Here is a 228,007-nt window from a genome sequence, read left to right on the forward strand (position 1 = left end):
GCGAGCGTCAGCGAGGCCGTGGCGGCAAGCGCCACCACGGCGCCCAAGCGCAGAGACTTCTTCATGGATGCTTCCTCACTCTGGTGGATGGTGCACCGCCCAGCTTGTGCCTCGCGCGACGGTGCGTGTGTTCGAATCACGCACTCCGCACGCTCGCAGAGTGGTGTTTCATGAACGTTACGCCGAGCAAACAATCAAATTCATTCACCCGACGCAGGGCAATCTACGACGGATGCATTGCACTCGTCAAGATTCAGCCGATGTTTGTTACCATATCTCGCCCGAAGCCCTTGGACAGGAGCGGCGTCCGTGGGCCGGTGCACAATCACGCGATCGAATGATCGTTAGACAGAATTTGCAATCATCTGCAATCATGTAAACGTCACCGCGGCGCGCAAGCCCGCGACCCGCGCCACACACTTCTTGGAGTACGCCGTGTCCTTGCCGTCCACCCCCAGTCCCGCCGCCCACATGGCGGCCGAGCTGGCCTCGCAGCCCGAGACCTGGGCCCGCGCCGCCGATCTCCGCGACGACCAGGCGCGGCTGCCCCAGCGCGGCGCGCGCATCGCCGTCGTCGGCTGCGGCACCTCGTGGTTCATGGCGCAGTCCTACGCCTGGCTCCGCGAGACGGGGGGCCACGGCGAGACCGACGCGTTCGCGGCATCCGAGGCCTTCGTCGACCGCGGCTACGACGCGGTCGTCGCACTCACCCGCTCGGGCACCACGACCGAGGTGCTCCAGCTCGTCGAAGACCTGCGCGGTCGCGTGCGCACGATCGGCGTCATCGGCGACGCCCGTTCGCCGCTCGTCGACCTCGTCGACGACGCCGTCACGCTGCCCTTCGCCGACGAGCAGTCGGTCGTGCAGACCCGCTTCGCCACGACCGCGCTCGCGCTCTTCCGCGCCTCGCTCGGCGAAGACCTCACCCGAGCCATCGGCGACGTGCGCGGCGTGATCGACCAAGACCTCGACCCGGCATTGGTCGAAGCCGAGCAGGTCACGTTCCTCGGTCGCGGCTGGTCGGTCGGCCTCGCCCACGAGGCCGCGCTCAAGATGCGCGAGGCGTCGCAGTCGTGGACCGAGTCGTACCCGTCGATGGAGTACCGCCACGGCCCGATCTCGATCGCGGCGCCCGGCCGGGTCACCTGGCAGTTCGGTGAGGCGCCCGAGGGCCTCGCGGCGGATGTCGCAGCCACGGGCGCCCGGTTCGAGGCGAGTACGCTCGACCCCATGGCCGAGCTCGTGCGCGCACAGCGCGTCGCGCTGGCGCGCGCCCGCGCCAAGGGACTCGACCCCGACCAGCCGCGCAACCTCACGCGTTCGGTCATCCTCGAGGCGTGACTCCGATGACCTCTGCCGATGCACCGGGACCGCTCGGCTCCGGCACGCCGGTGCTCGCGTTCGATGTCGGCGGCACCGACACGAAGTCGGCGCTCATCGGTGCCGACGGTCGGGTGCTGGGCCTGCGGCGCACTCCGACCCCCCTCGATCCGGCCGACCCGGCCGGCGCGGTCGTCACCTCGATCGGCGCGCTCACCCGCCTCCACCTCGACGAGACGCCGGGCGTCGCGCCCGTCGCCGTCGGCGTGAGCGTGCCCGGCCTCGTCGACGAGGTCTCGGGCGTGGGCATCTTCGCCTCGAACCTCGGGTGGCGCGATGCGCCCATCCGCGCGCTCACCGAGGCGGCGACGGGCCTGCCGGTCGCCTTCGGCCACGACGTGCGGGCCGCCGGAGACGCCGAGCACCGCCTCGGCGCGGCCCGCGGGTACGGCGACGTCGTCGTGCTCGCGATCGGCACGGGGATCGCGAGTTCGCTCATCCTCGGTGGCCACCCCTACGCGGGCGGCGGCTATGCCGGCGAGTTCGGCCATTCGCTCGCCGACCCGCTCGGCGAGCCGTGCGCCTGCGGCGCGATCGGCTGCCTCGAGACCATCGCCTCCGCCGGGGCGATCACGCGGCGCTACCGCCAGGCTTCGGGCAACCCCGTCACCGGCGCGAAGGACGTGCTGGATGCGGCAGGCACCGGGGATCCGGTCGCCCGACGGGTCTGGAACGACGCCGTCGAGTCGCTGGCGCAGGCCCTCGCCCGGGTGGTCGCGAACCTCGCCCCCGAGGCGATCATCATCGGCGGCGGCCTCGCGCAGTCAGGGCCCGCCCTGTTCGACCCGCTCGGCGAGCGGCTCGACGCGCTGCTGAGCTTCCATCGACGCCCGGCCCTCGTGCACGCCGAGCTCGGCGACGACGCGGGCCTGCTCGGCACCGCCCTCGCGGCACGCGACCTCGCCGCCGCGCGCGCAGCGGAGGCCGCCCAGTGATCCTCACCGTGACCCCGAACCCCGCCGAAGACCTCACCTGGCACGTCGACCGGCTGCGTCCGGGCGAGACCCACCGGGTCGGCGCTGGCGCCTCCCGTGCAGGCGGCAAGGGCATCAACGTCGCCCGGGTGCTGGCCGCCGAGGGGCACGACGTGCTCGCCCTCGCCACCGCCGGCGGCGCGACCGGCACCGTCTTGGCCGACGACCTCGAGCACAGCGGACTGCGCCACGCGCTCGTGCCGATCTCGGGCGAGACCCGGCGCAGCATCGCGATCGTCGACGAGGCGACGGGTGAGACGAGCATCCTCAACGAGCACGGCGCCGCCCTCTCGCCGTCCGAGGCGGCCGACCTGCTCGCCGAGGCCGCCCGTCTTGGGCGCACGGCCTCGGTCGTCGTCATCAGCGGCAGCCTGCCGGCCGGACTCGAGCCCGACGCCGTCGCCTCCCTCGTCGCCGAGCTCATCGCCGCCGGCGTCGCCGTGATCGTCGACACGAGCGGACCGGGGCTCATCGCCGCGGCACGCGCCGGCGCCACCGTGCTGAAGCCCAACCGCGACGAGCTCGAAGCCGTCACCGGGGAGTCCGACCCCGTCGCCGGAGCCCGGGTGCTGCTCGACGCGGGTGCCCACATCGTGGTGGTGTCGCTCGGCGCCGAGGGGCTGCTCGTGCTCGACGCGACGGGCGCGGCGCGAGGCATCCGTGCCCGCCTGCCGAAGCCGTTGCACGGCAACGCGACCGGCGCCGGCGACGCCGCGGTGGCGGCGATCGCCGTCGCCCTCGCCGAGCACCCCGAGCTTCGCGCCGCGGGCGACGCGGACTCCACCACCGACACGACCGCCGCCCGCACCGCCATGGCCCGCCGGGCGGCCGCCTGGTCGGCCTCGGCGGTGCTCATGCCGCTCGCGGGCGCCCTCCACCCCGATCACGCGGCCCTCGAAGCCGAGGTCGTCGTCACCGCCCTCGAACCCCAGGAATCCGCATGACGCTCACGCACACCCGCACGATCCTCGATGCCGCCGCGGCGGCGGGCACCGGGGTGGGCGCGTTCAACGTGCTGCACCTCGAGACCGCCGAGGCGCTCGTGGGCGCCGCCGAAGACACGGGGCTGCCGGTGATCCTGCAGCTGTCCGAGAACTGCATCCGCTATCACGGCGGCTTCGAGCCGATCGCGCGGGCGACACTCGCGGCGGCCGAAGCCTCGAGCGCAGCGGTCGCGGTGCACCTCGACCACGCCGAAGATCCCGAGCTCGCGTTCGTCGCGATCGAGCGCGGCTTCGGCTCGGTCATGTACGACGGCGCGAAGCTCGACTTCGCCGACAACGTCGCCACCACCCGCCGCGTCGTCGAGCGCGCCGGCCTCGCGGGCGTGCTCGTCGAAGCAGAGCTCGGCGAGATCGGCGGCAAGGACGGCGCGCACGCCCCGGGTGTGCGCACCGACCCCGCCGAGGCGGCGCAGTTCGTCGCCGAGACCGGCGTCGACGCCCTCGCGGTGGCCGTGGGTTCGTCGCACGCGATGACCGAGCGAGTCGCCGCGCTCGACCTCGAGCTCATCGCGCGGCTGCACGCCGCCGTGCCCGTGCCCCTCGTGCTGCACGGATCGTCGGGCGTTCCCGACGACACCATCGTGCGGGGCATCCGCTCGGGTCTCACGAAGGTCAACGTGTCGACGCACCTGAACGGCGCGTTCACCGGCGCGATCCGCGACTACCTCGCGCAGCATCCGTCGGCCGTAGACTCGCGAAAGTACCTTGCGGCGGGCCGCGACGCGGTACGCCTCGAGGCGGGCCGCCTGCTGCGCCTGTTCGCATCGGCACAGTTCGCATCGGCACACCAGAGGAGCGAGATCGGATGAACCGTGCGGAGCGCCTGAGCGCCGTGCTCGACCTGCTCGCCGAGCACGGCCAGGTCGAGGTCGACCAGATCGTCGAGCGCCTCGACGTGTCGCCCGCCACCGCGCGGCGCGACCTCGACGCGCTCGCGAGCCAGCAACTGCTCACGCGCACGCGCGGCGGGGCGGTGGCCCACTCGGTCGCCTACGACCTGCCGTTGCGCTACAAGAACCAGCAGAATCCCGCCTCGAAGTCGGCGATCGCCCGGGCGGCGAGCGCGCTCGTGCCGCGCGGTGCGGTGATCGGCCTGTGCGGCGGCACGACGGCGACCGCGATCGTCGAGGAACTCCTCACCCGCGCCGACATCATGGAGCCCTCCGCCGATCCCGGGCTCACGGTCGTCACGAACGCGATCAACATCGCGATGCAGCTCGCCGTGCGCCCGCAGATCAAGACGGTCGTCACCGGCGGCGTCGTGCACGCGCGGTCCTACGAGCTCGTCGGCTCGTACACCGATGCCGTGCTCGGCAGCATCACCCTCGACTACGCGTTCATCGGCGTGAACGGCATCGACCCGGTCGTCGGCCCGACCTCGCACGACGAACGCGAGGCCGCGGTCAACGCGCTCATGGCGTCGCGGGCGGCCCACGCCGTGCTCGTCGCCGACTCGTCGAAGCTCGACAAGCGCGCCTTCGCGGCGATCGGCTCGGGCCGGCTGTTCTCGACGCTCATCACCGACAGCGGCGCGACGAGCGAGCAGCTGGCGCGCCTCGCCGACCGGGGCTACGACGTTATCGTTGCCGAGTGAGCACCTCGACCGTCGTCCACTCCGCACGTCTCGTCAGCGGGTTCGACACCGTTCTCGACTCATGGGTGCGATTCGAGGATGATCTCGTGGTCGCGCGCGGCATCGGTGACGGCTGGCGCGAGGCGCTCGCACCCGAGACCGAGGTGACGGATGCCGCGGGGCGGGTGCTGGTGCCCGGGTTCATCGACATCCACTGCCACGGCGCCGGCGGCGCCTCGGTCGACGAGGGCGAGCAGGCGATCGAGACGGCGCTCGCCGTGCACAACGCGCACGGCACCACACGCTCGGTGCTCTCGCTCGTGACGGCGGGGGTCGAACCGCTCGCCGCCCGCCTCGAGACGATCGCCCGCGTCGCGGCGCGCGACCCGCGAGTGCTCGGGGCCCACCTCGAGGGACCGTTCCTCGACACCGAGTTCCGCGGCGCTCACGACCCCGCCCTGCTGCGCCGCGCCGATGCCGACGCGGTCGACCGGCTGCTCGAGGCGGCCGACGGCACGCTGCGGCAGATCACGATCGCGCCGGAGCACGACGGCGCGGCCGACGCGATCCACCGGTTCACCGAGGCGGGCGTCCGCGTCGCCGTCGGGCACACCGGTGCCGACTTCGCGACGGCGCTCGCGGCGTTCGAGGCGGGCGCGAGCATCCTCACGCACGCGTTCAACGGCATGCGCGGCATCCATCACCGGGCACCAGGGCCGGTCGTGGCGGCCATGAGCGCCGACCACGTCACCCTCGAGATCATCAACGACGGGGTGCACGTGCACCCCGAGGTCGTGAAGCTCGCCTTCGCCGGGGCACCCGGGCGCGTGGCACTCGTCACCGATGCGATGGCGGCCGCCGGCTCCGACGACGGCACGTACCTGCTCGGCTCGCTCGAGGTCGTCGTCGAGGGCGGCGTGGCGCGGCTCGCGCAGGGCGGCTCGATCGCGGGGTCGACCCTCACGCAGGACGAGGCGCTGCGACGCGCAGTCGTCGACAGCGGCATCGCGCTCGAACACGCGGTCGCCGCGCTCACGAGCATCCCCGCCGCGGCCGTCGGCCGCGAGCGCGACCTCGGCCGGATCGAGCCCGGGTTCGCCGCCGATGCGGTGCTGCTCGGCGACGCCCTCGACGTGCAGGCGGTATGGGGTGCGGGCGCGCGGCTGCGCTGAACCCGCTCACGGCGCACGACGGCGGTCGCGCGACGGATGATCGGCTCCGAGAGGGTGGGGCCCCGAGGCGTGTTCCCCATCGCCCCCGGGCCCCAGCCCGTTCGATCGGATGCTCTCCCCCGAGACATCCGACCATCGCCGGTTTCCCGGCATCCGTCTCGAGTGTTCGGGTCACTGGAAACGGCGGCATCTGAGCGCCTGCTCGTGCATGCCCTCACCATGAGAGACGGGTCGCACCGGCATCCATGACGCGGGTGCCGGGAATTTCTGCTGAAATGGGGGCACCCGCCGAGCGCGCCGTCATGATTCCCCTGATCGCGCGTCTCTTCAGGTGAACACCCCAGCACCTGAACATCCCCGTCCCGAAGGAGACGCGCATGCCCCCGATGCGCACCGAGCACGACGCCGACGCGGCGCTCATCGAGCGCACGCGCCGGGGCGACCGTTCGGCGTTCGCGCAGCTGTGGCAGCGTCACGCTGCGTCGGGCCGCACCGTCGCCCGGTCGTACAGCTCGCTCGACCCCGACGACCTCGTCTCGGAGTCGTTCACCCGCATCTACGACGCGATCCTCGCGGGCAAGGGGCCGACGGCGGCATTCCGCCCCTACCTCTTCACGACGATCCGCAACACCGCGGCGAGCTGGGGGCGCGCCCGCCATGAGACGAACCTCGAGACGCTCGAGTCCTTCGAAGACCCCGACACGAGCGAGGCGGCGACGCTCGACGCGCTCGACCGCTCGACGACCGCCCAGGCGTTCCGATCGCTGCCGAGCCGTTGGCAGGAGGTGCTCTGGTACAGCGAGGTCGAGTACATGTCTCCGCAGCAGATCGCGCCGCTCGTGGGCATGAGCGCCAACAGCACCGCCGCGCTCGCGTATCGCGCGCGTGAGGGTCTGCGCCAGGCGTGGATCCGCGCGCACCTGAAGAACGCCACCGAGCCCGACTGCCGGTGGACCATCGACCGGCTCGGCACCTACACGCGCGGCAAGCTGCGGGCGCGTGACACCGCGAAGCTCGAGGCGCACCTCGACGAGTGCGCGCGCTGCACGATCGTCGCGGCCGAGGCCCGCGAGGTCGGTTCGCGCCTCGCGCTCGTGCTGCTGCCCCTCGCCGCCGGCATCGGCGGGGCGACCGCGTACTCCGGATGGCTCTCGCAGGGCGCCCCCGTGGCCGACTACGCGATGGGCGCGGCCGGGGTGGCCGGCGCCGCCGCGAGTGCGGGTACGACGTCGGGTACGACGTCGGCATCCGGAATCGCCGCCGGAAGCGCAGGTTCGGCAGGCGCGGGCGCAGGGGCGAGCGCCGGTGCCGGCTCTGCGGGCGGGGGCGCCACCGGTGCCGGTATCGCGATCGGCGCCGGGGCTGCGGTCGCGGCGGCGGTCGTGGCGGCGGCCGTCATGCTGCCGGGTCTCATGGCACCCGATCAGCCGGCGCCCGCACCGGCGCTCGAGTCGCAGGCGGCGGTCGATGCGCCCGAGGCGGACACCCTCCCCGAGCCGTCACCGGCCGCCGACGCACCCCTGCCCATGCAGCCGCGCACCGTCGAACCCGATGCGGTCGCGGTGCCCGAGGCGCCGGCAGCCGACCCGGCACCGGCACCCGACCCGGCACCGGCACCGGCACCCGCCCAGCCGGGCCCGCCCGCACCCCCGCCACCGGTCGACACCCTCGCCCTGCCGCCCACCGTCTCGTCGATCGACACCGCGGGCGGCATCGCACAACCGATCATGAGCGGCACGGCCGAGCCCGAAGCGATCGTCACCGTCGAAGGGGGCGGGGGCTCGTGGACGACCGTGGCCGGGTCATCCGGCGCATTCTCGATCGAACCGGCCGGGCTCCCGGTCGGCCGCACCGAGCTCGCCATCACGCAGACCGACATCGCCGGCAACGTCTCGACGCCCACGGTCGTCGGCGTCGACCTGGTCGCGCCGAGCCTCGTCATCGACGCGACCGACACGCGCCGGCCGATCATCACGCTGTCGGGTGTGGGCGGAACCACCGTCGAGCTCGTGTTCGGCGGCATCACGACCGAGATCGTGACGCTCGACGGCGGCAGCGTCGAGCTGCGAGGCAACGTGCTCGCGAACATCATCACGATGTCGAATCCCGAGATCTCGATGCGCTACCTCGCCGGCGACCGCGCGGGGGCCTGGGCGCCGGCAACCTACGTCGGCTGAGCCCGCACATGCCCGGTACTCTGGGCGGATGACCACGCCGCCGCCCGCGCCCGAGCACCTGTATCACTGGGTCGTGACCCTCAGCTGCATCGACGGACCCGGCATCGTGCACGCGATCTCGGGTGCGATCGTCGCGGCCCGCGGCAACATCACCGAGAGCCAGCAGTTCGCGAGTCTCGACACGGGCCGCTTCTTCATGCGCCTGCAGGTCGAGTCTCAGGCCACGCGGGAGGAGTTCGAGGCGGCGCTCGCGCCGGTCACCGAGCGCTGGCAGATGCAGTGGCACCTCGACGAGGTGGGGCGTGCACTGCGCACCCTCGTGCTCGCCTCGACCGCCGGGCACTGCGTCAACGACCTGCTGTTCCGCCAGCGGGCCGGACAGCTGCCGGTCGAGATCCCGCTCGTGCTCTCGAACCACGGCACGCTGCGCGACCTCGTCGACTTCTACGGCGTGCCGTTCGAGTCGCTGGCGGTGACGGATGCCGCGTCGAAGGCCGCATTCGAGGCGCGCGTGCTCGCCGCCGTCGACGAGCACGACATCGAGCTCGTCGTGCTCGCGCGGTACATGCAGATCCTCTCGCCCGAGCTGTGCGACGAGCTCGCGGGCCGGTGCATCAACATCCACCACTCGTTCCTGCCTGGCTTCAAGGGGGCCAACCCCTACCGGCAGGCGCACGCCCGCGGGGTGAAGCTCATCGGCGCGACCGCGCACTTCGTGACGAGCGACCTCGACGAGGGGCCGATCATCGAACAGAACGTCGTGCGGGTCGACCACTCGCGCAGCCCGAGCGAACTCGTCGCGATCGGCCAAGACGAAGAGAGCCGCACGCTCAGCCAGGCCGTGAAGTGGTTCGCCGAGCGCCGAGTGCTGCTCGACGGTGCCCGCACCATCATCTTCCGCTGAGCGGCGTGCCGCCGGGCGCGCGGGTAGGCTTGAGGGTCGTGAGCACCGCACCAGCAGACCCCCAGCAGCCCAAGATCTCGCCGAACGACGTGCTGCGATTCTTCCTCGAGCTGTTCGCGTTCGTGTCGCTCGGCATCTGGGGGTTCCTGGCGTTCCCCCTTCCGTGGCCGGGGATCCTGATCGGCATCGGCGCACCGTTGCTCGCCATCCTCGCGTGGGCGCTGTTCGTGTCGCCGAAGTCGGTCTTCCGCATCGACACGTTCGGCAAGGCGCTCGTCGAGATCGCCGTGTTCTCGGCGGCGGCAATCGGGTGGTGGACCCTCGGGCAGCCGATCGTCGCGGTCGTGTTCGCCGTCGTCGCCGCAGTGAGCGGAATCCTGAACGGCCGCAAGGAACTCGCCCGCTGACGATCGGCGCGACACGCGAACGTGATCGATGACGACCGACGCTACACGGCGACCGGTTCGCCCGTCGGCTCGGTGACCCGCTCGTCGGAAGCGGTCGCGTCCGGCCCGGCCGTGCCGGCCGTGCGGAAGTGGCCGACGACCGACAGCAGCAACCCACCGACCGCCCAGGCGGCGAGCACCAGCCATGGGAACGTCGTGTCGGCGGCGGGGAAGTACGACAACTCGCGCACGAGCGTCGCCGCGGCCCCCGGCGGGAACCACTGGCCGACCTCGCCCCACGGCACCGGGTAGAACTCCTTGGGAACCGCGACTCCCGAGATCGGGTTTGCGAAGAGCAGTATGACGACCGGACCCACGGCGATGCCCGCGCGGCCGATGAGCGCCACGAACCCGGTGATCGGTGCGGCGATCGCCGCGAGGGCGAGTGCGATGGCGGCGGAGTTGATCCAGTAGTCGCCCTGCAGTGCGCCGAACCAGCCCTGGAGGATGGCCGTGAGCACGAGACCGCCGGCGGCGGAGTAGACGAGCACCGCTGTGACGCGACGCATGGCGCCGATGACGACGATCGAGATCGCGATGCCGCCGAGCATGCCTCCGAGCACGAGCGGGAAGAGCGCTGCCGTGAGGCCGGTGCCGCGCGGGTCGGTGTCGGCGAGCGGAACGACATCGGTGACGACGATGTCGATGCGGGGTGGCGCCGAGGGAGCGCCGGCGGCCTGCGCGGCCGCGGCGGCCTGGGCGTTCACGCCCTCTTCGAGGCCGGTCGCGATGCCGTCCAGCAGCTGGGTCACGACGAGGCTCGACGCCGACGAGGTGAGCACCTCGGGCTCGGCGGCGAGCACGATCGCACCGTATGCATCGCGCGACTCGATGGCGGCCACGGCCGCGTCGCGGTCGTCGACCTCGGTGAAGGCGATGGCTCCGGGCTGCTGTTCGTCGACGGCGGCCTCGGCGGCGGCGACCGCGTCGGCCGGCCCGGAGATGGCGATCGGCAGGTCGTTCGGTTCGGCCGTGACCGCGGGCCAGGCGAACGCGAGCACGATGACCCCGACGATGGCCGCGAGCGCGAGCGCGAGTGCGATGACGCGGCTGATCGGGGTGTGCGCGGTGGTGGCATCCGAGTGGGCCATGGTCTCCTCCTGACAGGAACGTGCGGCGCATCTCATAAAAACGAACATTCGTTCTTTATCAGAATGCACCTGCCGCCTATGCTTGTCAAGAACGTTCATTCGGTTTTCCGAGGGAGGGCGCGATGCCGAAGGTGACCGCCGAGTACCGAGCCGCCAAGCGCGACGAGATCATCGACGCAGCGACGCGGTGCTTCGCGGCGAAGGGCTACCAGCGAACGTCGATGGCCGACATCATCGACGAGGCCGGGCTCTCAGCGGGCGCCATCTACGGTCACTTCGCCGGCAAGAAGGAGCTGTTCGCGGCTGCCGCCGGCAAGGTGCTCGAGGCCCGCCAATCCGAACTGGCCGCTCGCAGCGCCGATCGCGAGCCGCTGTCGCCCGGCGAGGTGATCGCGGTGCTCATCGAGGGCATCCGCCGCGTGCCGTTCAGCGGCGTCATCGTGCAACTGTGGGCCGAGGCGGCGGTCGACCCCGAGATCCGCGAACTCGTCGCGGGCGTGCTCAGCCGCATCCGCGAGACGGTGCGCACGCACCTTGCCGAGTGGGCTGCTGCCGCTCCCGGCCGCGTCGACGGCGACCCCGACGCGTGGGCGCACCGGGTCGCGCCCGTGGTGATCGGACTCGCCCCGGGATTCATGATCCAGCGCGTCGTCGCCCCGGGCTTCGACGAGGAGGCGTACCTCGCGGCGCTCCCCGAGATGCTCCCCCACTGAACGGACCGAGCGGATGCCCCGGGGCGTCGCACGACCGGGCGGCATCGGCTCGCTCGCAGCTCAGGTCGTCAGATGCCCTGCCACGCGGGCTTGTTCGCGTAGGCGTATCGGTAGTAGTCGAGGTTGTCGAGCTGCGACGCGGCCGACTCGTCGACGATGACCGTCGTGTGGGGGTGCAGCTGGATGGCAGAGCCGGGCTGGTTCGCCGAGACCGGCCCCTCGACGGCCGCCGCGACCGCGTGCGCCTTGGCCTCGCCGAAGGCGAGCAGCACGAGGTGCCGGGCGCGCAGGATCGTGCCGATGCCCTGCGTGATGCAGTGCATGGGCACCTCGTCGGGGCTGTCGAAGAAGCGGGCGTTGTCGACGCGGGTCGGCTCGGTGAGCGTCTTCACGCGCGTGAGCGATGCGAGCGACGAGCCCGGCTCGTTGAAGCCGATGTGCCCGGTGCGCCCGATGCCGAGGATCTGCAGGTCGATGCCGCCCGCCGTCGTGATCGCCGCCTCGTAGTCGGCGCCCGCGTGCTCGATGCCCGCCGGGTCGCCGTTCGGAACACGCACGAGCTCGGGAGTGAGCCCGAGCGGCTCGACCACCTCGCGGGTGATGACCGCACGGTAGCTCTCGGGGTGACCGGCCGGCAGGCCCACGTACTCGTCGAGCGCGAACCCGCGAACCCCGCGCACGTCGAGACCGTCGGACGCGATGCGCGCCGCGAGGGCGCGGTAGGTCGCGAGCGGGGTCGACCCGGTCGCGAGGCCGAGCACCGCGTCGGGCTTCGACCTGATGAGCGACACGATCGCGCCCGCGACGAGCGCGCCCGCGGCATCCTGATCTGCGACGACTACGACTTCTGCCATTGATCTGCTCCAACCAGCGCAGCGCCGACGGCTGCTGCCGGGAATCCGAGGGGTAGGACCTGCACGCGAGCCGTGAGGTCGAGCGATGCGAGGAACGCCGACTCGGCGGCCCACCCGTTCAGGATACGGTGCGTGCCGTCGAGGAGCGATTCGCCGAGCGCGGCGAGCCCGCCGCCGATGACGATCCGGTCGACGTCGGTCGTGAGCGCCAGCAGGCGCACGGCGGAGCCGACGCCCGTGAGGAATCGGTCGCGCACCCGCACCGCCCCGTCGTCGCCGGCCTCGGCGGCGTCGAACAGGTCGCGAGCGGGCAGCGCGGACGGTGTCGGCCACATGCGGGCGATCGCCGAGCCCGACGCGAGCGTCTCGAGGCAGCCGCGCTGGCCGCAGGCGCACCGCTCCCCCGTGGGGTCCACCGGGATGTGGCCGATCTCGCCGGCGACGCCGTGCCCGCCGCGCAGCAGCCTGCCGTCGAGCACGATGCCCGCGGCGAGCCCGGTGCCGAGGTTGAGGTAGGCCATCGACTCGGGCACCTCGCGCTCGGCGAGCAGGTGGTGGGCGCCGAGCGCGGCGGCTTTCACGTCGTTCTCGATGCGCACGTCGACGCCGAGCCGGTCGGCGAGGCGGGGGCCGAGGTCGAGGCCCTCGAGGCCCAGGTTCACGGCGTGGGCGACGCGTCCGCTGTCGCTGTCGACGGCGCCCGGGATGCCGATTCCGATCGATGAGAACGCGGATGTCCCGGCCCCCGCGATCTCCGTCATCCGCGCGACCGTGCGCACCGCGGTCTCGATGACCGCCTCGGCCCCGAACCCCGTGGGCATGCGCACCTGCTCGCTCAGGTCGCCGTCGGCACCGATCGCGACGGCGGCCGTCTTCGTGCCGCCGATGTCGATGCCGAGCCTCACGTGGCGGCCGGTGCGGTCGCCGCCGGTGCTGTCGCCGCGGCGGCGAGTACCTCGGGAACCGGCGGTGCGAGCGCACTCTCGACGAACGCGATGACGGCGTCGCCGACGAGTCGGGACGCCCCGAACGTCGCGACATCGGCGTACGCCCGGTCGTGCGACGGCCAGCCCATGTCGATCACCACGACGTCATCGTGCTCGGCGCGCAGGGTGTCGATCGCGGCTCGTGCGAACGGGTGGCGGTGCAGGTCCTTGCCGATCACGAGCACCGCGCCGTCGAGCACGGCGCCGTCGAGCGTTGCGGCACCACCGGACTCGCCGGCACGGGCGAGGTCTTGGCGCGGCCCCTGCTCGTCGGCGACCGCGATCACCGGCACCCGGGCGAGCCATGACGGCACCTGACGTGCGGCCTCCGCCGCGAACGGGCCCCAGGGCGCGCCGCCGATCGCGATGTTGGCGACGGTGTCGACGCGCACGACCGCGCCGATGCGCGCGGCTCGCGAGAGGCGCGAGCGCGCGGCATCCGCGATCTCGAACGCGTCGATGACGCGCGCGACGTCGACCACTGCGTGATGCGGCTCGATCGCGCTCGGCGCCGCCGCGGCGGCGGGCACCGCGGGTGCGCTCGAGCCGAGACCCCGTACCCGGGCTGCGGCCTCGCGGACGCGCTCGGCCGTCAACCGGCCCGCCGCGATCGCGGCCTCGACCGCCGACACGATCTCGGTGAGCTCGTCGTCGGTGTTGTCGGTTCCGATGCAGAGCAGGTCGCACCCGGCGGCGAGAGCGCGCACGGCGGCTTCGGGAATGCCGTGCACGCCGCTCGCCCCCGCCATGTCGAGGGCGTCGGTGACGATGACGCCCTCGAACCCGAGCTCCCCGCGGAGCAGTCCCTGCAGGATGCGCGGGGAGAGGGTGGCCGGATGTTCGGCATCGAGCTGCGGCAGCAGGATGTGCGAGGTCATGATCGTGCGCGAATCCGCCGCGATCGCAGCACGGAACGGCACGAGCTCGCGCGCGCGCAGCGTCTCGATCGGCAGGTCGACGACCGGCAGCTCGAGGTGCGAGTCGGTCGCCGTGTCACCGTGGCCCGGGAAGTGCTTCGCGCTGGCCGCGACGCCCGTCTGCTGCAGTCCGTCGATCCACGCCGCGGTGTGGCGGGCGACGAGCTCGGCGTCGGCTCCGAAGCTGCGCACGCCGATGACGGGGTTGTCGGGGTTGGCGTTGACGTCGACATCGGGTGCGAAGGTCAGGGTGCAACCCGTGCCGACGAGCGCCTCGCCGACGGCGGTCGCGACCCGGCGGGTGAGCTCGACGTCGTCGATGCGGCCGAGCACGGCGTTGCCGGGGAACGGCGCACCGCGATCGTAGAAGAGCCGCGTGACGTCGCCGCCCTCCTCGTCGATCGCGATCACCGCGTCGGGATTCGCCCCGCGCAGGGTCGCGTTCAGCGTACGCAGTTGCTCGGCCGACTCGACGTTCTGTCCGAAGATGCACACGCCGCCGAGGCCGTCGCGGAGGCGAGCGAGCACCCAGGCGGGTGCATCGGGCCCGTCGAATCCGGGAAGGAGGGTCGTCAGGATGTCCCGGCGCAGGCCGGCGGCGTCACCGGTCAGGGTCGTCGCGGTCGTGGCCGTCATCCCTTGACCGCCCCGCTGACGAGACCGCTGGTCATGCGGCCCTGCACGATGAGGAAGAACACGATCACCGGGACCGCGACGAGGGTCGAGGCGGCCATCACCTGGCCCCAGTCGGTCTCGCGCGTGGCGCTCGCCTGGATGAACCCGCGCAGCCACAGCGGCAGCGTGTGCATCTGCTCGGCGGGCAGCAGCACGAGGGCGACGGTGAACTCGTTCCAGGCCTGCAGGAAGGCGAAGACGCCCGAAGCGACGAGGCCCGGAGCGAGCAGCGGGAACGTGATGCGCATGAACGCCTGCGTCCGGCTGAGTCCGTCGACCATCGCGGCCTCCTCGAGGTCGGCGGGGATGCCGGCCACGAAGCCGCGCAGCATCCAGACCGTGAACGGCACCACCGCCGCGATGTAGATGATGCTGATGCCGATGACGGAGTTCAGCAGTCCTACGCTCGAGACCATCTTGTACTGCGCGATGAACAACCCCTCGGCCGGGAGCATCTGCACGAGGAGCACGGCGACCACGAACGTCTTGCGACCCTTGAACCGGAACCGGCTGATGGCCACCGCCGCGAGGAACGCGAACAGCAGGCAGAAGAACACGGCGATGAGGGTGACCGACAGGCTGATGCCGAGGGCCGAGTAGAACGAGCCGTCTTCGAGCGCGTTCGCGTAGTTCGCGAACGAGCCGCCGAAGGGCACGAAGGTGGGGATGAACGACTGGAGCGTGCGGTTCGGCAGCAGCGACGAGTTCAGCATCCAGTAGACGGGGAACACCCACGCCAGCGCGATCGCGAAGGCGAGGATCGTGAGCACGATGCGGCCCGGGCGGAGCCGCCGGGTGCGCAGCGCGACGGTGGTGGTCATGGCTGTTCGTCCTCCTTGAGCAGGGAGCGCACGTAGAACCAGCTGATCGCCAGGGTCAGCGCGAGCACGAAGATCGAGACGGCGGAGGCCATGCCGAAGTCCTGCGACCCAGCTCCGAGCTTGTAGATGTAGGTGCCGAGCAGGTCGAACTCCCCGGCCTTCGAACCGGCGTCCTGCAGCATGGTGATCTGCGTGAACACGCGCAGGTCCCAGATCAGCTGCAGCAGCAGCACGATCATGATGACCGGCCGGATCATCGGCAGGATGATGTACCGCAGGCGCTTCGCGCCGTTCGCGCCGTCGAGCTGGGCGGCCTCGAGCACCTCGTCGGAGACCTGGGTGAGGCCGGCGTACGCCGAGAACGCGACGAAGGGCACCGACATCCAGATCACGATGACGCTCGCGACGATGAAGAAGGTGAGCGGGTTCGACAGCCACGAGAAGCGGTTCATGTCGACGCCGGGGATCATGTCGAGCAGGTAGTTCACGACGCCGCGGCGATCGTCGAAGAGCCAGATCCACACGGTCATCGCCGCGACGACGGGCATCGCCCAGGCCAGCAGCAGCGAGATCTGCAGGGTCAACCGTGCGGTGCGGCCGACGGCCGTCATGAGCACGGCGAGCAGGATGCCGACGATGAGCGTGAGGGCCGCCGTGATGAAGCAGAACAGCAGCGAGCGGCCGACGACCTGCCACATGGTGGGGTCGGTGGCGAGGGTGAGGTAGTTCTGCAGGCCGACGAAGTCGGCGGGCTTGCCGAACTGCTGCTGGATGCCGAACTCCTGCATCGAGGTGACGATCTGCCACACGAGCGGGTAGCCCATGCCGATCAGCAGGATGGCGATGGCGGGGATGAGGAGCAGGTGCGGCACCGAGATGCGGCGACGCGTCACATCGGGCGTGCGGGCAGACTTCGTCGTAGCCGCCGGGGCGGCGGCGGTGACGTCGCGGGAGATGGTGTCGGTCACGGTCTCATCCTCCTTTCGGGTGGAGCGGGTGTCACGGGGTTTCAGGGGATGGGGCCGCGAGCGAAGACTCGCTCGCGGCCCCGTTGGTGCATGTCGCGGATGCCGGGGCGGGCATCCGCCCGGTGCTAGTTGAGGAGCTTGTCGAGCTTCTCGTCGTACTCGGCCGCGAGCTCCGCGACGTCGCCGCCGCCCGAGACCTTGCCGAAGAACTCCTCGAGGATGCCCGCACCCTCGACCGCTGCCCAGCCGGGAGCGGCGGGCGTCAGCTTCGAACCGGCGGCCGACTCGATGAGGGCCTTGGCGAACTGGTCATCGCCGAGGCTCGACGCGTAGTCGAGGTTGGCCGGGCCGAGCCCGTTCTCGCCGAGCATCGTCTGGTACTCCTCCGAGAAGATGATCTTCACGAGCTCCTTGGCGCCGGCCTGGTTCTCGCTGGCCGCCGACACGGCGATGTTCGATCCGCCGGCGAAGACCGGAGCGACTCCGCCGTCGACACCGGGGAGCACGAAGGTGCCGAACACGTCGTCGTTCCAGGTCGCGACCGTCTTGGTGGCGTCCGCGGGATCCGGAGCGAGGTCGCCGATCGACCAGTGCGCCCATCCGGGAGCGATGATCGTCGCGGCCTCGGGCTTGCCGGTGGCGTCGTTGTCGTTGATGTTGACCCACGGGGTGCTGTCGAACTCGGTGACCGGAGCGTTCGAGGCGCCGGTGAAGAGCTCCTGGAACTGCTCGAGGCCCTCGACCGACTCGTCGGACGACAGGGCGCCGACCCACTCGTCGCCGTCCTTCACCGCGAGCTCGCCGCCGTTGGCGAAGATCCACGAGATGCCGTTGCGCCAGTCGGAGCCGCCGAGGTAGAAGCCGGACTGGCTGTCGGTGCGCAGTGCCTTCACGGTGTCGCCGAACTCGGCGAGCGTGGTCGGCACCTCTTTGCCGGCGGCCGCCCAGACGTCCTTGCGGTAGAAGTTGTAGCGCGAGCCGAAGTAGTAGGGCAGCGCGTACTGCGCGCCGTCGACCTCGCCGACCTCGACGAATGACTTCAGCAGCTTGTCGCCGCCGAGCTCCTCGTACATGTCGGACAGGTCGGTGAAGGCGCCCGCGTTGGTGAACGTCGGCGACCAGGTGTTGCCGATCTCGGTGACGTCGGGGGTGTTCGCGGCATCGGGGAGCGCCGTCGTGAGCTTCGCGACGGCGTCGCCCCAGCCCTGCTCCTCGATCGTGAGGGTGCCGCCGGTGGCGTCGGCGTACTCGGACTTCAGGTAGTCGCGCAGCGCGTCGGGCGTGTCGCCGCCCATGAGCCACAGCGTGATGTCCTGCCCTTCTGCCGACCCGTCATCGGCGGCGTCGCCGGTCGAGCTGCAGCCGGCGAGAACGAGAGCGGCGGCGGTTGCGATCGCCGCGACAGCGTACTTTCTCTTCATTGCGATTTCCTTCTCTTGGGTGGGGGTGTGATGCGCCGGACACTGTTCGGGTGAACGAGTCCGGATGCCGGGCCTGCTATGAGACCCCGAGTTGTCCGGAGAGGACCATGACGGCCGCGCCGCGCAGGACGATGTCCTGTGCCTGCTCGGACATCCGGAGCCTCAGATCACGGTTGATCTCCGCCATCGTCCGCTTCCGGAGGGTGTCGACGGCCGCCTCGTGGAAGACGCCGTCGAGCAGTTCGGCGGGGCCGCTGAGCACGACCTCCGACAGGTTGAGGGCGCCGACGACCGGCGCGAGCACGATGCCGAGCCTGCGGCCCGCCTCGCGCAGGATCTCATCGTGAGCGGATGCCCCGGCCCCGCGAGTGCCGTCGAGCTCGGCGAGTTGCGCCGTGAGCCGAGGCGCCGAGATCCACGCCTCGAGGCATCCGTCGCGCCCGCATGCGCAGCGCGGGCCGCCGTCGGTGCCGACGACGACGTGGCCGATCTCACCCGCGGCGAAGCCTCCGCCGATGACGGGCCGGCCGCCGACGATGAGGCCGGCACCGACGCCGTGGCCGATCTTGATGAGCAGCACGTCGTCGAGGTCGGTGGCGCCGTGTTCGGCGAGCACGGCGACGTTGGCGTCGTTCGCGACGTGCACGGGCAACGACGTGGCGGCGGCGAGACGTGCCTGCAGGGGCAGGTCGCTCCAGCCGAGGTTGGGCGCCGAGCGCACGACGCCGAGCGGGTCGACGATACCGGGTGACCCCACGCCGATGCCGAGCACTGGGATCGTCGCAGTGGCGAGCAACTGCGTCACGAGCGCGTCGACGAGGACGAACGCCGCCTCTCCGGTGGCACCGTCACGTGCGAGCTCGGCGCGGGCGACGATGCGGCCGTCGAGGTTCATGACCGCGCCGCGGAAGACCTCGTGCTCCGACAGGTCGACGCCGACGAGCTGGAACGCGCTGCGGTCGATGTCGATGAGCGTCGCGGGCTTGCCCGGACGGGCGTCTTCGCGCTGGCCGAGTTCGGCGACGAGTCCCTCGGCGATGAGCTCACTGACGAGGTCGGAGATCGTGACTCGCGTGAGACCGGTCTCGCGGGCTACGTCGGCCCGGCTCTGTGCGCCCGCCGTGTAGAGCGTCTGCAGCACGAGGGCGCGGTTGTGGCTGCGCGCGTGCTCGGGAAGCACCTTGTTCGTGGGCCGCAGCGCTCGCGGCCTCGTGAAGATCGGGGCGCCGGCGAACGGCACCGTGAGCAGGTCGGAAGCACCCATCTGTGTGGGGGGCGCCGGCTCCGATGTTGCGGGGCCTCGTTGTGCATCCGTTGCAGTCACGTTTGTTAGTAAACCTTACGAACAAACTCTTCGCAAGTATTCGCCCCGATCTGGACGAGGCGTTACCGACCTGTAACCCGTCGAGAGGGGTGCAACGGAGGCACCTGATCTCAATACTCCGGCCGCAGCGCGCTGCATGCCGGCGGGCGTGGCCTGCACGCCGCAGCGGGGAGGCGCGGCGCGCCGCGGTGTGTTTCAGGCCGCCGCAGGCGCGGCGATGGCGAGCGCGATGAGTCGCTCGGGTACGAGGTTGCCTCGCCGTGGGCGTTGCTCGGGGTCGAGGTGGGGTGGCGGCACGAACCAGCTGCACCCGTCGCGGATGAAGATGCGCCAGCGGTTGTCGTGCACGCGATGGTGGTGGTGGCTGCAGAGCATGATGCCGTTGCCGTGGTCGGTCGGGCCGTCGTCGCGTTCCCACCATGCGATGTGGTGCGCGTGCGAGTGCGACGGCGGCCGGCCGCAGCCGCGCCACGCGCAGCCGCCGTCGCGGTCGACGAGCACGACCTTCTGCGCCGGGGTGAACAACCGGGTCGCCCGGCCGAGGTCGAGCCGCTCGCTGCGCCGGTCGAGCAGTAGCGGTGAGATACCGGCCGACAGGGCGACCTCACGGGCGGTGCCGATCGACACGGGCTGCTCCGCATTCGGCCGGAAGGTCATGACGCTGTTCGCCTGTGGGTGGTGAACGTGGGGTTCCGCATCCTCAACGCCGGATTGAACGAGTCGTGCCGGCCGTGCGTGCGCCTCAGGTCGATCGCGAACCCGCCGAGACCGTCGCAGCCGCGACATCCCCCGCTGCCCGCCCGGCCGCCTTCGCGTCGAGCCGCCCGCCGATCGCACGCAGCGCCGCGAGGATCGTGACCAGGTCGACGACCTCCTGGAGCAACGCGCCGACGGTCGCGGGGATCACCCCGAAGGCGGCGACCAGCATGAGCGCGACGCTGACGACGATGCCGATCCAGATGCTCTGCAGGGCGATGCGCACGGTGTCGCGCCCGATCTCGACCGCCTTCGCGACCCGCGAGATGTCGTCCACGAGGATCACTGCCGACGCCGACTCGCTCGCCGCCGTGGCCCCCTTCGCCCCCATCGCGATGCCGACGTCGGCGGCGGCGAGCACGGGCGCGTCGTTGACGCCGTCGCCGACCATGATCACTGGGCGGTCGGTGATCGCCGACACCTCGTGCACCTTGTCGGCCGGCAGGCAGTCGGCGCGCACGCGCGTGATGCCGAGTTCGGCTGCGATGTGGTCGGCGGTGGCCTTCGCGTCGCCGGTGAGCATCATCGTCTGGTGCACCCCGAGCTCCTCGAGGCGCGAGAGGGTCGCCCTCGCGTTCTCGCGCAGCCGGTCGCTCGCGAGCAGCGCCCCGGCGTAGCGGCCGTCGATGGCCACGTACACGGCGAGCTCGCCTGGGGCGATGGTCGTGCGTGAGGCATCCGGCGCGTGTTCCTTCACGAAGGCGAACTTGCCGACGACGACCTCGCGGCCACCGATCTTCGCCTGCACCCCGTTGGTGGCGGCCTCGCGCGCCCACTCGGCCTCGGCGAGCGGCAGGTCGCGATCGCGGGCCGCCTCGATCATCGAGGTCGCCAGCACGTGCGATGAATACTGCTCGGCGGATGCCACGGCAGCGAGCAGCTCGTCGCCGCCGAAGCCGCGGGCGGGGCGGAGAGCCACGAGGGCGGGCTCGCCGCGGGTGAGCGTTCCTGTCTTGTCGAAGACGGCCGTCTTCGCAGAAGCGAGCTGTTCGAGCACTCCCCCGCCCTTGACGATCACACCGTTGCGGGCCGCGCGGCTCATGCCGCCGATGAACGCGACCGGTGCCGCGATGAGCAGGGGGCAGGGCGTCGCCAGCACGAGCACCTCGGCGAACCGCACCGGGTCGCCAGACACCCACCACGCCGCCCCGGCCAGCGCGAGCGAGAACAGCGTGAACGGGACGGCGTAGCGGTCGGCGAGCCGCACGACGGGCGCCTTCGACTCGGTCGCCTCGGCGACGAGCGCCACGATCTGCTGGTACTGGCTGTCGGCGGCGGTCGCGGTCGCGACGATCTCGACCGCGACCTGCCCGTTCACCGAACCGCTCAGCACCGCGTCGCCCGATCGCTTCTCGACCGGGATGCTCTCACCCGTGATCGACGATTCGTCGACGGTCGTCTCAGTCGACCGCAACGTGCCGTCGACCGGCAGGATCTCGCTCGGCCGCACGAGCAGCACGTCGCCCCGCCGCACCTGGTCGGCCGAGATCTCGACGATGTCGTCGCCCTCGATGCGGTGCGCGAGTTGCGGCGCCCGGGCGAGCAGCGCGTCGAGTTCGCGCTTCGCGCGCCGATTCGCGTAGTCCTCGAGGGCTTCGCCGCCTGTGAGCATGAGCACGACGAGCAGCGCGGCGATGTACTCTCCGACCGCCACCGTCGCGATGATCGCCGTGATCGCGAGGATGTCGAGCCCCCAGTGCCCCCGCAGCATGTCGCGCACCATGCCCACGGCCTGCCACGCGGCGATCGCGAGGGCGTAGGCGCTGAAGATCCAGCCCACGGCACTGCCCACTCCCACGAGCGCCAGTACCAGGCCGGCCAGACCGATCGCGATCGTGAGGGTGACCACCCAATAGCGGCGAGCGAGCTTCAGGAAGCGGGCCATGCCTCCATCCTGCCGTGCGATGTCGGTCCGGTGACGCGAAACGCGACGAGGGGCGGATGCCGCAGCATCCGCCCCTCGTGAACCGCGACCGGAGGCTACGCGGCCAGGCGGGTCTTCAGGTTGGCCGAGAGGGTCGCGAGGAACTCCTCGGTCGTCTGGTACGCCTGCTCGGGGCCGACGAGGAGCGCGAGGTCCTTGGTCATGGCGCCCGATTCGACCGTCTTGATGACGACGTCTTCGAGCGTGTGCGAGAAGTCGATGAGGGCCTGGTTGCCGTCGAGCTTGCCGCGGTGCGCGAGGCCGCGCGTCCAGGCGTAGATCGAGGCGATCGGGTTGGTCGAGGTGGGCTTGCCCTGCTGGTGCTGGCGGTAGTGGCGCGTGACGGTGCCGTGCGCCGCCTCGGCCTCGACGACCTTGCCGTCGGGAGTCGCCAGCACCGAGGTCATGAGGCCGAGCGAGCCGAAGCCCTGCGCGACCGTGTCGGACTGCACGTCGCCGTCGTAGTTCTTGCAGGCCCAGACGTAGCCGCCCTCCCACTTGAGGCTGGCTGCGACCATGTCGTCGATGAGGCGGTGCTCGTAGGTGAGGCCGGCCTCGTCGAACTTCTGCTTGAACTCGGCGTCGAAGACCTCCTGGAAGAGGTCCTTGAAGCGGCCGTCGTAGGCCTTCAGGATGGTGTTCTTCGTCGAGAGGTAGACGGGGTAGTTGCGGTCGAGGCCGTAGTTGAGCGAGGCGCGCGCGAAGTCCTTGATCGACGCGTCGAGGTTGTACATGCCCATCGCGACGCCCGAACCGGGCGACTGGAACACCTCGAACGACTGCGGCTCGCTGCCGTCCTTCGGGGTGAAGGTCATCGTGAGGGTGCCCTCGCCCTCGAACTTGAAGTCGGTGGCGCGGTACTGGTCGCCGAAGGCGTGGCGGCCGACGATGATCGGCTTGTTCCAGCCGGGCACGAGCCGCGGGATGTTCGAGATGATGATCGGCTCGCGGAAGATGACCCCGCCGAGGATGTTGCGGATCGTGCCGTTGGGCGAACGCCACATCTTCTTCAGGCCGAACTCCTCGACGCGCGCCTCGTCGGGCGTGATCGTCGCGCACTTGACGCCGACGCCGTGCTTCTGGATGGCGTGCGCCGCGTCGACGGTGATCTGGTCGTCGGTCTCGTCGCGCTTCTGGATCGAGAGGTCGTAGTACTCGAGGTCGATGTCGAGGTACGGGTGGATCAGCTGGTCCTTGATGGCCTGCCAGATGATGCGCGTCATCTCGTCGCCGTCGAGCTCGACGACGGTGCCTTCAACCTTGATCTTCGACAAGAGTGTCTCCTTGGATTGTCGGGGAATGGGGAAAGTCAGGTGGGCGTGAGCACGCCATCGAACAGCTTACCGCGTCGCGCAAATATCTCGACATCGAGACAGTCGCGTGCGTCGCGAGCGCCATTATCCGGCGATCGGATGCCCCATACGGCGCTGCGCGCGACTCAGGGTCGGGTCAGGGTCATCCCGGCTACCGACTTGCGCGCTCGACAGGTTAGCCTTGGCAACATGGCTGAGCTGAGACTGGAAGACCTGTCCGCGTCGAACATCGTTGCCGCGAACTCGCTTTCGCTGAAGCCCGGCCAAGAGCAGTTCATCGCCCCCGTCACGTACTCGGCCGAGGCCTCGGTCGTGAACCCCGACACGGCCTGGCAGCGTGTGGCGCTCATCGAAGAGCGCGTCGTCGGGTTCATCCACGGCAACTTCGACCCCGAGAACCCGCACGAGGAGTTCCGCGCCTGCATCTGGCGCATCAATGTCGACGCCGAGGTGCAGGGCAAGGGCGTGGGTCGCTTCCTCGCCGAGGCGCTGGCCGAAGAGGCGAAGCGTCGCGGCTTCGATCGCATCACCGTGCTGTGGGAGCCGGGCGAGCTCGGACCCGAGGCGTTCTTCCACCGCATCGGCTTCGTCGACGTCGGCGAGACCGCCTACGGCGACGTGATCGGCGCGCTCGAGCTCTGACGCTCGTGCCGCGAGCCAGCCCCGAACGACGCAGTCCCGCGCACCCGCAGGGGTTCGTCGACGCGGTGCTCGCCGTCGTCGCCGACATCCCGTCGGGCCGGGTCGCGACCTACGGCGACGTCGCTGCGCTGCTCGGCTCGCGCGGCGCGCGTGCGGTCGGGCAGGTGATGGCCCGGTACGGCACGGATGTCGCGTGGTGGCGCGTCATCCGCGCGGGCGGTCGCCCGCCGACCGGGCATGCCGAGCGCGCCCGGCCGCACTACGACCGCGAGGGCACGCCGCTGCGCGCCTCGACCGATGACGACGGCTACCGCATCGACCTCGCGGCCGCGCGCTGGCGCCCCTGAGCGGTCAACCGCCGGTCGAATAGCGAGCGCAGCGACGATATCGGGCCCGCATCGATACCCGCATCGGGTCTCGATACGGCGCCGGCGCGATTACTCGACCGACGGCTAACCGGGCATCGCGAGCGGCACGCGCACCGTGATCGTGGTGCCCGCACCGGGCGGGCTCTCGATCGTGATCGTGCCGTCGACGGCGTCGACGCGGTCGGCGATGCCGACCATGCCGCTGCCCGAGGGTGAGGCGCCGCCGACGCCGTTGTCGCGCACGACGAGCTCGAGCACGCCGTGCTCGTCGAGGTGTGCCCGCACCCAGGCTCGCGTCGCCTTCGAGTGCTTGGCGACGTTCGCGAGCGCCTCGGCGACGACGAAGTACGCCGTCGACTCCACGACCGCGGGGAGCCGGCCCTCGGCCTGCACGTCGACGACGACCGGCACCGGGCAGCGGCCGGCGAGTTCGGGCACGGCGAGCGCGAGACCGCCCGACGTGAGCAGGGACGGGTGGATGCCGTGCGCCAGCTCGCGCAGCTCCTTGAGTGCCGTGTTGAGCATCGAGATCGTGCCGTCGAGCTCGACGCCGAGCGGCTCGACGCCTCGGTCGCGTGCCTGGTTGGCGGCGAGCCTCAGTCGCATGCCGAGCGACACGAGGTGCTGCTGTGCCCCGTCGTGCAGGTCGCGCTCGAGTTGGCGGCGGGCCTTCTCGGCGCCCTCGACGATGCGGCTTCGCGACTGCCGCACCTGTTCGAGGGTGCGCTCGATCTCGGAGCGCAGCCGCCCGTTGTCGACCGAGAGCCGCAGTGCGCTCGAGACGCCGTCGAGCAGGCGCATGTTGTCGGTGAGCACCTTGTCGTGGCGGATGAGCGCGATGGGGATACCGGTCGGCGACACCACGGGCAGCAGGCTGTGCTCGCCCGCCCGGCCGGCGGGATCGCCGTCGAGCGGTTCACCGCCGGCATCGGCGTAGCGGCCGTGCTCCTCGTCCCACCAGTAGACCCGCACCGACGCGTCGCGGAGGGTGCGCGCGAGCGACTCGGCCCAGAGGCCGCGGTCGGCGCCCTCGCGGGTGATGCGCATGAGGTCGGCGACGCGTGCCCGCATGTTCCGGGCGTGCGCGAGCCCGGCGACGAAGCTCACGGGTATCGATGCGATCGCGACGAGCGAGATGGTCCCCATCACGGTGGTGGCGGTCGTCTGCACGGCGTAGTTGATGGCGAACCACGCGAGCGACACCGCCCACGCGAGGAGGGCGACCGGCATGAGGAAGGCGACGGTGCGCGCCGGCACGCTGCCGCGCACCCACTGGACGAGCAGCCTGCCCGCGATCACGAGCGCGAGCAGGGCGCCGATGCCCCGGAATCCGTAGTCGATCGCCGTGTAGAGCGCCGGCACCTCGGCGATCTGGTAGACGTTCGCGACGCAGGCGCAGGTGTCTGCAGCCGGGGCCTCCAGCAGCAGCACGACGGCGAAGAAGTACACGAGTCCCGAGACCAGCGCGATCCCGGCGATCCACCGGTCCGTGCGGTCGGCGAACCATCCGCGAGGGTACACGAGCACGATGATCCCGGCGATGAGCCCCCACCACAGGTGTATGCCGTAGAGCAGCGGCCAGAGCCATCCGATGTCCTCCACGACACGGAAGAAGGTCAGTGGAATCCACAACACCGCGAAGGCGACCATCAGCCGTGACGGGGCCCGGGCCGGGCCGATGCTCCACGCCACGCCGGCGCACGCGAGGAACACGAGCGGCACCATCGAGTGCAGGGCCGTCCACGACACCTCGGGTTGATACCCGGGTGCCGTGATCGACGTGACCAGCCACCCCGAGATCTCCATGCCGAGCGAGAGCGCGGCGGCGGCCGCGATGACGATCGTGCGCTTGATGATCCGGCCTCTTCGGCCGGGCGCCATCACCTCTCGCCGAGGAGCGTCAATACCGCGAGCACCCGCCGGTGGTGCTCTGGGGACTCCTCGAGGTCGAGCTTCTGCAGGATGCTGCGCACGTGCGTCTCGACGGTCTTCAGGCCGAGGAACAGCGTCTGGGCGATTCCGCCGTTCGAGTACCCCTGCGCCATGAGCTCGAGCACCGACCGCTCACGTTCGGTGAGCCGGGAGAGCGGGTCGTCGGCACGGGTGCGCTTGACGAGCTGCTCGACCACCTCGGGGTCGACGACGGATCCGCCTGACGCGACCGTCTCGATCGCGCGCACGAGCGTCTGCGGCTCGGACACGCGTTCCTTGAGCAGGTACCCGGTGCCGCTGCCGGCTCCCATGACCCGCAACGCGTACTCGGGTGTCGCGTACATCGACAGCAGCAGCACGCCGATCGTCGACCCGGCCGCGCGCATCTGCTCGAGGGCGACGATGCCCTCGTCGCGAAAACTCGGCGGCATGCGGATGTCGAGCACCGCGGCGTCGAGGTCGAGTTCGTCGATCACGTCGAGCAGTTCCTGACCGGTGCTGACCGATGCCACCACATCGATACCGCCGCCCTCGAGCACCTTCGAGATGCCCTCGCGCAACAGCAATGCGTCATCAGCGATACCGACGCGCAGGGGGACGGTCGGATCAGGCATCGAACCTCCGTTCAGCAAGCATGGGCAACCGACAGGCGGTCGCCCCGCTTGACGCGACTGTACCGCGTTTCGGAGCCGCGCTTCCGCCCCCTTTCAGGGGTCACCCTGATGCGCTTCGCGCCGATCCCCCAGACGCTCCCCGCAGAACGCGACCAGTGCACGCCCTCGACGGGTTCGGGGGCCCCATGGATGCCGCGACCGCTCGTCTCGGGCACGCTCGTGGTCATGTTGAGCAGCGATTCCCCCCGCATCACTCGCACGGGCCCCACCCAGTTGCACCTCGCCGAGGTCCTCGTCGGACGTCCGCGCCGGATCGCATCGCGACTGCGGCACCATGGCACGGCATCCACGCCGTCCGCCGAGCGCGTCCCGCACCGCGAGCTCGTTCGTCGCGACCTCGCCGACTACGCGAACCGCATCGACCTCGACGGCCTGGTGCGCCGGCACGGCAGCCCGCTGCTCGTGCTCGACACCGACCGGGTGACCACGCAGCTGCTGGCCCTGCGTCACGAGCTTCCCGACGTCGCCATCCACTTCGCGACCGGCGCGCTCCCGCACCTCGCCGCGATCACGGCGATCGACGCATTCGGGGCGAGCTTCTCGGTCGCCTCCCGGTGCGAGATCGACCTCCTCGAGCGCGCGGGGGTCTCGATCGCGCGGTGCCTGCACAATCACCCGATGACGTCGGTCGCCGACATCACGGGGGCCTACCTTCGGGGCATCCGCACATTCGTCGTCGACAGCGAATCAGAGGTCGCGAAGTTCCGCGGCCTGCCCGAGGTCGCCGTGCTCGTCCGACTCGCCTTCCCCACGCGAGGCGACCGATCGCCGAGCTTCGGCGTTCGCCCCGGGGATGCACCGGCGCTCGTCGCCCACTGCCTGCAGGTCGGCCTGCGCGTGGCGGGGTTCACGTTCGACGTCGGCAGCCAGACCGTCTCGGTGGCACCGTGGCAACGTGCGATCCGCCGGACCCTCGCGCTCATCCGCGACCTCGAGGAACGCCACGCGATCCGGTTCGAGATGCTCGATCTGGGCGGCGGGCTCCCCGTCGCGTACGACGAGCCGGTGCCGACGCTCGCCGAACTCGCCCACGGCATCCGCGGAGAGCTCGCCGACGCACCGCGGCACCTGAAGATCGCCATCGAGCCGGGCCGCTTCGTCGCGGCCCCGGCCGCGACCCTCGTCACGAGGGTCGTCGGCACGGCCGATCGGCCCGACGGCCGGTGGCACTACCTCGACGAGGGCGTGCACGGCGCGTTCTCGGGCTCCGGTGCCGAGGGCGCTCACCCGCTCGTGTTCGCGGCATCCGAGCTGGCCGCGCAGCCCACGACCGATGGACCGGCCGATGCACCGACCGATGCACCGACCGAGCGCGCGACCCGCCGCCGCCGAGCACGACGAGACGTTCCGGTGACGCTCGCCGGCCCGACCTGCGACAGCGCCGACGTGATCGCCCGCGGCATGGCCCTGCCCGCCCTCGCCGACGGCGACCTGCTCGTGAGTCCCATGATGGGCGCATACACCGCCGCGACGAGCTGCAACGGCCTCACGCCCACGCCGTTCGTCGTCGTCCCCGGCTGAGCCCGGACGACCCCGGGGCCCGCGGGTTCCGGGGGCCCCGGGTCATCCGTTCGCCATCGACTACACGAGCGAGTCGCGCCAGGCCGCGTGCAGCGCCGCGAACCGGCCCGTGCCGCCGATGAGCTCGTCGGGCGTGCCGTCTTCGACGATTCGCCCGTGCTCCATGACGAGCACGCGGTCGGCGATCGCGACCGTCGAGAGGCGGTGCGCGATGATCACGGCGGTGCGATCGGCGAGCAGCTTGGTAAGCCCCTCCTGCACGAGCCGCTCGCTCGGGATGTCGAGCGACGAGGTCGCCTCGTCGAGGATGAGCACCGCGGGGTTCGCGAGGAACGCCCGCGCGAACGAGATCAGCTGGCGCTGGCCCGCGCTGACCCGGCCGCCGCGCTTGTTCACGTCGGTGTCGTAGCCGTTCGGCAGCCCCTCGATGAACTCGTGCGCACCGACGGCCTGCGCCGCCCGCACGATCTCGTCGAACGACGCGTCGGGCTTGCCGAGCGCGATGTTGTCGGCGACCGACCCCGAGAACAGGTACGCCTCCTGCGTGACCATGACGATCGCCCGCCGCAGGTCTTTCGGGTGCAGGTCGCTGAGCGCGATGCCGTCGAGCGAGACGACGCCGTCGCTCGGGTCGTAGAACCGTGCGATGAGCTTCGCGAGGGTCGACTTGCCGGCACCCGTCGACCCGACGAGCGCGATCGTCTGCCCGGCCGGGATGTCGAGGTCGAAGCGCGGCAGGATGACCCGGCCCTTCGTGTAGGCGAACTCGACGGCCTCGAACCGCACACGGCCCTCGGCGTTCCACAGGTCGACCGGCTTCACCGGGTCGGGCACGCTCGGCTGTTCCTCGAGCACCCCCGAGATCTTCTCGAGCGCGCTCGATGCCGACTGGTACCCGTTGTAGAACATCGCGAGGTCTTCCATCGGGTCGAAGAAGCGCTTCGTGAAGAGCACCGCTGCGAGCAGCACGCCGACCCCGAGCGACCCGTCGATCACCCGGAACCCGCCGAGCAGCAGCGTCACCGCCACCGCGGCGTTGCCGATGAACGCGAGGCCCGGGTTGAACACGGCGAAGAGGCCGAGCACCTTGGCGTTCACGTCGCGGTAGTCCTCGGTGAGGTCGCCGAACTCCACCTCGTTGCGGCGCTCCTTGCGGAACGCCTGCACGGCGCGGATGCCCGTCATCGTCTCGACGAACTGCACGATGAGCTTCGCCGAGGCCACCCGAGAGCGCCGGAACAGCGCTTGCGAGCGCACCTGGAACCAGCGGGTCAGGATGCCCAGCGGCACGAGCGCGACGAGCAGCACGAGTCCCGACTGCCAGTCGAGCAGCACGAGGGCGATCGCGGTGAACACCATGTACATGAGCCCGCGCACGAGCATCGTGAGCCCCTCGTCCATGAGCTCGCGAATGGCGTCGAGGTCGCTCGTCTGCCGCGAGATGATGCGCCCAGAGGTATAGGACTCGTGGAACTCGAGCGACAGCTTCTGCGTGTGCAGGAACACCCGCGTGCGCAGGTCGATGAGCACAGCCTGGCTGATGCGCGCCGAGAGCCTGATGTACACCGAGATGAGGAACGCACCGACGATGCCGGTGATCAGGTAGGCGAGGCCGGCGAACGCCGCCGGGTACCAGTCCTGCTCGATGAGCGCCGGGATGCCGCTGTCGATGCCGTACGCGATGATCGCGGGCCCTGCCACCTGCGCGGCCGAGGACACGACGACGGCCGCCGCGGTCAGCCAGAGCTTGCCCTGCAGGGGCTTCAGCAGCGAGCCGAGCAGGCGCCGCGAACGCCCGCGGATGTGGCGCGACTCGGCCTTGGAGTAGTCGTGGCGTTCTTCGCCCTGCACACCGGTGACGCTCATGATGCCGCCTCCTCTCGTTCGAACTCGGTTGGTCGAGGAGCGCCCGACGAAGGAGGACGCGTCTCGAGACCCTGCCGTTCCTCGCGACCCCGCCGCTCTTCGTCTTCGAGGCTCGAGATGACGTAGCGGTAGTGCTCGCTCTCGCGGAGCAGCTCGGAGTGGGTGCCGACCGCGGTGACCCGCCCGTCTTCGAGCAGCGCGACCCGGTCGGCGAGGGTCACGGTCGACGGCCGGTGCGCCACGATGAGCGCCGTGGTCGAGGCGAGCACCGAGCGCAGCTCGGCCTCGACCCGTGCCTCGGTCGCGACATCCAACGCCGACAGGGGGTCGTCGAGCACGAGCACGGCGGGCTTCGCGGCGACCGCGCGCGCGAGTGCCAGCCGCTGGCGCTGGCCGCCCGACAGGCTCATGCCCTCTTCGCCGACCTTCGTGTCGACGCCGTCGGGCAGGTCGTAGGCGAAGCCGGCCTGCGCGATGCGCAGCGCCTCGGTGAGCACCCGCTCGGCTTCGGCGACGACCTCGGGGGCGTCGCCCGCGAGCTCGGGGCGGCCGAGCAGCACGTTCTCGCGCACCGAGGCGCTGAAGAGCGTCGCGTCCTCGAACGCCATGGCCACGTGCGTGCGCAGCTCTTCGCGGCTGAACGCGCGCACGTCGACGCCGTCGACCGTGACCGAGCCCGCGGTGACGTCGTAGAGGCGCGTCGTGAGCGAGGTCATCGTGGTCTTGCCGCTTCCGGTGAGGCCGACGAGCGCCATGGTCTCGCCCGGCTCGATCACGAGGTCGACGCCGTCGAGCAGGTCGCCGAAGCGGTCGGGTGCGTCCTGGTAGCGGAAGTGGACTCCCGAGAACGCGAGCTCTCCCTTGGGGCGCGCGAGGTGTCGCGGCTGCTCGGGGTCGACGATCGTGTTCTCGCTGTCGAGGATGTCGAAGAAGCGGTCGGTCGCCGTGCGCGCGTCGAGTGCGAACGCGAGGAAGAAGCCGATCGACTCGATCGGCCAGGCGAGCACGGTCGCGGTCGCGAAGAACGCGACGAGCTCGCCGACGCTGAGCTGGCCGTTCGCGGTGAGCCACACCCCGACGATGAGGCAGATCGCGAGCGCCACGGTCGGCACGATCATGATCCACACCCAGATGTTCGCGTCGAGGCGCGCCTTCTCGATCTCGGTGCGACGCAGCGACTCGGCCTGTGCGCGGAACGTCGACAGCGCGTGCTTGCCGCGCCCGAACGCCTTCAGCACGCGAATGCCGTGCACCGACTCCTCGACGGCCGTCGCGAGGTCGCCCGCCTGGTCTTGGCTCAGCCGCGACTGCTCGGAGTACTGCCCCTCGAACCGCCAGCCGGCCCACCAGAGCGGCAGCGAGCAGACGAGGAAGATGAGTCCCAGCAACCAGTTCATCGACATGAGGATGCCCACGCCGACGACGATGATCACGAGGTTCGCCCCGGTGAGCACGAGGCCGAACGACAGCCACCGGCGAATCAGCCCGAGGTCGCTCACGGCCCGCGAGAGCAGCTGCCCGCTCGGCCAGCGGTCGTGGAAGCTCACCGGCAGGTCCTGCAGTTTCGCGTAGAGGGCGTTGCGCATGCGCGCCTCGACCTTGGTGCCCGGCCCGACCACGAGCCAGCGGCGCAGCGCGTAGAGCAGCGCCTCGGCGGTGCCGAGGGCGAACACGAGCAGCGTCAGCGGGGCGATGGCCGCCGCGTCGCCGTCGGCGAGCGGGCCGTCGACGATCTGCGCCAGCACCTGCGGGATGGTCAATGCGATGAGCTGCGCCACGAGCGCGGCGGCCATGCTGCCGGCGAACGCGGGCATCGCGGGCCCTGCGAACTCACGCAGGCGCCAGAGTGCGCGCAGGGTGCCCACGCGCGGGGTCGATTCGGTCGCGACATGCGGATGCTGCGGCTGGACGGATTCGGACAAGTCCGGTGCTCCTCAGAGGGGATGCCGATCGCTCACGAGCGAACCTGATCGGCGGGCGTGACGGTGAATGTGGACGCGGAAACGCGTCGGTCGGGCCTGGTCGACGACCGAATGATCGGCGACGGCAGGGCCGCGAAACGTGCAGGCGGAGCCTGCGGGCGGGCCGGTCTCTACCGGGCGCGGCCTACGACGGGGAACGCCGAGCGACCAGCGCCATCGACCGCGACCGTGCGGGCGTCGGTTTCTGTCTGCATGGTGTCCTCCTGCGTCGTGGTGTGGATCTCGCCGTGTCGAGTCGCTCTGTCGAACCCTCGGGGCCGCGCCGGGTTCGCCGCGCAGCCAGCCCTACAGCCTACGATGCCGCGGGAGTGGCATGCAAGACCGAGTTGCGGAGTAGGCTGCGGTGTCGTCGTCGCGTGGGCTCGCGTGCCGTCGCCCGCATCGCGGCGGACGCGCGACCCGGTCCCTGCACCCGCCCGCGCGCGGCCCGATCGACGAGGAGCGCACGTGGGAGCAGCACGGACGGCGTTCGCGCGTGCGAACGCCCGCCTGGGTGTGCTCGCCGGCATCGCCGCCGTCGTCATGCTGCTCGCCGGACTCGGCGCCGGTGTCGTCGACGCACTGGCCGGCGCGGCGACGGAGGGCCTGCGAACGGGGCTCGCCGCGACGACCGGAACCGACGGGGCGGCCCGCTGGCAGATCCGGCTCGCCGACGACCCCGCCGCCCAGACCGAGGCGGCGGCCTCGGTGCTCGACCGCTCCCTCGTGCCGAACGGCGCCGTGTGGAGCCGCAGCGTCGAGTCCGCGCCGGTCGCCGCCGCGGTCGGCACGGCTGACGGCGAGCCGTTCGGCGCCGTGCTGCTCGCCGACCCGACCCTTGCCGAGCGCGCCGACCTCGTCGACGGAGCATGGGCCGACTCCCCCGAATCGGTCGCCGACGCCGACGCCGAAGGCGCGCGCGCGACGACGCTGCACGCCCGCGCCGCGGCCGACCTCGGGCTCGTCCCGGGCGACCTGGTCACGCTCGACGGCGACGGCGACGGCGACGGCGCTCGCCGACTCCTCGTCGTCGGCACGTGGCTGCCGTTCAACCCGAACGATCCGGCCTGGTTCGGCGAGCCGATCGTCGCGACGGGCGCGGTCGAGGGCGGCTCCGGGCCGTTCGTGGTCGCCGAAGCGGCGATGGCGGATGTCCCGGCCGCGGTCGTCGTGCGCTGGACCGCCCTGCCCGACACCGCGAACCTGACGCCCGACCGTGCCGCGGCCCTGCGCGCGACCCTGCCGAACATCGAGCCCGCGCTGCGCGACCAGCCCGAGCTCGGCTCAAGCGGGCTCGGTGCGACCGGCGATCTCGGCGCCACGCTCACCCGCCTGCTCGCGGGCATCGACGCCGTGCGCGCGGTGGCGCCGCTGCCCGTGCTCGTGCTCGCGTTCGCGGGCATCGCCGCGCTCACCCGACTCGCGACGCTGCTCGGCGCCGCCCGGCGGTCCGAGACGACGCTGCTTCGCGCCCGAGGCGCCTCGGCCGGGCGCCTCGCCGGCGAGACCGCCCTCGAGGTGCTCGTGGTCGGCGTGCCCTCCGCGATCATCGGGGTGCTCGTCGCCGAGACGGTTCTGGCGCTCGCACGCCCCGGGGAGGCCCGCGACGCGGGCATCGCGTGGCTCGCGGCATCCGTCACCGTCGGCGCTGCGATCGTGATCGTCGCGGGCCGCGCCCTCATCGACGCACGGCGCCCGGTCGTGCGCGGATCGGGCGACGAGGTCGGGCGTGGGCCGCGCACGGCGGTCGCGGGGGGTGCGCTGCTGATCGCGGTCGCCGCGGCGATCGCGCTGTGGCAGTTCCGGCTCTACGGGTCGCCGCTGGTGATGGGCGCATCGGGCCGTGTCGACGTCGATCCGGTCGCGGTGCTCGCCCCCGTGCTGGTGCTGCTCGCCCTGTCGCTGCTCGCGCTCGGCCTGACCGGGGCGGTCGGTGCGGTGCTCGAACGCCTCGCGGCCGGACGTCCGGCCCTCGTGCCCGCGCTGCCGATGCGCCAACTCGCGCGCCGCGCCGCGCTCTATGCATCGGCGTCGTTCGTGACGATGCTCGCGGTCGCCGGCCTCACGCTCACCGCCTCGTTCGCGGGCGCGTGGCACCAGATCGACCGCCAGGCCGCGGCGCTCACCGCCGGCGGTGACGTTCGGCTGGCGTTCGCGGGCCGCGACCTCGTGCGCGGCCCAGACCCGCTCGCGGTCGCCGACCCGTTCGCCGATGTCGACGGGGTCCACGCCGACGCCGTCACCGCCGACGCACCCGTGTTCCGCGGCGAGATCCGTCTCGGCTCCGACCCCGCGACCCTCGTCGCTGCACCGGTCGGCGAGCTCGGACAGGTGGCGCCCGGCACCGGAGCCGAGGCGGTCGGGGGCCCGCTCGCGGCGTCGGCCGAGGCGGCCGGCGTCGAACTGCCCGAGGGCGCCTCGACCCTCGCGGTCGACGTCACCCTGCAGGCTCCGGCCGGCACCGCCGGCCGGGTCGCGGTATCGACGTGGCTGCTCACCGCGGGCGGCGCCGCGACACGCCTTCCCGCGGGCGAGGTCGAGATCGCGGCGGGCACGGGCCGGGTCGAGACCGAACTGCCGGATGCCGCAGGCGTGCGCCTCATCGGCCTGCAGGCGTCGCTCGTGGGCGCCCGGGGCGCCGACGACGTGCGCGTCGGGTTCGACGGCTTCGCGGTCGACGGCGCCGCGGTCGACCGCGCCGCCGGGCTCGCCGTCGACGGCCCGGCCGTGGTCTCGTCGGCCGAGCCCGAGGCCCGCGCGAAGCTGACGAACGGTGGCAGCGATCCGCTGCCCGTCGTGCTCGCCGACGCGCTCGCCGCGCGCATCTCGGCAGAGGTCGGCGACCGGTTCGCCTTCCGCGTGGTGACCGGTGGGGCCGAGCTCGACGCGATCGTCGCCGGCACGGTGCCGGTCGTGCCCACGGCGGGCACGAACGCCGTGTACGCCGACCTCGGGGCATTGGGCCGCGCGGCCTTCGACGAGGGCGGGGGCGTGCCGGCGTTCGGAGAACGCTGGCTCGCGACATCCGACCCCGAGCGCGTGGCCACCGCGCTGGAAGCCGACCGGCGCACGGCGCTGACGGCCATGACGCGTGCCGACGTGTCGTCGGCGACCCTGATCGGTCCCGCCGTCACCGCGTTGTGGGTGGGATCCGCCGGTGCCCTCGCCCTTGCGCTGATCGCGATCGTCGCACTCGCGAGCGCACTCGGCTCGGCGCGGTTCGGCGAGGTCGTCGTGCTGCGCGCCCTCGGCGTCCCCGCGCGCACGCAGTCGCGGTCGAGAGCCGCCGAGCTCGCCGTCACGGTCGGCACCGCCATCGTCATCGGAGGCCTCATCGGCGTCGCGACCGCCCTCGTCACCGCGCGCGAACTCGCACATGCCGCGGTCGCCGGCGCACCCGACTCGGTGGTGGCGCCGTTCGAGATCGCGTGGGCGCCATGGGTCGCGGTGCTCGCCGCGTTCGTCGTGCTGGCCGCAGTCATCATCGCGGTCGCCGCGCGCTCGGTGCGACACCTCGCCGCGCACCCCGGCCTCAGGCAGGAGGAACGATGAGCGCGCGACACCACTCGCACCTCTCGTCGGCGGGCCTGCTGCGACGGCAGTTCCTCGCGGCTCCGGTCGCGTCGATCCTGCTCGCGCTCCTCGTCCTCGCCGGGGCACTGCTCGCGACCGCGGTGCCGCGCGCCGTCGCTGCGATGCACACCGCAGCACTCGGCGAGCGGCTCGACGAGTACCCGGCACGCGAACTCGACGTGCTCAATTCCACGCGCGCGCAGCCCGGGCTCGGCCCGTCGGCGAGCGGAACCACCCTCCCCGAGGGCGTCGACGCCGTCTGGGGCGGGCACGAGGAGCGCCTCCACGACATCCGCGCCCGCATGCCCGAGCCGCTCGCCGCCGTCACCGGCGACCCGCTCACGGTGCTGTTCGCCGGGCCCGCGAATGCCCTGCCCGAAGGCGCGGCAGGCGGCTCGATCTCGTACCAGCTGTTCACGGGGTTCGACCCCCGACTGCGGGAGCACGTCAGGCTCACGAACGGCGACTGGCCCGCGGTGCTCGTCGGCGACGCCCCTTCCCCACCCCAGGTCGACGACGGATTCGCCGGCCCGCCGGCACCCGAGTCGACCGACGAGCCGATCGAGATCGTGTTCGCCGAGTCCGTCGCCGCCGAGATGGCGTGGGGGCTCGACGAGGTGCGCACGCTCCCCGTCGGCGCCGACAGCCAGCAGGTTCGACTCGTCGGCACCTTCGCCGCGATCGACCCCGACGACGGGTTCTGGACCCACGTTCCTGTCGCGCTGCAGCCCTCTGTCGCGTTCTCGGCCGATGGGAGCCTGCGCATCACGGGGCTCGGCTTCGCCGACCCGAGTTCGTGGGCCGCGTACGTGCAGACCCAGCCGCAGTCGACGATGGACTCCTGGTTTCCGACACTGCCCGACCGCATCCGGGCCGACGAATCGGCCGACGTGCGTGCCGCGGTCGACGAGTTCACGAGCGAGGCCTATCCGCTCGGCACGGGCTTCGGCGACTTCGCCTTCTCACCGGTCGGCGAGGTGACCTTCTCGACCGGGCTCTCCGACGCGCTCGAGTCGGCGGCGCTCGCGGCCGGCGCCACCGATGCGGTGCTCGCGACCATCGCGTCGGGTCCGATCGGCGTCATGGTCGCCGTGCTCCTCCTGGGGGCGCGCGTGGTGTTCGAGCGACGGCGCACGGGACTCGAGCTCGCCGCGGCGCGCGGCGCGTCCGACGGCGGGCTCCGGGGCGTCCTCGCGCTCGAGGGCCTCGTCATCGGCGTGCCGGCCGCCTTGGTCGGCGGCGTGCTCGGGACCCTCATCGTGCCCGCCGACGCCGGCCGCGGCGGCTGGTTCATCGCCGCGGTGTTCGCGCTCGCACCCGCTGCGCTGCTCGTCGCGTCGGTACCCGCACTCAGCCCACTCCGACGCGCCCGCGCCGACGTGCGCGTGCGTGGCGGCGCCCGTCACCGATGGATCGCCGAGGCCGCCGTCGCGATCGTCGCGATCACGGCCGTGGCGCTGCTGCTGCGGCGCGGACTCGCGACGTCGGCCGGCGAGGTCGGCGTCGATCCGCTGCTCGCGGCCGTGCCGCTGCTGCTCGCGCTGCTCGTGTGCCTCATCGTGCTGCGGCTCTACCCGCTGCCGCTCGCAGCCCTCGTGCGCCGCAACAGCCGGCGGCGCGACCTCGTTCCCTTCCTCGGCTCGGCCAGGGCGCTGCGTGACCCGTCGGCGGGCATCGTGCCGGTGCTCACCGTCGTCGTCGGCGTCTCGGTCGCGGTGTTCTCTGCGGTGCTGCTCGGCACCGTGCAGACCGGCGTCGCCCGCGCCGCCGACGCCCGGGTCGGCGCCGACGCCGCCGTCACCGGCACGCCGTTCACGCTCGAGCAGCAGGCCGCGTTCGCGGAGGTGGCCGGCGTCGACGCGATCGCGCCCGTGTACTCGACCGCGCCCAGCACCCTCGAGATCGACGGGCGGGTGCGCACGACGACGCTCATCGTGGTCGACGCCGACGAGATGCGGCAGGTGCAGGCGGGCCGCGCCGGAGCCACGCCGCTTCCCGAAGGGCTCGGCGATGACACCGGCGCGAACGACGCCGCGTCGCCCGTGCCCGTCGTGATCTCCCAGTCCGTCGCCGACTCGATCGAGGGCGCTGAGGCCGTCGAGCTCGAGGGCGAGGAGTTCGAGGCGCTCGCCGTCGTCGACGGCCGCACCGCCTACTCGCCACGCGCGAGCTGGGTGCTCATGGACCGCTCCGATGCCGACGGGTTCGCGGACTCGTTCGTGCCGCGCACCGTGCTCGTGAGGTTCGCCCCGGGTGCCGACACCGACGCGGTCACCGAGACCCTCGTCGAGATCGCCGGCCCTGAGGCGACCGTGACGACCCCGTCGATGCTGCTCGATGACCTGCGCGCGGTGTCGACGACGAGCGGTCTCGTGGTCGCGCTCATCGCCGCGATCGTGTTCCCGAGCCTGCTCACGGCCCTTGCGATCGTGCTCACGCTCGTCGTCGGGCGGCCCGCGCGCGACCGTCTGATGCCGCTGCTCGCGACCCTCGGGCTGCGCCGCCGAGGCGAGCGCGGGCTCGTCGCGTGGGAGATCGGGCCGGTCGTGGTCGTCGCCCTCGTGGCGGGCGCGCTGCTCGGCACCGTTCTGCCGTTCGTCGTGCTGCAGGGCGTCGACCTGCGCTCGTTCACCGGCGAAGACGCGCAACCCTCCGTCGTGTTCGACCCCGGACTCATCGTGGCGGTGCTCGCGGGCGCCGTGCTGGTCACTGCCGTCGCGGTGCTGCTCGCCTCCCGCATCGGCGGCGATGCGGGGGCGGGGCGCGTCTCGCGCGCGCTGCGCGCCGAAGAGGAAGGATGAATCATGGCCTCCGTGTCCGAACCGCACATCCTGTGCACCGATCTCGTGCGCATCTTCACCGCCGACGGCGTCGAGGTGCAGGCGCTGCAGGGCCTGAACCTGCGCGTCGACGCCGGCGAGATCGTCGCGGTGGTCGGTGCGTCGGGTTCGGGCAAGTCGACGCTGCTGACCATCCTCTCGGGCCTCGACACCGCCACAGCCGGTGTCGCGCGGGTCGCGGGCCACGACCTGCTCACCATGGGCTCGCGCGAGCGGGTCGCCTACCGGCGACGCACCGTCGGATTCGTGTGGCAGCAGACCTCGCGCAACCTGCTCCCCTACCTCACGGCCGCCGAGAACATCGCGCTCGCGATGAACGTCGCCGGCGGACGCCGCGCCCAGGCGCGAGCGGCACGCATCGACGACCTGCTCGGCCTGCTCGAGGTCGGCGACACCCGCGACCGCCGCCCCGGCGAGCTGTCGGGCGGGCAGCAGCAGCGCGTCGCGATCGCCGTCGCGCTCGCGAACGAGCCCCTCGTGCTGCTCGCCGACGAACCCACCGGAGAGCTCGACGAGTCGACCTCGGCCGCCGTGCTCGAGGCCATGCGCAGCGTCAACCTCGAGCTCGGCGTGACGACCCTCATCGTCACGCACGACCCCGGGGTGTCGGGTCATGTGCGACGCACCGTGCAGATCCGCGACGGCCGCACCTCCACCGAGGTCCTGCGTTCGACCCGTGTCGACGAGCACGGTGAAGAGCAGCACATCGCCGAGGAGTTCGCCGTGCTCGACCGCGTCGGCCGGCTTCAGTTGCCGCACGAGTTCGTGCAGGCGCTCGAGTTGCGCGATCGGGTTCGCCTCGCGCTCGAGCCCGACCACGTCGGCGTGTGGCCGGGTGACGAGGGCCGAGCGGATGTCCCTGACGCGACACCCCCGGTAGCCGGGGGCGCCGACACGCCGCGGCGGCGCGCGCGGCACGCAGCCGGGGCATCCGGCATCGAATCGGCCGCAGCACCCGCGGCCGCGGCATCCGAGGCCGAACCCCGACCCGAGGAGGAACGATGACCGCGTTGCGCGCCGAATCCGTGAGCCGGGTGTTCGAGGGTCGCGGCGGCGCCGTGCGTGCCGTCGACGACGTGTCGCTCGAGGTGCGACCCGGCGAGCTGCTCGTCGTCACGGGCCGTTCGGGCGCCGGCAAGACGACGCTTCTGAACCTGCTCGGCGGGCTCGATCGGCCGACATCGGGCCGGGTCGTGTTCGGCGATGACGACCTGTCGGCGCTCGGTGAGGACGCGCTCGCGACCGTGCGGCGCGACCGGCTCGGCTACGTGTTCCAGTCGTTCGGGCTCATCCCCGTGCTGTCGGCCGCCGAGAACGTCGAGGTGCCGCTGCGGCTCGCGCGCATGCAGCCGGCCGAGCGCGAGGCGCGGGTCGCCGAGTCGCTCGAGCTCGTCGGGCTCGCGGCGCACGCCGCGCAGCGCCCCTACGAGCTCTCGGGCGGCCAGCAGCAGCGCGTCGGCATCGCGCGCGCCCTGGCCGCCCGCCCTCAGGTGCTGCTCGCCGACGAACCGACCGGCCAGCTCGACAGCGGCACCGCCGCGACCGTGATGGACCTCATCGGCGAGCTCGTGCACCGCCGCGGGGTCTCGGCCGTCGTGACCACGCACGATGCGGCGCTCGTCAGTCGCGCCGATCGCGTGCTCGAGTTGCACGACGGTCGCGTGCGCGAACCTCGAGCCACGGAGCTCGCCGGCTGAGCCACGACGAGTAGCTCCCCTTCTTCGCGACCGGGTTCAGAATGGTGGGGTTTGGGTGTAGTTGTGGCCGGTGGGGCTGCGCCAAGTGGTGCCGTCGCGGGTCTTGATCGGGGTGAACGCGGTGGCGTGTTTCAACCGATGATCACCGCGACACAAGGGTGCGAGGTTCTCATCGTTGGTGAGGCCGCCGTCGTGCCAGTCGTGGACGTGGTCGAGGTCGGCGCTGATCGCGAGCCGGTCGCAGCCGGGCCGGCTGCATCGCCCGTGGATCAGGGCGAGCCAGAGCCGTTGCGCATTCGTGGGCCGGTACCGTGTGCGGTCGAGCGCGAGTGGGGCGGCCGTGATCGGGTCGACCGCGAGCCGCAGGAACGACGGTGCGTCGGCGAACAGTTGCCGGGCGGTCGCGAGATCGACAGGACCCACCCCGTCGAGGGTGGCAGGCGCAGTATCGACCCGGCCAGACTGAGCATCGGCACGGTCACGATGACCTCGGCGCGGGCCGCAGTCGGACCGCCGTCACCGGTCAGCCACCTGACCGCGGTATCGGCACGCACCTGGTCGAGGGTGCGGGGCTCGTCGGGCCCGGCCTGGATGCGTGCGGTCGCGTCGAGCCGCGCGTACAAGCGGGCTGCATCGACCCGGGAGGTGTACAGGCTCACCCACGTCATACCGTCATCGACATGCTCGACCACCACTCGCCGGGCGGCGTACGCCCGGGTGTGCCGGGCCTCGAGCTGCTCCCGCTCGAGCCCGGCCCGGATCGTGCGGGCCTGTTGCCTGAACCTGGTCGTCGTGACCGTGCCGATCAGCGCTGAGAGCGCCCCGTCGAGCTCGGTCAGCCGCGGGTCACCGGCCTCGAACCCGGTCGCTGCGTCGACCGCGACCCGTGCGTCGACATACCCGGCGACCCCGTCGGCGAACCGGGCCCACACCCGCGGCAATCGCTGCTGAAGCACCGTCGCCTCGTGCGCCCGGTTACGGATCGTGCCCGCCGGGACCTGCAACCTCATCGAGAGCTCCGCGGCCGCGGCACGCACCGCCAACTCGACCGCATCAGGGGCGGTAACAGCGTGCGGGCGAACATACACCGCTGGATTCCGGGCAGCGACCGCGAGCGCCCGCGCCACCGCATCAAGGTGCGCGGCCATCGCCCGATTCACCGCGCACTGCGCCTGCTCGGCCGCGTCCAACGCGGCACGCAGCTCGGCGAATGCGTCAACCGGACCCGACGCACCCGAGAATTCGAACCACGCATCCGACTCGAACGGCGACACGTCCACGTCGGAGGGATCAAGCACCCGGTCACGAACAGCAGCGTCGGACCGATCGAATCCGATCGGCAGCTCGATACCCGCGAGCGGGTCGAGCAACCCCGCCCTCATTGCATCGAACGCATCTGCCATACAACGATGATCTCAGCACCCACAGACATCGAACACAACCACGAATGCCCGCCTCGTCGGCCGGTCACGGCCGCGTGGTAGTCGAATCAGCACTGCACATCACCCGCGACTCACGAGGCAGGCACCATGCGGCGCCAGCGCACCTCAGCGGCCTCAGGCGTCGTCAGCGCACCCGCACCGAAAGGCAGGTGACGCAGCCCTCGAGCTTCTCGAACTCGCTGATGTCGACCGTGACCACGCGGTAGCCGAGCCCCGACAGCATCGCCGCCGTCTGCGGCGCCGACGCCGACATCAGCAGCGATGTCGGGCTGAGCTCGACGACCGCCACGCCCTCGGGTTCGGGCACGGGCAGGAAGGTTGCGAACACACTCGTGACCTCGAGCAGCGCGGGGTCGCCGATGATCGTGCCGTCGGGCAGCGCCGTCGCCGCGCTCTTCAGGTGCAGCGCCTTCGTGATCGGCATCGCGACAACCTGGTAGCCGTGAGGTGAGAGCATCTCGCGCAACTGCCGGATGCCCTCGGCGTTCGTGCGGGACGACGCGCCGACGTAGACGACCGGCCCGACCTTCAGCACGTCACCGCCCTCGAGCGTGCCCGGCGATTCGATGCGCTCGACGGTGACGCCCGCGATCGCGCGGACCGTGCGTTCGACCGCCTCGATCTCGGGGCGGCGCGACTCGGCGCCGGGGTTCGTGATCACGGCGAGGTCGCCGAACATCACCACGGTGTCCTCGACGAAGACCGAGTCGGCCAGTTCGGGCGCGGCGTCGATCTCGACGGTCTCCCAGCCCTCGGCCGCGAGCGCGGCGCAGTAGTTGTCCCACTGCTCGTCAGCGAGCTCGTGGTCGACCGGTCGGCGCGCGAGATGCGTGAGCTCGCCCTCGTCGAGATTCGATGCCGGGATGCGCACGAGCGCGATGCGGCGCGGTGGCCACTCGGGCGTGTGCCCGAGGATGCTCCGCATCACGCGCGGCGCGATGAAGACCTCCGCGAGGATCACCGCGATGATGAAGATCAGGTTGAGGCTCACCAGCGAGCCGACCACGAAGGCGAACAGTGCCCCCGAGAACGGGTTGCGCGAGGTGGCGCCCACCGTGAACGTCGTCGCGATGAGCGCCGCGAGGCACGACGACGCGAACCCCGTGAGCAGTGCGAGGAACCACGCGCGGGTCGCTCCGACCGCGTTCGCGACCACGAGCAGCACCCAGGTGATCGTGGCCGTCAGGGCGAAGTGCCCGAAGACCTGCCCGAACACCGTGGGGGCCTGCCCGTTGCCGATGAAGAATGCGAGCACCGCCGCGGCGAGCGCGGTCAGCGCGACCGCCGCGGCGGAGAGCAGCACCGCCACCGTGCGCCGCGCCGGGCTGGCCGCGGGCGTGTACCGGGCAGGGGCGGACGACGGTGACGGAACGGGGGTGGTCATGGCACGAGCCTACTGGCCGTGCCGGTCGGTCATCGTGCGGCGTCGAGGCGCGTGCGGGCGAGGCGCTCGGCGGCTTCGAGGGTCGTCGCCCCGCGCAGTTCGGCGTCGCGCAGGGCCGAGGCGACGGTGTCGCCGATGCCGGCGATGCGCGCGTCGAGCGCCGCCTGGTCGGCGTCTGGCTCGCTCGCGACGTCGAGGTAGATGACGCCGCCGGCGTTCACGACGAAGTCGGGCGCCCACACGATGCGCCGCTCCGTGAGGAGTCGTGCGACGTCGCGCGAGGCGAGCTGGTTGTTCGCGGCGCCGACCACGGCACGCACCCGCAGTTCGTCGACGACCTCGGGGGTCAGCACGCCGCCGAGGCCGCACGGAACGAACACGTCGGCCTCGACGCGGTGCGCGTCGGCCGGGTCGACCCACGCCGCGCCGAGCTCGTCGGCGAGCGCACGCTTGTCGGCCGCCACATCGGTCACGGTCAGTCGCGCGCCGGCGGCCGCCAGGCTGCGCGCGAGGCGACCGCCCACCTGGCCGAGGCCCGAGATGACGAGGTGACGGCCGGTCGCGTCGGTCGAGCCGAACACGTGGCCGAGGGTGGCGATGATCGAGGCGTGCACGCCTGCCGCGGTGGCGTCGGCAGGTTCGCCCACACCGCCCTGCTCGGCGGGAAGGCCGCAGACGTGCTCGGTGCGCTCGTGCACGACGGCCATGAGCTCGGCGCTCGTGCCGACGTCTTCGGCGGTCATGTAGGCGCCGCCGAGCGACTCGACGGCGTCGCCGAGGTCGAGCATCGCGTCGCGCTTCTGTGCTTCGTCGAGTGTGACGCCCGCGGGGATCGCCACGACCGACTTGCCGCCGCCGCGCGCGAGGCCCGCAGCGGCATTCTTCATGGTCATCGCCTGCGAGAGGCGCAGAGCGTCGGCGAGGGCGTCGGTCCAGTGGCCGTAGCGCCAGAGGCGTGCGCCGCCGAGTGCCTGGCCGAGCCTCGTCGAGTGCACGGCCACGATGATCGTGAGGCCTGAGCGAGGGCCGCGGGTGATGAGCACCCGTTCGTGGTCGGGCGCCTCGGTGGGAAGTGCTGCGTTGACCTCGGCTGCAGGGGCCGGGGCGTGTGTGATCGTCATCGATCGTTCTCCTCGAATCATCCGCTTCGTGGGCGGAACCGTGCCCGCGCCTTGTGAGCGCAGGTTCACTTCAAGGGTACCGCCGCGCGCATGCCCCGGCGCGCCTGCGAGCGTTCGGCCGTGTTGCTGAATCCTTCAATGGTGGTACGAGGCGGGCATCTGCGCGCGTGTGCTCGAAAAGGCCACGCGCTACGGCAGGACGATGTTGAAACCGGGGTCTCCGGGGTCGAGCACGGCGGTGAGTTGTGACAGCACTGCGAGGTCGCCGTCGACCGTCAGGCCTTCGGATTGCGTGTCGCCAGTGATGAGGGCGAGCAGCCGTTGCTTCGTCGTCGTGATGTGCAGTGGCGCGGTACCGTCTGGTGCCCGCTCGACGTAGATGAGGACGCCGTTGCGGAGCGTCACGTGGAAGCTGCGGTGCAGGTCGGTCAGCGTGATGTCGAAGGCCAGGTCGAGGTCCCATGCTCTGGGGCCGTTGACGGTGATCGCGATCGCGTCGAGGAGCTGCTCCGGTGTCAGCTGAGCGATGATCGCCGGCGCGTTCGCGGTGAGCGGGGTGCCGAAGTTCCCCTCGCGCAACTCGGTCGCTCCGGAGAGGAAGAAGTTGCGCCAGGTGCCGTTCTCCGCACCGTAGCCGAGCTGCTCGAGCGTGTCAGCGTACAGGGCCTTCGCGTCGGCGTTGTCGGGTTCGGCGAAGACCGCATGATCGAGCAGGGTCGCGGCCCAGCGGAAGTCCCCTTGCTCGTACGCATCCTGGGCGAGTTCGACGACCCGGTCTACGCCGCCGATCGCGGCCACGTACCGCTCGGCGAGGGGCTTGGGCGGGTGCGGCCAGAGGCGGGCGGGGTTGCCGTCGAACCAGCCCATGTATCGCTGGTAGATCGCCTTGACGTTATGACTGACCGAGCCGTAGTAGCCGTGCGTGCTCCAGTTCTGGGTGAGGGCCGGCGGCAACTCGATGACCTCGGCGATCTCGGCGCCGTTCAATCCCTGATTGAGCATGCGGAGAGTCTGATCATGCAGGTACCCGTAGAGATCGCGCTGCACGCCGAGGAAGTGCTTCACATCTTCGTTTCCCCACGTCGGCCAATGGTGGGACGCGAACACCACGTCGGTCTTGTCGCCGTAGCGCTCGAGCGCCTCGGTGAGATAGTGCGACCACACGTGCGGATCGCGGACCACCGCGCCACGGAGCGTCAACAGGTTGTGCAAGGTGTGCGTCGCGTTCTCAGCCATGCACAGGGCGCGATAGCGGGGGATGTAGAAGTGCATCTCCGATGGCGCCTCCGTGCCCGGTGCCATCTGGAACTCGAACTCCACGCCATCGATCGTGTGCGTCTGACCGGTCGCGCCGATCTCGAGCGTCGGCACATACAACGTCGCCTCGCCGGTCGAGGTCGTCTGGCCCAGGCCCGCGCCCACCTGACCCTTCGGGCCACGAGCCAGACTCGCGCCATACATGTACCCCGACCGACGAGACATCGCAGTCCCCGCGTAGACGTTCTCGGACACCGCGTGCTCGAGGAAGCCCTCGGGAACAATGATCTCGATCGCTCCGGAGTCGATCTCGTCCTGCGTGGCCATGCCCTGCACGCCGCCGAAGTGGTCGATATGGCTGTGGGTGTGGATGAATGCGCGGATCGGGCGGTCGCCACGGTGCTTGCGATACAGCGCGAGCGCGGCAGCGCCGGTCTCCTTCGTGAGGAGGGGGTCGAGGACGATCACACCGGTGTCGCCCTCGATGAACGACGTCACCGACAGGTCGAGCCCGCGGATCTGGTAAAGCCCCGGTACGACCTCGAAGAGGCCATGCCTGGCGACGAGCTTGCCCTGACGCCACAAGCTCGGGTTCACCGACGTCGGCGCGTCCCCCTCGAGGAAGTCGTAGGTCGAGGCATCCCACACCACATCGCCGTCCGCGTTGCGGATGGCCGGGTCGTCCAGTGTCCCCAGGAAACCACGCTCTACGGCGCTGAAGTCAGCGGTATCTGACATTGGAAGACTGCCGAGCAGTGCGTCGTGCTGCGCTTCGATGGTCGGTGTGGGTTCGTTCTGATCCATCTGCATCTCCTCCTGCGACAACCCGGCAAACGCTCTCCTCAGCGTTCCGTATATCGTGCGGAGGGTCAAGGAAGCGGCCCGCTCCGTCAGCAGCGCGCCTAGTGGAAGAAGTGCAGTAACGCGCCTAGTGGAAGAAGTGCCGCTCGCCCGTGAAGTACATCGTGATGCCGGCCTCGCGGGCTGCCGCGATGACCTCGTCGTCGCGAACCGACCCTCCGGGCTGCACGACGGCGCGCACGCCCGCGTCGATCAGGATCTGCAGCCCGTCTGCGAACGGGAAGAACGCATCGGATGCCGCGACCGAGCCCTCAGCGCGATCGCCCGCCCGCTCGACCGCGAGCTTGCACGAGTCGACCCGGTTGACCTGCCCCATGCCGACGCCGACCGAGGCGCCGCCGGCGGCGAGCAGGATCGCGTTCGACTTCACGGCCCGGCACGCGGTCCAGGCGAACTCGAGGTCGGCGAGTGTGGTGTCGTCGACGGGGTCGCCTGCGGCCAACGCCCACTCGGACGCCGGCGCGAAGTGCCGGTCGGCCTGCTGCAGCAGCGCGCCGCCCGACACCTGCCGAAGCTCGACGGCGGTGGGAGCATACCCCTCGGGCAGCGTGAGCAGGCGGATGTTCTTCTTCTGCGTGAGCAGCTCGACGGCCTCGGCCTCGAACGCGGGTGCCACGAGCACTTCGGTGAAGATCTCCGAGACGGTCTCGGCCATCTCGCGGGTCACCGTGCGGTTCGCCGCGATCACACCGCCGAACGCCGAGACCGGGTCGCAGTCGTGAGCGCGCCGGTGGGCGTCGGCGATGGGGTCGGGCGCCCCGGGCGCAGCGACTGCGATCCCGCACGGATTCGCGTGCTTGATGATCGCGACGGCGGGCTCGTCGAAGTCGAATGCGGCCCGCACGGCCGCGTCGGCGTCGACGTAGTTGTTGTACGACATCTCTTTGCCGTGCAGCTGCACGGCCTGCGCGATGCCGGGGCGACCGGCCGTCGACGAGTAGATCGCGGCCTTCTGGTGCGAGTTCTCGCCGTAGCGCAGGTCGGCGTCCTTCGTCCACGTGCCGCCGACCCACGCGGGGAAGGGCGACTCGTCGGCAGGCTGGTCGGGGGCGATGACGCTGCCGATGTACGACGCGACGGCCACATCGTACGACGCGGTGTGCCGGAACGCTTCGCGGGCCAGCGACGCGCGCTGCGCGAGGGTGGTGCCGCCGGCCTCGACCGCGGCGATGATCTCGTCGTACCGGTCGGGCGAGACGACGACCGCGACGTTCGCGTGGTTCTTCGCCGACGCACGCACCATGGCCGGGCCACCGATGTCGATCTGCTCGATGACGGCATCGGGCGCTGCGCCGGCCGCCACGGTCTCGGTGAACGGGTAGAGGTTCACCACGACGAGCTCGAAGGGCTTGATGCCGAGCTCGGCGAGCTGGCGCTCGTGGTCTTCGAGCCGCAGGTCGGCGAGCAGACCCGAGTGCACTCCGGGGTGCAGCGTGCGCACGCGGCCGTCGAGGTGCTCGGGGTATCCGGTGACCTCGGGCACCTGCGTGACCGGCAGGCCGGCCGCCGCGATCGCCGCGCCGGTGCCGCCGGTCGAGACGATCTCGACGCCGGCACCCACGAGCGCTTTCGCCAGTTCGACGAGGCCGCGCTTGTCGCTCACCGCGACGAGCGCCCGGCGCACGGGCACGAGGTCGCGTTCGCGGTAGCGGCTCGGGTCGATCGAATGGGTGCTCATGATCGTGCGAGTTCCTTCAGGTCGAGGTGCGAGTTGGCGATGTCGAGCACGGCTTCGATGAGCAGGCGCCGCTCGACGGGCTTGATGCGGTCGTGCAGGGTCGACTCGGTGTCGTCGGGCAGCACGGGGATGCGCTCCTGCGCGATGATCGGGCCCCCGTCGACCGAGTTGTCGACGACGATGAGGCTCGCGCCCGTCTGCTCGACCCCTGCGGCGATGGCGTCGCGCACGGCGTGCGCACCCGGGAACTCGGGCAGGTAGGCGGGGTGCGTGTTGATGAGGTACGGCGAGAACGCGTCGACGACGGCGGGCGGCACGAGACGCATGAGTCCCGACAGCACGACGAGGTCGGGCTCCCAGCGGCGCACCTCGTCGATGAGGGCGGCGCCCCACGACTCGCGGTCGGGGTAGGCGGTGAACGGCACGCTGAACGTGGGGATGCCGAACTCCTCGCCGAGCACGAGGCCGTCGGCCTGGCGGTCGGCGCCGATCGCGACGACTCGGGCCGGGAACTCGGCATCTTCAGCGGCTTCGAGCAGGGCCCGGAGGTTGGACCCTCCGCCGGAGATCAGCACGACGAGCTTCTGCACCCCTCGAGCCTACCGGCAGTGATCAGTTGCCCGACGCGGTCGGCCGCCGCCCGAGGAGCCTCAGCCCAGCCCGCCGTCGACCCCTCGGAGTGGCGCGGGCACGCGCAGACTCGCACTCGGCCCCTTCGTCTGCACCCGGGCGGCGAACCCGCCCGCGACCGAACCGATGCCGACGGTGGCGGCCGCGATGCCCGCCACCGCCCACACGTTCGGCCCGACCTCCGCGAGCCGCCCCGGGCCGACCGCGCCCCCCGACCACCAGGCGAGCGACCCCAGCACGAGCCCCGCCACGACCGCAGCCCCGGCCCCGACCGCGATCGGCTGCCACCACGGCACCGCACGCCCCGCAACCAGACCGCCCCGCGCCGCGGGCTCGGCCCATCCACCCCGAGGCTCGCCCTGCACGAGCCAGGCGCCGACGAACGCGGCGAGCACGGGTACGAGCAGCCACAGCACGCCGAAGACCGGCGCGGCGCCCGGGATCGCCCCGAGCAGCGGGATGCCGGGCACCGGCCCGAGCAGGGTACCCGCCGGCGCCACGATCGTTCCCGTGCCGAGGGCGAAGCCCGGGCCCAGCATCCATGCTGCGACCCACACCACGAGGTTCGGCAGGAATGCGAGTTCGCCCACGACGAGGGCGATGCTGCCATCGATGCCCGCCCCGAGCGACTGGGAGAGCCCGGCGATCGTCGCGTAGTCGAGCGTGATCAGCACGGCGACGAACAGTGCGGCGACGGCGAGCAGCGCGAATGCGGCTCCCGCGCCGATGCGCACCGCCGCCGTGACCGCGTCGACGACTCGAGGAGGGAGGTCACCGAGGCGTTCCCTGAAGAATCCGCCCGCGGCATCCGTCGGCGACGGTTCGCGAAGCGTCTCGGCCACCGCGCCGATCGCGACGCCGATCGCCACCGTGATGGCGGGCAGCAGTGTCGCCTGCCAGACCGACGCGCGCGCCACGTCGGCGCCCGCAACGAGCGCGAGCGTAGCGCCGGCGGCCGCATACACGACGGCGGCGGCGACCGACCCGGTGATCGAGTGTCCGCCCGCGGCCGATCGGCGACCGATTCGGCGGCCAGCCGCGACCGAGAGCAACGCGAAGCCGAGCAGCGCAATCGTGATCGGGAACGGCTCGTCGGCGCCGGGGAGGCCGAGTCCGCCCGCGGTCACCGGGTCGAGCTGAACGGTGAGATCGACGCCGTGGCCGAGCAGCCACACATCGGCGGCGGCACGCAGGAACACCGTCGCGTCGACCGCGAGTTCGTACTGCACCGCCCAGAGCAGCATGAGCGGCACGAGGGCGATGCCGAGTCCGATGAGCGCCGCGACGGCGGCCTCGAGTGCGGCCAGCAGGGCGATCGTCGTGCGTCTCATTCCTCGGGGAGCCTATCCCGAGGCGGCCGCCTCAGCCGACAGGACGTGCGGGGTCGGCGGGATGCCCCGCGGCCTCTGCCCCGTCGCCGGCATCGAGCACGGCGGTGTCGCCGGGCGCCGTACCGGATTCCGGGTCGATGACGGGGGTGTCGGATGTCGCGACCCCGGTACTCGGATCGGCCTCGGCACGTTCCAGCTCGTACTCGGCGACCTCGGCGGCCGGTCGTCGCAGCAGTTCGACGAGCAGCAGTGCCACCAACGCCACGATGAGGGTGACGACCACGGTGCTCGTCTCGAGCGGCCGCGAGAACAGCACCACGATGGCGGCGATCACGGCGATCCCGATGTAGGCCGCCGTGCGCCACCGGTCGAGGGCGACGCCGAACGCACCGGTCGTGACCCCGTGCGACGCGGCCGAACGACGCACTGCCGTGAAGCCCGACTCGGCGAAGCCGCGCGCGGCGCGCGCCGGCCGCCACGGGCCCGAGAACCAGGCGACCACGGCGACGAGCAGCCCCAGCACGAAGAACGCGACGATCGTCGACTGCATGAGCACGATGAGGTCGTCGTAGATCGCCTGAGCGGCGTCGGCCGGCATGATCGACGGGCTCACCGCACCGACGAAGTAGAGCCGGCCGATGCTGAGGCCGCCCGCCATGAGCAGCATCGTGAGTGCGAGACCGCCGGCCGTCCACATGATCGCGCGGGAGCGGCGCTTGGCCACGAGCACACCGCCGATGAGGAACGCCAGCACGATCCACGGCAACCACGTGCCTGCGGCGACCGCGAGCTGGTACACCGTGCGCACCGTCACGAACGCGTCTGCCTGGGCGACGACGATGCTGCGGTCGATGACCGGGATCTGCGCCGCGAAGCCCACCCCCTGCTCCTCGAGTCGCTGCTTGACCGCCTCGATGATCGGCCCGAGCTGCACCGAGAGCGTGCCGTCGCCGCCGATCTCGAGTGCGGCGTTCGGGTCGCCCTGGATCGCGGCGACCGCCTGGCGGTGCGAGGCCCGCAAGGCGGCGGCCCAGATGTCAGCGAACGCGGGCGACGCGATCACCCGGTCGACGACGCTGTCGACGAGTGACTGCAACCCCTGGGCGGCCGGTGCCTCGAGCAGGCCCAGCGCAGCCTCGGCTCGGGGCGGCAGGTCGAGGGCCCGGATGCCGTCGAAGACGTCGGAGGTCAACTGCGGGATGTCGACCTGCTCCTCGATCGCGGCCGTGACCTGGTCGCCGATGTACGACTGCACGGCCGGGTCTTCGGCGAGCGGCGCGAACGTCGCCACGAACCGGTCGGTGTCGACGAGTTCGAGCCGCGCCCAGCCGCTGATCACCGCGACCGGCGCGAGCAGCAGGCCCACGACGACGAGCACGATGGCCGCGGCAGTGCGGCCACGGCCACGTTTCACCGGGGCGACCGGCTCGGATGTCGCGGCGAGGCCCTCACCGAGGTCGGTCGTCTCGGTGGACTCAGCGCGCAATCGCGCGTTCTCGGCCTCGAGTTGCGCGACACGCGCCTCGAGTTCGGTCTTCGTCAAGTCAGGCATGAGGACCCCCTCTGGGGATGAGGCTAGACCCAGCGGCGGCGGCGCCGCATCACGCTCAATGGATGAATGCCTTGAGCCCGATCATCACGATGCCGAATGCCGCGGTCGCCAGGGCGCCGAGGATCTGCATCGGCCACGGCGAACCGCGCCGCCGGAAGGCCACGAACCCCAGCACGGCCAGGACGACGACGCCCGCCCAGAGCGCCGCCCAGAGCGCGTATGCGTCGTCGATCGCCCGAGTCGCGCCGAGCAGCAGGATGAGCAGCGGAATGAACGCCGACAGCAGCAGGCCGAGCGATCGCCGCAGCGAGACGATGAAGGCCTCGCGGAGGCCCAGGTCCTCGTGTTCGTCGAGACCGTGGCGCGCAACGGTTCCGGCGTACACGTGCGCCGCCCAGAACACGATCACGGTCGCGAAGACCTTCCAGAACACCGGCCAGACCGTCGCCTCGCCGGCACTGGCGACGACGATCATGCCCGAGACGAGGATGACCCCGTAGACGGCCTCTTCCGTGACGAACGCCGAACGCACCAGGAACGCGGCCGTCTCATTGCCCGACTTCGATCGCAAGGATCCGTCGTCACCCATGACGCCATCGTACTGATCCGCTCGCTCAGGATGACCCCCGTTTTGGGGATCATGAGATTTGCTCGATTTCGTTTCGAGCGACGTCTGCCGGGAGTAACGTGCGGCGTGAGCCTGAGACTCCTCTCGGGTTCGATGCGCCCAGTCGATGACCACCCGTAGCCGACTGGGAACGACAGTCACCCGCACGTTCATCGCGCCCGCGCACCGCCGCACCGTCTCCACCGAGAGGACACTGTCCGATCCGACCGGATCGGGCCTCTCCCCAATCTGGAGGCGATCATGCTCCGAACCGAAGCTGCCCAGAACTGTCCGACCCCACCGACGCGTCGGCGGCGGCGGCGCTCCCCGATCATTGCCGCTGCCGCCGCCGGCGCCCTGATCTTCACGGGACTGGCCGTCGCGCCCGCACAGGCTGCGCATCCGGAGGTCAGCCTTCCGGGCAGTGACTTCGAGATCGACACCGACGCGAACCTCAAGGTCGACGACCCGGCTCCGTCGATCGACTGGGCGAACGTCATCGAGAACCGCCAGGCGGACCTGGCGACCGGTTCCGGCGACGACTCGTTCGGCCAGGGCGCCAAGGAGGACACGGCCGTGCCCACCGTGGTCGACGGCAGCATCCCGCCGAACAAGAGCGACCTGCTCAACTTCGGCACGTACCTCGAGGAGAGCGCCGCCGGGGACTTCCTGCACATGTTCTGGCATCGCGTCCAGGAGCCCAACGGCACGACGAACATGGACTTCGAGTTCAACCAGTCCGAGACCCTTTCGGGCAACAACGTCACGCCGTTGCGAACCGAGGGCGACATCCTGATCCAGTACGACCTCTCACAGGGCGGCACCAACCCGCAGCTGTTCGTCGCGTACTGGCTCACGGACGGCACGTTCAACCCGCCGAACCCCGACCAGACCGTGACGACCGCGAACTGCGTCTCGTCGAACGCCTTCCCCTGCTGGGGTCTGCGTGCGAACCTGACGAGTTCGGGTGACGCGACGGGGTCGATCAACACCACCGCGATCCCGGCCGCCGAGTCCGACGGACTCAGTTCGACCAACCCGGTGTCTGCCCGCACGTTCGGCGAGGCGACGGTCGACTTCTCGGCGATCGTCGGCGACGACGAGTGCGTGTCGTTCGGCAGCGCGTACCTGAAGAGCCGGTCCTCCGACTCGTTCACGGCCGCACTGAAGGACTTCATCAGGCCGGCCGACGTCGACCTGACCAATTGCGCGAAGGTCATCATCCACAAGGAGACGGACCCCGACGGAGACACGACATCGTTCGACTACACCACGCAGCTCGTCACCCAGGATGACGGGACGAGTCCCGGCTTCAGCCTGACCGACGGCGGAACGCAGGAGTACGACAACGTGTTCTTCGGAACGGACCTGACCGTCACCGAGTCGGCACCGCCGGCAGGGTGGTCGCTCATCGACATCGACTGCTCCGCCAGCGTGGGCGTGACGGTGGGCCCAGCGGATATCAGCCTGGCGACGGGAACGGTCACGTTCGATCTCGATGACGCCGACGACGTGCTCGAGTGCACCTACACCAACCAGGCGAAGGGCACCGTGATCGTCGAGAAGGTCACGAACGATGGCTTCGGCCCGTTCGACTTCACGTCGGGCACGCTCCCGGACGCCGCCTTCACGCTCACGACCACGGCCGCGGGCTCCGCGGGCAAGGATTCCAACACCTACGCGAACCTGACCCCGGGCACGTACGACGTGTCGGAGACGGTTCCGGCCAATTGGAACCTCGTCAGCGAGACCTGTGACGATGCCTCGGATCCTCAGTCGATCTCGTTGAGCGCCGGTGAGACCGTCACCTGCACGTTCGTGAACGAGCGCGAGAAGGGCTCGATCAAGATCGTCAAGACGCGCAAGCACGCGGCGAGCGGTCCCGGCGACCACCCGCACGCGAACGTCACGTTCACGGTGACCGGCGGCAACCTCAGCCAGGGCATCGTCGTTCAGACGAACGCAAGCGGCATCGCCTGCGTCCCGAACCTCGTGGTGAGCGCCCTGGTCGGCAACTACACCGTGACCGAGACGGTGCCGACGGGCTACGTGGCACTCTCGACCAACCCGCAGACCGCGGCGGTCTCCGAGAGCGCCGCCGACTGCAGCAACACGCCGGCCGGTGCGACCAAGACCTTCGAGAACATGCCGTTGACCAACCTCACGGTCTCGGTCGACTCGCAGATCGATGGCGGCACCGCGTCGACGATCGACTGCGACGCTGAAGCCGACCCGCCGTTCGAGGCCACGACGAACGCGAACGGCGACGGGTCACTCACGAAGAGCAACCTGCAGCCGGGCACGTACACCTGCGTGATCGTCATCGATCCGTGACCGAGAGGAGACACCCGCACGACCGCAACTGACGTGGAAGGCCTCGCCGGCTATGCCGACGGGGCCTTCCCGATCCGGCGCGGTCGACGCCGACTCGCCAGCCCTGAGTTAATCTCACCATTGCCCTTCCGGCCGGGCCGCGACGGGTGTAGCTTGCACTCAGCGTGAGACTCCTCTCGAGCCTTGCTGGTGTCGCGCCGCCGAGCACCCGACCGGCGACGAAAAAGAAGTGACGCTCGCGCCCTGCCGCCCCCACCCCCGCCCCTCGCCACCTGGCACGCAGAGGACCGTCCGATCCATCCGAACCGGACGAACCCGCAATACCGGAGGCGATCATGCTCCATGCAGACAACCCGACACCCGAGACGGCGACGCAGCCCCGCCGCCGATGGAAGCACCTCGCCGCTGTCGGCGGCGTCGGCGCGCTGACGCTCTCGGCTCTCGTCGCCGGGCCGGCGCTCGCCAACCACCCCGAAGTCAGCCTGGCCGGCAGCAACTTCGAGATCGACACCGACGCCAACCTCAAGGTCGACGACCCCTCGCCCTCGGTCGACTGGGCAGGTGTCTCCGAGCAGCGCAAGGCGGACCTGGCGACCGGTTCCGGCGACGACTCGTTCGGCCAGGGCGCCAAGGAGGACACGGCCGTGCCCACCGTGGTCGACGGCAGCATCCCGCCGAACAAGAGCGACCTGCTCAACTTCGGCACGTACCTCGAGGAGACCGCGAGCGGCGACTTCCTGCACATGTTCTGGCATCGCGTCCAGGAGCCGAGCGGCACGACCAACATGGACTTCGAGTTCAACAAGTCGGAGGACGTGAGCGCGAACGGCGTCACCCCCGTGCGCACGGCCGGTGACCTGCTCGTCCAGTACGACCTGTCGCAGGGCGGTACGAACCCGCAGCTCTTCCTCTCACGCTGGGTCGCCACCGGACCGAAGAGCCTGTGCGAGGCCGCCAACGCCACCCCGTGTTGGGGTGTGCGCGACAACCTGAGCGCGGCCGGCGACGCCACCGGTTCCATCAACACGTCGGCCATCCCGGCCGCCGAGTCCGACGGACTGGGCGACGTTTCGGTCCGCACCTTCGGTGAGGCGACCGTCGACTTCTCGGCGATCGTCGGCGACGACTGCGTGGCGTTCGGCAGCGCGTACCTGAAGAGCCGTTCCTCCGACTCCTTCACCGCTGCGCTGAAGGACTTCATCGCTCCCCTCGACACCGGCATCAACAACTGCGGTGCCCTCGCCATCGAGAAGACGAAGAAGCACGCGGCCGACGGCCCCGGTGACCACCCGCACGCGGGCGTCGTCTTCACGATCACCGGTGGTGACCTGCCCGCCAACACGACCGTCACGACCGACGCGAACGGCGAGGCCTGCCTGGCCGGGATCGCGGCCGGCGACTACACGGTCACCGAGACGGTTCCCGCGGGCTATGCGGTGACGTCTGCCAACCCGCAGACCGGAACCGTGGTCGAGGGCAGCACCTGTGACGACGCCACTCCTGTCGTGTTCTCCAACGACCCGTTGACGAACCTCACGGTGAGCGTCGACTCGCAGATCCCGGGCGGCACGTTCTCGAGCATCGAGTGCGACGCCACCACTGAGAGCCCCGACACTCTGAAGGACGTCGATCTCTCGGACATGCTGGACGACCCGAGCGTCACGATCAACGACCTCGAGCCGGGCACCTACACCTGCGTCGTGGTCATCGACCCGTGACCTGAGCAGGAGTGAATCACGAAAGCCGCCCCGCCGGTCGTCCCGGCGGGGCAGCTTCACACGAGCAGCGGATGTCGCGACATCCGCTCATTTTCCTACAGGCCCGCGTAGACCTCGCGCAGCAGCTGCGCGGTCTCGCTGGGCGTCTTGCCGACCTTGACGCCCGCGGCCTCGAGGGCCTCCTTCTTGGCCTGCGCGGTGCCCGCCGAGCCCGACACGATCGCGCCGGCGTGGCCCATGGTCTTGCCCTCGGGCGCGGTGAAGCCCGCGACGTAGCCGACGACCGGCTTCGTGACATTGGCCTTGATGAAGTCGGCCGCGCGCTCTTCGGCGTCGCCGCCGATCTCGCCGATCATCACGATCGCCTTGGTCTCGGGGTCGGCCTCGAACGCGGCGAGCGCGTCGATGTGCGTGGTGCCGATGATCGGGTCGCCGCCGATGCCGATTGCCGTCGAGAAGCCGAGGTCGCGCAGTTCGTACATCATCTGGTACGTGAGCGTGCCCGACTTCGAGACGAGGCCGATCGGGCCCTTGCCGGTGATGTTCGCCGGGGTGATGCCGACGAGCGACTCACCGGGGCTGATGATGCCGGGGCAGTTCGGGCCGATGATGCGGGTCTTCTCGCCCTTCTCCTTCGCGTACGCCCAGAACTCGGCCGAGTCCTGCACCGGCACGCCCTCGGTGATGATCACGAGGAGGGCGATCTCGGCATCGATGGCCTCGACCACGGCGTCCTTCGTGAACGCCGGGGGAACGAAGGCGATCGAGACATCCGCACCGGTCTTCTCGATCGCCTCTGCGACCGACGCGAAGACGGGGAGCTCGATGGGGTTGCCGGCCTGGTCGTTGTGCAGCACCGTGGTGCCCGCCTTGCGGGCGTTGACGCCGCCGACCACCTGGGTGCCCGCCGCGAGCATGCGTGCGGTGTGCTTCGAGCCCTCGCCGCCGGTGATGCCCTGCACGATGACCTTGGAGTCCTTGTTGAGGAAGATCGTCATTGTTGGAGTCCTGTTCTTCTCGCGACTACGCGGCGTTCGCCAGCTCGGCGGCCTTGTCGGCGCCCTGGTCCATGTTCTCGGCGAGGGTGACGAGCGGGTGCGCCGCCTCCTCGAGGATGCGGCGGCCCTCGTCGACCTTGTTGCCGTCGAGGCGCACGACGAGCGGCTTGTTGGCCTCCTTGCCGAGCTCGGCGAGCGCACCGACGATGCCCTTGGCGACCTCGTCGCACGCCGTGATGCCGCCGAAGACATTCACGAACACGCTCCTGACCTGCGGGTCGCCGAGGATGATCGACAGGCCGTTGGCCATGACCTCGGCCGAGGCGCCGCCGCCGATGTCGAGGAAGTTCGCGGGCTTGACTCCCCCGTGGTTCTCGCCCGCGTACGCGACGACGTCGAGCGTCGACATGACCAGGCCCGCGCCGTTGCCGATGATGCCGACCTCGCCGTCGAGCTTGACGTAGTTGAGGTCGAGCTCTTTCGCCTTGGCCTCGAGCGGGTCGGCCGCGGCCTTGTCTTCGAGCAGCGCGTGGCCGGCGTGACGGAACTCGGCGTTCTCGTCGAGCGAGACCTTGCCGTCGAGGGCGATGATGTTGCCGTCTTCGTCGAGGATGAGCGGGTTGACCTCGACGAGGGTCGCGTCCTCGCCCTTGTAGACCTCGTAGAGCTTCACGAAGACGTCGGAGACCTGGTCGACGAGCTCGGCCGGGAAGTTCGCGGCGACCGCGATCTCGCGAGCCTTCTCGACGGTCACGCCGGCCGTCGGGTCGACCTCGATGCGCGCGAGCGCCTCGGGCTTCTCGACCGCGAGCTGCTCGATCTCCATGCCGCCCTCGACGCTCGTGAGCGAGAGGTACGAGCGGTTGGCCCGGTCGAGCAGCACCGAGAAGTAGAACTCCTGCGCGATGCGGGCGCCGCCCGCGACCATGACGCGCTTGACGACGTGGCCCTTGATGTCGAGCCCGAGAATGGCCTCGGCCGCCTCGTACGCCTCGTCGGGGTTCTTCGCGACCTTGACGCCGCCGGCCTTGCCGCGCCCGCCGGTCTTCACCTGGGCCTTGACGACGACGACACCGCCGAGCTTCTCGGCCGCGGCGCGCACCTCATCGGGCGTGTCGGCGATGATGCCCGGGAGCACCGGCACCCCGTAGTGTTCGAACAGGTCTCTGGCCTGGTACTCGTAAAGATCCACGCTCTACTTCCAATCGATCCGCACGCGCGGTCGCGCACAGGGGCTGGTGGGTGATGGACCCGGCCTAGAATCTCTCGAAGTCGAGATACCGCACGGGCCGACGACCATGTTACTCCCCTTGTCGGAAGCCGCTGAATCGCGTGACGTGCCTAGCGACCGGGATGCACGGGACCGATCCTCGGGAACTCATCGAGTGAGAACACGAACTCGACGGGGACCTCGAAGAACCGAGCGATCCGCAGGGCGAGATGCAGGCTCGGGTTGAACTCGCCGCGCTCGAGGTAGCCGACCGTCTGGTAATGCACCCCGATCGCCTCGGCGAGTTCGCGCCGCGAGACGCGCCGCTCGGCGCGGAGCATCGCGACGCGGTTGTGCACGAGATCGGCGCGGCCCGCCGTGGGATCGGCGCGGCCCGCCGTGGGATCGGCGCGGCCCGCCGTGGGCTCGGCCGCGCTCATATGCGCTGCAGGGCGGCTTGCCGACGCAGTTCGATCGCCGACGCGGTCTCTCGGCGGGCGATGCGCCGCAACAGATGCGGCGCGAGCACGAGACCCACGATCGCCCACGCGGCGACGATCGCGAACGCGAGCCCGAAGTGCCACCCGCCGCCGAACTCGAGGGTGCCGAGCTCGGCCGGCAGGAACGCGCCGCGCAGCACGTGGCCGATCCAGAACAGCGGAAGCGCGAGTCCGATCGGCTGCACCCAGGCCGGCAGCGTCGCGAGCGGCTGGATCAGCCCCGACGCGAAGGCGACCGCCCCGACCGCGAGGAACCCCCACCCGCCGACCGATCGCGGGTTGCGGAAGACCGTGCCGATGACGAATCCGAACGGCAGAAGCGCGACGGTGCCGAGCACGAGCATCGCGAGCACGGTCGCCAGGCCGAGCGCGTCGAGGCCGAGCGCACCGCCGAGCACCGCCGCCGCGATCGCGAGCGTCGGCACGAATGTGCACACCAGCTCTGCGAGCGTGCGGGCGGTGACACCGACCGAGTACACGGGGAGCCCTGTGGGAAGCGACCTGGCCCGCAGGAGGGTGCCGTCTTCACGTTCGGTCACGATCACGGTTGCGAGGCCGTATGCCGTGACGAACAACAACTGGATGGTCAGGATGCTCGGCAGGATGAACCACGCGAGCGGCGCGCCGGGTGCCGCCTCGGCGTCGCGGTTCAGCCACAGCACGACGCCGACGATGACGAGGCCGAACACGATGAACAGCACATCGGCCGGCGTGCGCAGCGAGATGCCGAACTCCGTGAGTCCGCGCCGAATGCCGGCGCGCAGCGCGATGGTCATCGTGCCTCCTCGTTCGTCGGGCGCCGGTCGGACGCCGATGCCGCGGCGGTGGCGGCCGTCTCGTGCCTCGCCACCATCGCCAGGTAGGTCGCTTCGAGCGTCTGGGCCCGCACCTGAAGCTCGGTGACCTCGACCTCGCGTCGCGTGAGCAGTTCGCGCACGAACGCCTCGGGTTCGGCGGCACTGTGCACGTGGCGCACGCCGTCTTCTCGCCAGGTGACCTCGCTCGAGTGCGCCATGGCACGGGCGAGCTCGGCCGCGCTGCCGTTCGCCACGATGCGACCCTCGTCGAGGATGAGGATGCGCCCGGCGATCTTCTCGGCCTCGGCGAGGTCGTGCGTCGTGAGCAGCACGGTGGTGTCGTCGAAGTCGCTCAGCGCGTGGATGAGCTCGTGGAACTCGTGACGCGCGACCGGGTCGAACCCCGTGGTCGGCTCGTCGAGGAAGAGCAGCTCGGGCCGCCCGACGAGGCCGATCGCGACGTCGAGTCGTCGTCGCTGACCACCCGAGAGGGAACGCACGAGCGCGCGCCGACGATCAGCGAGCCCGACGAGTTCGAGCAGCTCATCGACACCGTATGGCCCTTGGCCGCCGGCGACCGCGAACGGGCGATAGAGGGCCGCGAACTGCTCGAGCAGCTGCCCGACGGGCCAGCGAGCGTGGTCGCGCCACGACTGCAGCACGACGCCGACCTTCGCACGCCAGGCGTCGCCGGCGCGCGACGGATCTTCGCCGAGCACGACGACCTCGCCCGCAGTGGGCTGCCGGAACCCCTCGAGCACCTCGATCGTCGTCGTCTTGCCGGCGCCGTTCGGCCCGAGGAGCGCGACGACCTCTCCGCGGTCGAGGCGAAGGTCGACGCCATCGAGCACCGTACGGGCGCCGTAGGTCATACGGAGCCCGCGCACTTCGACGACGGCATCGGCGTCCATGAGCACTCCCATCGTGCTTTCACTATTGGATGTAGCATTCATACTACATCTCGACATCGATTCCTCAACCTCTGCTGCGAGCGGATGTCGCATGCTCAGTCCGACCCGCCGCCACCGTGCTCGACCGCCCGGCGCGCGAGCACGTTGCACGACGAGCGGGCCACGGCCGCGAGCGTGCGAAGCGCCTGCGAACGCCCACCCGAGGCGCACCGACTCACAGCTTCTCGATGGGCGCGATCTTGATGAGGAGCTTCTTCTGCCCGGCGGTGTCGAATGTGACGTGCGCGATGCGCTTGGTGCCCTCGCCCGTGACCTGGGTGACCCTGCCATCGCCGAAGTCGGAGTGGCGGATGCGGTCGCCGGCCTCGAGGGTGAGGTCCCCGTTGTCGCGCACGTTGCCCGTGACGCGGTTGGCCCACTCGGTCTTGGGCTTGTCGGAGCGGGTGACGCTGAACCGCTCGAGGTCGCGGTCGCGGGTGCCCCATGCACCGCCCGGTCGGCGCGCATTGAGCGCGCGCGGCTGGGTGCCGCCCCGGCTCGTCGCCATGCCGGGCGACTGCCGCCAGTCGATGAGCCCCTCGGGGATCTCCTGCAGGTACCGCGACGGCATGGCAACGGCGACCTCACCGAACTGGGCCCGACTCATCGCAAGTGAGAGGTGCAGCCGCTTGCGCGCCCGGGTGATGCCGACGTAGAAGAGGCGCCGCTCTTCAGCAGGGCCGCCGGGCTCGGACGCCGACATCTGGTGCGGCAGCAATCCCTCTTCGAGGCCGGTGAGGAACACGGCGTGGTACTCGAGCCCCTTGGCGGTGTGCAGGGTCATGAGCGAGACGGTGCCCGACGCGTCGTCGATCTCGTCGGCGGCCGCGACGAGCGACACCTGGGTGAGGAAGTCGACGAGCGTCGCCCCGGGGTTCTCGCGGTCGAAGTCGCGGGTCTGCGCGACGAGCTCTTCGACGTTCTCGGCGCGGGTCTCGTCTTGCGGGTCGCGGCTGTTGCGCAGCGTCTCGAGCAGGCCCGAGCGCTCGACGAGGAACACGAGCACGTCGGAGACCTTCGACGCTCCCTGATTCGTGCCCGCCGCCATGCCCTCGGCCGACGGAACGAGCATCGCCGCCGCTTCGTCGAGCACCGCGGCGAGCGCAGAGATCGCGCCGGTGACCTTGGGCCCGAGGCCGAGGCCGGAGGCGTCACGCATCGCCGCACGGAAGGACAGCTCGTTCTGCTCGGCGAAGCTCGCGAGCGCCGTCTCGGTCGCGGGGCCGATGCCTCGCTTGGGGGTGTTCAGGATGCGTCGCAGCGCGAGCTCGTCGAGCGGGTTCGCGACGGCGATGAGGTAGGCCATCGCGTCTTTGATCTCGGCGCGCTCGTAGAACTTCGTGCCGCCGACCACCCGGTAGGGCAGGGCCGAACGCACGAAGATCTCTTCGAGCGCACGCGTCTGCGCGTTGGTGCGGTAGAACACGGCGATGTCGCGGTAGGCGACACCCGACCGGTGCAGCGACTCGATCTCGTCGGCCACGAACTGCGCCTCGTCGTGCGCGGTGTACCCGGTGTACCCGATGATGGGGTCGCCGTCGCCGTCGGCCGTCCACAGCTTCTTGTCTTTGCGATCGAAGTTGTTCGAGATGACCGCGTTGGCCGCCGACAGGATGTTCTGCGTCGACCGGTAGTTCTGCTCGAGCAGCACGACCTTGGCGCCCGTGAAATCGCGCTCGAACTCGGAGATGTTGCGAATGTCGGCCCCACGGAACGCGTAGATCGACTGGTCGGAGTCGCCGACCACCGTGAGACTCGCACCCGGGATCGCCCCGGCGTCGTCGGCGATGCCCCGCACGAGGATGCCGTGCGCGTCGAGCTCATCGACGATCTCACGCGACACGGGCCGGGTGAACTCGCGGATGAGCGAGTACTGCGCGTGGTTGGTGTCTTGGTACTCGTCGACCAGGATGTGCCGGAACCGCCGCTGGTAGAGCGCCGCGACCTTCGGGAACGCACGGAACAGGTACACGGTCTCGGCGATGAGGTCGTCGAAGTCGAGGGCGCTCGCGTCGCGCAGCCGCCGCGTGTACTGCCGGAAGATCTCGAGGAACATGGCCTCTTGCGGGTCGTTCATGTTCGCGTTGCGCGCGTACGTCTCGACATCGGCGAGCTCGTTCTTGAGCTTCGAGATCTTGGCCTGCGCGCTCGCCGGCGTGAACCCCATGGTGTCGGCGTCGAGCTCTTTGATGATGCGCTTGAGAATCGTGCGCTGGTCGGCGGAGTCGTAGATGGTGAACGTCGAGCGCAGCCCGATGGCCTCGGCCTCGCGCCGCAGGATGCGCACACATGCGGAGTGGAACGTCGAGATCCACATTCCGGATGCCCCTTCACCGAGCAGCGCTTCGACACGCTCGCGCATTTCGGCGGCGGCCTTGTTGGTGAAGGTGATGGCGAGGATCTGGCTCGGCCAGGCCTCGCGGCTCTCGATGAGGCTCGCGATGCGGTGCGTGAGCACACGGGTCTTGCCCGAGCCCGCACCCGCGACGATCAGCAGTGCCGGCCCGCGGTATTCGACCGCCTCGCGCTGCTGCGGATTGAGCCCGTCGGTGAGGCGCGAGCCGGTGGAATTCGGGGCACCACCGGATGCCGTCGGCGCCTCGCGCCAGCCGGCCGGGTCGTCGGGGTCGAGGATCAGCGTCATGTCCCATCAAGTCTAGGCGCGGCATCCGACACCTGAAGCGGGTTGAGGAGCGACGAAGGAGCGTCTCGAAACCCGCCCCCGACTTACTGGTCGGCCTCGCCCACACGCACGAGCCCGCTCTCGTAGGCAAGCACCGCGATCTGCACCCGGTCGCGCAGGCCGAACTTCGTCAGCAACCGCGAGACGTAGGTCTTCACCGTCGCCTCGCTGAGGAACAGCCGCCCGGCGATGTCGGCGTTCGTCAGGCCTCGCGCCACGAGGCGGGCGACCTCGGCCTCGCGTTCACTGAGCGCGGCGAGCTCGGCGGGCAGCACCGCGTTCTCGGGTGGTCGGCTGACATATTGGCGCAGCATCCTGCCCAGCACCGCGGGTGCGAGCATCGTCTCGCCCACCGCGACCGCGCGCACCGCCCGCACCAGCCCATCGGGCGAGACGTCCTTCAGGAGGTAGCCCGAAGCACCGGCGCGGATGACCCCGTAGACGTATTCGTCGAGGTCGAACGTGGTGAGCGCGATGATGCGAGGGCCGCCGCCCGCGATCGCGAGGATTCGCCGGGTCGCCTCGATGCCGTCGAGGTGGGGCATCCGCACGTCCATCAGCACCACGTCAGGAGCGAGCTGGGCCACCTGCTCGATCGCCTCGAGTCCATCGGCGGCCTCGCCGACGACCTCGAAGCCGGCCCGCTCGAGGATGAGGCGGAAGCCGGCGCGCACGAGCTCCTGGTCGTCGACGACGAGCACGCGCAGCGCGACCGGCCGTTCGACGGCGGTCACGAGGCGATCCTCGGTAGTACGGCGCGCACGGCGAATCCGTCGGCGACCCGCGCAGCCTCGAGCGTTCCCCCGTAGAGTGCGGCGCGCTCGCGCATGCCGATGAGCCCGTGACCGGGGGACCCGGGCGACGAAGCCTGCGCCGCGCCATCGTCGACGACGCGGACCTCGACCTGGTGGGGCTCGCAGTTGACCGAGACCTGCACCGCGTCGGCACGCGCGTGCTTGCGCACGTTCGTGAGCGACTCCTGCACGATGCGGAACACCGCGAGCGAGAGGCCCGCCGGCAGCCGATCGGCGTCGCCTGTCACCTCGGATGTCACCTGCAGGCCGGTCGCGCGCGCAGCCGCGACCAGGTCGTCGAGTCCGCCGACCCCGGGTTGTGGAACGAGGCCGGCCTCCTCCCCACTGTCGCGGAGCATGTTCACCACCCGACGCACCTCGTCGAGCGATTCGGCGCCGGTCGCCCGGATCGACTCGAGTGCCCGACGCACGAACGCCGGATCGTCGTCGACCGCCTGGGCCGCGGCCCCCGCCTGCACCACCATGACGCTGACCGAGTGCGCCAGCACATCGTGCAATTCACGGGCGATGCGCGCCCGCTCGTCGGTGATCGCGGCGGCGGTGAGCTCGCGACTCGCCGCCTCGACCTGACTCGCCCGCAGCGCGGCGGCAACCGCACGATGCTCCGATGCCCGCAGGCCCCACCCGATGGCGAATGCGAGAGCACAGACGGTCCAGTGGAAGATGATCTCGGGCGGTGCCTGCAGCGCGGGGATGAAGAGGTCGCCGAAGAGCAGTGTCACGGCTGCGGATGCTGCACCAGTCCAGGCGAGTCTGCGTGAGCCGTGCCGGGCGAGCGAATAGAGCGCGAGCATGAACGGCACCATCTGCCCGAAGAAGAGCACCTGCATCTCGCCGAGCGTGGTGACCCCGATCACGAGCCACACGGCGAAGACGCCGACCGACAGCACCGGGCGCGCGCGGCGCTGCGTGAGCAGGCCGGCCGCGATGACGACCCCCACCGTGCTGACGACCGGTGAGCCCTGTCCGTTCACCGATTCGAACGGCACCCAGATCTCAGCGACACCGAGCGCCGCGACGGCGAGCGCGAGTAGCGCATCCTGCACCGCGTGGATCACCCGCCTGCGCTCCATGCGATCAGGCTAGCCGCGCGGAGTGTGGGGCGCGTCATGCTGCAGTCGAGTCTCGCATCCACTGCGGGATGACGCGTATCGCCTCGGGTCGACGCCTGCGCGACCGTCGACCGACGCGGCCGACCGCGTGCCGATCGTACGTTCGTGGCGACTCCCGCGGATCGGCCGTGGGGGCACCGCCTCGAAGGAGCCCGCCATGCACCAGCACCGCCAAGCACGTTTCCACCGACTCACGACGGCGGTCAGCCTCGTGCTCTACGCCGCCCTCGCCGTGGTGTTCGTGTTCACCGCGCCGGCATCCTCCGACGACACCGTAGCCGACCTCGAGATCATCGCCGCGTCAGGTGCCGGCCCCACGATCTCGGCATACGCGTTCCTCGCCGCCCAGGCCGCCCTCGTGATCGGGCTCATCGGCGTTGCACACCTTCTGCGCGACCGCACTCCGGTGATCGCGCCGATCGCCGTGGCGATCTCGATACTCGGCGCGTTCGCGCACGCCGCCGTCGCCGGATTCTCGCTGGTCGAGATCGGTGCCGCCTCGGTCGGGCCGTCGTCGATCGACGGCGCCGCCGCCGCGATCGACGCGACGATCACGGGCGTCGCGACGCCCGTCTCACTCGTGGGTCTCGCCGGAACGGTACTCGGCACGATCCTGCTCGCCGTCGCCGTGTTCCGAAGCCGGCTCGGCGCCGTCTGGGTCGGCATCGTGCTCATCGGCTGGGTCGTCGTCGAGTTCGTGGCCGGATCCCTCGGTATGTGGGCGACGATCATGTCGGGAGTCCTGCTGATGGCCGGGTTCATCGGGCTCGCGTTCACCGTGTGGCGCAGCCGACTGCGCGACTGGCTCACCGCCCGCGAGGCCGAGGTCGTCTTGGAGCGCGTCACCGCGTGACGGCGTCGATGCCGAGGTCGGGGTGGTCGACGAAGATGCCGTCGACGCCGGTCGCCAGCACCTCGGCGAACTCGGCCGCCCAGTCGCCGTAGGCCGCGCGCACGCTGCCGCGGCGGAACCTCGGCTCGAGGAAGCGGTTCTCGGGGCGCAGCGTCCACGTGTACACCTCGAGGCCGGCCGCGTGCGCGGCGTCGACGAGCCGTGCCCCGGCGAGGGGCCCGGTCTCGTCGAGGGCCCCGGCAGCGGCATCCGTCACCGCTCGATTCGACGCGGCGACGAGCCGCGCCTTGCCGACGCTCACACCGTCGAACCGGCCGGTGAGGCTCGCGAGCCCCACTGCGGTGACGAACGAGTCGTACTTCGGCGCCTGCCGACCCTGTTCGAGCACGAGGTCCCAGGGCGCACCTCGCCCTTCGATGAGGAAGATCCGCTTGCCCCGGATGCCCCGTGCCCCGAGCCGGTCGAGCAGGGTCGGTTCGAACGCCTCCATGATGAGCCGCTCGTCGCCCGCGCCCCACCCGCCGGCGTCGAGTTCGGCCGCGAACAGCTCGTCGAGCGGCAGTCCCAGCGCCGCGAAATGCGCGGCGTGCTTGAACTCGGCGACCATGCGGATGACTCGGCGCTGCTCGTCGGCGGCCGTGTCGATGAGGGCGAACAGCTCTCGTAACCGGATGATCGGGTAGCGCCCGTCGAAGCTCGCGCTCGCCTGCCTCAGACCGCCGAGCCGCTCACGAGCGCGCAGGGTCGAGAGCTCGGCCCAGGTGAAGTCCTCGGTGAACCACCCGGTGAGGGCGACGCCGTCGACCTCGCGCGTCGTGCGACGGCCGGCGAATTCGGGCCTCGCTGCGACATCCGTGGTGCCCGAGATCTCGTTCTCGTGACGCAGGACGAGCACACCGTCGCGCGTCGCGACGATGTCGGGCTCGACCGCATCGGCGCCGAGGGCGAACGCGAGTTCGTAGGCCGAGCGGGTGTGCTCGGGCCGGTAGCCGGATGCCCCGCGGTGGCCGATGACGAGCGGGGACGCGGCGGTGGCGGGCGGCATTCGCCCAGCGTAGCCAGCGGCGGGCAACGAGCATGGGAATCCCACGCAAACTCGCGGCGTTGTCCCACCTATCGCGGGTAGATTGTTCTCTACGGCACGGATGCCGCATCCGTACGCCGATCCCCCGCACCGACGACAGCCGAAAGCAGAGGAACCCATGGCTCTCGACAATCCCGCATTCGCGCGGAATTCCGCCTTCTCGCAGCAGGGAGCCGTGGCCGGAGCGCAAGACATCTCGGCACAGCAGCTGCAGGAGATGTACAACCAGCCCGCCACGCCGCCCGCCGGCGAGACGATGGCCATCGACACGACCATCCAGAAGTCGGTCGCGGCCTTCGGGCTGCTGCTCGTGGGCGCGGCCATCGGCTGGGTCACCGCGCCGGCGCTGCCGTTCCTGTGGATCGGCGCCGGCATCGTGGGCTTCGTCCTCGCCCTCGTGAACACATTCAAGAAGCAGCCGTCACCCGCGCTCGTCCTCGCCTACGCGGGCGTGCAGGGCGTCTTCGTCGGCGGCATCTCGGCGTTCTACGAAGCCATGTTCCCCGGCATCGTCGTGCAGGCCGTCATCGCGACGCTCGTCGTGGTCGGCGTCACACTCGCGCTCTTCGCCTCGGGCAAGATCCGTGCGTCGAAGAAGGCCACGAAGATCTTCCTGATCGCCATGGTCGGCTACCTGGTGTTCTCGCTCGTGAACTTCGGGCTCATGATCTTCGGCGGCACCGACAGCGCCTTCGGCCTTCGCAGCGAACCGAGCTTCATCTTCGGCATCCCGTGGGGCGTCATCATCGGCATCTTCGTCGTCATCATGGCGGCGTACTCGCTCGTGCTCGACTTCGACTTCATCCAGCAGGGCGTGCGCAACCGCGCCCCGAAGAAGTACGAGTGGATGGGCGTGTTCGGCATCATGATCACGGTCATCTGGCTCTACCTCGAGATCCTGCGCATGCTCGCGATCATGCAGTCGAGCGACTGACCTCGACGCTGGTCGAGTAGGCGCGCAGCGCCGTATCGAGACCCGAACGGCCGCCCTCGGGCGGCCGTTCGTCGTTTCCGGGCGCGGATGTCCCTCCGCCACGCGGCTACTGCAGGAACTTCTCCGAAACACGCCGGCCCGACCCCGCGACCGACGCGGCGTGTCGTCCGATTGTTCCTGCAGTCGTCACGAGCCGACCCGGATGGGCTCCTCGGCGACCGAGCATTCAGAGGCAGTCTTTCCAAATCCGCCCCGACTGTGATGAGATTCTCGAGGCATCCCGCGGCGTTGCGCACGTCGGTAGCCCCCTACGCCGACCCGAACCCGCCCGGAGACCCGCTTGCCCCCGTACGACCCGTCGTCCCGCCTACCCGTCCGATCCATGCCGCGTCTGCTCCGGATGCTCTCAGCGGCGTTCATCGTCGGCTCGATTGTGTTCGCCACCTCCGTGCCGGGTTCTGCTTCGGCGACCGTGGGCATCGAGCCGGCCGATGTACAGCTCGAGTCGGATCCGTCTCCACGCGGCGAGCCCGTGCCGAACTCAGCCCTGCCGCAGACCGCCACGCCGACCCCGGCGCCGAGCCCTGAGCCCGAGCCGCCCTCGGACTCCGTTCCCTCACCCGCAGAAGCCGCGGACACGCTCGGCGCAACGGCTACCGGGACGGCATCGATCTCGGGCCGTGTGACCCTCGATGATGGGCGTCCGCTGGCGAACGGCGTCGTTGCGGCGACCCTGAAGGGTGCCGAAGCCCCCGCCAGCCAGACGGCGACCCGTGAGGATGGTACGTACCGCCTCGAGGGGTTGCCCGCGGGGGCCTACACACTCCATTTCTGGCCGAACCCCCACGATCCCGCGTACGAAGGCTTCCTCGGCGAGTACTGGAACAACGCCCACCAGGAGAGCGACCGGGCCTACTTCGCCGTCGCGTCCGGCCAGACGGTGACGGGCAGGAACGCCCAGCTCTCGAAAGGCGCCACCATCTCGGGCAGGGTGACCCTCGAGGACGGAGCCCGGCGAGCGGCGCCTCGGTTTCCGCGAGCACCGCGGGACTGGGATTCAACGTCTCGACTTCCCCGAACGGCGACTACCGTCTCATCGGCCTCCCCCCGGGCAGTTATCAACTGAGCTACAGCAACGGAGGGGACTACGTCCATGAGTACTGGGGCGATACCCCGTTCCTGAACGAAGCCGTGCCGATCGAGGTCACCTTCGGGCAGGTCGTCGGCGGGAGGAACGTCGCCCTGCAGAAGGGCGGGTCGATCTCTGGCGTCGTCACCTCGTACGACGGGATCCCGCTGAGCAACGTCAGCGTTCATTTGGGAACCGGCGCGTACCACGATCCGAGGGGCTATACCCTGCAGGCGGCCTGGGCCGGGGCGATCACCGATGCCGAGGGCCGGTACACGGCCCGGGGACTGGCCACGGCGAACTGGTCCGTCTCGTTCCAACCACGTGAAGAGAGCCCCTATCGGGCGGAATCGTGGAGCGACAAGGAGACCTTCTGGTCGGCGGACGGGATCCAGGTCGTCGGCGAACGCAGGGTCACCGGGAGAAATGCCCAGCTCACGCTGGAGAATCTCAATGCCCCATGGGGTTCGGTCAGCCGCATCTCGGGCGCTGACCGCTATTCGACGGCGGTCGCCATCTCGAAGGCGCAGTTCTCGGCGGGCGTGCCGGTCGCATACGTCGCAAGCGGAAGGAACTTTCCCGATGCGCTCGCCGCAGGGCCCGTCGCGACCATGAGCGGAGGCCCGGTGCTCCTGACGGAGCCTTCGCGGCTTCCATCGACCGTTCGAGCAGAGCTGGTCCGTCTTCGCCCCGCGCGGATCGTCGTGCTCGGCGGCACAGGCACGGTGGGCGCCGAAGTCGCACGAGAGCTCGCCGCCCTGACGTCCGGCGAGGTGAAACGACTCGCCGGCAGCGACCGCTACCTGACCTCGGTCGCGATCTCGAAGTCGCAATACGTCCCCGGCGTGCCGACCGTCTACCTCGCGAGCGGTACCGGTTTCCCCGACGCGTTGGCCGGCGCTCCCGCAGCCGGGGTCGCGGGTGGACCGATCCTCCTTTCGGGCAGGGATTTCCTCCCGAAGGCCGTCCTGGACGAGATGAAGCGCCTGCGACCCGAGCGGGTCGTGATTCTGGGCGGGGACGGCGCGGTCAGTTGGGCCGTCGAGACGAAACTGCGCACGCACTTCGACCGTGTCTACCGGGAGTCCGGCGCCGACCGATTCACGACGGCGGTCGCGGTATCCGATGAGTTGCTCCCCGGCATCGCGGTCGCCTACATCGCGAACGGCAGCTCCTACCCGGATGCACTCGCTGCTGCGCCGTCGGCCGGGCTCCGCAGCGGGCCAATCCTCCTCACTTCACGCGATCGACTGCCGGATTCCGTGATCGCCGAATTGAAGCGTCTGCGCCCTCAGCACGTCGTCGTGCTCGGCGGAACGGGCGCCGTCAGCAGCGCAGTCGAGCGTCAACTCGACGGCCTCGGCTGAGCACCCGACCCGATCGCCCCGACTCACATCTCGAACGGAGACGAATCTTGCCCGAACGACCTCTCGCGGTCACGCTCCGTCGTGGCCTCCTCGCCGCCCTCGTCATGTTCATCGCCGTATCGATGGCGATCCCCGGCACGACATCGGCTGTCGCAGCGGAATCCGCTCCGCTCGGATCCGTATCGGGTACCGTCGCCGACCCCGAGGGTCGGGGTCTCCCCCACATGGAGGTTGTGCTCCATGGGCTCCCCGACCGCTCCTACATGAGCGGCTACACCGACGCCTCGGGTGCCTTCCAGTTCAAGAACCTCGAAGCCGGTCAGTACACGCTCGAGTTCCGGGCATCCGCCTCGTCCGGCTTCCTTCGCGAGTATTGGGACGACGAACCGAGCTCTGCGACCGCTGAATCGTTCGAGCTGGCCGAAGCACAGCATCTGACGGGGATGGATGTTCGCCTCCGCCGCTCGGCGACACTCGCCGGGCAGATCATCGACCAGGACGGCATCCCGTTTCCCGGCTATATCGGCTATCTCTCCCTCTTCCGGGTCTCGGCGACCGGATCACTCGGTCTCACGCAGACAGGTTCCACGAACCACGAGAGCAGGTTCGTCTTCAATGGTCTGGCGCCGGGACGATACACGCTCTGTTTCGAACTGATGGGTTGGGGCGATTCCGACTACGAGGAGTGCTGGCAGGACGAAGCGACCGAGGCCTCGGCGGAAGCCATCGAGCTCACCGACGGGCAGGTCACGGACCTCGATGTCGTACTCGCCGAGGGCGGCCCTGTCCGATTCACCAACACGAGGCTCCGTGGGATCCATCGCGTCGGTGAGCGGCTCAGCGCATCCGCCACGACGATCACCCCTGGAGCGGTGTTCTCGTACCAGTGGCGCGCCGACGGATCACCCATCGCTGGAGCCACGGAATCGTCGCTCATCCTGACCGCAGCGCAGCTCGGAAAGAAGGTGTCGGTGAGCGTGACGGGCGCGGCGCCGGATCGTCTCTCGACGACGTCGACCCTGTCGGGATCCTCGGCCGTAGAGGTCGGCGTCCTCGCGGCTCCGAATCCCCAGATCTTGGGCGAGCCCCACGTCTACGGCACGCTCACCGCTGACCTCACCGGCTGGACTCCCGGCACTGACTTCACCTACAAGTGGTGGGTCGATGGCCACGCGGGGCCGGTATCGACCGGGGCGTCGTTCACGCCGACCCCGGCGCACATCGATCGGACCGTCTCGGTCACCGTGGTCGGTGCTCAGCCCGGCTATGCGTCCGCATCCGGGTGGTCGGGAAGCTACGGACCGATCGTACCCGGGCCCGGCAACGTGACCATCCCGGTGATCACCGGGTCGCCGACCGTCGGCTCCACGTTGCGTGCGAGTGCCTCATCGACGGTTCCCGATGCGGAGTTCGGCTACGAGTGGCTCGCCGACGGCGCTGTGATCCCCGATGAGATCGGGCGCGACCTCATCCTCTCGAACGCGCTGCTCGGCCGCCGGATCTCGGTTCGCGTCAGCGCATGGGGACTCGGGTACGCTGCGGTGGCGAAGACCTCGAACCTGACGGCTGCCGTCACGTTGCCGTCGTCTTGGGGCAAGGTGTCGCGCCTCGCCGGATCCGACCGCTACACGACCGCGGCGGCGATCTCGAGGTCGTCGTACTCGCCCGGTGTCCCGGTCGCCTATCTCGCGAGCGGAGCCGGCTTCGCCGACGCACTCGCGGGCGCACCCGCCGCTGCGAAGTCCAAGGGCCCGATCCTCCTCACGGATAGCGAATCGATCACGCCGGTCGCGCTCGAGGAGCTCAAACGACTTCGACCGGACCGGATCGTCCTGCTCGGCGGCCAAGGCGTCATCAGCTATGAGCTCGGCGTCAAGCTCGAACTGATGGACCTCGCTCCGACGTATCGCAGCGGAGGTGACGACCGATACTCGACCGCCGTCGAGATCTCGAAATCGACGTACCAACCCGGCGTGCCGGTCGTCTACGTTGCGAGCGGGGCGAGCTTCCCCGACGCACTCGCCGGGGCACCGGTCGCCGGGCTCGAGAAGGGCCCGATCCTCCTCTCCGGGCGCGGCGCCCTCCCGTCGGTCGTGACTGCTGAGTTGCGGCGGCTACAGCCCGCGAAGATCGTGATTCTCGGCGGCACCGGGGTCGTCGATTCGAGAGTCGCGTCACAGCTGGAGAGCCTCACGGCGGGCACCGTGACACGGCTCGCCGGAACCGACCGCTATGCCACGTCGGCCGCGATCTCGAAATCGACGTTCGTCCCCGGTGTCCCGGTCGCGTACATCGCGAGCGGCACCGACTTCCCCGACGCGCTCGCCGGAGCACCGGTCGCCGGTATGAGGAAGGGACCGGTGCTGCTGACCGAACGAGGGTCGGTGCCGAAGGTCGTACTCGATGAACTCAGGCGGCTCCGCCCGGCCGAGATCGTCATCCTCGGTGGCACCGGTGCGGTGAGCGCGTCGGTCCGGTCGCAGCTCGACGCGCTCGGCTGAACCCGCCACGACGCCGAAGGGCGCCGGCCAAACGGCCGGCGCCCTTCGCGCACGTCAGGGAGTGATCACTCCCACTCAATCGTCCCCGGCGGCTTCGACGTGACGTCGAGCACGACCCGGTTGACCTCGGGCACCTCGTTGGTGATGCGATTGCTGATGCGCGCCAGCACGTCGTAGGGCAGCCGCGTCCAGTCCGCCGTCATCGCATCCTCTGACGAGACCGGGCGCAGCACGATGGGGTGGCCGTAGGTGCGGCCGTCGCCCTGCACGCCCACCGAGCGCACGTCGGCGAGCAGCACGACCGGGCACTGCCAGATCTCGCTGTCGAGACCGGCACGGGTCAGTTCTTCTCGCGCGATCGCGTCGGCCTGACGGAGCAGATCGAGACGCTCACGGGTAACCTCACCCACGATGCGGATTCCGAGGCCTGGCCCCGGAAACGGCTGGCGGCCGACGATCGCCTCGGGCAGGCCGAGCTCGCGGCCGATCGCTCGCACCTCGTCTTTGAAGAGCGTGCGCAGCGGCTCGACGAGCTCGAACTGCAGGTCTTCGGGCAGGCCGCCCACGTTGTGGTGCGACTTGATGTTCGCGGTGCCGGTGCCGCCGCCCGACTCGACCACGTCGGGGTAGAGCGTTCCCTGCACGAGGAACTTGATCGGCTCGCCGTCGGCCGAAGCGGCGGCCTCGGCGATGAGATCGCGTTCAGCCTGCTCGAACGCACGGATGAACTCGCGCCCGATGATCTTGCGCTTCTCCTCGGGATCGCTGACTCCGGCGAGCGCGTCGAGGAAGACGTCGGCCGCGTCGACCGTGACGAGACGCACACCGGTGGCGGCCACGTAGTCCTGCTGCACCTGCTCGCGTTCACCCTTGCGCAACAGCCCATGGTCGACGAAGACGGCGGTCAGCTGGTCGCCGACGGCCTGCTGCACGAGCGCGGTGGAGACGGCCGAGTCGACTCCGCCTGAGAGCGCTGAGATCACGCGCGCCGAGCCCACCTGCGAACGGATGCGGGCGACCTGCTCGCCGATGACGTTGCCCGAGTTCCAGTCGGCGGGGATGCCGGCGGCGCGATGCAGGAAGTTCTCGATGACCTGCTGGCCGAAGGCCGAGTGCTTCACCTCGGGGTGCCACTGCACACCGTAGAAGCCCTGCTCGTCGTTCGCGAACGCGGCGACGGGTGTCGTGGCGGTCGAGGCGAGCACCTCGAAGCCCTCGGGCGCCTTCGAGACGGAGTCGCCGTGGCTCATCCACACGATCTGCGCCTCGGGCTGGCCCGCGAGCAGCGCGTTGTCATCGTCGGTGCGGGCCGTGACGGCGGTCGAGCCGTATTCGCGGTGGCCGGTGTGCGCGACCTCACCGCCGAGCTGCTGCGCCATGACCTGGAACCCGTAGCAGATGCCGAGCGTCGGCACCCCGAGCCGCAGGATGCCCTCGTCGAGCGCGGGCGCGCCGGCTTCGTAGACCGACGACGGACCGCCCGAGAGCACGATGCCCACCGGGTTCTTGGCCGCGACCTCGGCTGCCGTGATCGTGTGCGGCACGATCTCGGAGTACACGGATGCCTCGCGCACGCGCCGTGCGATGAGCTGGGCGTACTGCGCGCCGAAGTCGACGACGAGCACTGGCCGCTGTTCGGTCGACGGCTGCTGCGGTTCGGTCACTGCGGTGCCTCCACGGATTCGGCATTGCTGGACGAGACGGCCCGGCCCGCGTCATCCGCTGCCGCCCCGGTTTCACGCGAAGCCAGATACGCGCGCACCTCGCGTCCGATGCGTGCCTCGAGGAAGAACGACAGGAAGGGGATGATGCCGCCGAGGGCGATGAGGATGAAGCGCGGGAACCGCCAGCGCATGAGGCTCCAGAGGCGGAAGTCGCTGAACAGGTACAGCACGTAGAACCAGCCGTGGGCGATGAGGATGCCCGTCGAGAGATTGACCGCGGTCACCGTGTCGACCGGCACGAACGCGAGGAACCCCTGCGGGCCGGCGAGCTCGAGCTCGAGCCCGAAGGCGTACTTCATGATCATCTCTGCGCAGAGCGCAAGCAGCATGACACCGGTGATGACCGAGGCGACCTGGTAGAGGCGAAGCGCCCCGCGGATGCGCGGCAGATCGGCGAGTTTGGGCTCGAGGGGCATGCGAACAGTCTACGTGCCGCGTGCGGGCGCGAGACCGCGCAGCATGCGGCGCACCGTGTCGACGGCCGCATCGATGCCCCGCTCGGGATCGCGGGCGCGCGCGTTCACGAGCGCGACCTCGTTGAGCGCGCCCGAGAGCAGCGCGGTGACCGTGTCGAGTTCCCGATCCTCGATGACGCCGGCGTCGACGAGTTCGCGCACCCCGGCATCGAGGTGCCGCACGCTGGTGTCGAGGTCGCCGTCGCGCCAGCCGTCCCAGCCGAGCACCGCGGGCCCGTCGACGAGCAGGATGCGCCGGACCTCGGGCGCGAGGCTCGCCTCGAGGAATGCGCGGCAGCCGGCGAGGAAGTCGTCGATCACGTCGAGATGGCCGGATGCCGCGTGCTCGACGGCCTCGGCGACGCCGGCCTGCGCCTGCTCGACGACGGCCTGGAACAGCCCCTGCTTGCTCCCGAAGTGGTGGTACAGCGCTCCCCGCGTGAGCCGGGCCTCGGCGACGAGATCCTCGAGCGCGACACCGGCGTAGCCCGACTCGGCGAACCGCCGCGTCGCGATCCGTACGATCTCGGCACGAGTGCGCTCGCGCTGTTCGACCTTCGTGGCCATCCGATCCCCCTCGAACACTTGACATACACACTGTACGTCAGTCAGTCTAGGTATACATACAGACTGTACGTATCTTCCGGATGACGTACCGACGAAGGGACCGACCGATGCTCCGCAGCTGTTACCCCGTTCTCTGCACCCCCGACGTCGCAGCGAGCGCGTCGTTCTACCGAGCGCACTTCGGTTTCGAGCCGACGTTCGAGGCCGACTGGTACGTGAGCCTGCGGCATCCCGACTCGGGCGACGAGCTCGCCCTGCTCGACACGGCCCACCCGTCGATGCCCGCCGGATACGGCGAGGCAGCGAGAGGCATGCTCGTGAACCTCGAGCTCGACGACGTCGACGCCGTCGCGGCCCGGCTCGAGGCGGCCGGCGTGCCGGTCGTGCAGGCGCTTCGCAGCGAGCCGTTCGGGCAGCGCCACGTGATCGTCCGCGACCCGGGCGGCGCGCTCGTCGATGTCATCACCGAGATCCCGCCCTCACCCGAATTCGCCGAGGCGTTCGGCATCGACGCCTGAACCTCGCGATCCACGAGGCATCCGCTCGACACGTCAGGATGCGTCGACGAGCTCCCGAGGCACGACGAACACGTCGACGAGCGCACCGTTGCGCCAGACCGTCATCTCGACCTGGCGGTCGATCGCGTCCTCGACCATCAGCCGCTGGATCGAGGTCGAGGTGACCACGTCGTTCCCGTCGAGCGAGACCACGATGTCGCCGCGGTGGACGTCCGCGAGGGCTGCGGGGCTGTCGGGAGCGACGCCCGCCACCTGCAGCCCCGTCGGAGAGCCGATCCGAGCTGCGAGCTCGGGCGCGAGCTGCACCCTCGTGCCGATGATGCCGAGCCAGGCCCGCCGCACGCGACCGGTTCGCGTGAGCGTGTCGATGATGTCGCGGGTCGCCCGGTTGATCGGCACGGCGAGTCCGAGCCCGATGCCCGCGACGGCGGTGTTCACGCCGACCATGCGGCCCGCGCCGTCGGCGAGCACGCCACCCGAGTTGCCGGGGTTCAGCGCGGCATCGGTCTGGATCACCTCGTCGATGACCCGCCCCGCCGCCGTGGGCAGCGAACGGCCGAGGTTCGACACGATGCCGGCGGTCACGCTGCCCGCGAGACCCATCGGGTTGCCGAGCGCCACCACGAGCTGCCCCACGCGCAGTCCCGCAGCGTCGCCCAGGGGTACAGGTCGCGGCACCGGCCCCCGCGCCCGCAGCACGGCGAGGTCGGAGAGCACGTCGCGTCCGACCACGTCGACAGCCACGGCGGTTCCGTCGCCGAACGTCGCCTCGGCCGACCGCGAACCCGCGACGACGTGGGCGCTCGTCAACAGCACCCCGTCGTCGGAGATGACGCTCGCGCTCCCGGCGCCCTCACCGCGCGACGAGCGCACAGCGAGACTCGCGACGCTCGGCAGCAGGGTGCTCGCCACACGGGTGACGACCGCGGAGTAGGCGTCGAGCGGATCCTCGTTGCTCGGGGCTTCGGTGCTCACACGCCAATCATCCGCCCGCAGACGGTCGTGCCGGCCGCGGTTCGCCCGAGGCGGAATCGCTCAGGACTCCGACTTGGGCCCGACCGCTTCGGCACGCCCGGAGTCGGCCTCGGCCTCGGCCTCGGCCTCGGCCGCCTCCTCGCGCTCACGCTCGACGGCGTCGCGCACGAGCCGATACCAGAGGTATACGGCGAAACCGGCGAACACGACCCACTCGACGGCATAGAAGATGTTGAGCCAGTTCAGCTCGACGGACTGCTCGGGAGCCGGGGACGAGATCGCGTCGAGACCCTCGACCGGTTCTGCTGCGGTCACATAGCCGAAGTAGACCGGGCGGTCGTCGTAGTCGGCCCAGAGGTTGATGAGCTGGGCGACCGCGACCGTGGTCATGGCGAACGGGTCGCCGTCTTCGTCGGGCACGACCGGCGCCTCGCTCGGCAGGAAGCGCCCGGTCACGGTGACGACCTCGGTGAGGCCGCCGCCCGCGTCGAACCGGTCGACCGCGTCGCGCGCGGCCTGCTCGTCGGCCGCCCAACCGAGGGCGACGGGCAGGCCGCCGGCCTGGCCATCGGTGACCTCGAGGTGCGCAACCGGCCAGAAGCCGGCGACGCCGTCATTCAACCGGCCCTCGACGATCACGGTGTCGCCGGGCACGAACGTGCCCGACACCTCGACCATCTGGCCGGTCGCGGACTGCTCAGTCGGTTCGTCGGGCACGGCGAGGCCCGAGAACGGCCGGATCTCTTCGGTGGGTCGCTCTTCGACCGTCGCCTGCACGACCGCACGTTCGACCTGCCATTGGCCGAGCGCGGCGAACGCGGCCGCGATGCCGAGGGCGAGCAGCAGCGCGAGCACCCACCGGGGGCGCAACATCATCTGCAGCATCAGGCGTCGGGACTCTCGTCGGGGTGTCTGGGAGGGCTCGCGGTGAGGCCGTCGCCGTCGCGAACCGCTCGGAACAGCGCCTCGATGCCGTGCGCAGGACCGGCCGCGACCAGCGTGTCGCCCGCGCGCACGACGAACTCGGCGTTCGGCGACGGGTACGCGTGATCGCCGCGGACGAGCGCCACGAGGGCGACCCCGTCGACGGTGGGCGCAACGCCGATGGGTCGGCCGACGATCGCGTCATGCCCCTCGATGGCGAACCAGTCGATGGGCAGCCCCGGCAGGTCGTCGAGCTCGGCGATCGATTCGACCACCCGGGTGCCGCCGAGCAGTTCGGCGAGGGTGCGAGCCTCGTCTTCGTCGAGGCGCAGGTTCACGGCGTGGCGGTCGTCGTCGTGCCCGTATCGGGCGACGAGATCGCTCGACCCCGTGCGGTGCGCGACGACCGCGAGTTCGACCCCGTCGACCGTCGCGAACGAATGCATCACGCCGATCCCGGGAAGGGTGACCCGGCGAACCTCGACCATGTCTCCAGTCTAGGCGGGCCGTACCGCGCCGACGGTCGCCGCCTCCGCGCCCTCAGTCGACCTTCACGATGTCGGGTGCCTCGAGGCGCACGCGGTCGGCCGACTCGTCGTCGGGCTGCTCCTGCGAGGCGCGCTCAGCGGCAACGCGCTGCAGGTACCGCTCGACCTCGAGGGTCTCGCGCGCCTTGTCCCACTCGAGCACCCTGCCCATGAGCTTCGCCGCAACCGGAGCGGCGGAGACACCGCGATCCCACGCCTCGATCGAGATGCGGGTGCGACGCGCGAGCACGTCGTCGAGATGCAGTGCACCCTCGTGGGACGCCGCGTACACGACCTCGGCCCCGAGGTAGTCGTCGGCGCCCGGCAGCGGCTCGCCGAGCTTCGGATCGGCCCGGATCAGGTCGAGCAGCTCGTCGGTGAGGGTGCCGTACCGGTTCAGCAGGTGCTCGATGCGCACCTTGTGCACGTCGAACGCCCGAGCGATCTTGCCGCGCTTGTTCCAGGCCGCCTGGTACCCCTCGGCCCCGAGCAGCGGAATGTCCTGCGTGGTCGACGGCGGCACCTTGCCGTCGAGCGCGTCGACAGCGGCGTCGATCGCGTCCTTCGCCATGACCCGGTAGGTCGTCCACTTGCCGCCGGCGATTACGACGAGTCCAGGCACCGTGTGCGCCACGAGGTGTTCGCGCGAGAGCTTCGAGGTCTGGTCGCTCTCACCCGCGAGCAGCGGGCGCAGGCCGGCGAACACGCCCTCGACGTCTTCGCGGGTGAGCGGCACCGCCAGCACGGCGTTCACGTGCTCGAGCAGGTAGTCGATGTCGGCGGCCGTTGCCGCAGGATGAGCCTTGTCGAGGTTCCAGTCGGTGTCGGTCGTGCCGATGAGCCAATGCCGGCCCCACGGGATGACGAAGAGCACGCTCTTCTCGGTGCGGAAGATCATGCCCATGGCCGACTGGATGCGGTCGCGCGGCACCACGAGGTGGATGCCCTTCGATGCGCGCACCTTGAACGTGCCGCGTTCGCCGACCATGCGCTGGGTGTCATCGGTCCACACGCCGGTCGCGTTCACGACCTGCTTCGCCCGGATCTCGAAACGCTCATCGGTCTGCAGGTCGTGCGCCTTCACGCCGACCACGCGCTCGCCGACCTTGATGAACCCCTCGACCTTCACCCGGCTGGCGACGTGCGCACCGTAGAACGACGCGGTGCGTGCGAGCGATGCCACGTAGCGAGCGTCGTCGACCTGCGCGTCGTAGTAGGTGAGACCTCCGACGAGCGTGTCCTTCGCGAGTGACGGGATCGCCTTGTGCACCTGTCGTTTCGACAGGTGCCGGTGGTGCGGCACGCCCGGCGGGCGGCCGCCGGTGTAGCTGAAGACGTCGTAGAGCAGCATGCCGGCGCCGACATAGAACCGCTCGATGAGGCGGGTCTTCAGCGGGTAGAGGAACCGCACCGGTTTGACGAGGTGCGGCGCGATGCGCTGCAGCAGCAGACCACGCTCGATGAGCGCCTCGCGTACCAGCCTGAAATCGAGCTGTTCGAGATAGCGGATGCCTCCATGCACGAGCTTCGACGAACGACTCGACGTGCCCGACGCCCAGTCGCGTGCCTCGAGCAGCCCCGTGGAGAGCCCGCGGGTGACCGCGTCGAGCGCAGCGCCGGTGCCGACGATGCCGCCGCCCACGACGAGGATGTCGAGCTCTTTCTCTTTCAGCCGTGCGATCGCGGCCTCACGTTCCTCGGGTCCGAGCCTGCTCGAACGCGTCACCGACTTCAGTCTCGCCATCGTGCCACCTCATCCCCGCGGCCCTCACGGCCGCGCCGCGTGATCGATTCCCACGCTACCCGAGCTTGTGCGGGTTGAGGAGGGCGCGGAGCGCCCGTCTCGAAACACGTGGGTTGAGGAGGCGCGCAGCGCCGTCTCGAAACCCGTGGGTTGAGGAGGCGCGCAGCGCCGTCTCGAAACCTGCGCGCCTACGACCCCAGGTACGGCTCGACGATGACCTCGACCCGCTGGAACTCCTTCAGGTCGGAGTACCCGGTGGTCGCCATCGAGCGGCGCAGGGCGCCGACGAGGTTCGCCGTTCCGTCGGCCGCAGGAGCCGGGCCGTAGAGCACCTCTTCGAGTGACGCGACCTGGCCCACGTGCACCCGCTTGCCCCGGGGCAGCTTCGAGTGGTGCGCCTCGGCACCCCAGTGGTAGCCGCCGCCCGGGGCGTCGGTCGCGCGTGCGAGCGCCGCACCGAGCATGACCGCGTCGGCACCGCAGGCGATGGCCTTCACGATGTCGCCGGATGCCCCGACTCCGCCGTCGGCGATGACGTGCACGTAGCGCCCGCCCGACTCGTCGAGGTAGTCGCGCCGCGCTCCTGCGACATCGGCGACCGCGGTCGCCATGGGTGCGTGGATGCCGAGTGTCGCCCGCGTGGTCGAGGCGGCTCCCCCGCCGAAGCCGACGAGCACGCCCGCGGCGCCCGTGCGCATGAGGTGCAGAGCCGCCGTGTAGGTGGCGGCACCGCCGACGATGACTGGGACGTCGAGCTCGTAGATGAACTTCTTGAGGTTGAGGGGTTCTTGGTTCTTCGACACGTGCTCGGCCGAGACGGTGGTGCCGCGGATGACGAACAGGTCGACGCCCGCGGCGACGACGGTCGCGTAGAGCTCTTGGGTGCGCTGGGGCGAGAGGGCGCCGGCGACCGTGACGCCCGCCGCGCGGATCTCGGCGAGTCGTGCGGTGACGAGTTCGGGCTTGATCGACTCGGCGTACAGCTGCTGCATGCGTTCGGTCGCACGCTCGGGCGCGAGATTTCGGATCTCTGCCAGCACCGGCTCGGGGTCTTCGTAGCGGGTCCAGAGACCTTCGAGGTCGAGCACGCCGAGCCCACCGAGCTTGCCCATCATGATCGCCGTCTGCGGCGAGACGACCGAGTCCATCGGTGCGGCGAGGAACGGGATGTCGAACTGGTACGCGTCGATCGACCAGCTCACCGAGACGTCTTCGGGGTCGCGGGTGCGACGGCTCGGCACGATCGCGATGTCGTCGAATGCATAGACTCGACGGCCCCGCTTGGAGCGGCCGATCTCGATCTCCTGGGTCACCGTTCAACCCTATCGAACCCGTGCGACGCGCCCCTCGTCCCAGACCGGCACATCCGACTCGACGACCTCGCCGTCGCTGCGGAACACGACGAACCGGTCGAAACTGCGCGTGAACCACCGGTCGTGCGTGACCGCGAGCACGGTGCCGTCGAAGCGCATGAGCGCGTCCTCGAGCGCCTCGGCCGAGACGAGGTCGAGGTTGTCGGTCGGCTCGTCGAGCAGCAGCAGGGTGGCGCCCGAGAGCTCGAGGATGAGGATCTGCAGGCGCGCCTGCTGGCCGCCGGACAGCGACTCGAACCGCTGCTGTGCGGCGCCGGCAAGTCCGTACCGGTCGAGCGCCGAACTCGCGGCCTCGCGAGCCATGCCGTCGCGGTTGGCATCGCCGCGATGCAGGATGTCGAGCAGCGTGCGCCCCCGGAACTCGGGATGCTCGTGGTTCTGCGCGAACCACCCCGGCACGACACGCGCTCCGAGCACCGCCCGCCCCTCGTGAGGCACACGCGCGAGCGTCTCGCCCACGGTCGTGACGTGCCCGAGCGTGCGGTCGGGCTCGGTGCCGCCGCCCGCGAGCAGGCGCAGGTAGTGCGACTTGCCCGAGCCGTTCGAGCCGAGCACGGCCACGCGGTCGCCGTACCAGACCTCGAGGTCGAACGGCCTCATGAGCCCGGTGAGCTCGAGGCCCTCGCACACCACTGAGCGCTTGCCCGTGCGGGCGCCGCGAAGCCGCATCGAGACCGCCTGCGCGGGCGGGCGTTCCTCGGGCGGCCCGGCCTCCTCGAACTTGCGCAGCCTCGTGAGCGCCGCCTGGTACCGCGACGCCATGCCGTCGTTGTACGTCGCCTTGACCTTGAGCGTCGCAACGAGTTGCTTGAGCGCGACGTGCTGCTCGTCCCACCGGCGGCGCAGCTCGTCGAGTCGCGCGAACCGCTCGTCACGAGCCGCGTGGTACCCCTCGAAGCTGCCGCCGTGCACCCATGCCGTGTTGCCGGCGGCACCGACCTCGAGCGTCACGATGCGGTCGGCCGCTCGCGCGAGCAGCTCGCGATCGTGCGAGACGAGCAGCACGGTCTTCTGCGTCGCACGCAGCTGCGCCTCGAGCCAGCGCTTGCCGGGCACGTCGAGCGAGTTGTCGGGCTCGTCGAGCAGCAGCACCTGCTCGGGCCCGCGCAGCAGCGCCTCGAGCGCGAGCCGCTTCTGCTCGCCGCCCGACAGGGTCGCGAGTTCGCGCCACTTCGCGCGCTCGAACGGGATGCCGAGGGCCGCCATCGTGCAGTGATCCCAGACGACCTCCTGTTCGTAGCCACCCGCCTCGGCGTATTCGGCGAGCGCGGTCGCGTAGCGCATCTGCGTCGCGGTGTCGTCGAGTTCGATGAGCGCGTTCTCGGATGCCTCGAGCTCGAGTGCCGCGTCGCGCACGCGTGGCGGCGCCACCGAGACCAGCAGGCCCGCGACCGTCTCGTCGGCACCGGGAACCGTTCGGCCCGTGCCGACGAACTGGTCCATCACCCCGAGCCCGCCGTCGACCTGCACGCTGCCCTCATCGGGCCGCAGGTCGCCGCGGATGATGCGCAGCAGGGTCGACTTGCCCGCGCCGTTCGCGCCGATGAGTGCCGTCGTGCGCCCCTCGGCCACGCGGAAGGCGAGGTCGGCCAGCAGTGGCCGCCCGTCGGGGAGCGAGAAGGAGACGCCGTTGACGTCGATGAAGCCCATGCGTGTGATTCCGTTCGATTCGCGACATCCGCCGCGGCGCACTGAGGCAGCCGATCAGCGTATCGCGTGCGCGGCCGCCCTGCCACTCCACGCCCTTCTGCGGCAAGCTGGGGTCATGCATCGCATCGCCGCTGAACCGCTCGACGTCCTGCGCAGCCGCACGAGCGCGAAATGGCGCAGCTACGCCGACGACGTACTGCCCCTGCCCGTCGCCGAGATGGACTACCCGCTCGCCGAGCCGATCGCCGAGGCGCTGCAGGCCGCCGTCCGGCGCTCCGACACGGGGTACCACTCGGGCAGCCGGCCGGTCGCCGACGCCTTCGAGGGCTTCGCCACGACCCGGCTCGGTTGGCAGGTCGACCCAGCTCGGGTGACGTGCACCGCCGACGTCAGCATGGGCATCGTCGAGGTGCTGCGCCGCGTCACCAGCCCCGGCGACGGGGTGATCATCACACCGCCGATCTACCCACCGTTCTTCGACCTGGTCACCGAGGCGTCAGCCGTCGTCGTCGATGCACCGATGCTCGGCGGCATCGACGAGGGCTGGGCGCTCGACCTCGACGGCATCGACGCCGCCTTCGCCGCCGGAGCCAAGGCGATGGTGCTGTGCAATCCCCACAACCCGATCGGCCTGGTGCCGAGCGCCGCACAGCTGACCTCCCTCGCCGAGATCGCGGCCCGCCACGGCGCGACGATCGTGTCCGACGAGGTGCACGGGCCACTCGTGCAACCGGGTGTCGACTACACACCGTTCCTCATGGTGTCCGACGCGGCCCGCGAGCACGGCGTCGCGATCACGTCGGCCTCGAAGTCGTTCAACATCCCGGGCCTGAAGGCGGCGCTCATCGTCACCGCGAGCGAGCGCGGCGACCGGGTGCGTGCGGCCCTGCCGTACGAGGTCGAGTGGCGCATGAGCCAGTTCGGCGCGATCGCCTCGATCGCCGCGTTCACCCAGGGCGGGCGCTGGCTCGACGGTGTGCTCGGCAGCCTCGACGACAACCGTCGCCTGCTCGCCGAGCTCATCTCCGAAGAGCTTCCCGGGGTGCGCTATCGCATGCCCGACGCGACGTACCTCGCGTGGCTCGACCTTTCGGCCCTGGGCTGGGGCGACAATCCGGCCAGGCACGCGCTCGAACACGCGAAGGTGGCGCTCGGCATCGGCACCGAGTTCGGGGCGACCGTCGGCCGCGGACACGTTCGGCTCAACTTCGCGTGCACGCCCGAGGTGCTCGACGAGGCGATCACCCGCCTCGCCGAGGCACGCACCAGCTGAGCACTGGTCGCGGCGCTGGCGCGCCGGCGCTTCGCGGCTGCGGGGCCCGCGGTTCGCGGTCTTCCGCAGCACGCTTCGCAACGCTGGCGCGTCGCGAGCGCTACGGCTCCCGCCGTTCTGACGGAAGCGCGTCGCGGCTCCGCCGCGCCGCGCTGACCGTCAGCGCGTGTAGTTCGGTGCCTCGACGACGATCTGCACGTCGTGCGGGTGCGATTCCTTGAGCCCCGCGGGGGTGATGCGCACGAACCTGCCCTTCGACTTCAGCTCGGCGACGGTGCGGGCACCGACGTAGAACATCGACTGACGCAGCCCGCCGATGAGCTGGTATGCGACCGCCGAGAGGGGACCGCGATAGGGAACCTGCCCCTCGATGCCCTCGGGGATGAGCTTGTCGTCCGACGGGACATCCGCCTGGAAGTACCGGTCTTTCGAGTACGACGTCTTCTGGCCGCGCGTCTGCAGGGCGCCGAGGGATCCCATGCCGCGGTAGGCCTTGAACTGCTTGCCGTTCTGGAAGACGAGTTCGCCCGGGCTCTCCGCCGTTCCCGCGAGCAGCGAGCCGAGCATGACGGTGTCGGCGCCGGCGACGAGCGCCTTCGCGATGTCGCCCGAGTACTGCAGGCCGCCGTCGGCGATGAGCGGAACTCCCGCCGGCTTCGTGGCCTTGGATGCCTCGTATACGGCGGTGATCTGCGGCACGCCCACACCCGCGACGACACGGGTCGTGCAGATCGAGCCGGGGCCGACCCCCACCTTGACGGCGTCGGCACCCGCGTCGACGAGCGCCTTCGCGCCCTCGTAGGTCGCCACGTTGCCGCCGATGACGTCGATGTGCGCGAACGTCGGGTCGGACTTCAGCCGGCGGATGATGTCGAGCACGCCCGCCGACTCTCCGTTGGCGGTGTCGACGACGAGCACATCGACTCCGGCGTCGCGCAAGGCCTCGGCACGCTCCCAGGCGTCGCCGAAGAAGCCCATCGCCGCGCCGACGCGGAGGCGCCCCTCGCCGTCTTTCGTGGCATTCGGGTACTGCTCGGACTTGTCGAAGTCCTTCACGGTGATGAGACCGGTGAGGTATCCGTCGTCGTCGACGAGGGGGAGCTTCTCGACCTTGTGCTCGGCGAAGATGGCGAGCGCCTCGTCGGGATTCATGCCGACCCGTCCAGTGATGAGCGGCATCTTGGTCATGACATCGCTGACCTTCGTGGTGGCCTTCTCGAACTCGGCCACGAATCGCATGTCGCGGTTCGAGATGATGCCGACGAGCTTGCCGTCGCCGTCGACCACGGGAAGTCCGCTCACGCGATAGGTCGCGCACAGCGCATCGACATCGGCGACGGTCGAGTCGGGTGTGGTCGTCACCGGGTTCGAGACCATGCCGGACTCGCTGCGCTTGACCCGGTCGACCATGTCGGCCTGATCTTCGATCGAGAGGTTGCGATGCAGGATGCCGATGCCGCCCTGGCGCGCCATGGCGATCGCCATTCGGGCCTCGGTGACGGTGTCCATGGCGGCCGACAGCAGAGGAGTCGCGACCTGGATGCGGCGGGTGAGCTGTGAAGCCGTCTCGGCTTCGCTCGGGATCACGTCGGTGTGACCTGGCAGGAGGAGGACGTCGTCGTACGTGAGTCCCGTGAATCCGAACGGATCTGCCTGATCCATGACTTCCCTTCATGTTGTGCCCGAGTCGGTGTCGCGCCCGAGAAAGGGCGCGATCGAGGGTTAAGGCGGTGCATCAATGTTAAACGAGTTTGCGCTGCGGGCATTCCCCGGATAACAATCGAGGGCTGATTGCGCGCATGTCGAAACACATGAGACATAATCGGCACGTACTGTCGACGACGTTGTCAGCAGTAAGGACCGGTCCCGGGGTCCACAGGCCCTCGGACCCCTTGGAGGTGCAGTGGAACCCACGCAGTCTGTCGCCAAACGGTCACCCGGGAGGTGGCTCATACTCCTCGCAGTCTTGTTGTCTGCACTCACCCTGTCCGGCATCGCAGCGTCCCCTGCGATGGCGGAGGATGTGAGTGCGGCCTCGGCGACCGAAGAGCCCGCAGCGACCGAAGAACCCGCAGCGACCGAAGAACCCGGAGCGACCGAAGAACCCGTAGAGGATTTCGAGTACAACTTCCGCGGGAATGTGCAGTTCGAGGGCGAGCCCGTCGAAGGCGTGCGAATCACCGTCGAGGGCGGCGGCTTCGAGACCGAGACCGAGACCGACGCCGATGGGCGCTGGGAGGTCGGGGTGCCCGACAATGAGGGCACCTTCACGGTCACGCTCGACGAGGACACCCTGCCCGAGGGCGTCATCGTCGTGGAGGAGGGCGGCGCTGAACGCGAGGCCGAGTTCGGACTCACCCGTAACGCCTCGGTGAACTTCTTCCTCGGTGAGGGGGTGCGCACGACGGTCAGCTTCTTCGACCAGTTCGTGCAGCGCGCAGTGAACGGCCTGAACTTCGGGCTGCTGCTCGCACTCGCGGCGATCGGCCTCTCGCTCATCTTCGGCACGACAGGGTTGTCGAACTTCGCGCACGCCGAGTTGATCACGTTCGGCGCCCTGATGACCCTGACCTTCGGAGGCACGTTGGGCGTGCCGATCTGGCTCGCCATCATCATCGCGGTGGTGCTGAGCGGCATCCTCGGGTGGGTGCTCGATGCAGGGATCTGGAAACCGCTGCGCAAGAGGGGCGTCGGCCTCATTCCGCTGATGATCGTGAGCATCGGCCTCTCCCTCGCGTTGCGATACACGTATCAGTTCTTCTACGGAGGACAGACGCAACAGCTCGTCGGGGCGACCGGCACCCCTCGCATCAACATCGGACCGATCTCGCTCACCTGGATCGATATCGCCAGTATGGCGATCAGCATCGTCGTTCTCTTGGCCGTCGCCTTCTTCCTGGTGCGAACCCGCATCGGCAAGGCGACGCGAGCCGTCGCCGACAACTCCAGTCTCGCCTCGGCGAGCGGCATCGACGTGAACTTCGTGATCCGCATCGTCTGGGTGCTCGGAGCGGCACTGGCCGGCCTGTCGGGCATCCTCTGGGCGTACTTCCGCCCCGGGGTGAGCTGGGACATGGGCTTCCAGATCCTGCTGCTCATCTTCGCCGCCGTCGTGCTCGGCGGCCTCGGCACGGCCTTCGGCGCCTTGGTCGGTGCGCTCATCGTCGGACTCTTCGTCGAGGTGTCGACACTCTGGCTGCCCAGTGACATGAAGTACGTGGGCGCCCTGGTCATCATGATCATCGTGCTGCTGTTCCGGCCACAGGGCATCCTGGGTCGTCGAGAGAGAATTGGATAGGAGGCCCGCACATGGATTGGGGAGCAATCTTCGGAAACGCGGCAGTCGAGCTGATCAGCCCGACCACCGCTGCCTACGCACTCGCCGCGCTGGGTCTGGCGATCCACTTCGGCTACACCGGCCTGCTGAATTTCGGTCAGGCGGGCTTCATGCTGCTCGGCGCCTACGGGTACGCCATCCCAGCCCTCAAACTGGGATGGCCCTTCTGGGCCTGCGTGCTCACTGCGCTCGCCGCCTCGGTGATCTTCGCGCTCATCCTCGGTATTCCGACGCTGCGGTTGCGCGCCGACTACCTGGCGATCGTGACGATCGCGGCGGCCGAGGTGCTGCGGCTGATCTTCACGACGAACGAGTTCCGGGCCGTCACCGGCTCGGCGAACGGCCTCTCGGAGTTCCAGGTCGACCTGCTCGCGCTGAACCCGTTCCCGCCGGGCCGATACGGATTCGGGCCGTTCGTGTTCGACAACCGCGTGTGGTTCTTCCTCGTGATCGCGTGGATCGTCGTGGCGATCGCCGCGGTCTTCACCTGGCTCATCATGCGCAGCCCGTGGGGCCGTGTCGTCAAGGGCATCCGCGAAGACGAAGACGCCGTGCGAGCGCTCGGCAAGAACGTGTACTCCTACAAGATCCAGAGCCTCATACTCGGTGGTCTTCTCGGAACCCTGGCCGGAATACTCTTCGTGCTGCCGCGAGCGGTCGTGCCGTCGTACTTCCAGCCGACACTGACGTTCGTCATCTATGCGGTCCTACTCCTCGGCGGAGCGGCCACCATTCTCGGACCGATCGTTGGTTCGATCGTCTTCTGGGTGCTGCTGTCGTTCTTCTCGGGATTCGTCTCCCGTGCGGTCACGGCCGGCTGGTTCCCCTTCATGACGCAGGTGCAGGCCGGCCAGCTGCGGTTCATCCTCGTCGGGGTCGCGATCATGTTGATCGTGGTGTTCATGCCACAAGGCCTCCTCGGAAACAAGAAGGAGTTGGCTTTTGTCAAGTAGTGTCACTCCCACGTCCAAGCCGGTGAAGACCACCGGCCTCCACGTCGGCGATGCCGCACCGGGTGTGCGGAAGGTCGACCCGATCCTGATCGCCGACGGCGTGAGGCGCACGTTCGGCGGCCTGACCGCCGTCGACGTCGAGCACGTCGAGATCCCGCGCGGCGCGATCACGGCGCTCATCGGGCCCAACGGTGCGGGCAAGACGACGTTCTTCAACCTGCTCACGGGCTTCGACAAGCCCGACACCGGCACCTGGTCGTTCGACGGTCGCTCGCTCGCCCACGTGCCGGCCTACCGGGTCGCGCGCATGGGGCTCATCCGCACCTTCCAGCTCACGAAATCCCTCGCGCTGCTGTCGGTCATGGAGAACATGAAGCTCGGCGCGAAGAACCAGGTCGGCGAGAACCTGTTCCGCTCGCTCATCCCCTCGATCTGGCGCAAGCAGGACGGCGAGATCGAGGCCAAGGCGATGGAGCTGCTGACCCGATTCAAGCTCGACGCCAAGAAGGACGACTACGCGGCGAGCATGTCGGGCGGGCAGCGCAAGCTCCTCGAGATGGCGCGGGCGCTCATGAGCGACCCGACCCTCGTCATGCTCGATGAGCCGATGGCCGGCGTGAATCCAGCGCTCAAGCAGTCCCTGCTCGATCACATCCTCGACCTCAAGGCCTCCGGCATGACCGTGCTGTTCGTCGAGCACGACATGCACATGGTGCGGCACATCGCCGACTGGGTGATCGTGATGGCCGAGGGAAAGGTGGTCGCCGAGGGCGACCCCCACAAGGTCATGGAGAACCCTGCCGTGATCGACGCCTACCTCGGCGCCCACCACGACACCGATCTGGGTGCCGATTCGGAGCACGTCGAAGCACTGAAGGAGCTCATCGATGACGAACAGTAGTCCCGCACCGGCCGTCGCCGATCCGCCCGCCGAACAACTCGTCGTCGAGGTCCGGAACGTGATCGCCGGGTACCTTCCCGGGGTGAACATCCTCAACGGATGCTCGCTCACGGCTGCACAAGGTGAGCTCATCGGCATCATCGGCCCGAACGGCGCCGGCAAGTCGACCCTGCTCAAGTCGATCTTCGGGCTCGTCAAGGTTCGCGAGGGCGGAATCTACCTCCACGGTGAAGAGATCACGAACCTCAAGGCGAACAAGCTCGTCGGTCAGGGTGTCGGCTTCGTCCCGCAGACCGAGAACGTGTTCCCCTCGCTCACCATCCAGGAGAACCTCGAGATGGGGCTCTACCTGAAGCCGAAGGGCTTCAAGGAGCGCCTCGAGTTCGTGACCGAGATCTTCCCCGAACTGGGCAAGCGGCTCACGCAGCGTGCCGGCTCACTGTCGGGCGGTGAACGTCAGATGGTGGCCATGTCGCGCGCGCTCATGATGGGCCCGCATGTCATGCTGCTCGACGAGCCGTCTGCGGGCCTCTCACCCGTTCGTCAAGACGAGGCCTTCATGCGCGTCAGGGAGATCAACCGTGCCGGCGTCACGACCATCATGGTCGAGCAGAACGCACGCCGCTGCTTGGAGATCTGCGACCGTGGGTACGTGCTCGATCAGGGCCGCGATGCCTATCACGGCACAGGTCGCGAGCTTCTGAACGACCCCAAGGTGATCGGTCTCTACCTGGGCACCCTCGGGCAAGACGAGGAGTAGATCGACCACACGAAGAAGGGGCGGACCGCTGCGGCGGCTCCGCCCCTTTTCCTGTACTCGCAGAGCTGATCATTCCCACTGAAGGCCCCTCGTCGGCGTCTGCCGCGTTGCCTGCGCCCATGGCCTGGTCTGCATGTCGAGCACTCGTAGCCCATCCAGGGGCCGGGAGTGCCCTTTCGACTGAACTCATCGAGGTGCCCGACGGAACTCATCGACGCGGCCAGACGACCCACCTCCCCTCCCAGCCCCTGAGCGTGCACTCATCGGGCCAGCGAGTGCCCTCTCGACGCGGGGAGGAGGCCTTGAGACCCATAGGTTCGGCAGTCGTCGCGTGCTCTCAGCTCGGCCGCATCGCCTCCTCTCGCGCCCGCCGGCCGGGCACACGAAAGCGGGGCCCCGGCCGTAGCCGGGGCCCCGCTCACTCACTCAGCGGATCAGCCGTCGCCGATGCGCGAGTAGGTGTTGTCGTCAGCGAACTGGAAGATGCCGATGGTCGCCTCGGTCGGGTCGCCGTTCTCGTCGAACGTGATCGGACCAGAGGGGCCGTCGTAGTCGATCTGCTGGCCTTCGGCGAGCAGCGCGACACCTTCTTCGAAGGTGGAGACCTTCTCGCCCTCGCCAGAACCACCCGAGACCTGACGCAGGTACTTCGCGATCTCGGCGCCGTCGGTGCTGTTGGCCGCGTAGGCCGCGAGCGCGATCAGCGTGACCGCGTCGTACGACTCAGCCGCGTAGCTGTAGTCGGTCAGCGCGGGGTCGACGGTCAGGAGGCGGTCGGTGAAGTCACCGAGCGTTCCGACGTCGAGGCCCGGCAGGGTGCCCTTCGCGCCGGTGATGAGCCCGGGAGCGAAGTCGGCGCTGTAGTCGAAGAGGTTTCCGTCGACGAAGTACAGCTTGTCACCGGGGAAGCCCGAGCCGACGAGCGCCGGGGTGATGATCTTCGACTGGTCGAACGTGATCAGGGCGATCGCGTCGGGGTTGGCCGCCGTGACCTCGGCGATCTGCGAATCGAAGCTCGAGTCGCCTTCGTTGAAGAGCGCCTCGGCGACGACCTCGCCACCGGCCGCTTCGAAGGCGGTCTTGGTGAACTCGGCGAGACCCGTGCCGTATGCGTCGTTCAGCACGATCATGCCGAGCGTCGCGTTGCCGTCGTCGGCGATGGTGTTGCCGAGCACCTCACCCTGCAGCACGTCGGACGGAGCCGTGCGCCAGTAGAGGTTGTTGTCGTTGTAGGTGGTGAAGTCGGCAGACGTGTTCGCCGGCGAGAACTGGACGACTCCGGCCGCGACGATCTGGTCGATGACGGTCTTCGACACACCCGACGAGGCAGCGCCGATGATGGCCGACACGTCTTGCGAGAGCAGGTCGGTCACCGAGACGGTGGCGATGTCGGTGGTGGTGTCGCCCGAATCGCGGTAGACGACCTCGACGGCGAGACCCGAGTCGGCGCCGTTCACGTCGTCGGCGCCGAGTTGCACACCGGCTTCCTCGGGCGGGCCGAGGAACGCGAGCGTACCACTCTGCGGGAGGATCGTACCGAGCTTGAGCGCGAGATCGCGCTCACCCTCGGCGATGGGCAGGGCGTCGCCGGCATCACCCGTCGGTGTTTCCGTCTCGGCCGGCGGCGTGCCGCCCTGGGCGCACGCAGTGAGGAGGAGGGTGCTGACGCCGGCGATGGCGAGACCCGTCCAGGCTGCGCGAGCCGAGCGCTTGGCCGAGGCCTTCGCGAATACGCTCATGTTGCTCCTTGGGACTGAAGGAAATTGGTACACAATGCAGCGCCGTGGTGACGCCGTTGTTCGACAGTATTCCGGGCGTGGAACGGAAACAAGATGCACCGGTCACAACCGTGTAACACCGGCGGAATCGTTACCTTCTCGACATTCAACCCCCGCCCCGACGCAGGGATTCGTCGCGGATCCGGCTCGAGACGCGCGGATCGCGCGTCAGGACGGTGGGCGAATCCACCCCCCGAATCGGGGTCATTCGCGGCGCGACCGGACGCTCAGACCGGCTCGATCACGATCCGTCGCGATGCGCGCACGCCGCGCAGCAGATCGACCGTGAGCACGATGAGCGCGAGCCACACGAGGCCGAACCCGATCCACCGCTCGGGCGGCATCGGCTCCTGCAGCACGAACACGCCCACGAGGAACTGGATGAACGGCGCGAAGTACTGGATGAACCCCATGTAGATGAGCGGAAGCCGACGGGAGGCCGCGGCGAACAGGAGCAGCGGCACCGCGGTGACCGCGCCCGCCGAGACGAGCAGCACCGTATGCCAGGCCCCAGCGGTGCCGATGGTGAGCCCCGTCGTCATGCCGACGAAGACGAGCTGCACGACGGCGAGCGGCGCGAGCCATGCTGTCTCGAGGGTGAGCCCCGACACTGCGTCGACCTTCGGCCCGACGCGCTTCTTGATGAGCCCGTAGACACCGAACGAGAACGCCAGCACGAGGGCGATCCATGGCAGCTGGCCGTAGCCGATGGCCAGCACGATGACGGCGACGATCGAGATGCCCACCGCGACCCACTGCGTCGCGTTCAGCCGTTCGCGAAGCACGATGACCCCGAGCAGCACCGTGACGATCGGGTTGATGAAGTACCCCAGGGCGGCCTCGACCACCTGCCCGTTGAGCGTCGCGTAGACGTAGGTCTGCCAGTTGACGAAGATCAGCAGGCCGGCGAGTCCCATGGTGAGCACGACCCGCCGGTCGCGCAGGAGCGTCGCGAACGGCCGCCACGCCCGGGTGACGGCGATGAGCAGCGCGCAGAACACGAGCGAGAACAGCACGCGCCACGCCACGATCTCGAACGGCCCGGTGGGCTCGAGCGCAATGAAGTAGATGGGCAGGATGCCCCACAGCCCGTATGCGCCGATGGCGAAGAAGAGGCCCGAGCGACTGACGTCGCCGGAGTGCTTCGCCGGCTCAGCAGTCGCGGGCGTGGGCATGGAGCGAGATGGCACCAGCACAGACTACGCCCGGCCGCCGACGCCGAGGGGTTCGCCCGACTGCCGTTCGTCGTCGACATACGGTCGTGCACGGAGCGCGATCCGGGTGACGGATGCCGCGACATCCGCCGCTCGGGAACGACGAAGCCCGGGCACCCTCACGGGCGCCCGGGCTTCGAGTCGGATCGAGTCGCTCAGCGAACGACGACGGCCAGCACGTCGCGCGCGGAGAGGACCAGGAGGTCTTCACCGCCGAACTTGACCTCGGTGCCGCCGTACTTCGAGTAGATCACCTTGTCGCCGACCGCGACGTCGAGCGGAACGCGGTTGCCGTTGTCGTCGATGCGGCCGGGGCCCACGGCCACGACCTCGCCCTCCTGGGGCTTCTCCTTCGCGGTGTCGGGGATGACCAGACCGGACGCGGTGGTCTGCTCGGCCTCGACCTGCTTGATGACGATGCGATCCTCGAGCGGCTTGATGGAAACCGACACGGTTGACCCCTTTTCTAGAGTTGAGAACTTGTCTTGACGAAGACTTGGGTTAGCAGCCTCAGAGCGAGAGTGCTAAAGCGAGTCTATTCGCGATTTGGCACTCGTGCAACGTGAGTGCCAACCGGCCGCGGGTGCTAGCGTGGCCGGGTGGATCGCGCCGAGCTCGTCGAACTGCTCTCGCCCGAAGGGCTGCGGCTGCTCGACGGCCTGCCCGAGTGGGACGCGAAGGCCGACATCGTGAAGACCGTCGCCGACCTGCGCAAGCAGGGCCACCCGCCCGGCCTGGTCGCGACCGTGCTCAGCCAGGCGAAGCTGCGCCACCGGGCCAGGGCCAAGTTCGGCCCGTTCGCCTCGCGCATGCTCTTCACCGAACCCGGCCTCGAGCAGGCGACCCGACTGCAGGTGGCGGCGCTGCATGCCGGCCGGTTCGCGCGTGCCGATGTGGGGCACGTCGCCGATCTCGGTTGCGGTATCGGCGGCGACGCGCTCGCGATGGCGGCCATCGACCTCGAGGTGACCGCCGCCGAAGCCGATGAGGTGACCGCCGCGATCGCGGCGTACAACCTCACCCCGTTCCCACGCGTGCGCGTGCTGCACGAACGTGCCGAGCAGGTCGCGCTCGGCGGCATCGGGGGCGCCTGGCTCGATCCGGCCCGCCGCACGACCGCGGGCGGCACGACCACGAGACTCGCCGACGCCGCCGACTACTCCCCGAGCCTCGACTTCGCCTTCGGGCTCGCCGACCGCATGGCCGTCGGCGTGAAGCTCGGCCCGGGGACCGACCGCGACCTGATCCCCGAGGGCGCCGAAGCCCAGTGGATCTCGGTCGACGGCGACGTCGTCGAACTCGGCGTGTGGTTCGGCCAGGTGGCCCGGCCCGGGATCGGGCGCGCGGCCCTCGTCATCCGCGGCGATTCGGCGCACGAGCTCACCGCGCCCGCCGACTCCGAAGACGCGCCCGCCGGTCCGCTCGGCGACTACCTGTACGAGCCCGACGGTGCGATCATCCGCGCGCGACTCATCGGCGATCTGGCGCGCACCAACGGCGCATGGATGCTGAGCCCCGGCATCGCGTACCTCACCGCCGACACGGCGTTCGACTCGCCGTTCGCGCGCGGGTTCCGCATCGTCGAGCGCATGCCCGCCGACGAGCGACAGCTGCGCCAGGCCCTGCAGGCACGCGGCATCGGCACCCTCGAGATCAAGAAGCGCGGCATCGACGTCGACCCGGCCGCGCTGCGCACCCGCCTCAAGCTGCGGGGCGCCGAGCGCGCCACGCTCGTGCTCACACGCGAGCAGGGCAGGCACGTGGCGTTGCTGGTCGAGCGCCTCTAAGCCGTCCGTCGACGGCTGCGCCGTCGTTGCGCGGCTGCGCCTGCCCGGCTCAGTTCGGCAGCGCCCCGAAGACGATGGCGTAGTAGCCGATCCACACCGCCGAGAACACGAGCCCGGCGAGCCCGGTGCCGATACCGACGAACGAGAGCGCACGGCCCTCGGCTTCGCGACGAAGGCCGAGCACGCCGAAGACGATCGCGGCGATCGAGAGCGGCAGCATCCACCCGACGAAGAGCGAGGCCACCGCGCCGATGGTGCCGGCGACCGCAGCCACCCAGCTGAACACGCGCCGCTGGGTCTGCTCTTCGGCCGCTTCGACGAGATCGCCGCCTGGACGGTGCACGATGAGCAGTTGACCGGTCGAGATCCGCTCGAGCTGCCCGGTATCGAAGGGCACGTCGAACTCGCGCACGGCCGGGTTCGCGCGAAGGGTCGGCTCGGCCGGGGCGTCGGCGACGGGCACGGATGACCCGGCCTCGCCCGCCTCGACGCCCCGGTCGGACTCCCCGTCCTGGGGCGGAATCTGCTCGCGGTCGCTCATACGCAGTACTCCGGGATCAGAACGACGTGCCGCCCACGCTGCTCGCCCCGACCAGGAGACCCCACAGGATGAACGAGAGCAGGGCGATGCCGAGGCCGACGAAGCCGAGCACGAGGCCGGTGAGCCACATGCCCTTCGCCGCGGGCTCTCTCCGCTTGCCGATGAAGCCGAGCACCACGGCGGCACCGGGGATGAACAACTGCATGAAACCGCCGACGAACGGGATGAACACGACGAACGAGCCGACGACGCCCACGATTCCCGCGATGAGCGAGATGAGGCTGTAGACCGGCGTGGGCTTGCTCGGCGCCGCACCGTAAGCCGGCGCGACATAGCCGGGCGAGCCGTAGCCGCTCGTCGGGGCCGCCGGAGCACCGTACCCCGTCTGCCCCGCCGCGGGTGCCCCGTAGGACGGGGCCGCCGGGGCTGCCGGGGTCGCGGGGGCGCCGTAGGCCGGCGGAGCGGCAGGTGGCGGAGGCGCCGCGGCGCCGTAACTCGGCGGCACGGGCGGAGCGGGCGGCTCGGGTGCTGCGGGCGGCTCTGGCGCTGCGGGCGGCTCGGGCGCCGACGGGACGTCGGGCACCGACGGGACGTCGGGCAGCGACGACGAGTCGGTGGCCGCCGAGACATCGGCCGCTGCGGGCGCCGCGTCGACGACCCCTGCAGCTGCGGGCGGGTCGACGACCTCGGGTGCTTCGGCGGCCGCAGGAACGTCGACCGCTTCGGGCGTCTCGAGCCCCTCGCCCTCGGTCGGCACGTCGGGCAGGTCGGGGTTCTTCGGATCACTCATGGGCGGGTTCCCCTCTCGGCGGACGCGAGGCTCAGTTGACGTAGAGGTTCGGGTTGGCCGCGATCGACGCGATGATGGCGAAGAATACGATCGTCCCGATGATCGCAAGAACGATCCCGACGTAGCCGACGATGAGCCCGGCGACGGCCATGCCACGGCCCTGTTCACCGGTCTTCTTGATCTGGCTCAGCGCGATGTGGCCGCAGATGACACCGGCGATGGATCCGATGAACGGGAGGATCACGAACGCCGCGATCGACGCGATGAGCGAGATGATCGCCAGCACGTTGGTCTTCGCCCCTGCGGGCTGGCCATAGGCGGGCGCGGGCTGACCGTAGGCCGGCGCAGCGGGCGCGCCGTACGCGGGAGCGGAAGGCGCGGCCGGGGCGCCGGCCGGCGGGGCCGGGGGCACGGGCGGGACGGCGCCTGCGGGCTGCTCGGGAAGATTCGGATCAGTCACTGTGGTCCCCTTGATGCGCTGTGTGAACGATCGCGCCGGACGGCGGGATCGCGCGGGCGCGGCGAACGTGCCGCGACCCCCGTGGTCGTACGCCTTCACACTATCGCGCGGCGCCCACCCTGCACAGGGACCCGCGTCACCCTCGGCTCTCCGTGTCAGGCGACGCGGATCTCGGTCGCGGGGAGCGTGGAGTCGGCGCCGAACCCCAGACCCGATGGCGGATGCCCCGCCATGACCAGCTGCGACGCGAGCGCCGCGATCATGGCGCCGTTGTCGGTGCAGAGCGAGAGCGGCGGCACGCGCAGGTCGATGCCCGCGGCATCCGTTCGCTCTCGGGCGACCTCGCGCAGCCGCGCGTTCGCGACGACTCCGCCGCCGAGCAGCAGGCGCGGCACCCCGAGGTCGGTGCACGCGGCGATGGCCTTGGTGACGAGCACGTCGACGACCGCCTCGCGGAAGCTCGCGGCGACGTCGGCGAGCGGCACCGGTTCGCCCGCTGCCTCGCGCTGCTCGACCCATCGCGCCACGGCGGTCTTCAGGCCGGAGAAGCTGAAGTCGTAGCGGTGCGCGGCCTGGTCTTTCGGCTGGGTGAGGCCACGGGGGAACCTGATCGCCTTCGGGTCGCCGCCGACGGCCGCGCGATCGATCTCGGGACCGCCCGGGTACGGCAGACCGAGCAGCCGGGCGACCTTGTCGAACGCCTCGCCCGCCGCGTCGTCGATCGTCTCGCCGAGCAGTTCGACGTCGCTGACGAGATCGCGCACGAGCAGCAGCGACGTGTGGCCGCCCGAGACGAGCAACGCGACCGTGGGGGTCTCGAGGGGCGCGGCGGTGTCGAGCAGGTCGGCTCCCACGTGGCCGACGAGGTGGTTGACGGCGTAGATCGGCACGTCGAGCGAGAGCGCGAGGGCCTTCGCCGCGCCGACGCCCACCATGAGCGCACCGGCCAGCCCTGGACCGCTGGTCACGGCGACGGCGTCGATGTCGTCGAGCGTGACGGATGCCTCGGCGAGCGCCGCACGGATCGTGGGACCGAGCGCCTCGAGGTGCGCCCGCGCGGCGACCTCGGGCACGACGCCGCCGTAGCGGGCGTGCTCGTCCATCGACGAGGCGATGATGTTGGCGAGCAGGGTCGTGCCGCGCACGATGCCGACGCCGGTCTCGTCGCACGAGGTCTCGATGCCGAGGATGAGCGGTTCGGCTCGGTTCATCGGGCGTCCTCACGCGAGGTGTCGCCCGCGCCCGCCGCGCCGGCGCCGCCGGCCGCACCCGCCGCGTCGGCGGGCCGGGTGACCGCGGGCTTCACCTCGAGACGCATCAGCACGGCATCGACGCCGCCGCGATAGTACCTCGGCCGCACGCCGATCTGCTCGAACCCGAGCGAGTCGTAGAGGGCTCTGGCGATGGGGTTGTCGGCCCGCACCTCGAGGAACAGCTCGGCGATGTGCCGGCGCCGCGCCGCCGTGATGAGCGCGTGCATGAGTCCGCGGCCGAGGCCCATTCCGCGGCTGGACGGGTCGACGGCGATGGTCTGGATGTCGCCCTGCTCGCTTCCCGAGGGGGCGAGCAGGCCCGCGTATCCGCGCAGGGCGGGGCCCGGGGAATCGGCCGCCGCGTCGCTCGCCGTGATCGGCTCGTCGACCGCGACGAGGTAGTAGCCGTGCGGGCTCTCGATCTCGCGACGCATGGCCTCTTCGGGCCACGCGTCGTCGGCGAACGTCTCACGCTCGAGGTGCATGATCGCGTCGAGGTCGGAGAGTTTCGCGCGGCGCATCAGCACGCTCACTGGAGCACCCGCTTTCCGGCGGAGGGAGTGACGTCGGGGGCTCGCAGGTAGAGCGGCGCGTCGGCCGCGAGCGGCAGCCGCCCTGCCGCGAACGCGAGCTCGGCGAGCATGCCGATCGCGCCGGCCGAGACGATCGTCGCGTCGAAGCGGATGCCCCGTGCCACGGGAACCTCGTCGCGCGGGGCGAGTCCGGGGCCGAGCACGCGCACCGGCAGCCCGTCGTCGTCGAGGCCGTCGTACTCGGAGACGGCGAATTCGCGGCGGCGTGCATCGGTGACCACCTGCAGCGATCTGGTTTCGCCCGCGCGGTAGCGGCTCCAGGCGATCGCGTCATGGCTGACCACCGGCACGAACGGCCGGTCGATGCCGAGGGCGAACGCGTGCGCCGCCGCGATGCCGACGCGAAGGCCCGTGAACGGGCCGGGGCCCATGCCCGCCGCCACGCCCGAGAGCCGGTCCCTGTCGATGCCGGCCCCCGCCAGGGCCTCGCGGATGAAGTCGCCGATCACCTCGGCGTGGCGCATGGTGTCGTCGGTGCCGGTCTCGGCGAGGCAGCGCAGTTCACCACTGGCGCCGTCGCGGTCGACCACCGCGACACTCGTGCCCGTCGAGGTGTCGATCGCGAGGAGCATGAGAGCAAGCCTACGCTCACGCGGCGTACGGTCCGCCCGCCCAACGGGGCCCGAATCCGCGCACCGTGATCGTTCGCGGTTCGTCGGCGTCGAGGTCGTCATCGCTCAGGGGATCGGCCGCGAGACTCGCCCCGGTGGGCCGTTCGATGACGATCTCGAGACGCGACTCGCTCACGTCATCGACGAGTCCGGCCCCCCACTCGACGACGACGACCGACCCCGCGAAATCGAGGTCGAGGTCGTCGACGAGGGCGGCATCGCCGAGTCGATAGGCATCGACGTGCACGAGCGGGGCGCCGCCCGCGAGGTTCGGGTGGGTGCGGGCGAGCACGAACGTGGGGCTCTGCACCGGGCCGCGCACGCCGAGCCCGGCGCCGATGCCGCGGGTCAGCGTCGTCTTGCCGGCGCCGAGCGCGCCCGTGAGCACCACGAGGTCGCCGGCCCGCAACTGCGCGCCGAGCTCACGGCCGAACGTCTCCATGGCGTCGGTGTCGACCGCCTCGAATCGCATCAGGCGCCGCCGACGTAGCGGCGCGGAACCCGTGGGCCGATGCGCGTGACGATCTCGTAGCCGATCGTGCCCGAGGCCTCGGCCCACTCGTCGGCCGTCGGGGCGCCGCTCGCCGGGTCGCCGAACACGACGACCTCGTCGCCGACCGAGACGGGCGCGTCGCCGACATCGACGATGAACTGGTCCATGGCGACCCGGCCGACGACCGGTCGACGCGCACCGCGCACGAGCACCTCGGCGCCGCCGCCGGTGGCGTGGCGCGGAATGCCGTCGGCGTATCCGAGCGGCACGAGGGCGAGGGTCGTCGGGGCGTCGGCATGCCAGAGGTGGCCGTACGAGGCTCCGGCACCGGTCTCGACATGGCGCACCGCGGCCACCCGCGCGCGCAGCGTCATCGCGGGGGTGAGTCCGAGGTCGGTGCCGGTCGTGCCGTCGCCGAACGGCGTGAGCCCGTAGGCGGCGATGCCGATGCGCACGAGGTCGAAGCGGGCGCGCGGATCGCGGAACGCCTGCTCCGACGAGGCGAGATGGCGCGCAGCAGGATGCAGTCCGGCCGCCGCAGCGTGCTCGAGCGCCCGCTCGAACACCGCGATCTGGGCGGCGTCGACGTCGCGCGAGGTGTTGGCGAAGTGGCTGAAGACGCCCACCACCCGCAGCCGCCCATCGCTCTCGAGTTCGGCTGCGCGCGCGACCACCCCGGGCCAGTCGGCTTCGGGCACCCCGTTGCGGCTGAGCCCGGTGTCGACCTTCAGGTGCACCGCGGCGGGCGTGCGCGCCGGCGTGCCCGCCGCGGCGGCCCGCTCGAGCTGGTCGAGGCTCGAGACGCCGATCTCGACGTTCGCGCCCACGGCGGCCGCGAAGTCGGCGTCGGGATCGTGCAGCCAGGCGAGTACCGGTGCGTCGATGCCGGCCCGCCGCAGCTCGAACGCCTCGTCGAGGTCGGCGACGCCGAGCCGCGTCGCGCCACCCGCGAGCGCCGCCCTCGCGGCCTCGACCGCACCGTGTCCGTAGGCGTTCGCCTTGACGACGGCCATGACCTCGGCGGGCGCGACGCGCTCGGCGACGGTGCGCACATTGCGGGCGATGGCGTCGAGGTCGACGACGGCCTCGCGGAAGGGCGCGTTGCCGCCGGCATGGTCGCGGCTCATCGCCGCCCGTCCCCGAGCGACTCGAGCACGACGAACGCACTCGCGATGCCCGCGTCGTGGCTCATCGACAGGTGCACCCGGTCGATGCCGAGGTCGCGAACGTGGCCGGCGAGCCCGCCCGACAGCTCGAAGTCGGGGTTGCCCTCGACGTCCTGGACGATGATCATCTCGTGCCAGCGGATCACGGCGTGACCGCCGAGGGCCTTGATGAGCGCCTCCTTCGCGGCGAAGCGGGCAGCGAGCGAGCGCGCCGGACGATGGCGTTCGCTCTCAGCGAACAACCGCTCGAGCAGCGCAGGGGTACGTGCCACCGAACGCTCGAAGCGCACGATGTCGACCACGTCGATGCCGATGCCGGCGATCACGCCGCGCCCGCCCCCTGCATCACTCGACCGTGACCGACTTCGCCAGGTTGCGCGGCTGGTCGACGTCGAGTCCCTTCGCCTGCGCGAGCTCCATCGCGAAGATCTGCAGCGGGACCACCGCGAGCAGCGGCTCGAACAGCGGAGCCGCGAGCGGGATGCGCAGCACCTCGTCGGCGAACGGCAGCACCGCGGCGTCGCCGGCCTCGGCGATCGCGATGACACGCGCGCCGCGAGCCCGGATCTCTTGGATGTTCGACACGACCTTCGGGTGCAGGTTCGCCGACCCGCGCGGGCTCGGCACCACGACGAACACGGGCTGGCCCGGCTCGATGAGGGCGATCGGGCCGTGCTTCAGCTCGCCCGCGGCGAAGCCCTCGGCGTGGATGTACGCGAGCTCCTTGAGCTTCAGCGCGCCCTCCATGGCGATCGGGAAGCCGACGTGACGGCCCAGGAAGAGCACCGAGCGGGTGTCGGCCATCCAGTGTGCGAGCTGCTCGACCTTCTCGGCCTCGCCGAGCACGGCCTGGAGCTTCTCGGGCACCGCCTGCAGTTCGGCGAGCTGCGTCGCGAGCTCGGTGGCCGACAGCGTGCCGCGCACGCGAGCCAGGTGAAGGCCGAAGAGGTAGAGCGCCGCGATCTGCGCGACGAACGCCTTCGTCGACGCCACCGCGACCTCGGGCCCGGCGTGCGTGTAGACGACCGCGTCGGACTCGCGAGGGATGGTCGCGCCCTGCGTGTTGCAGATCGAGATCGTGCGTGCGCCCTGCTCGCGCGCGTACTTCACGGCCATGAGCGTGTCCATGGTCTCGCCCGACTGGCTGATCGAGACGACGAGCGTGTGCTCGTCGAGCACTGGCTCGCGGTAGCGGAACTCGTGGCTGAGCTCGACCTCGACCGGAACCCGCGACCACTGCTCGATCGCGTACTTCGCGACCATGCCGGCATACGCGGCGGTGCCGCACGCGATGACCGTGATGCGACGGATGGAGCGGAGTTCGTCGTCGCCGAACGACGCGAGCTCGGGGATGACGACCTCGTCGTCCACGATGCGGCCGCGCAGGGTGTTGGCGACCGCCTCGGGCTGCTCGGACACCTCTTTGCGCATGAACGACGACCATCCGCCCTTCTCGGCGGCCGAGGCATCCCACTCGACGTCGAACGGTTCGACCTCGACGGGCTCGCCCGTGAAATCGGTGACGGTGACCTGGTCGGCGGTGATCTCGACGATCTGGTCCTGCCCGATCGCGACGGCGCGCTTCGTGAACTCGACGAAGGCGGCGACGTCGGAGCCGAGGAAGTTCTCGCCCTCGCCGAGCCCGATCACGAGCGGCGAGTTGCGGCGGGCGCCGACGACGACGCCGGGCTCCTCGCGGTGGACCGCGAGCAGCGTGAACGCGCCGTCGAGGCGCGAGACCGTGTTGCGGAACGCCTGGCGCAGGTCGCCCGTGGCGCGGTATTCCTTGCCGAGCAGTACTGCCGCGACCTCGGTGTCGGTCTCGGACTCGAACGTGAGGCCCTCGGCCAACAGCTCGTCCTTCAGTTCGGCGAAGTTCTCGATGATGCCGTTGTGGATGAGCGCGAGGCGACCCTCGTCGCCCAGGTGCGGGTGCGCGTTGCGGTCGGTGGGGCCGCCATGCGTCGCCCAGCGGGTGTGGCCGATGCCCGTGCCGCCATGGTGCAGCGGGTTCGCCTCGAGTTCATCGGCGAGCACCTGCAGCTTTCCGGCGCGCTTGGCCGTCTCGATGGCACCGTCGTCATCGACGACGGCCACCCCCGCCGAGTCGTAGCCACGGTATTCGAGGCGGCGCAGGCCACCCATGAGCACGTCGAGGCTGTTGCGCTCTCCGACATATCCGACGATTCCACACATAGGGGCGATTGTAGTGGCGCGAGGCTGTGCACTCGCCCCGCCCGCCGACAGGGTCGGCGCCACCCGCCGCACTACAGTGGAACGGTGCCCGATCAGCAGAGCCCGTCGTCGCACACGGCGCACCTCTCTCCGTTCGTCGAACTCGATCGGGCCGACTGGGCGGCGCTCGCGCCGTCGATGCCCTCGCCCCTCCGCGAGACCGAGATCGTGCAACTGCGCGGCCTCGGCGAGCCCCTCGACCCGCGCGAGGTCTCCGAGGTCTACCTGCCGCTCAGCCGGCTGCTGAACCTCTACGTCGGCGGCACGAAGTCACTGCACAAGGTCACGAGCGAGTTCCTGCGCGAGCGATTCGAATCCACGCCCTTCGTGATCGGCGTCGCGGGCTCGGTGGCGGTCGGCAAGTCGACCATCGCCCGACTGCTGCGCGAGCTCCTCGCCCGGTGGGAGCACACCCCGCACGTCGAGCTCATCACCACCGACGGGTTCCTGTTCCCCAACGCCGAGCTCGAGCGGCGCGGCCTCATGGCACGCAAGGGCTTTCCCGAGTCATACGACCGGCGCGCGCTGCTGCGCTTCGTCAGCGAGGTGAAGGCCGGTGCCGCCGAAGTGCGGTCGCCGTTCTACTCCCACCTGGCCTACGACATCGTGAACGACGCGCACATCACGGTGCGCCGTCCCGACGTGCTCATCGTCGAGGGCCTCAACGTGCTGCAACCGCCCGGGCCCGGCCACCGCCTCGCGGTGAGCGACCTGTTCGACTTCACGATCTACGTCGATGCCCGCACGAGCGACATCGCCCGCTGGTACGAAGAGCGCTTCCTCAAGCTGCAGCGCGGCGCGTTCGCGAACCCGCGCTCGTACTTCCACCGCTACGCCAGCCTCTCCGACGCCGAGGCCCGGCAGCGCGCACGCGAGATCTGGCAGTCCATCAACGAACCGAACCTGCTGCAGAACATCCGGCCCACCCGCTCGCGTGCGTCGCTGGTGCTGCGCAAGGGCGCCGACCACGCGGTGTCGAGCGTGCTGCTGCGAAAGCTCTGAAACGACGAGCGGATGCCCCGTGAGGGACATCCGCTCGATCGGAAGGCTCGGTCAGACCGCGAGGCGCTCGCGCACGACGTCGGCGAGCGTCGCCGCGTGGCGCTCTGCGGTCACCTGATCGGATGCCTCGACCATGACCCGAACCATCGGCTCGGTGCCCGACGGGCGCAGCAGCACCCGGCCCGAGTCGCCGAGCTCGGTCTCGGCAGCGGTGACGGCCGCGGCGATCTCGTCGTCGTCGTGCAGCGAATGGTGGTCGACGCCGCGCACGTTGACGAGCACCTGGGGGTAGACCGTCATCACCGACGCGAGTTCGGCGAGCGTCTTGCCGGTACGCGCCATCTCTGCCACGAGATGCAGCCCGGTGAGCACCCCGTCGCCCGTCGTCGCATACTCCGACATGATGACGTGACCCGACTGCTCGCCGCCGAGCGCGAGCTTCTCGGCGGCGAGCGCCTCGAGCACGTAGCGGTCGCCAACCTTGGTCTCGATGACGCGGATGCCATGCTCGGCCATCGCGCGCTTGAGCCCCAGGTTCGACATGACCGTGACGACGAGCGTGTCGTCGGTGAGCTTGCCGCGCTCCTTCATCGAGAGCGCGAGGATGGCCATGATGCGGTCGCCGTCGATGATCTCGCCCTGGGCATCGACCGCGAGGCAGCGATCGGCGTCGCCGTCGTGAGCGATGCCCACGTCGGCGCCGTGCTCGAGCACGGCAGCCTGCAGCTTGTCGAGGTGCGTTGAACCGACGCCGTCGTTGATGTTGATGCCATCGGGGTCGGCGCCGATGACGACGACCTCGGCACCCGCGTCCTTGAAGGTCTCGGGCGAGACCCCGGCGGCCGCGCCGTTCGCGCAGTCGAGCACGACCTTGATGCCGTCGAGCCGGTGGGGCAGCGTGCCGAGCAGGTGCACGACATAGCGGTCTTCGGCGTCGGCGAAGCGCTGGATGCGGCCGACGCCGTCGCCGATGGGGGCGAGCTTCTGCTTGCCGAGATACGACTCGATGCGGTCTTCGACGACATCGGGCAGCTTGGTGCCGCCGAACGAGAAGAACTTGATGCCGTTGTCGGGCGCCGGGTTGTGCGACGCCGAGATCATCACGCCGAAATCGGCCTTGATGGAGTCGATGAGGTACGCCGTCGCGGGGGTCGGGATGACCCCGGCATCGAGCACGTCGACGCCGGAGCTCGCGAGACCGGCCGACACGGCAGCGGTGAGGAACTCGCCGCTGACGCGCGGGTCGCGGGCGACGACCGCCACGGGGCGGCGGCCCGCCGCGCGGAGCTCGTCGGCGTGGCGCCCCTGAGTGAGGACGGCAGCAGCCGCCTGGGACAGGCCCAGGGCCAGGTCAGCCGTGAGTTCACGGTTGGCCAGGCCCCGGACACCGTCGGTTCCGAAAAGCCGAGGCATAGAGGAGAGCCCGGAAGCGCGGGTCAGCGCTTCGAGAACTGCGGAGCCTTGCGCGCCTTCTTGAGACCGGCCTTCTTACGCTCGATGACGCGAGCGTCACGCGTGAGGAAGCCCGACTTCTTGAGGGTCGGACGGTTGTTCTCGCGGTCGATCTCGTTGAGCGCGCGCGCGATCGCGAGACGCAGGGCGCCGGCCTGGCCCGAGGGGCCGCCACCGGTGATGCGCGCGATCACGTCGTACGAGCCGGTGAGCTCGAGCACCGTGAACGGGTCGGTGATGAGCTGCTGGTGCAGCTTGTTGGGGAAGTAGGCCGCGAGCTCACGGCCGTTGACCGTGATGGTGCCGGCGCCGGGGACGACGCGCACGCGTGCGATGGCCTGCTTGCGGCGGCCGACGGCCGCGCCCGAGACGTTGAGCACGGGACGGGGGGTGGCCGGAGCGTCCGCGGGGGTGCTCTCGGTCGTGTAGCTCTCGGGAGCCGCTTCGATCTGGTCTGCGATCTTCGCCATTTTGGTGTGAATCCTTATTTGAGAACGTCGAGGGTGCCGGAATTACTGGGCGACCTGGGTGAGGGTGTACGGCTTGGGCTGCTGAGCCGAGTGCGGGTGCTCCGGGCCGGCGTAGACCTTGAGCTTCTTGAGCTGGGCCCGGCCGAGCGAGTTCTTCGGGAGCATGCCGCGGATCGCCTTCTCGACGGCGCGGACGGGGTTCTTCTCGAGGAGCTCGGCGTAGCCGACGGCCTTGAGCCCACCCGGGTAACCCGAGTGGCGGTAGGCCTTCTTCTGCTCGAGCTTCTGGCCGGTGAGGGCCACCTTGTCGGCGTTGACGATGATGACGAAGTCACCGGTGTCGACGTGGTTGGCGAAGATCGCCTTGTGCTTGCCGCGCAGCAGGGCTGCGGAGTGGCTCGCGAGACGACCGAGCACGATGTCGGTCGCGTCGATGACGACCCAGTCGCGCTGGATCTCGTTCGACTTCGGGGTATAGGTGCGCGTCACGGAAGTGCTGCTTTCTGATCGAGAGAGGGGTTCGTGAATCCCACTCCGGCGGGAGTTCGACCGCGATGCGTTCGAACGCCCAGGTGGAGGGCTCATCTTCGGATGCCGACGCAGGTGGCGGCACCAAAGGGCAAGCTTAGCCGATGAGCCCGTCGACGTGCAATTCGCGTCGCGCCCGCGTCTGCCCGGCGCGCGTCTCGAGCTCGTGATCGTCGGGGTAGCCGACCTCGGTGAGGGTCAGGCCCTTCGCCGGCATCACCGTGAACGCGCTCGTGCGCTCGCCGGCGGCGAGCAGCGCGGCGGGGGCGCCGACCTCGAGTCGCCCCTCCCCCACCGCCAGGGCGGCTCCGACGAGCGCGCGCACCATCGAGTGGCAGAAGGCGTCTGCCCGCAGCGACGCCACGAGCACGCCATCGTCGCGCCGTGCCCACCGATAGTCCTGCAGCGTGCGGATCGTCGTCGCCTCGTCGCGCGGCTTGCAGTACGCGGCGAAGTCGTGGAGCCCGCAGAGCGACCGGGACGCGGCATCCATCGCCTCGACGTCGAGGGCTCGCGGAAATGCGACGGTGCGGCGACGCTCGAGCGGGTCACGACGAGCGGATGCATCGGCCACGCGGTATTCGTAACGGCGCCACACGGCTGAGAACCGCGCATCGAAGCCCTCGGGTGCCGGTTCGACGTGCGTGACGACGACGTCGGCATCGTGGCCGAGGATCCCCGTGAGCCGGCGGGCGAGCACGGGGGCAGGGGCGGCGTCGTGCTCGGGGTGGCCGCGACGGGCGCGGGTGACCGACGCGAGCGCGTCGACGGGCACGTCGAGGTGCGCCACCTGGCCGAGCGCGTGCACGCCGGCGTCGGTGCGACCCGCGACCGTGAGCCTCGGAGCCACGCCCGTGCGCCGGAACAGCGTCGCGAGCGCCTCCTCGAGCACGCCCTGCACCGTGCGCAGGCCGGGCTGGCGGCTCCACCCGCTGAAGTCGGTGCCGTCGTACGCGATGCCGAGTCGCAGCCGGACGACCGGGGCCTCGTCGGGCACCTCGCCCGAGACATCCGTCTCGTCGACCGTGTCGTTCTCGGGCATGCGACAAGCCTACGGCGATCCCCTGACCCGCACGCACGGACGCCGAGGACCGGAACAACCCGTCCGATGTCGGCGTGTCGAGCCCCCACGACGGCGCGCCTGGTTCTTCCTGCAGACGCCGTCGCCGAGCCTCCACAGGGGACGACGAAGGGCCCGGATGCCGCAGCATCCGGGCCCTTCGTGAGCGGTTCGAGACTACTTGGCCTCGGCGGCCTCGGCCTCTTCGGCAGGAGCCTCGTCGGTGGTCGACTCGGCAGCCTCGGTGGTGTCGTCGGCAGCAGCCTCGTCGGCGGGGGCCTCGGCGGCCTCCTCGACGACCTCGGGCTCGTCGGCGACGGGCGCCTCGGCAGCGGCGGGCTTCGCGGCGCGCTGCTTCTTCACGACGGGCTCGAGCACGAGCTCGATGACCGCCATGGGCGCGTTGTCGCCCTTGCGGTTGCCGATCTTCGTGATGCGGGTGTAGCCGCCCTCACGGTCGGCGACCTGCGGTGCGATCACGGCGAAGAGCTCGTGGACGACCGACTTGTCGCCGATGACGGCGAGCACGCGACGGCGCGCGTGCAGGTCGCCGCGCTTCGCGAAGGTGACGAGACGCTCGGCGAGCGGACGCAGGCGCTTGGCCTTCGTCTCGGTGGTGGTGATGCTCTTGTGCGTGAAGAGCGCAGCCGCGAGGTTCGCGAGCAGCAGCCGCTCGTGCGCGGGTCCGCCTCCGAGGCGGGGGCCCTTGGTGGGCTTCGGCATGGTTCGTTATCTCCAGATGGTGAGGGGTCGGGTAGGCCGGGGCCTAGTTCTCGTCGTCGAAGCCCGTGTAGAAGTGGGCGCCGTCGAAGCCGGGAACCGAGTCCTTCAGCGACAGGCCCATCTCAGTGAGCTTGTCCTTGACCTCGTCGACCGACTTCTGGCCGAAGTTGCGGATGTTCATGAGCTGCGACTCGCTCAGGGCGACGAGCTCGGACACCGTGTTGATGCCTTCGCGCTTCAGGCAGTTGTAGCTGCGCACCGAGAGGTCGAGGTCTTCGATCGGGATCGAGAGCTCGCTCGAGAGCACGGCGTCGACCGGCGCGGGGCCGATCTCGATGCCCTCGGCCGCGGTGTTCAGCTCGCGTGCGAGGCCGAACAGCTCGGTGAGGGTGCGGCCCGCCGAAGCGATCGCGTCGCGGGGCGTGATGGCCGGCTTCGACTCGACGTCGACCACGAGGCGGTCGAAGTCGGTGCGCTCGCCGGCACGGGTGGCCTCGACGCGGTAGGTGACCTTGAGCACCGGCGAGTAGATCGAGTCGACCGGGATCTGGCCGGCCTCGGAGTACTCGTTGCGGTTCTGGCTGGCCGAGACGTAGCCGCGGCCGCGCTCGATCGTGAGCTCGAGCTCGAACTTCGCCGAGTCGTTGAGCGTTGCGATGACCAGGTCGGGGTTGTGCACCTCGACGCCGGCGGGTGCCGAGATGTCGGCCGCGGTGACCTCACCGGCGCCCTGCTTGCGCAGGTAGGCGGTGATGGGCTCGTCGTGCTCGCTGGAGACGACCAGGTTCTTGATGTTGAGGATGATCTCGGTGACGTCCTCTTTCACCCCGGGGACCGTCGAGAACTCGTGGAGCACGCCGTCGATGCGGATGCTCGTCACGGCCGCGCCGGGGATCGAGGAGAGGAGGGTGCGGCGAAGCGAGTTACCGAGGGTGTAACCGAAGCCCGGCTCGAGGGGCTCGATCACGAAACGCGAACGGAACTCCGAGATGTTCTCTTCGGTGAGCGTCGGGCGCTGTGCGATCAGCACTGTTGATTCCTTTCGGCAGGGTGTCCGCTATATGACACCTGCGAGGTCGAGGATCTTGAGTTGTGTGAGAACGGATGCCACGTGGCCGGGCGGGCGCACATGGCGGCCCGCCCGACCCGCGGCTCGGAGTGCTTAGACGCGGCGGCGCTTCGGCGGGCGGCAGCCGTTGTGCGCCTGGGGCGTCACGTCGTTGATGCTGCCGACCTCGAGGCCCGCGGCCTGGAGCGAGCGGATCGCGGTCTCACGGCCCGAGCCGGGGCCCTTGACGAAGACGTCGACCTTCTTCATGCCGTGCTCCTGCGCCTGGCGGGCGGCCGACTCTGCGGCGAGCTGCGCGGCGAACGGGGTCGACTTGCGCGAGCCCTTGAAGCCGACGCCACCGGAGGAGGCCCAGCTGATCACGGCACCGTTGGTGTCGGTGATCGAGACGATCGTGTTGTTGAACGTCGACTTGATGTGGGCCTGGCCCACGGCGATGTTCTTCTTTTCCTTCTTGCGCGGCTTGCGAGTAGCCGCCTTGGGTGCTGCCATGTGTGAAATCTCCTAGATCTGGCGACGAGCGGTTACTTGCGGCCGGGCTTCTTCTTGCCGGCGACGGTGCGCTTCGGGCCCTTGCGGGTGCGAGCGTTGGTCTTGGTGCGCTGGCCGCGGACCGGGAGGCCGCGACGGTGGCGGATGCCCTCGTAGGAGCCGATCTCGACCTTGCGGCGGATGTCGGCGGCCACCTCGCGGCGGAGGTCGCCCTCGACCTTGAAGTTGGCCTCGATGTAGTCGCGCAGGGCGACCAGCTGGTCGTCGCTGAGGTCCTTCACGCGGATGTTTCCGTCGATGCCGGTTTCGGCGAGCGTGGTGAGCGCTCGCGTGCGGCCGACGCCGTAGATGTAAGTCAGTGCGATCTCCACGCGCTTCTCGCGCGGGATGTCGACTCCTGCCAGACGTGCCATGTGTGGCTTCTCCTGTTTCGAAGTGGAGGTGTGGAGCAATGCCGGTGCCCAGGCCTCCAACCTGAGGTGTCCCCCGCGAGAGCGGGTTCTGGCATTGCCGATGCGGTGTTCAGTTGTGGATGTCGCGGTGCGCGCGCTGGGCGCGCCCCGCACGTCTGGCGACTAGCCCTGGCGCTGCTTGTGGCGCGGGTTCTCGCAGATGACCATCACGCGGCCGTGGCGGCGGATGACCTTGCACTTGTCGCAGATGCGCTTGACGGAGGGGTTGACCTTCATGGTGGTTCCTTGGAATTCGCTGTCCTCGTACCCGCGGGATGCCGCGGGCCGTTACTTTCCGAGCAGCCCTTACTTGTAGCGGTAGACGATGCGCCCGCGCGTCAGGTCGTATGGGCTCAGCTCGACGATCACGCGGTCCTCGGGGAGGATGCGGATGTAGTGCTGGCGCATCTTTCCTGAGATGTGCGCGAGAACCTTGTGCCCGTTCGTGAGTTCCACCCGGAACATCGCGTTCGGGAGTGCCTCGATGACCGAGCCTTCGATCTCGATGACGCCGTCTTTCTTGGCCATAGCCTCACTATCGCTTGGAGTTTGGGATGCTGGTCGTGCGATGATGCTGCATGCGGTCGCCGTCAGGTCGTCGCCGTCTGATCGAGTCGTCAGGCATGCCGAAGCGGGCGTGCAGAACACCAAGGGTCAACTTTAGGCGATTCCGTGCGATTTCGCCAGTCGAGGCGCGAATGCCCCGATTCCCGGCTATCGCGAGGCCGCCGCTGCGGCCACCGCTTCGACGAGGCCGTCCTCGAGCGGATGCCCCGGGGCGATGCCCATGACCTCGTGCACGATCTGCACGGGCCCGCGCGTGTGCAGCATGCGTCGCAACTCGACACTCTCGGGATCGGCGGGCACGTCGAACCGGAGTGCGGCTCCGACCGCTGCGAGCAACCCGCCGACCGAGGACCCGCGCTCGGCGAGTTCGGCGGCGGGGCCGATGAAGCGCTCGTGACGGCCGAGCTTGCGCAGCGGTTGCCGCCCGACCCGCTCGACGGTGTCGGGGAGCTCGGGGTTTCGGAACCGCTCGAGGATCGTCTCGCGATAGGCCGACTGCTCGGCGGCGCTGAACTCGTGCTTGTCGACGATGAGCGCGGACGTCTCGCCCAGCACGCGTTCGACCGCGGCCGCGACGGGCGGGTCGGCGAGCGCTTCGCTGATACGCGTATGCCCGGCGAGGAATCCGAAGTAGGCGGTGGCGGCGTGCCCGGTGTTCACCGTGAACAGCTTGCGTTCGATGTACGGGGCGAGATCGTCGACGAAGTGGGCGTCGGGGATCACCGGCGGCGCCTCGCCGAACGGCGCCCGTTCGATCGCCCACTCGAAGAACGGCTCGACGGTCACGTCGAGTCCCGCATCGGGCGCCTGGGCGGGCACGATGCGGTCGACGGCGGTGTTCGCGAACACCGCGCGGGGGGCCAGCGAGGGCCACTCCTCGGCACCGGCGAGCGCGGCGACCTCGTCGCGCAGCAGGTTCGTGGCGTTGATCGCGTTCTCGCACGCCATGACCGCGACGGGCGGGGCATCCGCGGAGCGGGCCCGAAGCGCCGCGAGCACATGGGGGGCGATGAACTTCAGGATGGTCGGACCGACCGCCGTGGTCACGACGTCGGCGGTCGCGAGCTCGCCGGCGAGGCCCGGGGCATCCGTCGCACTGTTCACTGCGCGATAGCCGTCGACGACGCGATCCCGCGCGCCCGCGCCCACCTCGTGCACCGTGTAACGGTCGGATGCCGCGAGCTCGTCGATCAGCGCGCCGTTCACGTCGGCGAACACGACCTCGTACCCGGCGTCGTGCAGCAGAAGCCCGACGAACCCGCGCCCGATGTTGCCGGCGCCGAAGTGCACGGCCTTCACGAGTCGTTGACCTCCGAGAGCAGGGCGTGCAGTTGTTCGGCGGACGTCGCGTCGACGAGCCGCTGCACCTCGTCGTCGTCCGAGAAGATGATCGCGATCTTCGAGAGGATGTCGAGGTGCTCGTTCTCGATGCCGGCGATGCCGACGACGAAGCGGGCCTCTTCACCGCCCCAGTCGATCGCCTCGTCGTACCGGATGACCGAGAGCGCCGATCGGCGGATCGAGTCCTTCGCCTCGTTGGTGCCGTGCGGGATCGCGAGCAGGTTGCCCATGTACGTCGACACCGACTGCTCGCGCTCGAGCATCGCGTCGACGTAGGCGGGCTCGACCGCGCCGGCCTCGACGAGGATCGCGCCCGCCGCGCGGATCGCGTCGTCGCGGTCGGCCGCCCGGGCGGCGAGCCGCACATTGGCGGCGGGCAGGATCTCTTCGGTCATCGGATGCTCCTTCTTCTCGTTCGTTGTCCGGTTGTCCGCGTGCTGCCGAGGACTCCGGGGCCGGAGCTCGTACGCATCCGACCCCGGAGATCCGCAATCAGGGCTGCGTCTCGTGCTGTCCCTTGACCAGGTCCACGACCTCGTCGTACCTCGGCGAGTTCATGAAGTTGTCGACCGAGACGTGGACGGCGTCGGGCGTCTGCTGCCGTGCGCGATCCGTCAGCTGGTTCTGCGTGATGACCAGGTCGGCGGAGGAGTCGAGGTTCGCGATCGCCTTGTTGACGACCGTGACGTCCTCGATCCCCGCCTTCTTGAACTTGTTCCGCAGGACGCTCGCGCCCATCGCCGACGAGCCCATCCCGGCATCGCACGCGAACACGACGTTCTTGATCTCCGGCACCGTCCCCGTCGCGGGGCCGGCCTGACCGTCGGCCTGGGTCGCCGCTCCGCCGCGCAGGTTCGCGAGGGCGTCGGAGCTCTTGCCCTTCGCCGCCTCGGTCTGCGTGATCGCCGCGCCGAACGCGTCGTCGGTGGCCGCCATCGCCTCGAGGTCGCGCTTGCGCGAGGCACGGAGGATGACCCCGGCGATGAGGAACGTCACCGTCGCCGAGAGGACCACCGACAGGAGGACCGCGACGTACGAGTTGTTCGCGACCTGGGCGACGACGGCGAAGATGCTGCCCGGCGCCGCCGGTGCGCGGAGCGCGCCGCCCAACAGCATGTTGGTCGTCACGCCGGTCATGCCGCCCGCGATGAGTGCCACGATCAGGATCGGCTTGATGAGGGCGTACGGGAAGTACACCTCGTGGATGCCGCCGAAGAACTGGATGACAGCGGCGCCCGGCGCCGATGCGCGCGCCGCCCCGATCCCGAAGAAGGTGAAGGCCAGGAGCAGGCCGACGCCGGGGCCGGGATTCGCCTCGAGGAGGAACAGGATCGACGAGCCCGTGTCTGACGCCTCCTGGAGGCCGAGGGGGGTCAGCACGCCGTGGTTGATGGCGTTGTTGAGGAAGAAGACCTTGGCCGGCTCGATGATGATGCTCGTGAGTGGCAGGAGGTTCGTCTCGACGAGCCAGTTCACGGCTCCGCCGAGGGCTTCCATGATCCGGTTGACGACCCAGGCGATCGGGAAGAACCCCAGGATGGCCATGGCGAAGCCCCAGATGCCGGCCGAGAACATGTTGACGAGCATCTCGAAGCCCGCCCTGATCTTGCCCTCCCACAGGTTGTCCAGCCACTTCATGGTGTACGCGGCGATGGGCGCCATGATCATCGCACCGATGAACTGGTGGATCTCGGGGATGCTCGGGTCACCGGCCGCCTCCGCCACCGCGTTGTACTGAGCGACGAGGAGGTCGGACCCGGCAATGACTCCGAAGGTGCCGATCACGGCCACCACGCCACCGCGGATGCCGTAGATGATGTTGCCGCCCGTGTACGCGATGAGGATCGGGAGCGCGTAGTGGATGAACGGCCCGACGATCGTGGCCAGATCGGCGTTGGGAATCCACCCCACGTCGATGAAGAACGCGGTGAAGATGCCCCACGCGATGAGCGCGGGGATGTTGGGCATGATCATGCCGCTGAGGAAGGTGCCGAACTTCTGTACCGCGACGCGAGCTCCCCCCGGCCGCTTCGCGTCACTCGACGTCGTTGTCATTGTGGTGCCTCTCTGGTGATCACGACGCGGCTTCGCGCGCCGTGGTGATCTCGGATGCGACGGCCTGTGCCGCCGCTCGGGCTTCGGCCGCTCCCTCAGCGGCCAGGGCTGCCCCGGCGAGCGCCTTCGCGTCGTCGGGGCTGTACCGCGCGAGGGAAGCGCGGACATCTGCGAGTGCCGACGGCGACATCGACAGGCTCGTGGCGCCGAGACCGACGAGCACGACGGCGAGCAGCGGGTCGGCAGCGGCCTCGCCGCAGATGCCGACCGGCTTGCCGAGTTCGGCCCCGGCACGGCCCACGTCGGCGATGAGACGCAGCACGGCGGGATGCCAGGGGTCCTGCAGCTTCGCGACGGTGCCGAGCAGTCGGTCGGCGGCCATCGTGTACTGCGTGAGGTCGTTCGTTCCGATCGAGGCGAAGTCGCAGGCGGCGAGCACGTGGTCGGCCACGAGCGCCGCAGAGGGCGTCTCGACCATGACGCCGGCGACGCGGATGCCCAACTCCTTCGCCAGCGCGGTGAAGTACCGCGTCTCGTCGACGGTGGCGATCATCGGCGCCATGACCCACAGTTCGGCATCGGTGGCGGCGTCGGCCGCGGCGAGCGCGGTGAGCTGCTCGCGCAGGATCACCTCGGAATGCCGCAGCGCGCGGATGCCCCGGAGCCCGAGCGCGGGGTTCTCTTCAGCGGCATCGTTGAGGAAGGAGAGGGGCTTGTCGGCCCCGGCATCGAGCACGCGCACGACGACTTTCTTGCCGGCGAACGCCGACAGCATCCGCGTGTACTGCGCCTGCTGGTCGGTGATGCTCGGCGCGGTGTCGGCGTCGAGGAAGAGGAACTCGGTGCGGAACAGCCCGACGCCCTCGGCGCCGAGTCGCAGCGCCTCGGCGGCGCCGTCGGCCGAGCCGAGGTTCGCGAGCAGCGGCACCGGGGTGCCGTCGGCGAGCGCGCCGGGTGTGACGGGCGCGGCCTCGAGCGCGGCCCGCTCGGCGATCCGCGCCTTCGCCGCGGCGACCTCGTCGGCGCTCGGGTCGGAGACCACCAGGTCGTTGGCCGCGTCGACGATCACGGTGTCGCCGTCGGCGAGGCCCGAGGCATCCGCCGCCCCGACGATCGCGACGATCGACTTCTCGCGGGCGAGGATCGCCGTGTGCGAGGTGGGTCCGCCGTCGACGGTCACGAGCCCCAGCACCTGGTCGAGGTCGAGCGTCGCAGTGTCGGCCGGCGCGAGGTCGCGGGCGACGAGCACGAACGGATGTCCCGGATCGGGCACTCCCGGCGCGGGCAGCTTCAGCAGGTGCGCGATGACGCGCTGCGAGATGTCGTCGAGGTCGGCAGCGCGCTCGGCCATGTACCCGCCCATGCCGGCGAGCAGGTCGCGGTACGAGGCGAACGCCTCGAAGACCGCGCGCTCGGCCGTCTTGCCGTTCTCGAGACGATTCGCGACCTCATCGACGAGGCTCGGGTCCTCGGCGATCATCGCCTGCGCCTCGAGCACGTCCTGAGCGGCCCCGCCGGCCTTCGCGCCCCGGCTCATGAGCTCGGCGGCGACGACCGACATCGAGGCCTTCGCCCGCTCGCCCTCGAGCTTCGGGTCGAGGTGGCTCGGACGGTCGACCGGCTCGGGCAGCCGCTCGGCCATGCGCACGACCGACCCGACCGCGACCCCTTGGCCGATGCCCGTTCCCGTGATCTTCATCACACGCCCCTTCTCGTCGGTTCGGATGGCGTAGCGCGGCGCTACTCGTCGTGGTCGGTGAGCAGCAGCCCGACGAGCTCATCGAGCACCGCCTGCTCGTCACCGCCCTCGACGACGAGGGTGACCTCGTCGCCGTGGTCGATGCCCTGCGAGATGACCGCGAGGATGCTCGCACCGTTGACGGGCTTGCCGCCCGACTTGCTGATGGTGACCGCGGCACCTGAAGCGGCTGCGGCCTGCGTGAAGAGCTTGGCCGGGCGTGCGTGCAGGCCGTGAGTCGATCCGATTCGTACCGTGCGTTCAATCATGTTTCGCGTCCCCATCGCTGGTGTCGGCTCCCTCGTTCACCGTATCCACCGACCACGCGTGAGAGAGCCTGTGCAGGCGCGTGGCGGTTCATGATCGGGCTCCCGCAGTCGCGAGGGCCAGGTCGAGCGCCTCCTCGCCGTCGGGAGCGCTCGACGCGCCCGAGGGCAGGATCGCGATCGGCACGGATGCCGCGACCGCGCGCTCGCGCAGGGCGACGAGCTGCTCGGCGAGGTGTTCGCCCACGAGCAGCACATCGGCACCCTGGAGGATCTCGTCGAGGCCCGACGCGCTCGATGCCTGCGCGCGCACCGAGAGTCCCCGGTCGGCAGCGGCGCGACGGATGCGATGGGCGATGAACGTGCTCGAGGCGCCGGCGCCGCAGACCACGATGATGCGCATCGCCCTGCCTCCTCGCAACCGGCAGGCCGGTCATCGTCGATCGTTGTCGGTCGCGGCGTCACCCGCTTGCGACGATTCTGCTCCTCAAGCCGTCCCGACTCCAGCAGATCGGCTTCCGCACCCCCGGAAATTCCGTTCCGATCACCCGCGGGTCTCTCCGGCGGGTGGTTGACTTGCTGCACCGCCCGGCGCCGCGTGGCTCGGGCTGCGACACGGGAGCAGTGTTGGCCGAGAAGTGGGAGCGAGTCGTCGAGATCCTCGCCGACGACGGCGAGTGGACGACCGCGGCCGCACTCGCCGAACGACTCGACGTCACGCCCCGCACGATCCGCAGCTACGTCACCCGGGCGAACGCCGATGGCGCGACCCTGATCGTCTCCGGCCCGAACGGGTATCGGCTCGACCGCGCCGCATGGGCTGCTCGCGTCGCCCCGCGCTCGCGCGACACCTCGCCGGCCGCACGCGCGGTCGCGCTCATCCGCGACCTCGTCGACGCCGACGAGGGGCTCGACGTCTACGAGGTCGCACATCGCCTGCACGTGAGCGAGGCGACCGTCGAGGCGGATCTCCGGCGCATCCGCTCACGCCTCGAAGGCACGGGTCTCGCGCTCTTGCGCCGCGGCCCCGTCGTGACGATGACGGGGCCCGAGTCGGCGCGACGGCGGCTGCTCGGTGTGCTGTTCCGCGAGGAGTCCGCGCGCGGGCACGACGCGTTCGACCAGCTCCGCCGGGAGTTCCCCGAGCTGCCGCAGTTCCGCACGGCGCTCGTCGCCCGGCTCGCCGAAGCCGGCTACGCCCCCAACGAGTACGGCCTCGGCGACGTGCTGGCGCATATCGCGATCGCCCTCGACCGCGGCGCGCACGGCCACCCGATCGACGACGCGGCGGCCCCCGCCGGGACATCCGATTCGTCGAGTCTCGAGGACCTGCTCGACTCCCTCATCCGCGATCACTTCGGACGCGCGATCGGCGAGGCCGAACTCGGTCACCTGGCACGCCTGCTGGGCACCCGCGCGGCGACCCGGCTCGTGGCGCCCGGTCGTCGGACCCCGCTCTCGACGCGGGCCGACCTCGTGCAGGCCATCGTGTCGCGCGCCGCCGACGAGTACCTCATCGAGCTCGACGACGACGACTTCATCGAGCGACTCGCGCTGCACGTCGACAACCTCGTGGCGCGAGCGAGTGACGAGCGCTACTCGCGGAATCCGCTGACGGCGACGATCAAGTCGGCGTACCCGCTCACGTACGACCTCGCCGTGTACATCGCGAGCGAACTGGCCCAGAGCGAGGGCATCGTCGTGAACGAAGACGAGATCGCGTACATCGCGATGCATGTCGGGGCGCATCTCGAGCAGCGGCGCGCCGCGCTCGAACGCGTGCGGGTGGCGGTCGTCGCGCCCGCCTACCACGACGTCCATACGGTGCTCGCCGAGCGGGTGCGCGGCGAGTTCGGGTCCGACGTCGAACTCGTCGAGTTCATCGACCGGTCCGATGTCGACTGGGCGACGGTGCGGGCCGAGCTCATCGTGTCGGTGATCGAGCCGACCACACCGGTCGAGCACCTCGTTCGCATCTCGCCCTTCCCGACCGACGGCGACCTCGCCCGGGTCAGGGCCGAGGTCGCCCGCATCCGCCGTGCCCGCCGACAGGCGCGCCTCGCCGCCGCCCTCTCGCGCTACATCGCACCCGACCTGTTCGTGCGCGGCATGCGCGGGCACGATCGCGAGGGGGTCATCACCATGCTCGGAGAGCGCATGATCGACGCGGGGGTCATCGATCGTGCCTACCTCGAGGGCACCCTCGAACGCGAACGCATGTCGTCGACCGCGTTCACGGAGCACCTCGCAGTGCCGCACGCCATGACCATGACGGCCAAGCGCACGGCGATCGCGATCGCGATCGACGAGGTCCCGATCGACTGGGACGGCGCGCGCGTCAACGTCGTGGCGCTCATCGCCTTCTCAGAGGCCGGCCGAGCGGAGTTCCAGGACGTGTTCGACCAGTTCGTCGAGACTTTCTCGGACCGTGGCAACGTGCAACGGCTCGTGGACGGCGCCACCGACTACCAGGGGCTGCTCGCCGAGCTTTCACGGCTCATGGAGCCCGAGGGGTGATGCCGACGGCCGTCAGGCGATCGGAACGGGCTCGATGCCGAACGGGGCGAGGCCGGCGGCGCCGCCGTCTTCGGCGGTGAGCACCCATACGCCGCCCGCGTGCACGGCGACGCTGTGTTCCCAGTGCGCGGCGTCGGCGCCGTCGGCGGTCGTCACGGTCCAGTCGTCGTCGCGCACGAACGTCTCGATCGCGCCGGCGACGATCATCGGCTCGATCGCCACGACGAGCCCGGGCTTCACCGCCGGTCCCCTGCGGTCGACGCGGTAGTTGAACACCGGCGGCTCCTCGTGCATCGAACGCCCGATGCCGTGCCCGACGTAGTCGGTGAGGATTCCGTAGCTGCCGGCGCCGCGGACGAAGTCCTCGATCGCCGCACCCACCTCGTTCAGGTGCGATGCGCGCGCGAGCGCCGCGATCCCGTGCCAGAGGGCGGACTCGGTCACCGCCGAGAGCTGTTCGCGGGCGGCCACGACCTCGGGCCGGGACGGATCGGGCAGCACCACGGTGAATGCGGCGTCGCCGTTCCACCCGTCGAGCTCGGCACCGCCGTCGACCGAGACGATGTCACCCGGGCGGAAGGGTTGTTCGCCGGGGATGCCGTGCACGACGTCGTCGTTCACCGAGACGCACAGCGTGTGGCGGTAGCCGGGGACGAGCGTGAAGTTCGGCACCCCTCCGGCACCCCGGATGACCTGATCGGCCGCCGCGTCGAGTTCGAGCGGTGTCGCACCCGCGGCGAGGAGCTCGCGCGCCCGCGCGAGCGCACTCGCGGTCGTGCGCCCGGCGTGGACCATTGCGCGGAGTTCGGCCGGGGACTTGTAGGGAGAGCGGCGGAACACCGGAGTCAGGCGGCGGCGCCGGGATGGCGCGGGGCGAGCCCGCGGGCCGAGAGTGCCTCGAAGATGCGGTGCGTGACCTCGTCGAGCGTGCCGACGCCGTCGATGCGGACGACGACGCCTCGGCTGCGGTAGACGTCGAGGATCGGCGCCGTCTCGCGCTCGTAGATCGCCAGGCGGTTCGCGATGACCTCTTCGGTGTCGTCGGTGCGCCCCTGCTCGATCGCGCGCTGACGCAGCCGGGCGATGCTCTCGTCACGCGGGACGGCAAGCTCGATGACCGCATCGAGCGACTCGCCGCGACCCTCGAGGAAGGCGTCGAGGTGCTCGACCTGCGTGCGATTGCGGGGGTAGCCGTCGAGCACGAACCCGGTCGCCGCGTCGTCATGGCGCAGGCGGTCGCGCACGAGTTCGCTCGTCAGGTCGTCGGAGACGAGGTCGCCCGCCTCGATGATCGCCTGCACGCGCTCGCCGAGTTCGGTGCCGCCCGAGACGTTCGCCCGGAAGATGTCGCCGGTCGCGATCTGCGGCACGTCGTAGGCCGCGGCCACGAGCACGCCCTGGGTTCCCTTGCCGGACCCCTGAGGGCCGACGATCAGGAATCGGGCCGATCCGGTTGCGGGAGCCGCGCCGTCCTGAGGCTCTCGATGGGTCATCGCAGAAGTCCTTCGTAGTGTCGCTGCTGGAGCTGGGCGTCGATCTGCTTCACCGTCTCGAGGCCGACACCCACGATGATGAGGATCGAGGCGCCGCCGAACGGGAAGTTCGCGTTGGCACCGACGAGGGCGAGCGCGATGAGCGGGATGAGCGCCACCACACCGAGGTAGAGCGAGCCGGGCAGCGTCACTCGCGTGAGCACGTAGTCGAGGTACTCGGCCGTCGGCCGGCCCGCGCGGATGCCGGGGATGAAGCCGCCGTACTTCTTCATGTTCTCGGCCACCTCGTCGGGGTTGAAGGTGATCGCCACGTAGAAGTACGTGAAGCCCACGATGAGGAGGAAGTACAGGAGCATGTAGAACGGGTGGTCGCCCTGCGTGAGGTAGTTGCTGATCCAGGTGACCCAGGGCTGGGGCTCCTCGCCCGGTGCCGGCTGGTTGAACTGGGCGATGAGGGCCGGCAGGTACAGCAGCGACGAGGCGAAGATGACGGGCACGACGCCGGCCATGTTCACCTTGATCGGGATGTACGTGTTGTTGCCGCCGTACGTTCGCCTGCCGACCATGCGCTTCGCGTACTGCACGGGAATGCGCCGCTGCGACTGCTCGACGAAGACCACGGCGACCACGATCAGCAGGCCGATCGCGAGCACCATCGCGAAGATGTCCCAGCCGCGCGAGATGCCGATCGCCCAGAGCGAGCCGGGGAAGGTCGCAGCGATCGACGTGAAGATGAGCAGCGACATGCCGTTGCCGATGCCGCGCTCGGTGATGAGCTCGCCCATCCACATGATGAGGCCGGTGCCCGCGGTCATGGTGATGACCATCAGCAGGATCGCGTACCAGGCGTCGTTGGTGATGAGGGCCGAGCACGCCGGGTCGGTCGACGGGAACAGCGCGCCCGAGCGGGCCACGGTGATGAGCGTCGTCGACTGCAGCACGGCGAGGGCGATCGTGAGGTAACGCGTGTACTGCGTCAGTCGACCCTGGCCCGACTGGCCCTCCTTGTAGAGGGTCTCGAAGTGGGGGATCACGACGCGGAGCAGCTGCACGATGATCGACGCGGTGATGTACGGCATGATGCCGAGCGCGAAGACCGAGAGCTGCAGCAGCGCACCACCCGAGAAGAGGTTGACGAGGTCGTAGAGCCCCGACGCCCCGCCCTGGTTGGCGGCGAGACACGTCTGCACGTTGCCGAAATCCACGAAGGGCGCCGGAATGAAGGATCCGAGTCGGAACAGGGCGACGATGCCCAAGGTGAATCCGATCTTGCGGCGAAGATCCGGCGTGCGGAAGATCCGCCCGATGGCGTTGAACACTCGTCCTCCTGTTGCTCCGTCGTGGAGTCAGTCCATATGCGGCTCGAGCCTGTCGAGACCCCCGTGAATCATACGCGAGGTCCCGACAGGCTCGGGCATTCAGTGTTGCAGCGGTCTCAGTTGACCGAGCCGCCGGCGGCGACGATCTTCTGCTCGGCGGAGCCGGAGACCTTGTCGACCGCGACGTTCAGCTTCACCTGGATGTCGCCGTTGCCGAGCACCTTGACGCGCTCGTTCTTGCGCACGGCGCCCTTCTCGATGAGGTCGGCGACGGTGACGTCGCCGCCCTTCGGGTAGAGCTCGGCGAGCTTGTCGAGGTTCACGACCTGGTACTCGACACGGAAGGGGTTCTTGAACCCACGCAGCTTCGGCGCACGCATGTGGTACGGAAGCTGGCCACCCTCGAAACCAGGGCGGATGTTGTTGCGGGCCTTCGAACCCTTGGTGCCGCGACCGGCGGTCTTGCCCTTCGAACCCTCACCGCGTCCGACGCGGGTCTTGTCCTTCTTGGCGCCGGGAGCAGGGCGGAGGTGATGCACCTTCAGCACCTGCTCGCGGGGCTCCGCGACGTCGGCCTTCTTGGCCGGAGCCTTCTTGGCCGGCGCCTTCTTCGCGGGGGCCTTCTCAGCCGTCGCCGTCTTCGCGGCAGCAGCCTTGGGAGCTGCCGCCTTCTCGGCGGCGGGCTTCGCGGCTGCCTTCTTGGTGGACGCGGCCTTCGCCGGAGCCTTCTTGGGCTCGGCGGCCTCGGGGGCCTTCTCGTTCTCTGCCATTAGTCGATCTCCTCAACCTTCACGAGGTGGGCGACGGTCTTGACGTAGCCGCGGTTCTGCGGGGTGTCGTCACGAACGACCGAGTCGCCGATGCGCTTGAGTCCGAGGCTGCGCAGCGTGTCGCGCTGGTACTGCTTCTCGCTCACCTTGGACTTGATCTGGGTCACCTTGAGCTGCTTGGCCATCAGGCACCTGCCTTCGCTGCTGCGGCGGCCTCGGCCGCCTGGGCCTCGGCACGCAGGAGACGGGCGGGAGCGACCTCGTCGTAGTCGAGACCACGACGGGCTGCCACTGCGCGAGGCTCTTCGAGCTGCTGCAGGGCCTCGACCGTGGCGTGCACGATGTTGATGGTGTTCGACGAGCCGAGGGACTTCGACAGCACGTCGTGGATGCCGGCGCACTCGAGCACGGCACGCACGGGACCACCGGCGATGACACCGGTACCCGGCGATGCCGGACGCAGCAGGACGACACCGGCCGCGGCCTCACCCTGCACGGGGTGCGGGATGGTCGCGCCGACGCGGGGGACGCGGAAGAAGTTCTTCTTCGCCTCCTCGACGCCCTTCGAGATCGCGGTCGGGACCTCGCGCGCCTTGCCGTAGCCGACGCCGACGAGTCCGTTGCCGTCGCCAACGACGACGAGCGCCGTGAAGCTGAAGCGGCGACCGCCCTTGACGACCTTCGACACGCGGTTGATGGTCACGACGCGCTCGAGGAACTGGCTCTTCTCGGCGTCACGGCCACCGCGGTCGCGGCCACCCTGGTTGCGGTCGCGGCCACCGCCGCGACGACCGTCGCGCTCGTTGCGCGCCGGCTCCGAAGCGGCTGCCGTCTCGACGGGTGCCGCTGCGGTCACCTCGGGCTCCTTCGTAGTGCCATTTTCAACAGATGCTGTGCTCACAGGTTGAGCCCTGCCTCTCGCGCTCCATCGGCGATCGCTGCGACACGACCGGCGTACTTGTTGCCGCCGCGGTCGAAGACGACCGACTCGATGCCGGCCTGCTTCGCGCGCTCTGCGACGAGCTCGCCGACCTTCTTGGCCTTGGCGGTCTTGTCACCGTCGAACGCACGGAGGTCGGCCTCCATGGTCGAGGCGCTGGCGACGGTGAGGCCCTTGCTGTCGTCGACGACCTGCACGAACACGTGACGGGCCGAACGGGTGACGACGAGGCGCGGGCGCAACTCGGTGCCGACGACCTTCTTGCGAAGGCGGGTGTGGCGGCGCGAACGCGCAGCCGTCTTGGTCTTCACAGCCATGATTACTTACCTGACTTTCCGGCCTTGCGACGCACGACCTCGCCGGCGTAGCGGATGCCCTTGCCCTTGTAGGGCTCGGGCTTCTTGATCTTGCGGATGTTCGCGGCGGTCTCACCGACGGCCTGCTTGTCGATGCCCGCGACCGTGAGCTTGTTGTTGCCCTCGACCGTGAACGTGATGCCGGCCGGAGCCTCGACGACCACGGGGTGCGAGAAGCCGAGCGCGAACTCGATCGACGAGCCCTTCTGGGCCACGCGGTAACCGGTGCCGACGATCTCGAGGCCCTTGGAGTAGCCCTGGGTCACGCCGATGATCTGATTGGCGATGAGGGTACGGGTGAGTCCGTGCAGCGAACGCGAGCTGCGCTCGTCGTCGGGGCGGCTGACGAGAACCTGGTTCTCCTCGACCTTGGCCTCGATCGGGGCTGCGACGACGAGCGCGAGCTCGCCCTTCGGGCCCTTAACCGAGACGTCCTGGCCGTCGATCGTCACAGTGACGCCGGCGGGGATGTCAATGGGAAGTCGTCCAATACGCGACATCAGTGGCTACCACACGTAGGCGAGGACTTCCCCACCCACGCCCTTCTTCTCGGCCTGGCGGTCGGTGAGCAGACCGCTGGAGGTGGACAGGATCGCGACACCGAGGCCGCCGAGGACCTTGGGCAGCTCGGTCGACTTCGCGTAGACGCGGAGGCCGGGCTTCGAGACGCGCTTGATCCCGGCGATCGAACGCTCGCGGTTGGGGCCGAACTTGAGCTGCAGCGTGAGGGTCTTGCCGACGCGTGCGTCGACGACCTCGAAGTCCGCGATGTAGCCCTCCTTCTTCAGGATCTCGGCGATGTGCGCCTTGAGCTTGGAGTTCGGCATGGACACGGAGTCGTGGTGCGCGGAGTTCGCGTTCCGCAGACGGGTCAGCATGTCAGCGACCGGATCGGTCATCGTCATGTCAGTCGTTCCTTACGTTCACCAGGTTTCAGGACCCGTTACACGGGGACTGACCTGTGGTGTCGGTTCCAGCGGGTGCCGGGACCGGGTCGGATGCCGCAGAGCGCGCCCTGCGGCATCCGGAGTCTCAGTTGGCGGCGTCGGCCGACTTGAACGGGAAGCCGAGCTGCTTGAGCAGCGTGCGACCCTCGTCGTCGTTCTTGGCGGTGGTCACCACAGTGATGTCCATGCCGCGGACGCGGTCGATCTTGTCTTGGTCGATCTCGTGGAACACGCTCTGCTCCGTGAGGCCGAAGGTGTAGTTGCCGTTGCCGTCGAACTGCGCGTCGGACAGGCCGCGGAAGTCGCGGATACGCGGGAGCGCGAGCGAGAGCAGGCGGTCGAGGAACTCCCACATGCGGTCGCCGCGCAGCGTGACGTGCGCGCCGATCGGCTGCCCCTCGCGCAGCTTGAACTGCGCGATGGACTTGCGGGCCTTGGTGACCTGCGGCTTCTGGCCCGTGATCTTCGTGAGGTCGGCGATGGCGCCGTCGATGATCTTGCCATCGCGCGCGGCCTCGCCCACACCCATGTTCACGACGATCTTCACGAGGCCGGGCACCTGGTGCACGTTGGTGTAGCCGTGCGCCTCGGTGAGGCTCTTCGTGATCTCGTTCCGGTACTTGGTCTTCAGTCGCGGCTGGATTTTGCCAGCCTGCGTCGCCGTATCGGTCATTACAGGTCCTTACCTGACTTCTTCGCGTAACGAACGCGGACCGTCTTCTCGACGCCGTCCTTCGTCACGACCTCTTCACGGAAGCCGACACGCGTCGGCTTCTTCGTCTCGGGGTCGACGAGCGCAACGTTCGAGACGTGGATCGAGGACTCGTGGGTCTCGATGCCGCCCGTCTTCGTGCCGCGCTGCGTCTGGCCGACGCGCACGTGCTTCGTGACGAAGTTGATGCCTTCGACGACGACACGGTTCTCGGCGACGATCACTTCGAGGACCTTGCCCTGCTTGCCGCGGTCTCCGCCGCGGGCCTGGCTGCGGCCCGAGATGACCTGCACGAGGTCACCCTTCTTGATGTTGGCCATGGCTTAGATAACCTCCGGTGCCAGCGAGATGATCTTCATGAACTTCTTGTCGCGAAGCTCGCGACCGACCGGTCCGAAGATGCGGGTGCCGCGGGGGTCACCGTCGTTCTTCAGGATGACCGCGGCGTTCTCGTCGAACTTGATGTAGGAGCCGTCGGGACGACGGGTCTCCTTGACGGTGCGGACGATGACGGCCTTGACCACATCGCCCTTCTTGACGTTGCCGCCCGGGATGGCGTCCTTGACGGTCGCGACGATGACGTCGCCGAGGCCGGCATAGCGACGCTTCGAGCCGCCGAGAACGCGAATGGTGAGCAGCTCCTTGGCGCCGGTGTTGTCGGCGACCTTGACTCGTGATTCCTGCTGAAGCACTTCGAACTCCTTCTTTCAAGCAAGCCCGAGGCTTACTTGGCCTTCTCGACGATCTCGACGAGACGCCAGCGCTTCGTGGCGCTGAGCGGGCGGGTCTCGGTGATGACGACCAGGTCGCCGATGCCGGCGGTGTTCTGCTCGTCGTGCGCCTTGATCTTCGAGGAGCGACGCAGGACCTTGCCGTACAGCGGGTGCTTCACGCGGTCCTCGACCTCGACGACGATGGTCTTGTCCATCTTGTCGCTGACGACATAGCCACGACGCACCTTGCGGTACGGGCGCTGGGCGACGGCCGTCTCGGCGACCTCGGCCTCAGGGGCCTTCTTGGTCTCAGCCATGATCAGGCCTCCTTCGTCTCTGCCTCGGCAGCAGCATCAGCGGATGCCTCGGCCTTGGCCTTCTTGGTCTTCTTCTCGGCCTTGGCGGGAGCCGCCTCGACCGGTGCGGGAGTGGCACGGATGCCGAGCTCGCGCTCACGGATGACCGTGTAGATGCGAGCGATGTCGCGCTTGACGGCCTTGACGCGGCCGTGGCTCTCGAGCTGGCCGGTGGCCGACTGGAAGCGCAGGTTGAACAGCTCCTCCTTGGCCTTCTTCAGCTCGTCGACGAGTCGCTCGTCTTCAAACGTGTCGAGCTCTGCGGGGCTGAGCTCCTTGGTTCCGACGGCCATTATGCGTCGCCCTCCTCGCGCTTGATGATGCGTGCCTTGAGGGGCAGCTTGTGGATGGCACGGGTCATCGCTTCACGAGCGAGCTCTTCAGAGACGCCCGAGACCTCGAAGAGGACGCGGCCCGGCTTGACGTTGGCGACCCACCACTCGGGCGAACCCTTACCGGAACCCATGCGGGTCTCAGCAGGCTTCTTCGTGAGCGGACGGTCGGGGTAGATGTTGATCCACACCTTGCCACCACGCTTGATGTGACGGGTCATCGCGATACGAGCGGACTCGATCTGACGGTTGGTCACGTACGCGGGGGTCAGGGCCTGGATGCCGTACTCACCGAAGGAGACCTTCGTGCCACCGGTCGCCTGGCCGGAACGGCCGGGGTGGTGCTGCTTGCGGTACTTGACTCGACGGGGAATCAACATGGTTATGCCTCAACTCCTGCTGCCACCGGCTCCTGCGCCTTGGGCGCACGGCGGGGGCGGTCACTGCGGTCACCGCGCGAGGGCTTCTGCGAAGCCTGCTCGCGGGCGAGCTCCTTGTTGGTGATGTCGCCCTTGTAGATCCAGACCTTCACGCCGATGCGGCCGAAGGTGGTCTTGGCCTCGTAGAAGCCGTAGTCGATGTTCGCGCGCAGGGTGTGCAGGGGCACACGGCCTTCGCGGTAGAACTCCGAGCGGCTCATCTCGGCGCCGCCGAGGCGGCCCGACACCTGGATGCGGACACCCTTGGCGCCGGCGCGCTGTGCGCCCTGCAGGCCCTTGCGCATCGCGCGGCGGAACGCCACACGAGCCGAGAGCTGCTCGGCGATGCCCTGGGCGACGAGCTGGGCGTCGGCCTCGGGGTTCTTCACCTCGAGGATGTTGAGCTGGATCTGCTTGCCGCTCAGCTTCTCGAGGTCGGCGCGGATGCGCTCTGCCTCGGCGCCGCGGCGGCCGATCACGATGCCGGGACGGGCCGTGTGGATGTCCACGCGGACGCGGTCGCGGGTGCGCTCGATCTCGATGCGCGAGACACCGGCGCGGTCGAGCGACGTCTGGAGCAGGCGACGGATCTTGACATCCTCAGCGAGGTAGTCGGCGTAGCGCTGTCCGGGCTTCGTGGAGTCGGAGAACCACCGCGACACGTGGTCGGTGGTGATGCCCAGACGGAAGCCGTACGGGTTGACCTTCTGACCCATTACTTCGTACCCTCCTCGGGCGTGGCGAGCACGACGGTGATGTGGCTCGTTCGCTTGTTGATGCGGAAGGCACGACCCTGCGCCCGCGGCTGGAATCGCTTGAGGGTGGTGCCCTCATCGACGAATGCGCGGCTGATGTAGAGGTCTTGCTCGTCCAGGTAGGTGTTCGAGGCATCGGCCTTGACGCGAGCGTTCGCGATGGCCGAGGCGACGAGCTTGTACACCGGCTCGCTCGCACCCTGGGGTGCGAACTTCAGGATGGCGAGTGCCTCCTGTGCCTGCTTGCCGCGGATCATGTTGACGACGCGGCGGGCCTTCATGGGGGTCACGCGGATGTGTCGCACGCGTGCGATCGACTCCACCATTTCTTTCCTCCTTCACGCCACCGCGTCAGCGGCGGCGGCCCTTCTTGTCGTCCTTCACGTGTCCACGGAAGGTGCGGGTGGGGGCGAACTCGCCGAGCTTGTGACCCACCATGGTCTCGGTGACGAACACCGGGATGTGCTTGCGGCCGTCGTGCACGGCGATCGTGTGCCCCAGCATGGCGGGGATGATCATCGAGCGACGTGACCAGGTCTTGATGACGTTCTTCGAACCGGCTTCGTTCTGGGTGACGACCTTGCGAAGCAGGTGGTCGTCGACGAAGGGGCCCTTCTTGAGACTGCGCGGCATCTTCTTCTACTCCTACTTGCGCTTCTTGCCGACGGTGCGACGACGGACGATGAGCTTGTCGCTCTCCTTGTTGGGGCGACGGGTGCGTCCCTCGGACTGACCCCAGGGGCTGACCGGGTGGCGACCACCGGAGGTCTTGCCCTCACCACCACCGTGCGGGTGGTCGACCGGGTTCATCGCGACACCGCGAACGGTCGGGCGGACGCCCTTCCAGCGCTTGCGGCCTGCCTTGCCCCAGTTGATGTTCGACTGCTCGGCGTTGCCGACCTCGCCGACGGTCGCGCGGCAGCGCGCGTCGACGTTGCGGATCTCGCCCGACGGCAGGCGGAGCTGCGCGTAGGGGCCGTCCTTGGCGACCAGACGCACCGAGGCGCCGGCCGAGCGAGCCATCTTCGCGCCGCCACCGGGACGGAGCTCGATGGCGTGGATGACGGTACCGGTGGGGATGTTGCGCAGCGGCAGGTTGTTGCCCGGCTTGATGTCGGCGTTGGGGCCCGACTCGATGGGGTCGCCCTGCGACAGCTTGTTCGGCGCGAGGATGTAGCGCTTCGTGCCGTCCACGAAGTGGATGAGCGCGATGCGGGCGGTGCGGTTGGGGTCGTACTCGATGTGAGCGACCTTGGCGGGCACGCCGTCCTTGTCGTTGCGGCGGAAGTCGATCACGCGGTACTGGCGCTTGTGGCCACCACCGATGTGACGCGTCGTGATGCGGCCCTGGTTGTTGCGGCCACCGGTCTTCGACAGGGGGCGGAGCAGCGACTTCTCGGGCGTCGAGCGGGTGATCTCGGCGAAGTCGGCGACCGACGAACCGCGACGGCCCGGGGTCGTGGGCTTGTACTTGCGAATAGCCATGTGTTTTCCTCTGCTCCCTAGCCGACAGCCGTGAAGATGTCGATCGAGCCGGACTTGAGGGTGACGATCGCGCGCTTGGTGTCCTTGCGCTTGCCCATGCCGAACCGGGTGCGGCGGGTCTTGCCCTGACGGTTCAGGGTGTTGATCGACGCCACCTGGACGTTGAAGATCTTCTCGATCGCGAGCTTGATCTCGGTCTTGTTCGAGCGGGGGTCCACGATGAACGTGTACTTGCCCTCGTCGATCAGGCCGTAGCTCTTCTCGGAGACGACCGGCGAGAGGATGATGTCGCGCGGGTCCTTGTTGTGTGCGGCGCTCATGCCGAGACCTCTTCCTTCTTCGCCGACTTCGCGGCCACGAAGGCCTCGAGCGCGGCGCTGCTGAAGACGATGTCGTCGGAGACGAGCACGTCGTAGGCGTTCAGCTGGTCGACCGGCAGCACGTGCACGGTCGGGATGTTGCGCACCGCGCGCTCGGCGAGTTCCTCGTCGCGCGTGAGCACGATGAGGTAGCGCTTCGCCGGGGCGATCGCACCGAGGAGCGTGACGGCGTCCTTCGTCTTCGGGGCCTCACCGGCGACGAACGCCGAGACCGCGTGGACGCGGCCGCCGCGAGCGCGGTCGGAGAGGGCGCCGAGGAGGGCGGCGGCGATCATCTTCTTGGGGGTGCGCTGCGAGTAGTCGCGCGGCTGCGGGCCGTGCACGATGCCACCACCGGTCATCTGGGGAGCACGGATCGAACCCTGGCGGGCGCGGCCGGTGCCCTTCTGCTTGAACGGCTTGCGACCGGCGCCGGAAACCTCGCCGCGGGTCTTGGTCTTGTGCGTGCCCTGGCGTGCCGCAGCGAGCTGGGCGACGACGACCTGGTGGATGAGCGGGACGTTGGTCTGCACGTCGAAGAGCTCGGCGGGCAGCTCGACCGTGCCGGACTTCTTGCCGGTCGCGTCGAGCACGTCGATGGTGTTGGCGGTAGCCATGGACTACGCCCCCTTCACTGCGTTGCGGACGAAAACGAGACGGCCGCGCGCACCGGGAACCGCGCCCTTGACGAGGAGGAGGCCCTTGTCGGCGTCGACGGCGTGCACGCGGAGGTTGAGCACGGTCACGCGCTCGCCACCCATGCGACCGGCCATGCGCATGCCCTTGAAGACACGGCTGGGGGTCGACGAGGCACCGATCGAACCGGGCTTGCGGTGGTTGCGGTGGGAACCGTGCGAGGCGGAGACGCCCTTGAAGTTGTGGCGCTTCATGACACCGGCGAAGCCCTTGCCCTTGCTCGTGCCGACGACGTCGACGAGCTGGCCTGCTTCGAAGGTGGCGTCGACCGTGAGCTCCTGGCCGAGCTCGTAGCTCGCGGCGTCGGCGGTGCGCACCTCGGCGAGGTGGCGACGCGGGGTGACGCCGGCCTCACGGAAGTGGCCGGCGGCCGGCTGGTTGACCTTGCGCGGATCGATGGCGCCCGCCGCGATCTGCACGGCTTCGTAGCCGTCCTTCTCGGGGGTGCGAACCTGGGTGACCACGTTCGGAGCGATCTCGATGACAGTGACCGGAACGAGCTTGTTGTTCTCGTCCCACACCTGGGTCATGCCGAGCTTGGTGCCGAGCAGACCCTTCACGTTCTTGGTAGCGGAAGACATCTGTTACCTCAGAGCTTGATCTCGATGTTGACGTCGGCGGGGAGGTCGAGACGCATGAGCGAGTCGACGGCCTTCGGCGTCGGGTCCACGATGTCGATGAGGCGCTTGTGGGTGCGCATCTCGAAGTGCTCGCGGCTGTCCTTGTACTTGTGGGGCGAGCGGATGACGCACACCACGTTCTTCTCCGTCGGAAGCGGCACGGGGCCGACGACCGTGGCACCCGCGCGGGTCACCGTGTCGACGATCTTGCGCGCCGAGGTGTCGATGACCTCGTGGTCATACGACTTCAGTCGAATGCGGATCTTCTGTCCCGCCATCTCGAACTCTCTCTCTGTCAAGGCGTCTTACCCCTTCCGAGGGCATCGGACGCCGCGTAGTCACTCCGTGTGAAGCACCACTGTTCTTCTGTCAAAGGCCGGTGATCGAGCCTGTCGAAACCACCGTTCGGGATGTCCCGGGGCGATACCCTCGACACGCTCGACCTTCGAGCCTCACCGACGCGCGCGCGGACACAGGGGACCCATGGCCTCGAGGTTGTCGGTTTGTCTGTTCTCCTGCCTGCGGCCTAGCCTGACCCCCTGGCCGTCTCTCACGAGAACGCCGCGGGTGGCTATGCACTGCCTGACAGTGATCCGATCAGCGCGCACGAGTGCACGCGTTCGAAATGTTGAACTCAACGAGTTTGCCACAGTCGAGGCATCCGTGCAACCCGGGCGTGTCGCGCCCGACGGATCTCCCAGCGACGTCGCAGGAACTGGCGACGCCCCCCGGTCCGGTGGCCCATGATGGAGTCAGGACCGACCGCGACGACAAGGAGAGCCATGAGCGAGCACGCGCATCAGGTGAGCGAGCGGATCGGCCCGGGCAGCGTCTCGGTCACGCGCACCGGCAGCCGCACCTACGAGGGACTGAACGAACGCGGCGCGACCGTGCGCATCGGCGGCTCCGAGCTCGAGGGCGAGCACTTCACACCGGGTGAACTGCTGAAGATCGCGCTCATCGGCTGCGCCGGCCTCAGCACCGACCGCGTCGCCGCCCGCAGGCTCGGCGACGAGTACGCGATCACGATCTGGGCGCACGGGGTCAGCGACCCCGAGGAGAACCGCTACACGCGCATCGAGGAAGAACTGCTCGTCGACCTGGGCGGGCTCGACCCGAGTGATCGTACGAAGCTCATCGACATCATGGAGCGGGCGATCGCACGCGGATGCACCGTGGCTCGCAGCGTCGAGGAAAGCATCGATCTCGTCACCACCATCGACGGCACGCCCGTCTGAGCCGACGGCGTCGCGCGCGGGCCGGATCGGCCGGCTCAGTCGGGCCGGGGGCGCTCGGCTTCGCGGCTCCCCTGCGGCTCCTCGCACGCGACCATGTTCTCGGCGGCGACGCTCGGCGCGACGAGGCCGGCACCGACGATCACCGCGATGGTGGCCGCGAGCCCGCCGATGAGCACACGCGACCGCATGCGGATGCCGTGCGCGCCGTGGCGGAACGGGTCTTCGATCCACCGCTTCGACAGGCCGGCGACCAGGAGCGAGAAGGCCACGAGCAGCACCATGAGCCACGGCGGACTCGGCACGCCGGTGATGTACGGCGTGAACATGAAGATCGGCCAGTGCCAGAGGTAGAGCGAGTACGACACGTCGCCGACCCATTGCACCGGCCGTAGCCCGGCAAGGCGCGCGGTCGACAGCGGGCCGGCGGGCATGCCCGCCCAGATCACCGCCATCGTGCCGACGACGGGGATGAGCACGACCAGCCCGGGGAACACCTCGGGCGTGCGGAACGACACGATCGGCACGACGATGAGCACGAGCCCGATCCACGAGACTGCGGTGCGCAGGCGGTCGTTGCCCGGCCACGGCCTGCTCGCGACGATCGCGAGGATGCCGCCGACGCCGAATTCCCACGTACGCGACAGCGTCGAGAAGTAGGCGAGATTGTGGTCGTCGGCGGTGAGCACGAGCGAGTGCACGAACGAGGCGACGGTGACCGCGCCGAGCACCGCGAGCACCGTGCCCACCGAGGCTGACCCGCGACGGGTCGCGATCCACAGCCCGACGACGATCAGCAGCGGCCAGAAGAGGTAGAACTGCTCCTCGACCGAGAGCGACCAGAAGTGCTGCACGGGGGTCGACTCGAGGTCGGCGCGCTGCGGGATCTGCGAGTCGATCGCGAGCTGCCAGTTCTCGTAGTAGAGCGTGCTCGCGACGATCTCGCGGAACCAGGTCGCCCACAGACGCTGCGGCACGAAGAGCAGCGTCATCGCCGAGATGACGAGCAACGCGGCGACCGCTGCCGGAAGGATGCGCCGCGCACGTCGCATGTAGAAGTTGCGCAGCGAGATGCTGCCGCGCTGCTCGGCTTCGCGCATCAGCAGACCGGTGATGAGGAAGCCCGAGACGACGAAGAAGACGTCGACGCCCATGTAGCCTGCGGGGGCGACGGCCGGCCATCCGTGATGGAAGAGGACCGCGCCGACGGCCACGGCCCGAAGTGCCTGGATTTCGGGTCGTGCGGTGGATCTGGCGGGTGGCGGTGGTGCGGCCATCCGTACCAGCGTAAACGCGACGACCCCTCAGGAAGAATCGCTCGCGCGTTTATTGCAGCGAAAGGGGGCCGGGCCGTAGGCCCGACCCCCTCACAGGTCGCGTATCGCGAAGACTACTTGATGATCTTCGTGACGGTACCGGCGCCGACGGTGCGGCCACCCTCGCGGATGGCGAAGCCGAGGCCCTCCTCCATGGCGATCGGCTGGATGAGCTCGACCGTCATGTCGGTGGTGTCGCCGGGCATGACCATCTCGGTGCCCTCGGGCAGCGTGATGACGCCGGTGACGTCGGTGGTGCGGAAGTAGAACTGCGGGCGGTAGTTCGCGTAGAACGGGTTGTGACGGCCACCCTCGTCCTTCGAGAGGATGTAGGCAGTGCCCTCGAAGTTGGTGTGGGGGGTCACCGAGCCGGGGGCCACGACGACCTGGCCGCGCTCGACGTCTTCACGCTTGGTACCACGGAGCAGGAGACCGCAGTTCTCGCCGGCCCATGCCTCGTCGAGCTGCTTGTGGAACATCTCGATACCCGTGACCGTGGTCTTCTGCGTCGGGCGGATGCCGACGATCTCGACCTCGGAGTTGATCTTCAGCGTGCCACGCTCGGCGCGGCCCGTGACGACCGTGCCACGGCCGGTGATGGTGAAGACGTCCTCGATGGGCATGAGGAACGGCTTGTCCTTGTCGCGCACCGGGTCGGGGATCGAGTTGTCGACCGCCTCCATGAGCTCGAGAACGGAGTTGACCCACTTCTCGTCACCCTCGAGCGCCTTGAGGCCCGAGACCTGGATGACGGGAGCGTTGTCGCCGTCGAAGCCCTGGCTCGAGAGCAGCTCGCGGACCTCGAGCTCGACGAGCTCGAGGATCTCCTCGTCGTCGACCATGTCGCTCTTGTTCAGCGCGACGAGCAGGTACGGCACGCCGACCTGCTTGGCGAGAAGGACGTGCTCACGCGTCTGGGCCATCGGGCCGTCGGTCGCCGCGACCACGAGGATCGCGCCGTCCATCTGGGCAGCACCGGTGATCATGTTCTTGATGTAGTCGGCGTGACCCGGGGCGTCGACGTGCGCGTAGTGGCGCTTCGGCGTCTCGTACTCGACGTGCGAGATGTTGATCGTGATGCCGCGCTGACGCTCTTCAGGAGCGGAGTCGATCGACGCGAAGTCGCGCTGCACGTTGGTGGCCGACGGGTACTTGTCGGCGAGCACCTTCGAGATCGCTGCGGTGAGCGTGGTCTTGCCGTGGTCGACGTGACCGATCGTTCCGATGTTGACGTGCGGCTTGGTCCGCTCGAACTTGGCCTTAGCCACTGTGGGTCCTCCTCAGGACTCGTGTAGACACCCCGGGCGCTGGATTGCGACCGGTGTGCTACGGGGGTTGTGTTGATATGTTACGCGACCCGGGTGGGTCGTGCGGGCAGGGCTATTCGCCCTTGTTCTTCTGGACGATCTCGTCGGCCACAGCCTTCGGGACCTCCGCGTAGCTCTCGAACTCCATCGAGTACACGGCGCGGCCCGAGGTCTTCGACCGCAGGTCGCCGATGTAACCGAACATCTCCGAGAGCGGGACGTGCGCACGCACGACCTTCACACCGGCGGCGTCCTCCATGGACTGGATCTGACCGCGGCGCGAGTTCAGGTCGCCGATGACGTCGCCCATGTACTCCTCGGGAGTACGGACCTCGACGCTCATCAGCGGTTCGAGCAGAACGGGGTTCGCCTTGCGAGCGGCTTCCTTGAAGCCCATCGACCCGGCGATCTTGAACGCCATCTCCGAGGAGTCGACGTCGTGGGCGGCGCCGTCGAGCAGGATGCCCTTGACACCGACCATGGGGTAGCCCGCGAGGATGCCGTACTGCATGGCGTCCTGGAAGCCGGCGTCGACCGAGGGGATGTACTCGCGCGGAACGCGGCCACCCGAGACCTTGTTCTCGAACTCGTACGTCTTCTCGGCCGTGACGTCGAGGGGCTCGAGCGCGAACTGGATCTTCGCGAACTGGCCCGAACCACCCGTCTGCTTCTTGTGGGTGTAGTCGTGCTTCTCGACCGCGCGCTTGATCGTCTCGCGGTACGCGACCTGCGGCTTGCCCACGTTGGCCTCGACCTTGAACTCCCGCTTCATGCGGTCGACGAGGATGTCGAGGTGCAGCTCGCCCATTCCCTTGATCACGGTCTGGCCGGTTTCGGGGTTGAGCTCGGTGCGGAAGGTCGGGTCTTCTTCGGCGAGCTTCTGGATGGCCGTGCCGAGCTTCTCCTGGTCGGCCTTCGTCTTCGGCTCGATCGCGACCTCGATGACCGGGGCCGGGAACGTCATCGACTCGAGCACGACCTGCTGGTCGGGGTCGCACAGGGTGTCACCGGTGGTGGTGTCCTTCAGGCCGATGACCGCGTAGATGTTGCCCGCGGTGACCGAGTCGACGGGGTTCTCCTTGTTGGCGTGCATCTGGAAGATCTTGCCGATGCGCTCCTTCTTGCCCTTGGTCGAGTTGATGACCTGGGCGCCCGAGTCGAGGTGACCCGAGTACACGCGCACGTAGGTGAGGCGACCGAAGAAGGGGTGCACGGCGACCTTGAACGCGAGGGCCGCGAAGGGGTCGTTCGCGTCGGGGTGACGCTCGATGACCTCGTCTTCGTTGCGGGGGTTGCGGCCCTCGATGGCGGGGACGTCGAGCGGCGACGGGAGGAAGTCGACCACCGCGTCGAGCATCGGCTGCACGCCGCGGTTCTTGAAGGCCGAGCCGCAGAGCACCGGGTAGATCTCGGAGTTGACGACCATCTTGCGGATGGCGCCCTTGATCTCGGCGACCGTGAGCTCTTCGCCGCCGAAGTACTTCTCGAGGAGTGCGTCGTCGGACTCGGCGACGGTCTCGAGCAGCGTGTGGCGGTACTCGTCCGCCTTCTCCTTGAGATCGGCGGGGATCTCCTGCACCTCGTACTTGGCACCCATCGTCACGTCGCCCTTGGCGTCGCCGGGCCACACCAGGGCCCGCATCTCGATGAGGTCGACGACGCCGATGAAGTCGTTCTCGGCGCCGATCGGCAGCTGCAGCACGAGCGGCTTCGCGCCGAGGCGCGAGACGATCGTGTCGACGGTGAAGTAGAAGTCGGCACCGAGCTTGTCCATCTTGTTGACGAAGCAGATGCGCGGCACGTCGTACTTGTCAGCCTGGCGCCAGACGGTCTCGGACTGGGGCTCGACACCCTCTTTGCCGTCGAAGACGGCGACCGCGCCGTCGAGCACGCGGAGCGAGCGCTCGACCTCGACCGTGAAGTCGACGTGGCCGGGGGTGTCGATGATGTTGATCTGGTTCTTGTCCCAGAAGCAGGTCACGGCGGCAGACGTGATCGTGATGCCGCGCTCCTTCTCCTGTTCCATCCAGTCGGTCGTCGAGGCACCGTCGTGCGTCTCGCCGAGCTTGTGGTTGACGCCCGTGTAGAACAGGATGCGCTCGGTGGTGGTGGTCTTGCCGGCATCGATGTGCGCCATGATGCCGATGTTGCGGACCTTGCTCAGGTCGGTGAGCACGTCTTGTGCCACGGGGGTTCCTCCGGAGGATTCAGGCAGGGGAAGGGAGTGCGAGCGGATGCCCCGACGCGGGGCCGGGACATCCGCTCAGCCCATTACCAGCGGTAGTGGGCGAAGGCGCGGTTCGACTCGGCCATCTTGTGCGTGTCTTCGCGGCGCTTGACCGCGGCACCGAGGCCGTTCGAGGCGTCGAGGATCTCGTTGGTGAGACGCTCGGTCATGGTCTTCTCGCGACGAGCCTTGGCGTAGCTGGTGAGCCAGCGGAGGGCCAGGGTGTTGGCGCGGTGGGGCTTGACCTCGACGGGGACCTGGTAGGTCGAGCCGCCGACGCGGCGCGAGCGCACCTCGAGGGTGGGGCGCACGTTGTCGAGCGCCTTCTTGAGGGTGGCGACCGCGTCTTGACCCGACTTGGTGGCGACGTTCTCGAGCGCGTCGTAGACGATGCGCTGCGCGAGGTCCTTCTTGCCATCGATGAGGATCTTGTTGACGAGCTGGCTGACGACCGGCGAACCGTAGACCGGGTCGGCGACGACGGGGCGCTTCGGAGCGGGACCCTTGCGAGGCATTACTTCTTCTCCATCTTCGCGCCGTAGCGGCTACGAGCCTGCTTGCGGTTCTTCACGGCCTGCGTGTCGAGCGCGCCGCGGATGATCTTGTAGCGCACGCCGGGGAGGTCCTTCACACGACCGCCGCGCACGAGCACCATCGAGTGCTCCTGCAGGTTGTGGCCCTCACCGGGGATGTAGGCGGTGACCTCGGTGCCGTTCGAGAGCTTCACACGAGCGACCTTGCGGAGCGCGGAGTTCGGCTTCTTCGGGGTGGTGGTGTACACACGCGTGCACACGCCGCGCTGCTGGGGGTTGGCCTTCAGGGCGGGAGCCTTGGTCTTGGTGACCTTCGGCGAGCGACCCTTGCGGACCAACTGCTGAATGGTTGGCACTGCTTCTCCTTGTTGTGCTGCACGGTGACAGCGTTGATGGAATTCACATCACGACCCACCGGCCCTGCAGAACTGCAGGGCCTTCAACTGGTGGGTATGCCGTGGGGGCGACCCGTCGGGTGCCCGTGGAGTGTGCGACCGATGTCTGCTCGCCCCCTGCCCCGTCGTCCACGATCGAATGTCACAGCATCGAATGTCGCAGCCGACCGGCGGGCAGGAATCAAGCGCGCGTCAACGCGCACACCCGATCAATGGTAATGCCGCGTAACCTTGCGGTCAAATGACGGTCGGATGTCCCGTGCGGGGCCGGTGCGTCACCCGAGCCAGCCCGGGGAGTCGACTTCGCGATCGAGGTCGGCGAGGAGGTCTTCGATCTGGGGCTCGACGAACTCCGCGACCGCCACGCCGATGCGCTCGCGGTGGTGGGTCAGTTCGCTGCAGATGCGGCGGCCGAGCTGCTTCGCGAAGTCGTCGGCGAGGCGGACCTCTTCGCGCAGCGCCTCCTTCTCGTCCATGGTGAACGGCCTCGGCGCGGGCTCGGCTGCCTCGGCTGCCTCGGCGGCCGCATCGGCCTCGAGGCCGGTGAGGGTGAAGAGGAAGGGCTGGTCGGGCTGGGGCTCGGGGTCGAGCTCGAGTCCCAGGAACTCGGGGTCGAGCCCCTCGCCCGCCCGGTACGGCCTGCGTGCCTTGCGCTCCTCGGCGAGACGGATCTCGCGGTGCAGCATGGGCAGGTTGCGCGCGGTGTAGTCGTCGACGGCGAGGTCGATGATGCCCTTCATGCGCATCGAGAACGCATGCTGCACGGGGTGCGGCACGTCGACCTCGAGACCCGCGGCGACGAGGATCGGCGAGCCGAAGCACCGCTGGCAGAGCCGCACGCGGGCGCGGTGCGTGCCGGGCCGCCACCGCGGCAGCCAGGCGAGCCAGCGGTCGACCTCGTGGCTCACGCGCGCCTCGACGGAACCCTCCACGGAGTTCACGATACTGCGACGGATGTCCTGCAGTGATGACCGGGTGAACGGGTGGCGCGTCGTGCGAGCCCCCTCGGGGGTTCGGCACCGTCGTCATTCATCCTCATCGCGTTCCCACGGCCACCGAGGGCGCTGTGCTCCGCCCTGCTCGCCCCGCGAGACGAGCACCGCGAACGAGGTGACGAGGGCCGCGAGCGCCGGGATGAGCAGCCCGAACCAGCCGACCGCGAAGCCGAGGCCGAAGAGCACGCTCGCGAGCGCCGTGCCGGTCGCGAGCGAGAAGCCGACGATCGCGACGATGAGGGCGGCGAGCCACGTCCAGAGCACCGCGAGCAGCACGGGCCCGGCCATGCGCTGCGGTCGGCGCAGCGCCCGACCGAGATGCAGGAGCAGCGCGGCGACGGCGGCCGCGACGATCGCCGGCCCGACGAGCAGCCCGGCATCACGGCTGGCGATGACCTCGGCGTCGGTGAAGAGGCTGACGAAGCCGTAGGCGCACACGACGAGCGCGAGGTACGCCGCCGCCGAGAACGCGGCCACGACCCACGCCGATCGACGCAGCTGGTCCATGGGTTCGAGCCTACGCATCCATGTGCCGCGGGCCTCGTCGCGGACGCCGGGCGTCCGACGTCGCGAGCGCCCGTGCGTGGGATCGGTAGGGTCGATGCGACGCTCCGAATCCGAAAGGCCGACCGTGAAGCCGACCGACGCCACCCTCAGCGCGATGCCCGACCAGTTCCGCCGCACCCGCTCGACGACCCGCACCGCAGTGTTCGCGACGGTCGCCGCCGCCGCGCTCATCGGCCTCGTGCTCGCCGTCGTCAACTTCGATGCGATCGTCGTCGACTCCTCCGACATGAGCGGGCGGCGCGCCGGAATGAGCGGCCTCGTCGCCCCGGGCACGGTGGCGCTCTCGGCATTCTTCGCATTCCTGTTCGGATGGCTCGCCGTCGGCGGTTCGCACACGTGGCGGCTGCTCCCCTCGGGTGCGCCGCTCTCGCGTCGCGTCTTCCGCATCGACTGCGACGCCGAGACGGCCGGGCGGTGGCACGCCGCGTTCGCGAGCGGCGACCCCGCCCAGTACCTGCCGATCGGCAGCCACAAGCAGGGTGAGACGTTCGTCGGCGTCTACGTCTCGACCGACGAGCAGGTCGCCTTCGTCACCGTGGCGCACGGCACCGGGGAGTCGACGCGCACGTGGCCCCTCATCACATTGCGCGACCGTGCCTACGTGCAGCTGAAGAACCTCGCCGCCGGAGACTTCGGCAGGCCCCCGAAACAGCGAGTCGCCGGTTCGATCGACCCCTTCCTGCGGGGCTGACCGGTGCAGGTCGTTCCCACGGGCGAGCCCGCCCGGTACGAGGTGCCGCTCGACCTCGCGAAGGTGCACACCGCCGGCAGATGGAACTCCGGCTTCATCGTCGTCGGCGTGCTGCTGTGCATCGCGTCGCTCGCCGGCCTCTGGGCGATGCTCGCCACGGACTTCGGGTCGTGGTTCACCATCACGCTCGTCGCCGTCTTCTCGGCGGCCTCGGTCGGCCTCGTGGTGACGAGCGTGCTGCGCCGGCGCATGCTCCTGCTGCTCGTGGGCGACTCGAGCGCGGCGTGCACCATCACCGAGCGCGGCCTGACCCTCGCCGGTGCACCCGAGGTCGAGTGGAACGAACTCGTCTTCGTCGCGGTGCTCAACGATCGCCCCCGAACGAACCGCCTGCGCTCGGTGCCGGTCTACGGCTGGTTCGGCCGGCTCGCCCTCAAGGCCGGCAACGGCACGGTGCTCTGCGAACTCGCGGTCCGCGACGGCGAATCGCTGCGGCGACGTTGCGCCTCCCCCGCCGCGGCCAAGCGCATCACGCTGTACGGCCGGTGGCCCGACGGTTCCCGTCGCGGGGTGCTGCCGCTGCTGCTCGACGCGGTGCTCTCAGAGCAGTCGACCCAAGATGTCGTGCGAGCCCTGTTCGCGGCCGCGAGCGCACACGACATCCCCGCGATCCTGCACGAGTCGTCGCTCGACAGCCTCAGGTGGAAGGCGCCGCAGCTCGACCCGAAGTGGCCGGCCGAGACGCGTTGACCCTGAGGGCCCGCCGCGGCACCGGTTCTGAGCTCACCAGCCCGGAACCCCCTGGCAGGCCTCGCCGAGGGGGTTGAAGCCGATGTTCGGGTCCGTGAAGAGCGCCCACGCACCGGCGGCGTCGCCGGCTCGTGCTGCGGCTTCCATGCGGTGCAGCGTCGCGACCGCGACGGGATGCCAGTCGAGGTAGGCGGTCTCGGCGATGCCCGCGGTGCCGGCGGCGAGCACGGCACGCACCGACTCGATGCGCTCGGCGAGCTGCGGCACCGCCGACGGCTTCATGGTTGCGAGGATGCCGGTCTCGACGAGATCGAGTACGGGCTGACGCAGCTCTTCACAGCGCGAGGCGAGGGCATCGCTCGTCATTCGGACTGCCCGGTCGTGCCGTCGATCACGAACTTCTCGGGCGGCGTGCGCACTCCGTCGAGGAACGCACCGAGGCCGGCCTCGAAGTTCACGGCAGAACCCACGAAGAGCACCGACTCGTCGGGAGCGACGTAGATCTTGCCGCCACCGCGGATCGCGTGCACGACGCACACGCCCGCCTCGTCGGCGAGCTCGACGACGTTCAGCCGAGTATCGGGGGTGAGCTTCGCGAAGTACGCGGTTCCGACCTCGGTGAGTCGTTGGATGTCGATCGCGGCCATCGGATGGCACCCCTTTCGAGAGTCACGGTACCCGCGGAATCCTATCGGGTCGCCCGGAGCCGGGCTCCGGGGAGCACTCCCCATATGCCCCTTCGGCATGGGGAGGGCTGCCCATGCCCGCGCCGGTCGTGGAGACCGCGAACGGATACGCTGGACGGCATGTTCGACGAACTCCGGCAGCAACTCGATGCGCGCGGCATCCTTCGAGCCGCGGTGGTCCTCCCCGGCGACGACGTGCGACCGGTCGAGGGTGCGCTCGAGATCCGCGCGCTCGACGGCGGCTTCGAGCTCGCGACGCTCGACTACGGGCGTGCGGTGCCGCTCGCCCGAGACGACAGCGAGGCCGGCATCGGTCGACTGCTGCTCGAGTACCTCGATCGGCCGTTGCCCGCCGCGAGCACGATGCCCGTTGCGGCGTTCGAGCAACTGGCCGCGGCGTCCGCCGGACACTACGCCGAGCTTCGCGATCGTCTCGCCGGCGGGAGCCTGCTCATCACGCTGCCCCCGCAGCTCGCGCTCGACCGCATCGGCGCGCTCGACGGTGTGCTGCTGTTCCCGGCCGGCACCTCGGTCGAAGCGCGCGCGCTGCCGCCCACCGCCCTCGCCGAGGGTGCAGAACTCCACCGTTTCGTGACGGCGGGCGATGTGCTCGTGCGCGCCGACGTCGTGCCGCCGTGGTTCGGCCAGCCCGGTGGTGCACTGCGGTTCGCCCTCGCCGAAGATTTCCGCGGCGTCCGCGACCTCGTGGTCGCGGGCGCGCTCGAACGGGTCGTCGCGAGCTAGCCCCTCAGCCCAGCGCACCGCCGCGTCACGATGGCCACGTTTCGGCTGCGATGAATGCCGCGAAACCGGTGATCGTTCGTCGGGCGCCGATGCGGTTCGGGAGCTGGACCGAATGCGAGGCTCCGGACTCGGTCCACGACAGTGTCAGCCCGGCCGTCTCGTGCTCGCCGACCGAGAAGCCCGACGGCACGGGCGGCGTCACTCCGGACGCTGCCGCGGTGAGACCGTGCGCGCCGTCCCAGATGAGGAACCGCAGGTAACTCGCGGCGACGCCGATCGAATCCCCGCTCGCGAGCAGCCGCGATTCGGAACCGCGATCCCGCTTCTCGACCACGAAGCGACCCTCTCGCGGCGAGATCGTGAACAGCACCTCCATGTCGCCGACCGCGACCAGGGCGCCGGGCTCATCGAAGCGCTGCATCCGTGCCTCGGTGGCCGCGGCCTCGAGTGCTGCGATCTCGTCGACGGACATCGAATGCTCAGTCTTCGCTGCTCGCCCGGTGCTGCGGGGGCACGTAGAAGGCGCTCCTCGGAACTTCGCGCCCCGACGCCGTGTCGAAGATCTGAATTCCTTCGCCCTCGTCGACGAGCTGCAGGTCGGATCCGACGGGGAAGTCGTAGATGCCGATGAGGGCCGGCTCGATCGCGCAGAGCTCATTGAAGTCGGTGATCACCCAATTGTCGGCATCGGAGAGGTACTCGCTCGAATCGAGATCGCTCATGATGCGCCAGCCGTTGTCGGCCGCGCGCTGCGACGGCTTCCGAAGCATCCAGCGCACCCGGCCGGCACCGGACAGCACGTTCTTCGTCGCCAGGCTCGCACCCGCGCCGGGGATGAACTCGGGGTAGGAACGGGACACGTCACGCCTCCTGGGGAATCTCGACACCGCGGTCGCGCAGGTACTGCTCCATACGAGCGCGGAGCGCGCCTCGCCTCGTGCTCTTCACTGCCATCGTGTACGCCGACCTGTCGTACGCGCCGACCCTCAGCAGATCGAGCGCCTCGGAACTGAAGAGCACGTCGTAGAAGGGCGCGAGCGCCTCGTCGGTGTAGCGGAACTGCGACATGAGCACCTGCAGCGGGGTGCCGAACTTCTTCGCGACCGCGTTGACGTCGGCGCCGGCGCCGATCAGACGTTCGACCACGGGCGCTTCGCGCACCGGATCCAACTCGGCGTTGCCGAGGAGCGCATGCAGCGCGTTCACCCCGTCGGCCGCGGTCACCCGCGCATCGGCACCGTCGTCGAGCAGCAGGGTCGCGATGCCCGCACGAGCGTCGGGATTCACGTTGGTGAGCGCGGCGAGGAGGACGCTGCGGCCGTTCACCTCGGCGTTCGCGAGGTTCGACTCGTAGATCTCGAGGAATCCGTCGAGCGTTCGTCGTTGCGCTTCGAACACGATGTCCATCGTCACCTTCCCCGACCCGCCAACCCTATCAACGGCGCCGACCACGCCATCACTCGTCGACATGCGAGCGATTGCGTCCGGGGTGCTCCACTCGGTAGTGGAGCGGCTCGCGGTACCACCCGAGGAATTTCTCAAGGTCGAACTCGTCGTCGGGGTCCATGTAGCGGTTGAAGAAGTCCTCGTACTTGTTGCCCGGACGGTGACCCATGTCCCAGGCGTTCGGCCCTTCATGCCGGGGCTGGTCGGCCGTCCATCGGATCTCGACCTCCTCGCCCTCGCGGTCGAACACGGTCACGACACCCGTGTCGTCGGCCTCCGCGGCCCAGACCGCCTCGACCTGGCCCTCCGCGTAGGAGGGGCGGCTGTTCGCGTACGGCAGCCGACGACCGCGGCTGTCGTACCCGAACGAATCCGGTTCGCCGACCGGCGGCAGTCCTTCGCTTTCACCGTTCCCGCGATTCTCCGCCACCCAGTCACCGGACTCGTCGTCCCACCTCATGACCCATCCGCGGCGGCCGTCGGCCTGCTCGATCACGAGGGGCTCGCCGGTGCGGTGGTCGAGCCGTACCCCGTTCGCATCGGCCGGTGCGCCCTCGAAGACGCGGGTCACATCCTCGGGCGTATACGGCTTCGGCGCTTCACCGGGGCCCGCCGTGGTCGCGGCGCCGGAGCGCACCGCCGGCGTGGTGCCGGCACGACTCGCCGAATCCGGTGCGAGCACTCGGTCGGCCAGCAGGTCGCGCACCGGGGCCGGGCTGCCGTCGGGGTTGAGGATGCGCACCTGCAGGCCGCCGCCGTCGCGGCCGAATGCGGGCGCGATCTCGGAGACCTCGATGCGGGCGCCTGACGGCAGCCGATCGATGCGGTAAGTGAAGTGGTCGTCGCGAAGGTTGCTCGGCGGCAGCGAGCGCTGTTCGAACGGCGTGCCCGGGAACGAGAGGAAGTCCCCGTTGGGCCCGCCCATGCGGTCGAGCATGTCGCCGTAGTTCGCGATGAACGAATCGACGTCGTGGAACTCCACGAACGATCCCGAGTTCGCACCGTGGTTGCCCGGGTAGATCGGCCGGCCGTTCGGCGTGGTGTAGCGCGACTCCCACTCCTGGCGGCTGAACGGTTCACCGTCGGGACCGCGCCCGTACGGGGCATCCGGATCGGTGATCAGGTGCGCGATCTCAGGACGCACCGTGCCGGGGTGGGCGTACGCGTCGGCAAGGCCGCCGCTCTCGCCCGGGGCGCGGACGTCGCCGTAGGAGGGATCGACCGGGCTCGACGCGACGTGGTCGGGAACGCGCTGCCATCCCGGTCCGTGGTCGGCGCCCGACAGCACCGGGTCGCCCATCTCCTCGTTCCACGGCGTCGCGTCGGGGTTGGACGCCCGGTCGCCTCCGACGCCGGCCGGTGAGGGCGCCGTCGCAGCGCCGGCATGCGGCGCACCCGGTGCGGCCGGTACCGTCGGGGCGGCCGGGGTCGGCGTGCTCGCGCTGCCCGGCGCGCCGGTCGTCGCGTCGGCAGCGGCGGGCGGCGCTGCGGGTGCGACGTGCTCGGGCGGGATCGACGCGTCCCAGCCGGTTGCATCGGGCTCGTTCGGCGGCCACGGGCTCATCGTGCCGGGCTGGGCATCGACGACCCACACGTTCGTGCCGTCGAAGTAGGCGTTGATCCAGTGTCCGTCGCCGTGCGAACGGTCGACGCCCACCACGCAGTGCGAGCCGGGGCCGAGCGCCCTCAGCGACGCCTCGATCTGACCTGGCGTCATCGGCGTCTGCGGGTTGCCGGTGCGCGTCTCCATCTGGGCGATGTCGAGCGTTCCCGTCGACGCCTCGGCGGTCGGCGACCCGTTGAAGAAGTCGTTCATGTTCGACGAGGTGTTGCCGCAGTTCGTGGCATAGCCGTTCGACGGATCACTCGGGTCGTAGTCGGGGTTGATCTCGTTGAGCGCCGCCAGGATCTCCTGCGGGGAGCGCTCGGTGCGGTTGTTCGCCGACGTGTCGGGGTCGTCCTCGGGCCCGTCGTCGCCGTCGGCCTGCGCTGCGGCGTCATTGGGCGTGCCGGCGTCGGGGATGCCGGCATCACCGGTCGTGTTCGCGTCGACCGTAGCGTTCGCATCAGCCGTAGCGTGCGCATCAGCCGAAGCGTGCGCGTCGGCGGGCGCGCTCGGCGACGTCGGCCCGTGCAGGGAGGCGGGTGCGTTCGGCGTCGACGGCTTCGGGCCGAGCGCACCGGGCTTCGAGAGCAGAGCTGCGCCTCCGGCAGCGGCGGCCGCGCCGCTCGCCGCGGCGACCTCGTCGGCCTCGGGACCGTCGACGGGGCTCGAGGCGTCGCCGGCGTCGGCCGACGAAACGGCATCGGGTGCGTGGGCCTCGGTGCCGTTCGCGGGGTCGAGGCCGTCGACCGGCAGCTCGACGTCGGTATCAGGCACGGTCGCGTCTGCTGCGGGCACGGTCGCGTCGGCTGCGGTTGCCACTGCGACGGGCGAGTCGGAGTCCGAACCGTTCGACGGGTCGGCGACGGGCGCCTCGGGCGCGGTCGGCGCGTCAGGTGCGGATGCCTCGGGGCTCGCAGCGCCGGGAGTGCCCGCGTCGGTCGTGGTCGGGGCGTCAGGAGCGCTCGCATCGGGCGTGCTCGGCGCATCGGGCGTGCTCGGCACGTCGGTGGTGCTCGCATCGGGCGTGACCGGCACGTCGGTGGTGCTCGGCACGTCGGTGGTGCTCGCATCGGGCGCACTCGGTGCGGGGGCGTCCGCATCCGGCGAACTCGGCGCATCGGGCGTGGTCGGCAGATCGGGCGTCCCCGAGTCGGGCGTGCTCGGCAGGTCGGGCGAGCTGGGTGCGTCGGCCGAGGGCAGGTCGATACCGGGCCCGTCGCCGCCCGCCGTCGTGCCGGCGTCGCCGGAACCGGGTGTCGGGGCATCCGACGGGACGTCGACCGACGAGCCGCCGCCGGCCTGCGTGGTCGCGCCGCCGGTACCGGGGGTCGGGGCGTCGTTCGAGACATCGACCGGATTGGCGCCGCTGCCCTGGTTCGACGAACCGGGGCCGGTGCCGCCGGCCGGGATTCCGCTGAGATCGGGAGCGTCGACGTTCGCGCCGTTCCCGTTGCCGCTCGGCCCGGTGGGCACGGTGGGTGCGCCGGCGTTGCCGCCGGGTCGACCCGCGAGGGCGCCGCCGAGGAGCGCGCCGGCGGCCATCGAGCTCAGCGGGCTGAACGGCGTGCCGTTCAACCCCGCTTCGGCCGCGCCGCTGACGAGCCCGTCGACTGCTCCGCCGCCCGTCTCGACGCCGATGTGCGTGAGCCGCTGCATCCCGCCGGGGTTCAGATTCGAGGTGAGCCGACCGCCGACGCGTGAAGCGCCGCCGCCCGCGCCGCCGCCGGCTGCCGCCGACAGCGCGGCGTTGAGCACGTTCTGCGGCTGGTAGTTCGGGTCGAGCGCGCCGCGCACCTGGTTGAACGACACTGTCGTGATCGCGCTCGCGAGCCCCGCAGACAGCGTCTCGCGGATGACCATCGCACCCGCGCGGATCGCGAGCCGCGCCATGCGCAGCGCCGCCATGACGAGCACGCGCAGCTTCTTGCAGAGTGCGGCGATCTTCAGCGCCCAGCGCATCACGGTGGTGGCGATCTTCAGTGCCATCGCCGCCGCGCCGGCACCGAACGTGACGGCGCCGAGCAGTGCGCCCAGGCCGATCTCGATCGCGATCTCGACGGCCATCTGGGCGATGAACCAGCCGATCTCCTCCCATGCCTGGTTGACCGAGTCGATCATGCTGCGGGCGAAGCCGCCCATCGACGAGGCCGACTCCGAGACCTTGCCGAGGGTGGTCGAGAGCGAACGCTGGCACGAGAGCATGCTCTGCTGCTGCGGCAGCGTCATCGCCGACACGTTCGTGAACCCGGCGTCGACCTGCCCCTGAATGCGGGTGATGTCGCCCGAGAGGGCGTTCCACGCCGACTCGGCGCTGCCGAGCTTGCCGGTGTCGGCGTCGGGAAGCATGACGCCGATCTTCGCCAGCGCGTCTTGGAGGAACTCGCCGAACTCGCCGAGCGGGGTCTCCGGCCCCTTGCCGAGCGCGGTCGGCACGCTCGCCGAGGGCTCGCTGATGGTCGCCGTCGCCTCGGGGTAGCTCGACGACGAGGCCGGCTTGAATGCGCCGACCAGCTGAGCGCCGTCGTAGGCGCGGGCGGAGTTGCCGAGGGCGGCGTCGACGACCTTCAACGAGTTCGCGATGCCGAGCGCACCCTTGAGCACGTCGACGGCGTACTGGTCGTAGCCGGGCTCGCCGTCCTGACCCTGCGCGAACACCTGGGCCGACTCCTCGTCGCCGGCCATGCCGCCGGTCGAGCCGAGCGCGGACTCGCAGGCGCGCACCGCCTGGCTGAGCGAGTTGGCGATGCCGTACAGGCTGTCGCCGTCGGTCACCAGACGTGCGGGATCAAGCTGAACCGAAGCCACCGAGGTTCCTTCCTTCGTCGAAGCCGTCTAGCCGTTCAACGCCGCGGCGAGCTTCGACCACGCTTCGTCCAACGATTCGATCGTCTCGGTGTACGCCGTGTGCGCACCCGAGACCTGGTCTTGCAGCCCTTCGGCCGCGAGCGTCATCGCCTCGGCGCCGAGCTGCCATTTCTCGAACATGCCGAGGAAGTTCGCCATGGCGGGACCCTGCCATTCGGCGGGAAGCATGTAGGCGAAGCCGGCGGCGCCCTGCTTCAGCGCCGTGCAGTAGCTCACGAGCTCGCCGAGCGTGTCGGCGAGCGCCTTGAGCTCGGCTGTGTCGGCCTGCTGTTCAGCCATCGTTCGGCTCGCTTTCGATGAGGGCGGCGGATGTCACGACGGGGGCGTCCCCGCGGAACTGGTCGCCGTCGGGGCCGTCGGGAATGAGGAACACGCCCTCGCCGATCGAGTCGTCGTCGCCGTCGCCGTCGGTGTCGGTGTCGGCCGGGCCGGACTTCGTGCCCTGCCCGGCACCCGGGCGACCGATCGCGCCGCCGCCGAACTGCTCGACCTCGTCGTCGCCGGCGTAGTCGCGGCCGAAGAACTCGGCCATGTCTTCGGCGCGGTCCTCGCCCCGGGAGACCCGTGCGCCGAGCGTGCCCTGCGACGACCTCAGCGCGGCCACGGAAGGTGCGCGCCCCGTGAACGAGCGCTGCACGCCGCTCTCGTTCTGGGTGTACGAACCGTCGGCGGCGATGAGGCCCGCCTGCAGCGCCGCGAGCGACTGGCGCACGAATCCGGCGGTCGTCATGAACGTCGCCCAGCCCTCGGAGAAGCTGTCGGCGTCTTCGCCCTTCCAGCTCACGTCGACCGTGCGCTTGACCGCGCCGTCGACCGTCGACAGGTTCGTGTCGAACGTCGAGATCACGGTGCCGAGCAGCGCGGCGACCTCGCTGAGCGCCGCGGCGCGTACCCTGAATGCGACCATCTCACCCCTCCGAGAACGATCGGCCGGCGCGACTCACGCGCCGACCGAACCCGTCTGAACCGTCAGCCGTTGAACGTGCCGGCGATCGCGTTCTCGCTGTCCTCGTACGACAGCGCGGCCTGGTTGAGCAGGTCGCTGATGCCCTGAAGGGACTCCTTCAGCTGCAGGCCCGCCTGGTCCCACTGCGAGTAGAGCTCGTTGAAGCTCTGCGAGGCGGTGCCCGACCAGTCGCCCGAGATGAGGCCCTCGACGAGCGACTTCAGGTTCGACAGCTGCGACTCGATCGACTGCGAGCCGCTCGAGAGCTGCCCGGCGACGCCGGCGAGGGAGTCTGAAGTGACGCGGATCTCCGCCATGGTTTCCTCCGTGGATCAACGAGAATCTTGGGTGTGCTCAGTACGCTACCAACGGGGCACGCACGTTCGAATGGGGAGCCCTCCCCATTCCCTCGTCAGGCGGCGCGGATGGCGAAGCTGATGTCGCCGACCCAGACCGTGTCGCCGGGCACGACCGCGACGCGCCTTCCGGCGCTCTCGAGCTGCGCCACGGCGCCGTTGCGCTCGACGCCCGAGCCGTTGCTCGAACCGGCGTCGCCGACCGTGATGACCCCGTCGGCGAGGTCGAGGAACAGGTGCACGCGCGACACCGACCGGGTGTCGTCGGCGACCTCGATGGCCTGCACGCCCATCGCGAGCGCGGTGTCGGCGGGCTTGCGGCCGATGACGGCGCTGCCGCCGACGATCACGCGCTGGCCCGTCGAGAACGCGAGCTCGATGCGCTCGACCGGCTGCGCGGCGGCCTGCGGTTCAGGGCGGGTCGCCGAGGGCGCCTCGGATGCCGCTGCGGGGCGCTGCTGCCACGGGAGCGTGCCCGGCAGGGGCACCGGCTCGATGCGCGACGAGGGTTGCGCCGGCGACGGCGCTGGGGCCGCGGCGGCCGGGGTCGCGGGGCGCGCGAACTGCGCCGGCACCGGGGGACGCGCCGGTTCCTGGGGAATGAGCTGGCCGCACTCGAGGCAGTACATGCTGTTCGGCTGCAGGGTTGCGTCGCAGTAGGCGCAGCGCGCAGAAGCCACGGATGTCGTCCCTTCGTCGAGGTGCGCGGGCGGCACGCACAACGGCACCAAGTCTACGACGGGACATCCGCCGCGGTCATTGACGGATGTCGGGTACCCGCACCGGCAGCCACCCGGCCGCCGTGGTGAAGACACCGGCCCCCGCCGACGCGCGACCGAGCATGAACTTCGGGATCGGCGAGCCGACGACCTGGGTGCCGTTGATGGCGCTCTCGGGCCGCAGCACGAGGGCGCGGCGCGACTTCTTCGCCTCGACGATCGGGCCTCCGAAGAGGGTCGACACCGACTCGGTGTCGACCGACACGATGAACGTCGCGCGATGCTTGACGCCCGTGAGGGCGTGCTCGATCGGCGCGTTCTTGTACTGCTCGGCATCGTCGACGACGACCGTGACGCGCTCGCCCAGCCCGTCGAGCACCTCGTCGAGATGCGCCGGCGACGTGTCGCCCGCGGCGATGACGGGGATCGAGTGGCCGGCTGCGACATCCGTCAGGATCGACTGGCGCGACGAGACGACGAGGATCGGCTCCTTGCGCCACGCGAGCTGGTGCACGACCGCGGCGAGCGCCGACGACCTGCCCGACTTCCGGCTGCCGGTGACGACGAAGCCGCCTTCGGCGGGCCAGTCGAGCGTGAAGCGCGAGAGCTGGTCGCCGCCCACTGCGACGACCGGCCCCTCGGCGGGGCCCGACTCGCCGAGGGGAAGCTCGTACGATGCGGTGAGCGCGAGATAGGTCGGCAGCGGGTCGACGCGGAACGGCCGCGGCAGCGCACCGAGCTGCGGGAATCGGTCGAAGTGGTCGCGCACCCGTTCGACGGTGCGTCGCAGCGCGGTGGTCTGCGCCTCGCCGCGAGTGTCGCGCACGAGCACCGCGAGCTGGGCCTCGTTGCCGGCGGAGCCGTAGAGCACGCGCCCCGGCGGCAGGTCGAGCGGAATGTCCTTCGCGAGGATCCCCGCCGTGCGGTAGTCGCTGATGTCGCGCATCGGAAGCACGTACTGCTCGTCGATGAACGAGGTGATCTTGTCGCCCGAGATGCCCCGGTCGCCCGTGATGAGCACGCGCACGCCGACCGCCGGGCCTTCGCGCAGCACCCGCATGAACTGGTCGCGGAACGTGATGAGCTGGTCGGCGTTCATCGTCGAGAGCATGCGCTCCCAACCGTCCATGGCGACGATCGTGTACGGCAGCGCGTCGGCCGGGGCCGACTGCGCGCGCTGCTCGCTGATGTGGCCGACACCCGACGCCGAGAGGATCGCCTGCCGCCGGCCGAGCTCCTCGAGCAGGCGCTGGATGAGCCGTGGCAGGCGGTCGGCGTCGAGCTGGGTCACGACCGCGCCGCAGTGCGGGGCATCGACGAACGGCAGCAGCGCACCGTTGCCGAAGTCGATCACGTAGAGGTGCAGGTCGGCCGGAGAGAACTGCTGCACGACCTGTGCGAGCGAGGTGCGCAGTGCGGTCGTGCGCCCCGACATGGAGCCGCCGAGGAAGAGCAGGTGCGAGCCTTCGGCGACGTCCCAGGTGAGGCTGCGCTGGGATTGCTCGCCCGGCACGTCCTCGAGGCCGAGCACGATCGAGGTCTGCGCGATCTGCTGGTCCTCGAACCGCTCGAGCGGCAGCACCGCCGGAAGCGGCAGCAGCCAGGGCGACGGGTTCTTGGCGATGCCGAGCTGCTGCGTCGCCGCGGTGATGAGGTTCACGAGGGCGCGCAGGTCGGTGTCGTCGTGGTCGGTGTTGGCGGCGTGCGTCGCGGCGGCGGCCGGGTACTTCGCCGGGAAGCCGAGCGACGGCCACTCGAGCTGCGCCTTGCGCGGCAGCTGCTTGACCGAGCGCGCCACTCCAGGCCGGATGCCTGCGACACGTGCGGTCTGGAACCCCTGCGGGGCGGCCGACGGGCCGAGGCGCACGTAGCCGCGGCCGGGCGTCGAGGCACTGATGAGCGCAGCTTCGCCGGATCCGAGCACGTCGGCGGAATCGGCTCGGTCGGTGACGCGCAGTGCCACCCTGAGGTTGATGTTCGACTGCATCTCGGGCGTGACGACACCGGAGGGGCGCTGGGTCGCGAGCACGAGGTTGACGCCGAGCGAGCGGCCGACGCGTGCGATGCGAACGAGTCCATCGATGAACTCGGGCAGCTCGGTGCGCAGCTCGGCGAACTCGTCGATGACGATCATGAGTCGGGCCAGTCCCCGCCTCGCGGCGGTCTCTGCGTCCTTCGCCCACGCCCCGTCGACGTCCTTCGCGTTCATGTCGCGCAGCACGCGCTCGCGTCGCTTCAGCTCGGCGTCGAGCGAGGCGAGCGCTCGCTCGGTCTCGCGGGCATCGAGGTTCGTCACCATGCCGACGGTGTGCGGCAGTCGCTCGCAGTCGGCGAACGCCGACCCGCCCTTGTAGTCGACGAGCACGAAGTTCAGCGCGTCGGGGCGATTCGCCATCGCGAGGCTGACGACGAGCGCCTGCAGGAACTCGGACTTGCCGGAGCCGGTCGTGCCGGCGACGAGCGCGTGCGGACCGTCGCGCGAGATGTCGAGCGCGAACTCGCCGTCGGCGTTGGCGCCGACGACCACGAACGTGTTGCGCGGCTGGGTCTGCCAGCGTTTCACGAGGTGCGACGGGTCGTCGAGGTCGATCTTCAGCAGGTCGACCATGCGCACGCTCGTCGGCAGCATCGCGTCGTCGCCGACGCCGCTGACGTGGCGGATCGAGCAGAGGCTGCGGGCGACCTGCTCGGCGCGCACGAGCGAGAGCCCGTCGACGAGCACCGTCGGGAAGTACTCGGAGCCCGTCTCGAACCGGGCGAGCGCCGCGTCGGCGCCGTCGATGACGACGACGCTCTTCGCCTCTTCGGGCAGTCTCGCCCGCTCGGTGTCGAGCGCGATCACGTGGATGTGGTTCGCCGTGCCGTGCTCGAGGATCGGCACCATGCCCGGCAGCATGCGCAGGTCGCGCGCGCCGTCGACGACGATGACGAGGTCGCCGGGCGCCTCGGCGCCGCGCTGGCCGGCCACGCGCATGCGCAGTTCGAGTGCGACGGCGGCCTCGCGCAGGCGTTCGCGGCGCGAGTCGTCGGTGTTGCCGAACATCGCCGGTACGCGGCCCGCGGGCTGTGCGTGCGGCAGCCACTGCGCCCACGCCCACGCCTCGGCGTCGGCGTCGTCGCAGAGGATCATGATCTCGGCGTCGCGCGGCGAGCGCAGCGTCGCGAACGACGTCAGCATCGAGCGGGCGACGCTGCGAGCCGCATCGGCGGGTCCGGCGATGCCGACGACGCCTTTGCGCAGGTCGGCGGCGACCGGCACCGGCGTGACGCCGACGCGAGGCGTGACCGTGCGGTCCTTGCCGCCGCCCTCGAAGCGCACGTCGAGCGCGACCTCGGTGACGCCCACGCGCAGCAGCAGTGCGTCTTCATCGCCCCGGCGGCGCTCCCAGAGCCGTGCCGACGGCGCCGTCGCGATGTCGGCGACGACGACCGGGTCGGGCAGCCGATACCACGCCGCGATGCGCTGGATGCGGGCGAGCTCGGCGATGCGGCGCCCGGCGGCCTTGACGTCGTCGATCCACTGGCCCTCGGTCTGCAGCCCCTTGCGCTTGGCCATGCGCCGGTTCGCCATGAACGACCCGATCACCATGATCGGGCTCGCCGCCGCCATGAGCAGCATGATCGCGCGGCCGAAGACGATCGCCATCGTCACGCCGAGCACGACGGGGATGATCGCCGACAGCCACGGCATGGGCGACTGGTCGGGGTCGGCGGGCTTGTCGCCGGGCAGTTGCACGACGGGCTGCTCCTGTGCCGGGCGGATGCGCGAGGGCCGGTTGAATCCCCGGGCGCCGAGCGCGTCGCGGGTGAGGTCGGCGTCGGGCATCGGGGCGACGCCGATGCGCAGCATGCTGTTGCCGAGCTGCAGGAGGTCGGCCGGCACGACGTCGACGGGCGCCTCGACCGCTTCACCGTTCACCCAGATCGGGAGCCCGGCGGCCGCCGGCGTGACGGTCGCGGTGAGCGGTGCGATGCGCCCGTTCTCATTGACGGCGGCCGAGCTCACGGCGAGCGTCGCGTGCACGGGCGAGAGCGACGGGTCGGCGATGGCGATCGTCGCGTTCGACGCCGATCCGATGGCGAGGCTGGCGCCGCGCGTGATCGGCACCGACTCCCCCGCGAACGGCCCGCCGACGATCTCGAGCCGCAGGGTGCCCGGCGCGACCCGGTCGGTGCGCTGCCGATCGGCCGGCAGGTGCGCGCCCGACAGCACGTCGGACTCGCCGAGGAGCGCATCGCCGGGTGCCGTCGGGTCGAGCAGTGTCGAGGGCACGCCGAGCGACTCGGCGGCCTCGCCGATCGTCGTCGCCTCGTCGACCTCGAGCAGCCACGAGCCACTGGCGCTCTTGGCCGGATCGTCGACCGTGATGCGTACCGTCATGCGTTGCGTCCTCCTTCAGCGCTCAGCGCGCGCCGACCCGATCGAGTGTGCCGATGAGCGGAGCGAAGACGCCGCCGCGGGATGTCTGTTCGCGTTCGACGGGCAGGCGCGGCACGATCCGCGTCGCGACGCCGTCGCCACCTCGGGAACGGTGCGCCGGCACCGGTCCGGCCTGCGGCAGGTCGGATGCCTCGCCGACGACGGTGACCGAACCGCTCGCCTGCTCGCCGTCGGCCGAGACGACGCGGAAGCTGAACTGGTCGACCGCGATATCGCTCGACGAGGTGTAGCGAGCCGTGCCGTCGGCTGCGCAGGTCACGCTGCCGTGGATCGCCGCTCCGCACCCGGCGAGCTGCACCTCGGCCCCGCCCGAGGCGAAGGCGAGCGTCGCGAGGTCGATCGTGGCCGAGCCGTCGGCGTCGCGGCGCGTGAAGATGCTCTGCGCGATGAGCGGATCGGGTCCGGGCCGGTAGATCGGCACGACGTATTTCGCGTCGGCCGACCGGGTGCCGAAGTCGTCGGCGAAGCGGGCCACGAGTTCGGCATCGCCGCGGAAGTCACGCGCAGGACGGAACACGAGGTGGGTCGGCGTCGCTGCGAGCGACCCCGCTTCGGCGGGGTGGACGGCGACCGCGGAGAGCGTGCCGCCCTCGGCGCAGACGACGCACTCGACTCCGAGGTCGCTGATCGGCACGAGCAGCACCGATCCGGCCGCGACGGGCCCTGGCGCGCGTCGCGACGTGAGCGTCGGCGCCTCGGGAGCGGCGAGCGTCACCCGGTACTCGAACGTCATCGACGTGCGGCCGTTGGTCATCGGCACCGGCACGGTGACCGGCCCCGCCTCGGCGTCGTAGCGGGTCGCCGCGAGCGTGACGCGGCCCTCGTCGCACGCGGTGACGAGATCGGATGCCGCTGCCGGCGCCGCGCAGTCGGTGATGCGCCAGCCCTGGGCGGGCTCGATCGTCGCGGTGCCGAGGTAGGGCACGGCGAGCGAGGTGGGCGAGGAGGTCGGCGGGGCCGTGGCATCATCGGCGCTCGCCGACGCCGGGACGGCGAAGGGGATCAACGACAGCGCGAGCGCGCCTGCGGTGGTCGTCACGGCACGAACGACCGAGCCGATCACCCCCGCCATCGTGCTCCCGTCGTCCGTCTCGGGCGTCCGAGCACCCGATATAGCATGGTACGCGGTCGCCAGCGGCCGATCCGCCCCGCCATCTGCGCGGTCGACGAAGGGGAGCGATGTCCGACGATCTGCGGCCTCCGGCCGCCGCGCGCGCCGTGGTCGGCACCGCCCCCGGGCAACCTCGACTCGACACCGCAGGCGTCGTGCGACCGCTCGGCACCACCGGGTCGGTGCTGCCCGAGTTCGCCGAGGCACCGCAGGCCGAACGCAAGTGGTGGCGTCACCCCGCGTTCATCGTCTCCATCGGGCTGACCGTGCTCGCCCTGCTCGGCCTCGCGGCGTGGCTCGTCGTCGCCGCGCTCACCGACGACTCGGTGCGGGTCACCGGCCTCGAGATCTCCGACGACGGCGGCAACGTGCACCTGGCGTGGAGCGACGCCCACGGCGATGTCGCCCTCTACGCGGTGCACGCAGATGGCGAGGTCGTCGACCTCACCCAATGGGTGCACGGCGACGAGGCATGGATCCCCGCCGCGACCGCCCTGTACGAGAGCGACACGTGCTTCGTCGTGCGCCCCGCGTCGACGAGCGACGACGTGTCACTCGACGCCGCGACGCTCGGTTCCCAGCGAGGCCAGAGCACCTGCGTCGCCGACCTCGACGCGTGACCGGTCGAACCGTGGCCCGCACTCGACGATTGTTCGCGGTCGCCTCCGGCATCGCCGGCGCACTGCTGCTCACCGCGTGCGCGGGCGCGTCGACGCAGGTCATCGCGACCCCCTCCGTCGGCGCCGGGCCGGCCGACGGCCAGATCGCGGGCAACGGGCTCTGGTTGCTCGGCGGCATCGCGGCGGCCGACGAGATCGTCGACGCCGTGCACGCTGCGGGCACCGTGCGCTATTCGGGCGCCTTCACCGAACTGACCGCGGGCACCCCCGACACCGAACCGGCGCCCGGCCGAGTGCTGACCGTCGAATTCGAGGGCGGCCGGGCCGGGTCATCCGCCGTCGTGACCGCCGGTGACCAGCGCGCGCAGATCGTCATGGTCGATGGCCGCACCTACACGACCGGCAACGCCGCCTATGCGGCCGCGACCGCGCTCGGCGACGCCGCACTCGGCTGGGTGTGCTCGATCGGCACGACGAGTGCACGAGACGAGTGGGCGCCCCTGCTCGAGCCGGGCGCGCTCATCGAGTCGTTGCTCGGCACGGGCGAGTCGGTCGCGGTCGAGACCCCGGCCGATGGCGGCGCGGTCGTCGACGTGATCGTCGGCTCGGCCGACGCGCCCGTCGGCATCCTGACCGTCGCGCGAGAGGGCGCACCGCTGCCCATCGCGTTCGCCGCCGGCGACACCAGCGGCGACGGCACGTTCAGCTTCTCGGCATGGGGCGAACCCGTCGAGGTCAGTGCACCTGCCGACCCGGTCGTCGCCTGCGGCGACTGAGGCCCGGCACCTCGCGTCGGTGCTCAGCTCTGCAGCTGCGGGCCGGCGGCGATCTGCCGGTCGTACTCTTCGAGCGCGAGCCGATTGCGTTCGGTGACGCCACGACCGCGCGCGGCGATCCAGCCGCCGAGCCAGATCGGGATCTCGCGCGCGATCGCGGCCGCCACGATCGCGAAGGGGTCGAGCCAGCGCTGCGACACGAACGCCGACGCCTCGTCGAGCGAGAGGTTCCAAGCCTGCACCGTCATCAGCGCGCCGCCGATGTACGAGAAGTAGACGAGCGCCGCGACGAGGATCCCGAACACCGCATACGTCCACCAGGGACCGCGGTTGATGACGACGGCGAGCAGCATGAAGCCCACGAAGAACGCCACGATCGGCACCCAGAACACGAGCCACCGGTCGCCCCCGAGGAACCTCGCAAAGTCTCCCGACGGATCGGGCCCGGTGAGCAGCACCAGGTAGCCGATGGCCGCGTAGAGCAGCGCGAACAGCACGGTGCCGACGAGCGCGACCAGGATGCCGAATCCCCGGTTGCCCTTCCGCTTCGGCGGTGTCGGCGCCTGCACGTAGATGGTCTGCGGGCCGGGGGTCGGCGCGACATAGAGGGGCTCGGGTTCGGGTGCGAGGGTGGCTGCACCCGCGGTGGCACCCGCTGCGGCCGTCGAGGCCGGCACGTAGGTCTCGCGTCGCACCGACCCGGCGGGCACGGGCGCGGGCGTGGAGTCGGTGTCGTCGATGCCGTCGTCTTCGGATGTCGCGGCTCCCGCGTTCGCGCGGGCGACGGCCTCGTCGAGGCGCGAGGTCGTCGCCTCGGGCTCGGGAGCGGCGGGCTCGGAGGCGGCAGGCTCGGCCGCGACGGGCTCAGGGGCGGCGGCCGCACCTTCGTGTTCGACCGGCTCGGTCGTGGTCGGCTCGCGGTCGACCGGCTCGGATGCCGCCGGTTCGCGCTCGATCGCGGGCTCATCGGCGAGCGCCGCTTCGTCGGCTGCCGGTTGCGCGCGCGGCGTCTCGTCGACGGATGCGTCATCGGGCGCCGTCTCGTGAGCCGCCGTCTCAGCGGGCGTCGCCTCCTCGTGCGCCGTCTCGTCGACCGCGGCCTCGTCGGACACGCCCGACGCGTCGTCGGCGCGGCCGGGCTCGGAACCGGGAGTCGTGCTGCTCATGGTCGGGCTCCTTTCGGGCACCCTCGTGCCCGCTGTCGGCCACCACTGTAACGCCACGACACGCCGCGGCGCGGGATCCCGCGCCGCGCGGTGATCAGCCGAAGATCGCGGCGACGATGTCGTGCGTGTACCCGTCGGGCGCCGCATTCACCCAAGCCGTCGCGATCCAGACACCGGATCGCAGGAAGTGCGACTCGCCGAACGCCCCGACCTCGCCCTCCTGCTCGACGACGCATCTCGTGCCCTCGAGTTCCTCATAGCAGCTGTAGCCGAGAGCGTTGAGTGCCGCGCGCGTCTCCTCCTGCTGCACTTCGGAGAGCGCCGCGATGTTCGTGGTGATGCCGACATCGCTGCCGCCCTCGGGAGTTGCCCAGATGCAGGTGAGCCGGGTCGTGCCCTCGAGCATGGTCTGCAGGCCCACGTCATCGCTCGCATACCGGACGCCGCTCTCGGGCTCGTCGGTCCAGGTCGGATTCAGCGCGAGGTCGAGCTCGCCCTGCCAGTCGCGGGTGTAGATCCCCGTGCAGTCGTCGGGGATCGGCGCCGCGTCGGGCGCCGGCGGGGTGACGACCGCGGTCGGTGTCTGCGCGGCCGGAGTGGGCCGATCGACCGAGGTCGGCGAGGGCGTCGGCGCCGTCCCCGTCGCCCCGCCGATCAGCATGCCGACGACGAGTGCCACGAGGATCGCGAGCAGAGCCGCCACGAGCCCCAGCCAGAAGACCGGGCGCTTCGCCAGCGGACGCCGGTCGGACGATTGCTCGGGATGCTCGGTCATCGCGGCTCCTGCGCTCGATATCGATGTCGATGTGGCGAGCGTATCGCCGTGTCGCGGCGAATCTCGGCAACCTCACCGATGCGAATCGCCTCCCGTCGGGACATCCGCTTCACGCACGACGAAGGGCCCCGGATCGCTCCGGGGCCCTTCGTTCGATCTCGATACGGCGCTTCGCGCCTAGATCTCGATACGGCGCTTCGCGCCTACTCGACCCACCGCTCGATCACCGGGATCAGCTGTAGTTGCCGGGCGTGAAGTCGTCGCTCGAGAACGCATCGAAGTCGACGAAGCTGAGGTCGCCCTCGCTGAAGGCCGCGTCGTCGGTGAAGATGCGGTTCGGGTAACGCTCCGCCTTCGCCTCTTCCGTTGCCTCGACCGCGACGTTCCGGTACTTCTGCAGTCCGGTGCCGGCGGGGATCAGCTTGCCGATGATGACGTTCTCCTTGAGGCCGACGAGCGGGTCGGACTTGCCCTCCATGGCGGCCTGCGTGAGCACGCGGGTCGTCTCCTGGAAGGACGCGGCCGACAGCCACGACTCGGTCGCGAGCGAGGCCTTGGTGATACCCATGACCTCCTGGCGGGCCGAGGCCGTCTTCTTGCCCTCGGTGAGCGTCGCGCGGTTGATGCCGTTGTACTTCAATCGGTCGACGAGCTCACCGGGCAGGAGGTCGGTGTCGCCGTGGTCGACGACGGTGACCTTGCGCAGCATCTGGCGCACGATGACCTCGATGTGCTTGTCGTGGATCGGCACGCCCTGCGAGCGATACACGTCCTGCACGCCGTTCACGAGGTGCTTCTGCACCTCGCGGACGCCCTTGACCCGGAGGACCTCCTTGGGGTCGACGGTGCCGACGATCAGCTGCTGGCCGAGCTCGACGTGCTGCCCGTCTTCGACGAGCAGCGTCGAACGCTTGAGCACGTTGTACGCGATGGGCTCGTCGCCGTTGTCGGGCGTGAGGATGACCTTGCGCTGCTTGTCGGTCTCGTCGATCGTGATGCGACCCGGAGCCTCGACGATGGGCGACGCACCCTTCGGGGTACGCGCCTCGAAGAGCTCCTGCACGCGGGGAAGACCCTGCGTGATGTCGTCGGCCGAAGCCGAACCACCGGTGTGGAAGGTACGCATCGTGAGCTGCGTGCCGGGCTCGCCGATCGACTGGGCCGCGATGATGCCGACGGCCTCGCCGATGTCGACGAGCTTTCCGGTCGCGAGCGAACGACCGTAGCACTTCGCGCAGACGCCGACAGCGGACTCGCAGGTGAGGACCGAGCGCACCTTGATGCTCTCGACACCCGCACCGATGAGCTTGGCGATGAGCACGTCACCGACGTCCTCACCGGCCTCGGCGACGATCTCGCCCTTCGCGTTCACGGCATCGGCCGCGAGGCTGCGGGCGTAGACCGCGTTCTCGACGTTCGGGTCGCGCACGAGCTCGCCCGACGCGTCGACCGCCGCGATCGGCAGGTCGAGGCCCTTGGTCGTGCCGCAGTCGTCTTCACGGATGATGACATCCTGCGAGACGTCGACGAGACGACGCGTGAGGTAACCCGAGTCGGCCGTACGGAGGGCCGTGTCGGCCAGACCCTTGCGGGCACCGTGCGTCGCGATGAAGTACTCGGCGACCGAGAGGCCCTCGCGGTAGCTCGAGATGATCGGGCGAGGGATGATCTCACCCTTCGGGTTGTTCACGAGGCCTCGCATACCCGCGATGTTGCGGATCTGCAGCCAGTTACCACGGGCGCCGGACGACACCATGCGGTTGATGGTGTTGTCCTCGGGGAAGCTCTCGCGCATCGCGACGGCGACCTCGTCGGTGGCCTTCGTCCAGATCTGGATGAGCTCCTGACGACGCTCGAGGTCGGTCGTGAGACCCTTCTCGAACTGCGACTGCACCTTGGCGGCCTGCTTCTCGTACCGCGACACGATCTCGCCCTTGGTGGGGGGCGTGATGATGTCGGAGAGCGCGACGGTCACGCCCGATCGGGTCGCCCAGCGGAAGCCGGCGTCCTTGATGCGGTCGAGGGTCGCGGCGACCTCGGTCTTCGGGTAGCGCTCGGCGAGGTCGTTGACGATCTCGGAGATCTGGCCCTTGCCCGCCTGCTTGTTGAAGAACGGGTAGTCGACCGGGAGCGCCTCGTTGAACAGGGCGCGACCGAGGGTCGTCTCGAGCAGGAACGGCTTGCCCGACTCGAAGCCCTCGGGCTCGTCGCCCTCGGCGAAGTGCAGACCGTCGAGACGGATCTTCACCTTCGCCCCGAGGTCGAGCGCGAGGTCGCCGGGCTTGTTCTGGTCGAACGCGAGGATCGCCTCGGCGATCGACGAGAACGCGCGGCCCTCGCCGGCGCCGCCGGGCTTCTCGGTCGTCAGGTGGTGCAGGCCGATGATCATGTCCTGCGAGGGCAGGGTCACCGGACGCCCGTCGGACGGCTTCAGGATGTTGTTCGAGGCGAGCATGAGGATGCGGGCCTCGGCCTGCGCCTCGACCGACAGCGGCAGGTGCACGGCCATCTGGTCGCCGTCGAAGTCCGCGTTGAACGCGGCACACACGAGCGGGTGCAGCTGGATGGCCTTGCCCTCGACGAGCTGCGGCTCGAACGCCTGGATGCCGAGACGGTGCAGGGTGGGCGCACGGTTCAGCAGCACGGGGCGCTCGCGGATGATCTCCTCGAGCACGTCCCACACCTGCGGGCGCGAACGCTCGACCATGCGCTTGGCAGCCTTGATGTTCTGCGCGTGGCTCAGGTCGATGAGGCGCTTGATGACGAACGGCTTGAAGAGCTCGAGCGCCATCTGCTTGGGCAGACCGCACTGGTGCAGCTTCAGCTGCGGGCCGACGACGATGACCGAACGGCCCGAGTAGTCGACGCGCTTACCGAGCAGGTTCTGGCGGAATCGACCCTGCTTGCCCTTGAGCATGTCGCTCAGGGACTTGAGGGCGCGGTTGCCGGTACCCGTGACCGGGCGACCACGGCGGCCGTTGTCGAACAGCGCGTCGACGGCCTCCTGCAGCATGCGCTTCTCGTTGTTCACGATGATCTCGGGCGCACCGAGGTCGAGCAGGCGACGCAGGCGGTTGTTGCGGTTGATCACGCGACGGTAGAGGTCGTTGAGATCGGATGTCGCGAACCGGCCACCGTCGAGCTGCACCATCGGGCGCAGCTCGGGCGGGATCACCGGCACGACATCGAGCACCATCGCGGCGGGCGAGTTGCCCGTGGCGAGGAAGGAGCTCACGACACGCAGTCGCTTGATGGCGCGGATCTTCTTCTGGCCCTTGCCCTCGGCGATCTGCAGGCGCAGGTCTTCTGCCTCGGCGGCGAGGTCGAACGAGAGGAGGCGCTTCTTGATGGCCTCGGCGCCCATGTAGGCGTCGAAGTACATGCCGAAGCGGTCCTGGAGCTCGTGGAAGACCGAGTCCTCGGGCTTGAGGTCGCCGACCTTGAGGGTGCGGAAGTCCTCCCACACGCGCTCGAGGTGCGCGATCTGCTCGTCGCCCGACTTGCGGACCTGCGTCATCTCCTTGTCGGCGGCCGCCTCGGCGCGCTTCTTCTGGTCGCTCTTGGCGCCCTCGGCCTCGAGCTGCTCGAGCTCGGCCTCCTTGCGCTTCATGAGCTCGGCGATGCGCGCGTCGCGCTGGTCGCCGATGGTCTTGATCTCGAGGCGGAGCTCGTTCTCGAGACCGGGCATGTCGGCGTGACGACCCTCGTCGTCGACGTCGATCACCATGTAGGCGGCGAAGTAGATGACCTTCTCGAGGTCTTTCGGCGCCATGTCGAGCAGGTAGCCGAGTCGGCTCGGCACACCCTTGAAGTACCAGATGTGCGTCACCGGGGCGGCGAGCTCGATGTGGCCCATGCGCTCACGGCGCACCGAGGACTTGGTGACCTCGACACCGCATCGCTCACACACGATGCCCTTGAAGCGCACACGCTTGTACTTGCCGCAGGCGCACTCCCAGTCGCGGCTCGGGCCGAAGATCTGCTCACCGAACAGACCGTCCTTCTCGGGCTTCAGGGTGCGGTAGTTGATGGTCTCGGGCTTCTTGACCTCACCGTAGGACCACTTGCGGATGTCCTCTGCGGTGGCCAGGCCAATACGAAGCTCGTCAAAAGTCGTTGCGTCGAGCAATTTCTCTCCTTGGAAAGTTCTCTAGTCGTCTACTGGCCTGGCTTAGATCTCGTCGATGTTCGACGACTCGAAGCGCGCGGAGATGTTGATGCCGAGTTCTTCCGCTGCACGGAAGGCCTCGTCGTCGGTGTCGCGGAGCGAGACCGCGGTGCCGTCGGCCGAGAGCACCTCGACGTTCAGGCAGAGCGACTGCATCTCCTTCATGAGCACCTTGAAGGACTCGGGGATGCCGGGCTCCTGGATGTTCTCGCCCTTGACGATCGCCTCGTACACCTTGACGCGGCCGAGGATGTCGTCGGACTTGATCGTGAGGAGCTCCTGCAGCGCGTAGGCCGCGCCGTAGGCCTGGAGCGCCCAGACCTCCATCTCACCGAATCGCTGACCGCCGAACTGCGCCTTACCACCGAGCGGCTGCTGGGTGATCATCGAGTACGGGCCCGTCGAACGCGCGTGGATCTTGTCGTCGACGAGGTGGTGCAGCTTGAGGATGTACATGTAGCCGACCGAGACCGGGTACGGGAAGGGCTCGCCCGAACGGCCGTCGAAGAGCTGCGTCTTGCCGCTCGAGTCGATGAGCCGCTCGCCGTCGCGGTTGGGGAGCGTCGAGTCGAGCAGACCCGCGATCTCCTCCTCGAACGCGCCGTCGAACACCGGGGTCGCGACCTTGGTGCCGGGCACGGCCTCGTGGGCGTCCTTCGGGAGCTTCTTGGCCCACGCCGGGTTGCCCTCGACCTTCCAGCCCTGCTTGGCGACCCACCCGAGGTGGGTCTCGAGCACCTGGCCGAAGTTCATGCGGCCGGGGATGCCGAGCGGGTTCAGGATGACGTCGACCGGGGTTCCGTCGGCGAGGAACGGCATGTCCTCGACCGGGAGGATCTTCGAGATGACGCCCTTGTTGCCGTGACGGCCGGCGAGCTTGTCGCCCTCGGTGATCTTGCGCTTCTGGGCGATGTACACGACCACGCGCTGGTTGACGCCCGAGCCGAGCTCGTCGTCACCGTCTTGCGCGTCGAACACCTTGACGGCGATGATCGTGCCCTGCTCACCGTGGGGGACCTTCAGCGACGTGTCGCGAACCTCACGGCTCTTCTCGTTGAAGATCGCGCGCAGCAGGCGCTCTTCGGCCGAGAGCTCGGTCTCGCCCTTCGGCGTGACCTTGCCGACGAGGATGTCGCCGGGGCGCACCTCGGCACCGATGCGGATGATGCCGCGCTCGTCGAGGTCGGCGAGGAGGTCGGGACTCACGTTGGGGAGATCGCGGGTGATCTCTTCCTTGCCGAGCTTGGTGTCGCGCGCGTCGACCTCGTACTCCTCGATGTGGATCGACGAGAGCACGTCATCCTTCACGAGGTTCTGGCTGAGGATGATCGCGTCCTCGAAGTTGTGGCCCTCCCACGGCATGAACGCCACGAGGAGGTTCTTGCCGAGCGCGAGCTCGCCGTTGTCGGTCGCAGGACCGTCGGCGATGACCTCGCCGGCCTCGATGCGCTCGCCCGCGTTCACGATGACGCGGTTGTTGTACGACGTGCCCTGGTTGGAGCGGTCGAACTTGCGCAGGAAGTAGGTCTGCGTGCCGCCCTCGTCGAGCTGCACGGTCACGGCGTCGGCCGAGACCTCAGTGACGACACCGGACTTGTCGGCGGTGATGACGTCACCGGCGTCGATCGCGGCGTAGCCCTCCATGCCCGTGCCGACGAACGGCGAGTCGCTGCGCAGCAGCGGCACCGCCTGACGCTGCATGTTCGCACCCATGAGGGCGCGGTTCGCGTCGTCGTGCTCGAGGAACGGGATGAGCGAGGTCGCCACCGACACCATCTGGCGCGGCGAGACGTCCATGTAGCCGATCTCGTCGGCGGGGAACAGGTCGACCTCGCCGCCCTTCTTGCGGGCGAGCACGCGGGCTTCCACGAAGTGGCCGTCGGCCTTCAGCGGCGCGTTGGCCTGGGCGACGATGTAGTCGTCCTCCTCCATCGCCGTGAGGTAGTCGATCTGCTCGGTGACCCGGCCCTCGACGACCTTGCGGTAGGGGGTCTCGATGAACCCGAACGAGTTGATGCGCGCGAACGACGCGAGCGAGCCGATGAGGCCGATGTTCGGGCCTTCGGGCGTCTCGATCGGGCACATGCGGCCGTAGTGCGAGGGGTGCACGTCACGGACCTCGACACCCGCGCGGTCACGCGAGAGGCCGCCGGGGCCGAGCGCCGAGAGGCGGCGCTTGTGCGTGAGGCCCGCGAGCGGGTTGTTCTGGTCCATGAACTGCGACAGCTGCGACGTTCCGAAGAACTCCTTGATCGCGGCGACGACGGGTCGCACGTTGATCAGGGTCTGCGGCGTGATCGCCTCGATGTCCTGGGTGGTCATGCGCTCGCGCACGACGCGCTCCATGCGGCTGAGGCCGGTGCGCACCTGGTTCTGGATGAGCTCGCCCACCGCGCGGATGCGACGGTTGCCGAAGTTGTCGATGTCGTCGACGTCGAGCCGGATGTCGATTGCCTTGCCACCGCGGCGGCCGGCGATCGTGTCGCGCTCGTCGTGGAGGGCGACGAGGTACTTGATCGTGGCGACGATGTCCTGCACCGTGAGCACCGAGTCGGTGAGGGGCGCCTCGAGGCCGAGCTTGTTGTTGATCTTGTACCGGCCGACCTTGGCGAGGTCGTAGCGCTTCGGGTTGAAGTAGAAGTTGTCGAGGAGCGCACGCGCGGCCTCGGCGGCGACCTGCTCGCCCGGGCGCAGCTTGCGGTAGATGTCCTTGAGCGCCTCTTCCTTCGTGAGGATGTTGTCCTTCTCGAGGGTGAGGGCGATCGACTCGTAGCCGGCGAACTCCTCGAGGATCTCTTCGGAGGTCAGGCCGAGGGCCTTCAGGAACACCGTGACCGACTGCTTGCGCTTGCGGTCGATGCGAACGCCGACCTGGTCGCGCTTGTCGATCTCGAACTCGAGCCACGCTCCGCGGCTCGGGATGACGCGTGCCGAGTAGATGTCCTTGTCGGAGGTCTTCTCGGGGGTGCGCTCGAAGTAGACGCCGGGCGAACGGACGAGCTGCGACACGACGACGCGCTCGGTGCCGTTGATGACGAAGGTGCCCTTGGGGGTCATCAGCGGGAAGTCGCCCATGAAGACGGTCTGGGTCTTGATCTCACCCGTGAGGTGGTTCATGAACTCCGCGTTCACGTAGAGCGGAGCGGAGTAGGTCTTCGACTTCTCCTTGCACTCGTCGATCGTGTACTTGGGAGGCTCGAGCTCGGGGTTCGTGAACGAGAGCTGCATGGTCTCGCCGAGGTCCTCGATCGGCGAGATCTCTTCGAAGATCTCCTCGAGACCGGTGGTCTCGGGCAGGTCCTGACGACCTGCGGCCTTGCCATCGGCGAGGCGGGCCTTCCAGGTGTCGTTGCCGACGAGCCAGTCGAAGCTCTCGGTCTGGAGTGCGAGCAGGTCGGGTACCGTGAGGGTATCGGTGACCTTCGCGAACGAGAGGCGGCTGGCACCGCGTCCGTTCTTGGGGGTGGGCGTGGTTGCGTTGCGCGCAGCAGCCAAGTGAATAACCTCCATGGCCCATCGGCCGGTTCACTGTCGGTAGCGGAGAGTTGAGTACCCCTCAGACGAGGTGCGGATGCCGGAGACCTGGAGGTCTCGGCACGCACGAAGCCGACCGCAATATGAAGGCATGGTGGGTCTGGGAGCGCAAAGGTTAACTATATGGCTCCAGACGCGCCGTGTCCAGTCGATTCTTGACCTCGCCGCGGATCTCAGGTATAACCCAGCTTCGCGACGGCGCGCACACCACGACGACCGAGACTCCGATCGCCGCTTCACGTGGGACGATGCATCAGTGGAGCCGGGGCGGCAGCATCGCATCGAGTTCGAGGCCGACATCTTCTCGGCCACGGGACTCACGCTGCTCGTCGACGGCACGGCCCAATCGCACGTCGACCCCGACGACCCGACTCGGCTGTTCTTCGAGTACGTGCGCCGCATCGGCCACGTCGTCGACGCGATCGGACTGCCGGGTTCACCGCTGCACGCCCTGCACCTCGGCGGCGGCGCGCTCACGCTCGCGCGCTACATCGCTGCGACCCGGCCCGGCTCCCGGCAGGTGGTCGTCGAGCTCGATCCCGAGCTGCTCGACCTCGTGCTCGCCCGACTGCCGCTGCCGATCGGCGCCGACATCGCGCTCGTGGTCGGCGATGCGGCATCCGTCATCGGCGACCTCGCGTCGCAGATGCCGTTCGACGTCGTCATCGTCGACCTGTACGCCCGACTCGAACCGCCCGCGTTCGTCGCGACGCCGTCGTTCATGAGCGGATGTCTCGCGCTCGTCGCCCCCGGCGGGCTGCTGACCGTGAACGTGGCCGATGCCGCGGGACTCGAGCGACTGCGCGCGCAGGCGCGTGCCGTCGCCCGGGCCGACCCGACCGCCGAGCTGCTGGTCACCGCCGACGCCTCGGTGCTGTCGGGTGACGATGAGGGGAATGCGGTGCTCGTCGCGGCGCCCGACGGGCTTCCCGGACGGCTCGCGGAGCGGCTCGCGGCGAACGGCCCGCATCCTGCCGAAGTCCTCACGGGCGCGCGCCTCGACTTCGCGCTGTGGGGAGCGTGCTGACCCGACCGTCAGCGGCACGGCGGGCAGGGGGTAGCGTGGCCACCGTGCCAGATCTCGAACGCCGCCTCGCCGTGAGCGGGCACCTCGCCCAGCTCGAGGAGTCCCGCCAGACTCCCGGCTCATGGACCCTCTTCGTCGACGGCACGCCGCAGTCGCACGTCGAGCTCGAACGGCCCGAGTGGCTCGGATTCGAGTACGTGCGGCGCATCGGGCACGCGATCGACCTCGTCCGGCCCGAGGGGCAGGCGATCACGGCCGTGCACCTCGGCGGCGGCGCCCTCACCCTGCCCCGGTACATCGTCGCCACGCGACCCGGGTCGCGACAGCAGGTCGTCGAGCTCGAGTCCGATCTCGTCGACCTCGTTCGCGAACACCTGCCGCTCCCCCGCGGCGCGCAGCTGCGCATCCGTCACGGCGATGCCCGAGAGGTGCTCGCGAAGCTGCCGGCCGGCCTCGACGGCGCCGTCGACCTCGCCGTCGTCGACATCTTCTCGGGGGCTCGCACACCGGCGCACGTGACGAGCGCCGAGTTCTACGGCCTCGTCGTGCCGCGGCTGGCGCCCGCCGGCATCGTCGCGGTGAACGTCGCCGACGGCGCGGGCCTCGCGTTCGCCCGGTCGCAGGCGTCGACGCTCTCGTATGTCTTCGAGCACGTCGCGATCGCCGCCGACCCCGCCATGCTGAAGGGCCGGCGTTTCGGCAACGTCGTCATGTACGCGTCGAACCAACCGCTGCCGTTCGATGCGATGCCACGCCGTCTCGCGAGCGACCCCGCCCCGGCGAAGCTCGTCGAGGGCGACGAGCTCCGCCGGTTCATCGCGGGTGCCCCCGTCGTGACCGATGCCACGGCAGTGCCCTCGCCGCCGCCCGCGCGCAGCGTGTTCCTCGCGAAGCCGGGCGCCTGAGGCCTCAGGCGATCGCGGCGACCCGGCTCGGCGCGCTCTCGTTCCAGACGCGGTCGAGCGCCGTGACCGCGTACGCGTACTCGCGGCCGGGCTCGGCGCCCTCGTCGACCCAGCGCTGCACGACGCCGGGCGTCGCCCTGAGCGTCACGACGAGGTTCGCCGCGTCCTCGACGTCGATGCTCGAGCCCCCGCCGTCGACGCGGTAGACCGCGAACGAGGTCGCCCGCCGGCTCGGTGTCACCGCATCCGACCACTGCAGCGCGACGCCGGCATCGCTGCGCTCGGGATCGGCGAGCACGGGCGGGCGCACCGAGGTCGCCGGCAGCCATTCCATGGCCGGCACGATCGCCGGGCGCGCGTAGTGGTCGGCGAGCACGCGCGACATCGAGCCCTGCGGGTCGGCGGGGACGTGCTTGGCCGAGAAGTACACGTTGCCGTGCACGGGCGTGCCGGAGGCATCGATCTCGCGGTCGAAGGTCAGGTGGTTCGAGAGCTCGGCCGGATCGGTGAACACGCCCGAGGTCACCTTGTAGAGCGCCTCGCCGATGTAGAGGTGCGTGGCGGATGTCGCGGCCACGTCGGCCCACCACGGCACGAGCTTCGCGTAGTCGGCGACGGCGAGCCCGAACTGCCAGTAGATCTGCGGGTTGATGTAGTCGAGCCAGCCCTCGAGCACCCACTTGCGGGTGTCGGCGAACTGCAGGTCGTACGACTGCGAGCCGCCGGTCTCGGAGCCGAGCGGGTCGGTGGCGCGGTTGCGCCAGATGCCGAACGGGCTGATGCCGAACTTCACCCAGGGCTTCAACGCCTTGATGCGCTCGGACACCGAGCTCACGAACGTGTCGACGTTGTGGCGCCGCCAGTCGGCGATGTCGTCGAAGGCGGCGCCGTGCGCGGCGTAGGTCGCGGCATCCGGAATCGTCTGCCCGGCGACCGGATAGGGGTAGAAGTAGTCGTCGAAGTGCACGCCGTCGAGGTCGTAGTGCTCGACCGAGTGCAGGATCGCCTGCTGGATGTGCTCCTGCGCCTCGGGGAGGCCCGGGTCGAAGTAGAGCTTGCCGCCGTAGGGCCAGATCCACTCGGGGTGCACCCGTGCGGGGTGCTCGGGCACGAGCTTCGCCGGGTCGGCCTGCATCGACACGCGGTAGGGGTTGTACCAGGCGTGCAGCTCGAGGTTGCGGCGGTGCGCCTCGTCGACGATGAAGGCGAGCGGGTCGTAGCCGGGGTGCTGGCCCTGCACGCCCGTGAGGTACTGCGACCACGGCTCGAGCGGGCTCGGCCAGAACGCGTCGGCCGTGGGGCGCACCTGCACGAACACGGCGTTCAGGTTGAACTGCTCGGCGACGTCGATCCAGTGCAGGAACTCGGCGCGCTGCTCGTCGGCGGTCAGTCCCGTGCGCGACGGCCAGTCGATGTTCACGACCGACGAGATCCACATGGCGCGAAGCTCGCGCTTGCGCGGCGCGACCGCCGCGTCGGGCTCGTTCGCGGCAGCGCCGAACGCGGGGCCGGCCGAGAGCGTGCCGACGGTCACGGTGAATGCGGATGCGGCGGCGCCCGCCACCGCGAGTGTCAGGAAGCCGCGTCGATCGAAGCCCGCGTCCGGCAGGGCGGGCGGCGTGGTGTCGGTGGTCATCGTCGATCCTCCGTAGGGTTCGGTTTCGGAAGATACTTCCATACTCGACGCCGCATGTGAAGTGTTTTTTCCAGCCATCACGCGTGCCGGAATCGCACCTCCTGACCCGGCCGCACCTGCGCGACCACGTCGAGCGACGCCGGCGTGACGATCGCGACGACCGGGTAGCCGCCCGTGACCGGCCCGTCGGCGAGCAGGATCGTGGGCTGGCCGCCGCCGGCGACCTGCATCGACCCGGGCACGGTCGCCTCGCTCGCGAGCTCGCCCTCGACCCGGCGGGCGAGCGGCGCGCCCACAAGCCGCACCCCGACACGGTCGGCCCGCTCGGTCACCCGCCAGGGCGTCTCGAAGAGGGCATGGCGTGCGGCATCGGTGAACCAATCGGCGCGCGGGCCCGGCAGGAGCGCGAGCGTGACCGGGCCGCCCGCGGGCGGGAATGCCGCGTCCTGGTCGATGAGCGGCACGGATGCCGCGGGCTCCGCCCCGATCGCGAGCACGCGGCCGGGCGCGAGGGGCTCGGGTCCGAGCGCGGCGAGCGTGTCGCGAGCGCGCGAACCGAGCACGGGCGGTTCGTCGATGCCGCCGCGCACTGCGAGCAGGTAGCGGATGCCGCGCTCTGCCGCGCCGAGCTCGAGCACGGAGCCCGGTCGGGCGCGGGCCGCCGCGTACGGCGCGACCGGTCGGCCGTCGAGCGTCACCCGTCCCCAGGCGCCGGTGACCGCGAACCACGTCTCGGCGCCCTCGAATCGTGCCCGGAACCCGCCGACGAGCACCTCGAGCACGGCGCGCCCGTCGGGATTGCCCACGAGCCGATTGGCGAGCCTGGCCGCGCCGCGATCGAGCGCTCCCGACCGCGAGACGCCGAGGTGCGCGAACCCCGCGCGCCCGAGATCCTCGACGAGGGCCAGCGGGCCGGGCTGCTCCACGACGAGCCGGGCCATCAGTCGGCCGCCTCGAACCGCACGCGTCGCCCCGGCACCAGGAGCGCGGGCGGGTCGGACTGCGCGTCCCACAGCACCGCGTCGGTGCGGCCGATGAGGCGCCAGCCGCCGGGGCTCTGGCGCGGGTACACGCCCGCGAATGCTCCGGCGAGCGCCACGGCGCCCGCGGGCACGCGCGTGCGCGGCGCGTCGAGGCGCGGCACCTCGTAGGGCCAGTCGTCGCAGACGAGATAGCCGAAGCCGGGGGCGAAGCCCGCGAAGGCGACCCGCCATTCGGCGGACCGATGCGCGTCGACGAGTGCCTCGGTCGAGATGTCGAGCAGGTGCGCCGTCGCCGCGAGGTCGTCGCCGTCGTAGACGACCGGGATCGTCGCGACATCGGCGGCCTCGCGCTCACCGGTGACCGGCGCCGCGAGCGTGGCACGCCGGATCCACGTCATCGCCGACTCCAGCGGCAGCACGTCGGTATCGACCCCCACGAGCACGGTGCGGGCGGCCGGCACGAGTTCGACGACCCCGGGTAGCCGGTCGGCGGCGAGCGCGTCGTGCAGGGCGAGCACCTCGTCGAGGCCGTCGCATTCGACGAGCACCGCCGCCTCGCCGCTCGGCAGCAATCGACGGTTCACGCGAACGCCTCGATGCGGTACCCGGCGCCCTCGAGCGCGGCGCGCACCGCGCTGCCGATCGCGACGGCGCCGGGGGTGTCGCCGTGCAGGCACAGCGAGTCGGGAGCGAGCTCGACGCGGCTGCCGTCGTCTGCGGCGATGGCGCCGGTCTCGACGAGCTCGAGCGCGCGATCGGATGCCGCCGCCGGGTCGTCGATCACCGCGCCGGGCTCGCCCCGCGGGGCGAGCGAGCCGTCGGCCACGTAGCCGCGGTCGACGAAGGCCTCGCGAGCGAAGGTGAGGCCGACGTCACCGGCGGCCTTCTCGATCTCGCTCATGGGCTGCCCGAGGATCGGCAGCGCCGCGTCGTAGGCGGCGACCGCCTCGGCGAACGCCCGAGCCGCCGCCGCATCGATCGAGAGCCGGTGGTAGAGCGCACCGTGCGCCTTGACGTACCTCACCCTGGTGCCGGCGGCGCGCGCGACCCCGTCGAGCGAACCCAGTTGCGCGAGGAGCTCGGCGGCGACCTCTGCCGGTGTGGTCTCGAACGGCCGGCGACCGAAGCCGACGAGGTCGCGATAGCCGGGGTGCGCCCCGAGCGACACCCCGTGGCGTGCGGCGAGTCGTGCGCTCGCGGCCATGGTCATGGCATCGCCCGCGTGGTAGCCGCACGCGACGTTGGCGCTCGACACGAGCGTGAACATGGCCTCGTCGTCGCCGACGCGCCATGCGCCGAACGACTCGCCCAAGTCGCTGTTGAGGTCGATCGCCGGTCGCATGCTCCCATTCTGCCGTCGCCGCGGGCACACTGGAGCGGGAGGGACTCCGATGCGACGCACGACGCCCAACGACCGGCGGCCACGACGCCGCGCCGCCCGGGGGTTCGTCCTCGGCGCAGCTGTCGTGGCCGCCGCCGTGCTGCTCGCGGCGTGCACGCCCGAACCCGTCGCGCCGCCCGCGTCAGTTGCCCCTTCGCCGTTCCCCTCGCCCGACCCGTCGGCGACGGCACCGGTCGAACCGCCGCCGGTGCTGCTGCCGGCGAGTGAGCCCGAGGTGCTCGCGTCGGGCCTCGCGGCGCCCTGGTCGATCCTGCGCGTACCGGTCGGCGGCGTGCTCGTGAGCGAACGCGACTCGGGTCGCATCGTCGAGGTGCTCGGCGACGGGTCGCTGCGCGTTGCCGGCGAGGTGGCGGGCGTCGTCGCGGGCGGCGAGGGCGGCCTGATGGGCCTCGCGTACCTGCCGAGCACGGGCGAACGCGGGCCGTTCGTCTACGCGTACCACACCGCGGCATCCGACAATCGCATCGTTCGGATGCCCCTCACCGGCGTTCCCGGCGCACTCGAGCTCGGCGCTCCCGAGCCGATCCTCACCGGCATTCCGCGTGCCGGCAATCACAACGGCGGGCGCATCGCCTTCGGGCCCGACGGGTTCCTGTACGCGACCGCGGGCGACGCGGGCGACCGCGACGCCGCACAGGACCCGTCGTCGCTGTCGGGCAAGATCCTGCGCATGACGCCCGAGGGCGAGGCGGCGCCCGGCAACCCCTTCGACAACCTCACCTGGTCGCTCGGGCACCGCAACCCGCAGGGGATCGCGTGGGATGCCTCCGGCGGCATGTGGGCGGCCGAGTTCGGCCAGAACACGTGGGACGAGCTCAACCGCATCGAGGCGGGCGCCGATTACGGCTGGCCGGTCGTCGAGGGGGCGGCGGATGACCCGCGGTTCGTGAACCCCGTCATGCAGTGGCCGACCTCCGAGGCGAGTCCGTCGGGGCTCGCGATCGTGGGCGACACCCTGTTCCTCGCGGCACTGCGCGGGCAGCGGATCTGGTCGGTCGCGCCCGCGACGGCGGGTGGCGAGCTCGCCGCGGCCGAGTGGTTCCCCCACGAGCTCGGGCGCATCCGCGACGTGACGGCCGGGCCCGACGGGTCGCTCTGGTTCATCGGCAACAACACCGACGGGCGGGGGTCGCCCCGCGAGGGAGACGACCGGCTCTTCCGGGTGCGGCTCGAACCGGTCGGATGAGGCACCCGTTGCTCCCCGTTCTGGGGACGCGGAATTCGGGTCCGAGTGTCGCTGCGCGGGTCTATTCTCATCCCATGGCGGATCTGGAACGGGTGCGGCGGTGGGCAGAGGCGCTCATCGTGCTGCATCTCGATGCTGCCGAGTGGTCGTTCGGGTTCGACAACGCGAAGAAGCGGGCGGGCCTGTGCAACTACACGGCCAAGCGAATCTCGGTGTCGCGCTACCTCGCGGCCCGCTACGACGACGACGAGATCCACCAGATCCTGTTGCACGAGGTCGCCCACGCCCTCGCGGGCCCGCGCGCGGCGCACGGGCCCAAGTGGGCTGCGATCGCCGCCCAGCTCGGTTACGTCGGTCGTCGCACGCATGACGGCGAGGTCGCGCACGAGCTCGCCCCGTGGATCGGGCAGTGCCCGGCGGGGCACGAGCACTTCCGCTACCGCGAGCCGAGCCGGCCGCTCAGCTGCGGCCTCTGCCGCCGCGGGTTCGACACGGCGAACCTCATCATCTGGCACCACCGCGAGATCACCTCGGCGGTGCGTCGCCGGGCTGCGAGCGCCGCGGCCGGGTAGCCCGCGACCCGATAGGTTGGTGCTGTGCCCGTCTCAACCGTGTCGATCCCCGTCGGGCAATGGCTCGTCTCCGCCGAGGGCACGCGGTGGTGGTTCGACTCGGGTTCGCTCGCACTCGACTTCGCCACGACCGGCATCGTCGTCGGCTCGGGCCAGGCTCCCCGAGCCGATCGGTTGCACACTCCCGATGATCTCAGCGCGTGGCTGCGCGAGCGGTTCCCGGTCGCCATCGGCGTGGCGCGCACGCGCGACCTCTTCGACGCGATCTCGCTGCGCGACGCCGTCGGCCGCATGGCGCTTCGCGCCAGCCGCGGCGAGGCGCCCTCACCCGCCGACATCGACGTCGTCAACCTCTATGCCGCGACGCCCGACGTTCCTCCGTCGATCGTGGGCGGCACACGTCAGGTCGGGCGCTCGGTGCATACCGTGCCGCAGTCCCTGTCGACGATCGCCCGCGACGCGGTCGACCTCTTCGACCCGGTGAATTCCGGTCGCATCCGCGCCTGCTCGGGCGAAGACTGCGGCATGGTCTACCTCGACACGTCGCGCGCGGCGACCCGGCGCTGGTGCTCGATGCAACGGTGCGGCAATCGTGCGAAGGTGCGCGCGCATCGCGCCCGCAAGCGCCCCGCCACCGCCGACGTCGCCGCCTGAGGGGTTCGGGGCGGGTTCGGACGGGAGCCCTATGCCGTCGTCGCGTCCACCGCGCCGACGTCGGCTCCCGTGCGGGTGATGCGCACCGAAGACGAGGAGTCGAGCCCGCTCGCTGCGTGCACCACAGCCGGATCGACGCCCGCTGCCGTTGCGGCGCGGCCCGAACCCGACGCGCCCGTCAGGTGCCGCACCGCCCGGCGCAGCGAGGTGAAGGCCCCGCAGGCGACGGCGGCCTCAGGCGAGGTGTCGTCGATGCCGAGGTCGATGAGCGCATCGACGATCGCGCCGGCCGCGAGCACGTCGTCGGCGGCGAATGCGCCGTCGGAGCCGCCGGCTGCGACGATGGCGATGAAGACCCGCCGACCGATGCGCTCCTGCTCGGCGAGCAGCCACGCCGCGACGGCGGCGACGTCGATGAAACCGGCCTCGAGCACGGCCGGGCCCGCCGGCAGTTCGGGGATGGCCCGAGACGGGACATCCGCCAGCACGTCGACCCACACGATCACGTCGGCGCCGCCGCCGATGCGCTGCGCGCCCGTGACGCCCTGATCGAAGCGGACCTGGTAGCTCGCCTGCGCGCGCGGGTCGAATTCGGGGGTGCTCTGGGACATGCACCGAGCGTAATCGCGCCGATTCGCACGTGACGCGGCATATGACGCTGTGTGAATGACTCCGTTGTGCGATTGCCGTGGGGTCACATCGGCTCAGCGTGACGTTGGAAATGTAGTCAATCCGCTTGACGTTGAAAATGTAGTACATCGGATTGATGTTGAAAAGGTAGTCGAGTATGATGATGTGGAAAACGTAGTCGAAAGGAGCGACAGTGTCCTACAAGGCGAAGATCGCCGACGCAGCCGCCCTCGGCGTCGCGATCCAGCAAGCCCGCCTCGCGGCCGGAATCACCCAGCGCGACCTCGCCGAACGACTGGGCACCACGCAGCGATACGTGTGGGAGCTTGAAGCGGGCAAGGACTCCAAAGCCATCACCCGCATCTTCGAAGCGCTCCGAGAGACCGGAGTCACCGTCACCCTCGACGTGCCAGAAGGCCCGCGTGGCTGACAGGAAGCTCATCGTCGAACTCCACGGACGGCAGATCGGACATCTCGTCGGCACCGGAAGCGAGTTCGACTTCCGGGCCGACGAGGACGCCATCCGCGAATACGGACTCGGCAGCACAGCCATGTCTCTTGCCGTCCCGCTCGTCCCGCGGCCGCCTCGCACGCAGAAACGGATCCGCGCCAACTTCTTCGCTGAGCTCCTCCCCGAGGGCATGGCGCGAGATCGGCTCGCCGCAGAAGCGGGCGTGCGCCGCGACGACATCCTCGGCATGCTCGCCACCTACGGCCGCGACATCGCTGGCGCTCTTCAGGTCTGGGACCCCGATCTACCAGACGAGCCGTGCACCCCTGCGACTGAATCCCTCGAAGACGCCGACGTACGCCGGATGCTCGAGGATGTCCGCGTCGCACCGCTCGGCAACAAACCCCGCCGCGGGAAGACGTCACTGAACGGCGTCCAATCCAAGATCGTCCTCGTCCGCACTGGCCACAGGTGGGCCCGCGCCATCGACGGCTACCCCTCCACCCACATCATCAAGCCGGTGGTCCCCGAGTACCCGACGACGATTTTCGATGAGGAGTACGGGTCCAGGTTCGCGCGAGAGCTCGGACTCGCCGACTTCGACACCCACCTCGGCCAGTTCGCCGACGCCGCCGCGCTCGTCATCGAACGCTACGATCGATCGCCGGCCACCCCGGACGGCCGCGTTCATCAGGAAGACTTCAGCCAGATCCTCGGCCTGTCGGCAGGCAATGATGGAGACGGCGCTTTCGACCCAGACGCAAGCTCCGCGCCTCCCGCGGGAAGGGGATGGGAGGCCGCTGGTCAGTCGGCCGGAACGAGGCCGCCCAGCTGAGCCCGAAGTTGCCAACCGCCTACGAAGACAGCCCGTGGGCCAGCGTGATCTGTTGAGTCGTTGCTGATCCGCAGCGGGCTGGGTTTATGCAGGTCGGAAGGTGAACATGAACAGTAGCGGCCAGATGTAGAGCAGCACGACGATGAGCACGCACAGACCGGACCAGAACACCCATCGCGCCGTAGTGAGCGGTACCGCCTCGAGGTAGTTCGACAGCGCCCAGCCTGTGGCGGTTCCGTACCGGCGCTTCAACCTTCACGGAATCATCGAAGCTCGAGAACGTACTCCGTGTCGTGCTCCTCGACGATGACGGTCAGCGGCCGGCCGTCCACTGACGACGGCAGCTGGAACACGTGCGTGGTCGGCGACATGTCGGCCGTGCACGGATCGTGCGGTGACTGACCGAACTCGATCCGCACCTCGTCTGCAGCGAGCACCTGCAGGTCGCCGGCGACTGACGGACAGCTGCTGCTGCCCATCGTGATTACCCCGAAGTCGTCGTCACTCAACCATCCGACGACCGGCTGATGATCGAGGGGGTCCGGTTCAGGCCCTCCCCAACCGTCAACGAACCCGCTCACCACCCGCTCGGCCTTCGACCCACCGCCGTGGAAACCCTCACCGTCCCCCGTTGTTGCCGGCGGCGCACAGCCCGCGAGCGTCAACACACCGACCAGCAACACTCCGCCCGTCGTTGAAGGAATCAGCCTTCGAGCAGCACCGCGGCTCATAGCGTGATGCTGACGGGTTCGAACTGGAACGGGCCTCCACATTCCCCGAACACACCCCCCCGCTCGACGGTCACCGGAATCTCGTATGCCTTGTCGCTCAGGGTCCGGCCCTCGTCATCCGTCACGAGCACGCGCACCGTCTGGATCGAGCCGTCGCCCATACCGTCCCGAATGAATGGGTCCTCCTGAGGAACCTCCCACCGCTGTCCATCTTCGCGAGCCAGATCAGCGGGTGTGCATGCGTCGCCGAAGCAGGCGGCGACCGACGTTGTACTCGCCACTGGCTCGCTGAACTCGAGCACAGCTGGCCCAGTGTAGATGTACGCGATCGCTGGGCATGCCACAACGCAGCCCGACAAGGAGACCGCGACCCCGGCAAGCGTTGCGGCATTCAGAACGGAGGCAATCGCGCGGCGCATCCTCGGCTCCGATTTCCGGTGGTCAGTCGCAGAGAGGTCGATGCCCGCGGGGGTGTTCATGACGTGTGACCGCCCTGACTACTGCAACGGCCTGAGGATGACTTCCTCATCGCGGCGAACGTTCGGGGCGCTTTGGGTGACGGTCGGAGCTTCAAGGATGACGGCGACATCAAGGGCGACCGTTCTCTGCAGGCGGGTCGCTTCGCCGTCCGCGGTGATCATCATCTCAACCGGAAGAGTGAGATTGCGCGATTCCGCCGAGCCCTCCGTCTCCGGCTCGGTCGCGCTTGTTCGGATGCTGCCATCACCGCTGCCAGTGCACCCGCTCAACAGGGGCACCGCCGCAATGGCCGCAACAACGAGGAGCTTCCCGCGATCCTTCAACATGACTGCACCGTAACGCCCGCGTAGTGCCCGAAGTCCTCACAATTGCGTAACGCGGAGAACGTTGGGGGCGCTCGGTATCAGCTGAGCATCGATTCACGCGAGGACCCATGCTTCGAAGGGCGGGATCCGCAGAATCGGCCACGGGTCACGCGGTCAACGCGTCTTGCTCACCCCGAGCTGCGACCTCCGCGCGCGTCCCGTGAGCCGGTCGATGACCGGGGCACCCCGAACTCACCCCCCGCGGATGTCAAACATGGCCAGCGCCTCGGCGTCGCTCGCGCGCGAGGTCGCGCGCCGCGCCGCATCGAGGGCGGCCACCGGGTCGGGCTCCTGTCGCGCGATGACGAGTTGCCGCTCGGCCTCGGCGAGCCTGGTGCGTGCGTCGGCGCCGACACCGCCGCGGCCCCGGTCGATCGCAGCTCGCGCGACCCGCAACTGGCTCTCGGCGATCGCGATCGCGCCGCCCAGTGCTCCGCGTGCGCCGTCGAGCCGATTCTGCGCGGTGCGCGCCGCTGCACGTGCGACCTCGAGCCGGTCGCGGGCGGCACGGAGCCGGTCGCGATCCACGAACGGGTCACCGGACACCTCGCCACGTGCGGCGACGATCGCAGACACTTCGCCGATCGCCGCGCCCAGCCGCGCCCCCGAATCCGCGTCATCGGCGCCGTCGCGCTCCTGGCGCGCGGCAGCGAGTTCAGCCTCGAGCTCCGCGGCCTCCTCGGTCGCCGACGCCTGCGCGGCGGCCAGCTCGAGCTCGAAGCCCTCGAGGTCGCCGAGCTCGCGTTCGGCCGCCGCCACCCGGTCGCCTGCGACGCCGAGCCGGTCGGCGACCGGACGGCTGCCCGCAACGCGGCGCTCGGCCTCATCGAGCGCCTCCGCCGCACCTGCCAGCGCAGCCTCGGTGCGCGACGCCGCCGACCGCGCACCGGCGAGCGCGGTCGCGTCGAAGCGGGTGGCGAGCCGATCGAGCGTCTGCGACGCCTCGGCTCGTCGCCGCTCGAGGCGCGCGGCCTCCTCGCGGAGTGCCGGCAGCTCGGCGCCCGCACCGCGCTCGGCCCTGCGTCGCGCGGTGAGCGCCGCGTCGGCGTCGACGATCGCGGCGAGCGCGGAACGGCACAGGTCGTCGATGCGCACCGTCCAGTTGCGCCGTTCCGCCGCCGAATCGGGCTCGGCGTCGTCGAGGCGTTGCTGCAGCAGGAACGCCTCGCGCAGCCACGCCCGAGCCGAATCGACCGTCGTCCGCAGCTCGCGGGCCGATGCCGCGCCGAACTGCGCCTCGACGAACGCCACCTCGCGCTCCGCGTCGCGCACGGCGTCGTCGGCCTGCACGATGCGCGCCTTCGCCTGCACCTCAGCGGCGCGCCCCTGCTCGAGCTCGCGTTGCTCGCGGCGGGTGCTGAGCCGGCGGAATCCGACGACGGCCCCGCCGAGCACGACCGCCGCGGCGCCGAAGACGAGGAGGGAGGGCAACCACCAGAGTCCGTCGGCCATGTGCGGGAGTCTAGGACCTGCGGATGCGGCGGCGCTGGGTGCGGGAGCCGCGAATCCGGCCACGGTGCTTGGCAGGGACATCCGCTCGTCATACTCTCGGCACATGCGGGTGCTCCTGAAACTCGAACTCGACTGCACGGCCGATGCCGCGTGGCGGGCGATTCGGAGCCCCGCGGTGCTCCGCGAGGTCGTGGCGCCCTGGCTCGATCTCACGTCGCTCGAACCGGGTGGACTGCCGACGGTGTGGCCCGAGGGATCGCACCGTCTGCGCGCTCTCGCCTTCCGGCGATTCCCTGCAGGCGACGAACACGTCGACGTCAGCTATCCGGGCGGGCTGCCGGCCGGCGTGCGCATGCTGCGCGACTCCGGCGGCGCGACCTCCGGCCCGCTCGCGATGTTCGACCGATGGGACCATCGCATGGCGGTCTCACCGCTGCCCGACGGCCGCACGCTCTATCGCGACCAGCTCCTCGCCCACGCGGGGGCGCTCGACCTCGTCGCGTGGTACCCCACGTGGGCGTTCTGGCAGTGGCGCGGTGCCCGCCTGAAGCAACTCGCGCCAGGGTGGTCGTTCGATCCGCCCGGAACTGCCGACGAGCGGGCCGCGGCATGACCGACTCGATCGGCGCCCTCCAGCTCTCCGACTGGCGTCGCCGGATGTTCGGCCTGTATGCGGGCGTGCGCCAGCTCAGCGTGCACGACCCGGCGGCTGGCCACGAGCTGTGGAAGTCCGCGCGCGACGAGCTCTTCGCGGGACATCCGCTCTCACCACTGCTCCCCGACGACCGCGCGCAGTTCACCGGCCTGACCGTGCCGCGCTACGACCCCGACTGGCGGTACGAGCTCGAGGTGCATCGCACCGACGAACCGCTTCGCGTCACCGTCGACGGCGGCCCCGACGGCCCGGTCCCGTTCTCGCTGGTGGGAACGGTGCACATCCCGTACTTCGGCAGGCTCGATGTCTGGCGCCTCATCGACTACGGCGGCGGGCTGTTCCTGCCCGTGAAGGACGGTCTCGCGGGCACGCCGGGCGGCACGTACGGGGGCGGCCGCTACCTGCTCGACACGGTGAAGGGCGCCGACCTCGGCCCCGGTGCCGAACGCGACAGCCTCATCGTCGACTTCAACTTCGCGTACAACCCGTCGTGCGCCTACGACCCGTCGTGGTCGTGCCCGCTCGCGCAGGCGGGCAATACGGTCTCCTCCGAGATCCCGGTCGGCGAGCGGATGCCCCGCTGACAGGTTCGTCCCGGTCCCGTGCGCTATGCTCGTCATCGGTGTGCGCGATGATCGCGCCGCCTGCGTCGTAGAAACGCTTCCGGGCAGGGCCTCATCGCGAGGGCGCCCGTTGACTCTCATACGGCGAACGGATGCGCCGACCGGCGCCTTCGCCAATTCCCACCGTCGGGCTCCCGATCTGCCGCTCCGCGCGGCCAGACACCCGACGGTGTCGCATGTCTCGAAAGGCCACCCTGTGACCGACATCTCCTTCAGCACGCTCGGCGTGCCCGCTCCCCTCGTCGCCGCCCTCGCGGCCGACGGCAAGACCACCGCGTTCCCGATCCAGGTCGACACGCTGCCCGACACGCTCGCCGGACGCGACGTGCTCGGCCGCGGCAAGACCGGCTCGGGCAAGACGATCGCGTTCGCGCTGCCCATGGTGGCGCGTCTCGGCACGTCGCTCGCCGGCGGCAAGCGCCGCCCGGGCCGACCGCTCGGCCTCGTGCTCGCTCCGACTCGCGAGCTCGCCACACAGATCATGCAGACGTTCGAGCCGTTCGCTGCGGCCTACGACCTCACGATCACGACCATCTTCGGCGGCATCAACCAGACCCGCCAGGTCGCCGCGCTCCGCGCCGGCGTCGACATCGTCGTGGCCACTCCTGGTCGTCTCGAAGACCTCATGAAGCAGGGCCACCTGCACCTCGACGCGATCGAGATCACCGTGCTCGACGAGGCCGACCACATGGCCGACCTCGGCTTCCTGCCGGTCGTCACGCGCATCATGGACAAGACCCCGCAGGGCGGCCAGCGCATGCTGTTCTCGGCGACGCTCGACAACGGCGTGGACAAGCTCGTGAAGCGCTACCTGCAGAACGAGGTGCTGCACTCGGTCGACGAGGCGAACTCCCCGGTCGCCCAGATGACGCACCACGTCTTCGAGATCGCCGACGTCGACGCGAAGAACGAGCTCGTGAAGACGCTCGCGAGCGGCACCGGCCGCCGCATCCTCTTCATGCGCACGAAGCACCATGCGAAGAAGCTCGCGAAGAAGCTCACCGAGCAGGGCATCCCCGCGGTCGACCTGCACGGCAACCTGTCGCAGCCCCAGCGCGACCGCAACCTCGCCGCGTTCTCCGACGGTTCGGCGAAGGTGCTGGTGGCCACGGATGTCGCAGCACGCGGTGTGCACGTCGACAACGTCGAGCTCGTCATCCACGTCGACCCGCCCATGGAGCACAAGGCGTACCTGCACCGCTCGGGCCGCACGGCTCGCGCCGGCAGCGAGGGCGACGTCGTCACCATCTGCCTCCCCGCGCAGAAGCAGGACCTCAAGACGCTGCTGCGCAAGGCCGCCATCACCGTCACGCCGCAGCAGGTCACCTCGACCTCCCCCGTGGTCACGTCGCTCGTCGGCGACGTCGCGCCCTACGTGAAGCCCGCACCCCGTCCGGTGCAGCAGCAGGGCGGCAGCGGCCGTTCGCAGGGCGCGAACGCCCAGCGCAAGCGCGCGGCCCGCGACGGCCAGGGCGGCGACGCCCGCGGGCAGGGGCGCGGCCGCGGTCGCGGTCAGGCGGATGTCGCACCCGCGACCCCGCGTCGCGACCGCTCGGGTCGCCCGGCCGAGACCAAGGCCCACGCCCCGAAGCAGGGCGGCGGCCAGAGCCGCGGCGCACAGACCTCGGGCGCGCAGCGCGGGACATCCGCTCGCTCGGGCTCAGCCAAGCAGCCGCTGCGCGTCGGCAGCCTCGTCGGGTCGTCGCACAGCACCCGCAGCAACCGTCGCGCGCAGGGCTGACACCCGCACGAGAGTCCGGCCCCGGCGAGTTCGCTCGCCGGGGCCGATCGCGTCCCGCCGAGTCGCCGCACCTGCGGCTGCGGCCGGTGGAGCGTTCCCGATCCGTCGGCCGGCCTCGATTTCGCGGCTGCGGCCGACTGGCTTAGTCTCAGGTCATGAGCACCGAAGTCGTTGCCGAAGTCGTCGTCCGCCCCATCCGGGACTCCGATGTGGAGGCGTTGGGCCGTGTACACGCCACGTGCTGGCACGAGACCTACGACCACCTCATCAGCGCTGCCGCGTTCGAGCACCTGTCGCCGCGACGAATGGCCGAGCTCTGGACCCACATGGCCGCGCGCGGCGAGGAGTACAACCAGTTCGCCGCCCTCGTCGACGGCGAGATCGTCGGGTTCGTCGGCTCGGGCCCCGCGCGCGACGAGAACCCGCCTCGCGAGCGCGAGCTCTACTTCATCTACCTGCTCGACGCCTACCACGGCACCGGTATCGGCCAGAAGCTCTTCGACGCGGCGTGCGGCGACCGTCCCGGCTACCTCTGGGTGGCGAAGGACAACCCGCGAGCCCACCGCTTCTACGCGCGCAACGGCTTCGTCGCCGACGGCGCCGAGCAGCACGTGCCGTTCCTCGGCGAGGAGATCCTCGAGGTGCGTCTGGTGCGCTGACCGCGCCGATCAGGGCAGCGCGCCCACCGACGCGAGGGCCTGCTTCACGAGTGTGCCGCGTCCGCCCTCGAGCTCGGCGTCGATCGTGTCGGTCACTGCTTCCGCGGGAGTCATCCACGTGACCTCGAGCGCATCCTGACGCGGTTCGCACGTGCCGGTGACCGGCACCACGAACGCGAGCGACACGGCGTGCTGGCGTTCGTCGGTGAACGGCGAGATGCCCGGCAGCGGAAAGTACTCGGCCACCATGAAGGGCACCGGGCTCGCCGGCAGCAGTGGGAACGCCATCGGCCCGAGGTCCTTCTCGAGGTGACGGAACAGCGCATCGCGCACGGTCTCGCCGTACATCACCCTGCCCGAGACGATCGTGCGAGTCATCTCGCCGACGGCGTTCGCGCGCAACAGCACCCCCACCTCGGTGACCTGGCCGAGCCCGTCGACCCGCACCGGCACGGCCTCGACGTAGAGCAGCGGCAGGCGCCCGCGCACCTCGGCGAGCTCGAGGTCGCTGAGCCACCCCGGGTTCGCCGGCGGACGCACGACGGGCTCGTCGTCGGGATTCCAGTCGGGATCAGGGGTGCGCACGCTCATGACTCGATTCTGCCCCACCGCGATAGCGTTGAACCCATGACCGCCGTACAGATCGACGACGACGCCGTGCTCTGGTCCGCTTCCGAGGCGGACCGAGCGGGACGCCCCCTGCTGGTGCTCCTGCACGGCTTCAACTCGAACGAGGGCGACCTGTTCGGGCTCACCCCGTACCTGCCGCTCGAGCCCGCGGTGGCCTCGTTGCGCGCTCCGACCTTCACGGGCTACGGATATGCGTGGTTCCCACTGCTCGCACAGGGCCGCGAGGAGGCGCTCGCGGCGTCGTCCGCGTCGACCGATGCGATCTTCGAGTGGCTCGACCGCGCCGTGCCCGAGCACTCGACGATCGGCTTGCTCGGCTTCTCGCAGGGCGGTGCGATGGCGCTCGAACTCATGCGTCGTGATCCCGAGCGTTTCGCCTTCGCGGTGAACCTCTCGGGCTTCGCGATGCCCGGCGAGCGCCCGGGCGACGCGCGGATGGCGCAGCTCGCGCCGCCCGTGTTCTGGGGGCGCGGCACCGCCGACGGGGTCATCGTCGAGACATCCATCTCGCACACGATCGAGTGGCTGCCGAGGCACGCCGACCTCGACAGGGCGATGCCCTCGCGGCCCTGCTCGATGCGCTCGGCATCGACCGCATCCCGGTGGTTGCCGCCTCCGGCGGTGGACCCGCTGGCTACGAGCTCGCCGCGAGGCACCCCGACCGTGTGAGCAGGCTCGTTCAGGTCGACGGCGTCTGCATCCCCGGCCCTATTCCCGGCGCCGCAGCGAGAATTGCAGCGCGGGACTCCCTCGCCCGGGCGCAGCTCTGGCTCCTTCGCCATGCGACGAAGCCGACCCTCGCCGCCCTGCTCAGCGCCGTCGGCACCGATCCTCGAGCGGTCGCGTCTGATCGCGCCGCGAAGCTCGCGGCGATCCCGGGCAGCACGGCGACGCTCGAGGCGACGCTGCGCGCCTCGCTCGGCGCTGCGCGACGACGCTCGGGGATGAACAACGACTTCACCGTCTTCACTCCCGCGCAGGTGGATCGCATCACCTGTCCGACGCTGATCGTGCACGCACGGTCTGACAAGATGGCGCCGCCGGCCAGTGCCGAGTACGCCCACGCGCACATCACCGGTTCCGAGCTCTACTGGATGGACGGATCGCACGTGGCGTTCGCCCTCGAAGCCGCCGACACTGCGCCGGCCTACGTCGTGAACTGGCTGCGCAGAACTGGCTGACAGCCGGCCCGCGTCGCGCGGCGGCGGATGCGATCGGTGAGAGCCCGACCCGAAAGGGCTTGCCGCCCATAATGTTAGTGACTAACATTCTTGATATGGCCACGGATGCCCCAACCAAACGTGAGCGTACGCTCGCCCGCCTCATCGAGAGCGGGCTCGAACTCTTCGAACGCCAGGGATACGACGAGACGACGGTCGCTCAGATCGCGCGCACCGCGGGCGTGACCGAGATGACGTTCTTCCGATACTTCCCCGCGAAGGAATCTCTGCTCCTCGACGACCCCTACGACCCGCTTCTCGTCGCCGCGATCGGCCGCCAGCCGACCGGTCTCCCACCGTTCCTTCGTGCGGTCCGGGGCATCCGCGAGGCGTGGCGCGCGGTCCCCGATCCCGACCAGCCGATCATCCGCCGGCGAGTGCGGATCGCTGCCAAGACGCCGTCGCTCCGGGGTGCGACGTGGAAATCGACGGGCAACACCGAGCAGGCGATCGTCGCGCAACTCGTCGCCGACGGGGCATCCGATCACGACGCGCACATCGCCGCGGCCGCAGTGCTCGCCGCACTCGTGGCGGGGCTCTTCGCCTGGGCCGACGACGAATCGGCCGGGCTCGCCTCGTCGATCGAGCGCGCGCTCGACGTCGTCGACGTGCCCGACGCACTGAACCCGACCGGGCCGGCCACGTCCATGGAGGCGCGCGATGCCTGAGTCACGCGTCGAGTTGCACGGCGTACGGCGGGAGTTCCGCGGGGGCGCCGGCGTCCACGGTGTCGACCTCGCGATCGCGCCGGGCGAGATCCATGCGCTCGTCGGACTCAACGGCGCCGGCAAGACGACGCTCATGCGCCTCATGCTCGGGATGCTCCGCCCAGACGCCGGCGAGGTGCGCATCGACGGCGTCCGCATCGACGACCTCGCACCCGCCGCGTGGGCCAAGGTCGGGCAGCTCGTCGAGAGCGCCCTCGCCTACGGTGAACTCGATGTCCGCGACAACCTGCGCCTCGCGGCCCGGCTGCACGGTGTCGCCCGCGCCGAGGCGTCCGCGATGGCGGACGCCTCGATCGAGGAGCTCGACCTCGTGCGCTACGCACGCGTGCGCGCCCGACGCCTCTCGCTCGGCAACCGCCAGCGTGTGGGACTCGCGGCGGGACTGCAGCACGACCCGACCCTGATCGTGCTCGACGAGCCCACGAACGCGCTCGATCCGGCGGGGGTGATCGTGCTCCGCGAGGCCGTCGTTCGCCGAGCTCGGGCGGGCGCCGGGGTACTCGTGTCGAGTCACCACCTCGACGAGGTCGCTCGCGTCGCCGACCGCATCAGCGTCATGAACGACGGACGACTCATCGGCACACTCGACCCCGGAACGATCGACCTCGAGCGAGCGTTCTTCTCACTCGTGCGCACCGACGACGAAGCACGGAACGCGGCATGAGCGCGATCGGGATCGCTGTCGCCGTGGAGACGCGCAAGGCCGTCGCCTCGCGAGTGGTCCCGTGGACGACGGGGATCCTCGCAGGTGGGCTGGCCGCGCTGACCAGCGGCCTGCTCGCTGCGGCGTCAGCCGGCGACGAGCGTGTGCTCGCGCGCCTCGGCCCGCTCGCCGAAGCCGACGGGTGGGCCCTGCTCGTGGGCACTGCGGCGCAGATCCTCGCCGCCGGCGGATTCGGTGCGTGCGGCATCCTCATCGCCTGGCTGTACGGCCGCGAGTTCGCCGACGGCACTGTGGCCGCGCTCTTCGCGCTGCCGGTGCGCCGTTCGTCGATCGCACTGGGCAAGCTCGTCGTCTACCTGGCCTGGGCTGCGATCATGGCGATCGCGCTCACCCTCATGCTCGCGTTGCTCGGGCTGGCGGCCGGGCTCCCGGCGACCGATCCCGACGGCGCGGTGCAACTGCTGCGTATCCCGTTGCTGACGATGCTCACGGCACTCCTCGCGGTGCCGGCGGGCTGGATCGCGAGCCTCGCCCGGAGCCTCCTCGCCGGCATCGCCGCCACGATCGTGCTGCTCGTCGTCGCCCAGGTCTCGGCCGTGCTCGGGGTCGGCTCGTGGGTCCCCCTCGTGGCGCCGGCGCTCTGGGCGATCGATCCGGAGTCCGTGCCGTGGCCCGCACTCGTCGGCGTGCTGATCGTGCCCGTCGTGTTCGGAGGCGCGACCGCGATCACGTGGGCGCGGATGCAGCTCGACCGCTGATCGCGTCACGCCATCGCGGCGGCGAGCCGCATGGTCGCGCCTGCTCTGGCCGCGAACGCCGTGGCGCTCGCGGTGATCGTGGTCCGCATGACCTCGACGGCCGTGGTCGGCGCGACATCGGCGGGTCGGGCGAGGCTGATCGTGCGCTCGAGCGTCGGTCCGTCGAGCCGTACCGACCGCAGTCCCGGGCGGTCGATGAGCACCATCGCGGGCACGATGGCGACCCCGAGCCCGCGCTCGACGAACCTCAGCACGGCGTCCATCTCGGCGCCTTCGAGCACGACTTCGGGCGTGAGATCCGCGGCGCGGAACGCCGCATCGGTCGTCGCGCGCAGGTCGTACGTCGAGCTGAAGACGAGCTGCGGCAGCTCGGCGACCTCCGCCAGGCCGATCGTGTCGCCCGTGGTGACCGGCGGTGCGGCGGCGGATGACACGACGACGAGCTCTTCGACGAGCAACGGGGTCACCGTGAATCGCTCGGCCGACGAGGCATCCGATGTCGTGATCAAGGCGAGATCGAGCTCGCCGCCGGCGAGCTCATCGAGCAGTCGGCGCGACCCCTGTTCCGAGATGCGGAGTTCGATGGCCGGATGCTCCGCGTGGAACGCGCTGAGCACCTCGGCGACGAGGCTGATGCACAGGGTGGGGGTCGCGCCGAGGCGCACGCGGCCGCGCTCGAGGCCGGCGAGTTCGGCGAGTTCGCGCCTGACCGATTCGGCGTCGGCGAGCATGCGGCGCGCGAGCGGCAGCAGCGACTCGCCTGCGGCCGTCAGCGTGCTGCCCCCGCGTGCGCGGTGGAACAGCTCGGCACCGAGGTCGTGCTCGAGCGCGGCGATCTGGCGACTCAGCGAGGGCTGGGCGAGGTAGAGCTCTTCGGCGGCGCGGGTGAAGTTGCCGAACCGGGCCACCTCGACGAAGCTGCGCAGTTGCTCGAGGTTCATGTCGATAGCCTATGCGCATCATTCTTAGGTCGAAGATGCATTGGAGTAATTGAACAGCCCAACCTAGCGTGGATTGCATGACCCCCTCAGGCAGCACCACTTCAGAGCGCCAGATCTCCACGACCGTTCTCGTGATCGGCACCGGCGGATCGGGCCTGCGCGCCGCGATCGAACTCGCCGAGGCGGGCGTCGACGTGCTCGCCCTGGGCAAGCGACCCAAGTCCGACGCCCACACCTCGCTTGCGGCCGGCGGCATCAATGCCGCCCTCTCGACCATGGATCCTGACGACAGCTGGCAGCAGCATGCCGCCGACACCCTGAAAGAGAGTTACCTGCTCGCCAACCCGCACACCGTCGAGATCGTCACCTCGGGCGCGGCTCGCGGCATCGAAGACCTCGAGCGCTACGGCATGCCGTTCGCCCGCGAAGGCGACGGCCGCATCTCGCAGCGCTTCTTCGGCGCGCACACCTACCGCCGCACCGCCTTCGCGGGCGACTACACCGGCCTCGAGATCCAGCGCACGCTGATCAACCGCGCCGCGCAGCTGAACGTGCCGATCCTCGACTCGGTCTACGTCACGCGCATCCTCGTCAACGACGACGGTGCGGTCTTCGGTGCCTACGGCTTCGACCTCGAAGACGGCACCCGTTACCTCATCCACGCCGATGCGGTCATCCTGGCCACGGGCGGCCACAACCGCATTTGGCGGCGCACCTCGTCGCGGCGCGACGAGAACACGGGCGACTCGTTCCGCCTCGCCGTCGAGGCGGGCGGGCGCCTCCGCGATCCAGAGCTCGTGCAGTTCCATCCGTCTGGCATCATCGAGCCCGAGAACGCGGCGGGCACGCTCATCAGCGAGGCGGCTCGCGGCGAGGGCGGCATCCTCACCAACGGACTCGGCGAGCGCTTCATGGCCAAGTACGACCCCGAGCGCATGGAGCTCTCGACGCGCGACCGCGTGGCCCTCGCGTGCTACACCGAGATCAAGGAGGGGCGCGGAACCCCCAATGGCGGTGTCTGGCTGGATGTCTCGCACCTGCCCCGCGAGACGATCATGCAGCGCCTCCCCCGCGTCTACCAGACCATGCTCGAACTGCAGATGCTCGACATCACGACGCAGCCGATCGAGATCGCGCCCACCGCGCACTACTCGATGGGCGGCGTGTGGGTACGCCCCGAAGACCACGGCACGGATGTCCCGGGGCTGTACGCCATCGGCGAGGCATCCTCTGGGCTCCACGGCGCCAACCGGCTGGGCGGCAACTCGCTCATCGAACTGCTCGTCTTCGGGCGCATCGTCGGGCAGGCCGCTGCCTCGTACTCTGCTTCGCTGGCCGCCCAGAAGCGCTCGGCCGCCGCGGTGGTCGCGGCGCGCTCCGAGATCGCTGTGCTGCTCGCCTCGGATGGTTCGGAGAACGTGCGCGCCCTGCAGCGTGCCATCCGCAACACCATGACCGAGCACGCCGGCGTCGTTCGCGACGAGGCGGGGTTGCTCGCTGGGCTCGCCGAGCTCGACGCGATCGAGGCGCGTATCGCCGACATCGGCGTGCACCCCGACATCGCCGGCTACCAGGACCTCGCCCACGCCTTCGACCTCAAGTCGGCCGCGCTGGCTGCTCGTGCGACGCTGTCGGCAGCATTGGAGCGTCGCGAGACCCGCGGATGCCACAACCGCAGCGACTACCCTTCGCTGGATGAGTCGATGCGGGTGAACCTGGTGTGGTCGCCTGCGACCGGGGTGACACGCGAGGATATCCCGCCGATTCCCGACGAGATCGCGACGCTCATGCGTGAGGTGTCGACGGTGGGCAAGCTCGTCGAGTAGCCAAGCCATAGGATGTCCGGATGCCACTCTTCGACCATCTCGGAGTCTCCGTCGACGACCTGCCTCGCTCGATCGCACAGTTCGATCCGGTGATGCAGGCGCTCGGCTGCACACGGCAGGATGCCGACAACGGAGTGTCCTGGTACAAGGGCGAGGAGGAGCTGATCCTCTTCCCCGCCCGCGAGACCGGCACCGGACCGCACCGGCACGGCCGGGTCGGTTGGCAGCACCTCGCCTTCCCCGTCGACTCGCGTGCCGAGGTCGATCGCCTGCATACGATCGCGCTCGAAGCGGGGTGGACTGCCGTCCGCGAGCCGAAGCCGTACCCGCGGTTCAACGACCGCTACTACGCGTCCTTCGTCGAGGACGACAACGGCATCCGCCTCGAGTTCATGCACAACCCGCCCCGAGAACCGGCTACCGCGGGCTGAGTCTCGCGGTCGCTATCGCGGGCTTGCGGTCGCCACTCGCGACGCTTTCGAGGCGTTGCGGGCCGCGAGCTTGGCGAATGCCTCAGTGAGCTCGGGCGGGCCGACGACGTCGATCTCCGCGTCGAAGCGATTGCGCTGCGAGGGCTATCCACGACCACGACGTGAGGTTCACTGCGCCGCACCTCGAGGTGTCCACCCCGACGGCAGCGGGCCGTCGAACGCCGCCCGTTCCAGGTCCGCTGCCGCAGACCACCCCTGCGCGGCATCCGGAGTATCGAAGCCGCCGCGGGCGACACGGAACCCGACGTCCTCGTGGTGCATGCGCGGCGCACCGCCCCGCCGAACCGACGCCCGTACGCTCCATGCGTCGTCGGCGAATCCGCCGCCCCGGAACACGCGATACGCGTCGTAGCGAGCCGGGTCGAGCAGATCCCAGCACCACTCCCAGACGTTGCCGAGCGTGTCGAACAGCCCGTTGAGGTTCGGATGCTTCCCGCCGACGTCCTGCGGAGCGGTCACGCCGTCGGCGCTCGTCCAAGCGACCTCGTCGAGCGGGCCGTAGTGCGGAAGCGTCGACCCGGCCCGGCAGGCGAACTCCCACTCGGCCTCGGTCGGCAGGCGAAACCCGTCGGCGTCGACATGCCAGGTGACGTCTTCTCCGTCGTACGTATAGGCGGGGTCGAGTCCCTCCCATTCGGATGCCGCGTTGCAGAACCGGATCGCCCGCAGCCAACTCACCTCGGTCGCCGGGCGCCGCGGATGCGACGCCGTCTCGCCGAGCATCTCGGCGAGTTGCGCCTGCGTCACCGGGTACACCCCGATCTCGAACGGCTCGAGGTCGACGCTCCAGCGCACCTTGCGCCGCGCGTCATGGAGGGCGACGGTGCCGCCGTCGATGCTCGCCATCTCGATGTCCGTCACCGAGGCAGTCTCGCACGCCCGGGCTGCGCCGTCAGGCGTGCGTAGCGAGCTCGAGTTCTCTGATGCCGATGCGGCCGAACCAGAGTCAGGCTCCACGTCTATGGACATGCTGAAGAGCGAACAGATCGCCGCGGCCAACCTGATCGACTGGCGCAAGCTGGCCCAGGGACTGCATGCCCGGTACCTGGTCGGCGACTTCGGCACCGGCGCACGGTTCGTCGTCGGCGCCGACGCGAGTGACCTTCAGGCCGGCAGGCCACCGATCCGCGGCCGCGTCGACGCATCGTGGCGAGCGGTGTGCCGCTCACGGGCACGACCGATGCCGATGATGGCGACGCCGAGCAGCACGAACGCCAACAGGTTGCCGCCGATGTACGTGAACGCCGAGACGTACCCGGCGGTGTGCGGGTCGAGGAACCCGTATGGGTACCACCAGGGCGTGCTGCCGTCGGGATTGACCACGCGTTCCCCGCGGACCATCGTGTAGATCGTCCACACGAGCGGATAACTGACGATGACGGCGAGCGACGACCACGGGAGCCCACGGCGTCTGCCGGCGAACAGCAGATCGATCACGAAGTAGATCGGCAGGACGACGTGCAGCGTCTCGGTGGCCCACGAGTCCATGAACGAGACCCAGCCGGGGTCGGTGGCGGCGATCGGGGCCGGATTTCCGCGCAGCAGCACGTTGAACACGATGCCGAGCAGGATCACCGGGGCAGTGACCGCGGCGATCGCCGTGCCGAGGCCGACCGGCTCAGGCGAAGGGCCGGGGTGTCGCAGCATCCATCGCGCCGCGATCGTCAGCACGACGACAGCGAGGATCGACGTCACGATCGTGAACAGGCTGAAGTAGTTCGCCAGCACATCGCCGCGAACTTGATCCTCGCGCGTCGCGCGATCGAGGTTGACCAGAAGTCCGGCGACGACGCCCGAACCCGCGACGATCGCGGCGGCAACCCTGAACCATACCCAACGCATGAGACCCCCCAGTTTCGATGCACGTGAATTCGGGTTGGGGAAGTTATAGACCTCTCGCCACCTCGGTCGCTCGTATTCTGGCACCACTACTGAGGAAACCTCGCTGCGATGCGTTGGTCATTGTGGGATAGCTCCAAACCACACCCACGCAGGACCAAACGGATGTCGCAACCCGTGCGACCACCCTCGAGGCTCCGCGTGAGCGACGCGAGAACCGGGCCGAACTGCCCGAGGCTCGGGCCCTCCTGCCGTGTCATCCCAGTCGTCGTGCGGGTGGCATGCTTGACGCCATGGTCAGGATTCGTCGAGGAGGACGTCCACTGTGAAGATCGTCAGCCGGTTCATGGCGTTTCCTGCGTGGGCGAGGGTCGCGGCCGTCGCCGCCGGCGCAGTCATCGTCGTCGGCGCCGTCTCGATCCCGGTCGCCGCGGTCGCCGTCGACGAGCACAACCGGCAGGTGTCGCTCGAGATCGCAGCGAAGGAGGCGGTAGCCGAGCAGAAGGCCGCAGCCGAGGCTGCGGAAGCGCTCGCCAAGGCGAAGGACGCCGCGGCCCGACTCAACGCAGGATTCGACGGACTCACGACCTCCCTTGCTGCAGCAGTGAGTCCCGACGCCGCGGCGGCGTTCGAAGGCACACGCGTGAAGCTCGCGTTCGCCATCGCGGACGGAGAACTCGAGGAGGTGTCGGCGGCCGTCGCCGGCGTCACCGACGCCCTGGAGGGCCTCGCCGCGAGCGCCGAAGCACAGGCCGAAGCGCTCATCACGGCGAGTCCGCTCGCCGGCGCATCCCGAGAAGCGCTCGCCAAGGCCGTCGCCGAACTCGCCACCGCCGACGATGTCGCGGCAGTACTCGCCAAGGTGAAGACCGCCGCAGACGCCGTCGTCGCCGCGCAGAAGGCCGGCCAGGCGGCGGTCGACGCCGCTGCGAAGGCGCTCGCCGAGGCCGAGGCGGAAGAGGATGTCTCGACCTGGGACGAGTCGGCCGCCGAAGACTCTCCTGCCTACAGCGAACCCGGCGTCGAGCCCCCGGGGGTCATCGGGATGGAGCCGGGCGAGCGTGGAGACTGCGGCGCGAACCCGACGGGCCAGGTCGTCTCGATGAGCTTCACCTGGCAGGCCCGCCAGGGCAACACCGTCGACGTCCACTACGCCCTCACAGACGGCGACTACAAGGCGACGAGCGGCTTCACGCAGCTCGTCGCGGGCGCGGGCCCATCGGGCTCGACGAGGATCCCGGTGACCTGCCCGGTCGGGTCCGAGCCGACCTCGCTCATCACCGTCAAAGTCGTCGCGAGCATCCCGGGCGAGTCGGCCACCGCGTACTACTGGGGCCTCTGACGCGGACTGCGTCGAACACGTAGCGGCCGGCTTCTCGGCAGGCGTGTTCAGTCGGCCAGCGCTGCGGCGACTGCCATACGAAGGTCGGGCACCGTCTCGGCCTCGAACCACGGATTGCGCTGCTGCCACGCGGTGTTGCGCGGCGACGGGTGCACGAGGGGAAAGACTGCGGGCCCGTAGTCGCGCCAATAACGAACCGTCTCGGTCAGCGTCCGCCGTCGGTCGGGCAGGTATGCACGCTGGGCGTGCGCACCGATCAGCAGGGTCAGTCGCAGCTCGGTGAGCTGCTCGAGCAGCGGCGGATGCCATGCAGCGGCGAACACCCGACGCGGCGGAAAGTCGCCCGAGCCCGACTTGCCCGGGAAGTAGAAGTCCATCGGCACGATCGCGAACGCCACAGGGTCGTGGAAGGTCTCGCGGTCGACGCCGAGCCAGCGGACGAGCGCGTCGCCGCTGGCGTCGTTCCACGGGATGCCGGACTCCTGCGCACGGCGCCCGGGGGCCTGGCCGACGAGCAGGATCCGCGATTCGGGTGACGCGGCGAACACCGGTCGCCAGCCGACCGCGGTGAAGGGAGCGTTCTCGGGGTCGGCGATGATCGCGTCGCGGAGACTCTGGATCGGGTCGGTCATGGTCGTGCCGAAATCCTATCCGGCTCGATCCGATCGCTCGGCCGCCGGCTGCGGACTCATGGGGCGGGTGGCCGAATCCGGTACGAATGCCTACCGTTGGCCCATGGCAAATTCACCGGTCGTGCGCGTCAAACGGATCTAGGAGCCCGCCGAGGCGAGCGATGGCAAGCGGGTGCTCGTCGACCGGCTCTGGCCGCGCGGCATCAGCAAGGAGCGAGCCGACCTCTTCGAATGGTGCAAGGCCGTCGCTCCGTCATCCGAACTGCGGGAATGGTACCGTCACGACCCCCGAGAAATTCGACGAGTTCGCCGATCGCTATCGGGCGGAACTCGCCGATGCCGAGCGCTCGGCAGCGTTCGCCGACCTGCAGAAGTGGGCCACGGAGGGACCGCTGACCCTGCTCACCGCGTCGAAGCGAGCCGACATCAGCGAGGCGACCGTGCTCGAGCGGCTTCTCGGCGATCTGGCGGACCCGGCACGGTGACGCCGACGGCGAACTGCTCGCGAGCGTCGGCAGCGGCAAGTCGAAACTGCCGAGCCGTTGGGTTTACGTGCGCGGTTGCCCTACCTTCGCCCGGATCAACGCGACCAGCACCTCCGGTCGGACGCCGGATGCGTTCAGCGTCAGATTCCGATGTGCTGTGGCTGCGAGCTGATGCAACTCGCGCTGTGCGTCGCCTCGCGACCCCCGCAGTTCGGGCTTGTCGATCCGCCACCCGCCGATCTCGTCCGCTCCATGCCGGCGGGCGATCTGCAGGAGGTTATGAATGTCGACGAGGTCTTTGGGCGCGTGCCGCGAGCTGTAGCTCAGGGTCTTGAGAACAAGGGCGAGTTCGACACTCGGCACCTTGACGGTGAGCTGCAACCGCGTCTCATCCGTGAGCGTCACATCGAGGTCGAGGAGGATCGGATCGGCCGCCAGAACCAGGCGCAGACCGGGCACAGCATCGAATCCGCGCCCTCCGAGCTCGACCTGACCGAATCGGTTGTCGCTCGGGACGAGGACATCGATCGCCCGGCCGTCTTGAGCCTCGTACCGGTTCCCGCGTTTCGGCTCGTATCCGGCCCGGGCGAATGCGGCATGCAGCGCCCCCGACGCGGCCACTTGGGTGGAGACGGCTGCATCAGCGTCGGCGGTCCTGCGGATGATCGCGGCTGCTGTCGGAAATGCGGCGAGCAGGAGCCCGACCATCTGGCCGCCCACGACGCGTGCATCATCGATGTCCTCGGTCGCAATCACAACGTCGTGGAGTGCACGGTACGCGCTGTCGTCAGCGTTCGACGTCGACGCTGTGACTGCGGGACGGCGGATCACCGCTCACCCCATTCGCGAGTCAGCTGTTTCACTACGTGCTCGACCGCTTCATCGGCGTCGGAACCCCCAGTGCGCAGAACATCGTGCGCCACGATCAACGGGTCGGCCGTCGATGGGCGTTGCCCGCCGGCATACGCGTTGGCCGTCGACCACAAGGTCGGGTCCGCCGGCACCCGTAGCTCGAGCGTTGCCCGTTCGGCCAGTGTGCGCGCGAAACCCACCTTGGCTAGGTCGAGCCCCGAGTCTGCGTAGATGATCGCTTTCGTGGGAACGCGCCACGGTGCGATCCGGTCGGCGCCGACGTCGCCCGACAGGATCGCATTCTCCGCGCGGCCTGCAGACAGCACCTTCTCCGCTTGGGCGTTCACCGAGTCCAGGGCGAACCAGTTGACTCCGATGCCGCCGGCACCGGGGTACTCGGCCAGGAACTTCTCGGCCAGGGGTCGCACTTTCGCAGCCGACCATCCAGAGGATTCTCTCGCCACGAGCTCACCGAGCTTCGACAGGGACTGGGACACGGCCGCCTGGGTGATGCCGACTTCTTCTGCCAACTGCGCTTGCGTTCGAGGTTCGCGGGTGCGGCACAGCGCTCGCAAGAGCGCGAACCTCCCCCACGGCGTCCGACGGGAGGACTTGGGCAGGGTCGGTGTGGTTGCGACCGCCGCCAACGGCCGGAACTCTTGACCGCCGATCAGCACGACTCCGTCATCGACTGCGACGACGGCGAAACCCCACTCCGCCGCGGCGCTTCTCAACGTGGGAGTCAGCCGCGGCACCACGTACAGCAGCCGTCCGCCTTCCGATTGACGGAGGTCGCGAGCGATCTGCGACGGTGTTGCCGGCGCTTGTCGGACTTTCATCTCGACTGGTCGCCGTCCGTCCAAGAGGAGGTCGACTATGAAGGCACCCTGCACGTCGACGTCGACGCCTGATGCGATGAGCAGGTCGATCGCTCGGTCAGCCGTCACGCGATCCATCCAACCCACCTCCACATAAGTTGATCTGTCAATCCTCAGAATAACTTATGTTGGTTGATCGCGGTATAACTTATATGCAGGCCGTCGCCGGCGGAATGTCGTCGGCTCGGAGCAGCCTCGCTCGCCCACGCGTTGCAACGACCTCAGCCAGAAGCCCGTCTCGTACACCCGAACGCTGTGACGACGAAGGGGCGGATGCCTCGTGGTATGTCCCTGCCCGTCGTCAGGAGGGCAACCTCTCGTCAATTGATCCGTGAACGCGGACGTGATCCACTGCGAATGCTCGTGATGTACTCACGTATTAAGCGCTACGGGCAGCCGCCATAGCACCGACGGCCTCGTCGCCCCAATGGTCACAGCGCATCGGCAAACGCGATCGCTAACCATCAGCTGATCCTTCTGCGGTGCCGTCGACAGTCGGCGGCGCTTTCTTGCGCGGCCTCGGGTAGTTGTCCCACATTCGCGAGAACTCGCTCTCGTACTGACGCGTAAATCGGAGCACCTCGTTCGCATCATCGAAAGCCGCTGCACGCACTAGATACTGTGGTTTCCGTAATGACGGCAGGCCAACCCAGTCGAGACTTGAAGGGCGGGCAAAGGTGTGCCTCAGGCTCCTCGGCCCGACAAAATCCACTCGCCGCCGGCCCCACCTATCCGTAGTCTCCGACGAGGGCTGGCACAGGTTTAGCCCAAAGCCCAGGTTCTCAATCGCACGGACACCCCGCCCGACTGCTTCAAGCGTTGCCTCCATGCCAGCAAGTTCGGGGGAAGTTCGGCGGTAGTGAGAGTAATCATTTCGAACTCTCGATAGAACTAGAGGGTCCAGCGTTCGTTCGACTTCCCTCAAGCCTTCTATAATGCGCTCTTGGCTATGTTCGGCAAGGTCAAGGAATGGGACCGTTGATTCGAACGGGAAACGCTGCAGAGCACTGCGGGTGGCGTAGTCCGGGAAGTCCTGCCGGTTCCGAAGGAGGGCGTCCGGAGCGGCGCGGACGGCCCCGAGCGCCTCAGAGAGAACGCCGAAACCCCGGGCTAGAGTAAACATCGTGAGTCGACCAGTAAACCGCAGTGTCTCTTTTGGTCGCTTCGCAGTCCACTCTGCATAGGCATCTTGAAGGAGTTCTAGCCCTCTGGTTCGGTCAGCTTCATTGTCATAGCTGAAGGGCCGGGGCGCGTTAATGTGATCGCGCAGGAGGGCCCAGGCTGCGAATGCCAGCGTCTCCTCGAGAACCCCTTCCAAGGTGGAGAAGTAGGTGCTCGCTTGCCCCTTGAACTCGTCCGCGTCGCCGGGCCCCGCCCCGAGCCAGCTTTGAACGATTGCCGAGAGCTTTTCATGCTGACGCCAGAACGGGGCGTGTGCATCCTCCGCCCCATCCAGGTCGAAACCAAGTTTCCAGGTGAGGCGCGCGATCAGCTCATCGTCAGATACTCCTTCAAGGTCACCGAGACCAGCGATCTCACTTGCCGCGATCGCGCTGCTCGACCTCGCGAGAACAAGTCGTGTCAAGGCTTCCGCGGGCGTGCGCGTTCGAATGTAGTCATCGAGCCTCACCTCCAAGGAAACCCCATCGAGTGAGCGCAACTGCCAGTCAAGCTCATGACGTTCTTGCTCGTTCTCAGCGAGATACAGCTGCTTGACGAGCTCTCGCTCACGCAGCGTCGGGAGCCCCGGGTCTCCGGATACCGACCGGACACCACGCTCGCCGAGCTGCGGTCGCAGCCGAAACGCACCGGATCTGAGGTGGGCAGTCGAGATCGGTGCGCGTATCTCCCCGGTCGGAACTTTGATATCGCCCGCCTGCACGAGTTGATCGAGGGCAGCAACAAGCGCTTTGTCACTTCGAAGGAGCGCGACCTCAAGCGCACGAGGTCGAGCCAGATTGTCGGCTGACTCCCCTTGCGAACTGAGAACCATTCGAAGCTCGTCGATGCTCAAGCAGTCGCCGAGCAGCGTCACTACTGGTGCGTGCCAGTGGTTCCCAAAATGACTATCCGTGATGCGGTTGATCTCCATTGCAAGACCGGACCAGTCCGCCGCTGGTTCAGAGCTTGACTCGAGCAGCTGCTCAAGCTTGTCGCGCTGAGCGTTGATGCCAGCCTTGTAGCCGGTAGTGAGCACGACCGAATGCAGATCACGACAAACTGGGTCCGAGCAGTGAAACGCGGGTACACGTTTCGAGAACCGCAATGCCCTCTGAAAAGGCGACTGGCTGATACCGCTAGGCCCGATCACAAACCGCCCGTACTGAAAGACTCCCGCGGGAATCTTGTCCAGCAGCTTGATCGTCTCCTCTGTCGAGATCGAGTCCTTCTCCTCTTCGAACTGGTCGGCGAACGCGTCGTACAGATCACGCGAGTAGATGAACGGGAAACGGATCTGCCGATTCTTGATCTGCCGACCGATCGACGCAGTGAGGGCGTCGATCTCAGTTGCACTCACGTCAACAAACAATTCATCGTGGCCTAGGACCAGGGCACACATCAGATGAGCTTCCTTCGCTGGGACTTCCTCCTTTCGAATCAGCCGGCTCTTGAGCGAGTTCCCTCGATCCGTGAGAATGAGCGCATTGTTCAAGTCGTCGGGGATCGTGTAATCGTCAGCGATGATGCAGTCACGGAGGATGTCGAGCAGATCCGAGACGTCTACGAACCTTGACCGCCATCCCTTCTCCGTGTGCACCTCAAGCAGTTGCTCTGCAGTCGCGCCCGCCATTCCATCCCCCTCGGTGATAAGTCAGCGATCAATACGCTATCGAGCAGTTGGCGCGGCGCGAAGGAGTTTCATTGCCCAGAAAGGGGGTATTGCACGTGCTTCCGGGAGTGCGCAATTGCAGACCTTGCGTGTACTTCACTTCCTTGTCCAGAGCTCACTCACTCGTCGGAGCAGACGAGTACCTAGCCCTCAATCGGCGCAAGCGGCTCGCCGATCAATCTGTAGACGGCCAATGGAACGATGGAGAACCCTGGAGCCTGCGGCAGATCCACTAGACCTGCGGCGGACCCGAGAAAGGTGCCCACGACATCGACCAGCTTCGCGCGGTTTACCGACCCGTCAGAGTTCGTAACGTCGTCAACCTGTCCGGGTAACACACGGCTTCCGAGCTGCCCTACTACTCCAACGACGGTCCATTCTTGCTCCCCAAGTCCATATCGCGAAAGCAGAACCTCCGGCGAGCTGTCCAAGAAGCGGCGCCCGGACTCAAGACGTGCTGACACAACTGGGCCCTCCGGGCCAGCGGGACGGCCGTGAAGGTGAACGCCCTCGCCGAACACTCCGCGGACGACCTGGATCATTCCCGCCAGCGTGCCTCGCGGAATTCCCATCAGCGGAATCACTTCCACAGTCGGCAATTCGTCTTCTGGGTAACGCCGCTCAGACTTGCCCGCGTCACGAGCATCACGTTCGGCCTTCTTCTGAGCAGTGGACTTTGCACTCGGTGGAACGGGGCGAGGCGGCTCGCTTTCACTGTCCGCTATTCCAATACTTCCAAGCCCCATCGCGGCAGTTGCCATGCCGACCATCGCTTCGGACATTTGCGATGGATGGAAGAGAGTGGCCGGCGCCGACAGCCGAATGATCCTCCCCGGCCGCGCGATTGTATCGATGTCGTCCCACTGATCGAGCTGAGCCAACAACTCAGATACATCCGTCAGCAGCCCTAACGCTTCAAGGTCAGCCTCCAGATCCTTGAAAACCGAGTCGGCCAAACTGCGTTCGATTGAATCCTGATCGCTCTTGCCGATGTCGCCCTTGATCACTCGTGCGTCGAACCCAAGGCTCTTCTGTCGAGCGGCGACGTTGGTCGCCCTCTCGGGAACGCCATCGTAGAGCTGTCCCGCCAAACCACGAACCTTGTCAGTATCCACGTACAAATACTCACGGAGCAGCAAGGTGGTCACCTATCGCCGTCAGCCCGCTTTGCGCCGCCAATAGTATCCGTTCGTCGTAACCCATCCGTCGCCCATTCCCCTTGCTTCTTGACTAAACGAACCTAGAAGTCCCAGTCCTCATCCTCAGTCACGACCGCCTTGCCGATCACGTAGCTCGACCCCGACCCCGAGAAGAAGTCGTGGTTCTCATCCGCATTCGGCGAGAGCGCCGAGAGGATCGCCGGGTTCACGTCGGTGACGGTCTTCGGGAACATCGGTTCGTAGCCGAGGTTCATGAGGGCCTTGTTGGCGTTGTAGTGCAGGAACTTCTTGACGTCTTCGGTCAGGCCGACGCCGTCGTAGAGGTCCTGCGTGTACTGCACCTCGTTGTCGTAGAGCTCGTAGAGCAGCGAGAACGTGTAGTCCTTCAGGTCGTCGCGCTCGGCCTGCGACACCTGCTCGAGCCCCTTCTGGAACTTGTAGCCGATGTAGTACCCGTGCACGGCCTCGTCGCGAATGATCAACCTGATCAGGTCGGCCGTGTTGGTGAGCTTCGCCCGTGACGACCAGTACATGGGCAGGTAGAAGCCCGAGTAGAACAGGAACGACTCGAGCAGCGTCGAGGCGACCTTGCGCTTCAGCGCCGAGTCGCCCCGGTAGTACTCCATGACGATCGCGGCCTTCTTCTGAAGGTTCTCGTTCTCGACCGACCAGCGGAACGCGTCGTCGATGTCCTTCGTCGAGCACAGCGTCGAGAAGATCGACGAGTAGCTCTTCGCGTGCACCGACTCCATGAACGCGATGTTCGTGTACACCGCCTCTTCGTGCGGCGTGATCGAGTCGGGGATCAGCGAGACCGCGCCGACCGTGCCCTGGATCGTGTCGAGCAGGGTGAGGCCGGTGAACACGCGCATCGTGAGCGTCTGCTCTTCAGCCGTCAGCGTGTTCCACGACTGGATGTCGTTCGACAGCGGCACCTTCTCGGGCAACCAGAAGTTGTTCACCAAGCGGTTCCAGACCTCGAGGTCCTTGTCGTCCTGGATCTTGTTCCAGTTGATCGCGTTGACGTGGCTGACCAGCTTCAGCTTTCCGCCGGTGTGCGCAGGGTCGTTCTTGGCCGAGTTGACCGGGTCGGTGAGAGTCATGTCTGTCAGTCCTTCTAGGCGGATGTCGCGTGCGAATGCTTCTGGAGGCCGGGTTTCGAGACGGCGCCGCGCGCCTCCTCAACCCGCGAAAGGTGAAACATCCTCATAGCGTGCAGCTGACGCACATATCGAGCTCGGTGCCCTCGAGCGCCATCTGCCGCAGGCGGATGTAGTAGATCGTCTTGATCCCCTTCTTCCACGCGTAGATCTGCGCCCGGTTGATGTCGCGGGTCGTCGCCGTGTCCTTGAAGAAGAGCGTGAGCGAGAGGCCCTGGTCGACGTGCTGCGTCGCCGCGGCGTAGGTGTCGATGACCTTCTCGTAGCCGATCTCGTAGGCGTCCTGGTAGTACTCGAGGTTGTCGTTCGTCATGAACGCCGCCGGGTAGTACACGCGACCGAGCTTGCCTTCCTTGCGGATCTCGATCTTCGACGCGATCGGGTGGATCGACGCCGTCGAGTTGTTGATGTACGAGATCGACCCGGTGGGCGGCACGGCCTGCAGGTTCTGGTTGTAGATTCCGTGCTGCGTGACGGATGCCGCGAGCTCGCGCCAGTCCTCTTGTGTCGGGATGTGCACCCCGGCGTCGGCGAAGAGCTGCGTGACCTTCGCGGTCGCGGGCACCCACGGGGCATCCGTGTACTTGTCGAAGAATTCGCCGCTCGCGTACTTCGAATCCTCGAAGCCCTCGAACGTCTCGCCGCGCTCGATCGAGATGCGGTTCGACGCGCGCAGCGCGTGGAACAGCACCGTGTAGAAGTAGATGTTCGTGAAGTCGATGCCCTCTTCGCTGCCGTAGAAGATGCGCTCGCGGGCGAGGTAGCCGTGCAGGTTCATCTGGCCGAGGCCGATGGCGTGCGACTTGTCGTTGCCGTCTTCGATCGAGCGCACCGACGAGATGTGGCTCTGGTTCGACACCGAGGTGAGGCCGCGGATGGCGGTCTCGACGGTCTTGCCGAAGTCGGGGCCGTCCATCGTGAGGGCGATGTTCAGCGAACCGAGGTTGCAGCTGATGTCTTTGCCGATGGCGTCGTACGAGAGGTCTTCGTTGTACGTCGTCGGGGTGTTCACCTGCAGGATCTCCGAGCACAGGTTCGACATGTTGATGCGGCCCTTGATGGGGTTCGCCTTGTTCACCGTGTCTTCGAACACGATGTAGGGGTAGCCGCTCTCGAACTGGATCTCGGCGATCGTCTGGAAGAACTCGCGCGCGTTGATCTTCGTCTTCTTGATGCGCGGGTTGTCGACCATCTCGCGATAGTTCTCGGTGATGGGCACGTCGCCGAACGGCTTGCCGTAGACCTTCTCGACGTCGTACGGCGAGAAGAGGTACATGTCTTCGTTGTTCTTGGCGAGCTCGAACGTGATGTCGGGCACGACGACGCCGAGCGACAGCGTCTTGATGCGGATCTTCTCGTCGGCGTTCTCGCGCTTCGTGTCGAGGAACCGCATGATGTCGGGGTGGTGCGCGCTGAGGTAGACCGCGCCGGCACCCTGGCGTGCGCCGAGCTGGTTGGCGTAGCTGAAGCTGTCTTCGAGCAGCTTCATGACGGGGATGATGCCCGATGACTGGTTCTCGATCTGCTTGATCGGTGCGCCCGACTCGCGGATGTTGCTGAGCAGCAGCGCCACGCCGCCACCGCGCTTCGACAGCTGCAGCGACGAGTTGATGCCGCGCGAGATCGACTCCATGTTGTCTTCGATGCGCAGCAGGAAGCAGCTGACGAGCTCGCCGCGCTGCGCCTTGCCCGTGTTGAGGAACGTGGGCGTGGCCGGCTGGAAGCGCCCGCCGATGATTTCTTCGACCAGGTCGATCGCGAGCTGCTCGTCGCCCTGGGCGAGCCCGAGCGCGGTCATCACGACGCGGTCTTCGAAGCGCTCGAGGTACCGCTTGCCGTCGAACGTCTTCAGCGTGTAGCTCGTGTAGTACTTGAACGCGCCGAGGAACGTCTCGAAGCGGAACTTCTTCGAATAGGCCAGGTCGTTGAGTTTCTGGATGAAGGCGAAGTCGTACTGCGCGAGCACCTCGGGCTCGTAGTACTCCTTCTCGACGAGGTAGTCGAGTCGCTCTTTCAGCGAGTGGAAGAAGACCGTGTTCTGGTTGACGTGCTGCAGGAAGTACTCGCGCGCCGCCTCGCGGTCTTTCTCGAACTGGATCTCGCCGTTCGCGCCGTAGAGGTTCAGCATCGCGTTGAGCGAGTGGTAGTCCATGCCACTGGCCACGCGCGGGGCGTCCATGAGCGCTACGCCGTCAGATGCGGTTGCGTTTGCCGCTGTGCCTGTTGTAACCAAAATGCGTCCAATCCATCGTTGACGGCGCGAACGTCGTCTGGGGTTCCGAATACTTCGAAGCGGTAGAGGTGCGGCACGTGGCATTTCGCGGCGATGACATCGCCGGCGAGGCCGAAGGCCGTACCGAAGTTGGTGTTGCCCGCGCTGATGACGCCGCGGATGTACGAGCGATTCTCGGGATCGTTCAGGAAGCGGATGACCTGCTTCGGCACGGCGCCTTTGCCGTCGCCGCCGCCGTAGGTCGGCAGGACGAGCACATAGGGCTCGTCGACGTGCAACTGCTGCTCACGCGCATACAGCGGGATGCGGGTCGCCGAGCGGCCCAGTTTCTCGATGAAGCGCTGCGTATTGCCCGAGACGCTCGAGAAGTAGACCAGGTTCGTCATGGTGCACCTCGTCGGTGGTCGAGTCGCGGCGGCGAAGCCGGCGCGTATCGAGACCCGAGACCCGACTCACGCCAACCGGGAAGCCAGTTCGTCGATCTTGTCGGGGCGAAAGCCCGACCAGTGACCTTCATCGGTGATGACGACCGGGGCCTGCAGGTACCCGAGCTCTTTGACCTGCGCGAGGGCGTTCTCATCGACAGACAGGTCGAGCACTTCGTACTCGATGCCCTTGCTGTCGAGGGCGCGATACGTCGCGTTGCACTGCACGCAAGAAGGCTTGGTGTAGACCGTGACCGTCATGGTTTTCCCCTCGTTCTCTGCCCTGTTCAGGGCCATCCCCCGGTGTGTGTTTCTGGACTTCTAATACTACATCTAGTGTTCACCGAACTCGACTGCCACAACATGATGTAGTTACATCAGTGTAGTTATCCACCGCGTTATCCACTGGTTGTGAACAACGGATGTCGCGTGGATCGGCCTGTTTCCGCGGGTGCCGCCGAAGTTATCCACACCCGAGAAGAACTGAATCTCTTCACCTGTGGAGTACCGCCGGGCGTGTCGCGGCGTGTCGCTGCCACGAGCCCTCGGGCCTCGAAAACCGCTCGACCCCTATATGTGGTGTTGTACCTCTCACGATGCCACCACCCACTGACATCGGGGCACGTGCCGCGAACGCCGAAGGCCGGCGGGGTCCACCACCCCGCCGGCCTTCAGCCCTTCACTCCCCCGTCATCACGCGCAGGTGAGCTTCGCGTTCCCCCAATCCGCGTGGTCGTCGCCGGCGTCGTCGGCGTTGCGGTCGACGATGAGCTCGAGCGACTCGACGCCCGAGACATCCACGTTCAATGCCACCCCAGGGTCGTTCCACCCGATGACGCCCGTGCGGGTCAGTTCGACGCCGTCGCCCTTCACGATGAAGATGACGTCGCCGTTCTGCTTCACATCGTGCGAGTCGTCGAGTCCGACGGTCGCCGTGAACACCGAGCATGCGCCGGCGAGCGCGAGCTTCACGTTCGAGTCGGCGTGCGTGCCGAGACCCTTCGCGAACGAGACCCCGCCGATCGTCAACGGAAACCCGTCGCCCGCGACATCCTCGCCGTTCGACTGGTCGCGCTCGACCGGACCCCACCCGTTCGTCGACGAGACGAAGGGCAGGTCGCTCACGAACACCGACCCGGTGGGCACCTCGGGATCGCCGGGCTCGCCAGGCGTGTCGGAGCACTCGAACTTGGCGTTCGCCCAGTCGGCGTGGTCGTTGCCGTTGCCGTCGGGCGTGGTGCCGGCGACGAGTTCGACGTACTGCGCGCCCGAGATGTCGGCGTCGATCGCGAAGGTCGCCGAGTTCGGCCCGAGCACCGGCGACGTCACGACCGTGCGGCCGTCGGCGACGACGCTGAACACGACCGAGCCGCGCGTGCGCTGCACGTCGTCGATGCCGACCGAGGCGGTGAACGCCGTGCAGTAGCCGCCGACGTAGTAGCGCACCGTGCTCGGCGCGTGGGCGCCGAGCCCCTTCTCGTAGACGACGCCGTTCAGTGTCAGCGCCGGGCCGTCGCCCTCACCCTGTTCGCCGTTGGCGCGGTCGCGCTCGACCGGACCCCAGCCGTTCGTCGCGCTCACCCAGGGGTGGTCGCTCGCGAACACGTCGGCCTGCGGCGGCCCGGGCAGTGTACGCACCGCGGTCGTCGAGGTCACGGTGCGGTCGCCGATCGGCTCGGTGGTCGTCGTGTACCCGGCCGTCGCGACGAAGTCGTACGAGCCGTCGGCGGTTGCGGGCGCCACGACATCCCAGTGCGTGGTGAGCGTGCCGCGGACGGGCAGGTTGGCCGCGGTCGACGCGTCGCGCGCCACGGCCGTCCACCCCTCGGGCACCTCGAGCTCGACCGACACGTCGGCGATCGGCGCGGATTCGTCGGACGTGAACGTCGTCACGAACTCCTGCGTCTTGCCCTGCTCGATCACGTCGGGCGTGAGGTCGCCGGCCAGCGTCGCGCAGGCCGCGATCGTGCTCGACTCGCCGAGGTCCTCGACGAGCAGGTTGTCGACGATCACGTCGGCGCCCGCCGCCGAGCCGAGCCGCTGCAGGCCGACGAAGGTGTCGCCGCAGAAGCTCGCATCGACGGTCTGCTCGAACCGCTCGGTCTCGGTGACCTCGCCGATCGCCGTCGACCGCGTCACGATCGGCCCGGCAGCGCGGTCGTAGCCGGTGACCCAGGCGTACTCCCCCGCCTTCGAGCTCTGGTAGTCGAACGAGACGCGGTACGAGTGCCCGGGTTCGAACGGGATCGTGTACTCCGACGTGCGGTACACGAGGCCCCGGTTCTCTTCATGCGCCATCAGCGACCAGTCGCCGTCGAGCACCATGTCGAACGTGCGACCGTTCCAGCCAGACTGCGTGAACGGCTCGTTGCGGCCCGCGAGGTGGGTGCGCGGGTCGGTCGATCCACCGGCGTTGCCCTTGATGAAGGGGCCCCAGCCGAGGTCGACGTCTTCGAAGTCCTCGGCGTAGACCGCACCGTCGGCCAGGTCGGCCCGGCTCGTCTCGACGATGCGCACGTCGTCGATGAGCACCCGGGCGTCGCCTGCCTCCGACGAGATCGTCAGCGTCGGCCGGGCACCGCCCTCGGGCACGTCGACGAGCACGCGCAGGCGCTGCAGGTTGGTGCCGTTCTTGTCGTCGGCGGCGACGTAGTTGGTCGCGCCCGACGAGTCGATCGTCACCGATTCGGATGACCCTCCGGGAACCGTCACCGCGAGGGTGGTCGGTCGCGTCTTCCCGGGCTGCACCTCGACGAACGCACTCACCGAGTAGGTGCCCGCCTCGAGGCCGCCGAGGCGCTGGCTGATCGACGACGCCTCGGCGCCGAGCTGGGCGAACCGGCGACCCAGGTTGTCGCGCAGCGGAGCGGCGCCACCCGTCGGGTTCCACGCCTCGAGCGATCCCGCGTTGAAGCCGGGATCGACGACACCCGACTTGTCGCCGAACTTCGCTGCCTTCGGCAGCGCGCTCGCCTCGGTCGACTTCGTGCCCGTCGTCAGCACGTACGCCTGCGAGGCATCCGCTTCGATCGTGACCTGGCCGTTCACCACCGGGACATCCGCCACCTTCTCGCGACCCGTGTCGGTGAGCTCGAACAGTTGCAGCGACGCCGCGCCGGCGAACTCGTCGGTCAGCGACCACGTCGTCGACCCGCCCGCGGGGTTGTAGTGATAGAGCTTGTCGACCTTCGTGCCGTCCTTCGACGCCCACGGCAGCAGGTAGGTGCCGCCCTGCAGCACCGTGTCGCCGCCCACAGTGATGTGCCGCTCGGCGGCCGTCGCGCCGGTGACGCTGACACCGCTGGTGAGGTCGATCTGCGCCGGAGTCCAGCGCATGATCTCCTCGTGCTGCAGGAACTTCGCGGGCAGGTTCGCCACCCACACGTTCCGCAGGAAGCCGTCGAAGTCCTTCTGGCCCGTCCAGCCCTCGAATTCGATGATGTGCGTCGCGCCGAGCTTCGCGTCGGGGTTCCACACATCGGCCTGCGAGTTGTTCACGAACCGCAGGATCTGCGAGTTGACGCCCTTGTTGTCGGTGCCGCCGTACTTCTCGTCGTTCGCCCAGTGCGACCACGTGTTGTTCTCGCTGAGCTTGTCGGCCCACTCGGAGCCGACACGGAACCCGTGACCGACGAGCGAGTCCTGGATCTTCTGGGCGAGCCAGCCGTGCTCGTAGTACACGTCGACGTAGACGAAGTCGAGGTTGTCGTTCGTGGCATCCGCGAGTTCGCCGATGCGCTCATCGAGCGTGCCCGACACGATGTCCTCGCGCTGGTCCATGTAATAGGACTGGTCGAGCCAGTTCCAGCCCTTGCTGTTCTCATTCGCGAGTGCGTCTGAGAACGACTTGGCCTCAGGGTAGATCTCGGTGGCGTTCACGTGCACACCGAACGAGGCGTTCCACTGCTCGCCCTTCTCGGCGAGGGTGTTCAGGTCGTCGAGTCCGCCGGCGCGCTCGTTGAAGTTGTCGCCGTAGTCGGTGTTCGCCGAGTCATGACCCTCACTCGTGTAGCCCTTCAGCATCGCGACCTGGCCGAGGCCGTCGGTGGCGAGCGAGATGCGCTTCACGTCGTCGAGCGTGCGCAGGAACGGGTGCGTGGCCTGCGATGCGAAGTTGAACGGGATGTGGGTGACGACATTGTCGGGCGTCTCGTCGCCCTTGAACGGGGCGACGCGGATGTCGCGCATCGCGATCGCGCCGTCCTGCCAGTCGACCGTGTCGTCGCCGTTGGCGTCGGCCGTGATCGCGACCTTCACCCACGGCAGCTCTTCGGTCGTGGTCGCGCGGTCGGCGCGGTAGAGCCACGGCCCGCTCGAGATGCCGACCTGCACGCCGCCGGCGCCGTCGGCGACGGCCTGGCGGAAGAAGTTGCCCGAGTCCTTGTTCGACGGGCCGCTCGAGGTGTCGTAGAGCGCGTTGGTCGCGAACGCCGCGGCGAGCTGCGACGTGTTCGCGATGATCGCGTTCGATCCCTTGGGGGCCGCGTCGAGCGGGGTCGCGGGCGTCACCGGGATGAACGCGTCGCCCGAGACGTTGCGGTTCACCGACAGGTTCGCCACGGCGACGGATGCCCCGGCCTCGGCCGATGACACCGACACGAGGTTGTGCCCGGGGATCCGCAGGGACTTCACGATCGCGTCAGGGTCGGTGATCTTCGTCGCCGCGAGGGTCACGACCTCGCCGTCGAGACTCAGGCGGGCCTCGATGACGACGCCGTCGAGGTTCGTCGGCGTGATCACGTAGTCGACGGATGTCTCGTCGACGACACCCGACGTCACCGTCACGGGTTGCACGGTGTCGTTCACGGTCAGCTGCGACAGCACGGCGGGATTGCCGGCCAGCGAGGCATCCGTCGCACGATGCGTGTAGCTGACGACCTGCGGGAACGCGGCCGAGACGACCACGTCGAGCGTGCCCGAGCGCAGCAGGTGCTGTGCGTCGGCGAGGCCCGAGTCGAGGGCGGCCGGGGCGGCGGTCGCCGCCCCGGTGGTCGTCGCGGCCGCCGCCGGGGCTGCCGCGAGGGGGAACATGGCACCGGCCGCGAGCACGCTCGCGAGTCCGATCTTGCCGAGTCGGTCGATGAGTCCTGGTGAAGGCATCCTTGGCTCCGAGTCATCGCCCCTCACGGGGCGGTTGCCGTTCCATCGAGCGGATGTCGATGAATTGTTAGCGGTATCAACGAGTATCTTGACGGCCGTTGACTGATCTGGCAAGCCCTGACCGCACATTGGCCATGAAGATGTCACACGGTAACAATCCTTGCTATCGAATTCCGGTGCCCGTCGGTGGAGGTCGTCGGCGCAGCGGCGTAGCCTGACCGCGAGCACGCGAGCAAGGGAGCCCGATGATCGAGTACGTGACATCCGCCGACGGCACGCGCATCGCGTACGACCGTCAGGGCTCCGGCCCGCCGGTGATCCTCATCGCCGCCGCCATGCAGTTCCGCGCCTTCGACCCGACGACCGCCGAGATGGCGGCACTGCTCGCGAGCCACGGCTTCGACGTCGTCAACTTCGACCGACGCGGCCGCGGCGAGAGCCCCGCCGAGGCGCCGATCACGCTCGCGCAGACCATCGGCGACCTGCGGGCGCTCATCGACGTCGTGCTCGATGGCACCGACGACGCGGTCGCGCTGTTCGGCTCCTCGTCGGGGGCGTCGATCGCCCTCGCCGCCGCGGCGGCCGGCCTGCCCGTGTCGAAGTTGGCGCTCTTCGAGGTGCCGCTCGACCCCGAAGGCGGCAACGAGGGTGCGGTGTTCCTCGCGGAACTGCGCGAGCGCATCGCGGCGGGCGACCGCACCGGCACCCTCGAGACGTACATGGCCGACATGCCGCCCGAATGGCTCGAGGGTGCGAAGCAGAGTCCCGCCTGGCCGACGATGCTCGACGTCGCCCCCAGCCTCGAGGCCGACGCCGAGTCACTCGCCTGGTCGCAGTCGGCACCGCGCGCCGAGCTGTGGCGCGGCATCACCGCGCCGACCCTCGTGATGGTGGGCGAGCAGACTCTGCCGATCATGACCTCGGCAGCGGCATCCGTCGTCGCATCGATGCCGAACGCGCAGTCACGCGTGGTCCCAGCCGAAAACCACGCGTTCGAGCCGCACTCGATGGCGCTCGCCATCGCTGAGTTCCTTGTCGGCTGAATCCGCCGCGCGGGTCGAGTGCCGGCGCGGCCTGTGTGTCGAGAGCCCCGACAGGAAGAACTCGGGGCTCGGCGGCGTGTCGGGCCCCCGCCAGCACGGCATGTCGCGCAGAAGTTCCTGCACTGGTCGGGCCCGCCCTGCGGTGGCCGGAGCGGGATCAGGATCCCTCGGCCGCGGAGCGGGGTCAGAACCCGGCGGCCGAGCGGGTCAGGACTTCGCGGCCTTGGCCGCGGCCTTCGCCGCCTGCTTCGTGGCGCGCACCCTGGCGAGCGACTCGGGGTCGACGATGTCGGCGACCGAGTAGTGGCTGCCGTCTTCGCCGTAGGCGCCGGCCGCCTCACGCCAGCCGGCCGCCGCGACGCCGAGCTGCTTGCCGAGCAACGCCAGGAAGATCTTCGCCTTCTGTTCGCCGAATCCGGGCAGGGCCTTGAGTCGCTTCAGCACCTCGGCGCCGTCGGGATCGCCCTTCTGCCAGATCGCGGCGGCGTCGCCACCCCACTCGTCGACGACCGCCTGCGCGAGCGCCTGCACCCGACCCGCCATCGAGCCCGGGAACCGGTGCACGGCAGGGGTCTGCTTGAACAGCTCGGCGAAGTGCTCGGGGTCGTCGCCGGCGACGGCCTCGGGATTGATCGCGCCGAGGCGCTGCCTGATCTTGAGTGGTCCGGCGAACGCGGTCTCCATCGCGACCTGCTGGTCGAGCAGCATGCCGGTGAGCAGGGCGAACGCGTCGGTGCTGAGCAGCTCGTCGGCCGCGGGATCTCCGGTGATGTGCAATGCCATGGGCTCCATCCTTCCACCGCGCCGTCACGGGACGAAGAGCAGGGCCATCACGGGACGAAGAGCAGGGCCGGCGGATGTCACGGCGCGAGCCGTGGCATCCGTCGGTCGATCTCGAAGCGGACAGGAACTGGCCGCATGCTTGGCGAGACTGATCGCAGGGCGATTCGATGAGACGGATCGTGCCGAACACCCTACGAGGAGCGCACCATGGACTGGAAGATCGAACTCATCTTCGTGCCCGTCACCGACGTCGACCGCGCGAAGGCGTTCTACGTCGAGAAGCTCGGCTTCAACGCCGACCACGACCAGCGGGTCAACGAGAACCTGCGCTTCGTGCAACTCACGCCACCCGGCTCGGCGTGCTCGATCGCCTTCGGCGAGGGCATCGGCGGCAGCCTGAAGCCGGGGCAGCAGGACTCGATCCAGGTCGTGATCCCCGATGCCGACGCCGTGCTCGCCGACCTGCGCGCGAAGGGCGTCGAGGCCGAGGGCGTCGACGATCAGGCGTGGGGACGGTTCATCACGCTGAGCGATCCCGACGGCAATCGTTGGACCCTGCAGCAGCTGCCCGACTACTCGGCGGCGGCGAGCGCCTGACGAGCGCGCGAGCCGGCGCACACAGGTCGGCGGATCCTCCACAGGTCGGCGGATCCTCCACATGACGACGGATGCCTCGGAGTCGACGACCCCGAGGCATCCGCGTCAACCTGGGACTACCCGCCCGAGCCGCACCCGTCGCCGTTCAGCCAGAACGCAGTGGGAGGCTCGTTCCCGCCTCCGTTCAGGCGTCCGTTGAAGCCGACCTCGATGCTCGCGCCCGGCTCGATGCGCCCGTTCCACGGCAGGTTCGTCGCGGTCACCGACGCGCCGTCCTGCGACCAGAACGCGTCGCGGCCGTTGCGGACGGTCTGCGAGCCGTCGAACTCGAAGCCGAGCTCCCATCCGTCGATGGGCTCGTCGCCGGTGTTCGAGATAGTGAGCGTCGCGTCGAACGCCTTCTTCGAGTTGCCCTCGACGACGTAGCCCACCTCGCACGTCGGCACGTGCTCGGAGAGCGAGAGGAACGTGATCGAGTACGCGGGGAAGTCGTACGTGAACTCGTTCGCGCCGCCATCCCACTCGCGGTCGACCGGAACGAGGTGCTCGGGGTCGGCCTTGGTGTTCACATCGCCCGGCACGCCGACCATCTCGGTCACCGCGACGTCGTCGTCGACGACCATGCCGCCGGTCACCGACACCGCCGTGCGCGCGGTGGCGCCCGTCGGGTTGACGACCTTCAGCACCGTGTCGCCCGTCTGCTCGTCATGGGTCACGACCTGGTAGAGGCCCTTCGCGCTCGGCTCGGTGTAGCGCAGCTGCAGCACGCCGTCGAGGTAGAGCTCGATCGTCGAGCCCTCGACGACCACCTTCACCGCGTAATCGCGACCCGTTTGGATGGACCGGTTCTCGACCGCCGCGACCTCGTTGGCCGACCCGCCGCTTGCGTGTTGCAGCACCGAACGGCTGTTGTTCCAGCCGCCGAGGTTCCACCAGTAGTAGTCGTTGGCACCACCGGCCGCGAAGCCGATGAGGAAGCCCTCGGACCCGGCGAGCTTGCGCGCGTCGAGCTCGAGGGTGTAGTTCGACCAGTCCTGCGCGTATGCGTCGGGCGCGAGCGCCCGGGCATCCTGCACCGAGGTCGACGACTGCACGTACTCCCCGCCCTGCACCGTCCAGGTGCCCGAAGCCGGCGACCAGTCGGTGCCGGAATCGAACGTCTGGGTGTGCAGCACGTCGCCGGTGGCGTTCGAGGTCACCCGCACGTCGTCGTAGGCCGCGCTCGTGCGCCACGTCGACAGGAACACGCCGCCGTCGAGCGCGTGCGCGGGCCGGGACTCGGTGTGAGTCGACGGCACCACCGCGTCGCCGACGTTCGTCATGAACATCTGCTGCGTGTAGTAGTTCACCGACCCCCACGACTCGTCGTTGTCGAACCACATCATGTCGGGGGCCCACTGCACGTGGTCCTCGTTGGCGAACATCGGCGCGTAGGAGGCGAGCTCGACGAGGTCGGAGTTGCGCTCCAGGCCCGTCATGTACGCCGCCTCGGCGAGCGCGTTGCCGAACGTGTTGCCCCGCGAGGCGTACTCGCCGAGGAAGACGTGCGGGCCCTCGCGGTCGTACGCGTCGTACCGCTCCGAGTTCTGGAGGAACCACTGCGGGTCGTTGTAGTAGTGCTCGTCGACCAGGTCGACGCCCTGCGCCCGGTTGAACTCCCAGAGTTCGTCGAAGCGCGCGCCCGTGTCATCGGGCCCCGAGTTCGAGATGATCGTGATCTCGGGGTAGGCGGCGGCGATCGCGTCGCGGAACTTCGGGAAGTTCGCCTGGAACGTATCGGTGTTCTCCTCGTTGCCGAGGCCGATGTAGCGCAGGTCGAACGGCTCCGGATGTCCCAGCTCGGCGCGCTTCGCTCCCCACTCGGTCGTCACGTCGCCGGTCGCGAACTCGATGAGGTCCACCGTGTCCTGCACCCAGCGGGCGATGCGCGCGTCATCCGTCATCTCGGGAATGTTGCTGCCGCAGCCATTGGCGCCGACCGACACGACAGGCAGCGGCGTCGCGCCGAGGTCCTCGGCCCACATCATGTACTCGAGGTATCCGATGCCGTACGACTGGTTGTAGCCCCAGAAGTTGAAGTTCGTCGGCCGCTCCTCGACCGGTCCGATGGTCTCCTTCCATTGGAAGGTGCGCTGACGGTCCTGACCGTCGGACTCGAGGTAGGTGTCGAACGTGCCGACGTTGGTGACGCATCCGCCCGGGAACCGGAGGAAGCTCGGGTCGAGCTCGGCGACCTTCTCGGCGAGGTCCTTGCGGAGCACGCTCGGGCCGTTGACCGGCCCCACCCATGTGTCCACCGGGAACAGCGAGACCATGTCGAGCTGCACCGACCCCGCCGCACCCGTGAGCACGACCAGCCGACCGGCGTCGGTCGTCGCGTTCGCGGTGAGCCGCACCTCGGCCTGACGCCAGGTGTCGTCGCCCGCGATCGAGACGGTGCCCATCGCATATCGGGTCGCGCCGTCGGCGCTCTCGACCGCGACCGTGAGGTCCTGCGCGATCGCCGAGCGCGTCCACACCGAGAAGTCGTAGCTCTCGCCCTCCTCGACCGCGATGCCGCGGTTGAACCCGATGTTGCGCACACCGACCCCGGCCGCGCCGGCCGTGATCGTGAGCGATGCCCGGTTCGAGTCGTTCAGCCAGCGGGCGCGGTCGGTGCCGACCGCGATCGTGCCGGTGGCGCCGCGCTCGACCTTCTGCCATCCCGTGAGCGCGTTGAACGAGACGTTGTCGGCGGTCGAGAACTCGAACGAGCGGTTGCGCACGAGTTCGGCGTACAGCCCGCCGTCCGCCGCGTAGTTGATGTCCTCGTAGAAGATGCCGTAGAGGTCGTCACTCATGTCGGTGCGCTCGGCCGCGGTGTCGATCGCGATGGAGTGCTGGGCGATCTCGACGGGCACGACCGCGAGCCGCGCCGCATCCGCATCGTCACCGACCACCAGACGGCCCTCGGCGTCGACACCGACGTAGGCGTCGCCGGTCGCCGTGCGCAGCGCGATCCTGCCGCCGCCGACGTCCGTCAGGCGGAACGCCGTCGGCTCATCGGCGTCGCCGCCGAACACGACACGGCCGTCGCGAACGACCACCGGGCGGTCGCCACCCTGATCGCGCAGGGCGATGGGGCGAGCGGATGCCTCGCCGGCGAGCTCCTCGGCCGTGAATGCGAGCTCGGCGAACGGCCGCTCCTCGACGAACCGGATCGTGTCCTCGACCTCGGCGAGGCGGGTCGCGTCGCCGTCGCGGCTCAGCGTGAACGCCCCCTCGGGCACGAGGTCGGCGCCCTCGGGCGCGACGAGCGCGAAGTAGTCGAACACGGCCTCGTGGCTCGGCGCGCCGCCCGCGGCGAGCGCGTAGAGCCCGATCCGGGTGACGTCGAAGCCGACGGTTGCGCGGGCGGCCTCGACCCATTCGAAGCCGGTCCAGTGGCTCGTGACGATCTCGTCGCCGGTTCGCTGCACACGCAGGTACTCGTGCGTCGACCCCGGACGTGCGGTGAACGACGAGCGGTAGATCGCGTTCTCCTCGACGCCGTTCTCGATGACCGTCGGCCCGCCGGGTGCGAAGCTGACGTTGGTCAGCCCGGCCCGAACATAGTTGTCGAGGTCGGCCATCGCGATGAGGCCGGCGCCCTGGAAGTTGGTCGACACCGCGCCCGTGACCGACGTGTATGCGGTGAATTCGCCCACCGGCACGTCGATGAGGAACACGTTGTCGGCCGTGTTGTCGCCCTGGTAGGTGTCGCCGTTCTGCGAGTGGAGCGTGAGCGATCCCGCATTCTCGGTGAGCGACCACGCGCTCGGCGTCTCCGACGTGATGCTCCACCGGTCGCCGAGCGTGTCGGCGTCGAACTCGTCGACCCATGCGTCCTCCGGCAGCTCGGGCGCGGCCGGCGACGCGACCGTGATCGCGGCCTGCCCGGTCGTGCCGCGGATGGAGGCCGCCGTGATGGTCGCGACGCCGTCGGCGACCGCGGTCACGAGACCGTTCGCGTCGACCGTCGCGACCGACTCGTCGCTCGAGCTCCAGGTCACGCTGCGGTCTTCGGCGGTGACGGGCGTGACGGATGCCGCGAGCTGCCGCGTCGCGCCGGGCGCGAGCGAGATCTCGACCGGTGCGACCGTGACCGCCTCCTCGAGCGCGTCGGGCTGGTATGCCTCGAGCAGGCGCTGGTACTCGCTCGCCGTGACGGGGATCACCGTGCCGTGACGCGGGCTCTCGGGGAGTTTGGCGCTGGGCATGGCCGTCCACTCGGCGCTCGCGAGATCGCCGGTCTCGAAGAGCATGTAGCCCTCGCCGCCGTGGTACGACGGCTGGTCCTGCAGCAGGTACCACGTGTCATCCGTGTTGCTCTGGAAGACCGACGGGCCCTCGCCGCCCGTGAACGTGCCACCCCATGGGTTGGGCTGGCCGAAGCCGATGCGCTCGGCCATCAGCTCCCAGCCGTCGCCCTCGGCCACGCCCTGCGTGCGACGCAGGTCGCTCGAGCGCTCCTGGCGCATGCCCATGTACGACTCGTCCTTGGTGAGGCGGTAGTACACGCCGTCCTGGCGCGCGACCGTGGAATCGATCATGCCCCGGCCGGCGCCCTGCGGCTCGTCGATCCAGACCTGCGGCTCCGAGAAGGTGACGAAGTCGCGGGTCGTGGCGTACATCATGCGCTGGTAGCTCGTGGAGATATCGCGCTGCTCGGGCGGCAGGTCGGCCGGGTAGAGCGCCGATGCCCAGTACACGACGTACTCCCCTGCAGCGTCATCCCAGTACGCTTCGGGCGCCCAGGTGTTCCCCGCGTTCTCGGGGGCGACGACGACCTCGCGCTGGTCGGACCAGTTCACGAGGTCGGTCGACTCCCAGACCATGATCGAGCGACTCCCGGTCTCCTGCGCGGTGCCGAAGTCGCCGCCGCCGAAGATCTTCAGGTCGGTCGCGATGAGGAAGAAGCGATCGCCCTCGGGCGAGCGGATGATGAACGGATCGCGCAGGCCCTGCTCGCCGAGCGTCGACGCGAGCACCGACTCGCCGTCGTTGAGGGTCATCCACTCCTCGGGGTCGTTGCCGACGCTCGCGGCGAAGGTGATCTCCTCGCCGTCGTCGGTCGACTCGCCGACGAAGTGGGGGAAGAAGTAGGCGGCATAGGGCTCGGCGGCGGGGAGCGGCGTGACGGTGACGACGTAGTCATGGGTGGCCGTGGCGCCATCGAAGCTCGCGGTCGCCTCGAGTGTGACCGTGACGGCGCCGGCTCCGTGAGCGGGCCGCTCGACGAGGCCGTCGGCCGAGATGACCGAGGCGTCGTTCGACGCCCAGCTCAGCGTCGATCCGCCGGCTCCTGTGACGGGCAGCGCGATGTTGCCCCGCACATCGTCGAGGTTGGGGATGGTGACGCCGGCCGCATCGGAGGCGGCGATGTCGCCGGGTGCTGCCGCCACTGCAGTAGCGAGGGGTAAGCCGACGGCCGCGGAAGGGGCGAGCAGCGCGAGGCTGAGCGCAGCGCAGAGTGCGACGCCCGCTCGGCGGCCGACGCGCCGTCGCGGGTCCGGCGGTTCGACCGCGGGTGACATACCGGTGGGAATGGTCGTGGTCATTTGGTGAGCCTCTCTCGTCATTGAGTGCCTGCTTCGTGTTGTCATGCGCGCGCGGTCAGGGTCGTTCGGTGCGCCCCGACTTCAGCGCAGGAACCGGGACTATCGCTTTCGGACCTGTATCTCCTGTGACGCATCCGACTCCGGCGAGGAGCCGACCTCGTTGTGCGCCACGATCGTGGCGCTGTACTTGGCGCCCGGCTGCAGGTCGGTGAAGGTGACCATCACCGAGGCACCGCCAACCTCTTTGACCAGCGTCGGGAGGTTGGGCGACTTCGGCCACAACGTCACGATGTAGCCCGTGACCGGCGCTCCCCCGTCGTCGGGCGCCTCCCAGTGCACCATCACCGACGCGGAGCCACGCGTCACCTCGGGTGCGGCCGGCCGAGCTGGTGCTGTCGAGGGCGCGCGTACCGGTCCGACTTCCGCAGTGGCGGTCGACGGACTCCAGAGCGGCTTCGCGGCGGTCACCGTTACCCCGATGATGGCGTCGACATCCGAGTCTGTCAGCGCGTACTCCGCATCTTCGGCGCCCGTGATGACCTCCCCGTCACGTGTCCAGCGATAGCCCGACGGCACCCACGGCTCAGCAACGCCGGCACGAAGGACCTCGCCGACCTGAGTCTCGCCCGAGATCGCGACGGCGAGGGGCTCCAGGTCCACGACCGTCTTCGGCGCCACGCTCTCAAGGGTCGGCGTCACGGTCCTCATGAGGCCGTCTTCGTCGAACTCGATCCGGTCGATCGTCGTCTCGCGGTTCGTGCCATTCCCGTCGGGCATCGCGAACCGGTGGTAGGCGATGTACCAGTCGTCAGTGCCGGGCACATTAACGATCGAGTTGTGGCCGGTGCCTCGGATGCCGAGCGAGGCGTCCTTCTGGAGGATGACGTCACGGTTCGTCCACGGCCCCGTGATGCTCGTGGCGGTCGCGTAGCCGACCCGATAGTTCTCAGATCCGGTGTCGTCGATGGAGTAGGTGAGGTGGTAAAGCCCGTCGCGGTAGTTCACGAACGTGCCCTCCCGATACGATGTCAGGCCACTGATCGGCGCGATCGTCTCGGTCTTCACCGAGAGCATGTCGTCATTCAGTTCCGCGAAGAGCGGCGTGCCGTTGCCCCAGAACAGGTAGTACTTCCCGCTCACCGGGTCATGGAACGCGGCGGGGTCGATCGCCTGCCCCGACTTCACAGCCTCGCCGTTGGTGATCATGGCGGTGGGCTGCGCGACGAACGGGCCCTCGGGGGTGTCGGCCACCGCGACGCCGATGGTCTTGCGGTTGTACGTCGGGTTGTGGCCACTGAAGTAGAAGTAGAACTTGTCGTCGCGCTCGATGATGGTCGGCGCCCACGCGTTCCCGGTCGCCCAGGGCACGTCGCCGTTGGCACCGTCGAGTGTCAGGAACGGCTCGGCCGAGCGCTCCCAGTCGACGAGGTCCTTCGACTTCCAGATGTAGAACTCCTTCCCGCCCCACCCGGCGAACCCGTCGGTCGTGGCGTAGATGTAGTACGTGTCGCCGAACACCGCGATGTTCGGGTCGGCGTACAGTCCCGGCAGCACCGGGCTGTTCATCACGCGCGCCTGCATCGTCCAGGTCGCGGTCGAGCCGTCGGGTGCCGTGAGCGTGTAGGTGATGGGCTCGCTGAGGTCGACCGTGTCGCCCGATGCCGGCGACACCGTCACGCCCTCGGCGGCGCCGAACACCGGCGCGAGCGCCGCGATATCCGTGCCGGGGACCACCGGGAAGACCACGGTGCGGGCGGATGCGTTGACGATCGGCGCAATCCTCAGCGCGTCGGGGTCCGCGAGCGTCACCCCGGACAGCGCCGTCGTGTTGCCCGATCGCGTGAGCACCTCGCTCGCGCTGAGCGCGCGGTTGTAGAGCGCGAACTCGCGGAACTCACCGCGGAACCGGGAGTCGGCGTTGTACAGCGAGCGGCCGAGGTAGTTCGCGAACGTCTGTCCGCCCCCGATGTCGCCGGGGTCGAGCGTCACGTTCGTGTTCTTCGCGACCTCGACTCCGTCGAGATACAGCCGGGCCGTGGTCCCCTCGAGCGTGTACGTCAGGTGCGCCCAACGGTCACGCGTCAGCGCCGCCCCCGAGTTGACCGTCTGCTCGGTCGACCAGTTGCCCGACGCGATGCTCGTGCGGTAGTTATTGCCCGTGGTGAAGAGGTAGCCATTGCCGACCCCGGATGCGTCGGTGTTGCCGAGTCCGTAGATGAAGTACGAGCCCGACTGCGCCGGGTCGATCTTCACCTCGGCCTCGACCGTGAGGTCCTCGACGCCCGTCAGGATGTGGTCGGGCAGGTCGACGTAGTCGTCGGCGCCGTCGAAGCGGAGCGAGCCGCCCTGCTGCCATGTCGCGCCGCCGACGATCGTGCCGTCGTAGCCGTTGCCCGAGCGGTCGGCGACGACAGAGCCCGAGGCATCCGTGAAGTCGTAACGCAGGATCTCGCCCTCTTCGTTGGCTTCGACGGGCGGCGGGCCGGCGGAGAACGCCGCGAGCTCGGCGGCGGTCACCGGGATGACGGTGCCGTGGCGCGGGCTCGCCGGGAGGTCGTACTGCGCCGACACCTGCCAGTTCGGTGCGCCGATGTCTGCCGTCTCGAGCGGGATGTAGCCGCGCCCGCCGTACTCGTCGACGAAGAGGTAGGTCTTGTCGCCGTTCACGTCGCCCGGGTTCGACGTGAAGGCCGTCGGTCCCTCGACCGCGCTCGTGCCCGCGTCGCGTCCGATGCACGAGTCGATCATGGTCCACGCCTCGAGGGTGGCGCGCAACTCGGTCGAGGTCTCCTGGATGATGTCGCTGCATCCGGTGCCGCCTGCGCCTTCGTCCTTGGTGAACCGGTGGTAGACGTCGCCGGCCTTGATCACCGTGGAGTCGATGCGCGACATGCCCTGGTCCTGCCAGATCTGCGGCTCGCTGAAGGTGACGAAGTCGCGCGTGGTGGCGTAGAGCATCTTGTTGTACGTGCTGCCCGTGTGGCCGGGGTCGTCCTCTGCGTAGAGCTTGGAGGCCCAGAACACGACGTAGGCGCCGATCGACTCGTCGTAGTACGCCTCGGGCGCCCACGTGTTGCCCGCGGTGTCGGGCGCGACCTTGACGTGGCGCTGCTCCGACCAGTTCACGAGGTCGCGCGACTCCCACACCTCGAGGTACTGGCTGCCGGTGCGCTGCGAGGCATCCCAGCTCGTGCCGCTGCCGATCGAGAGATCAGTGGCGATGAGGTAGAACGTGTCACCCTCGGGCGAACGGATGATGAATGGGTCGCGCAGGCCCTTCGTGCCGTACTCCGAGGTCAGGGTGGGCTGGCCGCCGTTGAGCTCCCTCCAGTCGAGGGCGTTGTTGCCCTCGCTCGCCGCGAAGTAGATGTTCTCGCCGGCGAGTGAGTTCCCGGTGAAGTACGCGAACGCGTAGCCCTCGAACTCATCGAGTTCGACCGAGGCGCGCACCTTCGCGACGAACTCGCGCGTGGCGGATGCCGCATTCCTCGTGACCGTGGCGGTGAGCGTCACGTCGGTGTCGGCCGCGGGCCGGGCGACGACGCCGTCGGTCGCGACGATCTCGGGGGCCGACGAGGTCCACGAGATCTCGGTGCCGTCGGGTGCGCCGGGCAGTGTGAGGTTGCCGCGCACGTCGTCGACATTGGTGATGGCGAGTGCGGTGGCCGCCGCGTCGACGACGCTCTGGTCGTCGGCGTCGGCCAGAACGGTCGCGGTGAAGTCCTTGGTTCCGCTCGCGCCGCCCTTCGACACGGTGGCGGTGAGAGTGACGGATGCGTCGCCGCCGCCCGCTGCCGGCCGGGTGACCGCGCCCGAATCCGAGATGACCGCGGGGTCGCTCGACGCCCATGCGATCGTCGCGCCGTTCTCGCCGGTGGTCGGAAGCGTCAGGTTCCCCTCGACCGCGGACAGGTCGCCGAGGTCGAGTGCAGCGAGGTCGCGATCGACCTCGACCTGGTCGCTCGGATGCAGGGCCGCCACCTCCTCGGCGGTCAGCGCGACGTCGTAGATGCGGAAGTCGCGCAGGCTCCCCGCGAGGTACTTGTCGGCCGTGTACACCGAGCGACCGAGGTAGTTGGCGGTCGTCACGCCGTTGCCGATCGACCCGGGCGTGATGGTGACGTTGGTGTTCTGGGCGACCTGCACGCCGTCGAGGTAGATGCGTGCCGTGTTCGAAGCGTCGTCGAGCGTGTAGGTGATCGTCTTCCACACGCCGCGCGCGAGGTTCGCACCGCTCGACACGGTCTGCTCGGTCGACCAGTTGCCGGTGGCGATCGACGACCGGTACGCGTTGCCCGACGAGAACAGGTAGCCGTCGCCGACCCCCGACGAGTTCGTGTTCCCGAGGCCGTAGATGAAGTACGGCGTCGACTGCGTCGACCGGATGAGCACCTCGGTGCTCACCGTGATCGACGTGAGTCCCGCCATGATGTCACTCGGCAGCTTGACGTGGTCGTCGACGCCGTCGAGGCGAACGCCCGCACCACCGGTGAGCGTCGGCCCGCCGGCGATCGTCGCGTCGCGGCCATTGCCCGACTGGTCGACGGCGACGGCGCCGCTCGTCTCGTCGAACGCGTAGTGGACGATGAGGCGGTCGTCCACCTCGGCGAAAGCGGGGGTCGACGCCGAGACCGCGACCGTGAGTCCGAGAAGGGCGGAGGTCGTAGCCGCCAGAGTTCGTAGTACGACGTTGTGCTTCATTGCGCAATCCTTCGGACTTGCCTCGGCATCGCGGTCGAGGTCGCTTTTGGGGTTCGGATGAGATGTTAGCGCTCACAGTATGCAGTTCACAAGAGGCAGTGACGGGTGTGTCTGTCCCGTATTCTCGCAGCACTCTGCGGCAGGGCCTCTGAGTGTGAACCCTCACATTCCATCGCGGACACGGCTGATGCCGCGGTGTGAAGGAGTCTCAGGAGGTGAGTGTCACGCGCTCGCGGCTCGGCGCGGCGGTGCTCGTGCGCACGACGAGATCGGGCACGCGCGGCGCCGGCGTGCGGTCGTCGTCGCCGAGCACCGCGAGCACGCTCGCCATGGCATCCCGGCCGAGCCCGACGAAGTCCTGGCGCAGCGTCGTGAGCGGAGGCGCGAAGAAGGCCGCCTCGGGGATGTCGTCGAAGCCGACGATGCTGACATCACCCGGCACCGACAGCCCAGCCTCGGCGAACGCGTGCATGACGCCGAGCGCCATCTGGTCGTTGGAGACGAACACCGAGGTCATCTCGGAGTCGGACGCGAGCGTGCGGCCGTGCATGTATCCACTGCCCGGCGACCAGTCGCCGACCAGTGGCTCGCGCGCCGGCAGTCCGTGTTCGCCGAGGGTCGCAGCCCAGCCGCGCACGCGCTCCGCCGCGTCCATCGCGTTCGACGGCCCGGCGATATGCCGGATCTCGCGGTGACCGAGGCCGATGAGGTGGTCGACGGCGAGGCGTGCCCCGGTGTACTGGTCGAGCCATACCCGGTGCAGCGCGCCACGCTCCTCGGATGCGACCGCGACGACGGGCACGCCGAGTTCGATGCCGTCGAGCGCGTCGAGCGCAGCTCGCTCCGCGGCGATGAGCACGATCGCCTCGACATTCTGGCGCACGAGGAGTTCGGCCGTGGAACGCATGCTCGCGGCATCGGTCTCGCGCATGCTCGCCGTGATGACCGTGTACCGGGCGTCGCGCGCGGCCTCGTTGAAGTACAGCGCCGTCGACGACGGGCCGTAGTCGGGCGCGCCGGTCACGATGAGCCCCAGCGTGCGGGTGCGGCGCGTCACGAGCGCACGGGCGGCGGGCGACGGGACGTACCGGAGCTGCTTGATCGCCTGCTCGACGCGGGCCCGCGTGGCCGGACGCACATTCGGCAGGTCGTTGAGCACGCGTGAGACCGTCTGGTGCGACACGCCGGCGAGCCGGGCCACGTCGAAGATGGTCGCGGCTCGCGCCTTGTCGTCGTGATCGCCCACTCGCTGCCCGGCTCCCTGCCCCGCGCCCACGGCGCGTCATCATGTCGATTATCCCGCCCGATCCGATCGGGAGCGGCAGGCGGAGGGCCCAGTCCGGAAACCTGCCCTCCGCCCACGCACGCGCGTCACCTGCGCCGCGACGTCAGCACCTTCTGCAGAATGATGAACACGAGCAGCAACGCGCCGATGAAGATCTTCGTCCACCACGAACTCAGCGTGCCCTCGAACGTGATGATCGTCTGGATGACGCCGAGCACGAGCACGCCGAGTACCGAGCCGAGTACGAACCCGTACCCGCCGGTCAGCAGGGTGCCGCCGATCACGACCGCGGCGATCGCGTCGAGCTCGGTGCCGACAGCCGTGAGCGGGTAGCCCGAGAGCGTGTAGAACGTGAAGAGCACGCCGGCCAGGCCCGAGCAGAAGCCCGAGATCACGTAGACGAGCACCTTCGTTCGTGCGACCGGGAGACCCATGAGGAGGCCCGACTGCTCGCCGCCGCCGATCGCGTACACCGTGCGGCCGAAACGCGTCGCATGCAGTACCCAGACCGCGAGCGCCACGACCGCGAGCGCGATGATGACGCTCGGCGTGACCGAGAGGCCACCGCCCAGCGGGATGCGCGAGACCGCGAGCTGCACGAACGTGGGCTCGACGATCGAGATCGAACTCTGGCTGATCACGTAGCAGAGGCCGCGGGCGAGGAACATCGCCGCGAGCGTCGCGATGAACGGCTGCACCTTGAAGACGTGGATCATGAGGCCGACGAGGAGGCCCAGCACGCTCGTCAGCACCAGGATCAGCGGGATCACGACCGCCGGCGACCAGCCGGTCTGCAGCAGGCTCGCCGCGATCATGCCCGAAAGCGCCACGACCGCCCCGACCGACAGGTCGATGCCGCCGGTGAGGATCACGAACGTCATGCCCACCGCGAGCACGATGAGGTACGCGTTGTCGACGAAGAGGTTGAGGAACACCTGACCCGAGAAGAAGCCTCGGTATCGAATGCCGCCGACGACGAACACTGCGACGAACAGGACGGCGGTCACCGTCACCGGGCCGTACTTCGGGCTCGTGAGGAGGCCCAGCGCCGCACTTCCGAATCGGGCGAGCGCGCTGCCGGACGAACCCGACCAGCCGGGTCGGCGGCCGCCGGTGCCGGCGGGACCGTGGGGCGGGCGTGGCGTACGACCGTCGGTGCGGCGGGGTGCGTCGAGAAGCTCGGTCATGATGCGGCCAGCCCCTTCCCGGCTCGCGCGGCGAGCCTTCGGCGGAATCCGCTGATCGAGGCGGCTGTGGTCGGCGACTGGAGCAGGCACACGATCGTGACGACCGCGGCCTTGAACACCATGGTCGCGATCGGCGGGATGCCGACCGTGTAGACGGTGGTGACGAGCGTCTGGATGACGAGTGCACCGACGAGCGTGCCGAACAGCGTGTACCGGCCGCCGGCGAGCGATGTGCCGCCGATCACCACCGCGAGGATCGCATCGAGCTCGATGAACAGACCCGTGTTGTTGGCGTCCGCCGCGGCGGTGTTCGCGGTGAGGATGAGCCCGGCGATCGCCGCGCACAGCGCGCAGAACGTGTACACCGCGAACAGCAGCCCGCGCGCCCGCAGGCCTGCCTGCCGGCTGGCCTCGGGATTGATGCCGACCGACTCGATGAGCATGCCGAGCGCGGTGCGGCGGGTCACGAGCGCGGCGATGCCGAACACCACCGCCGCGATGACCACCGCGACCGGCACGCCGAACCAGAAGCCCGAGCCGAGGAACTTGAACGGCGGGCTGTTGACCGTCAGGATCTGTCCCTCGGTGATGAGCATCGCGACGCCGCGCCCCGCGGTCATGAGGATGAGCGTGGCGATGATCGGCTGGATGCCGAGCACCGCGACGAGGAATCCGTTCCAGACGCCGAGGACGAGCGAGATGAGCAGTGCCACGGCCACGGCGACGGCGACCGTCGCGAGATTGCCGGGCTCGGGCGAGCCGAGGATGATCGAGCAGGCGACCGCGCCGGAGATGGCCGCGACGGCCCCGACCGAGAGGTCGATGCCGCGCGTGGCGATGACGAGCGTCATGCCGACGGCGATGATCAGCGTGGGCGCGCCGTTGCGCAGGATGTCGATCAGGCTGCCGAACAGCTGTCCGTCGCGCACGGTGATCGTGAAGAAGCCGGGGAACGCGACGAGGTTGATCGCGAAGAGTACGAGCAGCATCACGATCGGCCAGAACAGCCGGTGCGACACGACCTTGGCGAGCCCGCTCATCGGGTGCCTCCTTGCGTGGTGGGGGTGGGTTCGATCTCGGCGAGCGCCTCGTCGTCGGACGCGACGCGCCCGTCGGCGATGAGGGTCAGCAGCGAATCGACGGTGAGCCCGTCGTTCTCGAGGTCGGCGACGACGTGCCGGTCGCGGAGCACCACCACTCGGTGGCTCAGCCGCAGCACCTCCTCGAGCTCGGCCGAGATGAACAGCACGCTCATGCCGTTCTCGGCGAGGTTGAACACGAGCTTCTGGATCTCGGCCTTCGCGCCGATGTCGATACCGCGCGTCGGCTCGTCGAGGATGAGCAACCGGGGGGCGATCGCGAGCCAGCGGGCGAGCAGCACCTTCTGCTGGTTGCCGCCCGAGAGGTTGCGCACGAGTGCGTCGGGGTTGCCGGGACGGATGTTGAGCGCCTGGATGTAGCTCTGCGCGAGCTCGTCCTGCTTCTTCTTCGGGATCGGGCGGAACCAGCCGCGGTCGGCCTGCAACGCGAGCACGATGTTGTCGCGCACCGTGAGATCGCCGACGATGCCTTCGTCGCGACGGTTCTCGGACGAGAACGCGATGCGCCTGGCGATCGCCTGCCGCGGGGTGCGCAGTCTCACCGTCTCGCCGCGGATCGTCAGCTCGCCGGTGTCGGCGCGGTCGATGCCGCCCAGCAGACGCGCGAACTCGGTGCGGCCCGAGCCGAGCAGGCCGGCGAGGCCCACGACCTCGC

General features: G+C 69.5%; 210 protein-coding genes and 2 pseudogenes (1 of these 212 cut by a window edge). 62 read left to right on the forward strand and 150 right to left on the reverse strand.

Annotation, left to right across the window (positions count from 1 at the left end):
* The first annotated feature begins 471 nt into the window (after positions 1–471).
* From LSF15_RS07580 to LSF15_RS07620, 9 genes are all read left to right on the forward strand, one after another.
* On the forward strand, positions 472–1,341 hold the full coding sequence (locus LSF15_RS07580; protein WP_232498260.1) for an SIS domain-containing protein: 870 nt from the start codon (positions 472–474) through the stop codon (positions 1,339–1,341).
* A gap of 5 nt (positions 1,342–1,346) precedes the next feature.
* Positions 1,347–2,315 carry an ROK family protein gene (locus LSF15_RS07585; protein ID WP_232497935.1) on the forward strand — a complete coding sequence of 323 codons (969 nt, stop codon included), beginning with the start codon at positions 1,347–1,349 and terminating at the stop codon, positions 2,313–2,315.
* A complete protein-coding gene (locus LSF15_RS07590; protein WP_232497936.1) occupies positions 2,312–3,298 on the forward strand; it encodes a 1-phosphofructokinase family hexose kinase in 987 nt (328 codons plus the stop codon). The genes LSF15_RS07585 and LSF15_RS07590 overlap by 4 nt, the downstream gene beginning before the upstream one ends.
* Positions 3,295–4,167: a class II fructose-bisphosphate aldolase gene (locus tag LSF15_RS07595; RefSeq protein ID WP_232497937.1), complete on the forward strand. Its 873-nt coding sequence runs from the start codon at positions 3,295–3,297 to the stop codon at positions 4,165–4,167. The genes LSF15_RS07590 and LSF15_RS07595 overlap by 4 nt, the downstream gene beginning before the upstream one ends.
* Positions 4,164–4,952: a DeoR/GlpR family DNA-binding transcription regulator gene (locus LSF15_RS07600; RefSeq protein ID WP_232497938.1), complete on the forward strand. Its 789-nt coding sequence runs from the start codon at positions 4,164–4,166 to the stop codon at positions 4,950–4,952. Before LSF15_RS07595 ends, LSF15_RS07600 begins: the two co-directional genes overlap by 4 nt.
* Positions 4,949–6,103 (forward strand): N-acetylglucosamine-6-phosphate deacetylase, encoded by a 1,155-nt coding sequence (gene nagA, locus LSF15_RS07605; RefSeq protein ID WP_232497939.1) that lies wholly within the window; start codon positions 4,949–4,951, stop codon positions 6,101–6,103. Before LSF15_RS07600 ends, nagA begins: the two co-directional genes overlap by 4 nt.
* Before the next feature lie 377 nt (positions 6,104–6,480).
* Positions 6,481–8,280: a sigma-70 family RNA polymerase sigma factor gene (locus LSF15_RS07610; protein ID WP_232497940.1), complete on the forward strand. Its 1,800-nt coding sequence runs from the start codon at positions 6,481–6,483 to the stop codon at positions 8,278–8,280.
* Between the two features lie 28 nt (positions 8,281–8,308).
* Positions 8,309–9,184 (forward strand): formyltetrahydrofolate deformylase, encoded by an 876-nt coding sequence (purU, locus tag LSF15_RS07615; RefSeq protein ID WP_232497941.1) that lies wholly within the window; start codon positions 8,309–8,311, stop codon positions 9,182–9,184.
* A 38-nt stretch (positions 9,185–9,222) separates the two neighbouring features.
* Positions 9,223–9,591: a YrdB family protein gene (locus tag LSF15_RS07620; RefSeq protein WP_232497942.1), complete on the forward strand. Its 369-nt coding sequence runs from the start codon at positions 9,223–9,225 to the stop codon at positions 9,589–9,591.
* A gap of 41 nt (positions 9,592–9,632) precedes the next feature.
* Here LSF15_RS07620 and LSF15_RS07625 read toward each other — a convergent pair whose 3' ends face one another.
* A complete protein-coding gene (locus LSF15_RS07625; RefSeq protein ID WP_232497943.1) occupies positions 9,633–10,721 on the reverse strand; it encodes a hypothetical protein in 1,089 nt (362 codons plus the stop codon).
* Between the two features lie 122 nt (positions 10,722–10,843).
* On the opposite strand from LSF15_RS07625, the gene LSF15_RS07630 reads away from it, so the two are divergent.
* The gene (locus LSF15_RS07630) at positions 10,844–11,434 is read left to right on the forward strand and encodes a TetR/AcrR family transcriptional regulator (RefSeq protein WP_232497944.1); all 591 of its coding nucleotides are present in this window, start codon (positions 10,844–10,846) and stop codon (positions 11,432–11,434) included.
* 68 nt (positions 11,435–11,502) lie between these two features.
* Here LSF15_RS07630 and LSF15_RS07635 read toward each other — a convergent pair whose 3' ends face one another.
* The 10 genes from LSF15_RS07635 to LSF15_RS07680 all read right to left on the reverse strand — a co-directional run bounded on the left by LSF15_RS07635 (position 11,503) and on the right by LSF15_RS07680 (position 23,354).
* On the reverse strand, positions 11,503–12,288 hold the full coding sequence (locus tag LSF15_RS07635; protein WP_232497945.1) for a glucosamine-6-phosphate deaminase: 786 nt from the start codon (positions 12,286–12,288) through the stop codon (positions 11,503–11,505).
* The gene (locus LSF15_RS07640; RefSeq protein ID WP_232497946.1) at positions 12,273–13,193 is read right to left on the reverse strand and encodes an ROK family protein; all 921 of its coding nucleotides are present in this window, start codon (positions 13,191–13,193) and stop codon (positions 12,273–12,275) included. The genes LSF15_RS07635 and LSF15_RS07640 overlap by 16 nt, the downstream gene beginning before the upstream one ends.
* Positions 13,190–14,827: a glycoside hydrolase family 3 N-terminal domain-containing protein gene (locus LSF15_RS07645; RefSeq protein WP_232497947.1), complete on the reverse strand. Its 1,638-nt coding sequence runs from the start codon at positions 14,825–14,827 to the stop codon at positions 13,190–13,192. Before LSF15_RS07645 ends, LSF15_RS07640 begins: the two co-directional genes overlap by 4 nt.
* Entirely contained in the window at positions 14,824–15,687 is an 864-nt protein-coding gene (locus LSF15_RS07650) for a carbohydrate ABC transporter permease (RefSeq protein WP_232497948.1), read from the reverse strand. The genes LSF15_RS07645 and LSF15_RS07650 overlap by 4 nt, the downstream gene beginning before the upstream one ends.
* Positions 15,684–16,655 (reverse strand): carbohydrate ABC transporter permease, encoded by a 972-nt coding sequence (locus tag LSF15_RS07655; RefSeq protein ID WP_232497949.1) that lies wholly within the window; start codon positions 16,653–16,655, stop codon positions 15,684–15,686. Before LSF15_RS07655 ends, LSF15_RS07650 begins: the two co-directional genes overlap by 4 nt.
* A gap of 125 nt (positions 16,656–16,780) precedes the next feature.
* On the reverse strand, positions 16,781–18,076 hold the full coding sequence (locus tag LSF15_RS07660; RefSeq protein ID WP_232497950.1) for an extracellular solute-binding protein: 1,296 nt from the start codon (positions 18,074–18,076) through the stop codon (positions 16,781–16,783).
* A 76-nt stretch (positions 18,077–18,152) separates the two neighbouring features.
* Positions 18,153–19,340 (reverse strand): ROK family transcriptional regulator, encoded by a 1,188-nt coding sequence (locus LSF15_RS07665; RefSeq protein ID WP_232497951.1) that lies wholly within the window; start codon positions 19,338–19,340, stop codon positions 18,153–18,155.
* 255 nt (positions 19,341–19,595) lie between these two features.
* Positions 19,596–20,027: a hypothetical protein gene (locus LSF15_RS07670; RefSeq protein ID WP_232497952.1), complete on the reverse strand. Its 432-nt coding sequence runs from the start codon at positions 20,025–20,027 to the stop codon at positions 19,596–19,598.
* 115 nt (positions 20,028–20,142) lie between these two features.
* Positions 20,143–22,041 carry a heavy metal translocating P-type ATPase gene (locus LSF15_RS07675; protein WP_232497953.1) on the reverse strand — a complete coding sequence of 633 codons (1,899 nt, stop codon included), beginning with the start codon at positions 22,039–22,041 and terminating at the stop codon, positions 20,143–20,145.
* Between the two features lie 95 nt (positions 22,042–22,136).
* A complete protein-coding gene (locus LSF15_RS07680) occupies positions 22,137–23,354 on the reverse strand; it encodes an NADP-dependent isocitrate dehydrogenase (RefSeq protein WP_232497954.1) in 1,218 nt (405 codons plus the stop codon).
* A 228-nt stretch (positions 23,355–23,582) separates the two neighbouring features.
* Between LSF15_RS07680 and LSF15_RS07685 the strand changes: the two genes are divergently transcribed.
* Together LSF15_RS07685 and LSF15_RS07690 are read left to right on the forward strand one after the other, a co-directional pair.
* The gene (locus LSF15_RS07685; protein ID WP_232497955.1) at positions 23,583–24,035 is read left to right on the forward strand and encodes a GNAT family N-acetyltransferase; all 453 of its coding nucleotides are present in this window, start codon (positions 23,583–23,585) and stop codon (positions 24,033–24,035) included.
* A gap of 5 nt (positions 24,036–24,040) precedes the next feature.
* Positions 24,041–24,382, forward strand: coding sequence for an MGMT family protein (locus tag LSF15_RS07690; RefSeq protein ID WP_232497956.1), 342 nt, complete (start codon positions 24,041–24,043; stop codon positions 24,380–24,382).
* A 105-nt stretch (positions 24,383–24,487) separates the two neighbouring features.
* Here the strand turns inward: LSF15_RS07690 and LSF15_RS07695 are convergent, their stop codons facing one another.
* On the reverse strand, positions 24,488–26,284 hold the full coding sequence (locus LSF15_RS07695; protein WP_232497957.1) for a sensor histidine kinase: 1,797 nt from the start codon (positions 26,282–26,284) through the stop codon (positions 24,488–24,490).
* Positions 26,284–26,949 (reverse strand): response regulator transcription factor, encoded by a 666-nt coding sequence (locus tag LSF15_RS07700; RefSeq protein ID WP_232497958.1) that lies wholly within the window; start codon positions 26,947–26,949, stop codon positions 26,284–26,286. Before LSF15_RS07700 ends, LSF15_RS07695 begins: the two co-directional genes overlap by 1 nt.
* A 108-nt stretch (positions 26,950–27,057) precedes the next feature.
* On the opposite strand from LSF15_RS07700, the gene LSF15_RS07705 reads away from it, so the two are divergent.
* Positions 27,058–28,530, forward strand: coding sequence for a type III PLP-dependent enzyme domain-containing protein (locus tag LSF15_RS07705; protein ID WP_232497959.1), 1,473 nt, complete (start codon positions 27,058–27,060; stop codon positions 28,528–28,530).
* Between the two features lie 60 nt (positions 28,531–28,590).
* Here the strand turns inward: LSF15_RS07705 and LSF15_RS07710 are convergent, their stop codons facing one another.
* Complete coding sequence (locus LSF15_RS07710; protein WP_232497960.1) at positions 28,591–30,396, reverse strand: ABC transporter ATP-binding protein; 1,806 nt, start codon at positions 30,394–30,396, stop codon at positions 28,591–28,593.
* Entirely contained in the window at positions 30,393–32,318 is a 1,926-nt protein-coding gene (locus LSF15_RS07715) for an ABC transporter ATP-binding protein (protein WP_372459947.1), read from the reverse strand. The genes LSF15_RS07710 and LSF15_RS07715 overlap by 4 nt, the downstream gene beginning before the upstream one ends.
* 507 nt (positions 32,319–32,825) lie before the next feature.
* On the opposite strand from LSF15_RS07715, the gene LSF15_RS07720 reads away from it, so the two are divergent.
* Genes LSF15_RS07720 through LSF15_RS07735 form a run of 4 tightly spaced genes read left to right on the forward strand, consistent with a single transcriptional unit; the run spans position 32,826 to position 40,467 of the window.
* Positions 32,826–35,909, forward strand: a complete 3,084-nt coding sequence (locus LSF15_RS07720; RefSeq protein ID WP_232497961.1) for an FtsX-like permease family protein — start codon at positions 32,826–32,828, stop codon at positions 35,907–35,909.
* Positions 35,906–38,731, forward strand: coding sequence for an FtsX-like permease family protein (locus LSF15_RS07725; protein WP_232497962.1), 2,826 nt, complete (start codon positions 35,906–35,908; stop codon positions 38,729–38,731). The genes LSF15_RS07720 and LSF15_RS07725 overlap by 4 nt, the downstream gene beginning before the upstream one ends.
* A 3-nt stretch (positions 38,732–38,734) precedes the next feature.
* Positions 38,735–39,775: an ABC transporter ATP-binding protein gene (locus tag LSF15_RS07730; protein ID WP_232497963.1), complete on the forward strand. Its 1,041-nt coding sequence runs from the start codon at positions 38,735–38,737 to the stop codon at positions 39,773–39,775.
* Entirely contained in the window at positions 39,772–40,467 is a 696-nt protein-coding gene (locus LSF15_RS07735; RefSeq protein ID WP_232497964.1) for an ABC transporter ATP-binding protein, read from the forward strand. Before LSF15_RS07730 ends, LSF15_RS07735 begins: the two co-directional genes overlap by 4 nt.
* 36 nt (positions 40,468–40,503) lie before the next feature.
* On the opposite strand, the gene LSF15_RS19185 is transcribed toward LSF15_RS07735, so the two are convergent.
* The 10 genes from LSF15_RS19185 to LSF15_RS07780 form a co-directional block, all read right to left on the reverse strand.
* The gene (locus tag LSF15_RS19185) at positions 40,504–40,833 is read right to left on the reverse strand and encodes an HNH endonuclease signature motif containing protein (RefSeq protein WP_372459963.1); all 330 of its coding nucleotides are present in this window, start codon (positions 40,831–40,833) and stop codon (positions 40,504–40,506) included.
* On the reverse strand, positions 40,737–41,870 hold the full coding sequence (locus LSF15_RS07740; protein ID WP_232497965.1) for a DUF222 domain-containing protein: 1,134 nt from the start codon (positions 41,868–41,870) through the stop codon (positions 40,737–40,739). The genes LSF15_RS19185 and LSF15_RS07740 overlap by 97 nt, the downstream gene beginning before the upstream one ends.
* A 163-nt stretch (positions 41,871–42,033) precedes the next feature.
* A complete protein-coding gene (gene ddaH / locus LSF15_RS18770; RefSeq protein WP_269756293.1) occupies positions 42,034–43,293 on the reverse strand; it encodes a dimethylargininase in 1,260 nt (419 codons plus the stop codon).
* A gap of 29 nt (positions 43,294–43,322) precedes the next feature.
* Positions 43,323–44,414, reverse strand: a complete 1,092-nt coding sequence (locus LSF15_RS07750; RefSeq protein WP_232497966.1) for a Glu/Leu/Phe/Val dehydrogenase family protein — start codon at positions 44,412–44,414, stop codon at positions 43,323–43,325.
* Positions 44,415–44,603: 189 nt separating this feature from the next.
* Positions 44,604–46,409, reverse strand: a complete 1,806-nt coding sequence (locus LSF15_RS07755) for an alkyl/aryl-sulfatase (protein WP_232497967.1) — start codon at positions 46,407–46,409, stop codon at positions 44,604–44,606.
* A gap of 190 nt (positions 46,410–46,599) precedes the next feature.
* Positions 46,600–48,210 (reverse strand): bifunctional phosphoribosylaminoimidazolecarboxamide formyltransferase/IMP cyclohydrolase, encoded by a 1,611-nt coding sequence (gene purH / locus LSF15_RS07760; RefSeq protein ID WP_232497968.1) that lies wholly within the window; start codon positions 48,208–48,210, stop codon positions 46,600–46,602.
* A complete protein-coding gene (gene purN, locus LSF15_RS07765) occupies positions 48,207–48,800 on the reverse strand; it encodes a phosphoribosylglycinamide formyltransferase (RefSeq protein WP_232497969.1) in 594 nt (197 codons plus the stop codon). Before purN ends, purH begins: the two co-directional genes overlap by 4 nt.
* A 60-nt stretch (positions 48,801–48,860) precedes the next feature.
* Positions 48,861–50,171, reverse strand: a complete 1,311-nt coding sequence (locus LSF15_RS07770; protein WP_232497970.1) for a cell division protein PerM — start codon at positions 50,169–50,171, stop codon at positions 48,861–48,863.
* Between the two features lie 31 nt (positions 50,172–50,202).
* Complete coding sequence (locus tag LSF15_RS07775; protein WP_232497971.1) at positions 50,203–51,723, reverse strand: bZIP transcription factor; 1,521 nt, start codon at positions 51,721–51,723, stop codon at positions 50,203–50,205.
* 55 nt (positions 51,724–51,778) lie between these two features.
* On the reverse strand, positions 51,779–52,312 hold the full coding sequence (locus LSF15_RS07780) for a hypothetical protein (RefSeq protein WP_232497972.1): 534 nt from the start codon (positions 52,310–52,312) through the stop codon (positions 51,779–51,781).
* A gap of 279 nt (positions 52,313–52,591) precedes the next feature.
* On the opposite strand from LSF15_RS07780, the gene LSF15_RS07785 reads away from it, so the two are divergent.
* Both LSF15_RS07785 and LSF15_RS07790 read left to right on the forward strand, forming a co-directional pair.
* On the forward strand, positions 52,592–54,664 hold the full coding sequence (locus tag LSF15_RS07785; RefSeq protein WP_232497973.1) for an MSCRAMM family protein: 2,073 nt from the start codon (positions 52,592–52,594) through the stop codon (positions 54,662–54,664).
* Between the two features lie 335 nt (positions 54,665–54,999).
* Complete coding sequence (locus LSF15_RS07790) at positions 55,000–56,382, forward strand: MSCRAMM family protein (protein ID WP_232497974.1); 1,383 nt, start codon at positions 55,000–55,002, stop codon at positions 56,380–56,382.
* A 95-nt stretch (positions 56,383–56,477) separates the two neighbouring features.
* Here LSF15_RS07790 and sucD read toward each other — a convergent pair whose 3' ends face one another.
* The 8 genes from sucD to LSF15_RS07830 all read right to left on the reverse strand — a co-directional run bounded on the left by sucD (position 56,478) and on the right by LSF15_RS07830 (position 65,408).
* On the reverse strand, positions 56,478–57,380 hold the full coding sequence (gene sucD, locus LSF15_RS07795; protein WP_232497975.1) for a succinate--CoA ligase subunit alpha: 903 nt from the start codon (positions 57,378–57,380) through the stop codon (positions 56,478–56,480).
* Between the two features lie 25 nt (positions 57,381–57,405).
* On the reverse strand, positions 57,406–58,572 hold the full coding sequence (sucC, locus tag LSF15_RS07800) for an ADP-forming succinate--CoA ligase subunit beta (protein ID WP_232497976.1): 1,167 nt from the start codon (positions 58,570–58,572) through the stop codon (positions 57,406–57,408).
* Positions 58,573–58,721: 149 nt separating this feature from the next.
* Positions 58,722–59,030: a helix-turn-helix transcriptional regulator gene (locus LSF15_RS07805; protein ID WP_232497977.1), complete on the reverse strand. Its 309-nt coding sequence runs from the start codon at positions 59,028–59,030 to the stop codon at positions 58,722–58,724.
* On the reverse strand, positions 59,027–59,866 hold the full coding sequence (locus tag LSF15_RS07810; protein WP_232497978.1) for an ABC transporter permease: 840 nt from the start codon (positions 59,864–59,866) through the stop codon (positions 59,027–59,029). Before LSF15_RS07810 ends, LSF15_RS07805 begins: the two co-directional genes overlap by 4 nt.
* Positions 59,863–60,810, reverse strand: coding sequence for an ABC transporter ATP-binding protein (locus LSF15_RS07815; protein ID WP_232497979.1), 948 nt, complete (start codon positions 60,808–60,810; stop codon positions 59,863–59,865). Before LSF15_RS07815 ends, LSF15_RS07810 begins: the two co-directional genes overlap by 4 nt.
* A gap of 202 nt (positions 60,811–61,012) precedes the next feature.
* Positions 61,013–63,481, reverse strand: coding sequence for an ATP-dependent helicase (locus LSF15_RS07820; protein WP_232497980.1), 2,469 nt, complete (start codon positions 63,479–63,481; stop codon positions 61,013–61,015).
* An 83-nt stretch (positions 63,482–63,564) separates the two neighbouring features.
* Positions 63,565–64,254, reverse strand: a complete 690-nt coding sequence (locus LSF15_RS07825) for a response regulator (protein WP_232497981.1) — start codon at positions 64,252–64,254, stop codon at positions 63,565–63,567.
* Complete coding sequence (locus LSF15_RS07830; RefSeq protein ID WP_232497982.1) at positions 64,251–65,408, reverse strand: sensor histidine kinase; 1,158 nt, start codon at positions 65,406–65,408, stop codon at positions 64,251–64,253. The genes LSF15_RS07825 and LSF15_RS07830 overlap by 4 nt, the downstream gene beginning before the upstream one ends.
* Before the next feature lie 196 nt (positions 65,409–65,604).
* Here LSF15_RS07830 and LSF15_RS07835 point away from each other — a divergent pair, with 196 nt between their 5' ends.
* Positions 65,605–66,300 (forward strand): hypothetical protein, encoded by a 696-nt coding sequence (locus LSF15_RS07835; protein WP_232497983.1) that lies wholly within the window; start codon positions 65,605–65,607, stop codon positions 66,298–66,300.
* Here the strand turns inward: LSF15_RS07835 and LSF15_RS07840 are convergent.
* Entirely contained in the window at positions 66,290–67,345 is a 1,056-nt protein-coding gene (locus tag LSF15_RS07840; protein ID WP_232497984.1) for a glycerophosphodiester phosphodiesterase family protein, read from the reverse strand. The genes LSF15_RS07835 and LSF15_RS07840 overlap by 11 nt on opposite strands.
* 157 nt (positions 67,346–67,502) lie before the next feature.
* Here LSF15_RS07840 and LSF15_RS07845 point away from each other — a divergent pair, with 157 nt between their 5' ends.
* The 4 genes from LSF15_RS07845 (at position 67,503) to LSF15_RS07860 (ending at position 73,315) form a co-directional block, all read left to right on the forward strand.
* Positions 67,503–68,318 carry a Bax inhibitor-1/YccA family protein gene (locus LSF15_RS07845; RefSeq protein ID WP_232497985.1) on the forward strand — a complete coding sequence of 272 codons (816 nt, stop codon included), beginning with the start codon at positions 67,503–67,505 and terminating at the stop codon, positions 68,316–68,318.
* 382 nt (positions 68,319–68,700) lie between these two features.
* Complete coding sequence (locus LSF15_RS07850) at positions 68,701–69,444, forward strand: carboxypeptidase-like regulatory domain-containing protein (RefSeq protein WP_232497986.1); 744 nt, start codon at positions 68,701–68,703, stop codon at positions 69,442–69,444.
* Positions 69,445–69,509: 65 nt separating this feature from the next.
* Entirely contained in the window at positions 69,510–70,814 is a 1,305-nt protein-coding gene (locus LSF15_RS07855; protein ID WP_232497987.1) for a cell wall-binding repeat-containing protein, read from the forward strand.
* Between the two features lie 47 nt (positions 70,815–70,861).
* On the forward strand, positions 70,862–73,315 hold the full coding sequence (locus tag LSF15_RS07860; RefSeq protein WP_232497988.1) for a cell wall-binding repeat-containing protein: 2,454 nt from the start codon (positions 70,862–70,864) through the stop codon (positions 73,313–73,315).
* Positions 73,316–73,380: 65 nt separating this feature from the next.
* Here the strand turns inward: LSF15_RS07860 and guaA are convergent, their stop codons facing one another.
* From guaA to LSF15_RS07875, 3 genes are read right to left on the reverse strand one after another with little or no spacing between them, the layout of a single operon-like run.
* Positions 73,381–74,979, reverse strand: a complete 1,599-nt coding sequence (guaA, locus tag LSF15_RS07865) for a glutamine-hydrolyzing GMP synthase (RefSeq protein WP_232497989.1) — start codon at positions 74,977–74,979, stop codon at positions 73,381–73,383.
* Positions 74,976–75,455, reverse strand: a complete 480-nt coding sequence (locus LSF15_RS07870; RefSeq protein ID WP_232497990.1) for a DUF3817 domain-containing protein — start codon at positions 75,453–75,455, stop codon at positions 74,976–74,978. The genes guaA and LSF15_RS07870 overlap by 4 nt, the downstream gene beginning before the upstream one ends.
* Positions 75,456–75,464: 9 nt before the next feature.
* A complete protein-coding gene (locus LSF15_RS07875; RefSeq protein WP_232497991.1) occupies positions 75,465–76,061 on the reverse strand; it encodes a TetR/AcrR family transcriptional regulator in 597 nt (198 codons plus the stop codon).
* Positions 76,062–76,168: 107 nt separating this feature from the next.
* On the opposite strand from LSF15_RS07875, the gene LSF15_RS07880 reads away from it, so the two are divergent.
* Complete coding sequence (locus LSF15_RS07880; RefSeq protein ID WP_232497992.1) at positions 76,169–76,579, forward strand: VOC family protein; 411 nt, start codon at positions 76,169–76,171, stop codon at positions 76,577–76,579.
* Positions 76,580–76,612: 33 nt separating this feature from the next.
* Here LSF15_RS07880 and LSF15_RS07885 read toward each other — a convergent pair whose 3' ends face one another.
* The 6 genes from LSF15_RS07885 to LSF15_RS07910 form a co-directional block, all read right to left on the reverse strand.
* A complete protein-coding gene (locus LSF15_RS07885) occupies positions 76,613–77,554 on the reverse strand; it encodes a S1C family serine protease (RefSeq protein ID WP_232497993.1) in 942 nt (313 codons plus the stop codon).
* Between the two features lie 60 nt (positions 77,555–77,614).
* Complete coding sequence (locus LSF15_RS07890; protein ID WP_232497994.1) at positions 77,615–78,427, reverse strand: SURF1 family protein; 813 nt, start codon at positions 78,425–78,427, stop codon at positions 77,615–77,617.
* Positions 78,428–78,438: 11 nt separating this feature from the next.
* On the reverse strand, positions 78,439–78,966 hold the full coding sequence (locus LSF15_RS07895; RefSeq protein ID WP_232497995.1) for a cation:proton antiporter regulatory subunit: 528 nt from the start codon (positions 78,964–78,966) through the stop codon (positions 78,439–78,441).
* Between the two features lie 52 nt (positions 78,967–79,018).
* Positions 79,019–80,749, reverse strand: a complete 1,731-nt coding sequence (locus LSF15_RS07900; RefSeq protein ID WP_232497996.1) for a glycerol-3-phosphate dehydrogenase/oxidase — start codon at positions 80,747–80,749, stop codon at positions 79,019–79,021.
* A 188-nt stretch (positions 80,750–80,937) separates the two neighbouring features.
* On the reverse strand, positions 80,938–82,062 hold the full coding sequence (locus LSF15_RS07905; protein WP_232497997.1) for a GuaB3 family IMP dehydrogenase-related protein: 1,125 nt from the start codon (positions 82,060–82,062) through the stop codon (positions 80,938–80,940).
* Between the two features lie 9 nt (positions 82,063–82,071).
* Complete coding sequence (locus LSF15_RS07910; RefSeq protein WP_232497998.1) at positions 82,072–83,772, reverse strand: ABC-F family ATP-binding cassette domain-containing protein; 1,701 nt, start codon at positions 83,770–83,772, stop codon at positions 82,072–82,074.
* Between the two features lie 115 nt (positions 83,773–83,887).
* Between LSF15_RS07910 and LSF15_RS07915 the strand changes: the two genes are divergently transcribed.
* Positions 83,888–85,045: a MalY/PatB family protein gene (locus tag LSF15_RS07915; RefSeq protein WP_232497999.1), complete on the forward strand. Its 1,158-nt coding sequence runs from the start codon at positions 83,888–83,890 to the stop codon at positions 85,043–85,045.
* Between the two features lie 159 nt (positions 85,046–85,204).
* Here LSF15_RS07915 and guaB read toward each other — a convergent pair whose 3' ends face one another.
* Positions 85,205–86,707 (reverse strand): IMP dehydrogenase, encoded by a 1,503-nt coding sequence (guaB, locus tag LSF15_RS07920; protein WP_232498000.1) that lies wholly within the window; start codon positions 86,705–86,707, stop codon positions 85,205–85,207.
* A 349-nt stretch (positions 86,708–87,056) separates the two neighbouring features.
* Between guaB and LSF15_RS07925 the strand changes: the two genes are divergently transcribed.
* Genes LSF15_RS07925 through LSF15_RS07940 form a run of 4 tightly spaced genes read left to right on the forward strand, consistent with a single transcriptional unit; the run spans position 87,057 to position 90,996 of the window.
* On the forward strand, positions 87,057–88,343 hold the full coding sequence (locus tag LSF15_RS07925; RefSeq protein ID WP_232498001.1) for a branched-chain amino acid ABC transporter permease: 1,287 nt from the start codon (positions 87,057–87,059) through the stop codon (positions 88,341–88,343).
* Positions 88,344–88,354: 11 nt separating this feature from the next.
* Positions 88,355–89,335, forward strand: coding sequence for a branched-chain amino acid ABC transporter permease (locus LSF15_RS07930; RefSeq protein ID WP_232498002.1), 981 nt, complete (start codon positions 88,355–88,357; stop codon positions 89,333–89,335).
* Positions 89,325–90,236: an ABC transporter ATP-binding protein gene (locus LSF15_RS07935; protein ID WP_232498003.1), complete on the forward strand. Its 912-nt coding sequence runs from the start codon at positions 89,325–89,327 to the stop codon at positions 90,234–90,236. The genes LSF15_RS07930 and LSF15_RS07935 overlap by 11 nt, the downstream gene beginning before the upstream one ends.
* Positions 90,223–90,996 (forward strand): ABC transporter ATP-binding protein, encoded by a 774-nt coding sequence (locus LSF15_RS07940; RefSeq protein ID WP_232498004.1) that lies wholly within the window; start codon positions 90,223–90,225, stop codon positions 90,994–90,996. Before LSF15_RS07935 ends, LSF15_RS07940 begins: the two co-directional genes overlap by 14 nt.
* Positions 90,997–91,430: 434 nt before the next feature.
* On the opposite strand, the gene LSF15_RS07945 is transcribed toward LSF15_RS07940, so the two are convergent.
* The 3 genes from LSF15_RS07945 to groES form a co-directional block, all read right to left on the reverse strand.
* Positions 91,431–92,735, reverse strand: coding sequence for an ABC transporter substrate-binding protein (locus LSF15_RS07945; protein ID WP_232498005.1), 1,305 nt, complete (start codon positions 92,733–92,735; stop codon positions 91,431–91,433).
* Positions 92,736–93,001: 266 nt separating this feature from the next.
* Positions 93,002–93,949: an EamA family transporter RarD gene (gene rarD / locus LSF15_RS07950; RefSeq protein WP_232498263.1), complete on the reverse strand. Its 948-nt coding sequence runs from the start codon at positions 93,947–93,949 to the stop codon at positions 93,002–93,004.
* A 194-nt stretch (positions 93,950–94,143) separates the two neighbouring features.
* Positions 94,144–94,440: a co-chaperone GroES gene (gene groES / locus LSF15_RS07955; protein WP_056010764.1), complete on the reverse strand. Its 297-nt coding sequence runs from the start codon at positions 94,438–94,440 to the stop codon at positions 94,144–94,146.
* A gap of 147 nt (positions 94,441–94,587) precedes the next feature.
* On the opposite strand from groES, the gene LSF15_RS07960 reads away from it, so the two are divergent.
* Positions 94,588–95,775 carry a class I SAM-dependent methyltransferase gene (locus LSF15_RS07960; RefSeq protein ID WP_232498006.1) on the forward strand — a complete coding sequence of 396 codons (1,188 nt, stop codon included), beginning with the start codon at positions 94,588–94,590 and terminating at the stop codon, positions 95,773–95,775.
* 49 nt (positions 95,776–95,824) lie between these two features.
* On the opposite strand, the gene LSF15_RS07965 is transcribed toward LSF15_RS07960, so the two are convergent.
* The 10 genes from LSF15_RS07965 to glmS all read right to left on the reverse strand — a co-directional run bounded on the left by LSF15_RS07965 (position 95,825) and on the right by glmS (position 103,878).
* On the reverse strand, positions 95,825–96,316 hold the full coding sequence (locus tag LSF15_RS07965) for a DUF4190 domain-containing protein (RefSeq protein ID WP_232498007.1): 492 nt from the start codon (positions 96,314–96,316) through the stop codon (positions 95,825–95,827).
* 16 nt (positions 96,317–96,332) lie between these two features.
* On the reverse strand, positions 96,333–97,106 hold the full coding sequence (locus LSF15_RS07970) for a DUF4190 domain-containing protein (RefSeq protein ID WP_232498008.1): 774 nt from the start codon (positions 97,104–97,106) through the stop codon (positions 96,333–96,335).
* A gap of 31 nt (positions 97,107–97,137) precedes the next feature.
* Positions 97,138–97,566, reverse strand: a complete 429-nt coding sequence (locus LSF15_RS07975; protein WP_232498009.1) for a DUF4190 domain-containing protein — start codon at positions 97,564–97,566, stop codon at positions 97,138–97,140.
* Positions 97,567–97,721: 155 nt separating this feature from the next.
* A complete protein-coding gene (gene tsaD / locus LSF15_RS07980) occupies positions 97,722–98,777 on the reverse strand; it encodes a tRNA (adenosine(37)-N6)-threonylcarbamoyltransferase complex transferase subunit TsaD (RefSeq protein WP_232498010.1) in 1,056 nt (351 codons plus the stop codon).
* Entirely contained in the window at positions 98,774–99,340 is a 567-nt protein-coding gene (gene rimI, locus LSF15_RS07985; RefSeq protein WP_232498011.1) for a ribosomal protein S18-alanine N-acetyltransferase, read from the reverse strand. Before rimI ends, tsaD begins: the two co-directional genes overlap by 4 nt.
* Before the next feature lie 8 nt (positions 99,341–99,348).
* Entirely contained in the window at positions 99,349–99,984 is a 636-nt protein-coding gene (tsaB, locus tag LSF15_RS07990) for a tRNA (adenosine(37)-N6)-threonylcarbamoyltransferase complex dimerization subunit type 1 TsaB (protein ID WP_232498012.1), read from the reverse strand.
* Positions 99,985–100,000: 16 nt separating this feature from the next.
* Positions 100,001–100,495, reverse strand: coding sequence for a tRNA (adenosine(37)-N6)-threonylcarbamoyltransferase complex ATPase subunit type 1 TsaE (gene tsaE / locus LSF15_RS07995; RefSeq protein ID WP_232498013.1), 495 nt, complete (start codon positions 100,493–100,495; stop codon positions 100,001–100,003).
* On the reverse strand, positions 100,495–101,643 hold the full coding sequence (gene alr, locus LSF15_RS08000) for an alanine racemase (protein ID WP_232498014.1): 1,149 nt from the start codon (positions 101,641–101,643) through the stop codon (positions 100,495–100,497). The genes tsaE and alr overlap by 1 nt, the downstream gene beginning before the upstream one ends.
* Positions 101,640–102,008: a holo-ACP synthase gene (locus LSF15_RS08005; RefSeq protein WP_232498015.1), complete on the reverse strand. Its 369-nt coding sequence runs from the start codon at positions 102,006–102,008 to the stop codon at positions 101,640–101,642. The genes alr and LSF15_RS08005 overlap by 4 nt, the downstream gene beginning before the upstream one ends.
* Positions 102,009–102,027: 19 nt before the next feature.
* Entirely contained in the window at positions 102,028–103,878 is a 1,851-nt protein-coding gene (glmS, locus tag LSF15_RS08010) for a glutamine--fructose-6-phosphate transaminase (isomerizing) (RefSeq protein ID WP_232498016.1), read from the reverse strand.
* Positions 103,879–103,962: 84 nt separating this feature from the next.
* Between glmS and coaA the strand changes: the two genes are divergently transcribed.
* Entirely contained in the window at positions 103,963–104,919 is a 957-nt protein-coding gene (gene coaA, locus LSF15_RS08015) for a type I pantothenate kinase (protein WP_232498017.1), read from the forward strand.
* A 51-nt stretch (positions 104,920–104,970) separates the two neighbouring features.
* Here coaA and glmM read toward each other — a convergent pair whose 3' ends face one another.
* The 16 genes from glmM to LSF15_RS08095 all read right to left on the reverse strand — a co-directional run bounded on the left by glmM (position 104,971) and on the right by LSF15_RS08095 (position 117,535).
* The gene (gene glmM, locus LSF15_RS08020) at positions 104,971–106,332 is read right to left on the reverse strand and encodes a phosphoglucosamine mutase (RefSeq protein ID WP_232498018.1); all 1,362 of its coding nucleotides are present in this window, start codon (positions 106,330–106,332) and stop codon (positions 104,971–104,973) included.
* Between the two features lie 23 nt (positions 106,333–106,355).
* On the reverse strand, positions 106,356–106,841 hold the full coding sequence (rpsI, locus tag LSF15_RS08025; protein ID WP_232498019.1) for a 30S ribosomal protein S9: 486 nt from the start codon (positions 106,839–106,841) through the stop codon (positions 106,356–106,358).
* Between the two features lie 42 nt (positions 106,842–106,883).
* The gene (rplM, locus tag LSF15_RS08030; protein ID WP_232498020.1) at positions 106,884–107,330 is read right to left on the reverse strand and encodes a 50S ribosomal protein L13; all 447 of its coding nucleotides are present in this window, start codon (positions 107,328–107,330) and stop codon (positions 106,884–106,886) included.
* Between the two features lie 136 nt (positions 107,331–107,466).
* Positions 107,467–108,411, reverse strand: coding sequence for a tRNA pseudouridine synthase A (locus LSF15_RS08035; RefSeq protein WP_232498021.1), 945 nt, complete (start codon positions 108,409–108,411; stop codon positions 107,467–107,469).
* A gap of 195 nt (positions 108,412–108,606) precedes the next feature.
* On the reverse strand, positions 108,607–109,152 hold the full coding sequence (gene rplQ, locus LSF15_RS08040) for a 50S ribosomal protein L17 (protein WP_232498022.1): 546 nt from the start codon (positions 109,150–109,152) through the stop codon (positions 108,607–108,609).
* A 43-nt stretch (positions 109,153–109,195) separates the two neighbouring features.
* Positions 109,196–110,182: a DNA-directed RNA polymerase subunit alpha gene (locus LSF15_RS08045; protein WP_231046122.1), complete on the reverse strand. Its 987-nt coding sequence runs from the start codon at positions 110,180–110,182 to the stop codon at positions 109,196–109,198.
* A gap of 132 nt (positions 110,183–110,314) precedes the next feature.
* A complete protein-coding gene (rpsK, locus tag LSF15_RS08050; RefSeq protein ID WP_022889749.1) occupies positions 110,315–110,713 on the reverse strand; it encodes a 30S ribosomal protein S11 in 399 nt (132 codons plus the stop codon).
* A gap of 32 nt (positions 110,714–110,745) precedes the next feature.
* On the reverse strand, positions 110,746–111,126 hold the full coding sequence (gene rpsM, locus LSF15_RS08055; protein WP_232498023.1) for a 30S ribosomal protein S13: 381 nt from the start codon (positions 111,124–111,126) through the stop codon (positions 110,746–110,748).
* A gap of 162 nt (positions 111,127–111,288) precedes the next feature.
* On the reverse strand, positions 111,289–111,402 hold the full coding sequence (gene rpmJ, locus LSF15_RS08060) for a 50S ribosomal protein L36 (protein WP_056734976.1): 114 nt from the start codon (positions 111,400–111,402) through the stop codon (positions 111,289–111,291).
* A 69-nt stretch (positions 111,403–111,471) separates the two neighbouring features.
* Positions 111,472–111,693 carry a translation initiation factor IF-1 gene (infA, locus tag LSF15_RS08065; RefSeq protein ID WP_011186713.1) on the reverse strand — a complete coding sequence of 74 codons (222 nt, stop codon included), beginning with the start codon at positions 111,691–111,693 and terminating at the stop codon, positions 111,472–111,474.
* A 186-nt stretch (positions 111,694–111,879) separates the two neighbouring features.
* A complete protein-coding gene (locus LSF15_RS08070) occupies positions 111,880–113,031 on the reverse strand; it encodes a mannitol-1-phosphate 5-dehydrogenase (RefSeq protein WP_232498024.1) in 1,152 nt (383 codons plus the stop codon).
* Entirely contained in the window at positions 113,028–113,468 is a 441-nt protein-coding gene (locus LSF15_RS08075) for a PTS mannitol transporter subunit IIA (protein WP_232498025.1), read from the reverse strand. The genes LSF15_RS08070 and LSF15_RS08075 overlap by 4 nt, the downstream gene beginning before the upstream one ends.
* A gap of 97 nt (positions 113,469–113,565) precedes the next feature.
* Complete coding sequence (locus LSF15_RS08080; protein WP_232498026.1) at positions 113,566–115,128, reverse strand: PTS mannitol transporter subunit IIBC; 1,563 nt, start codon at positions 115,126–115,128, stop codon at positions 113,566–113,568.
* A 19-nt stretch (positions 115,129–115,147) separates the two neighbouring features.
* Positions 115,148–116,827 (reverse strand): phosphoenolpyruvate--protein phosphotransferase, encoded by a 1,680-nt coding sequence (gene ptsP, locus LSF15_RS08085; protein ID WP_232498027.1) that lies wholly within the window; start codon positions 116,825–116,827, stop codon positions 115,148–115,150.
* Positions 116,828–116,868: 41 nt separating this feature from the next.
* A complete protein-coding gene (locus LSF15_RS08090; RefSeq protein WP_232498028.1) occupies positions 116,869–117,135 on the reverse strand; it encodes an HPr family phosphocarrier protein in 267 nt (88 codons plus the stop codon).
* An 88-nt stretch (positions 117,136–117,223) separates the two neighbouring features.
* A complete protein-coding gene (locus LSF15_RS08095; protein WP_232498029.1) occupies positions 117,224–117,535 on the reverse strand; it encodes a PTS sugar transporter subunit IIB in 312 nt (103 codons plus the stop codon).
* Between the two features lie 224 nt (positions 117,536–117,759).
* Between LSF15_RS08095 and LSF15_RS08100 the strand changes: the two genes are divergently transcribed.
* The gene (locus tag LSF15_RS08100; protein ID WP_232498030.1) at positions 117,760–119,649 is read left to right on the forward strand and encodes a BglG family transcription antiterminator; all 1,890 of its coding nucleotides are present in this window, start codon (positions 117,760–117,762) and stop codon (positions 119,647–119,649) included.
* Between the two features lie 12 nt (positions 119,650–119,661).
* Here the strand turns inward: LSF15_RS08100 and map are convergent, their stop codons facing one another.
* The 23 genes from map to rpsJ form a co-directional block, all read right to left on the reverse strand.
* Positions 119,662–120,489, reverse strand: a complete 828-nt coding sequence (map, locus tag LSF15_RS08105; protein ID WP_308188446.1) for a type I methionyl aminopeptidase — start codon at positions 120,487–120,489, stop codon at positions 119,662–119,664.
* Between the two features lie 5 nt (positions 120,490–120,494).
* Positions 120,495–121,142 (reverse strand): adenylate kinase, encoded by a 648-nt coding sequence (locus LSF15_RS08110; protein ID WP_232498032.1) that lies wholly within the window; start codon positions 121,140–121,142, stop codon positions 120,495–120,497.
* Positions 121,139–122,461, reverse strand: a complete 1,323-nt coding sequence (gene secY / locus LSF15_RS08115) for a preprotein translocase subunit SecY (protein WP_232498033.1) — start codon at positions 122,459–122,461, stop codon at positions 121,139–121,141. The genes LSF15_RS08110 and secY overlap by 4 nt, the downstream gene beginning before the upstream one ends.
* Positions 122,462–122,577: 116 nt before the next feature.
* Positions 122,578–123,231, reverse strand: coding sequence for a 50S ribosomal protein L15 (gene rplO, locus LSF15_RS08120; RefSeq protein WP_232498034.1), 654 nt, complete (start codon positions 123,229–123,231; stop codon positions 122,578–122,580).
* Positions 123,231–123,416, reverse strand: a complete 186-nt coding sequence (rpmD, locus tag LSF15_RS08125) for a 50S ribosomal protein L30 (protein ID WP_130353506.1) — start codon at positions 123,414–123,416, stop codon at positions 123,231–123,233. The genes rplO and rpmD overlap by 1 nt, the downstream gene beginning before the upstream one ends.
* Entirely contained in the window at positions 123,416–124,132 is a 717-nt protein-coding gene (rpsE, locus tag LSF15_RS08130; RefSeq protein ID WP_372459950.1) for a 30S ribosomal protein S5, read from the reverse strand. The genes rpmD and rpsE overlap by 1 nt, the downstream gene beginning before the upstream one ends.
* Positions 124,129–124,488, reverse strand: coding sequence for a 50S ribosomal protein L18 (rplR, locus tag LSF15_RS08135; protein ID WP_156999956.1), 360 nt, complete (start codon positions 124,486–124,488; stop codon positions 124,129–124,131). The genes rpsE and rplR overlap by 4 nt, the downstream gene beginning before the upstream one ends.
* Before the next feature lie 2 nt (positions 124,489–124,490).
* The gene (gene rplF, locus LSF15_RS08140; RefSeq protein WP_232498035.1) at positions 124,491–125,027 is read right to left on the reverse strand and encodes a 50S ribosomal protein L6; all 537 of its coding nucleotides are present in this window, start codon (positions 125,025–125,027) and stop codon (positions 124,491–124,493) included.
* Between the two features lie 6 nt (positions 125,028–125,033).
* Positions 125,034–125,432 (reverse strand): 30S ribosomal protein S8, encoded by a 399-nt coding sequence (gene rpsH, locus LSF15_RS08145; RefSeq protein ID WP_232498036.1) that lies wholly within the window; start codon positions 125,430–125,432, stop codon positions 125,034–125,036.
* A 127-nt stretch (positions 125,433–125,559) separates the two neighbouring features.
* On the reverse strand, positions 125,560–126,147 hold the full coding sequence (rplE, locus tag LSF15_RS08150; RefSeq protein WP_232498037.1) for a 50S ribosomal protein L5: 588 nt from the start codon (positions 126,145–126,147) through the stop codon (positions 125,560–125,562).
* Positions 126,147–126,506: a 50S ribosomal protein L24 gene (gene rplX / locus LSF15_RS08155; protein ID WP_232498038.1), complete on the reverse strand. Its 360-nt coding sequence runs from the start codon at positions 126,504–126,506 to the stop codon at positions 126,147–126,149. The genes rplE and rplX overlap by 1 nt, the downstream gene beginning before the upstream one ends.
* Before the next feature lie 3 nt (positions 126,507–126,509).
* On the reverse strand, positions 126,510–126,878 hold the full coding sequence (rplN, locus tag LSF15_RS08160) for a 50S ribosomal protein L14 (RefSeq protein ID WP_156999952.1): 369 nt from the start codon (positions 126,876–126,878) through the stop codon (positions 126,510–126,512).
* Between the two features lie 32 nt (positions 126,879–126,910).
* A complete protein-coding gene (gene rpsQ, locus LSF15_RS08165) occupies positions 126,911–127,216 on the reverse strand; it encodes a 30S ribosomal protein S17 (protein ID WP_232498039.1) in 306 nt (101 codons plus the stop codon).
* Positions 127,217–127,218: 2 nt separating this feature from the next.
* Positions 127,219–127,548 (reverse strand): 50S ribosomal protein L29, encoded by a 330-nt coding sequence (gene rpmC, locus LSF15_RS08170; RefSeq protein WP_022889732.1) that lies wholly within the window; start codon positions 127,546–127,548, stop codon positions 127,219–127,221.
* Positions 127,548–127,967, reverse strand: a complete 420-nt coding sequence (rplP, locus tag LSF15_RS08175) for a 50S ribosomal protein L16 (RefSeq protein WP_022889731.1) — start codon at positions 127,965–127,967, stop codon at positions 127,548–127,550. Before rplP ends, rpmC begins: the two co-directional genes overlap by 1 nt.
* A gap of 2 nt (positions 127,968–127,969) precedes the next feature.
* Complete coding sequence (gene rpsC, locus LSF15_RS08180) at positions 127,970–128,722, reverse strand: 30S ribosomal protein S3 (protein WP_231046103.1); 753 nt, start codon at positions 128,720–128,722, stop codon at positions 127,970–127,972.
* Entirely contained in the window at positions 128,722–129,087 is a 366-nt protein-coding gene (gene rplV / locus LSF15_RS08185; RefSeq protein WP_130353516.1) for a 50S ribosomal protein L22, read from the reverse strand. Before rplV ends, rpsC begins: the two co-directional genes overlap by 1 nt.
* Before the next feature lie 25 nt (positions 129,088–129,112).
* Positions 129,113–129,394, reverse strand: coding sequence for a 30S ribosomal protein S19 (rpsS, locus tag LSF15_RS08190; protein ID WP_056734934.1), 282 nt, complete (start codon positions 129,392–129,394; stop codon positions 129,113–129,115).
* Positions 129,395–129,406: 12 nt separating this feature from the next.
* Positions 129,407–130,246, reverse strand: coding sequence for a 50S ribosomal protein L2 (gene rplB, locus LSF15_RS08195; RefSeq protein ID WP_232498040.1), 840 nt, complete (start codon positions 130,244–130,246; stop codon positions 129,407–129,409).
* A gap of 17 nt (positions 130,247–130,263) precedes the next feature.
* Positions 130,264–130,566 carry a 50S ribosomal protein L23 gene (rplW, locus tag LSF15_RS08200; RefSeq protein WP_232498041.1) on the reverse strand — a complete coding sequence of 101 codons (303 nt, stop codon included), beginning with the start codon at positions 130,564–130,566 and terminating at the stop codon, positions 130,264–130,266.
* Positions 130,563–131,222, reverse strand: coding sequence for a 50S ribosomal protein L4 (rplD, locus tag LSF15_RS08205; RefSeq protein ID WP_232498042.1), 660 nt, complete (start codon positions 131,220–131,222; stop codon positions 130,563–130,565). Before rplD ends, rplW begins: the two co-directional genes overlap by 4 nt.
* A 3-nt stretch (positions 131,223–131,225) precedes the next feature.
* Complete coding sequence (gene rplC, locus LSF15_RS08210; protein WP_232498043.1) at positions 131,226–131,882, reverse strand: 50S ribosomal protein L3; 657 nt, start codon at positions 131,880–131,882, stop codon at positions 131,226–131,228.
* Positions 131,883–131,890: 8 nt separating this feature from the next.
* On the reverse strand, positions 131,891–132,199 hold the full coding sequence (gene rpsJ / locus LSF15_RS08215) for a 30S ribosomal protein S10 (protein WP_017201594.1): 309 nt from the start codon (positions 132,197–132,199) through the stop codon (positions 131,891–131,893).
* Between the two features lie 504 nt (positions 132,200–132,703).
* Between rpsJ and LSF15_RS08220 the strand changes: the two genes are divergently transcribed.
* Positions 132,704–133,159 carry an OsmC family protein gene (locus LSF15_RS08220; RefSeq protein WP_232498044.1) on the forward strand — a complete coding sequence of 152 codons (456 nt, stop codon included), beginning with the start codon at positions 132,704–132,706 and terminating at the stop codon, positions 133,157–133,159.
* 35 nt (positions 133,160–133,194) lie between these two features.
* Here the strand turns inward: LSF15_RS08220 and LSF15_RS08225 are convergent, their stop codons facing one another.
* The 7 genes from LSF15_RS08225 to LSF15_RS08255 all read right to left on the reverse strand — a co-directional run bounded on the left by LSF15_RS08225 (position 133,195) and on the right by LSF15_RS08255 (position 140,436).
* Positions 133,195–134,433 carry an acyltransferase family protein gene (locus tag LSF15_RS08225; protein ID WP_232498045.1) on the reverse strand — a complete coding sequence of 413 codons (1,239 nt, stop codon included), beginning with the start codon at positions 134,431–134,433 and terminating at the stop codon, positions 133,195–133,197.
* 113 nt (positions 134,434–134,546) lie between these two features.
* Positions 134,547–135,740 carry an elongation factor Tu gene (gene tuf, locus LSF15_RS08230; RefSeq protein ID WP_232498046.1) on the reverse strand — a complete coding sequence of 398 codons (1,194 nt, stop codon included), beginning with the start codon at positions 135,738–135,740 and terminating at the stop codon, positions 134,547–134,549.
* 112 nt (positions 135,741–135,852) lie between these two features.
* Positions 135,853–137,967, reverse strand: a complete 2,115-nt coding sequence (fusA, locus tag LSF15_RS08235) for an elongation factor G (RefSeq protein ID WP_308188450.1) — start codon at positions 137,965–137,967, stop codon at positions 135,853–135,855.
* An 83-nt stretch (positions 137,968–138,050) separates the two neighbouring features.
* A complete protein-coding gene (gene rpsG / locus LSF15_RS08240; RefSeq protein ID WP_232498047.1) occupies positions 138,051–138,521 on the reverse strand; it encodes a 30S ribosomal protein S7 in 471 nt (156 codons plus the stop codon).
* The gene (gene rpsL / locus LSF15_RS08245) at positions 138,521–138,895 is read right to left on the reverse strand and encodes a 30S ribosomal protein S12 (protein ID WP_022889720.1); all 375 of its coding nucleotides are present in this window, start codon (positions 138,893–138,895) and stop codon (positions 138,521–138,523) included. Before rpsL ends, rpsG begins: the two co-directional genes overlap by 1 nt.
* A 314-nt stretch (positions 138,896–139,209) precedes the next feature.
* Entirely contained in the window at positions 139,210–139,866 is a 657-nt protein-coding gene (locus LSF15_RS08250; protein WP_232498048.1) for a spermidine/putrescine ABC transporter substrate-binding protein, read from the reverse strand.
* A gap of 93 nt (positions 139,867–139,959) precedes the next feature.
* Positions 139,960–140,436: a DUF6121 family protein gene (locus LSF15_RS08255; protein ID WP_232498049.1), complete on the reverse strand. Its 477-nt coding sequence runs from the start codon at positions 140,434–140,436 to the stop codon at positions 139,960–139,962.
* 124 nt (positions 140,437–140,560) lie between these two features.
* Between LSF15_RS08255 and LSF15_RS08260 the strand changes: the two genes are divergently transcribed.
* Together LSF15_RS08260 and LSF15_RS08265 are read left to right on the forward strand one after the other, a co-directional pair.
* Positions 140,561–141,187: a hypothetical protein gene (locus tag LSF15_RS08260; RefSeq protein ID WP_232498050.1), complete on the forward strand. Its 627-nt coding sequence runs from the start codon at positions 140,561–140,563 to the stop codon at positions 141,185–141,187.
* A gap of 3 nt (positions 141,188–141,190) precedes the next feature.
* Positions 141,191–141,937 carry a hypothetical protein gene (locus tag LSF15_RS08265; protein WP_232498051.1) on the forward strand — a complete coding sequence of 249 codons (747 nt, stop codon included), beginning with the start codon at positions 141,191–141,193 and terminating at the stop codon, positions 141,935–141,937.
* 33 nt (positions 141,938–141,970) lie between these two features.
* Here the strand turns inward: LSF15_RS08265 and LSF15_RS08270 are convergent, their stop codons facing one another.
* Both LSF15_RS08270 and LSF15_RS08275 read right to left on the reverse strand, forming a co-directional pair.
* Positions 141,971–142,303 carry a hypothetical protein gene (locus LSF15_RS08270; protein WP_232498052.1) on the reverse strand — a complete coding sequence of 111 codons (333 nt, stop codon included), beginning with the start codon at positions 142,301–142,303 and terminating at the stop codon, positions 141,971–141,973.
* Positions 142,300–142,584, reverse strand: a complete 285-nt coding sequence (locus tag LSF15_RS08275) for a hypothetical protein (RefSeq protein WP_232498053.1) — start codon at positions 142,582–142,584, stop codon at positions 142,300–142,302. Before LSF15_RS08275 ends, LSF15_RS08270 begins: the two co-directional genes overlap by 4 nt.
* A gap of 159 nt (positions 142,585–142,743) precedes the next feature.
* Here LSF15_RS08275 and LSF15_RS08280 point away from each other — a divergent pair, with 159 nt between their 5' ends.
* Positions 142,744–143,367 (forward strand): TNT domain-containing protein, encoded by a 624-nt coding sequence (locus LSF15_RS08280; protein ID WP_232498054.1) that lies wholly within the window; start codon positions 142,744–142,746, stop codon positions 143,365–143,367.
* Between the two features lie 25 nt (positions 143,368–143,392).
* Here the strand turns inward: LSF15_RS08280 and LSF15_RS08285 are convergent, their stop codons facing one another.
* From LSF15_RS08285 to LSF15_RS08330, 10 genes are all read right to left on the reverse strand, one after another.
* Positions 143,393–143,839, reverse strand: coding sequence for a hypothetical protein (locus tag LSF15_RS08285; protein WP_232498055.1), 447 nt, complete (start codon positions 143,837–143,839; stop codon positions 143,393–143,395).
* Positions 143,840–143,846: 7 nt separating this feature from the next.
* Positions 143,847–144,227, reverse strand: a complete 381-nt coding sequence (locus LSF15_RS08290; RefSeq protein WP_232498056.1) for a DUF2185 domain-containing protein — start codon at positions 144,225–144,227, stop codon at positions 143,847–143,849.
* A gap of 1 nt (position 144,228) precedes the next feature.
* Positions 144,229–144,774, reverse strand: a complete 546-nt coding sequence (locus LSF15_RS08295) for a hypothetical protein (RefSeq protein WP_232498057.1) — start codon at positions 144,772–144,774, stop codon at positions 144,229–144,231.
* 49 nt (positions 144,775–144,823) lie between these two features.
* On the reverse strand, positions 144,824–149,224 hold the full coding sequence (locus LSF15_RS19025) for a glycohydrolase toxin TNT-related protein (protein ID WP_232498058.1): 4,401 nt from the start codon (positions 149,222–149,224) through the stop codon (positions 144,824–144,826).
* 27 nt (positions 149,225–149,251) lie between these two features.
* A complete protein-coding gene (locus LSF15_RS08305) occupies positions 149,252–149,563 on the reverse strand; it encodes a WXG100 family type VII secretion target (protein ID WP_231046084.1) in 312 nt (103 codons plus the stop codon).
* Complete coding sequence (locus LSF15_RS08310) at positions 149,556–150,191, reverse strand: WXG100 family type VII secretion target (protein WP_232498059.1); 636 nt, start codon at positions 150,189–150,191, stop codon at positions 149,556–149,558. The genes LSF15_RS08305 and LSF15_RS08310 overlap by 8 nt, the downstream gene beginning before the upstream one ends.
* 62 nt (positions 150,192–150,253) lie before the next feature.
* Positions 150,254–150,547: a WXG100 family type VII secretion target gene (locus LSF15_RS08315; RefSeq protein ID WP_056010942.1), complete on the reverse strand. Its 294-nt coding sequence runs from the start codon at positions 150,545–150,547 to the stop codon at positions 150,254–150,256.
* Between the two features lie 95 nt (positions 150,548–150,642).
* On the reverse strand, positions 150,643–151,266 hold the full coding sequence (locus tag LSF15_RS08320; RefSeq protein WP_232498060.1) for an FHA domain-containing protein: 624 nt from the start codon (positions 151,264–151,266) through the stop codon (positions 150,643–150,645).
* 76 nt (positions 151,267–151,342) lie between these two features.
* Positions 151,343–155,686, reverse strand: a complete 4,344-nt coding sequence (locus tag LSF15_RS08325) for a type VII secretion EssC family protein (protein WP_232498061.1) — start codon at positions 155,684–155,686, stop codon at positions 151,343–151,345.
* 22 nt (positions 155,687–155,708) lie between these two features.
* Positions 155,709–156,818, reverse strand: a complete 1,110-nt coding sequence (locus LSF15_RS08330; RefSeq protein ID WP_232498062.1) for an Ig-like domain-containing protein — start codon at positions 156,816–156,818, stop codon at positions 155,709–155,711.
* A 107-nt stretch (positions 156,819–156,925) separates the two neighbouring features.
* Here LSF15_RS08330 and LSF15_RS08335 point away from each other — a divergent pair, with 107 nt between their 5' ends.
* Entirely contained in the window at positions 156,926–157,477 is a 552-nt protein-coding gene (locus LSF15_RS08335; RefSeq protein WP_232498063.1) for a hypothetical protein, read from the forward strand.
* Complete coding sequence (locus tag LSF15_RS08340; RefSeq protein WP_232498064.1) at positions 157,474–158,253, forward strand: hypothetical protein; 780 nt, start codon at positions 157,474–157,476, stop codon at positions 158,251–158,253. Before LSF15_RS08335 ends, LSF15_RS08340 begins: the two co-directional genes overlap by 4 nt.
* A 23-nt stretch (positions 158,254–158,276) precedes the next feature.
* On the opposite strand, the gene LSF15_RS08345 is transcribed toward LSF15_RS08340, so the two are convergent.
* The 4 genes from LSF15_RS08345 to rpoB all read right to left on the reverse strand — a co-directional run bounded on the left by LSF15_RS08345 (position 158,277) and on the right by rpoB (position 167,857).
* The gene (locus LSF15_RS08345) at positions 158,277–159,419 is read right to left on the reverse strand and encodes an ABC transporter permease family protein (RefSeq protein WP_232498065.1); all 1,143 of its coding nucleotides are present in this window, start codon (positions 159,417–159,419) and stop codon (positions 158,277–158,279) included.
* Positions 159,420–159,513: 94 nt separating this feature from the next.
* The gene (locus LSF15_RS08350) at positions 159,514–160,194 is read right to left on the reverse strand and encodes a hypothetical protein (RefSeq protein WP_232498066.1); all 681 of its coding nucleotides are present in this window, start codon (positions 160,192–160,194) and stop codon (positions 159,514–159,516) included.
* Between the two features lie 232 nt (positions 160,195–160,426).
* Positions 160,427–164,323, reverse strand: a complete 3,897-nt coding sequence (gene rpoC / locus LSF15_RS08355) for a DNA-directed RNA polymerase subunit beta' (protein ID WP_232498067.1) — start codon at positions 164,321–164,323, stop codon at positions 160,427–160,429.
* A gap of 42 nt (positions 164,324–164,365) precedes the next feature.
* The gene (gene rpoB / locus LSF15_RS08360; RefSeq protein ID WP_232498068.1) at positions 164,366–167,857 is read right to left on the reverse strand and encodes a DNA-directed RNA polymerase subunit beta; all 3,492 of its coding nucleotides are present in this window, start codon (positions 167,855–167,857) and stop codon (positions 164,366–164,368) included.
* 295 nt (positions 167,858–168,152) lie between these two features.
* On the opposite strand from rpoB, the gene LSF15_RS08365 reads away from it, so the two are divergent.
* Complete coding sequence (locus LSF15_RS08365) at positions 168,153–168,923, forward strand: spermidine synthase (protein WP_232498069.1); 771 nt, start codon at positions 168,153–168,155, stop codon at positions 168,921–168,923.
* A gap of 44 nt (positions 168,924–168,967) precedes the next feature.
* The gene (locus tag LSF15_RS08370) at positions 168,968–169,828 is read left to right on the forward strand and encodes a spermidine synthase (RefSeq protein WP_232498070.1); all 861 of its coding nucleotides are present in this window, start codon (positions 168,968–168,970) and stop codon (positions 169,826–169,828) included.
* A gap of 4 nt (positions 169,829–169,832) precedes the next feature.
* On the opposite strand, the gene LSF15_RS08375 is transcribed toward LSF15_RS08370, so the two are convergent.
* The 4 genes from LSF15_RS08375 to LSF15_RS08390 all read right to left on the reverse strand — a co-directional run bounded on the left by LSF15_RS08375 (position 169,833) and on the right by LSF15_RS08390 (position 173,789).
* Positions 169,833–171,464: a glycoside hydrolase family 10-like protein gene (locus tag LSF15_RS08375; protein ID WP_232498071.1), complete on the reverse strand. Its 1,632-nt coding sequence runs from the start codon at positions 171,462–171,464 to the stop codon at positions 169,833–169,835.
* Positions 171,465–171,541: 77 nt separating this feature from the next.
* Complete coding sequence (locus LSF15_RS08380; protein WP_232498072.1) at positions 171,542–172,405, reverse strand: 5-oxoprolinase subunit C family protein; 864 nt, start codon at positions 172,403–172,405, stop codon at positions 171,542–171,544.
* Positions 172,405–173,031 carry a 5-oxoprolinase subunit B family protein gene (locus LSF15_RS08385; protein WP_232498073.1) on the reverse strand — a complete coding sequence of 209 codons (627 nt, stop codon included), beginning with the start codon at positions 173,029–173,031 and terminating at the stop codon, positions 172,405–172,407. The genes LSF15_RS08380 and LSF15_RS08385 overlap by 1 nt, the downstream gene beginning before the upstream one ends.
* Entirely contained in the window at positions 173,028–173,789 is a 762-nt protein-coding gene (locus LSF15_RS08390) for a LamB/YcsF family protein (protein WP_232498074.1), read from the reverse strand. The genes LSF15_RS08385 and LSF15_RS08390 overlap by 4 nt, the downstream gene beginning before the upstream one ends.
* Before the next feature lie 49 nt (positions 173,790–173,838).
* On the opposite strand from LSF15_RS08390, the gene LSF15_RS08395 reads away from it, so the two are divergent.
* From LSF15_RS08395 to LSF15_RS19030, 3 genes are all read left to right on the forward strand, one after another.
* Positions 173,839–175,035 carry a PQQ-dependent sugar dehydrogenase gene (locus LSF15_RS08395; RefSeq protein ID WP_232498075.1) on the forward strand — a complete coding sequence of 399 codons (1,197 nt, stop codon included), beginning with the start codon at positions 173,839–173,841 and terminating at the stop codon, positions 175,033–175,035.
* Between the two features lie 74 nt (positions 175,036–175,109).
* Positions 175,110–175,607, forward strand: a complete 498-nt coding sequence (locus tag LSF15_RS08400; protein WP_232498076.1) for a SprT-like domain-containing protein — start codon at positions 175,110–175,112, stop codon at positions 175,605–175,607.
* 24 nt (positions 175,608–175,631) lie between these two features.
* Positions 175,632–176,261 (forward strand): CGNR zinc finger domain-containing protein, encoded by a 630-nt coding sequence (locus tag LSF15_RS19030; RefSeq protein ID WP_232498077.1) that lies wholly within the window; start codon positions 175,632–175,634, stop codon positions 176,259–176,261.
* 29 nt (positions 176,262–176,290) lie between these two features.
* Here LSF15_RS19030 and LSF15_RS08410 read toward each other — a convergent pair whose 3' ends face one another.
* A complete protein-coding gene (locus LSF15_RS08410) occupies positions 176,291–176,872 on the reverse strand; it encodes a 2-phosphosulfolactate phosphatase (RefSeq protein WP_232498078.1) in 582 nt (193 codons plus the stop codon).
* A gap of 212 nt (positions 176,873–177,084) precedes the next feature.
* Here LSF15_RS08410 and LSF15_RS19035 point away from each other — a divergent pair, with 212 nt between their 5' ends.
* Positions 177,085–177,321 carry a helix-turn-helix domain-containing protein gene (locus tag LSF15_RS19035; protein WP_232498079.1) on the forward strand — a complete coding sequence of 79 codons (237 nt, stop codon included), beginning with the start codon at positions 177,085–177,087 and terminating at the stop codon, positions 177,319–177,321.
* The gene (locus tag LSF15_RS08420) at positions 177,314–178,177 is read left to right on the forward strand and encodes a type II toxin-antitoxin system HipA family toxin (RefSeq protein ID WP_232498080.1); all 864 of its coding nucleotides are present in this window, start codon (positions 177,314–177,316) and stop codon (positions 178,175–178,177) included. The genes LSF15_RS19035 and LSF15_RS08420 overlap by 8 nt, the downstream gene beginning before the upstream one ends.
* 84 nt (positions 178,178–178,261) lie before the next feature.
* Here the strand turns inward: LSF15_RS08420 and LSF15_RS08425 are convergent, their stop codons facing one another.
* The 5 genes from LSF15_RS08425 to LSF15_RS08445 form a co-directional block, all read right to left on the reverse strand.
* A complete protein-coding gene (locus tag LSF15_RS08425; RefSeq protein WP_232498081.1) occupies positions 178,262–178,429 on the reverse strand; it encodes a hypothetical protein in 168 nt (55 codons plus the stop codon).
* Between the two features lie 11 nt (positions 178,430–178,440).
* Positions 178,441–178,908, reverse strand: a complete 468-nt coding sequence (locus LSF15_RS08430) for a hypothetical protein (protein WP_232498082.1) — start codon at positions 178,906–178,908, stop codon at positions 178,441–178,443.
* A complete protein-coding gene (locus LSF15_RS08435; RefSeq protein ID WP_232498083.1) occupies positions 178,905–179,387 on the reverse strand; it encodes a hypothetical protein in 483 nt (160 codons plus the stop codon). The genes LSF15_RS08430 and LSF15_RS08435 overlap by 4 nt, the downstream gene beginning before the upstream one ends.
* An 18-nt stretch (positions 179,388–179,405) precedes the next feature.
* On the reverse strand, positions 179,406–179,714 hold the full coding sequence (locus LSF15_RS08440; protein ID WP_232498084.1) for a hypothetical protein: 309 nt from the start codon (positions 179,712–179,714) through the stop codon (positions 179,406–179,408).
* Between the two features lie 231 nt (positions 179,715–179,945).
* Positions 179,946–181,205 carry a hypothetical protein gene (locus tag LSF15_RS08445; protein ID WP_232498085.1) on the reverse strand — a complete coding sequence of 420 codons (1,260 nt, stop codon included), beginning with the start codon at positions 181,203–181,205 and terminating at the stop codon, positions 179,946–179,948.
* 103 nt (positions 181,206–181,308) lie between these two features.
* Here LSF15_RS08445 and LSF15_RS08450 point away from each other — a divergent pair, with 103 nt between their 5' ends.
* The 4 genes from LSF15_RS08450 to LSF15_RS08465 all read left to right on the forward strand — a co-directional run bounded on the left by LSF15_RS08450 (position 181,309) and on the right by LSF15_RS08465 (position 184,883).
* Positions 181,309–181,818: a hypothetical protein gene (locus LSF15_RS08450; RefSeq protein WP_232498086.1), complete on the forward strand. Its 510-nt coding sequence runs from the start codon at positions 181,309–181,311 to the stop codon at positions 181,816–181,818.
* Positions 181,815–182,444, forward strand: a complete 630-nt coding sequence (locus LSF15_RS08455) for a DUF1684 domain-containing protein (protein ID WP_232498087.1) — start codon at positions 181,815–181,817, stop codon at positions 182,442–182,444. The genes LSF15_RS08450 and LSF15_RS08455 overlap by 4 nt, the downstream gene beginning before the upstream one ends.
* 235 nt (positions 182,445–182,679) lie before the next feature.
* Entirely contained in the window at positions 182,680–184,224 is a 1,545-nt protein-coding gene (locus LSF15_RS08460) for a DEAD/DEAH box helicase (protein ID WP_232498088.1), read from the forward strand.
* Positions 184,225–184,379: 155 nt separating this feature from the next.
* Entirely contained in the window at positions 184,380–184,883 is a 504-nt protein-coding gene (locus LSF15_RS08465) for a GNAT family N-acetyltransferase (protein ID WP_232498089.1), read from the forward strand.
* A gap of 9 nt (positions 184,884–184,892) precedes the next feature.
* On the opposite strand, the gene LSF15_RS08470 is transcribed toward LSF15_RS08465, so the two are convergent.
* Positions 184,893–185,474, reverse strand: coding sequence for an NUDIX hydrolase family protein (locus LSF15_RS08470; RefSeq protein WP_232498090.1), 582 nt, complete (start codon positions 185,472–185,474; stop codon positions 184,893–184,895).
* 36 nt (positions 185,475–185,510) lie between these two features.
* On the opposite strand from LSF15_RS08470, the gene LSF15_RS08475 reads away from it, so the two are divergent.
* The 5 genes from LSF15_RS08475 to LSF15_RS08495 all read left to right on the forward strand — a co-directional run bounded on the left by LSF15_RS08475 (position 185,511) and on the right by LSF15_RS08495 (position 188,883).
* Positions 185,511–186,182 (forward strand): alpha/beta hydrolase, encoded by a 672-nt coding sequence (locus tag LSF15_RS08475; protein WP_232498091.1) that lies wholly within the window; start codon positions 185,511–185,513, stop codon positions 186,180–186,182.
* On the forward strand, positions 186,116–186,694 hold the full coding sequence (locus LSF15_RS08480; protein WP_232498092.1) for an alpha/beta hydrolase: 579 nt from the start codon (positions 186,116–186,118) through the stop codon (positions 186,692–186,694). The genes LSF15_RS08475 and LSF15_RS08480 overlap by 67 nt, the downstream gene beginning before the upstream one ends.
* Positions 186,695–186,789: 95 nt before the next feature.
* A complete protein-coding gene (locus tag LSF15_RS08485) occupies positions 186,790–187,401 on the forward strand; it encodes a TetR family transcriptional regulator (protein ID WP_232498093.1) in 612 nt (203 codons plus the stop codon).
* Positions 187,394–188,125 (forward strand): ABC transporter ATP-binding protein, encoded by a 732-nt coding sequence (locus LSF15_RS08490; protein ID WP_232498094.1) that lies wholly within the window; start codon positions 187,394–187,396, stop codon positions 188,123–188,125. Before LSF15_RS08485 ends, LSF15_RS08490 begins: the two co-directional genes overlap by 8 nt.
* Positions 188,122–188,883 carry an ABC transporter permease gene (locus tag LSF15_RS08495; protein WP_232498095.1) on the forward strand — a complete coding sequence of 254 codons (762 nt, stop codon included), beginning with the start codon at positions 188,122–188,124 and terminating at the stop codon, positions 188,881–188,883. Before LSF15_RS08490 ends, LSF15_RS08495 begins: the two co-directional genes overlap by 4 nt.
* 5 nt (positions 188,884–188,888) lie before the next feature.
* Here LSF15_RS08495 and LSF15_RS08500 read toward each other — a convergent pair whose 3' ends face one another.
* Positions 188,889–189,824 (reverse strand): LysR family transcriptional regulator, encoded by a 936-nt coding sequence (locus tag LSF15_RS08500; protein WP_232498096.1) that lies wholly within the window; start codon positions 189,822–189,824, stop codon positions 188,889–188,891.
* Between the two features lie 77 nt (positions 189,825–189,901).
* Here LSF15_RS08500 and LSF15_RS08505 point away from each other — a divergent pair, with 77 nt between their 5' ends.
* On the forward strand, positions 189,902–191,650 hold the full coding sequence (locus LSF15_RS08505) for an L-aspartate oxidase (protein WP_232498097.1): 1,749 nt from the start codon (positions 189,902–189,904) through the stop codon (positions 191,648–191,650).
* 20 nt (positions 191,651–191,670) lie between these two features.
* Positions 191,671–192,081 carry a VOC family protein gene (locus LSF15_RS08510; RefSeq protein ID WP_232498098.1) on the forward strand — a complete coding sequence of 137 codons (411 nt, stop codon included), beginning with the start codon at positions 191,671–191,673 and terminating at the stop codon, positions 192,079–192,081.
* 168 nt (positions 192,082–192,249) lie between these two features.
* On the opposite strand, the gene LSF15_RS08515 is transcribed toward LSF15_RS08510, so the two are convergent.
* Together LSF15_RS08515 and LSF15_RS08525 are read right to left on the reverse strand one after the other, a co-directional pair.
* Complete coding sequence (locus tag LSF15_RS08515; protein ID WP_232498099.1) at positions 192,250–193,002, reverse strand: formylglycine-generating enzyme family protein; 753 nt, start codon at positions 193,000–193,002, stop codon at positions 192,250–192,252.
* A gap of 243 nt (positions 193,003–193,245) precedes the next feature.
* Positions 193,246–193,983, reverse strand: a complete 738-nt coding sequence (locus tag LSF15_RS08525; protein ID WP_232498100.1) for a Pr6Pr family membrane protein — start codon at positions 193,981–193,983, stop codon at positions 193,246–193,248.
* A gap of 322 nt (positions 193,984–194,305) precedes the next feature.
* Between LSF15_RS08525 and LSF15_RS08530 the strand changes: the two genes are divergently transcribed.
* Complete coding sequence (locus tag LSF15_RS08530; protein ID WP_232498101.1) at positions 194,306–195,322, forward strand: hypothetical protein; 1,017 nt, start codon at positions 194,306–194,308, stop codon at positions 195,320–195,322.
* 47 nt (positions 195,323–195,369) lie between these two features.
* Here the strand turns inward: LSF15_RS08530 and LSF15_RS08535 are convergent, their stop codons facing one another.
* Positions 195,370–195,954, reverse strand: a complete 585-nt coding sequence (locus LSF15_RS08535; RefSeq protein WP_232498102.1) for a uracil-DNA glycosylase family protein — start codon at positions 195,952–195,954, stop codon at positions 195,370–195,372.
* Positions 195,955–196,126: 172 nt separating this feature from the next.
* Here LSF15_RS08535 and LSF15_RS19040 point away from each other — a divergent pair.
* Both LSF15_RS19040 and LSF15_RS19045 read left to right on the forward strand, forming a co-directional pair.
* Positions 196,127–196,192: pseudogene (locus tag LSF15_RS19040) on the forward strand (DUF488 family protein, N3 subclade); the annotation flags it as partial.
* A 109-nt stretch (positions 196,193–196,301) separates the two neighbouring features.
* A pseudogene (locus tag LSF15_RS19045) lies at positions 196,302–196,439 on the forward strand (hypothetical protein); the annotation flags it as partial.
* Positions 196,440–196,502: 63 nt separating this feature from the next.
* On the opposite strand, the gene LSF15_RS08545 reads toward LSF15_RS19045, so the two are convergent.
* The 9 genes from LSF15_RS08545 to LSF15_RS08585 all read right to left on the reverse strand — a co-directional run bounded on the left by LSF15_RS08545 (position 196,503) and on the right by LSF15_RS08585 (position 211,077).
* The gene (locus LSF15_RS08545) at positions 196,503–196,898 is read right to left on the reverse strand and encodes a hypothetical protein (RefSeq protein WP_232498103.1); all 396 of its coding nucleotides are present in this window, start codon (positions 196,896–196,898) and stop codon (positions 196,503–196,505) included.
* A gap of 368 nt (positions 196,899–197,266) precedes the next feature.
* On the reverse strand, positions 197,267–198,247 hold the full coding sequence (locus LSF15_RS08550; protein WP_232498104.1) for an ArsR family transcriptional regulator: 981 nt from the start codon (positions 198,245–198,247) through the stop codon (positions 197,267–197,269).
* A gap of 379 nt (positions 198,248–198,626) precedes the next feature.
* Positions 198,627–200,960 carry a hypothetical protein gene (locus LSF15_RS08555; protein WP_232498105.1) on the reverse strand — a complete coding sequence of 778 codons (2,334 nt, stop codon included), beginning with the start codon at positions 200,958–200,960 and terminating at the stop codon, positions 198,627–198,629.
* A 182-nt stretch (positions 200,961–201,142) separates the two neighbouring features.
* The gene (locus LSF15_RS08560) at positions 201,143–202,147 is read right to left on the reverse strand and encodes a DUF6414 family protein (protein ID WP_425546091.1); all 1,005 of its coding nucleotides are present in this window, start codon (positions 202,145–202,147) and stop codon (positions 201,143–201,145) included.
* A 92-nt stretch (positions 202,148–202,239) separates the two neighbouring features.
* Entirely contained in the window at positions 202,240–203,262 is a 1,023-nt protein-coding gene (nrdF, locus tag LSF15_RS08565) for a class 1b ribonucleoside-diphosphate reductase subunit beta (RefSeq protein ID WP_232498107.1), read from the reverse strand.
* Between the two features lie 103 nt (positions 203,263–203,365).
* A complete protein-coding gene (gene nrdE / locus LSF15_RS08570) occupies positions 203,366–205,498 on the reverse strand; it encodes a class 1b ribonucleoside-diphosphate reductase subunit alpha (protein ID WP_232498108.1) in 2,133 nt (710 codons plus the stop codon).
* Between the two features lie 5 nt (positions 205,499–205,503).
* Positions 205,504–205,938, reverse strand: coding sequence for a class Ib ribonucleoside-diphosphate reductase assembly flavoprotein NrdI (nrdI, locus tag LSF15_RS08575; RefSeq protein WP_232498109.1), 435 nt, complete (start codon positions 205,936–205,938; stop codon positions 205,504–205,506).
* 66 nt (positions 205,939–206,004) lie between these two features.
* Positions 206,005–206,238, reverse strand: coding sequence for a glutaredoxin-like protein NrdH (nrdH, locus tag LSF15_RS08580; RefSeq protein WP_026481845.1), 234 nt, complete (start codon positions 206,236–206,238; stop codon positions 206,005–206,007).
* A 432-nt stretch (positions 206,239–206,670) separates the two neighbouring features.
* Entirely contained in the window at positions 206,671–211,077 is a 4,407-nt protein-coding gene (locus tag LSF15_RS08585; protein ID WP_232498110.1) for an endo-alpha-N-acetylgalactosaminidase family protein, read from the reverse strand.
* Positions 211,078–211,322: 245 nt separating this feature from the next.
* On the opposite strand from LSF15_RS08585, the gene LSF15_RS08590 reads away from it, so the two are divergent.
* The gene (locus LSF15_RS08590; protein WP_232498111.1) at positions 211,323–212,120 is read left to right on the forward strand and encodes an alpha/beta fold hydrolase; all 798 of its coding nucleotides are present in this window, start codon (positions 211,323–211,325) and stop codon (positions 212,118–212,120) included.
* A 207-nt stretch (positions 212,121–212,327) separates the two neighbouring features.
* Here the strand turns inward: LSF15_RS08590 and LSF15_RS08595 are convergent, their stop codons facing one another.
* Positions 212,328–212,903 (reverse strand): HhH-GPD-type base excision DNA repair protein, encoded by a 576-nt coding sequence (locus LSF15_RS08595; protein ID WP_232498112.1) that lies wholly within the window; start codon positions 212,901–212,903, stop codon positions 212,328–212,330.
* A gap of 207 nt (positions 212,904–213,110) precedes the next feature.
* Between LSF15_RS08595 and LSF15_RS08600 the strand changes: the two genes are divergently transcribed.
* Entirely contained in the window at positions 213,111–213,500 is a 390-nt protein-coding gene (locus tag LSF15_RS08600) for a glyoxalase superfamily protein (RefSeq protein WP_232498113.1), read from the forward strand.
* 116 nt (positions 213,501–213,616) lie between these two features.
* Here LSF15_RS08600 and LSF15_RS08605 read toward each other — a convergent pair whose 3' ends face one another.
* From LSF15_RS08605 to LSF15_RS08630, 6 genes are all read right to left on the reverse strand, one after another.
* On the reverse strand, positions 213,617–219,079 hold the full coding sequence (locus LSF15_RS08605; protein WP_232498114.1) for an alpha-L-arabinofuranosidase family protein: 5,463 nt from the start codon (positions 219,077–219,079) through the stop codon (positions 213,617–213,619).
* A 99-nt stretch (positions 219,080–219,178) separates the two neighbouring features.
* Positions 219,179–223,780, reverse strand: a complete 4,602-nt coding sequence (locus LSF15_RS08610; RefSeq protein WP_232498115.1) for a family 43 glycosylhydrolase — start codon at positions 223,778–223,780, stop codon at positions 219,179–219,181.
* Between the two features lie 208 nt (positions 223,781–223,988).
* Positions 223,989–225,026 carry a LacI family DNA-binding transcriptional regulator gene (locus LSF15_RS08615; RefSeq protein ID WP_232498116.1) on the reverse strand — a complete coding sequence of 346 codons (1,038 nt, stop codon included), beginning with the start codon at positions 225,024–225,026 and terminating at the stop codon, positions 223,989–223,991.
* Between the two features lie 125 nt (positions 225,027–225,151).
* Positions 225,152–226,252, reverse strand: coding sequence for a galactofuranose ABC transporter, permease protein YjfF (gene yjfF, locus LSF15_RS08620; protein ID WP_232498117.1), 1,101 nt, complete (start codon positions 226,250–226,252; stop codon positions 225,152–225,154).
* A complete protein-coding gene (locus LSF15_RS08625; protein WP_232498118.1) occupies positions 226,249–227,292 on the reverse strand; it encodes an ABC transporter permease in 1,044 nt (347 codons plus the stop codon). The genes yjfF and LSF15_RS08625 overlap by 4 nt, the downstream gene beginning before the upstream one ends.
* Positions 227,289–228,007 carry the 3' portion of a sugar ABC transporter ATP-binding protein gene (locus LSF15_RS08630; RefSeq protein ID WP_372459954.1) on the reverse strand. The gene runs 904 nt beyond the window's last position, so the window shows 719 of its 1,623 coding nt (coding positions 905–1,623); its start codon lies off the right edge, out of view; the stop codon is at positions 227,289–227,291. The genes LSF15_RS08625 and LSF15_RS08630 overlap by 4 nt, the downstream gene beginning before the upstream one ends.

Origin of the sequence: Agromyces humatus, assembly GCF_021228295.1 — a bacterium.
GTDB lineage: Bacteria > Actinomycetota > Actinomycetes > Actinomycetales > Microbacteriaceae > Agromyces > Agromyces humatus.

What these genes read in the sequence shown, in the direction of transcription:
- LSF15_RS07580 (WP_232498260.1), top strand. Translation starts at nt 472, where the DNA reads ATGGCGGCCGAGCTGGCCTCGCAGCCCGAGACCTGGGCCCGCGCCGCC.
- LSF15_RS07585 (WP_232497935.1), top strand. Translation starts at nt 1,347, where the DNA reads ATGACCTCTGCCGATGCACCGGGACCGCTCGGCTCCGGCACGCCGGTG.
- LSF15_RS07595 (WP_232497937.1), top strand. Translation starts at nt 3,295, where the DNA reads ATGACGCTCACGCACACCCGCACGATCCTCGATGCCGCCGCGGCGGCG.
- LSF15_RS07600 (WP_232497938.1), top strand. Translation starts at nt 4,164, where the DNA reads ATGAACCGTGCGGAGCGCCTGAGCGCCGTGCTCGACCTGCTCGCCGAG.
- LSF15_RS07610 (WP_232497940.1), top strand. Translation starts at nt 6,481, where the DNA reads ATGCCCCCGATGCGCACCGAGCACGACGCCGACGCGGCGCTCATCGAG.
- purU (WP_232497941.1), top strand. Translation starts at nt 8,309, where the DNA reads ATGACCACGCCGCCGCCCGCGCCCGAGCACCTGTATCACTGGGTCGTG.
- LSF15_RS07625 (WP_232497943.1), bottom strand. Translation starts at nt 10,721, where the DNA reads ATGGCCCACTCGGATGCCACCACCGCGCACACCCCGATCAGCCGCGTC.
- LSF15_RS07630 (WP_232497944.1), top strand. Translation starts at nt 10,844, where the DNA reads ATGCCGAAGGTGACCGCCGAGTACCGAGCCGCCAAGCGCGACGAGATC.
- LSF15_RS07635 (WP_232497945.1), bottom strand. Translation starts at nt 12,288, where the DNA reads ATGGCAGAAGTCGTAGTCGTCGCAGATCAGGATGCCGCGGGCGCGCTC.
- LSF15_RS07645 (WP_232497947.1), bottom strand. Translation starts at nt 14,827, where the DNA reads ATGACGGCCACGACCGCGACGACCCTGACCGGTGACGCCGCCGGCCTG.
- LSF15_RS07650 (WP_232497948.1), bottom strand. Translation starts at nt 15,687, where the DNA reads ATGACCACCACCGTCGCGCTGCGCACCCGGCGGCTCCGCCCGGGCCGC.
- LSF15_RS07660 (WP_232497950.1), bottom strand. Translation starts at nt 18,076, where the DNA reads ATGAAGAGAAAGTACGCTGTCGCGGCGATCGCAACCGCCGCCGCTCTC.
- LSF15_RS07665 (WP_232497951.1), bottom strand. Translation starts at nt 19,340, where the DNA reads ATGGGTGCTTCCGACCTGCTCACGGTGCCGTTCGCCGGCGCCCCGATC.
- LSF15_RS07675 (WP_232497953.1), bottom strand. Translation starts at nt 22,041, where the DNA reads ATGGCCCGCTTCCTGAAGCTCGCTCGCCGCTATTGGGTGGTCACCCTC.
- LSF15_RS07685 (WP_232497955.1), top strand. Translation starts at nt 23,583, where the DNA reads ATGGCTGAGCTGAGACTGGAAGACCTGTCCGCGTCGAACATCGTTGCC.
- LSF15_RS07695 (WP_232497957.1), bottom strand. Translation starts at nt 26,284, where the DNA reads ATGGCGCCCGGCCGAAGAGGCCGGATCATCAAGCGCACGATCGTCATC.
- LSF15_RS07700 (WP_232497958.1), bottom strand. Translation starts at nt 26,949, where the DNA reads ATGCCTGATCCGACCGTCCCCCTGCGCGTCGGTATCGCTGATGACGCA.
- LSF15_RS07705 (WP_232497959.1), top strand. Translation starts at nt 27,058, where the DNA reads ATGCGCTTCGCGCCGATCCCCCAGACGCTCCCCGCAGAACGCGACCAG.
- LSF15_RS07710 (WP_232497960.1), bottom strand. Translation starts at nt 30,396, where the DNA reads ATGAGCGTCACCGGTGTGCAGGGCGAAGAACGCCACGACTACTCCAAG.
- LSF15_RS07725 (WP_232497962.1), top strand. Translation starts at nt 35,906, where the DNA reads ATGAGCGCGCGACACCACTCGCACCTCTCGTCGGCGGGCCTGCTGCGA.
- LSF15_RS07730 (WP_232497963.1), top strand. Translation starts at nt 38,735, where the DNA reads ATGGCCTCCGTGTCCGAACCGCACATCCTGTGCACCGATCTCGTGCGC.
- LSF15_RS07735 (WP_232497964.1), top strand. Translation starts at nt 39,772, where the DNA reads ATGACCGCGTTGCGCGCCGAATCCGTGAGCCGGGTGTTCGAGGGTCGC.
- LSF15_RS07740 (WP_232497965.1), bottom strand. Translation starts at nt 41,870, where the DNA reads ATGGCAGATGCGTTCGATGCAATGAGGGCGGGGTTGCTCGACCCGCTC.
- ddaH (WP_269756293.1), bottom strand. Translation starts at nt 43,293, where the DNA reads ATGACCACCCCCGTTCCGTCACCGTCGTCCGCCCCTGCCCGGTACACG.
- LSF15_RS07750 (WP_232497966.1), bottom strand. Translation starts at nt 44,414, where the DNA reads ATGACGATCACACACGCCCCGGCCCCTGCAGCCGAGGTCAACGCAGCA.
- LSF15_RS07755 (WP_232497967.1), bottom strand. Translation starts at nt 46,409, where the DNA reads ATGTCAGATACCGCTGACTTCAGCGCCGTAGAGCGTGGTTTCCTGGGG.
- purH (WP_232497968.1), bottom strand. Translation starts at nt 48,210, where the DNA reads ATGAGCACCCATTCGATCGACCCGAGCCGCTACCGCGAACGCGACCTC.
- LSF15_RS07770 (WP_232497970.1), bottom strand. Translation starts at nt 50,171, where the DNA reads ATGAGACGCACGACGATCGCCCTGCTGGCCGCACTCGAGGCCGCCGTC.
- LSF15_RS07775 (WP_232497971.1), bottom strand. Translation starts at nt 51,723, where the DNA reads ATGCCTGACTTGACGAAGACCGAACTCGAGGCGCGTGTCGCGCAACTC.
- LSF15_RS07780 (WP_232497972.1), bottom strand. Translation starts at nt 52,312, where the DNA reads ATGGGTGACGACGGATCCTTGCGATCGAAGTCGGGCAATGAGACGGCC.
- LSF15_RS07785 (WP_232497973.1), top strand. Translation starts at nt 52,592, where the DNA reads ATGCTCCGAACCGAAGCTGCCCAGAACTGTCCGACCCCACCGACGCGT.
- LSF15_RS07790 (WP_232497974.1), top strand. Translation starts at nt 55,000, where the DNA reads ATGCTCCATGCAGACAACCCGACACCCGAGACGGCGACGCAGCCCCGC.
- sucD (WP_232497975.1), bottom strand. Translation starts at nt 57,380, where the DNA reads ATGACGATCTTCCTCAACAAGGACTCCAAGGTCATCGTGCAGGGCATC.
- LSF15_RS07805 (WP_232497977.1), bottom strand. Translation starts at nt 59,030, where the DNA reads ATGAGCGCGGCCGAGCCCACGGCGGGCCGCGCCGATCCCACGGCGGGC.
- LSF15_RS07810 (WP_232497978.1), bottom strand. Translation starts at nt 59,866, where the DNA reads ATGACCATCGCGCTGCGCGCCGGCATTCGGCGCGGACTCACGGAGTTC.
- LSF15_RS07815 (WP_232497979.1), bottom strand. Translation starts at nt 60,810, where the DNA reads ATGGGAGTGCTCATGGACGCCGATGCCGTCGTCGAAGTGCGCGGGCTC.
- LSF15_RS07820 (WP_232497980.1), bottom strand. Translation starts at nt 63,481, where the DNA reads ATGACGCTGATCCTCGACCCCGACGACCCGGCCGGCTGGCGCGAGGCG.
- LSF15_RS07830 (WP_232497982.1), bottom strand. Translation starts at nt 65,408, where the DNA reads ATGGAGCGCAGGCGGGTGATCCACGCGGTGCAGGATGCGCTACTCGCG.
- LSF15_RS07835 (WP_232497983.1), top strand. Translation starts at nt 65,605, where the DNA reads ATGCACCAGCACCGCCAAGCACGTTTCCACCGACTCACGACGGCGGTC.
- LSF15_RS07840 (WP_232497984.1), bottom strand. Translation starts at nt 67,345, where the DNA reads ATGCCGCCCGCCACCGCCGCGTCCCCGCTCGTCATCGGCCACCGCGGG.
- LSF15_RS07845 (WP_232497985.1), top strand. Translation starts at nt 67,503, where the DNA reads ATGGCTCTCGACAATCCCGCATTCGCGCGGAATTCCGCCTTCTCGCAG.
- LSF15_RS07850 (WP_232497986.1), top strand. Translation starts at nt 68,701, where the DNA reads ATGCCGCGTCTGCTCCGGATGCTCTCAGCGGCGTTCATCGTCGGCTCG.
- LSF15_RS07870 (WP_232497990.1), bottom strand. Translation starts at nt 75,455, where the DNA reads ATGCCCCTCGAGCCCAAACTCGCCGATCTGCCGCGCATCCGCGGGGCG.
- LSF15_RS07875 (WP_232497991.1), bottom strand. Translation starts at nt 76,061, where the DNA reads ATGGCCACGAAGGTCGAACAGCGCGAGCGCACTCGTGCCGAGATCGTA.
- LSF15_RS07880 (WP_232497992.1), top strand. Translation starts at nt 76,169, where the DNA reads ATGCTCCGCAGCTGTTACCCCGTTCTCTGCACCCCCGACGTCGCAGCG.
- LSF15_RS07890 (WP_232497994.1), bottom strand. Translation starts at nt 78,427, where the DNA reads ATGTTGCGCCCCCGGTGGGTGCTCGCGCTGCTGCTCGCCCTCGGCATC.
- LSF15_RS07895 (WP_232497995.1), bottom strand. Translation starts at nt 78,966, where the DNA reads ATGGTCGAGGTTCGCCGGGTCACCCTTCCCGGGATCGGCGTGATGCAT.
- LSF15_RS07900 (WP_232497996.1), bottom strand. Translation starts at nt 80,749, where the DNA reads ATGGCGAGACTGAAGTCGGTGACGCGTTCGAGCAGGCTCGGACCCGAG.
- LSF15_RS07910 (WP_232497998.1), bottom strand. Translation starts at nt 83,772, where the DNA reads ATGGGCTTCATCGACGTCAACGGCGTCTCCTTCTCGCTCCCCGACGGG.
- LSF15_RS07915 (WP_232497999.1), top strand. Translation starts at nt 83,888, where the DNA reads ATGCATCGCATCGCCGCTGAACCGCTCGACGTCCTGCGCAGCCGCACG.
- guaB (WP_232498000.1), bottom strand. Translation starts at nt 86,707, where the DNA reads ATGGATCAGGCAGATCCGTTCGGATTCACGGGACTCACGTACGACGAC.
- LSF15_RS07925 (WP_232498001.1), top strand. Translation starts at nt 87,057, where the DNA reads ATGGCGGAGGATGTGAGTGCGGCCTCGGCGACCGAAGAGCCCGCAGCG.
- LSF15_RS07930 (WP_232498002.1), top strand. Translation starts at nt 88,355, where the DNA reads ATGGATTGGGGAGCAATCTTCGGAAACGCGGCAGTCGAGCTGATCAGC.
- LSF15_RS07940 (WP_232498004.1), top strand. Translation starts at nt 90,223, where the DNA reads ATGACGAACAGTAGTCCCGCACCGGCCGTCGCCGATCCGCCCGCCGAA.
- LSF15_RS07945 (WP_232498005.1), bottom strand. Translation starts at nt 92,735, where the DNA reads ATGAGCGTATTCGCGAAGGCCTCGGCCAAGCGCTCGGCTCGCGCAGCC.
- rarD (WP_232498263.1), bottom strand. Translation starts at nt 93,949, where the DNA reads ATGCCCACGCCCGCGACTGCTGAGCCGGCGAAGCACTCCGGCGACGTC.
- LSF15_RS07965 (WP_232498007.1), bottom strand. Translation starts at nt 96,316, where the DNA reads ATGAGCGACCGCGAGCAGATTCCGCCCCAGGACGGGGAGTCCGACCGG.
- LSF15_RS07970 (WP_232498008.1), bottom strand. Translation starts at nt 97,106, where the DNA reads ATGAGTGATCCGAAGAACCCCGACCTGCCCGACGTGCCGACCGAGGGC.
- tsaD (WP_232498010.1), bottom strand. Translation starts at nt 98,777, where the DNA reads ATGAACCGAGCCGAACCGCTCATCCTCGGCATCGAGACCTCGTGCGAC.
- rimI (WP_232498011.1), bottom strand. Translation starts at nt 99,340, where the DNA reads ATGCGCCGCGCGAAACTCTCCGACCTCGACGCGATCATGCACCTCGAG.
- tsaB (WP_232498012.1), bottom strand. Translation starts at nt 99,984, where the DNA reads ATGCTCCTCGCGATCGACACCTCGACGGGCACGAGTGTCGCGGTGGTC.
- tsaE (WP_232498013.1), bottom strand. Translation starts at nt 100,495, where the DNA reads ATGCGATTCGAGGCGGTCGACACCGACGCCATGGAGACGTTCGGCCGT.
- alr (WP_232498014.1), bottom strand. Translation starts at nt 101,643, where the DNA reads ATGAGCCGCGACCATGCCGGCGGCAACGCGCCCTTCCGCGAGGCCGTC.
- glmS (WP_232498016.1), bottom strand. Translation starts at nt 103,878, where the DNA reads ATGTGTGGAATCGTCGGATATGTCGGAGAGCGCAACAGCCTCGACGTG.
- glmM (WP_232498018.1), bottom strand. Translation starts at nt 106,332, where the DNA reads ATGCCTCGGCTTTTCGGAACCGACGGTGTCCGGGGCCTGGCCAACCGT.
- rpsI (WP_232498019.1), bottom strand. Translation starts at nt 106,841, where the DNA reads ATGGCGAAGATCGCAGACCAGATCGAAGCGGCTCCCGAGAGCTACACG.
- LSF15_RS08035 (WP_232498021.1), bottom strand. Translation starts at nt 108,411, where the DNA reads ATGCCCGAGAACGACACGGTCGACGAGACGGATGTCTCGGGCGAGGTG.
- rplQ (WP_232498022.1), bottom strand. Translation starts at nt 109,152, where the DNA reads ATGCCGAAGCCCACCAAGGGCCCCCGCCTCGGAGGCGGACCCGCGCAC.
- rpsK (WP_022889749.1), bottom strand. Translation starts at nt 110,713, where the DNA reads ATGGCAGCACCCAAGGCGGCTACTCGCAAGCCGCGCAAGAAGGAAAAG.
- rpsM (WP_232498023.1), bottom strand. Translation starts at nt 111,126, where the DNA reads ATGGCACGTCTGGCAGGAGTCGACATCCCGCGCGAGAAGCGCGTGGAG.
- rpmJ (WP_056734976.1), bottom strand. Translation starts at nt 111,402, where the DNA reads ATGAAGGTCAACCCCTCCGTCAAGCGCATCTGCGACAAGTGCAAGGTC.
- infA (WP_011186713.1), bottom strand. Translation starts at nt 111,693, where the DNA reads ATGGCCAAGAAAGACGGCGTCATCGAGATCGAAGGCTCGGTCATCGAG.
- LSF15_RS08075 (WP_232498025.1), bottom strand. Translation starts at nt 113,468, where the DNA reads ATGACCGAAGAGATCCTGCCCGCCGCCAATGTGCGGCTCGCCGCCCGG.
- LSF15_RS08080 (WP_232498026.1), bottom strand. Translation starts at nt 115,128, where the DNA reads ATGACAACGACGTCGAGTGACGCGAAGCGGCCGGGGGGAGCTCGCGTC.
- ptsP (WP_232498027.1), bottom strand. Translation starts at nt 116,827, where the DNA reads ATGAAGATCACGGGAACGGGCATCGGCCAAGGGGTCGCGGTCGGGTCG.
- LSF15_RS08090 (WP_232498028.1), bottom strand. Translation starts at nt 117,135, where the DNA reads ATGATTGAACGCACGGTACGAATCGGATCGACTCACGGCCTGCACGCA.
- LSF15_RS08095 (WP_232498029.1), bottom strand. Translation starts at nt 117,535, where the DNA reads ATGCGCATCATCGTGGTCTGCGGCGCCGGCGCCTCGAGCACGTTCATC.
- LSF15_RS08110 (WP_232498032.1), bottom strand. Translation starts at nt 121,142, where the DNA reads ATGACCCATCGAGAGCCTCAGGACGGCGCGGCTCCCGCAACCGGATCG.
- rplO (WP_232498034.1), bottom strand. Translation starts at nt 123,231, where the DNA reads ATGGCAGAGAACGAGAAGGCCCCCGAGGCCGCCGAGCCCAAGAAGGCT.
- rpmD (WP_130353506.1), bottom strand. Translation starts at nt 123,416, where the DNA reads ATGGCCAAGCAGCTCAAGGTGACCCAGATCAAGTCCAAGGTGAGCGAG.
- rplR (WP_156999956.1), bottom strand. Translation starts at nt 124,488, where the DNA reads ATGGCTGTGAAGACCAAGACGGCTGCGCGTTCGCGCCGCCACACCCGC.
- rplF (WP_232498035.1), bottom strand. Translation starts at nt 125,027, where the DNA reads ATGTCGCGTATTGGACGACTTCCCATTGACATCCCCGCCGGCGTCACT.
- rpsH (WP_232498036.1), bottom strand. Translation starts at nt 125,432, where the DNA reads ATGACGATGACCGATCCGGTCGCTGACATGCTGACCCGTCTGCGGAAC.
- rplE (WP_232498037.1), bottom strand. Translation starts at nt 126,147, where the DNA reads ATGACCGATACGGCGACGCAGGCTGGCAAAATCCAGCCGCGACTGAAG.
- rplX (WP_232498038.1), bottom strand. Translation starts at nt 126,506, where the DNA reads ATGGCCAACATCAAGAAGGGTGACCTCGTGCAGGTCATCTCGGGCCGC.
- rpsQ (WP_232498039.1), bottom strand. Translation starts at nt 127,216, where the DNA reads ATGGCTGAGACCAAGAAGGCCCCTGAGGCCGAGGTCGCCGAGACGGCC.
- rpmC (WP_022889732.1), bottom strand. Translation starts at nt 127,548, where the DNA reads ATGGCCGTCGGAACCAAGGAGCTCAGCCCCGCAGAGCTCGACACGTTT.
- rplP (WP_022889731.1), bottom strand. Translation starts at nt 127,967, where the DNA reads ATGTTGATTCCCCGTCGAGTCAAGTACCGCAAGCAGCACCACCCCGGC.
- rpsC (WP_231046103.1), bottom strand. Translation starts at nt 128,722, where the DNA reads ATGGGTCAGAAGGTCAACCCGTACGGCTTCCGTCTGGGCATCACCACC.
- rplV (WP_130353516.1), bottom strand. Translation starts at nt 129,087, where the DNA reads ATGGTGGAGTCGATCGCACGCGTGCGACACATCCGCGTGACCCCCATG.
- rpsS (WP_056734934.1), bottom strand. Translation starts at nt 129,394, where the DNA reads ATGCCGCGCAGTCTCAAGAAGGGCCCCTTCGTCGACGACCACCTGCTT.
- rplB (WP_232498040.1), bottom strand. Translation starts at nt 130,246, where the DNA reads ATGGCTATTCGCAAGTACAAGCCCACGACCCCGGGCCGTCGCGGTTCG.
- rplW (WP_232498041.1), bottom strand. Translation starts at nt 130,566, where the DNA reads ATGAGCGCCGCACACAACAAGGACCCGCGCGACATCATCCTCTCGCCG.
- rplD (WP_232498042.1), bottom strand. Translation starts at nt 131,222, where the DNA reads ATGGCTACCGCCAACACCATCGACGTGCTCGACGCGACCGGCAAGAAG.
- rplC (WP_232498043.1), bottom strand. Translation starts at nt 131,882, where the DNA reads ATGTCTTCCGCTACCAAGAACGTGAAGGGTCTGCTCGGCACCAAGCTC.
- rpsJ (WP_017201594.1), bottom strand. Translation starts at nt 132,199, where the DNA reads ATGGCGGGACAGAAGATCCGCATTCGACTGAAGTCGTATGACCACGAG.
- LSF15_RS08220 (WP_232498044.1), top strand. Translation starts at nt 132,704, where the DNA reads ATGAGCGAGCACGCGCATCAGGTGAGCGAGCGGATCGGCCCGGGCAGC.
- LSF15_RS08225 (WP_232498045.1), bottom strand. Translation starts at nt 134,433, where the DNA reads ATGGCCGCACCACCGCCACCCGCCAGATCCACCGCACGACCCGAAATC.
- rpsG (WP_232498047.1), bottom strand. Translation starts at nt 138,521, where the DNA reads ATGCCTCGCAAGGGTCCCGCTCCGAAGCGCCCCGTCGTCGCCGACCCG.
- LSF15_RS08255 (WP_232498049.1), bottom strand. Translation starts at nt 140,436, where the DNA reads ATGGACCAGCTGCGTCGATCGGCGTGGGTCGTGGCCGCGTTCTCGGCG.
- LSF15_RS08270 (WP_232498052.1), bottom strand. Translation starts at nt 142,303, where the DNA reads ATGACGAGCGATGCCCTCGCCTCGCGCTGTGAAGAGCTGCGTCAGCCC.
- LSF15_RS08275 (WP_232498053.1), bottom strand. Translation starts at nt 142,584, where the DNA reads ATGGCCGCGATCGACATCCAACGACTCACCGAGGTCGGAACCGCGTAC.
- LSF15_RS08280 (WP_232498054.1), top strand. Translation starts at nt 142,744, where the DNA reads ATGTTCGACGAACTCCGGCAGCAACTCGATGCGCGCGGCATCCTTCGA.
- LSF15_RS08285 (WP_232498055.1), bottom strand. Translation starts at nt 143,839, where the DNA reads ATGTCCGTCGACGAGATCGCAGCACTCGAGGCCGCGGCCACCGAGGCA.
- LSF15_RS08295 (WP_232498057.1), bottom strand. Translation starts at nt 144,774, where the DNA reads ATGGACATCGTGTTCGAAGCGCAACGACGAACGCTCGACGGATTCCTC.
- LSF15_RS08305 (WP_231046084.1), bottom strand. Translation starts at nt 149,563, where the DNA reads ATGGCTGAACAGCAGGCCGACACAGCCGAGCTCAAGGCGCTCGCCGAC.
- LSF15_RS08310 (WP_232498059.1), bottom strand. Translation starts at nt 150,191, where the DNA reads ATGGTCGCATTCAGGGTACGCGCCGCGGCGCTCAGCGAGGTCGCCGCG.
- LSF15_RS08315 (WP_056010942.1), bottom strand. Translation starts at nt 150,547, where the DNA reads ATGGCGGAGATCCGCGTCACTTCAGACTCCCTCGCCGGCGTCGCCGGG.
- LSF15_RS08325 (WP_232498061.1), bottom strand. Translation starts at nt 155,686, where the DNA reads ATGACGGTACGCATCACGGTCGACGATCCGGCCAAGAGCGCCAGTGGC.
- LSF15_RS08330 (WP_232498062.1), bottom strand. Translation starts at nt 156,818, where the DNA reads ATGGCGGGGGTGATCGGCTCGGTCGTTCGTGCCGTGACGACCACCGCA.
- LSF15_RS08335 (WP_232498063.1), top strand. Translation starts at nt 156,926, where the DNA reads ATGTCCGACGATCTGCGGCCTCCGGCCGCCGCGCGCGCCGTGGTCGGC.
- LSF15_RS08345 (WP_232498065.1), bottom strand. Translation starts at nt 159,419, where the DNA reads ATGAGCAGCACGACTCCCGGTTCCGAGCCCGGCCGCGCCGACGACGCG.
- LSF15_RS08350 (WP_232498066.1), bottom strand. Translation starts at nt 160,194, where the DNA reads ATGACCGAGCATCCCGAGCAATCGTCCGACCGGCGTCCGCTGGCGAAG.
- LSF15_RS08375 (WP_232498071.1), bottom strand. Translation starts at nt 171,464, where the DNA reads ATGACCACCGACACCACGCCGCCCGCCCTGCCGGACGCGGGCTTCGAT.
- LSF15_RS08380 (WP_232498072.1), bottom strand. Translation starts at nt 172,405, where the DNA reads ATGGCCCGGCTCGTCGTGGAGCAGCCCGGCCCGCTGGCCCTCGTCGAG.
- LSF15_RS08390 (WP_232498074.1), bottom strand. Translation starts at nt 173,789, where the DNA reads ATGCGACCGGCGATCGACCTCAACAGCGACTTGGGCGAGTCGTTCGGC.
- LSF15_RS08395 (WP_232498075.1), top strand. Translation starts at nt 173,839, where the DNA reads ATGCGACGCACGACGCCCAACGACCGGCGGCCACGACGCCGCGCCGCC.
- LSF15_RS08400 (WP_232498076.1), top strand. Translation starts at nt 175,110, where the DNA reads ATGGCGGATCTGGAACGGGTGCGGCGGTGGGCAGAGGCGCTCATCGTG.
- LSF15_RS08410 (WP_232498078.1), bottom strand. Translation starts at nt 176,872, where the DNA reads ATGTCCCAGAGCACCCCCGAATTCGACCCGCGCGCGCAGGCGAGCTAC.
- LSF15_RS08430 (WP_232498082.1), bottom strand. Translation starts at nt 178,908, where the DNA reads ATGAGCCGCGGTGCTGCTCGAAGGCTGATTCCTTCAACGACGGGCGGA.
- LSF15_RS08435 (WP_232498083.1), bottom strand. Translation starts at nt 179,387, where the DNA reads ATGAACACCCCCGCGGGCATCGACCTCTCTGCGACTGACCACCGGAAA.
- LSF15_RS08440 (WP_232498084.1), bottom strand. Translation starts at nt 179,714, where the DNA reads ATGTTGAAGGATCGCGGGAAGCTCCTCGTTGTTGCGGCCATTGCGGCG.
- LSF15_RS08445 (WP_232498085.1), bottom strand. Translation starts at nt 181,205, where the DNA reads ATGGCCGACGGACTCTGGTGGTTGCCCTCCCTCCTCGTCTTCGGCGCC.
- LSF15_RS08450 (WP_232498086.1), top strand. Translation starts at nt 181,309, where the DNA reads ATGCGGGTGCTCCTGAAACTCGAACTCGACTGCACGGCCGATGCCGCG.
- LSF15_RS08455 (WP_232498087.1), top strand. Translation starts at nt 181,815, where the DNA reads ATGACCGACTCGATCGGCGCCCTCCAGCTCTCCGACTGGCGTCGCCGG.
- LSF15_RS08465 (WP_232498089.1), top strand. Translation starts at nt 184,380, where the DNA reads ATGAGCACCGAAGTCGTTGCCGAAGTCGTCGTCCGCCCCATCCGGGAC.
- LSF15_RS08470 (WP_232498090.1), bottom strand. Translation starts at nt 185,474, where the DNA reads ATGAGCGTGCGCACCCCTGATCCCGACTGGAATCCCGACGACGAGCCC.
- LSF15_RS08475 (WP_232498091.1), top strand. Translation starts at nt 185,511, where the DNA reads ATGACCGCCGTACAGATCGACGACGACGCCGTGCTCTGGTCCGCTTCC.
- LSF15_RS08485 (WP_232498093.1), top strand. Translation starts at nt 186,790, where the DNA reads ATGGCCACGGATGCCCCAACCAAACGTGAGCGTACGCTCGCCCGCCTC.
- LSF15_RS08490 (WP_232498094.1), top strand. Translation starts at nt 187,394, where the DNA reads ATGCCTGAGTCACGCGTCGAGTTGCACGGCGTACGGCGGGAGTTCCGC.
- LSF15_RS08495 (WP_232498095.1), top strand. Translation starts at nt 188,122, where the DNA reads ATGAGCGCGATCGGGATCGCTGTCGCCGTGGAGACGCGCAAGGCCGTC.
- LSF15_RS08500 (WP_232498096.1), bottom strand. Translation starts at nt 189,824, where the DNA reads ATGAACCTCGAGCAACTGCGCAGCTTCGTCGAGGTGGCCCGGTTCGGC.
- LSF15_RS08505 (WP_232498097.1), top strand. Translation starts at nt 189,902, where the DNA reads ATGACCCCCTCAGGCAGCACCACTTCAGAGCGCCAGATCTCCACGACC.
- LSF15_RS08510 (WP_232498098.1), top strand. Translation starts at nt 191,671, where the DNA reads ATGCCACTCTTCGACCATCTCGGAGTCTCCGTCGACGACCTGCCTCGC.
- LSF15_RS08525 (WP_232498100.1), bottom strand. Translation starts at nt 193,983, where the DNA reads ATGCGTTGGGTATGGTTCAGGGTTGCCGCCGCGATCGTCGCGGGTTCG.
- LSF15_RS08535 (WP_232498102.1), bottom strand. Translation starts at nt 195,954, where the DNA reads ATGACCGACCCGATCCAGAGTCTCCGCGACGCGATCATCGCCGACCCC.
- LSF15_RS08550 (WP_232498104.1), bottom strand. Translation starts at nt 198,247, where the DNA reads ATGGATCGCGTGACGGCTGACCGAGCGATCGACCTGCTCATCGCATCA.
- LSF15_RS08555 (WP_232498105.1), bottom strand. Translation starts at nt 200,960, where the DNA reads ATGGCGGGCGCGACTGCAGAGCAACTGCTTGAGGTGCACACGGAGAAG.
- nrdF (WP_232498107.1), bottom strand. Translation starts at nt 203,262, where the DNA reads ATGACTCTCACCGACCCGGTCAACTCGGCCAAGAACGACCCTGCGCAC.
- nrdE (WP_232498108.1), bottom strand. Translation starts at nt 205,498, where the DNA reads ATGGACGCCCCGCGCGTGGCCAGTGGCATGGACTACCACTCGCTCAAC.
- nrdI (WP_232498109.1), bottom strand. Translation starts at nt 205,938, where the DNA reads ATGACGAACCTGGTCTACTTCTCGAGCGTCTCGGGCAATACGCAGCGC.
- nrdH (WP_026481845.1), bottom strand. Translation starts at nt 206,238, where the DNA reads ATGACGGTCACGGTCTACACCAAGCCTTCTTGCGTGCAGTGCAACGCG.
- LSF15_RS08585 (WP_232498110.1), bottom strand. Translation starts at nt 211,077, where the DNA reads ATGCCTTCACCAGGACTCATCGACCGACTCGGCAAGATCGGACTCGCG.
- LSF15_RS08590 (WP_232498111.1), top strand. Translation starts at nt 211,323, where the DNA reads ATGATCGAGTACGTGACATCCGCCGACGGCACGCGCATCGCGTACGAC.
- LSF15_RS08595 (WP_232498112.1), bottom strand. Translation starts at nt 212,903, where the DNA reads ATGGCATTGCACATCACCGGAGATCCCGCGGCCGACGAGCTGCTCAGC.
- LSF15_RS08600 (WP_232498113.1), top strand. Translation starts at nt 213,111, where the DNA reads ATGGACTGGAAGATCGAACTCATCTTCGTGCCCGTCACCGACGTCGAC.
- LSF15_RS08605 (WP_232498114.1), bottom strand. Translation starts at nt 219,079, where the DNA reads ATGACCACGACCATTCCCACCGGTATGTCACCCGCGGTCGAACCGCCG.
- LSF15_RS08610 (WP_232498115.1), bottom strand. Translation starts at nt 223,780, where the DNA reads ATGAAGCACAACGTCGTACTACGAACTCTGGCGGCTACGACCTCCGCC.
- yjfF (WP_232498117.1), bottom strand. Translation starts at nt 226,252, where the DNA reads ATGACCGAGCTTCTCGACGCACCCCGCCGCACCGACGGTCGTACGCCA.
- LSF15_RS08625 (WP_232498118.1), bottom strand. Translation starts at nt 227,292, where the DNA reads ATGAGCGGGCTCGCCAAGGTCGTGTCGCACCGGCTGTTCTGGCCGATC.